The sequence below is a fragment of the Mucilaginibacter sp. P2_A4 genome, assembly GCF_056405015.1.
On the sequence record NZ_JBFUCX010000002.1, the window covers coordinates 115,344 to 346,029 of the forward strand.

A 230,686-nucleotide genomic window follows, 5' to 3' on the forward strand; every position below is an offset into this window, starting at 1 on the left:
CCTAAGACTGGCCTCCTAAATGTTTCTTTTGCTTCACAAAACATTCCTATTTATAGGTTATTTCGGTTTGACCGGATAAGCAGTAATTATAAAATGACCGTCATCCCTGTTGGCCGTAATTATCTTCACAGCAGTAACGTTTTTTTTATCAGCGGCAAGCTCCCGTTTCAGATCCACGACATACTCCCGGTAACCCCGTTCGTTAACTACAAATTTTCCCTCCTTCCGAAGCTTCCATGCCTCATCGATTGTTCTGAACACCTGATCTGGTTCATCAACCCTAAATCTTGTTCCCACTTCAGCGGCTGCTCTTGACTCGCCTTCCTCCAATTTAATCTCTCTGCCAAGGTCGCGGTACCATTCCGTATGCCTGCGTAAAATGTGCTTGATTCTGGACTCACGCTCCAATTCAGACAGTCCTGATGTCAGGTTCCAATTTTGATAAATCAGGCCTTCGTCAGATATGAAATTTCGGGCCAATTCTCCGTCTTTAATATATTTCAGACCAGGAACTCCTTTTAACGACTCAGTCAATACGGCCCGAACTTCCTTGTTGGCCACTGTATGAATGATATTTCTGAATAAGACTCCCGAACCGGCAATGACAGCTACGCCCGTAACCACTTTTTCCCACGTCTGAAGTTTTTCTCCGCTAATCATATCAGTGCCGGTTGTCAATTCGTACCAATCACGAACATCATTAATTCCGGGCGTTACAGCAGTAGCAATATTGATACTTTGCATTACCACCGTATTGAAAACACCTGCTGTACTTTCCGCACTATTTACCACCACGTCTCTATAGCCGGGATCCTGGTTAGCAATCAGTTCGTTTACACAAGTATTGTAGAGCTCATGCACGGATTCGCTGTAATAAAGACACTCCGGATTTGTATGTGCATCGAATTTTGAATCAATATTTGATATGCAAATTTCAATATGCTTAAGGGCATTGGCCTGGCTGGCGGTTAAATTACCCGGTACCGTTCCCGGCTTTTGGAACAGATCATCTCTGTTGTCATAGATTTGCTGAAATACTTTTTCAGAATGATTCCCGAAGTCCCTTCTTACCCGATTGACATAATCGCCATTAATATCTATCTGGCAATCTTTTTTTTGCACATTGCCTTCATCGTCGGTATATGTAACGGTCAAATTGATTGAAGGGACCTCGTACGAACCTATAGCAGGGTCGCGGCTTACGGAATTAACAATACTTTGTCGAACGACGGATGTTACCTTCATATTGGCATAAGGAGCATTCCTGTTTTTCGCGTAAAGCATAATCGCCCCGGGATCTATCCCCATATCTGACAACTGCGCATTTGCTTTCGATATCTGTGGATTTGAAGGGGAAAATCTGATGACCTCAGGCTCATTTAGCTTTTGCCATTTTCCGATTCCGTTACGATAGGGCAGACCAGGCTTGACGATGGCAACCTCTGTGTTCTGACCATCTGTATGAAATGCCAGTACGGTACCGCCTTTGCTTGCAATTACTGAGGCCTGATTGATAGATTTCTGACCATTTGCGTAACCTACAAAATGCCATTCGCTGGAGTTATTTACGTCTTTCAGCATGTCGCCCGGCGAATCGAACGTACCATCATTTCTGCGATGCTCCGTAAACCATTTATCATGATTAATACCAAATATCGCCGTCGCAATGTTAATGTTACAATTTTCCCCGACACAGTTCTTATAGGTTTCGACCACGCCCGACAGGTCCTGCCTTTGAGCAGGCCCTAAATAAGGATAGTTTTTAAATATCGTGGTGTTTTTAGGTAATTCAGAAGAGCCGTACAGCCGCGCAATTTTATTTTGGTCATTATAAAATTTAATTAGCTCCTTTTCAAATTTTCTGTCAGCGTACAGATCTGAATTGCCCATGGTCAGCGAATTAATAAACTCATCCGTTACAGCCATTTTTGATTTAAAACCCGAAAAGTCTTCCCGGGTATTAAAAACAGGATCCTTTCGCCCTGCCGTTAAATTACCTGAAATTCTCTGATCTATAGCTTTTAAAGCCGCATCCTGTTTCGACTGCTCATTTATGAAGCTTTGCATTTCAGGGTCGGTCGAAGTCCATTTTGTACTGGTGTATTCCTTCCCCGCAATGCTTATTTTAGTGGTTGATAAATGATCAGAGGGAACACTGTTCTGAATCGCAGTACTTAAGTCTAAGTCATTAAGCAGATGCTGTGCTGAGTAATCGCCATAGTCAGCGGCTGCAAAGCCATCAAGTTTTTCCTTTTTTAATTCAAGCTCGCCGGAATTATCTGAATAGAATTTAGCTAATTCACTGTTAACGTCCGTTACCGAGTGGTTCAGGGAACTATTTATTTCATCAAAGCTGGGTTTAATGGCGGGGATCAATTTATTTAACACATCATGCATCGAATTATAGTCGCTGTTTAAGCGCTGGTTCCTTGTTTGCAGATCCTGCCGGAATCGACCGATCTGCCGCGCAGCACTCGCATTAAATCCTCTCACGCCCCCATCGTTACTCGAACCGAAAACATTTTGCACAGGGTTGTTCCCGTTGTTGTCAAATCTGTTCCGGTAAGTGTCCCCTCCGAAACAATACATGTATCCGCCACCTTCGGCACAAATCGAAAAGCCATTTCCGTCAGGCAACGGAACGGAAAGTTTCACGTTCACTCGAATCGGCTCTTTGAACATGGCCATTTTAAAGGGGACATTCGCAGAAGACATTGTCCAAACATTTAGAAAAGGCTTTTTTAAAATCAAAGACTTCAATTTTGGAAGAAACGAAATCTCACTGTCTATGAAATCCCCCTGTTGCTTGATAAACGGACGATCGGGGATTAATTGATTGTTGTTAGCCAAGTTAGTTAAAATACTATTGAAGAAAATCAATTCGTCGGCATAACTTTCAAAGTCTAATATCAACCGATTGTTATAATTCGCAGCCTTTAATAACTTGGATTTCTGGTCGCTGAGTTTTTTTTCCTCAGTTCCTATGTCAGTGATTACGGTTTGCTGAAGGTCTTCGTTGAACAGTATTTTAAGAACAGAATCGCCACCGAAGGCTGTTTGAATCGCTTTGATTTTCTCATTGGTTAATTCCAAAGATGCCCATTCCATTCTCTCCGTATTATACAAATACAGTGATTTCCAAGATTTAAATAGGCTTTCAGTAGTAACCTTGGTTTCGTCTCTTAATGGCTTAAACTGAGGTGCTATCGTATCATAGCAGGACTTGTATATTGCGAACATTTCCTCTCCTTTCAGCAGTTTTTGCGGCAACAGCATGATAGCCTCCTGTAGTATGCCGTTTTGCCGGTCTATTTCGTCTTTCATTTGTTGTTGTTTATGGTGGTTGCTAAACCAGCCAATTGCCGCCCCGATTACGGCTCCGGCCGCGCTGACCCAAGGCCCACCAATTTCATAGCCGATTGCCGCGCCTGTTGTCGAATACATAACAATCTCGTTTCCCTGACCCTGAATGGTCGTTGTTCCGTCTGAGCTGACTGAGACATAAAAATCATTATTATATTTGATGTTGAAAGTCTTTGCGAGGGAATTTCCCAGTTCGGTATACGATTCCATCACACTTTCGCGCCCAACATGATTAAGGCCGTAATAAGTAAAAAATTGCTTTCCCGAAATGGAGTCGGCCCAACGGAAGGTGGTCATCAATTCTGTGATTGATCCCTCAATCGAAAGCAGCAAAAGATTGTCCAATCTCGCTGCTTCGGACCTTTTGACGATGATTGTTACCGAGTCTTTTCCCTTTAATCCATCTTCAACCTGTTTGATATGAGTGTAAATTACAGAAAGCAAGCTATCGCATTTTTTGATGTCGCGGTATGCATTGTCATAAGACAAAATCAGTGTTTTTTGGATCCGGTCAGCATAGTCGTTATTGCAAATTCTAACGGATTCGTTGTGAGCTTCATTGTCGACCCAGCTTTTCAGTTGTTCTCCATAAGGAGCGACATCCTGCGCAAGGGCTGCTCTCGGAACTAACGCTATTATTGCAAATGATATAATTGCAATAAGGGCTTTTAACTGAGATTCGGACTTCATTTTAGGCCAAGGTTAATTATTGTGATGAATCAGTAAATTTATGGCTCCGGAATATTTGCTTTTGAACTCGAACGGCTTGGTCAAAAGCAATTGCTTTTTATCCTTGTCTTTGAGCATGCCAGTATCAACGTATTGGGCCAGTTCCAATGTGTACCGCTGATAGTCGGTAATATTATCCTCAATATGCAGATTTAACTGATCGTTGAATATCTGCAGGTAAAGGCTGGCCAATTGAGCGCTTGTCAGGGCCGATTTGAGTTTTTTAAGATATTCACTAAAACGCCCCTTTTCTTCTGGCGTGACCGACCCGGAGCCCAGTAAAACATTTAGTTCACTTTCCAACACAGGGACGTTTTGCTTAGTCAGGGTCGTAAAGTTTCTGTAAAAATCATTGAATTTTTTTTTGACTTCAGCAAGGCTTTCCAGCGCAGAAACAGCCTTTTGATAATCCGCGATACAAACCGGGAGATATTGACGTTGCATGCTGTATTCGGAGAGAAGGTGTTTGCTGACTAAGGCGGTTTTTCTATCCAGGTTTGACTGACTGCTATCTGGAAGAAAGGCAGTGAGTCTTGCGATTTCGACATAACACCGGAAGCGTTCTTCTTCAGCGTTTCCAGAAGGAACAATCAGGTCATTATATCCGCTAAACTGTCTGTTGCCATATATCCTGAAACCGGGTGAATTGCCGTCGTCACCCGTGACATATGAAATTGTAATATCGCCCATGGAGCGATCTCTTGTAATTTTCTGATTTGCGTTCAAAATGAAATTATTGTTTCCTTGCGTGATGGATATCGGCTGACTTTCTGCCTCTATCACCACACCCGGCAGCTCTGATAAATTGATGTTGTCAAATTTCGCCCCTGGGATTGTGTATTTTCCATCACATTTGATTTTCAAATCAGTCAAGGCGGATTTGCTTTGTAAACGAAATTCGTATGAATCTTCCAGGTATTGGAATTCATCTTCGCCATAAGTCTGCCTAATTGAGCGATAGCTGGTGTCCCCAAAAAAATAATAGGTATAGCGAAATTGTGACCTGTCGATAAAGTCGTCAGCCTTAAAATCATCACAGCCGTTTTTCGGCCATGCCCCAAGATTCCTGGTACCAACTCCGGTCACATTGATAATATTGTCCTGATGGTCGTTGTGGTAATCGGGACCCTGAAGAAGACATTCAAAACAGGAACTTTGTTTTTTTATCCATTGTTTACTATTCCTGTAGTCAGCAATATCCTTCCGCAGGTCCTCGCCAGTGTAGTCATCGTGCACAATTTTGTCGGACGGATTAATGTCCAAGATCTGATTTTTAAGTATACCGATCTGAAAATATCTGTATACCATCTTTTCCAGCTCCGGTTCCCTGCTCAGGAGAACATAGGCGTTTTCCTTACTTTTATTTTTAAGCATAAGATCCGGCGAGGCGGAAAGTATTGCTTTGGTCATTTGTAAGAAAGTACTGTTTCTGGGGATCAATGAGGCTTTTAATAAGTTTAATACGGGTGTGTTTCCCTTATCGTCAGGCTCGTTAACGATAAGTGATCGCAAAGAGTCAAGATTATTGGTTTTTAATATTAATCCTTTTTTCTGCGGAATATCTGATAATATCCATCGCACCATATTTGCGTTACCTGCCAATGTGAATTCAGAAAGCTCTTTTCCCCAATAATGTTCATCCGGAATACGATGTGCGTAAAACACAAGTCTCTGTACCAGACTGTCTTTAACAGGCAAGTTATTCAGGTAAGGATTGATTGTCAAATTTCCGATCAGTTCTTCCAGATTATCCAAGCGGGAAGTGATAATTTTAACAATTGTTGTATCAGTCGTTGCAAGGTAGATATAGGGAACCGCGAATTTGTTGAGTGAATTCTCAAGATAGGTATTCGAAAATATCGAAGCAGCCACACCCTTCCATTCTTTTTTCCCCTGCGTAGCTAATACATCCAGTGGCGTATCGCCGCAGTCATTAACCTGGTTAAAATTCAACCCAAGGTTTTTTAATTCATCAACGATTTTCTGATGCCCATCTACGTAGTCATGTCCTATGATACCAGAAAAGCAGGTTTGCCCTGCGCCACTGCCAGAAGACCAGGCCGCGAGGATATGAAGGACATTGTTACCATGGTCGTGTTTTAAATTGATATCTTTAATATAAGGTTCAAATAATCTGAACAGGCTATAATTGCCAGATAAAGCAGCCTCGGAAATAACAGAATGCGTAAGTTTGGAACTTATCCAATTTGTGTTTGCATTGGCTTGCAACAGCATAGTAACAATCGAGGCATCATTCCGATGAATCGCATACTCCAACATGCAACTATCCTTTTGCACAAAAGAAGCGTCGATGTCACCTTCCTCCAACAAAGTCTTTACGTAGTTGTGATCTTGGCTGGAAATTGCCAATAGAAGCATAGTGTTTTTGGTGATTCCGTTTTCGCCGTTCTTTACCAGAGATAATAAGTACATCCAAATCTTTTCCTGTAAGGAGCCAGTTGTTAACATCAATTCCTGCACTTGCGCGTAATCGACTTTATAACCGATTGATACAAGCCATTTTGTAATAATCAGAAAATTTGCATCCGGCGGACTGCAGACCATGCTCTGGAGCCCTGGCATATCTTTGTTAAGTTCTGCTGCGATTTCAAGGAAGCTTTTCCTCATGCACATCGCGGTCTCTATGACGGCATCGTCAGGAAGTCGCCACTTCTTATCGTAAAGGATATGCGCAAATTGATCATTACCTGTCCAAAGCACGAAAGTGGGTAAAAACACGAAGGGATCCTCGAAGTCATCCTGTTTCGCTGGCTGTTTAAATGAAAGATGGTTGATAGCAGAAATGAATACTTTGGTCTTACAGGTTAATATAGCAAAATAGGCCAGCGTCGGATAATCTGCTTCACCGGACTTTACCAGCTTTGTCAGTTCCACCGTATCCTCTCTAATTAGTAAGGTTTTCACTTTAATCCAAGGTGCTTTCAACTGCTGGCCGAAACATTGCATGCCCAGGAAAAAAAGAAAAATAGTTATAGATATTTGCTTTAGCATTGTATTCACATTATCACAAATACGATTGTTATATTTTTAAGACTTGGTTTCCATAAAATTAACAACATAATATCTGATTAACAATACTTTACATCAATGTGTATAATAAAAAACGAACATTTTATTAAAATAAAAAAAATTACCAGTAATACATTCAACAGTTGTAATTATTGGCCTAATAAATGATATTTCCATATAAATAAACAGCCAGTATTGCGCATGACAAATTCAAAATATGTGTAGCAAATTTTTAAATAAGTCAATCAATCAGCTGGTAATCAAAATAATGTATATATCATACAGCTTAGCTTCGCCAATTTCTTCGAATATGTCCCGACAAAGTGATTGTCGTAGTTTTATGCAGTGAGAGTGTTTTTGCAATTAATGGGCCGCTTAAAGAACCTATCCGGCTCCCAAAATGCTGCTTGGTCAGATCGAACAAGCAAATGAAATGTAAGAAAGCAACACCTTAATAGGCTAATTGCTTAATGTCAGAAGTTGAATGCGTGCCCATTTAATCTGAATAAAACTAAAGTAATGCTGTCCTGCATAGCCTGCAATTAATGTGACTACGTGATAATTACTATTTAGCAACTTTGAAACTGCGTGATTGCACAAAAAAACCACCTCCAGTTTGGTTTGCATCTTTCTTTACAAAGAAAAGGTTTTACCTCTCCCCATTTCTTTTTTAAAACGCACCACGCTAATTTTGACATTATGTTAAGTAGCGAAAAAACTTACTAAGGTTATAACCTAAAATAATTACTTGTAATAGATGCAGTTTTCTCAAATCAAGACGCAGCAAGTAGGCGTAAATCCTCCAGAAAGGGGTTCGAAAACGTTCCCCAACGGGCTCGGAGTCAATCTTAGCCCATAAGGGAATCGAACCTTTTATTTTAAGCCTAATTAAAGTTATTTGAGCACGAAAATTATCTCTGGTCATTTTGCGATATAATCAAATTCTTTTACCTTAGTGTAATTAATCGTATTTCTGTTTAACGCGCAACAATTGTGTAACAGAAATTCTTAAGATGATGTTAAAATACTGGCTTTTAGCTAAATATGGTTCTCGAACTTCTCCCTGTTAATCAGAGGGTCCCTGGTTCGAGTCCAGGCTCAGGAGCACAAACTCAGTAATGCCAAAATTTACTGAGTTTTTTTATGGAAATTTAATAAAGCCCTTTACAAAGTTGTAGAGGGCTTTTCCTTTTAGCGGCCGTTTTAATTATTTCCTAACGAAATTCTTAGAATATAGTCGGGCTTTTCGGCCTATGCCGGTACGTATTTATTCACTATTTTCCCATTTTTGTAAGTGGTTGAACTTTCTAATTTCAGTATTTTTCTCTCCTTAAAGATGGACAGGCCGGCACCAATAGCCACTGGACTAATGATGATATAATATTCATCAATAAGGTTAAGGCTGATAAGTGAGCTTACAAAATTGGCGCCGCCATAAACAAGGATGTCCTTGCCCGGTTGTTCTTTCAGTGCCTGTACTGCAGTGGCAAGGTCGCCGTTTTCCACCTCCACATTTTTACCGGCGAGGGCTGTTTCTGTTTTACTGAAAACGATCTTGCGCATATTTACGATCAGCTTTGCCAAAGGATATGCCGGGTGGTCGGGCATGTTAGCAGCCATATTTTCCCAATAAGGGACAAATTCCGGGGCCAGTTTGCGCCCCAGCAAAAGAGTATCGCTACTGTCGGCCAGGTCAATTATTTTCTGGAAACCTGCTTCATCCGGGCCGGCCAGAAATACCCAGTCATTTTCGCCATTTGGTCCGCCTACAAAGCCATCAATTGACATGTGTACCTGTAATTTTAATTTTCTCATGCCGATAGTTTTTAAATAGCCAACAATTCTTCCAATTGGTTAAGACCCATGGTAAAGCCACCTTGAAAGCCCATTTCTACCATCATTTTTATGGCTGATTCATCATCGAAGTTAATATCAATTACCACTTTTGTTTTATCGCCTGCTGCCACAAATTTGTTGTCCCAGTGACCAATCGGTGCGCCGGGCGCTATGGTACCATTTTCATCACAGAAGGTGGTATCCGCCGCGAAACGGCTGCCATTTTCAATAGCGGTAAACTGTACATGGCTCCAGTGCTTCTGTCCATCCGGGCCTACCATGGAATACAGCCAAACGCCGCCTACCGTAAAATCCATCGATTTGGTTATGGCTACCCAGGGTTTCGGCCCCCACCATTTTTGAAGCAGGTCCGGGTCTGTCCAGGCTTTCCATACTTTTTCAATCGGCGCGTTAAATTCGCGTACTACGTGAATCTTTTTAGCGGCAATGTCTTTTTCGAACACAAAATTGTTTGTCATGATTGTTTAGTTTTTATAAGTCTTTTAAAAGGTTATCTAACTGATCAAAGCTGTCCTCCCACATCTTGCGGAGGCGTTCCAGCCAAATATCAATCTCTTTCATTTTTTCGGGGTTAAAGTGATAATATATTTCTCTGCCGGTTTTTTTCTGTATCAGCACTTCGCATTCGGTTAGGATCTGGATATGCTTTGATATTGTCTGCCTGGCACTGTCAAAGTGCTCTGCGACAGCATTGGGCGTCATAGCCCCCATTGCCAGCAAACCTAAAATGGCCCTGCGCGTAGGGTCGGCAATGGCTTGGAAAACATCTCGTCTCATATTAACATGCAGTTGATTGACTGCAAATATAAATGCAGTTAATCAACTGCGCAAATTTTTTTTATTTTTTTTGCTGCTGACAGCGGAAGATTCAGATTATATGCTGTAGCCTGTGACTACTTCAAAAAACGACTCCATGTGTCATTGAAGGGTAGTATTAAGTGAATTGAACCCCTAAGTTAAGCAGGCAGTACGTAGAGAGCCATTTGCTTTACACCTCTGCGAGAGTGCCAGTAAAACTGGTAAATAAAACAGTAACCTGTATAACGAGGTTATGGCCATCTGTCCCGAACTTTGTATCTTAGAATTTTGCCACCAATTTCTTATTTGCTAAATAAATTATCAATGGAACAACCAACAATTTTTACAAGACTAAGATCAGGTGAGCTGATTCGGTTAAGTGATCCTGAATTTCCGAAGATCGATGAAATTGTAAACCGTACTATACGCCTTTCTGCTCAACTTAATTCCGCAGCGGATACCCAGCAAATACGCCAGTTACTTACCGAGATTACGGGTAACTATATAGACGAGACTACAACTGTATTTGCACCTTTCTATACCAATTTCGGCAAGTTCATTAGCATAGGCAAAAATGTTTTTATCAACCACGCCTGCTCATTCCTCGATATGGGAGGGATAACTATCGAAGACCATGTGCTCATTGGGCCAAGGGTTAACCTGGTTACCGAAAATCATCCTACTGACCCAACTGACAGGCGGGCATTAATTACTAAGCCAATCCTTATTAAAAGAAATGCCTGGCTGGGAGCAAATTGTACTATACTGCCCGGAGTTACTGTAGGTGAAAATTCCATCGTAGCCGCAGGTGCAGTGGTATCTAAAGACGTTCCTGACAATACTGTTGTTGGCGGAATCCCGGCAAGAGTAATTAAATCGATTAATAGCTAGTTAACTATACGCTTAGTCAAATGAAATCGATCACTCGCTCCTTAAGCTCTTTACCGGGTTTGCCAGCGCCGCTTTTATTGCCTGGAAACTGATGGTAAACAGGGTAATGATAATAGCCGCTATACCCGACGCGATAAATACTCCCGGACCGAGGAGGATGTGATATTCATATTTATTGAGCCAGTATGTTAAAAAATAGAGCGCAAGCGGCGAAGCGATGGCGCAGCTGATCATAACCAGCAGCACAAAATCACGCGATAACAACATCCAAACCTGTGCTATGGATGCGCCTAATACTTTGCGAATGCCTATCTCTTTAGTGCGCTGTTCTGCAACGTAAGCGGCAAGCCCAAACAGGCCGAGGCAGGATATAAATATAGCCAGGCCGGCAAATACGCCTGCCAATTTGCCTATCAATACTTCCAGGTTAAATTTGTGCTCATATTCATCATTTACAAACTTGTACATGTAAGGAAAAGTAGGGTTATATTTTTCAAACAGCTTCCCGATTTTTTCTATCACAGTATGGGTATCAGCGTTTTTCGGCAAGCGGTACGTGATCACAAACCCGCTTGGATTATGGCCAAAAATGGCAGGCGCCACGGGGTTATAGGGCGATTCCATTAAAGCATCCTTTACCACACCGATGATCCGTACTGGTTTGTTGCTTCCGTTCCATGATATCATTTGATTAACCGGGTTTTTTAAACCGATGCGCCTGACCGTGGCTTCATTAACAATCACATTCAGCGAATCACTTTTTACATCACCTGAAAAATTGCGCCCGGCTGCCATGGTCATCCCCAGGGTTTGAAAATATTCTTTTGACACCCATATGGCGCCAATATTTACCTCTTCGTCCCCGGCATTTTTACCCGGCCATTTCTGCAAGGAAAAATGACTGTAAACTTGAGTTGCAGGCGATGTGGATGAGGCCACGCTCTCTACAAGGCCTGATGACAGCAGGTCATTTCTTAAGGCATCATAATGCTGGTAAAGGTCGCCGTTCATATCTGTCATCATCAGCCTGTCGGCACTGTATCCTGTTGGTCGGCTTTTAACATATTGTATCTGCTGGTAAACAATTACGGTACTTATGATCAATGCGATAGAACAGGTAAACTGTATCACTACCAATACTTTTCGGGGCAGCGAGGCCCATTTGCCCACCTGGATGGTACCTTTCAGCACTTTAACCGGGCTGAATGAGGATAGGTAAAACGCTGGCCTGCTTCCGGCAATTAAACCAGTGGCCAGTATAAAAGCGATCATGATGCACCAAAAGCCGATACGGTCATACGGGATACTGATAAAGGAACCGGTTAAAGTGTTGAACGATGGCACAGCCAGCTGAACAAAAAGTAAACACAGCAGGAATGATAAAAATGTGACCATAACAGACTCTGTTAAGAACTGGAAAATGAGGTGGATGCGCGCTGAGCCAATAGCTTTGCGAACACCAACTTCCCGTGCCCGTTTCTCAGACCTTGCTGTTGTAAGGTTCATGAAATTGATACAAGCTATTGCTAATACCAGCATGCCTATGATACTGAACAAACGCACGTATTCCACAAAGCCGCCAACTGGCTTCCCGTTCTTGAAATCGGTAATTAAATGCCAGTCTTTCACCGGGTGCATAAACACCTCGGGCTTTAAAGACCGCATCTCCGGACTACTTTTATAAACAATGTCCCTTATTTTCGGGGCAATTTGCTCATAGGTTACACCCGGTTCCAGCGCCACATAGGCAGAAAATGAATTGTAGGTCCATTTGGTACGTGCAACCCGTATCCAGTCCTGGGTAGCTTCTGTGTAAGCAAAAGGAGTAAGGTAATTAAATTGCAGTGTTGCGTTTTTTGGGATATCCTTAATAACCCCGGTCACCCTGAGGTTCTGTACATTGTCGAACCGCACATATTTTCCCATCGGATCGACATCACCAAACAAAGCTTTGGCGGTCGATTCAGTTAAAACAATAGAATAGATATCCTTTAAAGCTGAATTGGCATTGCCTTTTACAAAGGGATATCGAAATATTTTAAAGAATTCCTGGGCTGCTGCACCACCGCTCAGGTATAGCTTTTTATCGCCGATCAACAGGTTGTGGTTCATCTGCCCTATGTTGTCAGCTTCAGCAACATACTTTATGCCAGGGATCTCTTTCTTTAAAACATCAGCGAGTGGCAGAGCTATGGAAGTTTGGGTACTGGTGCCGTTATGCTGCGAGGTCAGGTTCATCTCAACCTGGTATAACTGCGTATAGCCTGGCAGAAAACGATCATAGGAATATTGGTTTGTCACCCATAAACCGATCAGGAGCGCCACCGCCATACCGGCTGCCAGACCGACAATATTCAGTGTGCTGTAAACCTTGTTGTGTAGCGTGTTGCGCCAGGCGATTTTCAAATAGTTACGAAACATATAATTGCGGTTTAATTTCTCACAAGACCATGTTGGAATGACATTGTGACCCGAAGTTATCGCTACGTGTGCAGAATAAGGTCTCAAATTATAACCTGGGAACTCTTTTTTCAGACTTGTTTTATATTCCGCCGGGCTTTTGCCGGTCAACTCCTTAAAAATGCGATGAAAAGTGCTTTTGGAGTTGAACCCGGAATCAAAGGCAATGCCCAACAGAGTTATCCTGTCATATGCAGAGTCCTGCATTTTTCTTGCTGCCTCCGCCACACGATATTCATTGATGAAATCACTAAAGCTTTTTTTGAGTGCTATATTGATGATTTTGGATAATTCATTAGGATGAACTTGAAGCTTTTCGGCCAGCGAACGTAAATTGAGTTCGGGGTCCAAGTAATATAAGCCTGTTGCCATGGCTTTCTTTAGCCAAATCCCTTTTTGTCTCAGTTCTGCGGGTGGCGATGGTTTTGGATACGATGGTGTTTCGACCGGCATAAAAGCTTGCGGCCTTAAAAACGCCACAACCGCCATTCGGATGATCAACGCCGCTAAAAGCAGATATAAAGGATAATAAACATGTATGTTCAATTGATGATAGTAAAGATGATCTGTTGCTGCAAAGGGGATCCATAATAGCCAAAACATCGCGAAAACTGTCAATAGGTTATGCAGCCACCGCAATTCCATTCGGTGCCGGTCGCCTCCGATGAAATTTAGTCGCCGGTAAAAACTTTCTATCAACCGGTGGGATGCATACAGGTAGATAATAACCGAGCTAAACGCCAGTACTTCTAACACGGGGCTCAATTGCTGAAAGGTTTGTGTATGATAAGTTGCAGCACCTGTTCTTAAACTTTCCTCAACTTCCAGTGCGTGGGCACCGAGTTGCAGTAGTAACGGAATAAAATGAAGCAGGTCCTTGTGGTGGAATTTATAATCCGCCTGGGTTATTTTAAGTACATAAAAGAAAATCAGAGGGCCGAGTGCCAGCGAAAATTGCAGGGGCAGCCGGTTCCAATGCGGAATGTAGTTTTCCAGCCGGATATCAATGCATATTATCCAAAGCATCTGTAAGGCAACATTTACCAGGATAAGACTAAGAAAGCGGTTTGCATTTCGGGCCGGTCCTTTTACAAACCATAGCAACATCGCAAAAGTCAGTCCGATGAATATAAATCCTCCAAAGAAGATGTCGTAAATGTTAATATGGAACAGATAATTCTTCAAACCGACTGATCAGGCTCAATACCCATTCCAATTTCGCAATTAATTGAAAGATAAGCCATTATAGATTGTTGGAAAATGTGACTGTAATAAAAACGAACACGGATTGTGCGGTTTTAACTTAACCGCTGGGATAGTGACATTTACTGAACTATTATATCTGTTGTATTTCGTGATTCCCGCTTTCACTTTTCCATTTGAAAAAAAAATGATTAAACGCCTCTTTTCGACCAATACGGTTGATGTTGCTTTGCATACCTAAAATTTTACGTCCTTTGTAAAAATACTAACCAGTATCTTTTATGAAAAAAGCAGCGGCGACCCGGTTAAATATTCTACAAAAGGCTTTTGAACTCATCTACGTCAACGGTTATCAAACTACCAGTATTGATCACATTATTGCCACTACACAGGTAACCAAAGGAGCCTTCTTTTACCATTTCAAAAACAAGGAGGAGATGGGGCTGGCCATTATCAACGAAATTTTGAAGCCTTCACTCACCACTAGTTTTCTTGAACCGTTGCAAAAGGAGCAGGATCCGATTGTAGTTATTTATAATCTCATGTATGATCTGCTCCTGAAAAATGAGTTTTTGAAAGTGGAATACGGTTGCCCGGTGGCCAATTTTACGCAGGAAATGACGCCCTGGAATATTGACTTTAGCAAAGCGCTGGCTGAGCTCACCCAGGAATGGACGAAAGCTATGACAACTGCTATTGAAAGAGGACAACAAAATGGCTTTATCCGCAAGGATGTGAACGCCATACAAGTCACACTGTTTGTTGTATCCGGGTATTGGGGAATCCGCAATTTTGGGAAATTGGAGAATAACAAAACGGTTTATTTACCTTATTTAAAGGAGTTGAAAAATTATCTGAATACACTAAAATGATTTTTTCGTTTAAAAACATACTAAATGGTATGTTTTATTTTACCTTCGCTGCGTGGATGAATCATAATCAATAATAGAAATGTACTCAACTTTATTAGCACTGCATTCCTTGGTTCGCTGGCTGGTGTTAACCAGTTTACTATCGGCAATTTTTTTTGCTTACTACGGCTGGCTTTCGAAAAAGCGTTTTACCCGTGTGGATAATGCTATAAGGCATTGGACGGCCACCATTGCCCATATCCAACTTGTTTTGGGCCTTTGGCTTTATTTCATCAGTCCTATAGTCGCCTATTTCTTAAGTCACTTTACTACAGCCTTACATGAACGGGCAATCCGTTTTTTTGGTATGGAACATATCACCATGATGCTCATAGGAATAACCATCGTCACTATTGGCTCCGCCAAAGTCAAACGAAAAACAACTGACCATGAAAAGTTCAAAACAATGGCTATATGGTTTACTGTAGCCCTGCTGGTTATTTTGAGCTCGGTGCCCTGGTCGTTTTCACCGCTAATCAGCCGGCCAAATTTCAGACCTTTTTAAATTTCGACGGAAAATGGAATCTATTTTAAATAAACACACAACATCCAGGGCCAAAAATTATAAACCCCTGATATGGGCTTTAACCTTAGGCATAAACGGGTTGATCATATTCGCCTTTTTTCTTCCCAATAAAGAAAACTTTAAAGGGCATGATTTTTCATTTTTACCCTTATTAAACGCGATAATGAACGGGGCTACGTTCATCTTTCTTTTGCTGGCGCTTTTCGCTATCCGGCAAAGGAATATCCAAAGGCACCGCAATTTTATCTTCGCGGCGTTTTTATGTACTTCAATATTTTTATTGTCTTATCTGCTCTATCATTTTACCACACCATCCACCAAATTTGGCGGAGCTGGTATTGTAAAATACGTTTACTATCTGATATTGATCACTCATATTATACTGGCTGTAATTACAGTTCCTTTGGCGCTGATATCAATTGGGCGGGGTTTAAATATGGAGGTAGCTTTGCATAAAAAAATCACCCGCTGGGCCATGCCCATCTGGTTGTATGTGAGCTTAACCGGCGTAATAGTTTATTTACTGATATCTCCTTACTATCAATAAATATTAAGGAAATGGCAAACATCGCCCAGGTTCTGGACGCTAAGGCTAACCTAACTGAAGGGCTGGATCGCTTAATTAAGTAATTGCTTTTTAAACAGATTGGGGCTGATGCCTACTTCCTTTTTAAATAAGCGGGAAAAATAGGAAAGGTTTTCAAAACCCAAGCCATAAGCTATCTCTGAAACAGACTTGTCTTCACCCTTAAGCTTATTTTTAGCTTCAGATATTAAGTAGATATGGATATGCTCCAGCGCGGTTTTGCCACTTTCCTGTTTTAAAACATCGGTTAAATAGCCGGCGGATATATTAAGCCGTTCAGCCATATCCTGTACAGATGGCAAGCCTTTGGTTTCTAATAGCCCACTTGCCACATACCTGTCTATCTCCTCGTTAAATTTGGTTACCGTTTTGCCCGAAATCTCCGCGCGGTTGATGAACTGTCTTTTGTAAAAGCGCTGGCTGTATTTCAGCATCGTATCCACATTAGCTAAGATCAATTCGCGACTGTATTCATCCTGATTGTTTTGATATTCTGTTTCAATTTTACGATAAAGATCCCAGGTTGTTATTTCTTCACTGGGAGATAAGTGCAAGGCTTCGTTAGTTTCGTAATCGAAATAGTGATACTTTTTAATATCGTTGTGTAACGTATGCCCATTTAAAAAATCCTCATGAATAAAAATCAGAAATCCGTCTTCATCCATTTCAAGGTTTTTCATTTCGATGACCTGCCGTGGTTTAAAAAACATCATTGATCCACATTGGTGGTCGTATTTGGTGCGGCCATACAGGATAACGCCCGAGATGATCTTTTTAAAGCCAATCATATAAAAGTCGCTGGTAAATTCCCGGTCGCCAATGGAGCAAGCATGGTTACATTGGTATATACTAAATAGCGGATGTTCCGGTGGCGGAAAGCCGTTATCTTTATGCAATTCAATTAAACTTTTATAGTGCTTCATCTTCGGTAATACTAATAAACCACAATCTACGCAATAACGCTGGGCAGATTGTGGATTAAGATTTTAAATGATTTATTAATGACCGTGAGCCTCAGCAGACACGTCTTTCCATTCTTCAAATTCTGCCAGTCGTGCTGCATAAACCTGCTTAACCGCGGGATAGGCAACTTTACCTAATAGAAAATGCAATGGTGGGTTTGCACTGTCAATTAATGCCAGTACAGCCTTAGCGGTTGTTTCTGGTTTACCCCAGCTATCTGGAGTGGCGGCATCAAAAAACGCTTTTTTAACAGGAGCATACGCTTCGTTAGCCTCTGTCTGGAAAGCGGAAGCACCTGCCCAATCTGTTGAGAAACCATTAGGTTCAATTAAACTCACGTTTATGCCGAAGCTTTTTACTTCGGTAGCAAGCGTTTCGCTTAAACCGTTAACCGCATATTTCGATGCATTATATAAACCTAATACCGGTAAACTTACCAGTCCCAAAAAGCTGGATACCTGTATAATGTGCCCACCTTTTTGTTCCCGCATGATTGGAACAATAGCCTGGGTTACCCAAAGCAACCCAAAAAAGTTGGTTTCCATTTGGGCGCGGGCTTGTTCTTCACTTGTTTCCTCAATAGCACCAAATAAGCCAAAACCTGCATTATTTATCAATACATCAATGCGGCCGAAGTGTTGCTTTACTTTGTTTACCGCAGCAAAACAAGCATCCCGATTATTGACATCCAGTTGAATAGGAAGCACTGCGTCGCCATAAGCCTGCACCAGGTCATTTAAATCTTCAGTATTCCTGGCAGTTGCAGCAACCTTATCGCCGCGTTCTAAAAGGGCTTTAGCCCAAATTTTACCAAAGCCACGTGAGGCGCCGGTTATTAAAATTATTTTTGACATCTTTTCTTTGTTAATTGTTGATAACAAAGGTATTGGCATCATCCTACTATGATTTATACAAAACAAGGAAGGATTAGCACATTTCCAAGATGGCTTGAATCATTTCGACAGAACGAAGTTCTTCAACATATTATGCGACGACACAGAATAAAATGCGATAAAAAGCAAAAACCTTTCGATGCGATATGATTTTCATTTTAATATGGAGACTGCACTTTTTGACTAATACGGGCTATAGCAATAACTTTCAGTTTCTTGATATTTACTTAGGCTGCTGCGGTACTGCGATTAACTGTCTTAGACAAACGAAATGCAGCAAGCAAGTAATAAAAGGCGCCAAATGCGGCATACCCACCCAGACTGGTAATTCCCTTTGTAGGGTCGTGTGCCAGTAGGATAAAAGAAGTGCCGCCGATTATGGACTGGCCACCGCTGATGATCATTGGCCATTGCCCGCCTAAAAATTTTCTGCGGCGCAATCCTAAGATCAGTTGGATCAGTCCTGTTCCAATTGCCCAGGCACCGAAAACCATCAATGCTTCAGGAACGCCTTTCTGCAAAGCGATACCTACAGTTACAGTAGTGATGCCACTGATTACAGCATTTACATATTGTGGTGTTTTAGACGGGCTGCTGTGATTAGCGCGGATATCGAGGAATGTGCCCACTACGTCCCAGGCCGGATAAATAATGAGTAAAACGCTGGCAATCCCCATAGATGTTTTTGCAAAAAGGGCGATAAGAACCACCCAGGCCACCGAAAAGGCAGCACGGGTGAAATAAAGCTTGCGTAAAGATCTGGCAGTTTCAACGGTCTGTTCGCCAACTACTGCATTAGATTGAGAATTTGATGTCATAATTAAATTTTTAAATGTTTTGTTATTTCAAAGTTCTCCAGTATTACCTGACATATTTTTCACTTAAGTTAAAATGCTGATAAACATTACCGTACAATTACAGTTTTACTGTGATGGTAAATTTTCACTTAAGTGAAAATGCTTATGTTATATTCAGATTATATTTGAGGGATTGTTTAGCGCCGCTAACTATTTATGTATGATCAAATGACCGATAGAAACGATATCGTCTTTCAGCATCTGAGGGATTTCGCCTCGTTGAACGATAAAGACATTGGCGATAGCCAGCCATTTTGGAAAGCGCGGAAAATAAATAAAGGGGACTTTTTCAACATGCAAAGTATGGTTTGCAATGACCTTGGATTGATAGTTAAAGGCATATTCCGGATTTACTACCGTGACCCTAATACAAAAGAAGATAAGAACATATTTTTTTTCTCGGAAAATCAATTTGTCGTTTCTTTCAGAAGCTTCGTGTCACGCAACCCCTGTTGGTATTTTATTGAAGCGATGGAAGATTCGGAAATTTTTTTCATTTCCTATAAGGACCTTAACAGCCTTTATGAAACCCATCCTAACTGGGGGAAATTCGGCAGGTTGCTGGCCGAATTATTCTTTAATATTGCGCAAACGCGCACAGAAGAATTCATTTTTTTCTCTCATGAACAACGCTATATCAGGCTGTTAGAAGAACATCCGGATATTGTTGAGCGTATTCCGGCTTATCACATCTCGTCTTACCTCGGTATCACAAACCCTTCACTGAGTAGGATCAGGAAGCGTATTGAAAATAAAAAGGCTGAATAAGATATATTGCGAATAATGTTAGCGCTCGTATTTAACCAATAAATCAATCCTCAAACAGGTAACCACTGTATGCTAAGCCTTTGGCCACACTTTTGAAGTTATCTCCCGAATTTAGGTTAACATGAGGAAATCTGTTTTTAAAGAGCTTTTGAATGCTGCCCACCATGGATGTACCGCCAGTTAAAAAAAGACTATCTATATTTTGGGGCTCGATGCCATTTTGCAGCATAAACTCGTCCAGGTAGTTTGCAATTCTATCCACATCTTTTGCAATAATCTCTTCATAATCGGGCAAGGGTATTTCCTCGTTAATTTCGATGTCCATTTTCTGATAGCTAAACATCGCCGTATTTGCATTTGTAAGCGTGATCTTTGTTTTTTCGATGGATTGAAATACCGAATAGCCCAAATTGTTTTCGATAAGCGTGATTAGATTTTTAAACTGCGGATCATTGCCAGAAAAATAATAGTAATCTTCCATGTCTTTTTTAATCCGCAGACCATTAAAGAAATTCATTTGTTCCCAGGAACAAATGTTGGCGAAAAGTGATTTTGGTACAGTTAATACCTTACCAGGAGTGGCTTCATATTGGGTGTTTTTGCCGAAGTATGGCGTGCCTTTCTCCCACATAAAAGCAGAATCGAAGCTATCTCCACCTATATAAATCCCACCATTGGCCATCATGTCTTTCTTCCTGTCTTTGCTTCCAACTTTTTCAGGGTCAAGCACTAAATAAGTAAAATCTGTGGTGCCCCCGCCCAGATCGGCCACTAATACATTTTCTTTTTTTACCAGACTTTTTTCATAGGCGAAGGCGGCTCCGATAGGCTCAAATTGAAAACGGACTTCCTCAAAACCGGCTATTTCTGCAGCTTTATTTAGTCGCTTCTGCGCTAACGTATCTTTTTGCACGTCGTGGTCGTCAAAAAAAACAGGCCTGCCAATTACTGCTTTTCGGCAGTCTTGGCCGGTCAACTGATCTGCACGTTCTTTCAGCTCCTTTAAAATGATAGCCACAAGATCTGAAGCACTATACCTCTTATTGTGAATACGGGTTTCTGTGAAACTGCTCCTTGATAATATTTGTTTAATAGACTTGATAAAACGCCCTTTCATGCCATCATTAAGATAGGCCGTGATGGCCTCTTCGCCTACAACATAGTTTTTAGCATTTGCTGCACTGAACTGATGATAGAAATAAATGAGCGAAGGAATAATAATGGTGCTATGTATTTCTTTCGTTTCTTCATCGTAAATAGCCAACGCAGAGTTGGTTGTTCCAAAATCAATTCCGTATAAAAACTTCTTCATACCAAGGGGATAAAACAATAGAAATTTGAAGGGCGGCAAAAATATTAAAAAATAGCTTACCTAAGGAAATAGATATTTAATTTTTAAGGAAACTCAACTATGCAATTATTTGTGAACATTAACCTATTAAAATTTAATCAGCACTTCGGCGGGCAAAATGAATCATATCCCTGCCTGCAGGAATAAATTGGCGCAATTTGTTAGATTTGTTATAATATGTTCAAGGTTTTTGAAGAATACCTACGTCAGAAAATTCAAATTTCAGATGAGGATCTGGAATTGATCCGTGCCGCCAGTATCGAGAGAAAACTGCGCAAATGGCAGTCAATTTTGCACGAAGGAGAGATATGGCGTATCAACTGTTTTATAGCGAGCGGATGCTTCCGGCTTTATCGGTTTGGAGAAGATGGAACAGACCATACCTTGAGGTTCGGGGTAGATAACTGGTGGATCAGCGACCAGGAAAGCTATAATAACGAAAAGCCATCGGAGTATAATATTGAAGCGTTAGCAGGTAGTACCGTTATTATATGGGATAAAGAAAAATGGGAAGCCTTAATGTCGGCTATTCCGGCATTGAAGTTATTTACCGAACAGCTTTTGGCAAGAGGATATGAAGCAAGTCAACGGAGGATTTTTTCATTGATCAGCTATTCTGCCGAAGAAAAATATACCGAGTTTCAAAAAACCTATCCCAGTGTTTTTAACCGTGTGCCTTTGCATATGGTAGCCTCGTACCTTGGTATTTCCAGGGAAACGTTAAGCAGGATAAGGAAAGAGTTTACCAAGCATAAATAAAAAGAACCTTTTGGAGGCATCCAAAAGGTTCTTTGATACAAATCAATCTTTTATATTAAGCAATAGGGTGGGTGCCATAGGCATCACTACCTGTCTGTATCTTTTCGCCAAGTTCAAGAATCGTTGCTTCATCAAACCACCGGGCAACAAGCTGAATGTTGATTGGCAATTTTTCTGAACTTAAGGTTACTGGTACTGAAAGCGCAGGCAGCCCGGTAGCATTGAAAGGCGCTGTTGCGGCCATCACATGGTATGCAGAAACCGTTTTTCCGTCTACAACATACTCCTGCAAGCCATGCGGGGTAGCAGTCATGGGGTTAACGGGGCATAGTAATACATCATACTGCACAAAGTAATTTGCAAAATGACTTTTTAGCTCTTCTATCTTCGCTTCGGCTTTAACATAGTCGGTTGCTGAAAGCAGGGGGTAATCCATGGTAGCCTTACCAATAAAATGCAGTTCAGATTCACGGCCTTTGGTGAATTGTTCCATGTAGGGAACCAGCTCGCCATAAATTAAATTAAAGTAGGGTGTAAGCCAGTCAGTGTTTTCCATAAAAGGCAGGCGTACTTCCTCTACATCGCAACCGGCATCTTTAAGCAGTTTTGCAGTTGCTTTAATGGTCGCTGTAATCTCGGGATCAACCGGTCCGAAAGCGGTATCCGATACCCATCCCACACGGATCTTTTGACCTGGAATCCTGAAACTGGCCGGTGCGGCATCTTTTGCAAAAATACTATACCCGTCAATTCCATCCGCTCCGTTAATGATTGAGTAACCCAGGGCAACATCTTTAACGGTACGGGCCATTGCGCCAATATGCCAAAACCTGCTTAATGCCGTTGGGAAGTGACCGGTATAAGGTACCCGGCCGTGGGTTGCTTTTAATGCAGCAATGCCTGTAAAAGCTGCCGGGCCGCGAACAGATATAGCTACATCGCTGCCCAATCCAATAGGGGAAAGGCCTGCTGCGATTACGGCAGATTCACCACCGCTTGATCCGCCGGGGGTACGATCAGGGTTCCATGGGTTAAGAGAGCGACCAGTAACGAGGTTATCAGATTCCCAGTGGGCCGAAAATTCAGGGAGATTGGTTTTCATCAATGGAATCGCTCCGGCGTTTTTCATGCGGGTAACCACGGTAGCATCTTTTTCGGGAATAAAACCTTCAAAGATCTTTGAGCCACGGCTGGTTGGTATACCGGCGGTATCAATTGCGTCTTTGATTGAAAATGGCACACCGTGAAGCGGGCCTAATTCGTCGCCGTTGCTTACTGCTTTATCTGCAATAGCGGCTGCTTTGAGTGCTTGCTCGCCCATTAGGGTAACAACACCGTTTATCCTGGGATTAATTTCTGCAACACGGTCAAGGTGAGCCTGCACAACTTCTACCGAAGATATTTGCTTTGTGCGAATCAATTTGGCTAATGTGCCGGCCTCCTGGTAATAGATGGGGTCTGTTTTACTGTTCAATGGAGTTTTCATATACTTTGTTTTTTTTGTTCAAAATCTCAGCACTTATCTATCAAAGTGCCTGAACAAAAGTGGGTACTAATGGGTACCTAAAACGAAGCTATATGACACAATTTGACGTTGACATTTATCACGGTTTTTTGATTGACGCATATCTCAAAGTTTTCATTAAAGCAGTAGTTGGGCTAAATAAATTGTAGCTTTTCTTCTTCCAGATCAAGGAATAGCAAGTGTTTTCTTATAATTTCCTCATCAATATCTCCATCGGCTTTATTTTTACTGATAAGCCATTTCCTTTGCAGGTTCAGCAAGTCAAGATATATCGCCCTTGATTCTTCAGTCATCAGTACACCATCAGTGGAGTGGTCACTTACCTGCCATTTGCTGGCGATTTGCTGAAGCACAGGTTGCCTGTTTAATTGCTGGCTATAGTTGGTTGTTAAGTGTTGCAGCGCATGCCGGGCCAGCTGCTTTTTTAAATCGTTGTAGACTTCTTCCTGGGGTGCAACATGATCAGGGTCGGCTAAATTCAGTTTTCTGATGATATAGGGCAATGTTAATCCCTGCAGCAGTAATGTTGCCAGTATCACTATAAAAGTAATGAAGAGGATGAGGTTGCGCTGCGGAAAAGCTGATCCATCGGCCAGGTATACCGGTATGGACAAAGCGGCGGCCAGAGAAACCACCCCGCGCATTCCCGACCAGCCCATCAGAAACGGGAGTTTAAAGCCGGGATTGGCATCAGCAACAGTAATAAAGTTTCGGGCAATCAGGGTGACAAGAACTGCCGCGATGGAAGATAAAATTCTCGCCACTATTAAAACTACAGTAACTAAAATGCCATAGCCAATGGCAGTAGTGATGCTCACCCCATCAAGCCCGGCCGTAATTTGGGGCAGATCTAGCCCGATAAACATGAACACCAAACCATTGAGTACAAAACAGATGCTTTCCCAAACGTTGAGCCCATGCAGCCGCGAGGTACTGCTGAGGAAAAGCAGCCGGCGGTTGGATAAAAACAGACCGCCGCTCACTACTGCCAACACTCCCGAACTGTGAGCCTCCTCGGCAGCTATATACATGATGTAAGGCGTTACAAGGGTTAGCACAATATCAATATTGGCATCGGTTGGCAAATATTTATGGCATTTCATAAAAATATAGCCAATGATAAGGCCTATCCCTATGCCACCAATCAGCATCCACACCAGGGTTATTGCAGCTTCATGCCACACAAAACTACCGGTGCCTACAGCTATGAGTGCAAAACGGAAAATGATAAGGGATGATGCATCATTTAACAAGCTTTCTCCTTCTAAGATTGACGATACACGCCTGGGTACTTTTACAAATTTTAAAATAGCCCCCGCGCTCACCGCATCAGGCGGAGAAACGATACCCCCAAGCAAAAAACCTAATGGCAGGGAAAAACCGGGAATAAAATAGTTAACCGTTAATGCCACCGCGAGTGCTGTGAAAAATACCACGAGGAAAGCGAAGCTGCCGATAACCCGTCGCCAGCGCCACAATTCTTTCCATGAAATATGCCATGCTGCATCATACAATAAGGGCGGAAGAAATATAATAAATATAAGTTCAGACTCGATATGCAAAGTTGGCAAGCCTGGAATAAAACTGATAACTAAGCCAGCCAAAACCAGCATAACAGGATAGGCAACCTTTATTTTGTTACCCAGCATGATGAGTAATAATATAATGATGATTAAAATGAGATAGAAGGGGAAGTTGTTTAGCATACGCAGCTGTTTATATTACACCAATTTATAAAAGATTGGTTAAGTAACAGTTATCCATAGCAACATTTTGTTGATAGCACCAGGATTTGCTGATTAGTGCAGGGCGTTTTGGTAATCCTTTACAACAAAAAGCTCTTTAAATATTTATTACAAATATTTAAAGGGCTTTAAGGCTTTGGCAGCTGACTATTTTAAGGCGCCGGAGTTTCTTCTGGCAGTAACACCAGGCGGATATAATTTTTACCGTTAAGGTATTTCAATGCAGCATCTTTAATATCCTGGATGCTGACCTTATTTACCTCTTTGTTAAAGTTATCGTGTTGGTGAACATCTTCCTTATCCAATGTTTGGCCGTTGATATAGTTAAGCCACCAGTTATTGGTTCTGACAGCTATTTCCTGCGTACGCAGGCTTTCGGCGCGCCATTTATCAATATTAACCTGGGGTGGGCCCGATGATTTCAGTTTGCTGATCTCATCTAAAGTAGAAGCGATTAGTTTGTCAACATTTTTTGGGGCACAGCCAAAATTCACGATCATGGAAAAACGGGAAGTAGGGTATTTACCCATGTTCATGTAAACACCAGGTGCGTAAACACCACTTTCGTCTTCCCTTAATCTTTCCAGTAATCTTATCTCCAAAGCTTCCTTTAAAGCATCCATCGTTACTTTTGATGATGGATTGTAGTCAAAGGTGCCTGTCCACACTAAATCAACAGTAGCTTTAGGCTCAGATCCTTTATAAACTGTTTTGGTGATCAGCCCTTCGGGAGCATGGATGCCCAGGTCTTTAGCTTCTTCGCCAAGATGTTTGGCAGGCAGGGAGCCTATATATTTTTCAAGCAGTGGTTTTATCTTATCCGCATCAAAATTGCCCACAAAGGTAAGCGTTAGTGCCGATGCATCTGCAAAGCGCTCCTTGTATATGGCATACATGCGATCAAGATTAATCTGGTTTATCTTGGCGATGGTTGGTCCGGTGCGGCGAATGCTGTGATTGCCCAATACATCGCTAACCGTATCCTGGAAAACGGCATTAGGGTCATTTGCACGGTTAGCTAAGCCCGCTTTTGAACGGGTGATGATACTGCTAAACAGATCGACATCTTTTCTTGGCTCGGTATAATAAGCATATAAAAGTTCCAGGGCTGTTTCAAAATCCTTTGGTGTGGCGCTGCCACTGATACCCTGGGTGCGCTCGCCTATAAAGGGACTTACACTGATCTGTTTGCCTGATAAGTATTTTTCAAGCTGGGTAGGATTATAGTTCCCTACACCGAATGACGAAATAATACCAGAAGCATTTGCTGCAGACTGAAAATCTGCGTCGTTGTAAAGAGAAGAGCCCCCCGGTGTAAATCCGGTGAACAGGATCTCGTTATCTTTAAAGTCGGTTGGTTTAAGTATAACTTTAACGCCGTTGCTTAATGTAAGCGTGGTTGTATTTAATGCAGCGTCTTTTGTTTCGGCTACAATTTTGCCACCAGCGGGTGCTGTTGCTAAAAGTGCTTGCTTGCTTACTTCATCATTATAAGGCGCCAGGTTTTCGGTTTCAACTGCTTTAATCCATTGGTTTACGGTTGCCTGGGCAGGTAAAGTGTTTTTATCCTTTTCTGGAGCTAAAAGCATAATATCTCTGTTGGTGCTTTTGATAGCTGTTTTGCCCAACAGGTTAACTTCGGTAATGCTGATGCCCGGCAGGTCATTTTTTACCAATTGATATTCATAGCTTATTCCCGGTGAGGCTGATCCTTTTAAAAAATACTGAAGGTATTCCCTCACATAGCTATCAGAGTTTGTTTTGTTCTTTTCTTTCAATGCCGATTCCATATCGCTCATATAGCTTGTTTTGGCACGATCAAGCTCGGTTTGTGTAAAACCAAAGCGCTTTATCCTTTCGGTTTCGCGCCATACGGCTTTAAATCCATTTTCCAGTTCGCCCGGTTTGGCAACTACAAACATGCTGTAATTATCAAGGCCGCCTAAAAACTCACTCAAATCGCTACCTCCCTGTAAAAATGGAGGATTGGCCTTGCGCTGTAATTCGCCATAGCGTGCACCTATCATTCTGTTAAACAATCCGCGGATTATGTTCTGGCGATAATCACCGGCTGTTTTTAAAACTAAGCCGGGCTGTTTCATCATTACCTGCGCAACGGTCACGGTCATCTCCTTATCTGTGATAGACATGAACTGGTTTTGCCCGGTAAGCGGAACGGTGTATTGGGTGCGTGGTTTTTCGTGGGCAGGGTTTTTAAGATCGCCAAATGTTGCTTTAATGGTTTTTTCCATCTGTTCAACATTGATATCTCCTACAACGATTAAAGCCTGCAGGTTGGGGCGGTACCAGTCATGATAAAAACTGTTAATTGCCTCCGGCTTAAAGTTGTTCAGCACATCATCAGTACCGATTGGAAGCCTGACAGAATAGCGCGAATGGTTAAGCATCATCGGCAGGTATTGGCGTTGCATACGTTCCTGCGAACCTTTACCCAGGCGTTTCTCTTCTAAAATAACACCACGCTCTTTATTGATCTCAGTAGTATCCAGGGTAGCTTCATGCGCCCAGTCGCGCATGATCTGGATGCCGTTCTTTAAAATTTCGGGATTGTCTGACGGTAATGGCAACTGGTAAACAGTTTCATCAAAAGAAGTATAAGCGTTAAGATCGGCACCGAAACGAACGCCTGATTTTTGCAGATAATTTACCAGTTCGCTTTTTGGAAAATGCTTTGTACCATTAAAGCTCATATGCTCCATAAAGTGAGCAAGACCCCGCTGGTCTTCATTTTCCAGTACAGAACCTATCTTATTGGCCAGGTAAAATGTCACGCGGTTTCTGGGCTCCTGGTTGTGGCGGATGTAGTAGGTAAAGCCGTTTGGCAGTTTCCCGGTTCTTACTTCGGCATCAAGTGGAAGGGGCTTTTCTATAGCTCCCTTGGCAGGCTTTGCTTTAATGGCCTGCGCCAGTACCTGTTGACCGGGTATTGAACAGGCTATGGCAAAGCCTGCGCATGTTAATAAAACCCTAACTTTTATTGTTTTCATATTATGATTCATCTATAACTTAAAATTGCATGGTTGCCCTGCAATATTCATTTTTTTTAACAAAAGCCGGCACACCGTGCCGGCCTTGCAATTAACTAAACTAAAACTGACTAAAATGCTTATGAAAGCTTCTTTATAGCAAGCGGGAATGCCGCTTGCTTTTAACTGCCTAAAACGGCAGCAATATTATTTTTTGTTATGGCTTAAATGCCTCCAAAAGCTGCTGATCTATTTCGGCCGCAATTGGGTTAACCAGCATCACGTTGCCCTCTTTGTCTAACATAATAGCAAACGGAACCGATGTTATGCCGAAGGCTATCATTACTGCCGACGCATCTTTTCCGGCATCGTATTTATCAATTGCCTGTGGCCATGGCATGGCTTCCTTTTGCATGGCGTTATTCCAGGCTTTACTGTTTTGATCAATAGAAATACTCAAAATTTCGAATCCCTTTTCATGATACTTTTTGTAAAGCTCCTTAAGGTGCGGGATAGCTGCCCGGCATGGCATACACCATGAAGCCCAAAAATCAATCAATACTACATGCCCCTTCAATGATGAAAGTTTAATACTTGTGCCATCGGGCGTTTGCAGGTTAAAATCTGGCAGTGGTTTACCTTTTACCAAATTGGAATTTTGCATGATTGTATCTTTTATTACAGTAAACCCTGCCGCCGGTTTTACCGTAATAACAAAGAAGCCTAAAAGTAAAAACCAAGCCCGAAGCTTAGTTTTTACGCCGGTTGGATATTTAACGGGATTGATCATAAAACAGGCAGTTCAACAATTTTTCTTTTGGGCGGAAAACATTTGTTGTTATCACAAACCTGGTAGTACAACCCGCATTTTATTACTTCGCCGGTTTTAAAGGCCGATGTATTTATTTCGGTTTTAAAGCTGGCTTTATCTTCCCATACAAACATGCCTTCGCCACCGGTAAAAGGGATCCCTGCAGAACTTTGCCACTCCGCGGTGTTTTTTACATCACCCGGCAATTCCAATATAGGCTCTGTTAATATAAAAGGACTTCCTTCCGGTACGTAAGCATAAATATGCCATCCTTTTAAAATACTCGCATCAATTTCAACCTTCATTTTACCGGCCTGGTTTTCATTAGTCAGTTTAGCTGTTACAATAACAGGATCGGCAGGTGTTGGTACTTCTGCATTGGCCACATTGTTGGATTTGGCTATTGCCGGCTTAATTGCCGCTGTTTTATTTTGGTAGGTATTTACTATAAACTTAAAGCCACCTGCCTCTGTATAAAATAAGTTAGCCTTATTTTTGGTAAGCCAGTTGCGCCATTCGGCAGCTGTGGTAAATTTTTCTGTGGTGTAGCGTTCCAATAGCCTTTGCGCCACTTCGGTATTCTCATTTTTCTCCAGTAATTGGATGCATTTTTCAAGTATTGCTACCTTGCGGTTTGATATGCCCAGCTTTTGCGCATCGGTATCAACCTGCAGCGAGTACCCATCTACCGGATAGTAATACTCATAATTATCCCTGTAATACTTGTGATGAGCTTTGGTATCGGTACCAAATTTGGCAAACATATCCTTGCCTCCCCAAAATTGCAGATAACTCTCAAAGCTTTCCACTTCATTGGTGACAGGCATTTTCAAAAACATCTCATTGCCGTGGCCAATATCTTCACCTTTGGCTTTGCGGTCTTTTAAATCCTGTTGCATTTTTAGCAGGCGGGCATTCCCTTCGCGACGTGAAACGATGGCTTTTTCGTAAAGCGCTTTATCTGTACGATAAATGGTTTCATCAATCCAATCGCGGGTTGATATCTGTACCTTTTTCATGATGGGCAGCATGTGGTCGTATTTTTTGATGTAGCAAACGGTGTTTACAAATACATCCTTCGCCTCATCGGTCATATGATCCGGCGAAGCCGAAAAACCCCACATAAAGTAGTTACCCTGCCTGCCTAAAGCCACAGCTTCAGCATTTTTAAGGCATACCCCACCAGAAATAGCTTCGGCGTCTGGCGAGTCATTAAAACCTTCGCCGTGCGCTACCATCCCTATAATGTATTGTTCTTTTGTTGAGGGTTCTGCTTTGATCACCTTCCACATGGGCATTTGCCTGGGTGTTTTAGCCCCCTGAAAGCCATTGAAAAATGAACCCGGCGTTGGTCTGTTAACCAGGGTAAGATTCACTTTTTTTGGCGAGTTAAATATTTCATGCTTCAAATTGATATTCAAGGCGTCATCTTCCAGGCACTGGCAATACCAATCGAATTTTAATCCGATAGGCAGGCCTACATTTGGCGCCATAGCGTGCATTAAAATCATCGGGCGACTAAAATCTGCTGGCAACTTTACTGGTCCCGCATCCATGATGGTTACGTCCACCTTGTCAGACATGGCCGGGTTGTAATCCCTTACGTCAATCAGTTCAACCTGTGTAAAGCGGGCTTCTAAAAAGCCTTTAAAATCAGCCATACGGGTTTTATAGGCCCTTTCAATGGCGGGTAAAGTTGTGCTGTAGTATACCACATTGGCAGGCATTGGTTTTTCTGGGTTGTACCCAACATACAATACCTTCAGCGGAATTTTATCCGCAGCAACCACACGCGCCTTACTAAAGGCGAACGTGTGGGTGGCAACGAACAGTAATAAAAGTGCGGTTATTTTTTTCATTACAGACGATTTTAGTTTTTCATCAATTCTTCCAGCTTTTTGTTAAGGGTTTCGTCCCTTAAGGTATTACCGATGATCTTTCCATCGCGGCCAATCAAAAAGCTTTGAGGCACAGCTCTTACGCCGTATAGCCTGCCTACAGCGTTATTCCAGCCTTTTAAATCAGATACATGAAGCCATGGCAAACCATCTTTTTCTATAGCCGCTACCCATTTATCTTTAACATTATCAAGCGATACAGAAAGTATTTCAAAGCCTTTGTCTTTGTAAAGCTGGTATTGTTTTACCAGGTTAGGGTTACCGGCGCGACAAGGTGCGCACCAGCTTGCCCAAAACTCAACCAATACAATTTTGCCTTTTAAATCGGCCAGTGAAACGGGTTTTCCGTTTACATCGTTCTGGGTAAATGCCGGCGCCGCTGTTCCAATTGCTGTCAGGCTTCCTGATGCAATGCGTTCGGCCAGTTCTTTACCCATATCGCTATTGCGCAGGCTGGCATTAAGTGCGTTAAATACAGGCTCAATTTTAGCGGCATCAACCCTTGTACCGGCGGCTTCTGATAAGGCTATCAGGCCGAAATAAGAGTTAGGATTGTTTTTTGCAAACAGGAATTGCTTTTCGCTCCTGTCGGCTATGTTTTTACGGTAGCGGGTATCAACTGCTTTTATATAAGCGGTATCTTTTTGCTGTTCTGGGGTTCCTTTTGCAAAATCGGAATTCACGGCTTTCGTAAGGTCCATGATGGTGCCACCAATTTGTTTGTTATAAGCCTGGAACTCATCATATACTTTGGAGCCGGTAATTTTGGCGTTGTTTAACGAATCGTTGGAAGTGATCTGGACTTTTTCTTTACCAAAGTAAATATAGATGGCATCATTGTTAGGTGCATAAATAGCGTGCGGTTTACCTTCGCCGGTATGATCAAGCGCTATGCGGGTAGTAACGTTACCAGAAATGGTTCCCGAGAACTTAAACGTGCCGTTAACAACCACTGCCGAATCTTCATGACTTACGCCATTATCCATATAATCAAAATAAACCTTGGCCGGTTTATTAAGGGTGCCTATTTTGCCCGTAAGGCTAAAGTTTGGCGTTTGTGCCGAGGCAATTGCCGGGGCAAGTATGGCTAATGCTAATAATTTAAGTTTCATATCTGATAGTCGGTTTAATATAATGAGTAGGGGACTGTTGATTTAGCCCGGTTTAATTGTATTTTAATTTTAGAAAATATTTGGGGGCCTGCTTAAACTATGCAGGCCATCAAAAGGCGAGGGTTTCCTGGTTGTTAAGGTTAAAATTTAGTAGTTGTATTTTACGTTCGGGAAGTCTTCCTGGGCATTTTTTAACTCCTGCTCACGCTCCATCGACCAGCCAAAGGCAATGGTAGCCTGGGCTTTTAGGTTAACGCCGGCAGCACCGCTCCAAAAGTGGATGAATTCACCAAATTTTAAATCCCTGGTGTATTGATGGCCGAGTGCGTTTTTTGTTTGAGGGAAGTTTTTTGATAATAAAGCAAAATACCTGCTTAACACTTCGGCCTGCCCGTATTTGCTGTAGATAGGATAAAACCAGTTTTCAAACCAACGTACATTTGGATATATTTTGCCCGGAAAAGGGAGGTTAGGGTCCTGATTTTTCATTTCCTGGTAAACATTTGCTGCCACATCTGTATGGCCGGTATGCATCAGTACATCGTAGATAAAGATCTCCATGAACTTGCTATCGCCCCAAATGGCATCAGACGGAGAACCTTGTACCCCATTGTTTGCACCACATACAATGTGGCCAATTTCATGGATGGGTACGCCCAGGTTGTCGTTAATGTTTGTCCAGTCCGCGGCTCCTACATCAAGTGTGTTCCGGTAGTCGTGGCTCACGTCAAAATAAGATGCGGGATGCCCTTCGCCCGGATATAGGCCCTGGTGCAAAACCACATATAATCTCGATGAATCGCCAAAGCCGCCATAGGTTTTCTTTACATATTGCCAAACATTAGTGAACTCTTTATTTGGCCAGGTAACTTTTGTATCTACCTTATCATCATAGTAAAGGGCAAGGTCATCATTATAAAAAACTCTTGTTAGTAAGGAGTTATGCTCAAACCAATGCTCCTGCCATGTTTTAGGGGGAGCACCGCCACCTTTAATTGTGGGGGTAGTATCGGTAATTTTATGGCATGCGCTCAACAAGGCAATGCAGAATAAACATGATACTATAATTATGCTTTTTATTGATTTCATTTTCATTTTAGTTTATAAGGTAGGTTTAGCAATTGTTTGAGTATGAATTGCTAAACCTGATTTAATTATTTGTATTTCACATTCGGAAAATCAATCTGTGCTTGTTTAAACTGTTTATCCCAGTCATCGGGCCAGCCAAACGCAAGGGTGGCCTGATCCTTAAGATTGACACCGGCTGCACCACTCCAGAAGTGTACAAACTCGCCATAGTTTAAATCTCTGGTGTATTGGTAGCCATGGGCGTTTTTTACCTTTGGAAAGTTTTGAGCCAGTAATTCAAAATATTTATTCAATACGGTAGCATGCCCGTATTGGGAATAGATAGGATAAAACCAGTTTTTAAACCATTTTGATCCCGGACGAGGGAAAATGTCAGTTTGTGACTGCAGCTGATCATAAATCCTTGCTGCTTCGTCCTCCCTGCCAATGTGCATCATCACATCATAATTGTAAATTTCCATGAACTTACTATCTCCCCAAAGTACATCTGATGGCGAACCTTGAACACCATGACTTGCGCCACATACAATATGCCCGGTTTCATGTATCGGCACGCCAATTTGCTCGCCGGTTGGGTATGTCCAGTTATCTAAACCACAGTCGATGGTATTGCGGTAATCATGGCTTTCATCAAAATAAGATGCCGGATGCCCGCCCCCTAATTTGCCCTGGTGGAAAATTACATACAGCCGTGATGAGTCACCGAAGGATCCGTATGTTTTTTTAACATAGCTCCACACATCCGACATTGTTTTTTGAGGCCAGATAACCGACTTATCCACATCCTCATCATAATAAAGAGACAGGTTATCATCGTAAAAAACACGGGATACTACAAGGTCATGAGTAAACCAATGCTCTTTCCATGTTTTGGGCGGTGCCCCGGCCGCTTCTGCTTTGGGCCCTTCAACGGTTTTGGTTTTGCTGCAGGATATAGAGAATAGGGTTCCAATTACCCCTAAGGATATTATTGCAATTTTACTTAATTTCATGATTTTCTGTTGGTTGTAATTTATTTCCTTATAACAACACCTATTGGTGCGCCCGGAATACCCGTGATTGTTTTAGTTACCACCCCATTTTTGCCAACGCTTACATCAAGCGTAATCAGGCTTCCATCAATACCTGCCGTTAATGTATTACCATCTGCGCTTAATTGAATCATACTCACCTTTTTACCACCAAAGTTGGCGTCAAGCGTTCTCAAATCCTCATTAACCGGGTTATAGCGATATATTTTATCATTAGATGTGAAATAGATAATATCAACCGCCGATTGCTGCCATTGGGTATCTGTTTGCACTAATGATGCTCCTTTAAATACCCGCTTGTAGATAGGTTTTATTGACCTGGCGTTATAATTCATCATATCAACATTGAACGAAAGCTCGAATACATCTCCTCCTCCTTCGGGTTTAAAAAACGCGTAGGAAATTCCGGGTACGGTTTGCATAAATACCAGGTTGCTTGTGCCTATGTTTTTTGGATCAAACGCGTTTCCTGTAACCGTATAATCGGCACCCATATAGTTACCGCCCGAATCAAATGTTATAAATGCCTTTTTTTGCGGATCGAACCCAAAAAAGTAGCTATAAGTACGGGTTATAAACTTTGATAAGGTATAACTGCCGGATTGAGGGTTTGAAAATTTTCCAAAATCGGGGGCGAAAGGAGCCGTAGAAGTAATGCTGAGGTATAATTTGTTATTAATTACACCTGTAGGGATTCCTTGAGAAGCTTCAAAATACTGGAGCACAATTTTAGCGGGAGCATTAAAGAACTGGTCTTTAAAATCTCTTTTCTTGAGCATGGTATTTCCGTCGATAATAACGCTGTTTTTAATGGGATCCTGTGAAACAATCCAGTAATCTTCTACCGAACCGGCCTGGTAAGCCAGTGGCTTGGCAAATAGTTGCACCGCATTAGCAGGCAAATTCTCGCCCATTAAATTAAAGTACAGGTTGCTAAGCACTGTTTTATCATCAGGTTTAACAAATGATAGTTTAGTTACCCCATTATCAACACTCAATACCGTTGTTCCTATAGAAAATTGCGTTCCGCCCTGTATTTTAAATGGGTAAAAGTATTTTATGCCGTTCCTGTTATCGGTGATGGTTAGTTTTGCAGTACGCAGTTTGGGGCTAAGGTTATAAATAAATTTAAGCGGATAGCCGGTGTATGTATCGGTGCGGGCGTCTTCTTCAACACTGATATCCCATTGATAAGAAAGATCTTTAAGCGGGTTAGCACCGGCGATCTGAATATATGGCCTCAGAATTAATGAATCACCAACCAGCGCATTAAAGGTGTTATCTTTAAAGTTTACAACTACAGGCTCAGATGGCGGGTTGTAGTTGTAGTTACCCAGGTCCTTCTTACATCCATAAGAAGCAAGGATAAAAAGTATAAAAATGAATATTTTAAATTTCATGATCTTATTTTTTTAAGAATGACTATATGTTGATCTGATTTTTGTTTTCATCAATAAAAACATACTTATCGGCCGCCGGGAAATATTTGAGCAGGAATTTTTTAGTAGGGGCATTTACATTGTAAAAATCATAGTCGCCGCTATTATCAGTCCTTTTTACTAAAACATATCCTTTTTCGGGATGACTTTTAACCCAATCAAACGGATAGGTAACAAACTCATGCACATTAGATATGTAGTAAAGCGTTCTCGGTATCTCCATATACCAATTAGGTGATGAGTTGGGTATTACCAGCGATGTGGATCCTGATGAGATCAGAAAAAGCTGGTGCTTTGTTCTGTTGTATGGACCTAATTGCCCCCAATATTTCCACCAATCCGGTTCTTCGAGCCTGTTTGAATAGATGATGCTTTTTGTGCGGATATTTTCTGGCAGGCTGCTGCCAAAATCCACCCCACCAGAAACACGAACAGTTAAAACAACTGATTTGCTGATTAAACCTGTATCAATATTTTTAATAATAACCGGTACTTTGGTGGTGCCGGAATCTGCCGGCATAATATAAAAGGGTTTCAACGGTTCAAAATGCAGTGTACGTACGGCGGTTGTGCCTCCGTCTACCACATTCATGGCAAATTTTCTATCGTGATTTACTTTTTTGCCCGAAATTGCTACAGGCAACCAAATGGTGTCTTTTTCAACACCCTGCGTAAAAGCAAAAGAAAAAACGATGGCATCGCCGTTTGGTTTATCGGGCCTACTATAATTCAGATAAATGTTATCTGTGGAGTTGTAGGTAAGTATGGCGTCTTTTTTGCATCCTAATATTGCTGTACAAACAATAAAAACGGAAAATATAATTCTTTTCATTTTCGTTACAGTTAATTGGTTCTATAAGCTAATTCGTCAACCGGAAGCGGAAATACGAATATTTGATTTGATGCCGGTTCGGATAAGGTTGAGGAAATGGTAACATCATGGTTTAACCGTTTGTACATATAAAACATCTGGCTTTCTCCATAAAACTCCTTCCGGGCCTCTTTTACCAATAAATCAATAAACGTCTTTTTATCCGGTACGGTGGTCACCATGTATGAACCTATCCCGCGGTTAGCCCTGATGGTATTGAAGTAGTCAAGCGCTTTTGTTGGATTGGTATCAAAAATTGATTCGGCAGCTATATAATACATTTCGCTGAGGCGCAATGCGGGTGCAACCAGTGGATGCAGGTTTTTTAAAGGCAATGCATTGTTGATGTATTTTTGCAACACAGCACGATCTCCTCCTCCTGTTGTTGATGCCGTGGATACAAACCATTGTTTTAACCGCAGATCTTCTGAACCAGCTTGTGCTTTTTCATAAATATCATTGATTTGATCAATGGTGCCACTATATTGGGGAGGGGTATTTGAGAACTGCCTTTGTAATTGTAAATTGATATCCTTGGTATCAATATACCAGCAAAATATCAGCTCCTTATAAAATATACGGTCCTTTTTGGTATTGTCATTTTCAATAAAGTTATCCGGATTTGTAAAAGGGAATTTTTGCGACTCAATTACTTCCTGTGCGTTTGCCAGGCTGTTTATCACGTCGTTCTTATACAAATAGGCGCGGGCCAGTTCTCCACAAACTGCATAGTAATTCATTCTTTGGCGCCTGTTTTGAAAAAACAGATCGGCATTGCTTGTTTCGTTACTAACAAGATCACTTGGGTAACCCACTATATATGCCCCGTTAACAATTGGGTCTTTTTTAAGTAATGTTTTAGCCAAGTTAAGATCTGTAATGATTTTATCCAATGCGACGCTCACTGTAGAAAAAGCAGTGCTTTTGGTGCTAACAGAGGTTACATAAGGTATGCCTTTTGCACCTGCTCCAGTTTTAAAAGAGGGGGCAAACATACGCAGCATATCAAAATGCAGGTATGCCCTTAAAGTTAAGGCCTCACCTTTTATAATGGCGTAATTATCATCGGTAAAAAGACTTTTCTTAGCGTCAATAGCATCAAGTATATAATTACAATTGGCTATGGCGCGGTATCCCGAGGCCCATATTTCGTTGTTTTTGTTGGTTACCCAGATCTGCGAATAATCAAAATTGGCTATATCCTGGTTAATGACATCATTAAACTGGTAGTTTTGAGCAAGGATATCCAGGTTGCTGAATGTAAGGTTACCGCCATACAGCGATTGTGATGAGCAATAGGTATAAACTCCGTTCAGTGCTTCTTTAAATCCTTGTTCGGTAGTAAACAACTGGTCCCTATCTATCTGCGACTCCGGCTTTACATCCAGAAATTTTTTGCATGATGAAAATGCCATCAATGCTGCAATTATGTATATATATTTCTTCATGTCGGTATTAATTAAAATGTGGCTTGTAAAGAGCATGTTAAACTACGGGCATAAGGATAATCAATACCTCTTTCAACCTGAACACTGGCTGATCTGAATATGTCATTAGCTGTCACTGCTGCTCTTAAAGATTGCAGGCCTAATTTTTTAGCAAAACTCTTTTTCAAATCATAGGATAGGTAAATTGATTTCAGTTCAATCAGGTTATCCTTTTCCACAAACCGCGAGGTGGCGTATGAAGTACCCAGATCGGTTATATTCTTATATAAAGCAATATCGCCGGGTTTTTGCCAACGTTGAGTAAGAGCGCGGCTATCCACATTAAAGCGTGGGTCAGCATTTTCAACCCTGTCAATCAGGGTTTGGTTATACATATCGCCGCCAAACTTGTAATGAAAGCTAAAGCTTACCAAAAATTGCTTATAGGTAACATTGCCTCCAAAATAACCTTCGGCCTTAGGCGTGGCATCGCCAACCGGCTGGGTGTCATTTACATCGTATACATAAGTAAGTGAGCCATCTTTTTTTACATAGATCTCTTTGCCGCTTTGCGGATCGATACCTAATGATTTTACGGCATAGATTGCGTTTAGTGATTGCCCTTCTTTAAAACGAAGCAGTGGTGTGCCTTGCAGGTTGTTTTTTACATTTGACTGTACTGTATCAACATTGTAGTTGTATGATTTTAACGAGTTTGAAATTTTAACTATTGTGTTTTTATTGTGTGCAAAATTTCCTGTTAAATTAACGTTCCAGTCTTTTGATTTATAGGCATTAACAGTTAAGTAAAGTTCATAGCCTTTGTTTGACATATCGCCAAGGTTTTCTTTATAGGTAGCAAAACCGGTAGATGGCGCTATATTAACATCGGTAACCAAACCCTTGGTTAACTTATAGTAATACCGCGGCGTAATCATAACCCGATCATGAAACAAGCCTAATTCAAGGCCCATATCATAATTGGTGGTTTTTTGCCATTTTAAATTTTCGTTGCCGTAGTTATTAACAATAGCGCCAACTCCTGTTGAATACCAATTGGATGTTTGATAATTATAAGTTGTTTTTGCCAACGAGGGTGGGAAATCTACCGAACCTGTAAGACCTGCTGTAGCGGTTAGCTTAAATCTTGAAATTGCAGAGAAGTTTTCCATAAAGCTCTCTTTGTGCATATTCCATCCTATACCGCCGGCCCAAAAAGGTGCGAAACGGCTGTTTGAACCGAATGCCGATGAGCCATCCAAACGGAAGGAAGCATCCATGAGGTATTTGTTTTTATAGGCGTAACTCGCATTAAATAATGAACCTACCAACCTGTTTCGTGTTACTTCACCGCCGGGTGCAGCATCGGGTGTATAGGTACGCGCAAAGCCAATGTTGGTAAATTTATCATTTGAAAAGCCCCTTGCTTCAAATGCTTTAAAATCATTTTTTGATGACGTTATATTGGTACCCAATACGGCGTTGATGGAATGCTCGCCAAGTTGTTTGTTGTATACAAACCTTACGTTACCATCAAAGGTGAGCGAATTGTTAACACTGTAAGCATAACTTCCCCTGTTTTGTATTTGGTCTGCAGGGCCGTTAAAAAATGAATTGCTGAAGGGCGAAACAAATCTATCGGCAGTGCTTTTACTATCGTTTACACTTATTAAACCAATCAGGCGTAAACCCGATGTGATTTTCCAATCCATTGAAAAAGCATCAATGATTTCCAGGTAAGAGTTACGATCGAAATTGCCTAAACTGGCTTCATATAATGGATTGTAAACCGGTTCGTTTCTGTATTGCCCGTATATCGGATCATTGATATGGGTATCAATTCTCCAGTTTGCAATTTCCCTTATTAAATTACCCGATGCATCTTTTATCGGGTAATAGGGCTCCATTTTTACATAATCGGTAAAGCTGCCATATTTTGAATTTTCGCCATCAACCTGGGTAATGGTAACTTCATTTTTAAACAACAGATTACGGGTGGGGTTATAAACAAAGTTCATACCGCCACTGTACCGGTTACGACCGGACGCTTTCATTACGCCGGGATTTGTTTGGTAACGAAGATCAATTCCATAACGGAAAGATGAGTCACCACCCTCGGCGTAAAGCGAATGCTTTTGGCCATAGGTATTTCTTAATGGCTGCGATAACCAATAGGTATTTACACCACCTACTATGTTTTTTAGTTTGCCGCTATATTGCTGGTCAAGGGCATCCTGGCTTTCAGCAGTATTGTTTGCCGCCGAATATAAACCAGCCAAACTTTCATATTGCAGTTTCTGCGCTGCATTTAAAACATGGTAATCAGAAAGATCAGGCGCGGTAATATTCAACTCATAGTTGTATGATAGTTGTAGTTTGCCCGGGATTGGAGCTTTGGTAGTAATTACAATTACACCGTTTGCTGCTCTTGAACCGTAAACCGCTGTAGCTGCAGCATCCTTTAAAATAGTTATACTCGCTATCCGGTTTATATCAAGATCGGTAACTTTTTGAAGTGAAACCTCAAAGCCATCTAAAATAAACGCAGGCAGGTTATAGGTACTGGAAAGATTATTACGATCAATAAGATTTTTGCTTAATGAAGGAAGGGTGGTAGAGCCCCTTACGTTTATTTTAGGCAGGGCATTAGGGTCTGAACCTAAAATGTTATTTTGATCTATCCTGAAAGAAGGATCAAACGATGCCAAACTTTCCATAATATTATTAGGGTTTAGCCGCTTCAGATCCTCTCCTTTAACTACTATTGCGCTACCCGTATAATTGTCCTTTTTAATAATTTGATAGCCAGTAACCACCACATCATTGATAGAACTAACTTTTTGACCCAGTTTTATTACAATTGGTTTTCCTTCGGCCGCTTTAATTTCTTTTGCATTATAGCCAATGTAGCTAAGTATTAAAATGTCGCCTTCATCAACGGTTACTTTAAATTCGCCGTTGCCATTTGTTTGACCCAGGAACGCCCTGCTTTTTTTAAGTGCGATACTTACACCCGGTAAAGGTGCTTTATTTGCCGAGTCGAGAACGACGCCGCTTACTTCTATTTTTTTTGCTACAGGCTTTACCGGCTCCTCCTCGGGTACCTTGTTCCTGATTACAATTGTTTTATTAACAATGGTATAGGTAAGGTTGTAGTTTGTTAAACAAGTGTTTAATGCATCAGCAAGTGAAACATCTTTAAGGTCAACATCTTTAGTTTTACCGGTGATATTTACTTGCCCGTTATAAAAAAACAAATAACCGGTTTGTTGTTTAATATCCTTAAAAAGGGTTTCGAGGGTTGCATTTTTTCTGGATATAGTTACATTTTGCGAGTAACTTGCTGCAGATAAGTGCATAGCGCCAACCAATAATAAAATAGTAGTGAGTTTCATCACTAAAAAGAGTTTGTACTTTACCGGCCCTATAGTGCATAAGGGATCGTAAAGAAAAGTTAATTTCATACTTTTGAATAGGAATGGGTTAATAAAATGCAGCGCGGAGTAACATCGATGCTGCCTGACCTTTTTTTGGTCGGAAGCGGTGAGAGGCTTCCGGCCTTTTTTGTCTTTAATGATGGGGAGCTTATTGTAGTTATCTAATCATGTAAATCGTTTTATCAGTTTAAAAATCAGTTAGTTAATCGTTAAAATTGTGTAAGGTTTAGGGAAATGTTTTTATTTATCGTACGATACTTTTACTGTTTTGCCTTCAACGTTGAATTTTAAGTTGTTGAGCTCAAGTATTCTGAAAACTTCGGTAAGGCTGCTATTCCTTGATATTTCTCCAAAGTATTTTTCTGGGGGTAAATTGCCTTCATAAACAACATCAATATTATACCACCGGCAAATTTGGCGCATCACGCTTTTCAGATCGTCGTTTTCAAAAGAGAATATCCCGTTTTTCCATGCGGTTTCCTTATCAAGGTTAACCTTGAGTCTGGCAATGGAGCCGTTGCCGGCCCAGCTCACAATGGCTTGTTCGCCGGGAACAATTAAACTGGAATTTGATGCAGAACTAACTTTAACAGAACCTTCTAATAAGGTTGTTTTAATGGCGCTTTCATCGGCATAAGCATTAATGTTGAAGTGCGTGCCCAATACTTCAATAGTTTGGATGGCCGACTTTACCCTAAAAGGCATCTGTTTGTTTTTTGTTACCTCAAAATAGGCTTCGCCGTTAAGGGTAACTAATCGCTCGGTTCCTTTAAATGTGGTTGGATAAGTTAATGATGAAGCAGCATTGAGCCATACGTTGGTACCATCGGGTAGGGTTATTTTGTACTGGCCCCCCCTGGGAGTAGCTACAGTGTTTTGACCGGCATCGTTTGTGCTGGCTTCGGCCTTGTAAACTATTTGCCCGTCAGCTGTTTTGGTGATGCTTGCGCCGGCTTGTTTGGCTATTTCTCCTTTGGTAGCATCATCAAGCGTAATTTTTGTTCCGTTGGCAAGAGTAAGCATGGCCTTATTACTGCCGGGAACTATACCCTTATAGGCGTTATTTATAAGGTTGGGCTTATGGTTGTTAAAAACAAAGATATAAGTAGTAATAGAGAGAAAGAAAAGAATAGAAGCCGCTATAGCGTATTTTATATAAATAGGCTTTAACCCAATAGAAAAGGTTTTTTTTTCGTGTTGCTTAATCCGGTCATCGATTGTTTTTTTAATAGCTCTTTTTAAAAAAACATACTCCAACTCATTTTCATCTGTAATAAGGTCATCACTAACTTCAAACAGATCATAATATAATTCCAGGAACTTAATTTCTTCCCTGGTTGCTTCACCAAGGCGGTATTTTGTTAAAATTTCAAAAAAGTATTGCTTATTTGCTTCGTCCATCTACATTCTTTATATAAACATGAGTCGGGAAATTTAAAATAGCCCACATCATTTAAAAATATTTTATCTTTTTTAATAAAAATACATTTAATGCAAGTGAATAGTGTGAATTAAGCAATAAAAAAACGCTGTTATTGTAAATAAAGCATTTATGTGGCGTGGTTTTAGACTACATTAAGCCTGATTAGCCATTTTGATAGAAATAAAACAGTAGGTGGATCAGGAAAAGCGATTTTCTTAGTGTTACAAGTACCTTGCCCATCTGATTGCGTACCGTTTTTGGAGAAATTTGTAACTGATCGGCAATTTGCTGGCTGGTTAAGCCTTCATTAAAGCGTAAATTGAAGATAATGCGCTGCTGCGGGGGTAATGTGTTTATTAATTCGTTAAAGGCTTTTAAAAATTCATTATGAAGCATGTTGGCATCGGCGCCATGAGGTGATCCTCTTAGTTCATCAGCGCCATCGGGCAGTGCGGTATATTTTGCTTCCTTCTCCAGAAACTTGAAAACACCGTTGCGGGCAGCAACCAATAAATAGGCAGGCAAATTTTCAATGGGTGCTTTGGTGCCTCGTATCCATAGTTGTACAAAAACATCCTGGGCTATATCCTGGGCGCGTTCAGCATCATTCAACCTTTTGTAAGCTGTATTGTAAACCTGTTTCCAGTATTTGTTATACAAAATATCAAAAGCAGGTTTACTGCCATTGCTAAGCTGCAATAAAAGTTTGGCATCATCTGCGATATATAAATCGTCCGGGATCATGATGCCTTATTTTTTTTCATATACAGCGGGGGAGCCAAAAAATATAAAACACCAACTGGAAACTTAAAGCCCATAATAAAAAGTTACACAGTAAAGATAAATATTTTATGAACTTTTGAGGTGGTCAGATTAATTCATCATACCAAATATGATGTATAATGTTAAATTTTTTGCTAACATATAAAATTTATAGCTAATAGAAATGAACTTGTATTAGTTGGATATGGAATAAGCAGGATTTGCCAAACCGGAAAGATATTTGGCGTGTATTATTAACAGACAATTTTTTCTCATCCGGCTTATGCCATAACAGACGGAATGATCATTAAAGGGATATGATGATTTACAAGTGCTTTTTCGGTTGTGGATTTATTGAAGATATTTGAAAAGAAGCCATGCCGGTAATGAACCAGCACCAGCATATCTAATTCGTTGTCTTTACATAATCTGTTTAACCTGTTAATTACATCTTTACCTCTTATTTGCTGGTAAGTTACATTTGTTTGTTTGATGGCATCAACATGGTTGTAAATTGCTTTTTCTTTAGCTGGGTTTTCACTTTCTTCTAAAAGCGATACATGTACAATTTCCAATTCAAAACAAAGAGTTTTACCAAGCCCAACCAGGTAGGTAATAGCGTTGATATCGGATAGTTCAAATGCAGTGGCCAAAGTAACTTTTTTGATTTTTTTCATCTCTGATTTTGGCGGTATTACCAAAACCGGGCAGGATGAATGTTCAATAACGCTTAAGGTATCGCTTCCGAAAAAAAAGTGGTTCAAAGTACTGTTGGTACTGGTACCCATTATAATGAGGGCTACATCTTTCTCCTGGATAATAGCAGGTATATTATTGCCGAGCGATCCGTCTTCTGATTGATAATCGATTTTGGGTTTATAGTCATCTGTACAAAAACTAGTAATGAGATGCTTTATTTGTATCGATAGCTGAGTTAGCCCGACTATGCTTTCATTTTTACGAAAAGAAAACTCATCAACCACCCAGGGGCCGCCGGTATAAGCAGGTATCATCGGCAGATCATCATAAGCGTTATACAGGAAAATATCGGCATGAAGCTTTTCTACAAGCATTAAAGAGGATTTGGCTGCATGGGTTGCGTTTGCAGAAAAATCGGTCAGCATAAGTACTGTTTTCATGGTAAAGCGTTGAGTTGTAAAATTGGAGTTTTTAAACGGGTGTAATAATGACGATGGTCATGATTACGTGTGATATTTAATTAAATTTACTAATTATCAAACAATTAATTCAAAGGTTTATACTGCCCGCATATACGGGGTTACAGATATAGATCACGTTTACGAATGATACCCCTCATTTTTATTAAGGGTTTTTCTGGCAACCTTTATTTAAAGAAAGAGGAATCATGAATCAAACTCACATCCATTTACTGATAACTCACCTGCCCATTATCGGCTCTATATTAGGTGGGTTTGTTTTAATCCATGGAATTTGGACTAAAAGCCATCAAGTTTTGATCGCTGCATACAACGTTTTAATTGTTTCTGCAATAGGTGCAGTAATTGCTTACGCTACAGGTGAAGGAGCAGAAGATGGTGTGGAAAACATTCCGGGTATAGCAAAAAGTATGATTGACCAGCATGAAGATTCTGCTGTTATATCTTTGATTGCATTGATCATATTAGGCGCAATTTCTGTGGTTGGGCTTTTGGTAACCCTGAAAAAATCATCGCTGATAAGGCCGGTTGCTCTGGTTGCATTATTTATTTCAGTAGTAGGTTTTGGACTTATTGCCCGAACTGGTTATTTAGGCGGACAGATAAGGCATACGGAAATACAACCTAATGCCCAGACATCTTATTAAAAGTATGTAAAGGTATTTTGGCGTAAAATGAATAGTCTTCAGCATTGGATAGAAAAAATAATTTCTCAAATACCGACCTTGATTGGTGTGTGAACAAAACGAGGTTTAAGCCGGAACTTTTATATTAAGGTTATTAATAAACCTTGCCTTTTAGCTTAATATGCCAGGTATTGTGTAAATACCTGCTGCATAAAAGCTTTTCCATAAAGCAGGGTTTTGTCTGTATAGCTTTGTGGCATGTTTTTATTTTGGATAAAGCTTACGGTGTTACCGGCATTATCAAAAGTAACCGCTTGCTGAGGCAGCATAAAGCCCATGCCATTATCCCAATCAAAAAACGCGAAATCCTGGGTATATGGATTCAATAAGTTTTTTGACCATTTAAATTGTTGATGGGGCAGGTTCATTTGCGCCAGCAGGGTGGCGGCTATATCTGTTTGGTTACCCAGTTTATTAATTTTCATGCCCCTGTATTCTGGTTTTATGGCATCACCGAAAAACAATAGGGGGATGTGGTATTTCCGGGGTTCATAAGGTTCGGATATGTTTAGGGGAAGCCTGTGCCCATGATCTGCCACCAAAATAAAAACGGTGTTTTTGTACCAGCTGTGTTTTTTAGCTTCGTCAATATATTGTTTCAGGCTGGCATCGGTGTAGTAAGCCGTGCTCCTGAATTTATTGCTCATGTCATCACCCGGAAAATGAGGTGGCACCGGCAATTCAAATGGCTCATGATTACTTAATGTTTGCACATAGCTAAAAAAGGGTTGTTGCTGTTGATTAAGGTAATTGATATTTCTTTTGAATAAAATATCATCATGAGCGCCCCATTTGGAGTTCATCTCTTTATCCTCAAAGTTTTTCTTTTCAACAAAGTGGGCAATTTTATGACTTAATAAATAGGCTTTAAAATTCATGAATTCGCTTTCGCCGCCATAAAAGTAGGAAGTATTATAACCCTGATCGGCAAAAATATTGCTTAGGGTTGGCAGGCGTTCCTGTTTCTCGTTATCAATAATGATGGTTCTTGTAGCCTGCGATGGAAATGCGCTTAAAATAGCGATGATCCCTTTATCGGTTCTATCGCTGGCGGCATAAATACTGTCAAATAAAACGCCCTGCTTTATAAAATCCTCAAAATTTGGCGCATCTCCCTTTTCTCCACCCAATGATGCTATCAAATCGGCGGTAAAGCTTTCTAACTGAAAGATCACCACATTGGGGCGGTTGGTGGTAAGGATATGAATAGTGCTATCCTTTTTTACCGAATACATACTATCAACCAAAGCCGAGGCCTTTTGTGCAGGCATAAACAGGTATGGATTACCCGGCGACTGCACGTTCTCCACCACATTTTGAATCAGGTTCCATTCGGTATTCAGGGCACATTGGTTAAGTATGGGCCTTGCAGAAAAATAGGCATTGCTCTGGCTTATTGGCGCCAGCTGTAAGCCGCCGCGAATAACCAGCAGGTTTAAGCCCAGCAGTAATACTACGATAACGAGTTTAATTGCGAATAGGGCTTTGGGCTTGGTAAATTTAAAGTCGATGATATATTTTGATAGCAAAACGCCGGTAACAAACAGCACAACCATGACAATAAAACTCAGGAAAATGGGCGAAGAGCTGGCTGCCGCAAAAGCCTCGGATGGGGCATTTAGAAAAACATCAAACGCCCTGAAGTTTACTTTTGTACCCCACTCGCGGAATATGTTGAGGTTAACAACCGTAATGAATGAGATGATAAACACACACAGGTAAACATAAAACCTTAACCATATAGTTTTGATGTTATATTTTGTGAACCAATTGGCGCTAAAAACTAGCAGGGGGATTACACAGATATAAGCCGCAACAGAAGCATCCATGCGGATGCCATATAAAAACGTTTGCCAGATTTCGTAAAAACCGGAGCCACTTAGCTTGTTATGGAAATATATTTCAAATACTACGCGGGTTAGTATGGATAATATCATCCAAAAGAAAAAGAACCGGCAAAAACTAAAAAGACTTCTTAACATCGGGTTTCAAAAATAGTTATTTAAACCTGATGTTAAGATGCCTTTAATGTAGTGTGAGGTAAATATTAAACTATGCTGACATGCAATGCCTTAAGTGTATTACACATCACCTTTATCTCTGCTTCGGTATTATAATAATGTACCGATGCGCGTACATTACTGGTAAGGTGGTTTTTATCCATATAAATAAGCGTTGATATAGCTTTACCTACAGATACGTTGATGTGGTTTTCGGCCAGTTTGTTTTTTACTGCGGCGCTATCCATGCCGTTTACAGAAAAGGTTACAATACCACATTGCTGTTCGCCAAAATCATGAACAGTTATCCCATCAATAGCTGCCAGTTGCTGCCGCATCAAGTTAGCCAGGTATTGTACCCGCTGCCAGATCCTGTCGACACCGATATTTAAAGCATACTCCACAGCTTTACCAAGGCCCAGGGTAATAGCGCGATTTTTTTCATACAGTTCAAACCGGCGTGCATCATTTCTCGGCTTGAAATTATCAAGGCTTACCGAGGGCGCGCTAAAACCATCCATAAACAGGAGTTGTAGTTTATCCTGCACCTCTTTGCGCACAAACAAAAAGCCTGTTCCCCGTGGTGCCCGCAGGTATTTGCGCCCGGTTACCGATAACATATCGCAGCCAATCTTTTTTACATCTACCGGTATTTGCCCGGCACTTTGGCAGGCATCGACCAGGTATAAAATGTGGTGTTTGCGGGCAACTTTACCAATTTCCACAATGGGGATCATTCCGCCCGCGGTTGAAGAAATATGCGTCATGGCAATCAATTTCGTGTTGGGCGATATAGCTGCTTCCAACGCTGGTATTGAAAAATTACCCCAATCATCATTCGGGATTATTTTAAGGGTTACACCGCGCGTTTTTTGAACATTTAAAAAACCGATGAGGTTGGTTACATATTCCATTTCGCAGGTAATAATCTCATCGCCGGGCTTAAAGTCTATACCGTTAAAAGCAATCCCCCATGCCGTGCTGGCATTTTCAACGAGGGCGATTTCGTCCTTGCCGGCATTAATCAGTCGGGCTACCAACTCATAGGTATTATTTAATTGGTCATCGTATTTATATTCGGTTTCGTAGCCGCCATTAATTGCTTCCTCATGCAGGTAATTAACAACGGTTTCAACCACCACATCAGGAGGTAAGGACGCACCCGCATTGTTAAAATGGATTTTTTGGGCTGTTCCCCTGGTTTCGGTTCTTAGTTGCTGTATTTCCTGTTCGCTTAATGGGGTAATTTCCATGGTGTTTTAATTTTATTGGTGAGTGATGTAATGTTTTTCAACACATATTTTATGTCCCCTCAGGGTCTCCTTGAAAAGTGGCCCTGAGGCCGCGTGCTATGTATAATCTATATACATTCGACCTGCATGGTGCCTCAGGGTCCTCCGTTGGAGAGACCCTGAGGGGACGGAATTTTAGTTTATTGTGAATGTTGTTATTACTAAAAATTAATCTCCATCATAATGTCCGCGCGGCCATAGGTGCCGGGGGTTACCGGTATTTCTGTAAAGCCCAGTTTGTGATAAATGTGGATGGCGTTTTTTAATACCCGGTTTGAAAACAGTATCAGCTTTTGCACTCCCATTTCCCGGGCTTTATCAATACCCGCCTGGCATAAAAACTGACCTGCGCCGCCGCCATGATAGGTTTTATCAACAGCCATTTTGGTAAGCTCATAAACACCATCCTCAATAAAACGGAGACCTACTGTGCCTACTATGGTAGTACCCAACGCTGCAAAATAAATTTTGCCTCCTTGTTTTAGCATGGCCTCATCCGGGTTTTCTAAAACCCATTTGTCCAGCGGTTCTACTACAAAAAATTCTTCGAGCCAGGCTTTGTTGAATTTTTCAAAGTTGGGCTGGTACGATGGCTGATAATCAATTAATTGAAGTTCCATTTTTTAATATGTTTTGATCATTACAAAGTAAAAGCATCTGGCTATAGTAAAACAGATTCAGTTTTATTAATTTTGACCATAACAGATTTTAAAATGGAGAAATTGCCAGTAGCCGTTAATGATGATTTTTTATATGCGCAGATAGCCGCACGTATTGAAAAACAGATTAAACAAAACCTGCTAAAAACCGGCGACAAGCTGCCATCCGTAAGGGCGTTAAGCCTGGAGCAGGGCATCAGCATCAGCACATCATACAAAGCTTATGTAGAGCTGGAAAACATGGGGATGATAGAGGCCCGGCCAAAATCGGGCTATTATGTAAAGTTCTCGCCGGCAAGATCAACCAACGCGCCAGAAGTTAGGCCCCCCTTAAAAAAGATAGAGCAGGCCAGTGTTACCCAGATGATTGCCATGGTTTATCAAAACATGAGCGAAGAAAGTGTTGTGCGTTTATCGCGCTCATCCCCACCATTTAGCCTCATTCCGATGGCGAAGCTGAATAAATCCATGATGGAATCTATCCGCAAAAGTCCTACGGGTAATATCAATTATGAAAACCTGCAGGGTAATATCGGCTTACGTAACCAGGTTGCCAAAAACGCTTTTAACTGGGGCGGTAATATTACCGGCAATGATGTGGTAACTACCCAGGGCTGCCTGGAAGCCCTGATATTTTGCCTGCGCGCGCTTACCAAACCGGGCGATACCGTTGCTATTGAAAGCCCCACCTTTTTTGGGATCTTTAATATTATGCTTAGCCTTGATTTGAAGGTGCTGGAGATTCCGGTTAACCCCGATACCGGAATTGATATTGATTACCTGGCCGAGGCAATGGATAAAGTGGATATTAAAGCCTGCCTGTTTGTAACCAATTTTAGTAACCCGGTAGGTAGTTGCATGCCCGATGACAGTAAGCAGCAATTAGTTAAACTGATTACAAAAAGGCGCATCCCGTTGATAGAAGATGATATTTATGGCGAGATATATTTTGGTAAAAGCAGGCCGCGCACCTGTAAAAGCTATGATACCGAAGGTTGGGTATTGTTATGTTCCTCAGTCTCTAAATCAATTGCGCCGGGTTACCGGGTAGGTTGGTGCATACCGGGCAGGTTTAAAGACCAGGTTATCAATATAAAAATGATGCATACCATCAGTTCGGCTACGCCAACGCAGGCGGCCATCGGCCATTTTTTTGAAACGGGCCGTTATGATTTGCATATGCGCAACCTGCGTAAGGCTTTGTACACCCAAAGTTTGCGTTATACCCAAGCCATTGTTACCTATTTTCCGGCAAATACCAAAATAAGCAGTCCGCAGGGAGGTTATGCCCTATGGGTTGAGCTTGATAAAAACATTGATGCTTTTGAGCTTTACCAGCTTGCCATAGCCCAAAACATCAGCATTGCTCCCGGCCAAATTTTTAGTACCGATGCAAGGTTTACCAATTTTATCCGCATCAGTTTTGGTTTAACTTTTAATGATGTGGTAGAACGGAGCTTTAAGGTTTTAGGGGAGCTGATAAGGCAATTGGGATAGGGTTTTTGTAGAGACGCATATCTTTTTTATTCTCATCCTATATAAAAAAATGTCATTTCGAAACGAGGTACGAGTGAGAAATCTTATGCGATATGCAAAGTTTACTGTACAAGGTTCGATCTGTAAGTTGGAATAGCAAGTCTCAGAAGATTTCTCACTCGTACCTCGTTTCGAAATGACAACGGTATATATAGTTCACACGGGAATTTTCAACTGTCTTCAAAAGATCATAATAACGGTAAGTTTATAATCGCTTCCCTAAACCGGGTATCTTTGCGACTTGTTTAATAATTGACCGGAAAAAGAGCAATAAAACGGCTGTTTTTAGTCTGGTCAGCAAATTTAACCGATATGTTCTCAACGCTTTCTGTGCCAAAGCCCATTAAGGAGCGGCACCAGGGCATTGCCAATTTGTTGGCTTTTGCACTAATACCCCTTTCAGGTTTCGCAACTGATATTTACATACCATCGTTACCAACCATGGCTGCCGAAATGCATGTAAGCAGTATACAGGTACAGCTCACGCTATCGTTATTTTTAATAAGCTATGGCGTTACCCAACTATTCATCGGCAGTGTGCTTGATAGCTTTGGTCGGTACAATATCAGCCTGATATGCCTGTCTGTTTTTGCTTTGGCCAGTATTGTTATCGCCAACTCAGCTAATATTTATGTGATATACCTCATGCGGATATTGCATGGTATTACAGTGGGGGGTATAGTGGTATCTAAGCGCGCTTATTTTATTGATCTTTTTTCGGGCGAAAAGCTGAAACATTACCTGAGCCTGTTTTCTATCATATGGTCTACCGGGCCAATTGTAGCGCCTTTTTTAGGTGGATACCTGCAAACCGGTTACGGGTGGAAATCAAACTTCTACTTCCTGGCCCTGTTTGCTGTTGTGCTTGCTGTTTTGGAGTTGATTTTCAGTGGCGAAACTTTGAAAAATTTCTCGACATTCCATATTAAAAAGATAGGCGGCATTTACGTAAGCATGATAAAAACCACCAGTTTTACCCTGGGCCTTATTATGTTGGGACTTGCATACTGTATGGTAATGATATACAACATGACGGGGCCTTTTATTATTGAGCATACCCTGCATTTAACCCCTGTTGTTGCCGGTTACAGCTCACTGGTGCTGGGCATAGCCTGGTTAATAGGCGGCCTAATTGGTAAAGCGACTATCAACAAACCGTTTTTTAACCGCATGGTAGCTAATCTTAGCCTGCAGGTTATATTTGTAATTGTGATGATAATTAGCATGAGGTATATCGCTAATTTATATTCCATGATTTTTTTCGCGTTTATTATCCACGTAGCCGCAGGGTTTACCTTCAATAATTTTTTCACCTATTGCTTAAGCCGTTTTCCTCAAAATGCAGGTATAGCAAGCGGACTTTCCGGTGGTATCAATTATGTTATCGTATCGTTTTTTAGTTATGGCATTGTTTCTCTGCTGCCTGCTAAAGATGAACACAATTTGGGCTATAGTTACTTTGTGCTTATCGCACTATCGGTTATTGTAATGCTGATTTTAAAAATGAAGAAGGAGTTGTTGAGCGAGGGAGTTAAGTAAAAATGTTGTTTGTTCTGCTACCGCGAGGTTTTAACTCGTGGTTCCCATGGTTTCAGTTTTTAGCTGAACCAGGTAAGCTAAAAGCTTACAACATGCATCCCACGGGTTACGCTGCGCTAACCCCGCGGGAGATTGAGGCTTGTTATCCTACTCAAATATCCTCAAATACCGCTCTACCGAAAACGCCATAGCCCGCATCGCATCCTTTAAAATATAACGCCCGAAAGCGCCATACATGGCCTGGTACACTTTGCCGCTTATGGATTTCTGAATCTGTAATATATCTTTTTTTGGCAGTGGGATAAGGTTAGGATAACTGTACATAAACGAAACTGTTTTTAGATCAGGGCTTACCTGTATCACATCACCAACTAATAATAAACCATCATTTTGCGGACTATACAAAACACTTCCGCCGGGGAAATGTCCGCCGCAGCAAATCAGTTGGATGTTATCCCATAAAGTAATTTCGTTCCCTTGCCAGAGGTGGATAGGAGCGTCCCTTCGGGCAAGCCATTCTTCATCCAGGGCGTTCACATATATCGGAGCATCACCAAAAAACTTGCTCCACTCCACTATGGTCGAAAAATAATGAGGGTGCGATAGGGCGATAGCTTTAATACCGCCCAGTTTGTTAACCTCCGCTATGGTTTCCTCATCAATATTGCTGATGCAGTCCCATAAAATATTGCCGCCGGGCGTTACCAGCAGATGAGCCCGTTGGTTAATGCCAAAAGCAGGTTCGGTATAAATAGTGTATAGGTTTGGAGCCACCTGCTCTATGATGTTTTTATGCTGATGGTTTAAATCGGCGAGCGTGGTCCAGCTTTGGCCTTTGGGGTTTACATACTGGCGATCATCTTCGCATATTTTGCATTGCGATGGTGGGGTTGCCGTGGGGGCATATTGCACGCCGCAGGTAGTACAGATATACGGGGTTAGTGGCATAGTAAACTTGTGAATTGTTAAAAATAGATATTAGATGGTACCTCCCAATGACGTATTAAAAAACTTTTTGTCATCCTGAACGCAGTGAAGGATCTATTTGCAGACTGTACAGGGCGAAGAAGCATGGCGAATAACAGATCCTTCACTGCGTTCAGGATGACAAACTTATCTTAGGCATCAATAAATAAAGTTAAAACAGTTTCATATAACCCACAAAAATAAAAACCGCCTCAAATTTAATTTGAGGCGGTTTTTACAAGCAACAAAATGAAGATTAATTTAGCTGTAAAACATTCGGGCCAAATTCTTCAAAAAAGATATTATCCGTATTTATCCCTGATTCTTTCAGGTCATTAAATTGTTTCTGAATAAAAAATGATGGTCCGCATATATAGTAACGGGTTTTGGGATGGTGTTGCAAATCGTCGATCTTGCTTATGTTTAAATGCCCGTCGTATATGTTTTCGGCGGTGTTTTCCGGCGATGTTACATCGTAAAAAACATGCTGGTTAAAGTTGGCATGGTTTGTTGCCAGCTCATTGATATTTTGTTTAAAGGCATGTACAGATTCATTACGACAACCATGAAGCCAGGTAATGGGTTGTTTGGTGCCCTTTTGAGCTAAGTGATCTACCATGCTCATAAAAGGAGTTATGCCAACACCGCCGCTAATAAACATGAGTGGTACATCTAAATTATCGGGCAGTGTAAAATTGCCTGCCGGCGAAGTAAGCTCTACCTGTTTGCCTTCGGTAATGGCGTCATGCAGCTGGTTACTTATCATGCCGTTAATATCAACGCTTGCGCCTGTTTCCCGTTTAACAGAGATGCGGTAATAGTCATCATTGGGTGCGCTGGAAATGCTATATTGGCGTATTTGAGCCATGTTTAATTGCGGTAGAAAGAGTTTGATACTAATGTACTGCCCCGGTTTGTGGTGAGGCACTTTTCCACCATCGGCGGGATATAAATAAAATGAACATATTTCGGCCGATTCCATTGTCTTCTGCCCCACGTTGAATAAGCGCCAGCCTGTCCACCCGTTTGGTTTTAAAACCTGGTCCATATATAAAGTTGCTTCATGGCCACTCATCAGTGCGGCCAGTTGGTTATAAGCTGTTTTCCAGGCGTCTAAAATTTGAGGTGTAGCGGCATCGCCTAAAACTTCGCCTATGGATGCCAGCAGGTGGTTACCAACTATGGCATAGTGCTCTGGGCGAATATCTAAGCTGATATGCTTTTGGCCAATCCGGTCAACCACGGGTAGTAGTACAGATGGATCGGCAATGTTTTCTGCATAAGCCAGTACTGCCATGGCCAGGGCGGTTTGTTGTTTACCTGTTTGCTGGTTTGCCATGTTAAACATGTTTTTTAATTCGGGATTGTGTTTAAACATCCTGCTATAAAAATGGGTGGTTAACAATACGCCATGTTCTTTCAAAATTGGGACTGTGGCAAGAATGAGTGCTTTTTGATCGTTTGTCATAATAATATATTAATATCCTTTTATCTTAATATGGATTACACGTTTAAGACATCCGGCGGTTCAACTGGACAAATCTACGGTTTAATTAATAAAAGACAAAAATATCTTTTATTAATTTGTTATCTTTGTTTTACAGATGGCAATTTTTTCAAAAACATGCGAGTATGCAATAAGGGCTGTATTCTATATAGCTCATAAAACGGTTGCCGGCGGCAGGGTAGGCATTAAGGATATTGCCACCGGTATCGATTCGCCCGAGTTATACCTGGCTAAAATATTGCAGGATTTAAGCAGAAAAGGACTTATTAGTTCAGTTAAAGGTCCTCATGGTGGGTTTTTTATTGAGCCGCCCTCGTTAAGCAGGCCCTTAAGTGATATTGTAGAAGCGGTTGATGGCGACAGTTTATTTTATGGCTGTGGTTTGGGCCTTAAACAATGCTCTGAAGTGAACCCTTGCCCTTTGCACAACGAGTTTAAAGATATCAGGGACAGGATACACAAATTACTAAATACAACCACCATAGGCGAGTTTAACAGCGAACTGATTGATGGCTTATTATCGTTGAAAAAATAGGGGGAATACTAAACCGTAGCTACTAAATCTATGCTTTAACGTCCCCTCAGGGTTTCCTTGTAAAGGGACCCTGAGGGCGCTTGCTAAGTACAAAACTATGCAAATTTGATCTGCATGGTGCCTCAGGGTCCTCCTTTGGAGAGCCCCTCAATGCTATTAAGTTAATGAGTTTCTCCCCCAGCGGGGGAATAGCTTTGTAGCAAAAAAGCAAAAATGAAGCTCCGTGCCAGAGGTACGGAACCTTAGGTAGCGTACCTCTGGCACGCAAAAGACAATTTATTTATGTTTTTCTACAAAGCTTTTGCTCCTCTGGAGCACCCCATCACTCTCCTAACTTAATAATATTGGAGAGACCCTAAGGGGACGAAACCGGCTAAGCATATCAAAGATTAGATAAGGCTGTACCTATGTTTTAAGCGTTTTTTGCTTATTGCGCAGCATGATCATGGCCTTATCAGCCCTTACTTTGCGGGTATCTTCCTGCTTTGCCGAACCTACCCAATCGCAATAGCCCTGTTTGTATGATTTTGACAGGCTGTCAAAAAAATCCATCGCCTCTGGTTCCTGGTCAAGTAATACCTGTAGTTCGGCTGGGGTGCCTTCAATGTGTTCGCCTTTTTTTAGCATCTGTTAGTTAGGTTTTTAGTTTGGTTGTAAATGATATTGATAGCCAGTGTTTTAGATTTATGCTTTTGACATTCGGCTTTTAGCTTAAATATGAACCTATTTTTCTTCCTTTACAAATTCCTGCGGGGTAAGATCGGCAATTTGTTCATAGGCCATAAAACCTTGTTATTTGGGCGAGGGGGTATATATTAACTAAAAGGAAATTCTCTTCAATAATAAGCTAATTAAAAGTATTTTACGGGGGTGTTTATACTGCTGTTATACAGGTAAAAATACCTGTTTTTCATTCATGTATAGGACGGTTATTTTTTTAACTATACATTTATCTATAATTGTAAAACATCTGCCTGATACTAAAACCAAACCCTGAATTTATCACGCATCTGAACTTAATAATACCATTTTACCTAAATTTTAAACACACATGAAAAAAGCATTAACTTTTTCTGCTACGCTAACTTTACTGGTTATAGTAGCTTTTATTGGCTACAGTTGCGCCGGTAACAACAAATCTAAAGACGGTGTGGCAACAACCGCTTTAACAGATACCACCAAGCAAAGCGGCGCGTTCTTAAACCACCGCGACTCGGTACCCTCGCCACAGCAATACAGCGATTCACTTTTTACGCTTAGTCATGATTATCCTACAACGTTTAAACCGGTTGTTGATCCTTCGTGGCAAAAGGCATTGAACGGGCAACCCATATCCGATAAAAATTATATCGCTTACATGGATTCATTGAAAAGCTATGTGGCACCTAATGTATTGCCATTTTTTAAGGATAATAAAAACTGGACATCGGCAAAGTATGGCTGGTTTAATGAACCCTGGGTTGGCTCACAACGGGAAGCTATTTTGGGCACTTACTTAGGCAACGGAAACCCGGCCAATATGTTTAAAACCCTTAAGGAGGACGAAGCCGGATACGCCCTGGTTTTATATGATTCTGTAGCGGCCTATACGGTAGGACAAATTTGGGGTAAAACAGGTCAAAAAGTTAACCTTGCCAATGATGCCGCTCAATTTAAAGAAGGCAGTGTTATTGTAAAGTTTGCTTTTTCTAACGTTAACTACCCGCAATGGCCGGTAATGAAGGGCGCACAAACCTTTAGCGTTTATGATACCATACCCACCAAAGAAAACCCTAAAAGAGGCTACCAGGTAAGGAAAGTTAGCTTTTTTCAAATGGATGTTATTGTAAAGGATAGTAAAACATCGCCCAAAACAGGTTGGGTTTACTCTACCTTTGTGTATGATATGGATGCCCCTGGATCTGGCTGGGATAAAATGGTACCGCTGGGTGCCATGTGGGGCGATGACCCGGGTGTAAATAGCCCGCTTACGCCACCTTACCCTAAACTATCCGAGACCGTAGTTAACCCTAAGGCACCGGCTTATAGCAGAGAAACCTTAGGCTGGGGCGGCCGGTTGAGCGGCCCAAATGACGGTGCCGTTGCACAGGTGGCCTATAACATTAACACTGGCCAAAAGTATACCAACCTTGCACTGTCATCATGTATGAGTTGCCATAGCCCGGCGCAGGATTCATTTAACTCGTTCCTGTTGCCTGGTCCGTTCCCTACCTCGGATAGTTTGAAGGTTTATACACCCGGTAGCCCCGACTGGAATTTATGGTTCCAGGATAGGGCTGGCAATGTGCCTTTTGATAAAGGCCAGGTAGCCATGGATTACGATATGGTGATGGCATTTAAATCGGTATTGGCTTACCAGGCCGCGCATCCAACCGGAGCAACCAAGCTGCTGTTAACCAAAAAAGCAGCTGTTGACAGGTTTAGAAGACATAATACCAACAGCAGGTTCTGGCATTAATAAATTACCTGGTTACCATAACATAAAGTCGCCCCGATATCAATTGGAGGCGGCTTTTTTATTTGCCAGTTTACAAGAGATCCCGGTGGAGTATATACGTCAATAGGAGTGCATCGCGCTCCCAGGGTAGTCTCGTCCTTGCTCCTTTATCTTCCCATCCTTACTCCATCGAAGCTGTCTTGATGCTATTTTAAACGTACCACCAATCCACCCATTTCCTCCGTAACCCGCATCTGGCAGGCCAGGTAACTGTGGATTCTTCGACGTGCGCTGGGAAAAATTAGGCTACGATATTATTTTCTGGTTTTCCATATTGCCAGCTTGTTCCAAAATGATTTCTTAACCCGGTACCGGGAAATAACATCGGCATAGTACAATTTGGAGTTATACTCTAAATCTTGCAGCACGGTGCCAAGCAATCTGTTCGTTTTTTCGTCGCAAAAAAGCGGAAAGTCCGGTTTTATGATCGCCGGCTTACAGAATAATTCTTTTACCGAATCATATTCGTTTGTTATAAATTCATTTGAGGCCCATGCAAAGTTATCTACGCAGGCTACTTCCACAGCACCATTGGCATAAAAATAATGCGATTTGGGCACCCAGGCTATCAAAAAGCCCGGGTTAATATCGTAACCTGAGTTATAAAAACACATACGGTTTAATTGTGCGCCAAGTGCCAGCCAGGTATCCCACGGTGGGGTATCACCAATGTCGATATAGCAAGCACTTTCCGCTTCGGGCGCACCGTCGGTTACCGTTGAATCCGGATCAAATATCATGATGCGGCCATAATGGTGCAGCTCAGAAATGGGAATCAAATCTACCCCAGATTCATTTAACAAGGCAGATCGTGTTGATACAATCTTGTTGATAACGTCAGGTTTTTCAGCATCCCGAATTTGGTAGTAATAGTAATGAGGGGATAATTCCTCTGTGCGGAACAGGTTGGTGTTAAAGTCATTATTAACTTTTTCTATCCAGGTGGCGGCTTCCTGGATCACCTTGATTATATCCATAGATAAGGTTTGTATTAGAATGTATTAATAATGTATTAATAACGTGGATTTTCTGTCTTGATACTTGATACTAACTACTTGATACTATTTTAAACGTACCACCAACCCATCCATCTCCTCGGTAACCCGCATCTGGCAGGCCAGGCGACTGTGCTCATCGACGTTGGGCAGGGTATCCAGCATATCAAGTTCATTGTCGGTAGCGTGGAAATATTGTTCGGGACCTTCCAGTACTTGTATATGGCAGGTGGCACAAAGGGCCATGCCGCCGCAGGTAGCCAGTACATCATATTCGGATGCCTTTAAAACTTCCATCAGGCTCAGGTTGATACCTTCGGGAATTTCTACAGGTTGCCTTTCGCCGTTGCGGTCTTCAATAATTAAGTTGATCATGATTAAAAGGCGGTTACGCCGTAAACGGTGGTGTATTTAAAACTTAGTTTTTGTTCGGGATAAACATATTTAAAGGCGCTTTGGGCCATCAGCGCGGCTTCATGAAAACCACACAGGATCAGCTTTAATTTACCCGGATAGGTGTTGATATCGCCTATGGCATAAATACGTTCAACGTTGGTGCTGTAATCAACGGTGTTTACTACGATGGCAGATCGGTCTATATTTAAACCCCAGTCGGCAATTGGTCCAAGCTTTGGGCTGAGACCAAACAGCGGAATCAAGTGATCGGCAGCAATGTGACTTACCTCGTTGTGTCTGTCTAACAAAGTAACTTCCTGTAAATGCCCTTCGCCGGTTAGGGCTACCACGTTTGATTTGAGGATGAGGTCTATCTTGCCTTCCTTAGCCAGTTCAAAAACCTTTTCGGCAGAGTCTGGAACTCCACGGAAGGTATCGCCCCGGTGAACCAGTGTAACTCTTTCAGCAACATTAGCCAGGAAAATGGCCCAGTCTAAGGCAGAGTCTCCGCCACCGGCCAAAACCACTTTACGGTTACGGAACAGTTCGGGGTTTTTTACCATATAGGCAACGCCCCTGCCTTCAAAGTCGGTAAGGCGGTCAATCTCTGGTTTGCGCGGTTCAAAGCAGCCGAGGCCCCCCGCAATTACCACCACCTGGCAATGTACCGTAGTGTTATCGTTGGTTTGGATAATGTATGATCCATCGTTATTGCGGGTAAGGTTTTCTACCCTTTCGCCCAAGCTAAAAGTAGGGTGGAAGGGGGCAATCTGCTCCATCAGTCTATCCACCAGTTGCTGGGCGGTAACCTCGGGATAGCCCGGAATATCATAGATGGGTTTATGCGGATAGATCTCGGAAAGCTGGCCGCCAACCTGTGGCAGCACATCAATAAGGTGGCAGCGCATTTTTAAAAGCCCTGCCTCAAAAACTGCAAATAAACCAACCGGACCAGCACCAATAATGCAAATATCCGTGTTAATATCGTTCGTAATTGTACTTTTATCGCTCATGATTGTGTTTTATCGTACACAAATCTGTCAGTAAAAAAGGTGGGGAACAAATGATATAAAGTAATACTTGATTACTTTAAGTTATAGTTGGCAAGGCAAAAGCGTTTAAAAAGCTCAATCAGTTTACTGTTTTTACCATGGAGTTGTATGAATTGAAACGTGCGGAAAATCTCCAATCCTTTAATGTCAATAATACAAAGTTCATTATATTTTAATTCGCTCACTACCGATTGGATGGATAGAAAAGTAGCTGTATCTGAGTATAAAAGGTATTGTTTTATAGCGATGCTGCTCTCCAGCTGAATCTCTATGTTGAGATCTTTCGGGCTGATCTGTACGCCCGCCAGCGCATCATAGATTACATCAAGCGTACCCGAGCCGGCCTCGCGCAGCACCAATGGGATATCCAACAGCTGTTTCGGGCTGATCTCTGCTTTTTTTGATAACTTATTGTTTGCCTTGGTCACCAGCACAATTTCGTCCTTTGCAAAGGGCGAATAGGCCAGTTGGGGCGAGTGAGATGAACCTTCGATGATGGCTATATCGAGTTTTTCATCAAGGATCATTTGCGAGATATGATCAGTATTAGCCTGGATGAAATTGAAGGTAACCTCGGGATATGTTTTCTTAAACAGGGCCAGTATTTTGGGCAAAATGGTTTGAGCTACGGTAGTGCTTGCGCCAATATGCAGTGTGCCGGCCTCCAGGTTATTTAATTGGGCCAGTTCGGTTTCAAGGGCGGTATAGGTCTGGAAGATCTTATCAGCATATTGTAACAGTATCTTGCCTGCTGTAGTAAGGGCAATGTTGTTGCCATTACGTTTAAATAGCTGTACATTAAGTTGTTGTTCCAGTTCCTTAATGTGTTTGGTAACCGCCGGCTGGGTGATAAACAACTCATTAGCCGCCTTGGTAAAGCTTAGCCGTTGCGCAACCGTATAAAATACCTTTAACCTGAAATCGAATATCATCGGGTTAAATTTAAGGGTTTAAATTCATAGATTAATAAAATCCTCTACTTGGAGCTACTGTGTGTAAACATCTTTTAGAATCGTATCACTAAACAAAAACGTTGTCATTTCGATAGAGCAAGGGGAGGAATGTGGGGGGCGCGAAAGAGAAATCTTCTACGACATGCTAACGGACTTTGCACGTCGCATAAGATTTCTCCTCGTACCTCGTTCGAAATGACATTTTTATTTAATCAAAACTTGTGTACACACAGTAGCCCGTGGGCAAGGGAACTAAAAAGTTTTCCGAACACTTAGGGAAACAACTCCAACAAACCGCGGGACGGAAGTTTTGGTAACCAACTTAAGTCTTAATTCTTGACTCTTGATTCTTGACTCTTCTCCATGTAACTTGCTATATTTGCAATATGACAGGAAAATCGCCCAAAGAATCATATACCATCATGAATGAACTGGTATTGCCCAACGATACCAATACATTAAACAACCTGATGGGGGGGCGCCTGCTGCACTGGATGGATATTGCCGCCGCTATATCGGCACAAAAACATAGCAACCGTATTGTGGTTACAGCTTCTGTGGATAATGTATCATTTCAATCGCCTATAAAACTGGGCGATGTGATTAGCATTGAAGCAAAGGTTACCCGTGCGTTTACCACCTCGGTTGAGGTAAGGATGGATGTATGGGCGCAAAATATCCCATCGGGTACCAAAGTAAAAAGCAACGAGGCCTATTATACCTTTGTAGCATTGGATGGCGATGGACAAAAAACCCGGGTACCTGAATTACTGCCCCAAACGGATGATGAGATAGCATTATATGAAGGTGCCCTGCGCCGCCGCCAGCTGCGTTTAATACTGGGCGGAAAAATGCACCCTAATGATGCTACCGAACTTAAAGCTCTTTTTTTTGGCGAGCAACTGCCCTTAAACCTCAAAGATTAATTTCGTAACAAAAGGTAATGGGTATGGTCTAAATAATAATTAGTTTAAAAATCATAGCCATGAGATACTTTTTATGTTTTTTTATGCCACCTCTGGCCATATTAACCACCGGCAGAATAGGGGCATTTATCCTCAATATATGTTTGACGTTATTTTTCTGGATCCCCGGGGTTATTCATTCCATACTGGTAACCAGCGATTATTATGAGGCCAGGAGGCACAGGCAACTGATGCGTGCAACGCGCCGGGCAAGGTGGTAATATATCTGAACTCCGATTAAGCAGATTTATCAGATTTTTTTGATTTTGGTTTTTCGGAGCGACAGACATTCTGAAAATCCTTTAATCGTAAAATCGCGGTTCAGACAAATTCCAACCAAAATCCTCATATTTGCCTCGATGCAAAAAGGTAAGCTTTTAATTATCGACGACGAAGAACGCCTGCGTAACCTCATGGCCCGCATTCTACAATTGGAAGGACACGAGGTAATTACCGCGGCAACTGCTAAAGAAGGTTTGCGTAAACTGCAACAGGAACTGATACACGTTGTACTAAGCGATGTTAAGCTGCCCGATATTGATGGCATTACCCTCACCGAAACCATAAAAAAAACATATCCCGCAACAGAAATTATTGTGCTTACCGCCTATGGCACTATTAACGATGGTGTTAAGGCCATCAAGGCGGGCGCTTTTGATTACATAACCAAAGGTGATGATAACGAAAAAATCATTCCCCTTGTAAGCAAGGCCATGGATAAGGCCCTGTTGCAGCAAACAGTTATAGAGCTGCAAAGTAAGCTGAATGATAAATTTGGTTTCGACAGGCTGATAGGCAGATCCACCGCTATTGGCGATGTAATTAAATTAGCCCAAAAGGTAGCACTAACGGATACCACAGTTCTTTTACTAGGTGAAACAGGTACCGGTAAAGAAATATTTGCCGAAGCCATTCACCAGGCAAGTAACCGCAATACAAAATCATTTGTGGCGGTAAATTGCAGCGCTTTTACAAAGGAATTATTAGAGAGTGAACTTTTTGGCCATAAAGCCGGCTCATTTACAGGTGCATTAAAAGATAAAAAAGGTCTTTTTGAAGAGGCCAACGGCGGCACCATATTTTTAGATGAGATAGGCGAGCTGGACCACGACCTGCAGGCCAAACTGCTCCGGGTGCTGGAATCGCAGCAGTTTTTAAAAATAGGTGATACCAAACCCACACAAGTTAACGTACGCATATTAGCAGCCACCAATCGTAACCTGCAAACCGAAATTACCGAAGGCAATTTCCGGTCGGATTTGTTTTACCGTTTATCTGTTTTCCAGATCACTTTACCTCCCTTGCGCGAGCGTAAAAAGGATATCAAGTTGCTGGCAGAATACTTTATGCAGTACTTTGGCCTTAAAGTAAAAAAACAGATTAACGTGTTAAGCGATGAGTTTGTAAGCAAACTGGAAGCCTACAACTGGCCCGGTAACATCCGCGAGCTGAAAAACATAATTGAAAGGGCGGTAATACTTACCGATAACAATACCCTTGATGAAAGCCTGCTTCCTTATGAAATTCAGCAAAACCAGGTAAAGGCAGGTAGTCCCATATCAGCGTTTGATCTGTCTTCTGTAGAGAAACTTCACATACAGCGGGTACTTAACCACACGCACGGTAACCGTGCCGAAGCTGCTAATCTTTTGAATATCGGGGTAGCGACATTATATAGGAAGTTGAAGGAATACGGGTTGGAATGATTTGATTTCGGAACCCCAACGTCATGCTGAACTTGTTTCAGCACCCCACATGCTAAGTGTACGGCAGGATAATTCCGTTCACACCATGTCATTGCGAGGAACGAAGCAATCGCGAACTATGCTTTACGTTTGTTTGGGTAAAGGAATTATATAGTTGTAACCGACAACATTGGCCCGCTCTTGGCCGCGGGAGGGCCAAGTCCTTTTTGAAACAAAAAGGACCAAAAAATTCAAGTCAGCAGAAATGCTTCTTTGCGCTCAAGCCCTCTGCCCCGCAAAACGCGCAAAACCTGGGCTGGAATTATTTTGCCCCGGCGCACTTAGCCCCACCCCACGTGCAAAAACTTCCTATGCCCTGCAGCCGCACAATCCCCGCATTGTTTTGCCCGTTTTCGCCCGAAGCTGTTCTGCTGACGAGAAAGGGAATATCTTTCGTAAAACGAGAATAACAAGCCTTAGTATACGAACCACAAGGGTTACTTATCTCCACCACGTCATTGCGAGGAACGAAGCAATCTCCGGGCTATACAGGGCGGAGAGGCACAGCGCATACTCAGCTCAGCCCGTCCTCCTGCAAGGGTGGACCCTTGCAGGAGGACGGGCTGAGTCCGAACTATTCTTCTAAAGGCAAAATCTTCGCAAAAACAAATTTATATCTTGGTGGTATTTTAGTACCATGTGGTAAATCCACTAAAACTGAATCTGGATATTTTTTTTGAATATCATCTGTTGCTATACATAAAGGCCTTTTTTCTGCTGAATTATTTGATAAATAGTCAGGAACCTGCTGACAAGGTTCAAAAACCAACAAAGTATCCTTTGAATTATCGTTTTTACAGATATAAAGATTCACGAATCTATGATCACCGTTACACTCATGGTATGTTGGAAATATTTGTAACAATGATATATTTATCAGTGAAGAGCTATCTACTAAGTTGCGTTTTAAATTCTTCAATACTAAAGTTGTAGTTATCCCTGCCTTCACTTGTTTGGTTTGTCTTGATTGGATGCACCCCATGTTAAAACATGCAACAAAAACCACGAGATAAATTACAGATAACTTCATTATTTTTAATCTTTACTAAGTTCAGCATTCCGTGCTTTCCGAAGTCACCCCAGCTGTTCGCTTCCAGGCTTATGTGCCCGCATGCAAGTTGTTGAATATACGAAATCCCGGATGTTTATTTGATCCGGATTTTTTACTTTTAGAGGCTATTGGTACATGTTATTAAATTGTAGCCGATTGTCATCGGAACATGGCACATACTCAGCAAGCGACCACATGGGTGGCGCTTTGCGGCAGCAGTGTGGACCCTTGCGGGAGCTGGGGAAGAAATGCTTCTTTGCGCTCAAGCCCTCCGCCCTGCAAAACCGTCAAAACCTGGGCTGGAATTATTTTGCCCCGGCGCGCTTAGCCCACTCCACGTGCAAAAACTTCCTATGCCCTGCAGCCGCACAATCCCCGCATTGTTTTGCCCGTTTTCGCCCGAAGCTGTTCTGCTGACGGGAAGGGACTGTTTTTAGTAAGAAAGAGAATAACAAGTCCTCCCTACTCTGTCCTTTACACAAGAACTGCGCTAACTTGTGGGTTGATGGATAACTCTGTTATCGAATATTATTGACTGGCCCCCCCCTGGTAAAAAGGGTAGTTTTACCCTGTCATTTTATTCGCTTTTGGTAAACCCTTTGGGTAATATTGTGCATAGTTATCATCTAAACCAAATAAACCATCACAACTTATGACAACATCAAACACAGAAATGCTCAGGGAGCAGATTGGACAATCAAAACCCCAGGATTTCGTACTGCAATCATTCAATGTTTTTAATCCCATCATTGCCCAGAATCCCGATTTATTGCTGAGCCAGCTCAACAGTTATCTAAAAACACCACTAACTGACGATGATGTAAACACCCAAACCGTTAAGCAAACCTTTTCATCTACCTTCAAAGAATTTCAATCTTCTCAATCTTCCGATACAGAGTTCGCCGCCTCTGTGGGTATCGAGGGCAGTTATGGATTTTACAGCGGCTCAGTAAAAGCAAGTTACAGTTCTGAAACCTACCAGGCTTCCACAGCTTTCAGTAGCAGTTTTAATGCCGTTATTAATTGCGGTACGGTAACTTTTAAAAGGCAAAGCGATAACGATGCTATAAGGGCATGCCTAACAACCGAATTTTGCGATAGCCTTGACAGCATTACCACACTTAAAGCCGCCTGCGCTTTTGTAAACACTTACGGCACACACCTTGTGCTTGGTTTAAACCTGGGTGGCTTCATTCAGTTAAAATCAAAATCGCAAACAAGTAATTACAAAAACAAACAAGACATGTCGCTTGCGGTAACAGCAGCCTATGAAGGTGCCGGCAGCATTAGCGCAGCTGCAAGTGCAACTCAAAAATTATCGCAGGAAAGTTTTTCTTCCAGCCTTGAGCAAACTGTTGATACGTCCGGAGGGCAGAGCAGCCTTGCGGCCGAGATCGACCCAAAAGACCCGAAAACAGTTACCGCCTGGGCTAACAGCTGTACCAGCGATACTTCTTATGGTATAACAAGTTCTACCGAGATATGGCAGCTGGCTGCAAATGATACTGCAAAAAAAACCTTGCAACAATATGTCAACCTGGTAATATTGAAGCAAAGTATCAATAACCCCACCATATTTGCAGCAGAAGCAGCCTTGCAGCCATACATTGTAGTTAGTGTTAATGCAGTAGCAACCGATGCACGCTTCCGGATTATTGGGGGAGGGGCGCTTGTAGAAAAAAATAACAGCAGCTTCCTGGTAAACTCTTATCCTCAAACAGATAGTCGTGGCCATATCAATGGATGGACGGCGGCATCGCATGATATTGAGGTTCCTGCAACTGCCAATGAATATATAACTGCCTTTGCTATGGCCATATATGACCCCAGTTATACCGTTGACAGTGCAGATAGTCTGCTGCAGGTTCAATTAAAAACAGCATCGGGCAGTAATCCGGATGCCGGCGGCGATGCCGCTTCAAGTAGTGTAGATGCTGATTACTTACTTTCAGGTGGCGGTATTCAGTCTTTTACCACTGACAATACGGTTAAATACCTTTTGGGCAGCTACCCGTCAAGTGATAATACATGGACTGCCACCAACCATGATTATGAGCATTCTGCATCCGGGGTTGTGCTTACGGCTTCTGCAATTGGCATCAAAAGCAACCACGCTTCGCTTACTATTACGCCATCTTTGGTTAGTACACCCGAATCCGAATCTGAATATGGCAGCCAAACCGCAACACTGGGCGATGGCATATCTATTGCCTGCGGTGGTGTATCAGTAGCAAACGCCAGTGATGCTGGTAATCTTGTGCAGCAAAGCTTTCCATCATCATCCAATAGCTGGACGGAATATCATAAAGACGATGACAGCCATGTGTCACAAGCCGACTGCATGACTTATGCAATTGGATTTACGGCAGGGCTTGATTTCGACAAATAAAAAAGCCGGTAATGGCAAAGGCGCTCCCGAACGAAAGGTTTGGAGCGCTTTTGTAATATCATGGGTTTTTATGGCGGATGCTTTATAACTATCCATGAAGTGTTTGGTTTACGCAAACAGTCGCATGAACGCTGGCTACGACTCACCCGGTCTACGCTTCGCTGGACCACCCTCTCTCCGACTGCGTCGCAAAGAGGGATTGAAAAAACAAGAAGCTTCTTGCCCCTCTATGTGACGCAGTCGGAGAGAGGGGCAGACGTCCGCCGGCTGGCGGATCGTCGGGGTGAGTGGTCTGCGCCTTGTTTTCGTCATGCTTTCCCCTTCTCCCACATTGATAATCACCTATCAAAATGATAGCCATTTTTTAAGCTATCAACCTATCATAAAAACATCGTAATCTAATAAGGTACTGTAATTCAGCTGTTTGTTATGCTTTGGCATTTATTGGCATCCACTTGGTAAAGCCTTCTGCAAAAACTAATAATATGGATGTTTTACAGATTGTTATTTACGTGGTGACTTTCATAGCCATCTTCTGGATCTTCTTCAAATCAGTTAATTACTTCGAAAAAATTTAATCACCATGATCGCATTATTCATTGTGGCCATTGCCGTGTTTATATACATGGTGTACGTGCTGCTTAAACCCGAAAAATTTTAATTATTTAAAACCATGAACACTGAAATTTCAGGTGTAGTATTTACCTACCTGCTCACGCTTGCCATCGCCATTCCACTGGGCCGTTACATCGCCCGTATTTTTAAAGGCGAAAAAACATGGCTTGATTTTATGGCCCCTGTTGAACGCTTCATTTTCCGGTTCAGCGGTATCGATACCAAAAGGGAAATGAACTGGAAACAGCATTTATTTGCCCTGCTTACTATCAACAGCGTTTGGCTTATTTATGCATTTGTTTGTTTAATGGCCCAGGGGCATCTTCCACTTAACCCCGACGGTAACACCGGTCAGTCGCCGGATACTGCTTTTAATACAGCCATCAGCTTTTTAGTGAACTGTAACCTGCAGCATTATTCTGGCGAAAGCGGCGCTACCTACTTTACACAACATTTTGTGTTTATGTTTCTGCACTTTGTATCAGCCGCAACAGGTATTGCCGCGTTGATTGTATTGTTCAGGGCTTTAAAAGATAAAGTGACAGATAAGCTGGGTAACTTTTGGGATTATTTTGTAAAATCCATTACCCGTATATTATTACCTATATCATTTGTTATAGCTGTTATTTTTGCTTTTAACGGCATGACCACCAGCTATGCCGGTAAGGATACCTTTATAAGTATGCAAGGCGATACCGTACACGTATCGCGCGGACCAGTTGCTGCACTGGTAGCTATAAAACACCTGGGTACAAATGGTGGCGGTTGGTTTGGCGCCAACTCGGCCCATCCTATTGAAAATCCTAACTATTTAACCAATACTGTCGAGCTGGTAGCTCAATGTATAATCCCAATCGCCCTGGTATTTGCCTTAGGGTTTTATCTCAATAAGAAAAAATTCTCTTACGTAATTTTGGGTGTGATGACCCTCGGGATGCTATTACTGCTTATCCCAACCATGAATGCAGAACTGAATGGTAACCCGGCTATCGCACATATGGGCGTTAGTCAGCCAACCGGTGCCATGGAGGGTAAAGAAGTAAGGTTTGGCCCGGCTAACTCTGCTTACTGGAGCATCATGACCACCATTATATCAACAGGTTCTGTAAATTCCATGCACGATAGCGCCATGCCGGTATCAGGTGTTATGATGATGATGGGTATGATGGTGAACTGTTTTTATGGTGGTTGTGGTGTAGGAATTTTAAACTTTTACATCTTCATCATCATAGCCGTATTTATTTCGGGCTTGATGGTGGGGCGAACACCGGAGTTTTTGGGCCGTAAGATAGAGGCCCGCGAAATGAAGATTGCTTCATTAATCGCATTATTACACCCCTTCATTATTCTTGTTGGCCTGGCCATATCATCCTACGTAATTGTTCACATGCCCGGCGCAGATTGGGCTGTAAAACCATCCGCCTGGTTAAACAACCCCGGTAACCATGGTTTTTCTGAAATGTTGTATGAGTATACTTCATCAGCAGCCAACAATGGTTCTGGCTTTGAAGGTTTGGGCGATGGTAACATTTTTTGGAACGTTACTACTGGTATAGTAATGGTGTTGGGTAGGTTTTTGCCAATCATCGGTCCGCTGGCCATTGCAGGGTTGTTAGCCAACAAGAAATTCATCCCGGAATCTGCCGGAACGCTTAAGAGTGATACTTCAACTTTTGGTGTGATGATCTTCGCGGTAATTATAATTATTGCTGCACTATCATTCTTCCCTTCACTTGCTTTAGGCCCAATTGCCGAACACTTTTCACTAAAATAGAAACAACAACAACCCCACCTAAATCCTCCCCTGAAGGGGAGGGCTTTAAAAAAAGATGCAAATCAAAAGCCTCACCCTTTAGGGGGAGATTTAGAGGGGGCTACAATTTAAATAATCATGAAAACCTCAAATACATTATTCCAGGGCGATCAAATGAAAGAAGCTTTCAAGCAATCTTTCATCAAACTGGATCCACGCATCCTGTTCCGCAACCCGGTGATGTTCACCGTGGAGATAGGTACAATGGTGATGCTCGTTGTAACTATATTTTCCTTTGCTAATAAAGGTCAGGGTAGTTTTGCCTATAACTTTACTGTATTTATTGTACTGTTGTTAACTGTATTGTTTGCCAACTTTGCCGAGGCTATTGCCGAAGCACGCGGCAAGGCCCAGGCCGAAAGCCTGCGTAAAACCCGCGAAGAAACACCTGCCCGCCTGCTGGTTAACGGCAAGGAAGAAAGGGTAATGTCGAGCCAGTTAAAAAAAGGCGATGTGTTTATCTGCGAAACAGGCGATAACATCCCTACCGATGGTGAGATCATTGAAGGTATTGCTACCATTGATGAATCGGCTATTACCGGTGAATCTGCCCCGGTGATCCGCGAATCGGGCGGTGATAAATCCTCTGTAACAGGTGGTACCAAAGTATTATCCGACAGGATTAAGGTAATGGTAACCACTCAGCCCGGAGAAAGCTTTTTGGATAAGATGATTGCTTTGGTTGAAGGTGCATCGCGCCAGAAAACACCAAACGAGATAGCCTTAACCATACTATTGGCTGGTTTCACGCTCATTTTCGTTATAGTATGCGTTACACTGAAACCTTTTGGCGATTATTCAAATACCCCTATAACTATTGCTGCTTTTATTTCGCTGTTTGTTTGTTTAATCCCTACTACTATCGGGGGGCTGTTATCGGCCATCGGTATTGCCGGGATGGACAGGGCCCTGCGTGCCAATGTGATCACCAAATCGGGTAAGGCCGTTGAAACTGCCGGCGATTTGGATACCTTACTGTTAGATAAAACAGGTACTATCACCATTGGTAACCGTAAGGCCACCAATTTTTACCCGGCAAATGGCATAAAACCTGCAGATTTTATTACAGCCTGCGTGCTTAGTTCGCTCGCGGATGAAACTCCCGAAGGTAAATCAATTGTTGAACTGGCCAGCCAGGATAAAACAGTGCCATCTATAAATGCGCCTAAAAACTCGGTGTTCATCAAATTTACTGCCGAAACCCGCTCAAGTGGATTGGATACGCCGGATGGCTTACGCATCCGTAAAGGTGCTTTTGACTCTATCCGTAACATCGCGCTTAAAGCCGGTCATCAATTCCCGGTTGAGGTGGAGGATAATGTTAAAAAGATCTCCTCAAATGGTGGTACCCCGCTGGTTGTATCGCAAAACGAGCAGATTATGGGTGTAATTGAATTGCAGGACATTATAAAACCAGGCATTGCCGAACGTTTTGACCGCTTGCGTAAGATGGGTGTTAAAACGGTGATGGTTACAGGTGATAACCCGCTTACAGCTAAATTTATTGCCGAAAAAGCCGGTGTAGATGATTTTATTGCTGAGGCTAAGCCTGAAGATAAAATGAACTACATTAAGAAAGAGCAGCAAGGCGGTAAGCTGGTAGCCATGATGGGCGATGGTACAAATGATGCCCCTGCATTGGCTCAGGCCGATGTTGGTGTGGCCATGAACAGCGGTACCCAGGCAGCTAAAGAAGCCGGTAATATGGTTGATTTAGATAACGACCCAACCAAGCTGATTGAAATTGTGGAGATAGGCAAGCAATTGCTGATGACCCGCGGTACGCTTACCACCTTCTCTATAGCTAATGATGTGGCTAAGTACTTTGCTATTGTTCCTGCTTTGTTTATGGTATCTATACCGGCATTAAAAGCATTGAACATCATGGATTTGCATAGCCCGGAATCAGCCATATTATCGGCAGTGATCTTTAACGCTATCATCATCCCCTTGCTGATACCATTGGCTTTAAGAGGTGTGGAGTATAAACCGATAGGCGCCAGCGCTTTATTGCGCCGTAACTTATTGATCTATGGGCTTGGTGGTGTATTGATACCTTTTATCGGTATAAAACTGATTGACCTTGCAGTAGGAATTTTTATATAGATGTGAGATTTGAGATATGAGATTTGAGACAAAAAGAAGGTTGGCAATTTCATATCTCCAATTAACAATCTCATATCTAAAATCTCATATCAAAAAAAGAAAATAAAATGAAAACATATTTGTTGCCATCCATCAAGTTAACTATCATACTGATAGTAATTACAGCCGGAATTTATCCATTAGCGATAGCAGGCATAGGCAAATTTACTCCCGGTCATGGTGATGGGGAGACCATAAGATATAAGGGCCGAGTAGTTGGTTATGCTGGCATCGGCCAAAAATTTACTAAGGACGAATATTTCTGGAGTCGCCCATCGGCAGTTGATTATAATGCAGCCGGTTCCGGTGGTTCAAACAAAGGTCCGTCAAACCCTGATTATTTGAAACAGGTCGAAGGCCGGATTGCCGATTTCCTGAAACATAACCCGGGCGTAACCCGCGCCCAGATTCCTGCCGAACTGGTTACCGCATCAGGTAGTGGGTTAGATCCTGATCTTTCACCGGCAGGTGCACAGGTACAGGTAGCACGTATAGCAAAAATACGCGGTTTATCTGTCGATGCATTAACCAAATTGGTTGATGCCCATACAGAAAAACCAATGTGGGGTGTGTTTGGTCCGTCTAAAGTAAATGTGCTTAAACTAAATGTTGCTCTTGATGAGCTGAAGAAATAGTATGGATTGTTTTATAATTAATTTTGGTTGTTAATTATAAGTTTGGTTTGATGAGCATTCATACGCTAAAAGGGGATTCTTCGGAATCTCCTTTTATTAGATTAAAAGAAATGGAAAAACTACTTCATGTATAGTTTGTAAACAGCAAGATGAGTTAGTTAAGAATAACAATGGAAGAAAGTAAAGAACAATCGGTTGAGCATTTCCTGGAGCTTATTAAACGATCCCGTCGTGGCAAGTTCAAGGTTTATATAGGCATGAGTGCGGGCGTGGGTAAAACCTACCGCATGCTACAGGAAGCCCAGGCCTTGTTACGCAACGGTATTGATGTTAAAATAGGTTATGTTGAAACCCATAACCGGAAAGAAACGGTAGCCCTGTTGGAAGGCTTGCCGGTAATTCCGCGTCGTAAGCTTTTTTACAAAGGCAAGGAATTGGAAGAGATGGACTTGAAGGCCATTATTAGTCTTAGGCCAGAAGTGGTTTTGGTTGATGAACTGGCGCATACCAATATTGAAGGCAGCAGCAACGAAAAACGCTGGCAGGATGTGATGGAGATATTGAACGCCGGTATCAACGTTATCAGCGCGGTAAATATCCAGCATATGGAAAGCCTTAATGAGGAGGTAGAGCGAATAACCGGTACGGCCATTAATGAACGCATCCCTGACAAGGTTTTGCAGATGGCCGATGAAGTGGTGAACATTGATCTTACAGCCGACGAACTCATAGATAGATTAAAAGACGGTAAAATATACGATGAAAAAAAGGTGCCCACAGCGCTTAATAACTTTTTCCAGGCCGATAGGATCCTTCAACTGCGTGAACTGGCGCTGCGTGAGGTAGCTCACCAGGTTGAGCGTAAAATTGATATTGAAATACCCAAAACCATAAAATTACGGTCCGAGCTTTTTTTGGCCTGCATCAGTACAAATGACGCATCTGCAAAAATAATAATACGTAAAACCGCAAGGCTATCATCTTACTATCGTTCCAAATGGTTTGTTTTGTATGTGCAGACTTCAAAAGAAAGTAGTGATAAGATAAACCTGGCCTCGCAAAGGCATCTTATTAATAATATGAAGCTGGCTACCCAGTTGGGTGCCGAAGTGCTTAAAGTAAAAAGCGACCGCATAGCCCAAACCATTTGGGAAACAGCCGAAAAATATGACATTACTACCATTTGTATAGGTAAACCACGGTTTAAGTTTTACCAGCTGATCATGAAAACAGCGGTATTTACCCAGCTATTGAATAAAATGTCAAAAACTGATATTGACCTTGTAATACTTTCATAACATGACTATTAAAAATAAACTCCGTACCGGCATTGGCTTTTTGTTTATACTGGCACTTATCTGCTGCGGATTATCTGTATATTTTCTAAACCGGCTCTCGGCCGATGCCGGGGTGATCCTGAAGGATAATTATAAAACGCTGCAATACACTCAAAATATACTGGATGAGATAGATGCCAATGATGGCCCGCTTTCGGCTAAGCAAATTGCAGTAATGGATGATAACCTTAACAATCAAATGCATAACGTTACTGAGAAAGGCGAACGTGAATTAACTGATTCTTTAAGCGCAGCTTACCAGGATGTTAAACTGCACCAAAATACAGCTGCACAAGCCCAGGTGCGCGCGCAGGTTCGGCGACTCATATATGGTATCATGCATTTAAATATGGATGCCATCGCCCATAAAAATGATGTGGCGGCCAATACTGCTAAAAGAGCAAATATCCTGGTTGCCTTTTGCGCGGTGCTTTTATTCACCATCGCATTTACTTTTGCGGTCAATTTCCCCGGGTATATAGCTAACCCATTAAAAGAGTTAACGGAGAAGATAAAAGAAATATCAAATCGAAATTATCATCAGCAGATAGATTTTCGGTCGGATGATGAATTTGGCGAACTGGGGCAGGCCTTTAACAATATGACTAAAAAGCTGGATGAGTATGAGAATAGTAACCTGGCCAGTATTTTGTTCGAGAAAAAACGGATTGAGACCATCATCAATACCATGCAGGATGCCATTGTGGGTTTGGATGAAAAGATGATCATCATATTTGCCAATGAGATAGCGTGCTCATTAATAGGCATGAGTGCGGAACAACTTACCGGGCGCTATGCTCCCGATGTAGCATTGGAAAATGACCTGTTAAGAAATCTTTTGGTTAACGAGCAGCCCAAACTAAAAATATTTGCCGATAACCGTGAAAGCTTTTACTCGCGCGAATCACTATCAGTAAGTAGTAAAGGCAAGGTAATTGGTAAGGTGATTATCCTTAAAAATATTACTGAGTACCAGCAACTGGATGAAGCTAAAACTAACTTTATAGCTACCATATCGCATGAGTTAAAAACGCCGATATCATCCATAAAAATGAGCTTAAAATTGCTGGAGGATGATCGTATTGGTAACGTGAATACCGAGCAAAGGCAGCTGTTGGAAAACATTGACGATGACGCCCGCCGCCTCCTGCAAATAACCGGCGAACTGTTGGATATGGCGCAGGTAGAAACAGGTAAACTGCAGCTTAATTTTGGTAGTACCCATCCTAAAAATATTGTGGATTATGCAGTCAAGGCTATCAAATTCACAGCCGATCAAAGGCAGGTAACCATAAAAGTTAAATGCGATGACTCCCTCCCCGAAGTACATGCCGATTTGGATAAAACTACCTGGGTACTTATCAACCTGTTATCAAACGCTATAAAATACAGCCATGAAAAATCGGTAGTAGAGCTGGTTGTTAAAAAGCATAAGAACGATGAGATAGAGTTTTCTGTAACGGATCATGGTAAAGGCATAGAGGCTCAATATTTATCGCGCCTTTTTGAACGCTATTTTAAGGTTCCAAATGCCACCGCGGATCAAACCGGAACCGGCCTCGGGCTTGCCATTGCCAAGGATTTTATAGAAGCACAATCTGGCCACATAGGGGTTGATAGCGAGATAGGAGCAGGCAGCAGGTTCGCGTTTACGTTGAAAAGGGCAGTATAAGAAATTTAGAAGAGGCACTCTGTAAGTGTCATTGCTTCGTACCTATGACAAGTTGTTGAATCCCAGACTTACGAAGTTTTTAAAACTTCGTAAGTCTTTCGCCGCTTGTCATTTCTCTTTCAATAATGTTTTAAAAAGTTTGTCATCCTGAGACACGAAGGATCTATTCGCAGACTATACAGGGCGAAAAAGCATAGTGGAGAGTAGATCCTTCGTGCCTCAGGATGACATTTTTTTGTAAACCGCGTCATTGCGAGGTACGAAGCAATCCCAAACCATACAGCGCGTATTTGTATAGCTACTCTCTAGGTCGGGGATTGCTTCGTACCTCGCAATTGACGATTTATAGGGCTATGTGTAAAAAACCACACTGATAATCAATGGCTTAAAACCGTGTTATCAGCATGACAACCCTTTGTAACGTAATTTCCCCTCCCCAGGATCCCCCGAATTTTCCAATTTACAATTAAATTTTTTTTAATTGATTCGTCTTTTAAACTATTAATTGTAATATTGCAATATATAATTCAATGCTTGTATTATGAAAAATCAGGAAGCTATAAATTGGATGGAATTTAAGGAGCAATTGCTTGCTCATCCGCAACTGGATCTGCAATTTCAGTATGCAGAAAATAAATGGGTAGATGCTTCATACCACATCACCGAAATTAAACAGGCACCCATCACATCCGTTGATTGTGGAGGCAAAATGAACAGCTGGACTGAGATTATCGTTCAACTGTGGGAGCCTGTTGGGCAACAACAGGATAGGGCAATGCAGGTTGACAAGGCTTTATCTATCATCGGGCTTGTTGAAAAAACATTACCTTTAAATCCATTGGCAACGGTTAAAATTGAGTTTGGTAACTCGGACTTTGATACCCGCCAAATGTATCCTAACCAGGTAATAACCGAGGGGAATAATCTGATTGTTGATCTCAGGCCAGATACCGTACAATGCAAAGCCATTGAACGTGGCGGCAGTTGTGGTACTACTGATACTGGCGAAGAGTGCTGCGCACCGGCTACAGTAAAGCCCAAAATTGAATTAAAGAATCTTGCTGTTGCTACTGAATGCTGTACCCCGGGTGGGGGATGCTGTTAAAATAAAAAAGTATGTTAATAGAAAAAGCTGAAAACTACAGGGATAGCATTGTTCAACTGCTGAGTGCAGCAAAGCTGCCGGTTGAAGATCTGCCATTATCGTTGGATGAATTTTCTATTGCATTAAATGATAACAACGATGTAATAGGCGTAGTTGGGCTGGAAATTTATGGCGATTATGCTTTGCTCCGTTCATTGGCCGTTGAGCCCGGGTATCAAGGCCAGGGGGTAGCAAACAAATTGCTTGGCATTGCCGAGGGATCTGCATTGTTAAAAAGCGTAAAGGCAATTTACCTTATCACAGAAACAGCATCGGTGTATTTTGGCCAAAAGGGATATATGACTGTTGCACGTATTGAGGTACCTGATGAAATAAAGGTTTCTTCGGAGTTTAGTTATGTATGCCCTGCGTCGGCCGTTGTAATGAAAAAAGAACTGAATTAATAATGAAAAAAATATTAGTGTTATGTACCGGCAATAGTTGCCGCAGCCAGATAGCCCACGGTTATTTACAACATTTTGCCGGCGATAAAGCCGAAATTTATAGTGCCGGCGTCGAGATTCATGGCGTAAACCCTAAGGCGATTAAAATAATGGCCGAAGATCATATCGATATCTCGCATCATACATCAAATAACGTTGATGAGTATATGGAGATCCCTTTTGATTACATTATTACAGTTTGTGATAATGCCAAAGAGAACTGCCCATACTTTCCATCCAAAGCTGAGCGTTTTCACCAAAACTTTCCCGACCCGGCTAAAGCCACCGGAACAGAAGATGAGGTGATGAATGAATTTAGACGGGTAAGGGAAATGATCAAAGTATTCTCGGCCAGTTTTATACAGCAGCACGTTTAAAACCGAAGTTTGATTATTAATCACTTTATTGTAATATTGCTTGTAATGGGTTTAACTAAAACAGAAAACTTTACCGAGGCTCAAAACGAGCTGGCCAAAATGCTTAAGGCATTGGCGCATCCCGCGCGCATTGCTATTATTGAGCATTTGATAAAGGCCAATGCCTGCATCGGGAACGATTTGGTTGATATATTGGGCTTGGCCCAGCCCACCACCTCGCAGCACCTGCGCGAACTTAAAGACGCCGGTATAATTAAAGGCACCATCGAAGGCACATCCATGAACTATTGTATTGACCAGGTGAAATGGAAACAATATGCTGAAAAGCTGAACGCCTTTTTTGTTACGGTGAATGTTTCTGACGGTTGCTGTTGATCTTTTTTGATCGAATTGTTTTATCGCAATAAAATTTTACGGCGGCCATCCAAAAAAAATCTTTTTGTCATTCTTAAGCGTAGCTAAGGATCTATTATTCGCCATGCTTTTTCGCCCTGTAAGTCTGCGAATAGATCCTTCACTACGCTTTCTTATGACGTGTTTGGTATTTATTAACGTATCTACATCCTAAAAAGGCCTGTCACCCTGAGCTTGTCGAAGGGTCGCGCGCAGAGGCCTTTGCCCACATGCTTCGACAGGCTCAGCAGGACAGCCCTTTTTAAAACGTCAATTCACCTCCACAATCTTAATCCCCCACGGTTCCAGCTGCATAGCTGAATTGGCGCTTACGCCTGCACCCGATAACAACTCTTTTCCATTGCCGTAAGGATAAGTAAAATTGCTTTCCTTGTCAGAATAATTGAAATAATAATGCACTGTTTTACCTTTTTGATTAGTGCCATATTTGGTAATTATCGGGAAGGTCAACTGTTGATCGGTACCCCATAAGCCAACTTTTTTCACCGCATCGGCCAGTATTTTATCGGTTACTGCATTACTGGTTAGGCAACCGATATAGGTTGCCAGGCCTTTGCCGTAAGCGTTTTCGGTAATGGCTGCATATTTACCCCAAACCGGGTGATCATAATAGGCCAGCACTTTAGCTGTTGTTGGAGTGATAAGCTCCATCCAGGTATTGAGTTTTTTATCTTCGGGCTTCAGGTTGAAATCATCGCCTTTTAAACCAACATTTTCGGGTACTGTAAATTGGCTGTAGTAAATTCCACAAGCCTCATTAATGATCCCTGGCTGATGTGTTGTTCTCACTTTTACATTTTCATCACTAAATCCACTTTTAACTGTGTAAATGATATGGCCGCCATTTTTTACGTAACGGTTTAAACGCTGCAATAAACTATCAGGTGCTGCATACAAGACGGGGACTATCAGTAGTTTATAATTTTCAATGTTCTGGCTGGTAGGGTCAACAAAATCGCAACCTACATTCATGTGGTATAAACCATCGTACAGCTGGCGTAATATATCATTGTAGCTGGTTCGTACACCCCACCCAAATCCAAAAGCCTTAAATCCGGTAAGCGCCTCATTGCTGAACAATATGGCAACATCATTTTTCTTTTTCAGGTTGATGAGGTTAGGGCTCAACCGGTCAAAATCTTTACCTATGTTTTTTGCTTCGTTATAAACCGGGTTTGGCTCAAAATCATGACTTAACAAGCCTTTCCAATAAGTTTCTGCAGAGTTATGGATAGAATGCCATGGCCAATAACCCACCATGTTGGCGCCCGATGCCAGGTGACTAAACGCTTGTAACCTTAACTGTCCCGGATAAGGTGTCCATTGAGCGAAACCCTGAGCTTCGGTTTCTATTGTTAAATAATTTTTACCACCCTTCATTGATCGGGTTACATCGCCGCCAAAAGAAATTTCGGAGCCTGTGAGGTTATCCTGGCTGGGGTGGTAAATATCAATGCCTGCAATATCCATTGATTTGGCTGCCGCAAAGTGGTCAACATCCGGTTGGATCCCGAATGAATAGCCCCTCCATTCCAAATCGAAATTTTGAGTGATGAACTGATCTGGTCGTTTGTATTCGCGCACGATAGCGGCCTGCCAGCCTAAATACTGGGTAACCTGCTGCCTTTGAAATTTTGCAAATTCAGAAGCTAAACTGGCGTTGATGGTGCCATTCATTGAAGGGAAATCATCCCAGTTATTGATGCGGTTGCTCCAGTAATCAAGGCCAAAAATGTGGTTAATATTATCAAGCGTGTGGTATTTTGCCTGCATATATTTTACAAACAAAGCCTGTACATTTGGTCCGGAAGTGCCGTAAGCTTTGGTCTCATTATCTACCTGGTAGCCAATTACAGCAGGATTATCCTTCACGTGTTCCATTATTTTCCTGATCACCCGCTCGGCATAAGTCCTGAAATACGTATTGGTAATATCCATATTTTGCCTTGCTCCATATTGGTTTTGGCCCGATGAAGTTATAGCTAATATTTCGGGATGTTTTTTAGCCATCCAGGTAGGTATAGCATAAGTAGGGGTGCCAACAATCACTTTTATTCCACCTTTTTGCATGGCGGCTAATACCCGGTCGATATGGGTAAAATCAAATACGCCATCTTGCGGCTCAACGGTGCTCCAGGTTGATTCGGCAATGCGTACCACGTTAATGCCACAATCTTTCATCATCTGCACATCCTTATCCAGCCTTTCATAAGGCATGTATTCATCGTAATAAGCAACACCGTAAAGCAGTTTATCCATTTTAGGATATTGTGCAAAAACAGATAAACTCAACAACAATTGCAGGGCTAAAAGCAGCAGGTATTTCTTCTTCATAAAAATGAAATTTAGGATGATTGGGTTATGAGGATGAAAGTACAAATTAATTGTGTCTTTAACACACATTAATAAAATATTGGAAAGTAAAATTGAATGAGGCAACCGGTTTCTGGTATGCACAAAGCTCAGTTGAATGCTTTTGAGCAGTAAATGTAGTAGTATATGTGGTTTTTGTTAATGTTTTAAAACAGATATTAGCTTTCTGTTATTTACTACATAAGCCTATATAATTTATGAAATTAACTGCCCGTATTTTACCAATACTGCTGTTTTGTTTTTGTTTACAAGAGTTAAGCGCACAAACCAAAAAGCTTACTTACTGTAACCCGCTTAACCTTGATTATGGTTACACGCCCTTTGCCGATTTTTCCAGCTGGGGCAGGCACCGTGCCACCGCCGACCCTACCATGACTCTTTTTAAGGGGAAATATTACCTTTTCAGCACCAACCAGTTTGGCTACTGGTGGAGCAATGATATGCTTAACTGGAACTTTGTTTACCGCAAATTTGTACGGCCTTACAACCAAAATCTCGGCGATGAACTTTGCGCCCCTGCTACCCTGGTTTTGGGCGATACGCTGTTGGTAATAGGTTCAACCTATAATAAAGACTTTACACTGTGGATGAGCACCAATCCCACCAAAGATGAATGGAAGGCCGCCAAAGATTATTTTAAGGTAGGTGCCTGGGATCCGGGTATGTTTGCTGATGATGACGGGAGGGTATACATCTACCATGGTTCCAGCAATACGCTGCCACTTTATGGGCAGGAGATAGACCGGAAAACATTTGAACCCATAGGCCCCAAGAAAGAAATGGTAAAACTCGACCCTGAAAAGCACGGATGGGAGCGTTTTGGCGAGCATAATGATAATGTGTTCCTGCTGCCATTTATTGAAGGCTCATGGATGAATAAACATAACGGGAAATACTACCTGCAATTTGGCGCACCCGGCACCGAACAAAGCGGTTATGGCGATGGCGTTTTTGTAGGTGATAAGCCATTGGGTCCATTTACTTATCAAAAGCATAATCCATTCTCCTACAAACCCGGAGGCTTTGCAAAAGGGGCAGGGCATGGCGCTACCTGGGCAGATAAGTATGGCAATTTTTGGCATATCAGCACCATGGGCATCGCGGTAAAAAATAATTTTGAGCGTCGTATCGGCTTCTGGCCTGCCGGCTTTGATCAGGACGGTACGTTGTATTGTAATACTGCATATGGCGACTATCCGCAATATTTAGCCGCCGGGCCTGAAGATCACCTGAAGAGTAATTTTACAGGCTGGATGATCCTGAATTATAACAAACCGGTTGAGGTATCATCAACCCTGGGGGCCTATGGCGCAAACAATGCCGTTGATGAGGATATCAAAACCTATTGGAGCGCTAAAACGGCCAACAAAGGAGAGTGGTTTAAAACAGATCTGGGCGAGGTAAGCACTATAAACGCAATTCAGATCAACTATGCCGATCAGGATGCAGAGTTCCTGGGTAAATCATTGGGGGTTTTTCATCAGTACATGGTTTATTCATCGTTGGATGGAAAAGCGTGGAAGCCTTTGATTGACAAAAGCAAAAACAAAACTGATGTTCCGCATGATTATATCGAACTAAAAAGTCCTGCAAAAGCTCGTTATCTTAAGATGGTTAACCTGCATATGCCAACCGGTAAGTTCGCGTTATCTGGCTTCAGGGTGTTTGGTAAAGGTGCAGGCGCACGGCCTGATACTGTGCAAAATCTGATTGCGTTACGTGGTGATAGTGAGCGCCGTAATTCCTGGCTTAAATGGAAACCAAATGATCAGGCTACCGGTTACACTATTTACTTTGGCATAGCACCCGATAAACTGTACAATAACATGATGGTGTATGGGAAAAATGAATTTTATTTTAGTGGAATGGACAGGGACTTGCCTTATTATTTCCAGATAGAGGCCTTTAATGAAAATGGGATTTCGCAACGCACAAAAATAATTAAGGTTGACTGATGTACCGGGGGCAGTATTTATTAATGCAAATGGCCCAATAGTTGCGGTTTTTTTGTAAACTGCAATCTATGCTGAAAACAATACCCTTATTTATGATGCTTCTGTTTTTTTATGGTGAAACTAAAGCACAAACTATTGATAGCACTTTAAAAAAATCGCCGGTTAAAACCTTAAGTGATGCGCAGTATAACGCATTATTAAAGGGCGATGATATTTTTAACATGCCTCCTGTTGCTGTTGTAAATCATTACCCGATGCCCGATAAGGCCATTGCGTTTAAAAAAGAGGTGGGGCTTAGTCCGGTACAAATAACCCAAATTACAGTAATTGCCAACGAGCTGAAGCGTAAAAAGATGGAGATGGGTAAGTTCATCATCACCAATGAACAGGCATTGGATAATTTATTGCGGAGAGGGACCGATGAAGGGAGTATTATTTTTTATGGTAACCGATCGGGATTATACTACGGTGAGCTCAGAAATGCCATATTATTGGCCTGTTATAATACCTGGAAATTACTGGCGCCGGCTCAAATTAAAAAGCTGGAAACTTTGCAAAATCATAATTGATAAATTTGCCGTTTGATTTGCTTAATTTAGCGGCCCCAAATAAAGTGTATGAAAATAACTTTTGATTTTGAAAAACCACTGGCTGAGCTGATGCAGCAGATTGAAAAGGTGAAGCAGGTTGAGGATAAAAATAAGCTCGACATGTCTGCAACAGTGGCAGAACTTGAGGCTAAGCTTGAAACTACCAAAAAAGAAATATATGCTAACCTTAACGGCTGGCAAAAAGTGCAGATCTCCCGGCACCCCGAGCGGCCGTACACCCTGCAATATATTGAGCTGATGTGCGATGATTTTATTGAGTTGCACGGCGACCGTACAGTTGGCGATGATAAAGCTATCATAGGCGGTTTCGGGACCTTAAATGGTCAAACTGTAATGTTTATTGGTCAGCAAAAAGGACGTAATACAAAAGAGCGTCAGTACCGTAATTTTGGTATGGCTAATCCAGAGGGCTATCGTAAGGCACTACGGTTAATGAAAATGGCCGAGAAATTCAATAAACCGGTTGTTACTTTGATTGATACTCCGGGTGCATTCCCTGGTTTAGAAGCAGAAGAACGCGGACAAGGCGAAGCTATAGCCCGTAACCTGCTCGAAATGTCGATACTTAAAGTTCCTATCATCTGCGTTATTATTGGCGAAGGTGCATCAGGAGGCGCCTTAGGTATAGGTATAGGCGATAGGGTTTTGATGCTTGATAATTCATGGTATTCGGTAATATCTCCTGAAAACTGTTCAACCATTCTTTGGAAAACCTGGGAAAATAAAGAACGTGCTGCCGAAGTATTAAAATTGACTTCGACAGAAATGTTAAAGAACAGGTTGATAGATGGGGTGATTAAAGAACCACTTGGTGGCGCTCACCAGGATCCGGTTGCTATGGCAGCCACCCTAAAAAAACAATTGCTTAAGGATCTTAAGATGCTCAAAGAAAAAGATGTTACTGAACTTGTTAACGAACGCATCGAAAAATTCTGTTCGATGGGTGTGGTTAATGAAGGATAATCTTTGGAGTAAGGAGCAAGGACTTTCAGACAAAGGATTTTCAGACGAAGGACAAGGATTTTATAATCAACAAAAAGCGGCATTTGCCGCTTTTTTTGTTTTCATCCCTTTTGTTTCCGCCATTGACAAGTTGCAGAACCCCAGACTTACGAAGTTTTTAAAACTTCGTAAGTTTTTCGCCGATTTGTCATAAAAAAAGGCAAGAGTCTTAATTCCTGACTCTTGCCTCTTGATTCTCAACGGCCGTTACTATCTCGAGCCCATTCCCAGCTTTTTCTCGTAATCCTTAAGCTGTGCGCTGAATTTGGTGTTAAGATCTGTTTGTTTATAGTTTTTGGTATACTCAGTTAATCCATTTAACATAGACATGGAGTATTGAATATCGCGGCTGTCAATACTTACTTCGCCACTTTGCAAAAGCGTGTAATTATAAGCTAACAGGTTGGTTACGTAATCATCAACCAGGTTTGCCAGTTTATTTCCCAGCTGTACTTCGCCAACGCGATAAGCTGTCTCTATCAAATAATACTTACGTATTGCTATCTCAGTATTAGGAATGTTATCAGGCATAACCTCGTCATATTTTTTGAAGACATTTCTTGCCATATCAGGATGTCCCTCTTTAAGCAGGTTATCGGCAAGGGTTGAATAAAGCCTTGAAATTAAAGGGTAAAACATGGTGTTTGACTCATGATCAAGATAGCTGGCATTTTTCATGTTACCCCATTTATATTGCGTCATCATGTTGTGATACATTACCGGTGTATTGGTAACTTCGGCCTGGCCCGCGGTGGTATCGGGCTTTAATGGAAGCAAACGATTAGCAAAGCCTTCACTGTATAAATATTTACCAAGTCCAATCAGGTTTTCATCGGGTACGGTTGTGGCAAAATAAATTGGTCTTTTCCAGTTATTGTGAGCCAGGATATCCATCATAGCTAAAACATCCTTAGTAACATATTTACCATTAAAAGTCCAGTCCATTTCTGGCGTAATTTTGTCCTTTTGGCTGGCAGATACGGTTTGAGTTTTTACCACGTCATCAGCATTAACCGTTAACTTAAAGTTCTTGGTTGGCAGGTAATTACCCATATCGCCATTGCCATACTCTGTCATCGCAGCTTTATTATCCGATGTGATGAAATCAAATACTTCTTTCAGTTCTACAGAGCCGGGTAATTTTTGGTCGTTAAAATAAATTACATCACGTACACCCGGTTTAAATTTATCATAAGGCATGCTGATAGGCAATGGCTCAGATTGGTTCATTTTGTTTTTCATCCCGCGGATGTACCAATCGGTACCCAGCAGGCTTAAGTTTACAATACGTACATCGGGCCTTACATTTTCAACCTCCTGGATGTACCATAGGGGATAGGTATCATTATCGGCATAAGTAAACAAAATGGCATTGGGCGCGCATGAGTTAAGGTAATTGTAAGCCATATCATGCGGCGTAAGCTTGGTTGAGCGGTTATGATCATCCCATTCCTGGTTGGCCATTAACACAGGGGCTCCCAATAAACATACCACGGTGGCAATAATGCCGCTGGTTTTCGCATTCAATTTTTTACTAAGCAAGTCGGCAATTCCCATAACACCCAGCCCAATCCAAATGGCAAACGCGTAAAACGAGCCCGCATAGGCATAGTCACGCTCGCGTGGCTGCAACGGATCCTGGTTTAGGTATAAAACAATAGCTAAGCCGGTAAAAAAGAATAGTACACCTACAACGCCCGCATTCTTCTGGTCGCGTTTAAAATGAAAGAACAAACCTGCCAGGCCTATGATAAGGGGCAGAAAGAATAAGCGGTTATAACTTTTGCTTTTGGTAACCGCATCGGGCAGTTGTTTGTTAAAATTCCAGCCGCTTATCCAGTTGCCGTCGGCAGCGCTGTTGCTGGTTTGGCCATCCAGGTCATTGGTACGACCAACAAAGTTCCAAAGAAAATAACGGGTATACATTTGGTTAACCTGCCAGGTGCCAAAAAAGCCCAGGTTGGTTGCAAAAGTGGGCTTTTCGCCATCGGCTAATTTACTCCAGGCACGGTAAAACTGTGGATGACCAGCCTTATCGCTAAACATCCGCGGAAATATGGTGTTGCGATCATAAATGGTGGTTAGCTTTTTACCGGCAATTTCATATTTGGTTTTACCCCTGCGGTAAATTGTTGCGCCCTCGGTTTGGTCTGTTGGTGTTGAGTCAAAAAACTGGCCGTAAAGCAATGGCGTATCGCCATACTGATCGCGGTTTAAATACCCGTTAAGGGCGAAGGCATCCTGTGGGTCGCTGTTATTTAAATTGGGATCGGCTTTTGCCCTTACCACAATCATTACAAATGAACTATAACCAAACAAGATAAAGAGCAGGCAAACAAAAAAGCTATTAAGGGCGAAACGTTTTTCGCGTATTTTAACCACATACTCCAGCAGGAGTAAAACTAAGATGCCCACTATAGCGCCCAAATAACTGGCGCTAATTCCAAGTGCCAGGATAAAGCAAATGGCACAAGCGATGATTGCTGTATTTGATTGCTTAATGGTATAATATATTCCCGATACGATGGTTGCTACAAGCAAAACAAAAAACAGAACAGCACCGCTGCCGAAGCTCATTCCCAGGGTGTTTACAAAAAATAGATCGGAGAAGGCCGCTCCCTTTACAGTAAACTGTATAACTCCCCATAACACAAAAGCTACCGATACAATACCTGCAAAAAACGATAGTAAAGTGCCTTGTGTAGTGATGTTCTTTGCCTTACGGAAATAAATTACCAATGCTATAGCCGGTATTACCAACAGGTTTAAAAGGTGAATACCTATTGATAAGCCCATGATATAAGCAATAAATACAATCCATCTGTTAGCATGAGGTTCATCGGCGTGGGCTTCCCATTTTAATATGGCCCAAAAAACAATGGCTGTACACAAGGATGACTGTGCATAAACTTCAGACTCAACTGCCGAAAACCAGAAGGTATCAGACCAGGCATAAGCTAAAGCGCCAACCAGTCCCGAGCCTATTATAATGATCAAATGGGTGGGGTTAATATCTTCGGCTTTTTTAACCAGCATCTTTTTGGCAAGGGAGGTTACCGTCCAAAACAAGAACATAATAGTTGCCCCGCTGGCAATTGCCGATGCCATATTAGCCCAGTAGGCCACTTTGGTATTATCGCCCATAGATAGCAGCGTAAACACTTTGCCTATCATGGTGAACAATGGCGCTCCGGGCTGGTGGGCTACCTGCAAACGAAAGATACATGCAATAAATTCGCCGCAATCCCAAAAGCTGGATGATGGTTCAAGCGTTAAAATGTAGGTTAAAGTAGCGATAACAAAGGCTATCCAGCCAAAAATATTGTTGATCTTATTGTAGTTCATGTCAGGATATTTTCGATAGAAAAAGGTTTTATATAGCCGAAAGTAAGAAAAACTATCACGATGCTGAAACCAAAACCGCCTTATTAACACTTTTTAACGCATTTTGCGCTGTAAAACAGCGATATACATACTTTTTTAAAATTCTATTTTGAGAGTTAAAAAATCGTCTTATATTTGCATTCCTTTTCGGAGAGTAAAAACAAACCAAAGGAGATTGCCTGATAGTATAATGGTAGTACGACGGTTTTTGGTACCGTTTGTCTAGGTTCGAATCCTGGTCGGGCAACATTAAGATTTCGGATTTCGATTTTTTAATTTCGGATTTACTCCGGTTTAGAAAATTGAAATCCGAATTGTGTTTTAGGAGGTTACTAACGAAGTAGTTAAAGCTTATCATAATGGTAAGGAATTGAAATTAACTTAATCCGAAATCAAACATCCGAAATTCAAAATCAAGAAGAAATGCCCTTACAATTTAATCCGGTTAAATTATTTGCAGGTTCAGGCTCAAAAGAGTTGGCGCAAAAAATTGCTGAAGCTTACGGCCGCGATCTTGGCGATGTAGTGCTCTCGCGTTTTAGTGATGGTGAATTTCAACCACATTTTAATGAATCTGTTAGGGGATGCGATGTGTTCCTTATCCAATCAACCCACCAACCTACTGATAACCTGATGGAATTACTGATGATGATTGATGCCGCCCGTCGTGCATCGGCTCATTATGTAAACGCGGTTATCCCTTATTTTGGTTTGGCAAGGCAGGATAGGAAAGATAAACCCCGCGTTGCCATAAGTGCAAAGCTGGTTGCCAATTTATTGGTTGCCGCAGGGATTGACCGCATTATGACGATGGATTTGCACGCGGCACAGATACAGGGCTTTTTTGATATCCCTGTTGATCACCTTGATGCATCAATCATTTTTGTACCGTATATAAAAAGCCTGGGCTTAGGTAATTTAACCATTGCTTCGCCGGATATGGGTGGCTCATACAGGGCGCGCAGTTTCGCAAAGTTTTTTAATGCCGAAGTGGTTATTTGCGATAAACGCCGTAAACGTGCTAATGAAATTGAGTCCATGACACTGATAGGTGATGTAACCGATCAGGATATTGTGCTTATAGATGATATTTGCGATACTGCCGGTACATTGGCTAAAGCAGCAGGCCTGATCATGGAGCGTGGTGCACGCAGTGTACGCGCGGTTTGTACACACCCGGTATTATCAGGTAAAGCATATGAAACTATTGAAAATTCGGCTTTAACCGAATTGATAGTGACCGATACTATACCATTGAAACACCAAAGCCCTAAAATAAGGGTATTATCAACTGCCGAGCTTTTTGCGAAGGCAATAATCAACGTAAACGAACATGGCTCAATAAGCCAGTTGTTTAAGGTAGATTGAGATAGGCTTATGGTTCATTGTTGATGGTTCATAGAAGCGCCATCTACGCTGAACATTTAAAAACGAAAAAGAACTTATGGGGAAAAGGCCATGAACAATGATCTATGAACCATGAACTAACAATAAATAATAAAATAAAAAACAATGAAATCAATTGCTATTAGCGGTTCTCCAAGAGAGAACGTAGGGAAAAGAGACGCTAAAGAACTGCGTTACCAGGGCTTAGTGCCTGCAGTACTTTACGGTGGGCCAACTCAAACCCACTTTTCAGTGTCCGCAGCTGATTTGAGAGCCGTAGTTTACACTCCGGTTGTTCATTTCATCGATCTTGATGTTGCTGGTGTTAAATCACAGGCTATTATTAAAGATATGCAGTTTCACCCTTTAACTGAACAACTTATCCACATAGACTTTTTATTGCTTGACGAGAAAAAGCCTATCACTATCGAGATCCCTGTTAAATTAACCGGAACTTCTCCAGGTGTTAAAGTGGGTGGTAAATTAGTTCAAAAACTAAGGAAACTGCGCATCAAAGCATTACCTAAAGATCATTTAGATGCTATTGAAGTAAGCATCGAAAGCCTTGAAGTTGGTAAATCAGTTAAGGTTTCAGATTTGAAACTGGAAACATTGATTATTACCAATGCTGTAGAAGATACTATCGTATCAGTTACTACTTCACGTGCATTACGTCAGGCTGAGCAGGAAGCTGCTTCAGGTAAAAAATAATTTACCCTGATTAAAAAAAACGCGATAGGCTTACGCCCATCGCGTTTTTTTTTGACAAAAGATTTTTGGATCAAGGAGCAAGGATTTTTGATTGGTTAACAAGAGATAACCTATGAAATTTATTAATCAGGTACGTAGATGCATAACTTTAGGCAGTTAAGGATTTGGATTGATTCTGTTGAATTGACAAAGGATATTTATCTGCTAACGCAGAAATTTTCAAGTGAGCATAGATTTGGTATTTCGAGTCAATTATATAGGGTGGCTGTTTCTATTCCATCAAATATCGCAGAGGGTTCGGCAAGAAAGTCAACGAAGGATTTTAGTCATTTTTTATCAATGAGCCTTGGTTCGGCATTTGAATTGGAAACCCAATTAATCATTGCCGAACAATGTAACTTAACTACAGATGCCGAGTATCAAAATTTGATTAATCGGGTTCAATCCCTGCAAAAGCAAATCAAAGCATTTTCAAATACTATTGCTTCATAATTGTCTTCTTACACTGTAATGCAGTTACTTTGATCTATAAATCTTTTATCCTTAATCTAAAAAGTCCTAAATCCATAAATCCTTTATCTTTGCTCCCAAAATCTTTGCTCCGCAAAAAATGAAATATCTAATTGTTGGTTTAGGAAATATAGGGCCGGAGTATGCTGATACCCGGCATAACATAGGGTTTATGGTGTTGGATGAATTAGCTAAACAGGAAGGGGCTAAATTTTATCATATGCGTCTGGCGTATTACAGCGAGGTATCATTCAAAGGCCGTACGCTGCATTTAATAAAACCAACAACCTATATGAACCTGAGTGGCAAGGCAATGAACCACTGGATGCAGGATTTGAAGATTCCGTTGGAGAATGTTTTGGTGATCGTGGATGATATTGCTTTACCATTAGGTACTTTGCGTTTAAAACCCAAGGGCAGCGCCGCCGGTCACAACGGGTTGAAGCATATTGAAGCTACCGTTGGGCACAATAATTATGCTCGCTTACGCTTTGGCGTTGGCGATAATTACCCCAAAGGCCGCCAGGTTGATTATGTGCTGAGTGGCTTTGATGATGATGAAAAGCCAGAACTGCCCGCTTTAATAGACCGGTCTATAGAAATGATCAAAAGTTTCGCAACTATTGGTACCGAATTAACCATGACCAGGTTCAATAAATAATTCTTTTCCGCTGTAAACTAAGTGATTAGTTAAAAAATGTTAAATACTTTCCGGTTTTTGCAACGACGGCGTATCTTGTAGCGTCTTATTACCTAAATGCCTTATGAATGAAACATTTTTTACTAACCTTAATTTGCTGTTATATCTCTATACTGGCAATAGCACAAGCACCAAATACAGCCAACGTAACTATTAAAGGCGTAGTTATCGACTCTGCCGTTAATAAGCCATTAGGTTATGTTACCGTTATGTTGCAGGATGCCGGTACAAAGGCATCAGTAAAAAGCACACTTACCAAAAATGATGGCAGCTTTGAGCTGAATGCGCCTGATGGCAAAACCTACCAGTTAGCTGTTGCTTCCATAGGTCTTGCTTCTAAAGTCTTACCTGTAAAACATGGAGGAACCGTATTTGATGCAGGTAAAATTTACATGTCGGCTTCCAGCAAACAACTGAACGAGGTAAGCATTACTGCCGTAAGGCCCGTGATGAAACAGGAGGTTGACCGCCTGAGCTATGATGTACAGGCCGACCCTGAGAGTAAGGCGATATCTGCTTTGGATATGATGCGTAAGGTTCCTTTGCTCTCTGTTGATGGTGATGATAAGATCAAACTAAAGGGAAGCGGGAACTATAAGATATTGATCAACGGCAAAGAATCGGCTTTGATGGCCAAAAATCCATCGGATGTGTTAAAATCTATGCCGGCCACCAATATCGAAAAGATTGAGGTAATCACCACACCACCGGCTAAATATGATGCGGAGGGTTTATCAGGTATCATCAATATCATCACCAAAAAAAATGCCGACCAGGGTTATAACGGCAGCATCAATTCGCGCTATAACAGCATCTGGGGACCCGGTTTTAATCTAAACGGAACAGTAAAACAGGGTAAATTTGGCCTGGCAGGCTATGCCGGTTTTGGCCATCAAAACTTAAATAATAATTACTTTACCAACACACAGAATCAGTTTGCTCAAAATACCACCATATTACAAAAAGGTACAGGTACATTTGGGGGCAATTATCGTTACGGCGATTTTGAGCTAAGCTACGAGATAGATTCCCTTAACCTGCTCACCGGCTCTGTTGAAATTTTCCAGGGAGAGTTTGTACAGGACAATGACCTCATATCGGCCCAAACTAACCGGAACGCGGCTTTAACACAAGGCTACCACCAGTTAACCGATGGCTATAACCATGACCGGGGATTTGATGCTGCCCTTAATTACCAGATAGGTTTTAAAAAGCATAAAGACGAGCTGCTTACGCTCTCTTATAAATATAGTTATTCGCCCGGTACCCAGTTTGCTGATAATCTTTTTACAGACAGGGTTAATTATGGCCAGCAGATACAGCCCGATTTCAAGCAGTATAACAAGGCTGGTAATAAAGAGCATACACTTCAGTTGGATTATGCTTACCCGCTTAAAACTATCAGCATTGAAACCGGTGCAAAAGCCATTCTCCGCAAAAACTTCAGCGATTTCAGGCGCGAAGACCGCGACTCGGTTACTAATGATTATTTAGTTAATACCGGCCAGACTAACGTATTTGATTATCAGCAAAATGTTTACAGCGTATATAATTCGTACCAATTAAAATTCAGCAAGTGGACTGGTAAAGGCGGCTTAAGATTGGAGCATACACAGGTGAGCGCCGATTTTTCGGGAACACCCCTTGATAAAGGATATAATAACCTGATCCCTTCAGTTTCAATTCAAAGAAGCTTAAAAAGCAGTAGCATAAGTTTGGGCTTTACACAACGTATTCAACGCCCTGGCATATACCAGCTGAATCCGTTTATAGATAGATCGAACCCTAAATTTCTTAATACCGGTAATCCCGATCTGAGTCCGGAGCTTAACAATACGTTTGAGCTTACGTATAGTAATTTTTCAAAAGGTTCCATTAATGCGAGCTTAAGCTATGCGTTTTCAAACAATGCCATACAAAATGTAACCAGCATAAGTATTGATAGTACGGCAAATGGCAAGCGCGACACGGTTACTACTACTACTTATCAAAACTTAGGCAGTAACCGCAGCCTGGGTTTAAATATCAACACTAATTATTCTATCACAAAAAGGTTCACTATCAATTTAAATGCCCGTTTAACACATGTTTGGTTAAAGGGAACTTACAATGGGCAATTTTACAAAAATGATGGATATACGGGTAATGCCTTTGCCAACCTTGCTTATAAGTTTGATAGCGGCTACCGTTTTGGTATTGATGCCGGGTATTTTAGCGGCGATGTAACGCTGCAGGGTAAAAACGGGCATGGCATATTTTCATCATATGTAGTAGGCAAAGAGTTTCTTAAAAAAACACTTACCATATCATTGGTAGCAAACAATCCCTACAGTAAATACCGCATATATAAATCATACACTAACACGCCCGCTTTTTCACAATCATCGGTTTACCAAAACCCTTACCGCAATTTTGCTATCAGGGTTAACTACAAATTTGGTAAGCTTAGCAGCGATATTAAAAAGAACCAGCGCGGTATAAATAACGATGACACCAAAGGTGGGGGTAAAAGTAGTTCCACAAATCAGTAGATTTGCGGCATGAAAGTTTACGGAATTACCAATTGCAATACAGTAAAAAAGGCGCTCGACTGGCTGAAGGCTAATCATGTTGATTACGATTTCCAGGATTTTAAAAAGTTGGGCTTAAGCACAGAAAAATTGCAGGAATGGGATAGCAAAGCAGGCTACGAAAAATTTATGAACAAACAGGGCCTCACCTGGAAACAGCTTGATCCTGAAGTAAAAGAAAGCGTGAAAACCAATACGGATGCTTTAAAATTACTGCAACAAAAAACCAGCATGATTAAAAGACCGGTTATTGAAGACAATGGCTTCCTGTTTTTTGGCTTTGATGAAAAGGTGTATGAAGAACACTTTTTGAAGATGTAGAATGCTAGGCTGACGATTACAGATCCTCAAAGAATACAACTGGCAATTTTTCTAAATTTAAAGTTTGAGCATAGGACCTGCTGTCAAAACGTATTCCCCAAAAATGTGGCGGCATATTCAATCCATTTTTCAGCTTTCTGCATTTTTTGTTTAGGAAATTAGAAATGCCTCCTTTCTGTTTAGGGATTCGCTCGATAAATGGTTCGTATTGTTTATCAAAACAATTTAAATAATATTTAGGGTGGTTGTTTTCGAAAACGACAAATTCCCCATATGTCATATCTTCCAGAGAATATATGTTTTTGCGACCGAACAAAGTATAGATTGGGGTTATCCGAAAGCTGACTTTTTCAAAATTACTGTCGGATTGCATTTTGCTCATTTTCCATCGCACATTTAGATAAAATTTAACGGACGCTCAAATATATGGATGGGTTTTTATTTAATGGTATGGGAAGTAATCAAATCTGCCTGATCAATAGGTCATTTGTAATATTTTTACCGGACATCAAAGGTGCATGAAAAGTGTTTCAAAGGTATTGCTAAAGGTAGCCAAAGGATAGTAAAAGATGTATGAAAGGTACATCATCGGTACGGGTAAAAAAGCAAGGTAAATTCTCTCTTTTTAGGTATGGCCAACATGGCTGCCAATTTATCAATCAATTAAATCTATCTGATTAGTAGGTTATTATAAAGTAAATCAATAATTCAATAAATCATTAACTCGATCCTTAATATTCGCGTAACAATCATTTTACTAGGGTAGTAAAAACGGTTTTTTTAGTATACTTGCTTTGTATTCTAAAAAATTGACTGAAATGAATTTAAAACTGATGGCCGGTTTAAGCATGGCCTGTGTGCTTGCATTTACGGCAGGTAACGCGCAGCAAACCGCAACTCCAGCACCAACAACCTCCCCGGCTTCTGATTACAATTATCACGAAACTTTCGGCCCCCCTTTCTACACTAAAAATGGTACAGAGTTCCGGGCGGCCGATGGCCAGCCGGGCCCTAAATACTGGCAAAACCGTGCTGATTATACTTTAGCCGCTACCTTGAATGATCAAAGTAATGAAATTACCGGATCGGAAGTTTTAACGTATACCAATAACAGTCCGCAAAACCTGGGCTTTTTGTGGATGCAGCTTGATCAAAATCTGTTTAAGTTAGATTCACGCGGTACCGCGATAGTACCACCTACAGGTAGCCGTAATTGGGGCCGTGGCGAAGCGTTTGAGGCAGGTTATAAAATTAAATCTGTAAAATACGTAGATGCCAAAGGCATTTCGACCGATATTAAATTTTTGATTAGCGATACCCGTATGCAGGTTTTTTTGCCTAAACAGGTAACTGCTAACGGAGGCGTTGCAAAACTAAAAATTGAGTACTCATTTGTATCTCCAAATTACGGATCAGACCGTATGGGTTACCTTGATGATAAAGCTTCTAAAAATGGAAAGATCTATACCGTTGCACAATGGTACCCACGCATGTGTGTGTATGACGAGATATTAGGATGGAACACGCAGCCATATACCGGTCCGGGTGAATTTTACCTGGAGTATGGTGATTTTGACTTAAGCATCACTGCACCGTCAAATCATATTGTAGTGGCATCTGGCGAGTTACTGAATCCAACAGAAGTATATACTCCACAACAGCAAAAACGTTGGGCACAGGCCGCGCAAAGCGAAAAAACAGTAGTGATCCGCTCTGCAGCTGAGGTTACGGAAGCTTCATCGCGCCCGGCAGGTAAATCTACCCTTACCTGGCACTTTAAAATTAAAAATGCAAGGGACGCTTCCTGGGCTTCATCTGCAGCATTTATTGTTGATGCAGCCAAGATGGATTTGCCAAGCGGTAAAAAATCAATCGCTATTTCTGCTTACCCTATTGAAAGTGATGGTACCGATGCCTGGGCACGTTCAACCGAGTATGTTAAAAAATCAATTGAGTACAATTCATCAAAATGGTTTGAGTTTCCTTACCCTGCTGCTACAGCCGTTGCCGGTATAGTTGGTGGTATGGAATACCCTGGTATTGTTTTTTGCGGATACAAAGCAAAAAAAGGTGGTTTGTGGGGTGTTAACGACCATGAGTTTGGTCATACCTGGTTCCCGATGATCGTGGGATCAAATGAGCGTTTATATGGCTGGATGGATGAAGGTTTTAACACTTTTATCAATACACTTTCAACAGCTGATTTTAATAACGGCGAGTACAACCGTAAACCTGGTGATATGCACAAAATTGGCGCTAATTTTACAAGACCTGATCTTGAGCCAATGATGAGCCAGCCAGCCAATCTTAAAGAAAAAAATACAGGTACTTTGTTATATTCAAAACCAAGTGCTGGTCTTGTTTTGCTTCGCGAGCAGATCTTAGGCGCTGAGCGTTTTGATTTTGCTTTTAAAACTTACATCAACCGTTGGGCATTTAAACATCCAACACCAGATGATTTCTTCCGTACTATTGAAAATGCCTCTGGCGAAAGTTTACAATGGTTTTGGAGGGGATGGTTCCAGAATGACTGGCGTTTGGATGTTGCCGTAAGTGATGTTAAATATGTTGATAACGACGCTTCAAAAGGCGCTATGATCACTATTGATAACCTTGGAAAAATGGCTATGCCGGTTATATTGGAAATAAAAACCAAAAGCGGTAAAACAGACAGGATGAAATTACCTGTTGAAGTTTGGGAACGTAATGCTACCTGGACATTCAAATATCCATCAACAGAAGAAATTGAATCTGTTACCTATGACCCGGACAAAGTATTACCGGATTACAACCCGGACAATAACGTTTGGACAAAGAAATAATGAAATACAAAAACCCGGTGAACGCCGGGTTTTTTGTTGAAATGAGTTTACGTTGACAAACAATTTAACGCTAAACCGTTTTTTTTAAATAATAAAACTTCTATTTATGAAAGATAAAGTATGGTTAATAACAGGTTGCTCTACCGGTTTTGGCCGCGAACTGGCGCAGCTTGTTTTAAAATCGGGGTATAAGGTCGGCGTGCCTCGCGCAGTACCGCTGACGTAAAAGATATTGTTGACAATTATCCGGATACAGCTATTGCCTTGAAACTGGATGTTACCAAAACAGACGAAGTATCATCGGCTGTAAAAGAAATTAAAGATAAGTTTGGTAAAATAGATGTGTTGGTTAACAATGCCGGCATCGGTTATTTTGGCGCAATTGAAGAAAGCGAAGAGGATGAAGTACGCCGCATGTTCGAGATTAATTTTGGGGGATTGGCGGCTATGATCAGGGCCGTTTTACCATTGATGCGTGCACAGCATAGTGGGCATATCTTAAATGTGGCATCTATTGGAGGACTGGTTGGCTTCCCGGCGGTTGGCTTTTATAACGCTACTAAGTTTGCGGTGGATGGTTATTCCGAGTCATTATCTAAAGAAACCGCCCATTTAGGTATTAAGGTCACCGTAATTGTCCCGAGTGGCTTCCGTACCGACTGGGCTGGCCGGTCTGCTAATAACAGTAAAATTGTGATTGATGATTACAAAGAATCTGCCGGGGCGAATAGGGATACCATCCGCGGCTATAGCGGTAAACAACCCGGCGACCCACAACGCGCGGCTAAAGCTATTATCAAGGCTGTAGAAAGCGACAACCCTCCACTGCGTTTGCTCTTGGGTAAGGCTGCTTTAAAAGGCGCCCGTAACAAATTGGAATTGCTTAAAAGAGATTTTGATGCCTGGGAGGAAACAACTACATGTGCTGATTTCCCGGAAGGGCAATAACGATGTGAAATTGAAATAAAGACCGTCCTGCCTTATCAATGGTACGGCCTCTTTATTTGTATTTACTGCATTGATATTTTTCGGATAATATTATTGCCTGTATCTGCAATATAAATATTGCCATTTTTATCAACGGCTATTCCCTGCGCATCCTTTAAATTGGTAGCTACAATTGATGTTACATTTGAGCTGCTTAGTTTTATAAGTTGAGTTTTAGCGCTTATATAAACATTCCCATTAAAATCGGCAGCAACCGCATCAATACCGTCAAATTGGGTAGTGAATGCACCTGTGGTAGTTATTGTTGAAACCACTCCGCCAGACGTAATTTTTCTTACCCGGTAGTTTAATACATCAGCTACGTAGATGTTGCCATTTTTATCAACAGTAACACTCACCGGTAAGTTAAAGCTGGCGGCATTGCCTAATCCATCTTTTAAATCGTATGCTGCGTTACCTGCAAAAGTGCTTACCTCACCGGTATTGTCAATTTTTCTGATGATGTTGTTTTGAGGATCGGCCACGTAAAAGTTGCCACTTCCGTCTATCGTTATACCCGTTGGGTTTTTGAAATGCGCGCTAATGGACGGCCCGTTGTCCAAGCCATAAACGCCATCTCCAGAGAATGTGCTTACTTCACGCGAAGTCGTTATTTTGCGGATAACATGATTGATTTCATCTGCTACATATATATTGCCAACTTTATCGGCTGTGAGCCCGGTAGGGGTATTAAAACATGCATTATTCCCGTTAACAAAACCGGCTGCACCGGTTCCGGCAAAGGTGGTAACCAACCCATTTACATCTATTTTTCTGATCTTATTATTGCCCTGATCAGCTACGTATACATTGCCGTCAGCATCGGTAGTAACACCGGTGGGATGATTAAAACTTGCATTTGAGCCGCTGTCGTCTTTTGATCCCGATGTGCCACTGCCGGCAAAAATGCTTGTAACTATAGATAACTGGTAGGTAAATAATGGGCCGGTAACTGTATTTCCGTTTACAACTATTTTAATTATACCCGTGCCTGCACCAAGCGGCACCTTCACAGTTAATTTGGTAGCAGTTGCCATGCTAACAGTGGCTTCTTTATCATTAAAAGTTACTTTATTTTCGCTGATTGTGGAGCTGAATGCAGTTCCGGTAATCTCTACAACGGTGTTATAAGGCCCCTCTGCTACATTAATTGAAGTTATTGCAAGCGAGGGTTTGGGCGTCGGTGGAGTTGGTTCTGTTTTACTTTTAGAACATGCCAAAAATATGCCAACCACGGCAAAAAGAATTGCAAATGCTTTAAATGTCTTAAATGCGATAAGGTTTTTCAAATCAGTTTTATTATTATTGACACAATAATAATAAAAGTAAATAACATTACTGCACTGTTTTATTCCTCCGTCAGCACGGTAAACTCAAAATCAAGTGGCTCAAAGTGGCGGATGAGTTCGTCGATAAACGATCGTCCCCATTTTACATACATCAATCCAAAATTTTCTGTACGTTCCTGTAGGCTGTCTTTGGGGAATAGCTCGGCTTTTACGGCTGATAATTGCTCCAGCCTAACCTCGTAATTACGTTTCTCGGCTTTTATTAATTTCTTTTCCAGGTTATCAACAGCGTGCTTGAGCCTTGCCTGTACAGCCGATGCAGATGGCGATAGGGTAGGGTCTATTTTATATGACCTAAGCTTGATTTTCTCAAAAATTGAAGCCATTTCACGCCATTCACCTTCCAAACTCAGGTTATGGTTGCTGTGTTTTTTTATCCAATCGGTTTTAAGCTCATCATCTTGTTTAAACAGGGCTGCTGTATCCAGATCCATGCGCTCAATTTTGGCAGCTTGCTCTTTACGAACCACTAATGCAGAATTACGCAGGATCAGTATTGGGAAATCTACCTTATAAAAATCAAAGTTTGATTTTAATTCCAGCCAGTAAACCACTTCGGCACCGCCACCTATGTAAGCAATGTTTGGTAAAATGCATTCCTGGTAAAGAGGGCGCATCACTACATTTGGGCTAAAGCGCTCCGGGTAATTGGCAATTTCTTCTTTCAGCTGCGCTTCGGTAAAGCTAATTTCGGTATTCATTACCTGGTAGCTTTCCTGTTCAAACACTACACGTTCGCGCAGGTTATCTTTAAGGTAAAAAAAGTTGATCTCGCGCGGATTAACCTGGATATGTACCCCCAGCTTTTGCAATTGCTCATTGGTGGAGGATATATTTTTAAAGCTGTTTTGGTTAATGATATCCTGCTCCATAATAGGGGCAAACTGCTTCTTAAACTCGTGATCGTCGGCATCAATAATGACCAAGCCATATTGGCCAAATAGGGCATTTACCAAATAACGGGTGGCATCGGCCAGCTTATCAAATTTTGTATATGCGGTTTCTACAATTTCTGCGACTTCTGTGGCATGGCCCTCCATGCCCAATACTCCTTTGTACTGGTTAAGAGCCTGGCGCATGGTATCGGGGTTTATGCGCCCTGTAGCGCCCGAGGCCTCGTACCACCAATGCACTTTTTTGCCGCCAATGTTGGTATAGTTGATCTCGGCAAAGTCATGGTCTTCACTGGCCATCCAGTAAACGGGTACAAAATTTTTATCGGGATGGGCGGCTTTTAACTGCTGTGCCAGTTTAATAGCGGTAGCAATTTTGTAAAGGAAATATAGCGGACCTGCAAAAATATTAAGCTGGTGCCCGGTGGTGATAGTATAAGTACTATCTTCTTTAAGCAGATCAAGGTTATGTTTTACTACCGATGGATACGGTTCATTATGCGCGTACTGTTTTGATAGCACGCGAAACAATATCTCACGATCGGCAATTGCTTTTTTGTTTTTCAACAGTTCGGCAAAGCCGGCCATATCGGGCCGGTAGCCATAAAACGGTTGAAGATCGGCCCGGTTCCCGATATAATCAATAACTGTGGGCGAAAAAAATCCGGTTTCTTTATAACTTATACAGGAGGCTTCCATTAATCCAAATGTAAAATCATTACTGGTAATGCGCCGCAAATTAACATTATTTTACAATTTGTCCATAAAGGTCAAAGTCTTCGGCGCTGTCAATCTTCACGTTAACAAAGCCACCTACTGTAGCATAGTCAATGCTGGCATCAATTAAAACCTCGTTATCAACTTCTGGCGAATCAAATTCTGTACGGCCAACAAAATAATCCCCGTCTTTTTTATCGATCAATACTTTAAATGTTTGGCCAATTTTTTCCTGGTTCTTATCAAATGAAATTCCCTGCTGAATTTCCATGATGGCATCTGCACGCTCCTGTTTTACTTCATCAGGCACATCGTCAACCAAAGAGTGGGCATGTGTTTTTTCTTCGTGCGAGTAAGTGAAACAACCTAAACGATCAAACTTGGTATCTTCAACCCATTGAGCCATTTCTTCAAAATGCTCTTGAGTTTCGCCGGGGTAACCGGTGATTAAGGTGGTACGCATAGCAATGCCCGGTACCTTATCGCGAATCTGGTTCACCAGATCAATAGTTTTTTGTTTGGTGATACCACGGCGCATTGATTTCAGCATATCATCACTGATGTGCTGTAAAGGCATATCCATGTACTTGCAAATGTTATCACGCTCATTCATCACATCCAGCACTTCCATCGGGAAACCGGAAGGGTAGGCGTATTGCAACCTGATCCATTCAACACCATTAACATCACTCAGGCGGCGAAGTAACTCATCCAGGTTACGTTTGCCATACAGGTCAAGCCCATAATAGGTTAAGTCCTGTGCAATTAATATCAGTTCTTTTGTGCCGTTTTTAACCAGGTTCTGCGCATCCTTAACCAATTGGTCAATAGGAGTGCTCAGGTGTTTTCCACGCATCAACGGGATAGCGCAAAAAGAGCATGGACGGTTACAGCCCTCGGCAATTTTAAAATAGGCAAAGTGAGATGGTGTGGTAAGCAGGCGCTCGCCAATAAGCTCATGTTTATAGTCGGCGCCTACAGATGCTAATAAATTCTGCAGGTCATTGGTACCAAAGTAGGCATCAACGTTGGTGATCTCGGCTTCCAGCTCAGGTTTGTAACGTTCGCTAAGACAGCCGGTAACTATCACTTTGCCAACCTTGCCTTGTTGTTTTAGTTCGCTGTATTGTAATATGGTATCTATTGATTCCTGCTTGGCGTTATCAATAAAGCCGCAGGTATTAATAACGATGATATCATTTTTGCCCACTTTCTCGGCCTCATGCACCACATCAAATTGATTGCCTTTTAACTGACCCATCAGGATCTCGGAATCATATATATTTTTTGAGCAGCCCAAAGTAACCACGTTAACGCGTTGTTTAACTGGTTTTGCTATCGGGCGGGAAATTTCTTTTGTCTTCATAACACACTAATCATTGCAATGAGAAAATTGTCATTGCGAGGAACGAAGCAATCGCGAACTATACAGGATTGAATTGCAAGAGAGGAGATTGCTTCGTCGTTCCTCCCCGCAATGAGATAATTTTATTGCTTAAATAAGCTATCTACGAAAGCTTGCCTGTCAAATAACTGCAAGTGTTCAACACCTTCGCCAACGCCGATATATTTTACAGGGATCTTAAACTGATCCGAGATCCCTATTACTACACCACCTTTTGCTGTACCATCAAGCTTGGTTAGGGCCAGGGCGTTAACCTTGGTAGCTTCGGTAAACTGTTTGCATTGTTCAATGGCATTTTGCCCGGTTGATGCATCCAGTACCAATAATATTTCATGGGGTGCACCAGGGATCACCTTTTGCATCACATTTTTTATTTTAGTAAGCTCATTCATCAGGCCTACTTTATTATGTAATCTGCCGGCAGTATCAATAATAGCTACGTCATCGCCATTGGCAACTGCCGAGCGTAAGGTATCATAGGCAACCGAAGCAGGATCTGATCCCATTGGCTGGGCTACAACTTTTACATCAACACGTTTACCCCAAAGCTGCAACTGATCAACCGCTGCTGCACGGAAGGTATCGGCAGCGCCGAGTACTACCTTGTTACCGGCTTGTTTAAGCTTATGGGCCAGTTTACCAATAGTGGTAGTTTTACCCACGCCATTAACGCCCACAACCATGATTACATAGGGCTTATGATCGCCATACTCAAAATTGCGAAAATCGTTGCTGTTATTTTCGGCCAGTAATTTTTGGATCTCATCTTTCAACAGCACATTAAGTTCGCTGGTGCCAACGTATTTATCGCGGGCAACACGTTCCTGGATACGGCCGATGATCTTGAGGGTGGTGCTAACACCAACATCAGAGGTAACCAGTACTTCTTCCAGCTCGTCCAGCACATCATCATCAACGGTTGATTTACCGGCAATAACCTTGGTGATCTTTGAAAAAAAGTTATCCTTGGTTTTTTCTAAACTGGTATCAAGGGCTTGTTGCTCCTGCTGTGTATTTTCCTTTTTCTTAAAAAAATCAAATAATCCCATAGTTAGATGTGCAGATTTTAGATGTGCAGAAGTGCAGATTTATAATGTGCGTATTTTTTGATGTTAAATTTAGCAATGCAAATATGCCTAAATGATAGTTAACAGATGTCAGATCAATATAATTACTTTAATCTGCGTATCTGATGCATACACATCAACAAAAAAAGCCCTCTCGTAAAAACAAGACGGCTTCAATATTTTAATCAAAAGGTATTATATAGTTTTACCTGCAATTGCATCCTTAACAAAATCGTTAGGGACAATTTGGGTTCTGAATGAATAAGCACCAGTTTTTGGTGATTTGTTCATTGTAATAACTTTTGAATATTCTTTGCCTTTACCTGCTACTTTTAGCGTTGCAACTACTTTCTTTGCCATTTCTTTTAATTATTGAATTAGTGAATCATTGAATTAGTGAGTTAACCGTTGGGGGAGATCTAAACCTATTCAACCATTAACTTAATCAACCAATTACTTAATTTCTTTATGAACTGTTACTTTCCTTAAAACCGGGTTGAATTTTTTCATTTCCAGTCTTTCAGTTGTATTTTTCTTGTTCTTAGTGGTAATATAGCGAGACATGCCTGGCATACCGCTTGTTTTGTGTTCAGTACACTCTAAAATTACCTGAACCCTGTTGCCTTTTTTTGCCATTTTCTTTTTATGTTGTACGCATCACCATCCCGGCTTACGTAATTTTTTAAATTATATATTGCGTTTAATACCTATGTTAAACATGAGGCGTTAACGTAATACCTACTAAATGTATCCCTTTTTAACAAATTTATTGATACAGGCAGTAATGCCGTTTTTGCTGATAGTTTTAACAGCAGATGTAGATACCTTTAAGGTAATCCATTTATCTTCTTCAGGGATATAAAACTTCTTAAGTTTTAAGTTTGGATGAAATCTACGTTTTGTTTTAACGTTTGAGTTTGAAACGTTATTACCTACAATAGATCCTTTTCCTGTTAGATCACAAATTCTTGACATGACAAATATTTTTAATTATCAACCCTTTATTCAAAAGAGTTTGCAAATATCAGACTTTTTAATCGAATATTCAATAGCGTTTTCAAAAATTGTTAAATAATTTTTAAAAGCCAACATTTGCCTTTATTTCAGGCTGTTTGTTATTGGATATTGTTTCTTTTTAAAATTATTTAATAAGTGGTGTTTTTAATATGTACATAACACAGAAATTGCTAATTTACGCCCACCATTATAAATGCTATGAAGATTACATCATTTGAAGAGTATAAGCAGGTTTACCAACAAAGTGTTGAACAGCCTGAACAGTTCTGGGCCGGTATTGCCGAAAATTTTTTATGGCAAAAGAAATGGGATAAGGTGCTTGACTGGAACTTTAAAGACCCAAAGATTAAATGGTTCCAGGGGGCAAAACTCAATATTACCGAAAATTGCCTGGATCGTCACCTGGAAACTATTGGAGATAAACCTGCCATTATATGGGAGCCAAATGATCCGCAGGAAGATCACCGCATATTAACTTATCGCCAGCTGCATGATAAGGTTTGTCAGTTTGCCACTGTGTTAAAAAATAACGGGGCAAAAAAGGGCGATCGTATTTGTATATATATGCCGATGATACCTGAACTGGCCATAGCTGTTTTAGCGTGTGCCCGTATAGGCGCAATTCATTCGGTTGTATTTGGTGGCTTTTCGGCGCAGTCAATTGCCGATAGAATAAATGATGCAGAATGTAATATTGTAATAACTGCCGATGGCGGCTTTAGGGCTAATAAACCTATTCCTTTAAAAACGGTGATAGATGATGCGCTGGTTCAGTGTAAATCTGTTAAGCGGGTAATTGTTTTAACCAGGAGCCGTACACCGGTTTCTATGATAAAGGGGCGCGATGTTTGGTGGGAAGATGAAGTTAAAAAAGTTGAAACACAAGGTAATCCCGAATGCCCTGCCGAGCAAATGGATGCCGAGGATATGTTGTTCATATTATATACATCAGGCTCAACAGGTAAGCCTAAAGGCGTAGTGCATACCACCGGTGGCTACATGGTTTATACCGGCTATACTTTTGCTAACGTGTTTCAATATAACCAGGGCGAGGTATATTTTTGTACCGCCGATATTGGATGGATCACAGGGCACTCATATATTGTATATGGTCCGCTATCGCAGGGAGCAACTACATTAATGTTTGAAGGAGTACCCACCTATCCGGATGCTGGCAGATTTTGGGATATTGTAGATAAGTACAAGGTAAATATATTATATACGGCGCCAACAGCTATTCGCTCATTGATGAGCTTTGGCGATGAGCCATTAAAAGGTAAGGACTTGAGTTCGCTTACCAAGCTGGGTTCTGTAGGGGAGCCTATTAATGAAGAGGCCTGGCATTGGTACGATGAAAAAATAGGCCATGGCAAATGCCCTATTGCTGATACCTGGTGGCAAACGGAAAATGGCGGTTTAATGATATCGCCTATTTGTAACGTTACACCTACTAAACCCGGTTATGCAACTTTGCCTTTACCGGGTGTACAGCCTGTATTGGTTGATGAAAATGGAAAAGTAATTGAGGGTAATGGCGTAAGCGGAAATCTTTGTATCAAGTTTCCGTGGCCGGGTATGCTGCGTACCACTTATGGTGATCATGAACGCTGCCGCACTACCTATTTTGCCACTTATGAAAATTTATATTTCACTGGCGACGGCTGCCTGCGCGATGAAGATGGTTATTACCGCATCACCGGTCGTGTTGATGATGTGCTCAATGTATCTGGTCACCGTATTGGAACTGCAGAGGTAGAGAACGCTATCAATATGCACAGCAGTGTGGTTGAATCGGCAGTTGTTGGTTACCCGCATGATATAAAGGGGCAGGGCGTTTATGCCTTTGTGGTATGTCCAAATCAGCACGGTGATGCAGAGCTTGCACGTAAAGATATTATCATGACAGTGGCCAGGATAATAGGTGCAATTGCCAAGCCGGATAAGATTCAGTTTGTAAGCGGACTGCCCAAAACGCGATCGGGCAAAATTATGCGCCGCATTTTACGTAAGATAGCCGAGGGCGAAACCAGTAACCTTGGTGATACCAGTACACTGCTTGACCCGGCTGTTGTTGAAGAGATCAAGGCAGGAGCTTTGTAGGAATAAAGATATTTGGATAAAGGAGCAAAGATCAATTATTGAATAATAAAACAGATGCAGAAAATGAGGAGCAAGGACATAGTAAAAATAGGTTCCTTGTCTTTTTTCTCTGTTTTTTTTATCCTTGTTCTTTGCTCCAGCTTTCTTTTTTCCTTTAAAAATCGGCCATCTGCGAGATACAAGCTCGACTTTTTTACTTCAGAAAATCAATTTTACCTCTGCGATTCTGACTTTACCGGCGAAACGGGCGATGCCAGTTTTTGGACTCCCGCAGCTTATGCCGATAGATTGGCAACAGCAAAGGATAAAGATATTGTTGGAATTAGTATTGAAAGCTTTGGCCACGTAAAGGCTGAGCTTAACATATTAGATGCTGCAAGCGGGGAAAAAGATTTTAAAAAATACGATCATGTGGTGGAGGCCGGAGTTAGAATTAGTTCAGGAATATTGGAGGTGCTTGATTTTCCAGATCATAAAATTCAGTTAAAGGCCATCGTTACGCCAGGATATTATCGTGTAAGGGTCTATTCCTATGATCTCAAAAACATTAATTCCGAAGCAGATGAAGGGACAGATCACTATAAAATAGAGCTTTGGCCGTCAAGTAATTTTGAGCGTAAGGTATTGAAGCAGTTTGTGAAGGACTAATTCAGGAGAATCAAGGCCGGATTCTATTTATTGCCCAGTTCCAATTAATAAGTCTTAACTCTTGATTCTAATCTCTTGACTCTTTCAACAAACCATATCATTTCCGGGATGTTATAACAATACATCTAAATAAAAAACATTATGGATAAGCTACAAATAAAAGGCGGCTGGAATGAGTTAAAAGGCAAGATTAAACAAGCTTACGGCGACCTTACCGATGATGACCTTACCTACGAAGAGGGTAAAGACGATGAAACATTAGGGAAACTTCAGCAAAAAACGGGTAAAACCCGGGATGAACTGGTGAAGTGGATTAACAGTTTATAACATTTAGAAAAGGCTCCTGCAACGGGGCCTTTTTTATTTGAAAAGCTTTGAAAGTTCAAGGCCGAATCCCGGTAACAATAAAGAATTTAGTATTTCGGTCTTCTGCGCTTTTTGATGTAAATAATAGGCTCCATCTTTTAAAGCATACAAATCTGCATTTTCCTGTACCGGGTCAATAATAATATATTCTTTAACGCCGTATTTTTCATAAACATCTTTTTTTTGCCTCAAATCGTAATAGGCATTTGATGGTGAAAGTATTTCAATCACTAAATCTGGTGCAGCTTCAACAAATGTTTTAATGATATCCTTTCGTTCTTCTGAAATGTAAATAAGATCAGGTTGTAGTACATTTCCATCATCAAAATGTACATCTATTGGCGAATACATAAGTATTCCGTTGTTGGCTGATTTTTCTAAAAAAAGCAGGATTGATAAATATATTTTACCGGATATTAATTGGTGAAAGGCGGATGGTGATGGCGACATAATTAAATCATAGTTTATCAGCTGAAAAGGTGCACCTTCTTCCAGCAGCAAATAATCATCAACGGTGTATTTCTTTTCCTTATCAGCAGTCAGCATAAATCAAATATAACTAATTTCGCACAATGAAAACAGCGAAACCCAATATTCTTGTTGTAAATGACGACGGCATAACTGCTCCTGGTATTAAGGTATTGATAGAAGCGATGAGCGAGATTGGCAGGGTAGTAGTGGTAGCGCCGGATAGTCCGCAATCGGGCATGGGGCATGCTATTACTATTGGCAAACCACTGCGCCTGGATAAGGTTGACATTTATGAGGGCATTGAAATGTACCGTTGCTCGGGCACGCCTGTTGATTGTGTGAAGCTGGCAGTTAATAAGATATTTAAGGGGCAGAAGCCCGATCTGTGCGTATCTGGCATTAATCATGGTTTAAATAATTCCATCAACGTTTTGTATTCAGGCACCATGTCGGCCGCAGTGGAAGGTGCAATTGAAAGTATTCCGTCAATAGGTTTTTCTTTGGATGATTATAACCTTGATGCAGACTTTAGCCACTGCGTTAAATACATTAAAGAACTTGCGCTGCAGGTTTTAGCCAATAGCCTGCCGGCCAATACCCTGCTTAATGTAAATTTCCCCAATACATCCGATATTAAAGGCATTAGGATCTGCAGGCAGGCCAACGCAAAATGGGCCGAGGAGTTTGATGAGAGAGTTGATCCGCATAAACGGCCATATTACTGGCTTACCGGCGTTTTTCAACTTAATGATGGTGGCGAGGATACCGATGTTTGGGCCCTTGATCATAATTATGTGTCGGTTGTGCCTGTACAGTTTGATATGACGGCTCATCATGCTATACCATTTTTAAACAACTGGAAGTTTAATGTATAAAATGGAGTTCAAAAAAATACTTAAAACCGACAGTATAGCGGCAGGTATAATTGGTGGTTTAACACTGCCGGGCATTAGCCTGTTCATTTTTTTGTATTTGTTAAAAGGTAACTTTTTAATATTTAATAAGCCGGGGATTCCATACCTGGTAGCTATTGCGTTGAATTTGTTTATGATCAGGTATTGTTTTAAACAGGGGCAGGATAACACCGGAACAGGTATGATACTGGTGACGTTTATATTCACGGCGGCAGTTTTTTTACTTAAATTACAACCCATCAGATGAAGTATTACCTGGTAGCCGGCGAAGCTTCGGGCGATTTACATGGCGCTAATTTGATGAAGGCGCTAAAAGAGTTAGATCCCTTGGCGGAATTTCGGTTTTTTGGCGGCGACCTCATGCAAGCCGAAGGCGGCACGCTGGTAAAGCATTATGCCGATATGGCTTTTATGGGTTTTGTGGAGGTGGTAGCTAACCTGCGCGCCATTATGAAAAATTTAAAAGCATGTAAACAAGACATCGATGCTTACGGGCCGGATGTATTGGTGCTGATAGATTTCCCTGGTTTCAATTTGAAGATAGCCGGTTTTGCAAAATCTATTGGACTACCTGTTTACTATTACATATCCCCTAAAGTATGGGCCTGGAACCAGAAGCGGGTTTTAAAGATCAAGAAAATTGTTGACCACCTGTTTTGTATCCTCCCTTTTGAGGTTGACTTTTACAAAACATGGGGTATGGATGTTGACTATGTGGGTAACCCCCTGCTGGATGCTAAAACAGCATTTAAGCCCGAACCAGAGTTTCTGCAGAAATATCATTTAACCGGGAAAAAGATCATCGCATTATTGCCAGGCAGCCGCAAGCAGGAGATTACCTATTTACTGCCCGAAATGATAGCGGTAGCAGAACAGTTTCCGGGTTATCAATTTGTTATAGCCGGCGCGCCATCCTTTAAGCTTGATTTTTATAGTGAGTTTGTAAAGGATAAAAATATCCCCGTAATATTTAATGCTACTTATGATCTGTTAAGCCACGCTTATGCTGCTATTGTAGCATCAGGTACCGCAACGTTGGAAACCGCTTTGTTTAATGTACCGCAGGTGGTGGTTTATAAGGGAAATGCCTTAACCATAGCCATAGCTCGCATGCTGGTGAAAATCAAATTTATATCGTTGGTTAATCTTATTGTAAATAAGGGGATAGTAAAAGAACTTATCCAGGAAGACTGCAACGAATTAAAAATAGCTGCCGAGCTTGAAGCAATCACGGGCGATAGCGCATACCGTGAAAACATGCTGCTCAATTATGATGAGCTTGATGACAGAATGGGCCAGCCAGGAGCTTCGGCCAAAACCGCGGCCTTGATTCTTAAATATGCTTCAAAAAAATAAAACCCTGTTTTTGGCAGGGTTTTATCGTTTTTATAGGTGTTGTACTATTTTTAGATAGGTAGATGTAGGTATATATGATGATCAGGCAGCTTTGCGTGTTTGTTGCGCGGCAACCTGCTTGTTGTTATTGTTTATAAATTGATGTCTCAATTTGAAGTTTCTCAGATCCTCTAATAAAATGTTTAATAATTCATCGTCAAATCTGGCAACTAATTTACTTGTTGATGGTGTAATTTTAAAGGCTTTCATAGGTAGATGTTTTATAGGTAAGTAAGTTGGGTTTTATTAAGCTGCGCTTGGTATCAACTGTGGTGATTTAGCTTTAATAGCTTTCAAATCATTCATTAGTATTATTTTCAATTCGTTATCAAAACGTGCTACTAATTTGCTGGTTGATGGTTTTATATTAGTTTTCATAGTTTAGTTTTTTATGCTTTTAATTTCTTTTATCTAAATCTTTCTTTTCAGTTTCCTGGTTCTCGGTAAGGTTGTTTTTGCGGCGCTTTGCTTCGTTGTATTGCCTCAAAATTTGCTCCTCATCGCGTGGGTCTGTTGTTTTTGCGGGCTCTACCGGGTTTTCCCATTCTTTCTCTTCTTCCTTAACCGTTTTCTTAGTAGTTTCCATAACAGTTGCATTTGATAGGTTGTATTCCAATCCTGTGCCAAAAAAATAACCTGGATCAAAAAAAGTCATTGTAGCCTCAGTATTTTTTTACAATACCGTGTAAATGGTTGTTTTTAAGCGGTTTTTATCACAAAAAAAAATTTAATTTTTTTGGTGAAATGATATTTGTGGGCGGCTAAATGTGTTTACCTGGTATTCAATAACCGAACACTTGTTTTAATTTCGTACGTTTTTTTGATAGCTGAACAGGTGTGCTGCCAGGGCAACAATGGCCAAAGCTGCGCCAATTGCACATACGCCACTCCATTGGTAGCTTTTCCATACCTGGCTGGCCAAAAATGTACCCGACGCTCCGCCTATAAAATAAGACACCATGTACACCGTGTTCAATCTGTTGCGTGCCTCTGGTATCAAAGAAAAAATTATTGATTGGTTGGATATATGCGTTGCCTGCACACCCATATCCAACACAATAACCCCGATAATTAAACCAATTATGCTATGGCTGGAAAAATAAAAGATGATAAAGGAAATCAATACCAGTGACAAAGTATAGCCGGATAGTTTATAGGAATTCATTTTGTCGCTCAATCTGCCCATTAAGCCCGCGGCTAATGCACCAAAGGCTCCAACAAGGCCAAAAGCACCAGCTACTGAGCTGCCTTCGTTAAACTGTGGTTGTTTTAGTAAAAAAACAAGCGTGGTCCAAAAAGCGCTGAAGCCTGCAAAGCACAAGGCACCGCGGAAGGCTGCCATCCTTAACTTTGGCTGAGTTTTAACTAAATGAACAAGCGATTTCATCAGGTTTTTATAATTTCCTTTATAATCGGGCTCAACCTCGGGTAAAAAGAAAAATATCATGAGCCACATAGCCAGCATAAGTCCTGTAGCAATATAGTACATGGCTCTCCATCCAAAATGTTCGCCTACAAAACCGCTTAACGTACGCGAGAGTAAGATGCCTATCAACAGGCCACCCATTATAACCCCTAATTTTTTACCGCGCTCATGTGGTTGCGCGAGATGGGCTGCCATGGGTATCAATAATTGTGGTATTACAGATGATACACCAACCAGGAACCCGGCTATAGTTAATATGGTTACAGTAGGCGCCAGCGCGCTTATTAATAATGATATTATTACCAATATAAAATCAATCAATATTAATCGCTTCCGCTTAAGCATATCTGCAAGTGGGATTATGAATAGTAAACCGGTTGCATAACCTATTTGCGTAAAGAAGGATACCTGCTGCGCTTTTTTATCGGTGATGTTAAAAGTGTGTGCTATATCGGCCAGTAGTGGCTGATTGTAGTAAATATTAGCCACCACCAACCCCGTAGCGATGGTCATGATCCATAAAGTGAACGGCGTTAAATGAGGATGCGTTTTGAGCTGCTGGGTAGCTGTCATTGTATAAAAAGATATAAAATTCGCTGCAAAAATGCGCAAGCGTTTTTTAAACTATGCTTATTTAAAGTAATTTTTATACGCGATGATACAATATCTTAAAACGTTATGAGTTTTAAATATTGATAAAAAGAGATTTTTTTTTGGCAGATATTTCTTAAAAAAAGTATTTTATCTCTATTTTTTATCAATGTTGTTTGATTTTGGAATAAAATTTGATTTTAAATCATTGAAAATATTTTTTTAACGATTTTTTCATCATTTGTGTCTTGTAAAATGATCTATTTTAAATTTTTATTGAAAATAATTCAATAAAGTGAAATAATTTGACGCTTATTTTGTTCTTTAAATGAATCGATATTAAAAAGATAAAAAATTAACACTTTAATAATGATTTATTTGTATTTTTGAGAATCAAACAGGGTAATAGAGTGGTTGTGATAAATGTTACAATAAAATTACAAAGTATTTTAAAATAATATAAAAACTTAGTGTTACTTTTACACAGTAATACAAACACAAAAAAGTCTTCTCATAATTTAGGTTTATAATTGGTTAGTAAAGGCCCCTGCCCATCAGGGGCTTTACTTGTTTTAAAGGGTTTGGTATTTAGACGGCAAACAAGAAGCCCCCCAATTGTTTTAATGGCTTAATTATAATAATCGCATACGCCTTTCCAGCACGTATATTTATTGCTTCCTATTAAAATTCGACAGGAATGGCTTGTAGCCAACAACTAAATTCCTAATGAGTCAGATTATTTTTTCTGCAATATCCCTGGCAGTTTTTATAGGCCAGGCATTACCGTGTACTTTATTGGTTATTAAGGCACCATCAAAAAGCATATAAAGTTCATCTGCCAATCTCTCTTTTTTAACAGGTTTTAAAATGTCGGCAAAAATTGCTCTTACATCGTTTTTTTGTTTTTTGATTATTTCCCTGATCCTGGCGTTATCTACTGGTAATTCAGAAACTATGTTTAAAAAATTACATCCGTAATAATCAGGTTTAGATGATAATTCTACCAGGAAATCAAATAATGCCAGCGCTTTCTCTTTAGGAGTGGTGAATTTTTCCACTTCGTTTTTTAAAGCATTATTTGTTTCAATACTTCTCGCCGTTAAATACTCCGCCAACAGATCCTCTTTGGAATGAAAATGCTGATAGAGTGAAGCCTTTGCCACGCCAGCCTCCTGAATTATCTGGTTGATGCCTGTTGCATTATAACCCTGCTTATAAAACAACCTCGAAGCGGTTTCAATTATTTGATTGCGGACAAAACTTGTTTTCATACCTCAAAGGTAAAAATGTTTTTTATATACAGACAGGTCGGTATACTTTTCTGATAGCCAGGTAAACTTGTTACTATGTTAAAAAGCAATTTCACAAGCGATAACCCCTTGATAGGAGTGTGAAAAAAACGAGGCAGCACCCTCAAACGCTATAATTTTTTTATGCGGGACACTCGCGTTATCCGCGACTTTATAGGTAAAATGCAGCTTAAAAAGTTACTTTTAAACGAATTTGAAATACTTTGGGAATTTTCACCGAAAGATATATATTTGCACTCCCGCAATGGGGGATTAGCTCAGCTGGCTAGAGCGCTTGCATGGCATGCAAGAGGTCATCGGTTCGACTCCGATATTCTCCACATTGATAACAAGGCTTTACGAATTTCGTGAGGCCTTTTTTTATTCCAGGTAACCCGTAATGTGTTTTGAAAATCCCATTTAGCGGCGGCGTCACTCAAAAACCAAAGGTATCTTGCTTATAAATACGACGATCCCCGGTTGTCAGTAATATTCCTATTTCGCGTTGTAAACATTTGCCAAAGCTGGTCCTGCCAGGGTTCAACGATAGTTTTTGCCTGTTCACCGAATATCCTGCGTAGCTATATCAGGTGCCCCATAATTTTATGCCAACAAACACAATTGCTAAACAATAAATGTAAAATATCATGAAAACATTACAATTAGCGCCCGCACCAGAAATTGCTAAAAAACGGAAATCGGCTCAGTTTAGAACTACGGAACAAACGTCAATTGCTGCTCCTTTAACAAAAGAAAATGATGTTGCACCAGTCAAAACAAAAAGCGGATGGTTTTTAAAGGATAGCCCAGAAAACCTAACAAACACCGAGGCTATTATCCGGGGTGCATTTATTATAACGATGCCAATGTTATCTGCTATTGACTGGGATTATGGAACTCATACCATGTTCTTTATCGCGCCGGTTATATTTTACCTTGAAGTAACTGCCTTTACCATGTACTGCCCCATTAAAGCACTATTCAGCAATTACATTCATCCATCGCATTTCGAATAAATCTAACAACTTGTTTGCATCTCTTTTAAACAATAATAAATCATGACCATATTAACATTCACATTAATTTTATTGGCAGGTGCCTACCTGGCCGGGCTGGTTGGTTCGCTGACGGGGCTTGGCGGCGGGGTAGTTATTATTCCCTTGTTAACCCTCGTGTTTCATGTAGATATCCGCTACGCTATAGGTGCAGCTTTACTGGCCTCCATTGCTACTTCTTCGGGAGCAGCCAGCGCCTACGTAAAGGAGGGGATAACTAACATCCGTTTAGGTATGTTTTTAGAGATTGCCACCACGATTGGGGCTGTAATCGGTGCATTTATCGCCGTTTATATGCCCACAAATGCCATTGCCGTTATTTTCGGTATTGTCCTGATCTTCTCGGCAGCAATGTCCTTAAGAAAAAAGAACCAGCTGGCATTGCCGGTAGGCAGTAAATTTTCTCACCTGCTTAAGCTTAACGGGAGCTATCCCACCAAAGATGGTGATGTAACTTATGAGCTGAACAATGTGGGTGGTGGTTTTTCGATCATGGCCGCGGCTGGCGTTTTATCCGGCCTGCTGGGGATAGGCTCCGGCGCATTAAAGGTATTGGCAATGGATACGGTTATGCACGTCCCTTTCAAGGTAAGCACCACCACCAGTAATTTTATGATTGGGGTTACTGCTGCTGCAAGTGCGGTTATTTACCTGCAGCGGGGCTATATGGACCCAGGTATTGCTTTCCCGGTGATGCTGGGAGTGTTGGGTGGGGCGTTTACCGGCTCCAAGCTGCTTAGTCGCATGGATCCCAAGGTGTTAAGATTGATCTTTTGTGTTGCCATCACCTTCGTTGCCCTGGAAATGATTTATAACGGTTATCAACATAGATTTTAAAAACGTATTAAAATATTTAACATGAAAAAGGTATTATCAAAAAGCTATTGGGCCGATCAGGACGTTGAAAAGATGATAGGTAAATTATTAAGATATGGTGTCATCATTTCAAGTGCTATTGTATTTATCGGTGGTCTTGGCTACCTGTATCATCATAGTGAAGCTGGTCTGCCGCAATACCATGTATTTGGTGGAGAAAGCGTTAAATACACCACTTTTGGAGGGATTTTAAAAAGCGTATTGAGCTTAAATACCAAAGGCATCATTCAGTTAGGAGTAATTGCTTTAATTGCGACCCCCATTTTGCGCATCGCCTTCTCGCTGGTTGCATTCTTTGTCGAAAAAGATAAACTGTATATCGTAATCACTTTTATTGTTTTAAGTGTGATGCTGCTGAGCCTGTTTGGCGGTTTAAAAGCCTAAACAGCGCAATTTATTTAAATGAATAGTAAATAAAATTAAAGTGAAAAAGAAACTGCATAACGTATTAAAGCTGTTGCTTGTCTTCCTGATTTTTACAGGATTACAGGGGAGGGTTATTATACGCTATGCCGAGTGTCTGAATAAAAACCTCAAAAGCGAAATCAGCTCTACTAAAGGAATCCATATTAGGGCTGCCATTATTCATTGTAAGTTACAATGTTATACGCAGAAATTCCAGCCAATTGCCGTTCCCCCGGCGGTAGCTCTTCTTTCTTTCGTCCTGATCTTTATTGTTATTATCAGGGTTTATGTTCCATTCCGGGAACATCTTGTACTTGTTAATCCTGTTCCTTTACTTCCGCTCCGGGCCCCACCGGTGTCTCTGTTTTAGTTTAAGCAACCGCCGGCATTGCAGGCGTCTGCTATCGTGTTTTCTATCTCCTGCCGGGTTTTTCCGGATAACACTTAAAAACTTATAGGTGAGCCGGTGATGGCTCATAACACAGACATTTTAATATTTTTTATTATGAAAGCGAATAAAAAGCTGCTCCTGCTCAGCCTTTTGGCGGCCTTTTGCCTCAATTTAATAGCCCGGTCGGCCAGGGCACAGGACACCAGCGGTATCTTAACCATGAAAGATGCGCTGAATATTGCAATAAATCAACAACAATTATTAAAGGCTAAAGATAATTATGCCAAAGCATCTGCCGAAGGCATAACCGCTGCAAAGCGTGACGGTTTACCCGATTTCATTTTATCGGCACAGCAGGCTTACGGAACGGTTAACGGCTTAAGCGGTTTACCCTCCGGCCTCAACGGATTAATTTCCACCACATCGGGACCTGTTTCCGCAACCCAAAACTGGAATTCTGCTTTTGCGTCTCTCTATTCCTCAGAAATTAACTGGAACATTTTTTCCTTTGGTCTTCAAAAGGCACATGTTGCAGAAGCCCGCGGAATTTATGACCGCGACGCTGCCGATCTGGAACAGGAAAAGTTTCAACAGCAGGTTAAAGCCGCGGGGGCTTACCTTAACCTGCTTGCGGCACAGCGGCTGCACTATTCAATGGATGTTAATCTTTCACGTGTTCAACAGCTAAGGAATGTTATCCTGCTTAGAACTGTAAATGGATTGAACGCTGGCGTTGACAGCTCAATAGCCAATGCCGAGCTTGCCAAAGCAAAAATAGCGGTAACCGATGCCGTTAGCTATGAACAAAAACAAGCCGCTAACCTGGCCATGCAATTGGGGATAAGCCGGCAGGATTTTACTTTAGATAGTGTATATATCAATCAGCTGCCCGCCCGCTTACCACAACATCCGCTTGATGACATAGCCAATCATCCCGAACTGCTTTTTTTAGCAGCAAGAGTAAAAAGCAGCGACCTTGCAGCCACTTACCTTTCTAAAACGAGTTTGCCAAAAGTATCTTTATTCGGCGCTTTACAGGGCAGGGGATCTGGCTTTGGCACGGGTTATAATCCTGCCGAACCGGGTAGCTACAGTCAAAATTATTTTAACGGCGTTGAGCCTATAAGAGGGAATTACCTTATAGGCGTAGGTGTTACCTGGAATCTGAGCAACCTGGGCAGGGTATCTTCAAGAGTAAAAAGTCAGCACTTCCAATCAAACGGGCTGCTTAACGAATATCACTACCAGGAAAATAACCTTGCCAATCAATTGGAAGAAGGGAATAAGCAATTGATCAATGCCTTACAAAAATATCATGAAGCTCCTATCCAGCTTAAGGCAGCCAGCGATGCTTATGAACAGAAAAAAACACTTTATAGCAACGGACTGGCAACTATAGTAGATGTTACCCAAACACTTTACGATTTAAACAGGGCAGAGACAGATAAAGATATTGCAAGCAACGCCGTTTGGCAGTCGCTGCTCTACATCTCAGGCTCATCGGGCGATTTAAATCTATTCACCAACCAATTTTAAAGCAACAGTTATGAACATGATTCAACTTTCATTAAGAAAACCTATAACGGTTATTGTCTTAATCATTGGTGTGGTGTTGGCTGGCATTGTTGCCGCTACAGAAATTAATATTGATATTTTTCCTAATATCAATTTACCAACAATTTATGTTTCGCAGCCCTATGGCGGTATGTCGCCCCAGCAAATGGAGGGGTTTGTATCAACCAATTACCAAAACTTGTTTTTATACGTTAGTGGGATAAAATCTATTGAAACCAATAACATCGAGGGACTAAGCCTTTTGAAGCTAAGTTTTTACGATGGCACCAATATGGCGCAGGCGGCAGCAGAAGTAACCTCATTAACCAACCGGGCCTTTGCAGAAATGCCACCGGGAACGCCGCCACCAATCATTATCCGTTTTGATGCGTCCACATTGCCTGTTGGGCAGCTAACCATTAGCAGCTCTAAACGCAGCAACAACGCATTGCAGGATTTGGCAAGCTTATACGTGAGGCCAAATTTCTCAAAGATTCCGGGCTTAACGTCACCTCCTCCTATTGGTGGTAACGCCAGAACAGTGGTTATTAAGGTAGATCCCGATCTGATGCGCAGCCACAACGTAACTGCCGATCAGATAACTGCAGCAGTAAAGGATAATAACCATATCTCTCCGGCCGGAACTGTTAATATTGGCCGCACTGCCTATCTCACACCCTCCAATACAGTACTTAAAAATATTAAAGACTTTGAAAACATTCCGCTGCTTTACCAAAATGGCGCTACAATTTATTTAAAAGATGTAGCCAAAGTAGTGGATGGCGCGGATATTACCAGCGGATTTGCCTACATAAATGGCAAGCGGGCTATTTATATCCCGGTAATCAAAGCTTCCAGCGCCTCTACCTGGACGGTTGTACAGGATTTGAAAAAGGCTATCCCAAATATGCAAAGCCTTTTACCGGCAGATGTGAATTTAAAATTTGAGTTTGATGAATCTGTCTATGTGATCAACGCGGTAAAAAGTCTTGTCAGCGAGGGAGTAACCGGGGCTATCCTGGCCGGTTTAATGGTGCTTATCTTTTTGGGCGACCGCAGAAGCGCCTTTATCGTGATCGTCAATATCCCGCTTTCGGTTATCATCGGGACACTTGCGCTGAAATTATTTGGGCAGACGCTTAATATAATGACACTGAGCGGCCTGGCCCTGGCTATAGGGATTTTGGTAGATGAATCTACCGTTACTATTGAAAATATACACCGGCACATGGAAATGGGCAAAAACAAGGCCCGCGCCATTGCCGATGCCTGTGAAGAGATCGCTTTGCCAAAACTGCTGATCCTGCTAAGCATCCTGGCGGTATTTGTGCCCGCTTTGTTCATGACCGGTGTACCCCAGGGAATGTTTCTGCCGCTATCAATGGCTGTCGGTTTTTCTATGATTGCCGCGTTCCTGCTATCGCAGACGCTTGTTCCGGTGTTATCTAACTGGATATTAAAAACACCAGATCATAAAATAGAGTTACCTGCCAGGGAGCAAAAGCCAACCAAATTTGACCGCTTCAAATCAGCTTGTGTACGCATTGTGCAGTGGATGATGAAGCGAAACAAGTTAAGCGTTGCGCTATATGTAGTTATTTCTGTTTTCATTATTGGCTTAAGCGTATCAATAATTGGTAAAGATATTTTGCCTAAGCTGGATAGCGGCCAGTTCCAGATCCGCATACGTGCACCGCAGGGTGCCAGGCTGGAAGAAACAGAGAAAACAATGCTGGAAGCCCAGCAGGTATTATATCAAACGGTAGGCCGCAACAATGTAGCCATTATATCCGCTTTTGCAGGGCAACACCCGTCATCTTTTCCTACACTGCCGGTTATCCTTTTTATGAGCGCCTCCAACGAGATTGTGATGCAGGTTAACCTCAGCGATAATTACAAGGTTAATATAAAAGATGTAAAAGAAAACCTGCGCAATGCACTCCACAAGGCAATGCCCCAAGTAACATTGTCATTTGAGCCAATTGACCTTACGAGTAAAATCATGAGCCAGGGTTCATCTACACCCGTAGAAATTGCTGTAATGGGCAAGGACATTGCCCAGGGTCAGCAATTTGCCGATTCGCTGATTGCTCAATTGAAACAGGTTCCTTTTTTAAGGGATGTTCAGCTCAAACAACAACTGAACAGTCCTTCCATCCAAATCAATATTGATCGCGATAAAGTTAAGCAGATGGGCCTCGCGATGACAGACGTTAGCAATTGTATCACAGAGGCCACTTCATCAAGCCGGTTTACCGATAAGAATTTGTGGCTAGATCAAAAAAATGCTAACTCTTACGAGGTGCAGGTAGAAATACCCCAGGCAGATATAGGCAGCATGGATCAACTGGCCGCGATTCCCATATTTAAGGGCAGGGCCAGACCGGTGCTTGGCGATGTATGCACCCTGAATTTGGCTCCAATTGTTGGCGAATATGATCGCAAGGGCGCTACGAGGTTCTTATCAATTGTGGCCAATATTTATAATAAAGATCTTGGTTCCGCTTCTGCAGCAGTAAATAAAATACTAAAGAACGCTGGTGCACCGCCACGCGGGATATCTGTAGAAGTAAGGGGATTGACTATCCTTCTTGATCAAACACTTAGTAGCCTGCAATCTGGCTTGCTTATCACCATCATTATTTTAATGCTGATGCTATCGGCCAATTACCAATCCTTCCCATTGGGTTTCACTGTAATAACTACCATCCCCGGCGTTTTGGTAGGTGCCTTGCTTATGTTGCTGGCTACGGGTTCAAGCCTTAACCTGCAATCCTATATGGGCATTATCATGTCTGTAGGGGTGTCAGTTTCAAATGCCATTTTATTGATCACCAATGCCGAGCAAATCAGGAAATCAGGCAAGGATGCGATGGAATCTGCTATCGAAGCCATGGAGTTACGCCTGAGGCCGATACTGATGACTACCATCGCCATGATTGCCGGAATGATTCCAATGGCTTCGGGCCTGGGCGAGGCCGGAGGGCAAACCGCACCGCTTGGCCGGGCTGTTATAGGAGGCCTTATCGCTTCCACCTTTGTATCCTTATTCATTTTGCCGGTAATCTTCTATTTAATCAGGCGTAACGCTCCGGTTCACCCGGTGTCATTGGATCCTGATGATCAGGAAAGCATTTACTATGATCCTAAAAAAGAATTGTCAAATAATTAAACAAACAAAACTCATGAAACCATATAATGTTATCATATGTGTATTGGCCGCCAGTATGTTGGCCGCCTGCCAAAGCAAACAAGCTCCTGTTACACCTCCAGCAAATAAGGTACCCGTTTTCAGTTTGCAAAAGGGAACACTTCATACCACCATGAGCATACCTGGAGTGCTCCAGCCTTATCAAACCGTAGATCTTTATGCCAAGGTAAATGGCTTTATAAAAACCATGACTGTAGATGTTGGCAGCGAGGTACACCAGGGCCAGTTACTGATGGTGCTTGATGCCCCGGAAATGACCGCCGCCCTGAAACAAACACAAGAGGATCTGCACACAAAAGAAGCAATTTACCGTGGAAGCAAGGCCAATTATGACCGTTTGCTAAAAACCAGCAGAACTCCGGGAACTATATCACCAAACGACCTGGATATGGCTCATGCTAAAATGAGTGCCGATAGTTCATCACTGCTTGCTGCAAAATCGGCATATCAACTGTCGGGAGATTTGAGAGGCTACCTCGAAGTAAGAGCACCCTTTGATGGTGTGATCAGTTCACGAAATGTTTATCCCGGCGCCTATGTTTCCCCATCAGATAAAAGCTCCAACAAGCCTATGCTTACTTTACAGCAGCAAACAAAACTGCGGCTGGTTGTTGATGTGCCCGAGGCTGCTACCAGCTATTTCTCTGATAAGGATACCGTTCATTTCACTGTTAAAACTTTACCGGGTAAGCAATTTGCAGCCGTTGTAAACCGTATGGCAGGAAGCATGAGCGACGAGCTGAGGTCTGAGCAAATGCAGATGGATATCATCAATAAAGATAAACTGTTGTTGCCCGGCATGTTTGCCCAGGTAAGCCTGCAGCTAAGCAATGCACAAAAAACCTTCATTGTTCCGCAAAGCGCAGTGGCCGAAAATTCCCAGCGTGTATTTGTAATTAAGGTGGTTAACCACAAGGCCCAATGGGTGAATGTGCAAAAGGGGAGAGAAACTACCGATAGCCTGGAAGTTTACGGTAATTTAAAAATTGGCGATATACTTATTCATGATGCCACAGACGAAATAAGGAGCGGACAGGTAGTTAACGCAGATAACAACAGGTAAGGATAATAAAGCAAATCGCGGTTAAACAACAATATTATAATGTGGTCCCATGAATGAACGTCAAAACAGCAAGTCGCCCCATATTTTAAACGCATCGTCCAATCTTTTAGGTTTGTGTTTTGTGGTATTGACCTCGTTGAAATACCTGAAAGCTGCACAAAGAACCGTTATTGACGAAATAGTGATGGTTGCTATCATTTCGTTTATGCTCAGTTGCGTACTTTCATTTCTTTCCATCAGGGGCAATATTAGGGAGGGAGGCAAATGGGAAAAAATGGCAGATGTTTTGTTTTTGGTTGGTATCCTGGTTGTTTTTGTCACAACCATACTGATCCTGTTTAATTTGATTGAGTAAGTTACAGATCAGTTTTATTAAAACGGCGCCCGGCGCGGATGGAAAAACTCTTTCCACCTGTGCCGGGCAATGCCGTTCATAGCATGATTACTCGCTCCAGGGAGAGTGCAGGATACAATCGCAGAAATTTTTACGATGAAAATTAGGGATCATGTAAGCGCAAACGTCCGCTTTAATGTTTCCGAAGGTAGTATCCGTTTTGTGTTCAAAACCACCAAAAAAGGTGGGGATGATCCTATTTTTAAAATCATCACGCGGGAAAATGCTTATAATTTCTTCACGGTTTTCTTTGCTCAGGTTTTCATAACCTTCGCCCATAACATCCAAACCTACTCCCGAATACATCAGCGCTACTTCGGGCTCTTTGTATTCGGCAATGCCGATAGTGGTATGGAGCGCTATAGTATCCCATACCAGCTGTAATGCTTCTTTAGGTACGTTATGACTTTTCAGGAAATCGCGGGCTGCGTTCGCGCCATCTACTTCAAAACGTTTATCGGGGCTGCTGTAATGAGGCGTTAATCCCAGGTCATGAAATACCGAGCTGATATAAAGCAACTCTGCATCATACTTTAAATTGCGGCGCTTTCCGTTAAGGGATGAAAAAAGAAATACCCGCATGGAATGATTATAGATGAACGATGTGCCATGCTCCCGCAGTAACTCAGTGGCTTGTGTAGCCAGGGCACTATCAGGGATATTAATGCCGGCTATCGATGTAAATTTATTGACAGACATAATTTGTTGTATTTGTTTCAACAAATGTATTTCCTGGGATGCACCTGTGGAATGTCAGAACCGGTTAATCACATGCCAATATTTATGTGCCTTTTCCGGTAATCAGCGGGCGATGCTGAAACATATTTTTTGAAGAAATGGCTGAATTGCTCGGGTGTTGAAAAATTAAGCTGAAATGCGATTTCTTTGATGGGGCTTGATGAAAATTGGAGAGATCGTTTTGCCTCCGCCAGTATCTGCCCATTTATCAGGTCCTTGGCTCCGCTGCCACTGCAACGCCTGGAAAGTTCAGATAATTTTCTTGCCGGGATCCCCAGCTGGCTGGCATATTCACTTACCTCATGAGTTTTCTGGTATTGCGTACTGATGAGCTCAATAAACTTACGGTAGAGCATCTTTTCCTGGTTATCGTAGCCTTTGATGAGGGAAGCGTTGATGTTGGCAATTTTAATCATGATGATCTTGAGATAAGCCGCCAGTGCATCCGTTTTGTTGATATAATTGCTTTTTAAGTATTCATGACGCAAGGTTTTAAACAAAGCGCAGATTTCTTTTTTATCCGGCCGGTTAAGCGGTAATACCTGGTTTACTGCAGTATTATTAAACAGAACAGATTTACAGTTGTTGGCGCTGGCAGGAGATCTTTCCCAGAAATAATCGCCAAAGCAAATTTCGTATCCGGTTATTTTACAATCCGGTTTTAAATAAATAACCTGGCCTTTTGATAATAAAAACAATTCATTGCCCAAAACAGGATAAGTCATTTCATCAATCTGCAACTCACCCTCACCATCCTCAACCAGGATTATACGGTTATAGATCAATCGGGATGCGGGTAATTGTGCATCAATTTTGCCCTGTAAATAATTAATTGCAAAAGCATCCGGCAGTTCTACCTCTACAATTGCATTTGTTAAGTTTAGCATGGTACCGGTACAATTAAACATTTAAATCAATGCGTAAATTTAAAAGTTAATTATCCGGATACACCCAGTTAGCAAACAATTTACATTTTGCACACGCTTGCAAATAACCAATCAGCATATTTTTATAGATTGAATTACCAGGATTCAATCCCTGTAACATTAAAAAATTGAATTATCTTAGCTATAAAATAGCTCCTGCCCATGACTTGTTTAATCATCGATGATAACCCGATAGCGCGTGCCACACTTAGCCAGCTGGCAAGCCAGATTGCCGATCTTGACGTAATTGCTGAGTATAGTAATGCTATAGAAGCCTATAATCATTTACAGGAAGATGATGTTGATTTTTTATTCCTGGATATTGAAATGCCCGAAATGACCGGCATCGAGTTAACAAGAAACCTTAAAAACAAAGATTTGCTGATCATTTTTACAACCTCAAAAAAAGACTACGCTGTAGAGGCTTTTGAATTGAATGTAGCTGATTATCTTATTAAACCAGTTACCCCGGGCAGGTTTTTGCAAGCCGTGGATAAAGCCAGGGAAATACTGGAAAGTAAAAAAGAAGAGGTTAGGGTATCTGTAGATGAATTTATTTTTGTGCGGGATTCTACAACAATTCGCAGGTTAAAGCTGGAGGACATCTTATATGCAGAGGCCATGGGCGACTATGTGAAATTTTATACCCCGCAAAAAATGTACGCCATCCATGGCACCATGAAATCGGCCGAAGAGAAATTGCCTCCTTCCAAATTTGTCAGGGTACATCGGTCATATATTGTTGCCATAGGGAAAATTGATACATTGCAGGATGGCGGATTGGTAATAGACGGTAAATTTTTGCCGATTGCCGATGCCTACCGCAAGGCATTAACAAACCGGATGAACATATTTTAACAACGATGAATTTGGCCAATTTAACGATGCAATAACCTTGTTAAACGAATGGTATGGTTAAAATTGATTTCATGCATTGATATTTGTCCATCAATAACGTTCAGCATCTTTTGTAATGGCTAACAAAAATTTTATATATCTTATTCTTGGCTCTTTTTTAATAGGTACAGTTTTATTAATTGTACTCCATTTTAATTTTCTCCAGAGCATGAGATCCATGCGCGATGGCAACCGGCATTTGCTTAAAGAATTGCGGTTAAGTAACCACCTGCGTGAAGTTGACCGCGATATTTTAGGTGTGGAGAGCAGGATAAGAGCAGCCATCGCCACCGGCGATACCTCGCACCTGCAAGGAATAGATGCCAAAATTAATGCCGTAAAAGTATTTCTCGATTCCCTCAAGTTAAATGATCGTGACGCCGCGGCACAAAAACGTTTTAACAGGCTTAACACGCTGGCGCAGGAAAAGATAAAAATAAAAGACCGGTTGCTGAGCCGGTATTTTAAAACGGGGAATATGCAGGATACCAGCTTTATTGCTAACCCACGCGCCAGGCGAATATCTGACGAGATTACCACCATTGTAGGTAAAGTTTACGATGACCGGCAAACACTGATGGTAAACCTGAGCAATAAAATTGCCAGCGAATCGCGCAAGGCCCGTATTTATGGTAACCTGCTGATGGCTTTTATGTTAGTAAGCGGAGGCTTGTTAACCTGGTTTATTATAGCACAATTTCGTTTACAAGCCCGGCTGATTTTTAAACTGAATAAATCCGAAAAAACAGCGCTGGAGGCACTTCAGATAAAGGAAAACTTCCTGGCTAATATGAGTCACGAGATCCGTACACCTTTAAATTCGATACTTGGTTTTACCAATTTATTAAAAAGGCGTAACCTGGATGCAGACTCCGGCGAATTTGTAGGGTCAATTCAAAGTGCAGGTGAAAATTTGCTCACCATCATTAATGATATTCTCGATTTATCGAAAATTGAAGCGGGAATGATGCGTATTGTCAACGCGCCCTTTAGTGTCAGCGGTCTTTTGCAATCTTTGGAAACCTTATTCCAGGAAAAGATAAAACAAAAGGGATTGGTTTTTAATAGCGAAATTGACAGCAAGGTTCCTGATACGCTTGTTGGTGATGCAACAAGATTGACCCAGATCCTGGTCAACCTGATCGGGAACGCGCTTAAATTTAGTGACAAAGGAAAAATCAAGGTGTATGTTTACTGTAAAGAAATTGATGGCAAAAACCTGAAGTTAGGCTTCCAGGTTTCTGATAACGGAATTGGTATAGACAAAGAAAAATTAGTCACCATCTTTGAACGTTTCAACCAGGCCGAAGATTCCATTACAAGGAATTATGGCGGTACAGGGTTAGGGCTTTCCATTGTAAAAACGCTGGTGCTATTGCAGCATGGAAATATCAGTGTAAGCAGTATACCAGGCCACGGAACTACATTTGATTTTTATATTCCTTACACTATTGCTGATGAACAGCTAACCGATATAAATCACCATGCAGACAATTTAATAGCGAAAACCAATCAGCCATTAAAGATACTGGTGGTTGATGATAACGCCATGAATCAAAGCCTGATGAAGCATTTGTTGACCGAATGGAAAACATCTTTTGATATTGTTGGTAACGGTATTGAAGCAATCAACCGCTTAAAAGTGGATACTTATGATCTGGTACTGATGGATATACAGATGCCTCAAATGGATGGCTATACGGCAACTCGCCACATTCGCTCCGATTTGAAGTTAACTGTTCCTATCATTGCGATGACGGCACATGCTATGGCCGGCGAGCGTGAAAAATGCATTAGCAATGGCATGAACGAGTATATTCCAAAACCCATTCACGAAGAGGATCTTTTTAAGCTTATAGCGAAGCTTTTACCTTCCAAAATTTCAAATGAAGATCATAGTGCGCAAACAGGCCTGGCGGAATATAAGTTTATTGATCTTACTTATATGCGATCAATAAGCAAAGGTAATTTAGTGTATGAAAAAATAGTTACCTCGCAATTTATTGAAACTATCCCGGGTGACCTGTCTGGCTTAAAGGATGCGTTGAATCAACTTGATTATTCGCGTATTAACCATATTGCACATAACATGAAAACCAGCGTTGCTATAATGGGGCTTTTGCCCCGGTTAGAAAATCTGCTGGATAGTTTGGAAGCCGCGAATGCCGAAACCCCCAATATTGTTTCGCTTATTGATGAGTTAACTGAGGTTTGTAAACCAGCACTCAGTGAGGCTGCTGATCATCTTTTATCAGTCAGTTAAAAGTGTAAAGGCACGGAAAATTAGGCGGCTTTTTAACTCAGCCGGGCTAATAAAATGTATGATTTTCCACTCTAAAGCAGCCCAATCTCAGGCTGCTTTCTTATTTTGTTTCGCCCCCTGTAATTACTTATCTGCCAGATTTTGCTGATTCAATTAGCCGCATTATCGTAGCAAAAAGCTTTCAAATACTTCATCAAGCACTTTAACGACTGGATTTGCCTGTTCATCGAATTGAACATGGGTACGGCTTTAAACGGAGCTAATTTTATATCATAAAAAAACAACCGGCATGCAAGAGCATGTGAATTAGGCACAAAATCAAAACGCTAAATCATGAAAACATTAATCAAACTTAAATGGGCTGTCATAGCCATCTGTACTTTCGCAACATTAAGTGTACAGGCTCAAACTACAACTATAAAAAACATTGTACTGGTGCATGGTGCATTTGTAGATGGATCTGGGTGGAAACCTGTTTACGATATCCTGGTAAAAAAGGGATATCATGTTAGTGTTGTTCAGCAGCCTTTAACTTCTTTTGAAGGAGATGTGGCGGCAGTAAAACGGGTATTGGATATGCAAAATGGTCCGGCTATTTTGGTAGGCCACAGTTATGGCGGTGCCATCATTACCGAAGCAGGCAATGATAAACATGTTGCCGGCCTGGTGTATATAGCCGCACACGCGCCGGATAAAGGAGAAAGCGAAGGCGGAAACGGCAAACTCTTTCCTTCTGCCTATAAATCACTACAGAAAGGCACAGATGGGTTTGATTATATAGATCCTTCCAAATTTCATGCAGACTTTGCAGCTGATCTTCCTGCAGCTATTGCAAATTTTGAAGGTAATGCACAAATGCCGACAGCAGATATAGTATTCCACGCCATTATTCAAAATCCTGCCTGGAAAACTAAACCAAGCTGGTATATGGTAGCACAATCAGATCGTATCATTAATCCCGATTTGGAACGCATGTATGCAAAACGGGCAAACAGCCACAAGGTAGAAATAGCGGGCGCCAGCCATTCAGTTTATGAATCGCACCCTAAAGAAGTTGCAAAACTGATTATAGCCGCAGCTACAAACGCTAAGAATTAATTCCTGATTCGAAAATTGTAAATATTAAAAAGCCAGAATAAAACTACCGAAATGAAATCAATCTATTCAATCAAAGCTTCATCCACGGGTGGGAGAAACGGACATGTACACTCAGATTATAATTTAATTGATGCGGATGTGCGTTTACCCAAAGCGCTCGGTGGCAGCGACGATGAACATTTAACGCCCGAATTATTTTTTGCGGCAGGTTATGCTGCCTGTTTTGATAATGCCGTAATGCATATTCTCAGGCTGGAAAAAGTAATGTCAGCCACACCGGTCGTAACGGCCAAAGTTGACCTGTTGCAGCTTGAATCAGGCTTCCTTGGGTTGGCTGTTGAATTGTATGTGGAGATACCCGGTATAGAACATCAGTTAGTTGAGGGAATTGTAAATAAGGCGCACCAGATCTGCCCGTATTCGAATGCTACGCGCGGCAATATTGAAGTAAAGCTAATTGTAAAATAAAACCATTTTTAATAATCAGAACATGAAACGTTTATCAATAATAGTTATCCTGTTTATTTTGCCCGTTGCCTTTTTGGCAAGCTGTGAACAACCGGCCGGTGGTAATAAGGCATTGCAGGCCCGGGTAGATAGTCTTCAAAGCAAGCTGGATTCTGCCTATGTACCGGGTACCGGTGAAATTATGAATGGCATTGTGCAGCCGCACCATTATAAGCTTTGGCTTGCGGGGCAGCAACAAAACTGGAAACTGGCAGAATATGAAAGACACCAATTAGCGGGCGGTTTTAAAAGAATCCGGAAATACCACAAGAATACGCCGGAAGCTGCCGCGCTGGCTATGATCTACCCGGAAATGGATGCCCTGGAAAAAGCGATAAAGCAGAAAGATGCGGCGGCTTTTAAAAATCATTTTGCCTTGCTTACCAATACCTGTAATACTTGTCACCAGGCAACCAAATATGAATTCAATGTTATCACGGTTCCATCTGCCCCGAATTTTGATAATCAGCGTTTTTAACAATACCCCAAATTGAATAATACCCCCAATTGAATAATGTAATATGGAGGGGCCCGGATTTTCATGCCGGGCCTCCTTTTTGCATTTTTATACTTTCCCTCAATTTAAAAGCATCACGCAAACGTTTGATAGCTGTCATTTTTTAATCATTTATATTAATGATGTAAAGAAGAGCGCTGTTAACAACGTAAGATTGACCTCATCATCATTGCAATCAAGGCTTTTTTACCTTTAAACTTTCCGCTTTAGCCTGGTTTAATGAAAATTAATCAAACGTTTGTGCTATCCCCAACCGGGGAATATTAAAGCCGAATATCTAATTTCAGAAACCGGTACTTACCAGGCTCCGCATAAACCTGGAAGTGCATAAGGGAATTAGATGAACATGATAAAAAAAAATAAAAAACTATGGCTGCTGGGAGTTTTATTGCTCCCCATTACTGCCTTTGGACAAATCAAATCGCTTTACGATCCTCTGCAGGTTTTTGATCACGGATTTTTTACCCACAACGGTAACGATATCCGTAACGCTAATGGCGCTCCCGGACCTAAATATTGGCAAAACCGTGCAGATTATGTTATTCACGCGGCGTTGATAGAAAAAGATACAACCATATCGGGCGATGTAAACATCACCTATACCAATAACAGTACAGATACACTGAATTATTTATGGCTGCAGCTTGATCAGAATTTGTTCAGATCAGACTCCAGGGGAGTAGCAACCACACCTGTTAAGGGCGATAGGTTTGATTCAAATGGTTTTAAGGGAGGGTACCAGATAACAACCACCACAGTTACCTATATGGGTAAAAGTTATACTATAAAGCCATCTATTACTGATACCCGCATGCAATTGCGTTTGCCTTTTGTAGTAAAACCCCATGGCGATAAAATAGGCATAAAAATAAATTATTCCTTTGCCATACCAGAGCATGGCGCCGATAGAATGGGCAGGCAGCCTACCAAAAATGGCATTATTTATCAATTGGCGCAATGGTTTCCCCGGATGTGTGTTTACGATGATGTGATGGGATGGAACACCCTGCCTTATATGGGCACCGGCGAGTTTTATTGCGAGTATGGCAACGTTGATTATTTTATTACCACGCCGGCCGATATGATTGTTGCCGCATCCGGAGATTTGCAAAACCCGCAACAGGTTTTAACCGCCGTTCAAATCAAACGTTTGGCCGATGCTGCAAAGAGCGATAGTACCATAAGTATCATCAAACAACAGGAGCTGCTTACACCGGGTATAAGACCAAAGCAAACCGGCACATTAACATGGCATTACAAAATGCAAAACACCCGCGATGTAGCCTGGTCTGTATCAAGGGCGTTTATATGGGATGCCGCAAGGGTTAATTATCCATCCGGCAAAAAGGGCTTAGCCATGGCTGTTTATCCTGCCGAAAGTGCGGGTGCTAATAAATACAACCGGGCAGCCCAGTATTTAAAACATAGCATGGAGTTTTACTCGCAAACTTATTTTGAATATCCATGGCATTCGGCAGTAGTGGTTGCTGGTGTGGCATTGGGGATGGAGTATCCCGGTATTGTATTTTGCAGCTATAGTATCAAAGATGATGACCTGTTTAGGGATGTTACGCACGAGATGGGCCACAATTGGTTCCCGATGATAGTAGGTAGCAACGAAAGGCGCTTTGCCTGGATGGATGAAGGCTTTGATACTTTTATCAATGGTTATGCCTGGTCGCACTTTAATAATGGCGAATATGCCGATAAAAGCAACCCGGCATTAGGCATTACTCCGCAAATGTTGAAGGGAAAAGATCCCTTAATGGTAGCTCCCGAAGTAAATAATGAAGGAGGGATGTACTACTACAAAACCGCGTTTGCCTTAAATTTATTACGCAATGTGGTTTTGGGCGCCGATAGATTTGACTATGCCTTTAATACCTACATTAAAAGATGGGCCTATAAACACCCTCAGCCAGATGACTTTTTCAGAACGATGAATGACGCGGCCGGCGAAGATCTTGGATGGTTTTGGAAAGAATGGTTTTATACCACCTGGAACCTTGACCAGGCCGTTACCGATATTAAGTACGATAAAAACGGGGCGGCATCAGGAGCAATCATCACTATTGAAAACCTCAGGGAAATGGCTATGCCTGTTACGGTAAAGATCATTGAACAAAACGGGCAAACGCAGGTAATTAAACTGCCTGTTGAAGTTTGGCAACGCGGCCCTAAATGGAGCTTTAAATGCAATACTACTTCAAAAATAGCAAAGGTTATTGTAGATCCTGATAACCTGCTGCCTGATGTGGACAGGAGTAATAATACTTTACGCGATTAAGCTTTTTAAACCATCAACAAAATGCTGAGCCTCCAAAAATATTGGGGGCTTATTTTTTTTTATAATAAGTGCTTAGGTCAACTCCAGAAAATCACCATCAATAATCAATAGCTTTACACCCTTGCTTGATAAAGAGCGGTGCGAGCTCAACTCGTCGGATACTACGTAGGTCATTCCTTTTGTAAGTATTATTTTTTCACCGTTTTCCTGTTCTGTGGTAAACTCTCCCTCCAGGCAGTGTACAATATGCCCTTTCCGGCACCAATGGTCGGCAAGGTATATGTCTGAATATTCCACTATCCTGATCCTTAAACCGGGAAATTGCATTGTTTGCCAAAAAGCCATGCCCGTTTCTCCGTCATGCGCTATTTTATCAATTGTTGTCCAATCAATTGTAGTAAATGGTATATTGCTCATACCGCAGTGTTATATTTTGAACTTCAGTAAAATTATGATTTTGTTTTATGAATGCCAGCTTGTTAGCCCTCCATAAAATATTAACCTTTAATAAAAAGAAACGTATAAAATGTAGCTCATGCTGCTGAGCACTGTAACTGCTTTTAACTATTGTTGATCTATATCTTCAAAAAATGAATGGCTTAAAATATTTACTAATAATTTTTTTTACTGCCATATCTGCATCGTTATTTTCTCAAAACAGGCAGCTTCATTTTGAGCACCTGGAATCTGCAAACGGTCTTTCTGAAATTAACCCTAACTGCATTTTTCAGGATAGCCGGGGCTTTATCTGGTTAGGTACAGGCGATGGACTTAACCGTTACGATGGCTATAAATTTAAGATCTACCGTAATGATCCAACCGACCCAACAACTATTACCAATAATTATATTGCTGATATTGCCGAGGATGATAACGGTAATCTTTGGATAGCAACATCCGAGGGCTTAAATAAATTAGATCGTAAAACAGATCGTTTTAAACGTTATGCGCACAATGGTAAGAACAACAAAAGCATATCTGAAGACAACGTAAGCAGGATAATTTATGCAGGCAATAATAAATTATGGCTCGGCACCTCAACTCAGGGCCTAAATTTATTTGATATCAAAACCGGAGAATCAATACATTTCAAAAATAAAAAAGGCAACCCCAACAGCTTAAGCAGCAACCGGGTAACCACCCTATATAAAGATCGCCAAAATAATTTATGGATTGGCACTTTTGACCAGGGCCTTAATCTTTACCGGCCTAAAAGCAACGATTTTATAAGTTTTAAACATAATGACAGGGATGCCACTTCTATATCGGCAAACCGGGTAACCAGTATTTTGCGCGATCGTGATAACCACCTTTGGGTAGGCACTTTTGAGCATGGCCTAAATTTATTTAATGATACCACCAGCACCTTTCGCCATTTTGTTAATGATCCTGCAAATGATAACTCGCTGGCAAATAATAGTATTCAAAGTATTGCCGAAGGTATTAGTCAAAGCATTTGGATAGGAACCGAAAACGGAGGTATCAGCATTTTTAATTACAACAAGCAGCATTTTGCAACTTACAGGCATGATGATGTTGACAACAGCAGTATAACCAACAACTCTGTAGATGTAATTACTAAGGATAACATGGGCAATATGTGGATTGGGATGTTTGGTGGTGGAGTAAATTTTTTAAAAAGAAGTACGGCCAGCTTTGCTCATTTTAAACATACCTCTTCAGGCAGAAGCCTGTCAAATGATTTTGTGTTGTGTTTACTTGAAGATAAAAACCAGGACATCTGGATAGGTACCGATGGCGGGGGATTAAATATCCTTGATCGTAAAACAGGGTTATTTACATCATATCAACACAAAAATGCCGATAAAGCAAGCATATCCGGCAACTATGTGCTTGATGTGAAACAGGATGACAGGCAAAATCTTTGGGTTGCCACCTGGGGAGATGGGTTGAACTATATGGACTTAAAAACCAGGAAATTTAAATCCTACAAACATAACCCGGCCGATGCTTCAAGTATAGGTGCAAATGATGTTTATGAGGTTGCTATTGATAAAGAAAAAAAAGTATGGGCCGGTACTTTTGGCGGTGGAGTAAGTGTGTATCAGCCAGCCACCAATAATTTCATTACCTATAAAAATAACCCAAAAGATACAACGAGTTTAAGCAGTAACATCATCAATTCTATTTTTTGTGATAAAGCCGGGAATATCTGGATAGGTACCAATGATGCAGGGTTAAACCTGTATGATAAAAAAACAAATTCCTTTATCCGCTTCATGCACCAAAAAAGCGGGAATAGCATCAGCAATAATACGGTAGTTGATATTTATGAGGATCATGCCGGTAATTTATGGCTGTGTACTTTTGGTGGGTTAAACATGCTCAATCCTAAAACCAGGCGGTTTAAAGCCTTTACCACAAAGGATGGCATGTCAACAAATTTTACTTCCGCCACCCAGGAGGATAGTAAAAATGACTTATGGATTAGTACCAGCAAGGGGCTGGTGCTTTATGACCCTTATCATAAAACTTTTAAAAACTTTACTATTGAAGATGGCCTGCAGGGCGATGTATTTAAACCTCATGCAGCATTAAAAGATCATTTGGGTAACATCTATTTTGGCGGATTGAATGGCTTTAACAGGTTTAACCCCGATATGATAAAGGGGGGAACCAATGAACCCATATTAAGATTGACCGATTTTGAATTATTTAACAAATCGGTACCGGTAAGCAAAGGGGGCAATGATCCTTCGCCATTAAAGCAGGAAATTTCAGAAACAAAGTCCATCACACTCAAATATAACCAGTCCATTATATCATTTGAGTTTGTATCCTTAAGTTTTATATCGGCCAACAAGCAGGATTATGCTTACATATTAGAAAACTTTGATAAAACCTGGAACTATGTGGGTAGCAAAAACACGGCTGTTTACACCAACGTGCCACCCGGTAATTATGTGTTTAAAGTTAAGTGCAAAGATAATTCTGGTAATTGGTCGGCTAAACAGCTAAGCCTTGAATTAATAATCGTTCCGCCATTTTGGGATACCTGGTGGTTTAAAACAATAGCCGGGTTAGCTATTGCAGGACTAGCCTGGGGAATATATCGCTACAGGATAAGCAGCATCATTAAACAAAAGCGAAAGCTGGAGAAGGAAGTAGAAGAGCGTACTCACGAAGTGCTGCAACAATCAGAAGAGTTAAAATCGCAATCAGAAAATCTGCAGACTTTGAATGAGGAATTGCAGGCCCAATCAGAAGAACTGATGGATCAGCGGGAGCAGGAGCAGCAAGCCCGGCAGGAGGCCGACCGGGCCAACCAGGCCAAAAGTGTTTTCCTGGCCACCATGAGCCATGAGATCCGTACCCCTATGAACGGGGTTATAGGTATGGCTTCGCTGCTGATGGAAACCGAATTGAACGAAGAGCAAAAAGAGTTTGCAGAAACTATTGTAACCTGTGGCGATAACCTTGTTAATGTGATCAATGATATCCTGGATTTCTCCAAAATAGAATCGGGCAGTATGGATCTGGAGCATGATGATTTTGATCTGAGGCAGAGTGTTGAAGAGGTAATGGATCTTTTCTCCAAACGAAGTTCCGAGCGGAATCTTGACTTGATATACCAGATAGATTATGCGCTGCCTGTGCAAATTGTAGGTGATAGCCTGCGTGTTAAACAGGTATTGATCAACCTGGTTAATAACGCCATAAAGTTTACCCAACAGGGTGAGGTGTTTGTTGATATTTTCCTGGTGAAGGATTTTGGCCATGACGAGATTGAGATCGGGTTTAGTGTTAGGGACACAGGTATTGGCATTCCCGAAAATAAGATTCAGAATCTTTTCCAGGCATTTTCGCAGGTTGATTCATCAACAACGCGCAAATATGGTGGTACCGGTTTGGGGCTCATCATAAGCGAGCGCCTTGTAAAGCTAATGGGGGGCGAAATTGGGGTAGAAAGCATCTACGGACAAGGCTCGGTTTTCAAGTTCAGCATTAAAGCAAACCGGAGTAAAATACCATCAACATACCACTTATATCCCTCAAATCTGGCCCAGGTTGAAGGCAAAAAAGTACTGCTGGTTGATGATAATGATACTAATTTACTCATCCTCAAAAACCAGTTGCAGCAATGGAAACTGGAACCAATACTTGCCACATCTGTAAAACAGGCGCTTGGAATTTTAAAACAGGATAAAAGTATATCACTTGTTATAACCGATATGCAAATGCCAAATGATGATGGTGTGAGCATGGCTAAAGCCATTAATAAAAGTGCAAAACCATTGCCGGTAATTATGCTAAGCTCCATTGGGGATGAAACCAGGAAAAAGTTCCCGAAACTTTTTTCTGCTATCCTTACTAAGCCCGTTAAGCAAAATAATTTGTGGAAGAGCATAAACGCCGCCCTAACAAATCAGAAGGACGAATCGCCGGTAAAAGATGAGCAAAAGGTTTTACTGCAAAATGGTTTCGCTTTGGAGCACCCCTTGCAAATATTGGTGGCCGAAGATAACCTTATTAACCAAAAATTAGTTGAGCGCGTACTGAATAAATTGGGCTACACCATAGATATGGTGAACAATGGCTACGAGGTACTTGAAAAAATAACCGAAAAGCAGTACGATGTGGTTTTAATGGATGTACAGATGCCCGAACTGGATGGCCTTGAAGCAACTAAATTTATCCGTAACCAGGCTGCTATAAAACAACCCTACATAGCTGCTATGACAGCCAATGCCTTATCTGAAGATAAAGAAGCCTGCCTGAGTGTAGGCATGAACGATTATATATCAAAACCTATGCGGATTGATGAGCTGATAGAGCTGTTGAAACGGGCAGATATCGCGAAGGTGGAGATTGACAAAGGTATAAGGGTAAAGGATTAGAGCCTGGAAATGGGAAGAATTCGATACGGCTTTATCTTTTTTACCCCAATTGTTCAATGTCTTTAGCGATCCTATTTTTTTCGCTGGCGGTTTTGGTAAGTTTTAGTGCGGTTTGCAAATGGTTTAGAGCTATTTGTTTATTCACATCTGTATAAAGGTGTCCCAGTAAAACATGATATAAATGATTATCGGTGAGCTTTAGCTTCTCGGCTTCAATGATAGCCTCCTGTTTGCCGCGGGCCTTATATAAGGCATAGGTACGGTTTAAGGCTGCAGCAGGTGAGTAGGTAATTTGTAGCAGGCGGTTATAAAGTTGTAAAATGCCCTCCCATTTTTGGGCGGTATCATCCTTAACCGTATGCCAGTAGGCTATTGCGGCTTCTAAATGGTATTTGTTTATTTGGTTTCCCTTTGATGCAAGGTTGAGGTAGTGTTTGCCTTTTTCAATCAGCTCTTCATTCCAAAGATTGGTATCCTGGTCATCATAGCGAATCATTTCGCCCTGCTCATCTGTGCGGGCGTCAAAGCGCGATGAGTGGAAACACATGAGCGCCATCAAAGCGTTTGCTTCGGGCAGGTTGGTGGCCTCGTTTTCTATAAGCAAATAGGTAAGGCGCATAGCTTCCAGGCAAAGATCCTTGCGTAGCGTGGTATCCTGGCTGGTGGAATAGTACCCTTCGTTAAACAATAAATACAAGGTTGTTAAAACACTTTGTATTCTTGCACCTATCCCCGCCAATGCCGGAAACTCAATTTTAACCTTTTGTTCCCGCAGTTTTTCCTTCGCTCTGAATAAACGCTTGTTAATAGTTGCCCTGTTTGATAAAAAGGCATCGGCAATTTCATCTATCCCAAACCCGCAAAGGATGCGCAAGGCCAGGCCAATCTGTGCTTCGGGAGGCAATACCGGCTGGCAAATGGCAAACATCAACTGCAGCTGGCTGTCCCTGATATGCTTATCAGAAAGATCAATTTCAAAATCTATATAATCCTGCTGCGTGGATTGAAGTATAGGGGTGATTTTTTGGTTAAAGATCTTGTTTCGCCGTAAATGGTCCTTGGCCCTGTTGCGGGCTACCGCATAAAGCCAGGCTACCGGGTTATCGGGTAAGCCTTTGAGTCCCCAGGTTTCGGCGGCACTCAAAAAAGTTTCGCTGGCAATATCCTCGGCTATCTCCGGGTATTCAAAGCCAAAATGCTTGTACAGCACCGATACTATTTTTCGGTATTCGGTGCGGAATAGATGGGGCAGCAGCTCTGTTTTGTTCATCACAATAAAAATGCCACCTCCTGCAACAGAAGGTGGCTCAATTATTTTACATATTCATCGGTACAATCTGGCGCACTTCTACATTGCCGCCAACACGCAGAATTGGGCAGCCTTTTGATATTTCTGTAGCCTCTTCCAAGGAATCGGCCCTGATGATGGAATAACCACCTATCAATTCTTTAATTTCAACATAAGGGCCATTGGTAACTACTTCGCCCGGCCTTACAACAGAACCGGTACCACCATACAGGCGGTTTCCATTGCTAACCAGTTTGTTTTGCGCTGCAATGCCGCCCAGCCAGTCCATCCATTGTTTCATGGTATTTTGCATTTGCTCTGGCGAAGGCGCTTCTGCACCTGGTGTTTCAACTTGTCTGAAAATCAATAAGAACTCGTTCATGATGTGTTAAATTTAGTGATTAAAACCATAAGACGATTGGTTTTTGCCGAATAGGACAATGCCTGTAAAAAAATATTAAAACAGGCAATTCCCTGTTCAAGATACATCAAATTTGTAATTGATAAATCTTTTGATTTAAATGTAGCATTTTAAAAAAGCCTGTATCTAAACGGGCATAAGCAACAGTGTATGTCGTTCGAGGAAATCTACGATACTTATTATAATAAAATATTCCGCGTATGTATGGGGTACATGAATGATCATGAGCGGGCCCGGGATGTTACGCAGGAAACTTTTATTGTGGTATGGCAAAAGCTGGGGCAGTTTCGTAACGAATCGGCTATTGGTACCTGGATCTTCCGGATCGCATCAAACTATTGCCTCCGCCAGCTGGAAAAACAAAACCGGATGCCCTTTGGCGAAATGCCTGTTGACCTGGAAGATAAACCACCACCAGACATCGAAAGCCAGGTGCAGCTGCTGTACAAATGCATAGCCGAACTGCCAGAGATCGACCGCATTATTATTTCGCTGGAGCTGGAAGATATTAAGCAAGCCGAAATAGCCAGTATTACCGGCCTCTCAGAAACCAATATCAGGGTAAAAGTTTACAGGATTAAGGAAAAACTATCTCAAAAATTCAAAAGATATGAGCAGCAATATTGATTTTAAAGCCCTTTGGCAGCAGCAGCCCGATGCCGCAAAGCCCGATATAAATACGGTGATCAGCAAAGCGATGGATTTGAAGCGCAAAACCAGGAGTAAATTAATATGGAGTAACCTTACGTTGGCGGTAATCAGTATTATCGTAATTATGGTTGGCATTAATTTAAATACCCATGTACTTACCACTAAAGCAGGTATAATCCTGATCATTTTTCCCATCATTTCTTTTGCTTTAATAAATAGTGGTTTGTACCTCAATATGTTTAAAAGTCACCCGGATGCTGATACATTCACTTATTTGGCCGAATTGGTTGCTATACAAAAGAAGCAACGTTTTATTCAAACCAAGGTGCTGAACCTATACTTTTTGTTTTTGGGGGCAGGGCTGTTATTGTATATGATTGAATTTGTTAAAAAGATAGGTGTTTTATGGGGAAGTGTGGCTTACATATGTCCGCTTGCAGCATTAGTATTTGTTTATTTTTATATAAGCCCAAAGGAATTTAGAAGGCAACAAGCCGAAATGAATGCGGCTATAGAAAAATTACAGGCTATTAATGATCAGTTGGTGACCACTAGGGGAATGGAATAGTTTTAAACATGATAATCGATATAGATGCTAATTGTGGGCATGGGTTTGAAACAAATTCAATAGCTTTACATCTAAATACCATGGAAGGTCAAAAAATAACTCAGGCAATAGCAACTTTATTTAAAGGGATTGATGACCGTGATTGGCCGTTGGGGTTAAGCGTATTGGCAAAAGATGTTTTTCTGGATTATTCGTCGATGAACAATACAGAGCCATCTGTATATAATCACGAACAGGTAATTCATGCCTGGGAATCCTTTTTAACTGGATTTGACAAAACCGAACACCAACTTTCGGAATTTAAAGTGCAGCTTCATGACAAGGAGGCCGATGTGTTTTATGTTGGTAAAGCCGATCATTTTATTGGTGATGAAGTTTGGACAACCATTGGCACCTACAATACCAAACTGGAGAAACAAAACGGTAAATGGTTAATTGTTTATCACCAAATAAACCATGACAGGCAAAGTGGTAATACCAGCCTGGCAAAGCTGGCTCATCAAAATATATTAGCAAGGCGTAATAAGTAGTAATTTATCAGCGGTGAGCTGTTGAAAATGCCCTGATACCGGTCAGCATTACGCCGAGGCATCTTTTAAAATGACCAACCTTTTAGTTTACCGGTTTTACTGAAATATTAACCCATGAAACATCACCACTATAAAGCTACTATCAACTGGACGGGTAACACGGGTGAAGGAACAAAAGATTATCGCTCTTACGAGCGTAGTCATATCATTAGCAGCACGGGTAAGCAGGATATTTTAGGTTCATCAGACCCGGCTTTCAGGGGAGATAAATCCCGCTATAGTCCCGAGGATCTGTTGCTTTCATCCGTATCTGCCTGCCACATGTTGTGGTACCTGCATCTTTGCACTACAGCCGGTATAGTAGTTACAGCTTATGAAGATAGGGCAGAAGGCACCATGGCAGAAACCAACGATGGCGGCGGTTATTTTACCCGGGTAATACTAAAACCCTTGATTACGCTGAAGGATGCTGCTATGCAAACCAAAGCGGATGAGCTGCATCATGAGGCTAATAAATTGTGCTTTATTGCCAACTCGGTAAAGTTTGAGATTTTGCATGAGGCGGAGTATAGGATGGAAGATGACTTGTCCTGACGTAGTTTAACTCAATGAAAGATATTCCTGTACATCTGCTAAAAGAACGTGCCACATCTGGCCTGGAGATTGCTCGTTTCCTGGAAGGGGATATGCCTAAGGATGATGAGCCGATTGGTGCGCACAGGGACGATCACTATATATTTTTTGTTTTAGAGGGTGGTTCAGCATCATTGATGATCGATTTTCATGAAATTGAATTTCAGTCCGCTAATCTTTATTATGTGTTGCCGGGGCAGGTGCATCACCGGATCAAAAATGATGGTGCTTTTGGTTGGTTTATAGCCATAGATACCATGCTGATATCAACCGATTACCGAACTATTTTCGAGAACCAGTTGTTGTTACAGCAACCATTTAGCTTAAACGATACACAGGCGCGTCATTGCAAAAGCCTGTTAAGCCTTCTTTATGAAAAGTATCGGGAGGATGATCAGGGTACATTTTATCTGTCTGTAGTCCACTCGTTACTGCAATCTTTTTTGGGGATTGCTGCCGTATGTTATAGCCAAACTGGTAATGAACGCTTAGCACTTTCGCGCCCGGCACAATTGGCCCAGCAATTTAAAAAGCTCTTGGTTGAGCATGTGCGCGAGTTGAAAAGTCCATCGGCTTATGCCGTAAAACTGCATGTATCAGAAAGCTACCTGAACGAAGCGTTAAAAAAAGCGACGGGCTTTTCTGTAAGCTATTGGATCCGGCAGGAAATTATATTGGAGGCCAAACGTTTGCTGTACTATAGCCAGTTGAATGTTAAAGAAATTGCCCATGTGCTGGGGTATGAAGACCATGCCTATTTTTCGAGGTTTTTTAAAAAAGCGGAAGGCATCACGCCTTTGGCTTTCAGGGCCGATTACCGTAAATAGTCCAATCATTACCGGAGGTATGCCATTTTATTTAGTATAAATAGCCCCTTTCTTTGTGTTAATAAAATTAACACACCATGGAAACATCTACTCTTAACAAAATTAAACAACGAGCCGGTAAACTGTTTGAAAGCAAATTGCAAACCGGAAACGTGCTTGAGGTTAGGTATTGGGAACCCTGTACTATGATAGAAATAGACCTGCACCTGCCACAAATAGATATGGCCGAATGGAGCGAGATTCCCTATATAAAATTTAAAGTGGATATGCTCACCTTTAGAGACTACACGCCATCTGGCTGGGATGCAGAAACCCATACCTGCACCATTTATGTTGATGCTGCGCATAATGGGCCGGGCAGCAACTGGGCCAGGCAATTAAAAAAGGATGATACGGTAAGCTATCTTAAAGCGGGAACAACAAATCAGAGCCCGGTTGGCACATCGGCGGCCATCGTTGCCTTAGGCGACGAAAGCAGTATGGGGCATTTATTGGCCCTACAAAAAATGGTACTGCCCCATACGCGTTTTTCGGGCGGGGTAGTGATCGGCAACGAGCATCACCGCAAATTGTTTAATGAATATTTTTGGACACCTATTGAGCCTGTGCCCCGCCGTGATGTTTACGGCCACCACAGCCTTATAGAGTGGGTGCTTGATCAGCGTTACAGTCTTGATAATACCGTTTTTTATTTGGCGGGTAACAATACCATGGTAGCCCAGTTGCGCAAAATGCTCAAAAGTCAGGGCTATCCTTCGGGCCAAATTAAGGTACAGGGTTTCTGGGGTTAAGTTTAAAAAAACTAACGGTAAAGACTTGTAAGGTAATTTGCAATCCGTAGGCCTACAGGTTACCTAAGGGATTCCACATATTGGGATTGCCTCTTATGAAGGTTAGGTACTCAATAACTTCCTCAATTTCGGTTACACTTAGGGTATTTTCGCCTGCTGTATATGAAAATACGTTGGCAGGCTGTTCAAAAGCAACGAAGCCTAAGTAATCAGGATCGGTAATTTTATCCATGTGCAAAATATCCTCCTTGCTGAAGCTTTGTTTCACGTCGCCTTTAGCCCGGTCAATAAATAAACTATAGGTATAGCTTATTACCGGGTGTCCATTCAGGTGTGCTTCGGTATCAGGAATAGCCATTAAATGACGGTGGCTTTTCAGCGTAAAGAAGAGCGGTTTCATAATTGGATAATGAAAGTTAACAATTTATTTTCTAATAGCCTGATCTATATCGACTTTTATTTTAGTGTTGCGTGATTAATAGGGCAACTGTCGCAATTGCACCCTCAAAATGTCTGGTATTACCATTGTAGTTTGAGGTAATCATTCCTAAATTCGGTTACAAAAAAGAAATTAAATATGGAAAGTTCAAGTAATCAGGATGATACCAATGCCGAACGCATCAATATTATTGAAACCACAAAAATGATTTATGCCAGACATGCGCACCTTGAGGGTTCAAAATTTGTAATGTTAAAAATGAGTAAGTCAAGTTTTAACGACGTTGATTTGAGTAATTTAAAAATTGTAAATGCCAATTTAAGCGATCTTGAAATTGAAGGAGCACAATTGGGCGGGGCTTATTTACACAATATTGGTATGCCACCTAAAGGGCATCCCGCTTATGATGAAAATGCAAAACAGCGCCCCCTGCGCTTTGAGGATTGCGACCTGGAAGCCAGCACAATAACCAATTGCAACCTTAAAAATGTGGCCATAACTGATTGCAATACTGAAGGCATGACCATTAATGGTATTTTGGTTGATGATATGCTAAAAAGTTACAGGCAATAAAATTATTAATAATAAATATGGTACTATGTATTGTATAGTACTGTGTTTTGTATTAGCTTTGTGATGACATTGATTACCAACAATTAGCATCATGAAAAAAATACACCTTTTAATTGCTTTGGCGGGCTTAATAACCCTGGCAACAGCCTGCCGCTTTGGCGGAAGACATACCACCATTGTAGAGAACAGCAATGGCACAAGCGTGAAAATTGAATACCGTGGGCAAACCTATTTTACCGAAGATGGAAAGGGTATCAAAAGTATTTCGCCACATGGATCGGTAAAATTTAGTCATAATAGTGACGATTTGGTAGCAGAAAACGATAACGGCCGGATCATTTATGAAATAAACGGTGGCGGTAAAAAAACTCACCTTGATGATGATGATAAGGCTTTTTTAGCCAGGGCTGTTAAGGAAATGATTAAAAGGGGGCATAATACCGATGGGAGGTAACGCTCAATTGAATTGGTCCCTGGATCCCAATAAAAAGCCAGTGATTGATGAAAATAGATCGTCATTGCCTACCCATGACGTTTTTTTACAAAAAAACTTTTTGTCATCCTGAACGCAGTGAAGGATCTATTATTCGCCATGCTTTTTCGCCCTGTAAATCTGCGAATAGATCCTTCACTGCGTTCAGGATGACAAGTCTTTTAAACGTCAATTCTTTTTCAGAGTTCACGGATTTTGCCACTCGCGATGGCATGCAAATATGTGTTAATGAGTCAAATTTGGACAGCTTCTTAAATTAATGGTTATTTGAAAACCCTGCAATCGGGTGTTTTCAAGGCCAAAACAACCACCCTTCGTTGCAACCAGGGGGAGATTAGAAAGTAATAGATTCTATTACAACTGATATAAATCAGCCTATGTAGGTGTATTTAATACACTTCTGTAGCTTACCGTATCAGAACAATATTTCGATGTGATTTATAATTGTACAACTAACTGATTATGAGTGTGTTTTTTGTGCAATTTACTTGGTATTAAACCGTATTATTTAACTAACAAGTAATTATAAATCAATTATTTATATCTTTTTTTATTGCTTTATTCAAATTAACTTTCTTAATTTGGGATATCGGAACCGCCCTCCTGATTGGCGACGTTGCACCGGTGAACCAATTAAAATACACCATGAATAAAAAAGCAATATTTACCTGTTTTATAGCCGGTGGTTTACTGCCTGCTCAGCTGGTAAATGCCCAGGTAAAAGCGCCATTCTCTACTAAAAATAAGAATGTAAAAGTTATTGTTTCTGATAATGAAGCTGGTGTTAAATTTAAAAATACCGAAACATTAAAGTTTACAGATAGCCCTCAACCCGGCGAAACAGAGGTTTCTGTGTTTGTTGATCCGGCAAAATCATTTCAAACCATGCTTGGTATTGGTGGCGCGTTAACTGATGCATCTGCCGAAACTTTTTACAAGCTACCTAAAGACAAACAAAAAGAGCTTTTAACGGCCTATTACGACAAACAAAAAGGTATTGGCTATACCTTGGCCCGTACCAATATCCAGAGCTGCGATTTTTCGAGCGAAAGCTATAGCTATATAAAGGAGGGCGATGCCGCGCTGAAAACCTTTAACATCGGGCATGACAGGGCTTACCGAATTCCTTTTATAAAAGCCGCGATGGTCGCTGCAGGCGGTAAACTTACTTTATTTGTATCGCCATGGAGCCCGCCCGCGTTTATGAAAGATAATAACAGTCTTTTACACGGCGGTAAGCTTTTGCCAAAGTACTATCAAAGCTGGGCTAATTTTTATGGCAAATTTATAAGGGCTTATGAAAATGAAGGTATCCCGGTATGGGGGCTCTCGGTACAAAACGAGCCTATGGCTTCACAAACCTGGGAATCATGTAAATATACCGCCGAAGAGGAACGTGATTTTGTGAAGAATTTTTTAGGCCCAACATTACAAAAGCAAGGGCTGGCCAACAAAAAGTTAATTGTTTGGGATCATAACCGCGATTTACTTTACCAGCGGGCAAGCACTATCCTGGAAGACCCAGCCGCTGCAAAATACATCTGGGGCATAGGTTTTCACTGGTACGAAACATGGACAGGAGCAGGGCAGCAGTTTGATGCTGTAAGGCGCACACACGAAGCTTTTCCTGCCAAAAACCTAATTTTTACTGAAGGCTGCATCGAAAAATTTGATTTTAATAAAATTAACGATTGGTCGCTTGGTGAAACATATGGCCTGGCCATGATCAATGATTTTAATGGCGGTACAGTAGCCTGGACAGATTGGAACATCCTGCTGGATGAAAAGGGCGGACCAAACCACGTAGGCAACTTTTGCTTTGCACCTGTACATGCCGATTTACGTAATGGCAGCCTGATTTACACCAGCTCATACTATTACCTGGGCCATTTCAGCAAGTATATTCAATCTGGTGCCAGGCGTGTAGCAGCTGTAGCCAGTAGAGATAAGCTTTTAACTACAGCTTACCTAAACCCTAATGGCAAATTAGCCGTAATAGTAATGAATAAAACCGACGAGAAAATTGAATACAGTTTATGGATAAAAGGCAAAGCTGCTAAAACAACCAGCATGCCACACTCCATTGCTACCCTCATAGTAGAATAAAGACCTTTTTATAAATCAACTAAATCTCAGATGTATGGTGGATCATTTATGGTCCACCATTATCATTACCGGGTAATGGTCTGATGGTAATTTGGCCTCGTACTTTTTAGTTGTATCTGTCAATATCCCATACCTTTTGTCCGGAGGTGCAGATTCGTCTCTCTGAATTACTCAAACACCACAGTCTTGTTTTTAGAAACAAACACCCGATCTTCAAATATCAATTTTAAGGCTTTAGCTAATACCGATGTTTCAATTTCCTGGCCGGCCTTTACCATGGTTGCTGCAGTAAAGGAATGATTTACCGGGATGATTTGCTGGGCAATGATGGGACCTTCATCCAGCTCGTTTGATACAAAATGGGCTGTAGCGCCTATCAGCTTAACGCCGCGTTCAAAAGCCTTTCGGTAGGGATTAGCGCCAATAAAGGCAGGTAAAAAGGAGTGGTGAATATTGATTATCCGCATAGGGAATTTTGCCACAAAGGCCGGCGATAAAATGCGCATGTATTTGGCCAGTATCACATAATCCGGCGCATGTTGTTCAATGGTATCGCTTATTTTTTGTTCAAACTCTTCCTTGCTTGTTTGCTCATGCGAGATATGGTAAAAAGGCATATCGAAACGTTCGCAAATGTTTTGCAGGGTGGCATGGTTGCCAATTACGCATTGAACGGTTGCCCCAAGCGTTTTAAAATAATTACGAATAAGTATATCGGCAAGGCAATGGTACTCTTTGGTTACCAGCACAACCACTTTTTTATAGGGGATAGGGTTAACCGAAATAATAGCGCCGGCTGGTAAAATTTCTTTAAGTTTTTGTTCAAGATTTTCATTGTTCCCATCTTCAACTTCCAGGCGCATAAAAAATATGTCCTCGCTTTTATCAACATGTTCACGCATCGAAACGATGTTCAATTGGTATTTTGCTAATATGGCCGATATGGAAGCAACAAGGCCCACCTGGTCTTTACACTGGATAACAATAATCATGCTTTAATGATACAAAGAATTTTGTTGAAATTAATGATTAAGTAAATATTTCAAATATTTATAACCCCTTGTATCATAGTGATAAGTGCCTCCGTAATGTTCTATGTAACCTGATATGATGAAATACTTTACCCTTGTAATTGCCGCGCTTTTATTGTGCGGTGTGAGTTCCTGTCATAAAAATGGCTCGCCGGGCCCTGCATCTACATCAATAGTTGGCAGGTGGCGTTGGGTAAAATCTGTTGGTGGCATAGCCGGAATGACTGCAACACCGGCAAGTAATGGTTATAACTTAACCCAGGTTTACGATGCAAATAGCACTTTTAAATTGTACAAAAATGACTCGCTTGAATTGCAAAGCAAGTATTCAATCATCAGGAATTTTAAATATCAAACGCAAACCATTGATCTTTTGAAGATTGGTGATGATGAATCAAACAGGGCGGATTTTACCGTCAGGAATGATACACTATATGCATCAAATATGTTGTTTATAAGCGATGGTTTTAGCTCCGTATACGTGAGGGTTAAATAAAATTTAATAAGCCGTTTTAAAAGTCATCCCGTAAGGCCTTTAGCTTAGTTCGGGTCCCGCAGGCAAGGTGAAAGATTGCCTTGCAAGCGGGATGCAGGGTTGGCAGAAATGCCAACCCTGCATGACTTTATTTTTTATCCCCATCCGGCACAAAGTTTACTTCCTGCCCGGCATCAAACACTACATATGCCCGTCGCCAGGGTTCATCGTCTATCAGCTTCCATTGATGGGCTGTACCGGTTGTATCGGTGGCTATCAGTATTTCACCCGGCCGTAAAATGAAAGTTTCGCCGTGGCGGGTTTCAAATTGCAATGTGCCCGATAGATTAATCACATATTGGTTGGCAGGAGCGTTGTGCCAGTCATAAAACGAATGCGGCGGCGATTCCTGGAACCTGATGGTTGAAGCCTGGTTAAAAATCATTTCGGTTACTGTTCCTGCTTGCACATGGGAGTGCCCGTCATCACCGGTATATAGTTTATAAGCTTTTATCATTTTTATTTACTTATTGCAATGGTTGCTAAGCTAATATATTTATGATTTTTAACTTTGGTGTTTGCATAATGCGTTTGTAATAATTTAAGCTAAAACTTATTGCTATTTTATTGGTTTCATAAAACTATGACCCCGCCTGTAACCAGAAAATTCCAGTTTTTTCCATTCCTGGTCAGTTTATTAATTACACTGGCAATAGGTATAGTTGCTGCATTGTTTACCCGGCCCCAAATTGCCGGCTGGTACAGTGTGCTTAAAAAGCCATCATTTAACCCGCCACCCTGGCTTTTTGCCCCGGTATGGATAGTGATTTATTTTATGATAGCCACAGCCGCTTACCTGGTTTGGAAACACCGTAGCCGCAAACCTGCCTTTAAAATAACCCGTACTATTTACTTTGCACAGTTGAGCCTTAACTTTTTATGGTCGATAGTGTTTTTTGGCTTGCACCAGGTATTTGGAGCCCTGATCATCATTGTATTGCTGTGGATAAGTATTGTTTTAAATATTAACTGGTTTAATAAATACAATAAGGTTGCAGGGAAGCTGCTTTGGCCCTATTTGCTGTGGGTAAGTTTTGCCGGTGTACTTAACGCGAGTATTTATTTACTAAACAGATAGTACAAAAAAACACTATTTTTATTGCGAACATTTTAACACTTGGTTTATTAACAGATGAAAAAAATATTGCTTTTATTGTGCCTTGTTGCTGCTTCACACAGCTTTGTTTTTGCGGATGCGATAGCCATAAATCATTTTGTAGTTAAAGAAAACCCTTTCGGGACAGACCAGGTGGCTATTATAGCTACAGACACGGCCGGGGTAACACAGGAGAACGTAAACGGCCGGTTCACCTTTATTATGAACGGCTTTGAGTACCAGTTAAAGTTTGAAAAGGGGGTTGCCTTTTACAGGCAAAAGATAGATCGCTCCACCTTTTTATATGCCAAGCATGTTAACGAAAGTGGCACCCATGGCATACTGTATTATATTTACAAGCACGATAGTAAATTAAGCCCTATTCATATCAGTATTATGTTCCTGATCGCTATCCCGCTAATCTTGATATTGCTGGCTTATATGTTTAAGCGGTTCATCATTATAGCGGTTATCATATTCTGCATATTCCTGTATTTTAATTACCATAATGGCTTAAGCATGCACACCTTTTTTGAAAGCGCTGTTGATGGCTTAAAGGGGTTATTTTAGCGGGGAGAGCTTAATGCAAAGGGCTCAAAATCCCTAACTATCAAAATCGCTAATTAAAAAGGCAATCCTATGCCAAAATTTAGCTGCATAAAATTATAGGTATCACCTGCATTATTGTTTGAATAAGCCGTTTTAAATGCCCCTGTATGGAAAAGTTCGTTCGGGTGCTTGAGCAGTACCCATTGGTCGGTTCCGTTAAACTGAGGGTCTTTAAATTTAAATGCTGCATCAAGCCTGAAAATAAAGAATCCAAGGTCGAACCGTAAACCTGTACCAATACCAACCGCGGTTGATTGTAAAACGTTATCAAGCCTGAATTCGCCATTCGGGCTTTCGGCTTTTTTGCCCAGTCTCCAAACGTTGCCGGCATCCACAAAAACAGCACCTTTGAGTTTTGCACCAAAAAAGTTATCTGCCAGCTTATAACGATATTCGGCATTGGCTACTATCTTTATTTCGCCAAACTGATCAAGGTATTTTAAGCGGGCAAATGATGTTGGGTCATCCTTGTAAGCAGTGGCCCTGTTAAACTGCCCGGGGCCAAGCGTGCGCGGCAGCCACGCGCGCATATCATTAGCGCCACCAGTGTAAAAGTTTTTTTCAAATATTAACTCATTGCTATTACCATAGGGCACGCCAATACCCGGATTAATGCGAAACACAAACTGCCGTTCGCCGCCCAGTGTTCGGTAAATGCGAAAGTCGATTTCTGTTTTGGTGTATTGAGAAAATGTATATCCTAAAATTTTACGCTGCCCAAGTGTATCTCTCGGGGTGTTAAAGGTGTTACCCAACAGACTCAGGAAGTTACCTCCAATATCCAGGCTTCCACGGAAATAATTAAAATTACTGTAGGAGTTTAATTCAATGGCATTATATTGAAATGTGTACTGGCTACCGGTTGTAAACACAGTGCGGCCAATTAGTTTTACATAGGCAAACCTATCATGCGCCAACAAGGTATCACGCGCGGCCGGGTCAATTACCCCTTTTGAAAATTCGATATTTATAGGCGTAACCGTATGCAGTTTGCGGCCGGTTTCGTAAAAATCGTAACTAATGGAGTTAACAAAACTTTGGCGGGTTACCAATCCCTTTTGGTAAAACAGGGAGTAGTTGGTAGAAAACGTGGTATGTGGTACACCATATTTACCCAGTAATGCAAAATTGAAAGGGGATATGATGCGTGGAAATATCAAATTTGCACCTGCCCTAAATTCCTGGTTCTGGATATTGGCGCTGCTGGCTGTATTTGTGCCATTATCAAACAAAATACTCCAGTTAAGTTTTAGCTGTAATATAGCGGCCTGCATAAACAGGTTACGGTTTGTAAACGTATTGCCTATATTGTATCCATAGCGGCCGTTTGCAAACAGAAACTCGCCTTCTACCCGGTCTGAGTAGTGTTTAAGTGGTATAATATCAATTTTTGTATTTAAGCGGTGGGTACTATCGGGAAGTTTTTCATAAGTAGGATTGGGTACATTTCTGAAAACATTTAACTCCGATAGGCGGGTGGTTGTTAGGGTTTGTTTATCAATATCGAATAGCTGCCCCTTTTTTTGATAAGTGTAATCAACAACTACACGTGGCTTAAAACGATGTGAATAATCAACAAACCTGAATTGAGAATCAACCTGTATAGTATCGGCCTTACCAACTGTTCTGCCATTACTTGCTGATATGGTTACAAGCGTATTATTAATTTTATAAACAGGGTGCTCTGTTTTACCTGCGGGGTTATCTATCATCATTTTAATATCAACTACGCTGCTGTTAAAAGTGGAGTCGTAATTAAAATTGATGTATTGCCTGTAAAAATCAAAATAACCATTGCGTTTCATGAGCAGGTAAAGCTCATCACGGTCATGTGCTAAGCTATCGGTATCAAACCGGGCACCAGGTTGTATGTGTGATATTTTATTGCGGTTTGCAAAGTAAATATTTTTGATATTTTTATCAGGAATGCTGTCTTCAATCTTACGGATATGAAACATTGGGCCTTCGTGCGCGGTAAAAATCAGCTCGGCGCGCCGTTTTTTAATCACAATAGTGTCAGTTACCCTTGCTTTCAAATAGCCGCGATTCTGGATATATTTTTCTATCTGGAAGCGCGAATATTCAACTAAGTTACTATCAAGTATGGCAGGAGCTTCGCCAATATTGCGTTTGCCGTTGTTGCTAAACCAGTAATAAAATTGAAGATTGAGTTTGTTGTTGGGTTGTTGCTCTTTATCAACGTAATTTAAAGCTACTTCTTCAAATTCTTCATCGATGCCTTTTATGGTGATTTTACGCACCAGTGCCTGATCTTTTTTTATTCCGCGGGTAACACTGCAGCCCGACCAAATAATGAGCAGCAAAATACTTAATATTGTAAGGCGGTAACCAGCAGGTTTTATATATGCTTTCAAAATCACAAATCAGTTTATTAACATCCTTACAACATAAAAAATTTAGAAGGGAACATGGCTTTTTCCTGGTTGAGGGTTATAAATCAGTAATTGAATTTATAAGCTCAGGCTACCAGGTGGATAGCATATACCATACCCCCGCAATTGCTCCAAAAATGCTGAATTTATCCCGAAAAATAAACTTTCAGGAGATTTCAATGAAGGATATCGAAAAAATCAGCACATTGAAAACCCCGCAAGATGTAATTGGTTTGATTAAAATACCAATATGGGCAACATTAAATTATAACAGACTGAAGCAAAAGTTTTCCCTGGTGCTTGATAGCATCCAGGATCCGGGTAATATGGGTACCATTATACGTACTGCCGATTGGTTTGGCATTACTGATATTATATGCAGCGAGGATACAGTGGATGTGTACAACCCTAAGGTGGTACAGGCTACCATGGGCTCATTGGCGCGCGTGAATGTGCATTACGCCAACCTGGAAGAGGTTTTACCGCAAGCAGGTTTGCCTATATTTGGGGCAATGCTTGATGGTGAAAATATTTATAACAGTAATTTTGGCACCGAAGGATTGTTAATTATGGGTAACGAAGGTAATGGAATAAGCCCTGCTATTGAACGGTTGATTACTACTAAAATAACCATCCCACGGGCTGGAAAGGCCGAATCATTGAACGTGGCAATAGCGACAGCCATACTCTGTTCTGAAATAAAAAGAAATTCAATGAAATAAATATTGGCTGGCATTAAATTAATTACTATTTTTGCAATCCTTAAAAAGAAGGTCGGGTGGCCGAGTGGCTAGGCAGAGGTCTGCAAAACCTTTTACAGCGGTTCGAATCCGCTCCCGACCTCAAGGGTATTAAAAACATTTAAAATAACAACACCATGGGCGTTACACGTTTAAAAAGAAAAGATAGAAAAAATAAAACTACTTCACGTTTAGAAGTACAGTTTTTGAAGTTGGCTACTAACCTTGAGTACGGAAGCCGTTCTGCTGAGTCAAAACACAGCCAGATAGCAAAAAACAATGCAGTTTTAGCTATTGCCTTAGGTAAGTAATTTGTTTTAGAGCGTTAAATCGCTTCAGAAAAATCTTATAAATCCTGCTGGTTTCAGAAACCGGCGGGATTTTTTTGTGCCCGAAAATTGTCTGAATCAGAATTTTCAGAATTTTAGAATTAGCAGAATCCTATATTTCTGTTACTTGAAAGTATCTCTAATACGCCATACTTTGCGCATGTACGACGCAATCTGCCAGGCATCTTCAAGGCTGACGCCAATTGAACTCCAATAATAAATAGTCCACTCATGTATGTTGAAGTTTCTCGTCAAAAGAGGCATGACTTTTTCCCAATAAAACTTTAATTTTTCTGACGATTGTTGATCATTAATTGCCTGTATGATCATTGTCATCAAGGTGAACTTAATATCTTCATCGTCTACTGCCGGATAATAATCTAAATACTTTTGAATGGATTTTGAGTCGGCAACTTCATATGGCCAATCTTGCATTAGATTATTATATGGTAGATCAAATATTTTGCTTAGTGCTAAGCAAGAATCACCAGTCCAATAGCGTTCCTTAGGTTTTGTTTTGATCCTCTTATTTCCCATTAAATATTTGCTTCAGACCGATTTATCACCAGTTTATCAAGTAGCAATTTTTAAAATTCTAAGATTCTGTTAATTCATAAATTCTGAAAATTCTGATTCAGAAGCTTCTTATTTATCCTCCCAATCAATCCAGGGCCTTCATAAATAAACCCGGTATACAGCTGCACCAGTGATGCGCCGGCGTTTAGTTTCTCAATAGCGTCGTCTGCAGAGTGAATACCACCTACTCCTATTATTGGGAATGAGCCGTTTGATTTTTTATGGATGTAGCTGATTACTTCGGTTGAGCGTTTGGTAAGCGGTTTGCCGCTCAATCCACCCATTTCTGATTTTAAATTATCGGCAGAAGTTAGGTTTTCACGGCTGATGGTGGTATTGGTGGCTATAATGCCCGCTATGCCGGTTTGCTGTACAATGTCAACAATGTCATCTAGTTGGGAATCGGTTAGGTCTGGTGCTATTTTTAATAGGATGGGGCGGCTGATACCATTTTTTGAATTGCGTTTTTGCAGCGTGTTCAGCAATTGCATCAGCGGTTCTTTTTCCTGTAGTTCGCGCAGGCCAGGTGTATTTGGCGAGCTCACGTTTACCACAAAATAATCAACCACATCAAACAGCCGGTCAAAGCATTTGATATAATCGCTTACCGCTTCTTCGTTTGGAGTTACCTTGTTTTTGCCAATGTTGCCACCAATGATCAGGTTTTTTTGTGCTCCTTTGGCATTTTTGCGAAAAGTGGCTATTCTTTCGGCAGCTACATCAACACCAAAGTTGTTGAAGCCCATCCGGTTAATAAGGGCGCCATCTGCCGGCAGGCGGAACATCCGTGGTTGTGGATTGCCGGGCTGGGGCAGGGGGGTAACCGTCCCTATTTCTACAAATCCGAAACCGAGGTTGGTCATTTCGCCCATGAGTTCGGCATTTTTATCAAAGCCGGCAGCAAGGCCAACCGGATTTTTAAATTTCAGGCCGAAGACTTCTTTTTCCAGTCGCGGGTTATTTACATCCCATATAGCCCTGCTTAAAGCGGCGCCACCCGGAAAACGGTTAAAGCGCTTTAAGTTGCGGGTTACAAAATAATGTACTTTTTCTGGATCGAACTGGAAAAGGATGGGTTTTAATAAAAAATACATGGTGCGAAGTTAGCACTTTACTCATGCTGTGTAAACCAGAATTTTATGAAAATTAATCTATGGATGATATTAATCATCCAAAAACTTGTAAAAATTTTAAGAAAGTTAAAAAAAGCCGTATAAATCTGTAAATTCGGAAATCAATATCGATCTGTTAAAACCATTTATGAATAATATATTTAAACGTAACCGACGTGATTTTTTAAAAACGGCATCAGTGGGTACTATTGCTGCTATGGGCCTACCTCAGATAGTTTCGGCCGCACTGGCTACAGAGAAACCATCGAAGAAAATAAGCTTCAATGCTGGTGATGTGATCCTTTTTCAGGGTGATTCTATTACCGACTGGGGGCGCGATCATAATAGCACCGAATTTAATACCACCAGCGCCTTAGGTTCGGGTTACGCGCTGATCACCGCATCGCAGCTATTGCTTAACCACGCTGATAAAAACCTGAAAATTTATAACAAAGGCATCAGTGGTAACAAAGTATACCAGCTGGCCGAACGCTGGGATGCCGATTGCCTGGCGCTTAAACCCAACGTGTTGAGTATTCACATTGGTGTAAATGATTTTTGGCATACACTTACCAATGGTTATACAGGTACTATTGATAATTATATTGCCGACTATAAAAAACTGATTGATCGTACTAAAGCGGCCCTGCCGGATATTAAACTGGTGATCTGCGAACCCTTTGCACAAAAAGGAGTAAAGGCGGTTGACGATAAATGGTATCCAACGTTTGACCTGTTCCGGAAAGCAGCCAAAGACATTGCCGAGCAATACGATGCGGTTTTTGTGCCCTATCAATCGGCATTTGATAAAGCGGAGAAAATTGCGCCAGCCACCTACTGGAACCGCGACGGCGTACACCCCAGCGTAGCCGGCGAAGCCCTAATGGCGCAAACATGGCTTAAAGCGGTGGGAGCATAATTTGGATTAAGGATGTAAAGAGCAAGGAGCAAGGATAGAAAAGACCTTTATTTGGTCTTTGTTCGTTGCTCCATTCATCCTTAATCTTTTGTCCTTTGTCCTTGCTCCTTTGTCCTTTCAGCTTTGCACGTAAAAGCGTATCTTTGCGCCCAAATGATTGCGATAAATAACCTTACGTTTGAGATTGGTGCGCGGGCCCTTTACGATGAAGCCAACTGGCATATAAAACCCGGTGAAAAAATTGGCTTAATAGGTGCCAATGGAACTGGTAAAACTACCCTCTTGAAAATTATTGTAGGCGACTATAAACCTACATCGGGCACCATATCAATGGCTAAGGACCTTACTATGGGTTACCTTAACCAGGATTTGCTGTCATACTCATCTGATAAAAGTATTGTGCATGTGGCTATGGAGGCTTTTGAGCGCCAAAACCAACTGCATGATGAAATAGAAGTACTGCTTCAAAAACTGGAAACCGACTACACAGAAGATCTTTTGCACAAGCTTAGCGATAAGCAGCATGAGTTTGAACTGCTTGATGGTTACAATATTGAATACAAGGCACACGAAATTTTAGCGGGTTTAGGTTTTAGCGAGGCAGATTGTCAGCGCAAACTAAGCACTTTCTCCGGAGGGTGGCGTATGCGTGTGATGCTGGCCAAGATCTTATTACAGGCGCCTGATATCCTGTTACTGGATGAGCCTACCAATCACCTTGACTTACCTTCCATCCAATGGCTGGAAGATTATTTGAAGGCATTTAACGGAGCTATCATCATTGTATCGCACGATAGGTGGTTTTTGGATAAAGTAATTAACCGTACAGTTGAATCCCGTAAAGGTAAACTGAACGTGTATGCGGGTAACTATACCTTCTACCTGGAAGAAAAAGCATTACGTGCCGAAATTCAGCGTGGCGAGTTTAAAAACCAGCAGTCAAAAATAAAACAGGAGGAGCGTTTAATTGAACGTTTCCGTGCTAAGGCATCTAAAGCAAAAATGGCGCAGTCACGTATCAAAATGCTTGATAAAATGGAGCGCGTTGATGATGTGGATGATGATAACCCAGAGGTTAACTTCAGCTTCAAATTTAGCAGGCAATCTGGTCGCCACGTAACTACTTTGGAGCATATCACCAAAAAATACCCGGCTATTGATATTTTAAATGATGCCGAAGCTATTATTGAAAAAGGTGATAAAATTGCGCTGATAGGAGCCAACGGTAAAGGTAAATCTACCTTGCTGCGTATTGTGGCAGGTGCTGATAAAGAGTTTGAAGGTACAGCTGTAACAGGCCATAACGTTACCCAAACCTTTTTTGCACAGCATCAGTTAGAGAGCCTGCACCTGGAACACCAGATATTACAGGAACTACAATCATTCGCCCCAAAACATACGGATACTGAGCTGCGCTCAATATTAGGTTCCTTTTTGTTTACCGGGGATGATGTGTTTAAAAAGATCAAAGTACTATCAGGTGGTGAAAAATCTCGCGTGGCGCTGGCAAAGGCCCTTACCGCCGATGCTAACTTTTTAGTACTGGATGAGCCCACCAACCACTTGGATATGGCATCTGTTAACATATTGATACAGGCATTGCAACAGTATGAAGGTACTGTTATTGTAGTATCTCACGATAGGTATTTCCTGGATAATGTGGCTAATAAGATTTGGTTCATTGAAGACCAGAAAATTAAACAATACCCTGGCACTTACGCCGAGTATGATGAGTGGAATGCTAAACGCAAATTAGAGCCTAAAGCCGCAGCCCCTGCCCCTCAACCTAAAAAGGAAGAGAAAAAGCCGGAGCCGGTTAAGCAGCCACAAGGCGAAAACAAGCACCAGCAGTTAAAAAAACTAAACCAGGACCTGGCTAAAATGGAAGAGCAAATTGCCGGGCTTGATAAAACAGTAAAGGAACTGGAAGCCAAATTGGCTGACACAAAAATTTATAACGACAGCCAAAAGCTGAAGGAAACCAATGCCGCCTATAACCAAAAGCAAGCTGAGTTGAAGCAGATCCAACAAAAATGGGAAACCTTAGCCGAGCAGATTTTGGAATTGGAAGCGTAAAAACTCCATATTAAAAAAAACATGTCATTGCGAGGCACGAAGCAATCGCGAACGGTGCATAGTCGATTTGTAAAGTTCGCGATTGCCACGCTGCGCTCGCAATGACATAGTTTTAAAGTAAAACATATCTATGAAACCCGTCATTGCGAGGCACGAAGCAATCCCCAATTTTACAGGGCAACCTTATAAGGCCGCTTTGCATATTGGGGATTGCTTCGTGCCTCGCAATGACGGGCGGTGGGATGTCATGGTGAGCCCGTCGAACCATAGCGGGCAAAGGCCTCTCCGCGCGAGTCTTCGACAGGCTCAGACTGACAGGCCTTTTTGGGGCTGTGTATCATGCCAACATCACTTCCACTTTAACGTTTCGCGAAATTTTACAACTCGCAATGACGCATTGTTTTCTAAATCAATAATCCTATTCCTGCTTGTCCTTGTCTCCTTCAAATCCTTCGCCCAAGCTCCCTACGATAACAATATTTACAACCCCGCCATTAAAAGCGTGGAGTTTAACGGTACAGGTAAGCAGCCATTCCCGGTAATTAACCTGGGCTCAGATGAAAAGGTGTTGCTGGCTTTTGATGATCTGCGTGGTGGCAGTCGTAATTATTACTATACTATTGAGCATTGCGATGCTAAATGGAACTCATCCAACCTATCACCTGCCGAATACCTGCAAAGTTTCCAGGACGATCGCTTGTATAACTACAGCTACTCGACCGGTACCTTTCAAAAATATACCCATTACGAACAGCTGATCCCTAATGATAACATCGCCCCCAAAATAAGCGGTAATTATATATTGAAAGTTTATGAGGATGGCGACCAATCAAAAATGGTGCTTACCCGCCGCTTATATGTTGTTGGCAAAAAAGTTTCTATCGCTGCCAACACTATAGCATCCCCCAATACACAAACGCGGCAAACCAACCAAAAGTTAAATTTTACGGTTGATTACGGAAGTTTGCAAATTCAAAACCCAACCCGCGAGATTCGTACACTGGTTATGCAGAATGCGCGTACCTCTACCGGTATTTTAAATATCCAGCCAACCAATATCCAGGGCTCCTCATTGATCTATAATGATGTAGCCATTAATGATTTTCCCGGCCGTAATGAGTTCAGGTTGTTTGATATGCGTACGTTAAAGCTTAATTCGCAGCGTGTAGCCAAAATATATAAGGATACGGCAAACATCGTAGTATTATTGGGCGACCCCATTCGCGATAGTCCCGATTATGTTTTATATTATGATAACAACGGCAAATTCTTTATCCTGAACCAGGATGGCCGGGACCCGCGCACCGATGCAGATTACGCGCATGTGTATTTCAGTCTTGCTGCCAATAAACTGGCAGGTGAGGGTATGCCATACATTGTAGGCATGTTTAACGATTATAAACTGGACGAACATAGCCGACTTACCCGCGATGAAAACGGCAGGTATTACATCAATCTGCTGTTAAAACAGGGAGTTTACGATTACGAATATGTTTGGGTTGATAAAAATAATAACGCCGACGATGTGCCTTTGGAAGGCAGCCATTTTGAAACCGAGAATGATTATCAGCTATTGGTATATTACCGGCCGCCCGCTGCCCGCTGGGATGAGTTGGTTGGCTTTAGTATGATTAATACGGTGAAGAAGTAAAAGAAAGGTCAATTTCCCTATTGTTCAATAATCATGTCATCATAGTAATTCTACCATTGTCAATAATCATGTCATTGCGAGGCACGAAGCAATCGCGAACTGTGCAGATTTCCTATGTAATGGTTTCTTTTTATATTTTTAGTATAAAATAACCTGAGCATTAACGCGCATGAAAATACATCAATACTATGTTTACATTTTAACCAATAAGGCAAATTCAGTGTTATACGTTGGTGTTACAAATGATTTGGTGAGCCGGGTATCTCAGCATAAACAAAAATTATTCAAAGGCTTTTCAGCTACATACAACTGCAATAAATTGGTTCATTACGAGGAGTTTCAGTGGATAGACGATGCTATTGCAAGAGAAAAGCAATTGAAAGCAGGCTCAAGACAGAAGAAAATTGATATAATAACCGTTAACAATCTGTCATGGAGTGATTTGAGTAATGGCTGGTACGATTAAAATGTTGGTGTGTGATCTTATGGTATTTTGAGGTTATAACGAAATAGACACAATAGGTATGGTGGATTTGCAAAGACTCACCCTGTACAGTTCGCGATTGCCACGCTGCGCTCGCAATGACATAGGATTGCCCTTTTTGAAAGTTCACGTTGTACAGTTCGCGGCTGCCACGCTGCGCTCGCAATTGACATAAGGTTAATCCTTTTTGAAAGTTTACTTTGTACAGTTCGCGATTGCCACGCTGCGCTCGCAATGACATGGGGTTAATCCTTACATGTATCATCCTTAAATAAATTCGGCATCACATTGGGTTCGTACTATATTATTTATAATTTAGTGTCGTAAATACAATTAATCCTAAATTCATTTATGATTTCTCTAAAACTCAATGCAAAGGCTGTAAAATCATACGGTCTATTGCTTATTACGCTGTTTTTTTGTGCCGGTAGTTTTGCCCAGCAAGGTCGCCAAACTATTGATTTTGATAAGGGCTGGCGCTTTAATTTGGGGGACGTGCCCCATGCCGAAAATCCGGCGACGAGTGATAGCAAATGGCGCTCGCTTAGTCTGCCGCATGATTGGAGCGTTGAAGGTAAATTTAGCAAGGATAACCCTGCAACGCCCGAAGGTGGTGCATTACCGGGTGGCATAGGCTGGTACCGCAAAACATTTACAGTTCCCACTTCATCAAAAGGGAAACTGGTTTATATTGATTTTGATGGCGTTTATCAGAAGAGTGATGTTTGGGTAAACGGACACCACCTTGGTTTCAGGCCTAATGGCTATATCTCGTTCAGGTATGAGCTTACCCCTTATTTAAACTTTGGCGGTAATAACGTGATAGCCGTTAAGGTTGATAACTCTGTTCAGCCAAATTCGCGCTGGTATTCAGGCTCTGGTATTTACAGGAATGTGTGGTTGGTTACTACCAATAAGGTTGCTATTAACCATTGGGGAACTTATGTTACCACAACAGATGTAAGTGATGCATCAGCAAAAGTAAATTTGAAGGTGCAGGTTAAAAATGCTTCCGCATCGTCATCAGTAACAGTGAAAACTACGCTTTATGATGCTGCGGGTAAAGTGATTGCTGCAGGTGGGGCTATTTCATCAAAAGAGCAATTAAAGGATACTGTATTTGAAACAGAAGCAACACTGACAGTTAAAAATCCACAATTGTGGAGCGTTGATAAGCCTTATTTATACAAAGCAGTTACGCAAGTGTTATCAGGCAAAACCGTTATTGATACATATAATACTCCTGTAGGTATCCGCTATTTCAACTTCGATGTTGATAAAGGTTTTAGCCTGAACGGCAAAGCGATGAAGATTTTAGGCGTATGTGATCACCACGATCTGGGTAGCCTTGGCGCTACTATTAATACCCGCGCGTTGGAGCGTCAGCTGCAAATTTTAAAAGCGATGGGCTGTAATGGTATCCGTACCTCGCACAACCCTCCGGCTCCTGAGTTGCTTGATCTGTGCGATAAAATGGGTTTTATTGTGATGGATGAGGCTTTTGATACCTGGGAATGGGCAAAAGCTAAATACGATTATCACCTGTTTTTTAAAGAGTGGCATAAACGCGATCTGGAAGACCAGATCCTTCGCGATCGTAACCATCCCAGTGTAATGATCTGGAGTATCGGTAACGAAATAGGGCAGCAAAGCGATACTTCTGCTTTAAGGATAGCGCCGCAACTTACAGCAATTGTACATAGCCTTGATAAAACCCGCCCTATTACCAGTGCCAATAATAACCCCGATAAAAACAACAAGATCATAGCATCAGGTGCTATAGATTTGGTTGGTTACAATTATCACGAGGGGGAATATGCCGGTTTTCATGACAGATACCCCGGTAAAAAATTCATCGCTACAGAAACTACTTCGGGCTTAGAAACCCGCGGTTATTATGAAATGCCATCGGATAGCATCCGCGTATGGCCCGAGAGCTGGGATAAACCTTTTGTAAGGGAAGGCAACAACGTATCGGCCTATGATAATGTGCGACCACCATGGGGATCAACCCACGAGATGACCTGGAAGGTGATGAAGAAATACGATTTTTTATCGGGCATGTTCATCTGGACTGGATTTGACTATTTAGGCGAACCAACCCCATACAGCTGGCCATCGCGCAGCTCATACTTTGGTATTGTTGACCTGGCTGGTTTTCCTAAGGATGTGTACTATATGTACCAAAGCGAGTGGACAAATAAAGATGTACTGCACATTTTTCCGCATTGGAACTGGACACCAGGCAAAATGATTGATATCTGGGCCTATTACAACAATGCTGATGAGGTTGAACTTTTCCTGAATGATAAATCATTAGGCATTAAAAAGAAAACCGGCGATGACCTGCACATTATGTGGCGTGTAAAATATGAGCCGGGCACATTAAAAGCGGTATCGCGTAAAAATGGCAAAGTGGTTTTAACCCGCCTTATCCATACCGCCGGCGAACCAGCCAAAATTGAGCTATCGGCAGATCGTAAACTGATTAAAGCTGGTGGCAAAGATATGTCATTTATTACCGTGAGGATTTTGGATAAGGATGGCAATGTGGTGCCTGATGCTGATAACCTGGTTAACTTCAAGATCAACGGCGAAGCCTTTATAGCCAGCGTTGACAACGGCGACCCGGTTAGTCACGATTCATTTAAGGTATCGTACCGTAAAGCGTTTCATGGCCTGGCATTGGCTATAGTACAAACAAAGGAAAAAGCAGGGAGCATTACATTTACTGCAACTTCCAAAGGCTTGCAAAACGCATCACTTGTTTTAACAAGCAAGTAAACCGTTCTTTCTCCTCAGGGTCGCTCAATAGGGCCCTGAGGTTTTAAATCTCCGTCGCAATTACCAAAGCATCGTTTTTTTAGTCGAAATGATCCTGCACCGTCAGGGTCATTTTTTTAAGAGAGCCTTAGGCCACAAAAGCTTAACGCCTTGTATCGCACAACATTGCTGTTTATCATCCCTTTGTTACAATTGATTAAAAAGTAAAAAAAGATAAACGACAAAATGTAGATTAGTATAATTAATGTTTTGCAATGATACAAATCCCTAAAGACCTGCTCGATCATCATGTCCATATCAGGTTACGTCTGTCGGACATGTATGCTATTATCATTGATAAAAAGCAACCATTCCGTTGCGACGATACCCTGCAAACCGCGCATTGCCTGGAGGTAATTTTAACAGGCGCTATTGATGTACGGTATGGCAGCCATGTGCAGCACCTGGCGGCCGGCGATGTACAATTCAGGCGGCGGGGCAATTATCAGCTGTTTCCGTCTGATGATTATACCAGTCTGCTTATTTTTATGGAGAATGAGTTTGTTGATTACTTTTTAGATAGCCATGTGCCCGAGTTCAGGCACGAAAAACAGGGTGCCGATTTGCCGCCCTTCACCTTCAAAACATCCGAATTTATACAGGCCAATATCACCCAGGTGATGCAGCATATTTTACACCCGCAAGATTACTCGCGCTGCATCGTTAAATTCGCGGCCCACCAGGTACTGCTGCAGATCTTGTCGGGCGACCGGTCGAAAACTTTTGTATCGTTTTTAAAAGACCTGGTAAGCAACAAAAAGGTTGACCTGGCTTACTTTATGGAAACCAACTTTAACCGCCAGTTATCTATACAGGACATGGCCAAGCTTACCGGCCGCAGCGTGAGCGCGTTTAAAAAGGAATTTACCGATAGTTTTAACACCACGCCCGTGAAATGGCAGTTAAACCGAAGGTTGGAGTATGCCGAGTACCAGTTAAAGCACTCGCACGACCCGGTTTCGCTGGTGGCTTATAGCAGCGGGTTCGAAAACATCTCGCATTTTTCAAAAGTGTATAAGCAAAGGTTTGGCGCCTCGCCCAAAAGCGCGCGGAACGAACCGGTGTTATAAAAACAAACAAATATGGCCTCACAACAAAATTGCGCCCTCTCAAAAGCCGCAATTTTGAGGTATGAAAACACTCAGCAACAGCAAGCCCGCCTTAATACTAATTGATATACAGCAGGGTTTTGATAACATACCCTACTGGGGCGGCGAACGCAATAACCCCGGTGCCGAAGCAAATGCCCGTAAACTGCTTGATCATTGGCGGGCAAGCAACCTGCCGCTTTTTCATATTCAGCATTGCTCGGCCAACCCCAACTCCCCGCTGGCCGAAGGTAATCCCGGCAACGCGCATAAACAAATTGTACAGCCTTTGTCTGGCGAACCGGTGATCAAAAAATCGGTAAACAGCTCTTTTATCGGTACTAACCTGCAGCAGCAGCTGGATGCCGCGGGTATTGATACCATAGTTATTGTTGGCCTTACCACCGAACATTGTGTATCAACTACCGCCCGCATGGCCGGTAATTTTGGTTATCATACCTACGTAGTTGCCGATGCCACCGCCGCCTTTGCCAAAACTGGTATTAAAGGCGAACATTACAATGCCGAAACCATCCACCTAACCGCCTTGGCCCAACTAAATAACGAGTTTGCCACCGTACTAAACACCGATGAGGTACTTAACGCTTTAAAAAAAAACGATGATTTTCTTTAGCAACTTTTTCAGGAAACTGGTGGCAGCTTATGCTCCGGTTTCGCAGGTGCTGGCAGTGCTGAAGTGACGGGTAGGTTTTGCTGCCTGAGGCGAAGTTTTAGTAGCCTTATGTCCCCTCGGGGTCTCTCGCAGAGGACCCTGAGGGGACACGATCACTACGCATAAACGCGGCCTTCGTAAATGATACAGGCTTAGTACAACCGCAGGGTCTCTCGCAGAGGACCCTGCGGGGACGGAATTATTTATCTAAATCAAAATAAAACAATTGTGTCATTTACTCCTTGATTTGGGTATATCTTATTTCCTGCCTGTATGCCTGTAAAAGAATACCCTTTTTATCTCAAGAGTACCGTTATATTGTTTGGTCTCATTTTATTGGTTTATGTTTTCGCTCAGCTTTCCGATGTAATGGTCCCGTTAGCATTCTCGGCCTTTATTGCCATTTTGCTTAACCCGCTTTGTAACCGGTTTGAGGGTAAAAAGATTCCCAAACTATTTTCCATTATGATTACCATGTTAATTGCAGCTATTGTAATAGCAGGGTTGTTTTATTTCTTATCCACCCAGATTATTCAGTTTGGCGATTCGTTGCCGATGCTGAAGCAGAAATTTGCCTCTTTAACTGTATCGGCAAAGGAATGGGTAGCTACTACCTTTGGCCTGGCGGTGCAGAAGCAAAACCAGATGATCAAAGATGCTTTGGATAACAGCCAGTCGATGGTTGGTAAAACCCTGGGGTCGGTTTTGGATACCCTGGGATTGGTATTTGTGGTGCCGGTGTATGTTTTTTTAATGCTGTACTATAAAACGCTGTTACTTAATTTCTTTTTCGAAGTATTTTCAGAAGAGAACTCCAAACGTGTGGCAGATGTGCTTAAAGAAACGAAGCTGGCTATCCAGAGTTACATCATCGGTTTACTTATCGAAATGGCTATTGTAGCTGTACTAAATTCTACAGCGTTGATGTTGCTGGGTGTTAAATACGGAATCCTGATAGGGGTTATCGGCGCTATCTTAAACCTGTTGCCCTATATAGGTGGTATTATTGCTATAGCTTTGCCTGTACTAATGGCTACAGTAACCAAGGATGGGTATTCTACGCAGTTGGGTGTGGTTATTGCTTACCTGGTAATCCAGTTTATTGATAATAACATCCTGGTGCCACGAATAGTGTCGTCCAAAGTGCAAATCAATGCGCTGATATCTATTATCGTGGTATTGTTGGGCAATATGCTTTGGGGATTGTCGGGCATGTTTCTTTCCATACCGTTTATAGCGGTACTCAAAATTATTTTCGACCGTATAGATGGCCTCAAACCATGGGGCAAATTACTTGGCGATACCGTACCCACCCGCCACAAAGGGCAAATATGGGGCAGAAGGAAAAAGGCTGTGCTTCCTGCGGAGTAACTCAAATTCAAACTTGAAACCGGGCAATGGGCAATTTGCTTATCTTTTCCTATAAAAGCCAAAAGTCAAAACCGCTATGCAATTTTGACTTTTGACTTTTTAATTTTGACTTCAATTAATGGCTGACGCCGTTTTCGCCTTTGTTTAAAGTTCCGTTGATATATAATACCTGGTTTACTTTTTTAGGGTCGCCCTGGTATACCCAAACAATATTGTTGATATAGGTTTTAAAGGCATTATTAACCTGATCGGTTGTTAGTTTTTTAACATCATCAACCAGAGTTAATGAGCGTTTCCAATTGTTGAACAGTACTTCGTTTGATGCAATTGATGATGCCTGCGCGCTGTTGGTTTCATTTTTATAATAGAAACCGGTAAGGTATGTTACCTTCATGTTGGCTACCTCTTCTGGTTTAAAACCATCGGTTTTTACCTTATCAACCAGTTTATCAAACACAGCTATATATTTATCGGGCTGGGTGGTTGCTACCGCAAACCTGGCTGTAGATGTTTGCCCAACGCTAAACCACGCTTGTGGCGAATAGGATAAGCCATTGTTGGTACGTACATCTAAAAAATGACGGTTGGCAAATATCCTCATGGCTACGTTAAAGGCGTCAAAATCCTCACTGCCGGGGATAGGGCCACTGGTAACACCTTCTACATAGTTGGTAGCCAGATCGCGCGACTCTACATTGATGCTGTTTTTATAAACCCTGAACGATGCTTTTTTAAACTCAAATGCACCGCCTTTTTTTACACCATCAAGCATAGCCTTAACTTTGGCTTCAATTGTAGCCTGGTCAAGATCGGCCACTACCACAATCAGCAAACGCGATTTGGTGAATATGGATGAGTAAAAAGCTTTTGTTTCTTCCGGGGTTAATTTAGATATGATATCAACTGTTCCGGCCGGATCTTTAGCATAGTCGCGGTTTACAAAAGCTATCTTATCAGCAAGTTTATCAATAGCCGCATCAGGCTGAGAGTCGGTGCTTTTTATTTGGTTGATAGCATCCTGTTTAATACGGGTAAATTCCTTGGCATCAAAACGGGGCTGAGTCATGGCCTCCACATACAGCGGCCAAACTACATCCAGGTCGCTTTTAATACAGTTCATGCGCACTACCGAGTAGTTTTTGTTACTGTAACCGTAAACGGTGGCGCTTACTTTATCCAATATGTTTTTAAAGGCATTTTTATCGTGGTTAACAGTTCCGCATTCGGTAAGGGCGCTCATCGCCATTGATTCAATCCCCATTTTATCGGCCCGGTAGTTTTGTACACCGCCTTTAATAATGGTTTGTATCTCCACAATATCGTTACCGCTGGGCTGTACTATTACTTTTACGCCATCAACAGTGGTTTCATAAGCAGCCTTTTGCGCCTGCGCTGTTTTTATACTTCCTATCGCCGTTGCAATTAACAGGGTGATTATATATTTCTTCATCATGATAAGATTTAAAATTACTTAGCTACAAAAAATGAAGCTGCATTTAATTGTTTACTTAACTCAGGCGCTATGATCAGGCCTGCAGCGTATGGTTTACCTGTTATGTAAGTGCTTACAAACTTTTGTATATCGGCACGGGTTACTTTTTGGTAATTGCTATCCAAATCGGTTGCAAAATCAAGCGAGGTGCTGCACCACTGGTAGCTAAGCTGGCTGGCTAATGATGAAGGTTTTTCTTTACGGTGAACGCTGTTTCTTAAAAGAATAGCTTTGGCATCTTTTAACTGCTCATCGGTATAATAATCTGCTTTGCCCCATTGGCTTATCTGGTTTATGACCTCATCATAGCATTCTTTAAGTTTGGTAGGGTTAGGTTCAATCCCCATATCTACCGGGCCAACATACTTGCTGGTAGTATAATTTAAATACACACTGCTTGCCAGTCCCTTGTCAACCAAAGCCTGCTGTAATTTCGAGGAATTTAATCCTAAAATAGTACTAAATACATCAGCAGCAACAGTTGATGCCGAATCAGTTAAATAGGATGGGCCCTGCCATGAGATCTGCATAGACGGGGTTTGCGCTATGGTAGTTTCTTTTATAAAATACTCGCTTTTGGTTAATGGCTTAAACGGCGGGATAGGGTATTTTTCGTGTGGATTGAAACCACTGCTGGCCCAGTCGCCAAATATCTTTTCGGCCATGGCAAAGGCTGCATCATGTTTTACATCGCCGCAAATGGTAAGCAAGCTATTGTTGGGGAAATAGTATTTGTTTTTGATGACCATCATCTTTTCGGGAGTGGCAGTGTTGATCACTTCATGTATTCCTATGGCGTTTTTGCGGGTGATAAGATCGCCCCACAGTTTTTGCTGAATCCCAAACCACAGCTGGAAACCCGGGTCACTTTCGGCACGTTGAAATTCGCCGTCAACAACAGGGCGCTCCTTTTTCATATCCTCCTCGCGGTAAATAGGGAAACGGATAGCGGCGTTCATGAACTTTAAACCTGCGTTAAGGCTGTCCCTGTCAAAAGTAAAGAAGTAGTTTACACGCTCAACATCAGTAGTGCCATTAAAAATAGCGCCAAGTTCCTGTATGCGTTTTAAAAAGGCTTCCTGGTTTGGGTAATCCTTATTAGCCTTAAAAAACATGTGTTCAAAAAGGTGACTTAAGCCGCTAAATTCCGGGCCCTCGGTATAGGCACCATTTTTTACGGCAATTTCTATGGTAGCCAAAGGCACCTTGCTGTTTTCAATAACAACCACTTCCAGTCCGTTTGGAAGCTTTTTCCAGAAATAGCCTTCGGGCAGGCGGGGTTGGGCAATCGCTATGCAAAAGCTGAATACCCCAATAACACTAAGTGTTAATTTTTTAATAAGATTTTGGGTCATATATTAATAATGTTTTAAACACTATAAATATATTGGTATAAATTATGAAAAGGAAAATTTTAGCCCTTTTTAACTTAATTGTTAGTTATATGTAATAGATACCACCGGGAGTTGCATATTACATGTTCGATTTAATACTATTATAAGGCAGACCCATATCATCAATGGAGTATTGGGTAAGTACACTATCTTTTATAGTAATGTAGTCGCCTCGATCAGTCACCATCCATTTTTCAACGCCATCTTTATGGATTACTGTTGGGATAGTTGCCGAAACTACCTTGCCCGTGGTATCCAGTTCCAGTATATAATATTCTTTCTTCGGATCGGTTAAATCTCTGAATGGGATGATAACCGTATGGTTATTATCATCAATAAAGTGCCCGAAAAAATTCTGGTCCTTTAATTCTTTAGGATGAAAACCGATGAGCTTTTTAGCAGTTTGGGCAGATACGCCTATGATTTTTAACCTTACAATATTGCCATCAGCATCTTTTAAAGTATCCTGCATGGTTGCTATTTGGGCATTGGGGTATTTAGCAATGGCATAAAAATTACTCACACCCGTGTTTTTATCACTATGGCCGGGCAGCAAATAACAAAGTTGCAGGTTGGGTAATGCAGCGCTATCAGCTTTTATTTTGCCGGCGATGCTAAGCAACTGGCTCTCGGTTAAACGGCCATTGATATTAACAATTACCTTACTGGCGGTATCTGATTTTATAACTCTTGATATGGTGTAATGGGGTACATCTTTTTTAGTGCAGCTAAATGCTGAAAGGATAATTAAACAAAGCAGGATGTATGTTGTGTTTTTCATAGCGTACAAAGATAACACGATTTAAGGATTTGGTGGGATGGACAGGATTTTTGACCGCTGATTTCTGTATGATTAGGTTGATAGCCTCAAGTAGTCCTGAACGTGTTTTATGATCCCACAGCACAGGAGCCCGCATAATATTGCCCTTGCATGTGGGGTGCTGATCCGCTGGCCAGCGGACAGCATGACTTTGGGGATAATTTATCCCTGCTCCTTTGTCCGAAAATCCTTTATCTGAAAGTCCGAACGTCCAAAAGTCCTTTGTCCAAAAATCCTTACTCCTTGCTCCAAAAGACCCTAAATAATCCCATACAGTGCTCCGCCTTTTTCGCCCATTTTATCAACAAGTTTTTCCACTTCGGGCACCCGTTCCAGTACGGGTGCATGGTGCGGTTTAATGCGGGCATCAATAATAAGCGGACCGGTACAGCCCCAGTGTTTGTGATCGGTAAAGCTGCCTATACCGTAAATATCGTGCGAGGGATTGCTCCGGGTAAAGGTTACCCAAACAAAGTTATTGATGTTTTGAGCAGCAAAAGCGGCATCATCACACAGTACTATCAACGGTAACCCGTTTAGTTCTTCCTCCTCTTCTTTAAGGCGATATTCAATAATGCTGATGATGTTATCTATATCCTTGTGGTTTACGTGCTTCGGCACTTCAACCATAAGCACGCCCGGCATAGCCATTTTAAAATTGCTGACCGGCTTGGGCAGATCAAACCACGATGGCAGTTCGGTCCATAGTTCACGTTTAATTTCTCCGGCTACGGTAATGGCAACTTTACTGCCTGTATTGAGCCCGTCTCCGCTATAGTCAAGGGTATCAATGGTTGTCCGGGTATAAAAGTGAAGGTCGCGGGTAAGGTCCACGCGTTGCAGCATGTGGTGCAGAAACGCTTCGATGTTATTTACATCTAATGCGGTATCATCTTCCTGCGCGGCAATCAGCAGGTATTTGGCCAAACTCAGCTGGCTTTTGCCTAAAATATGATTGGCAATGGTTAGTATCTCCTGTGGTTTGCGCTCTTTGATGTAGGGTGTATAACGCTCGCTGCCGATAGCAAATAACAACGGGTGTACACCTGCTGCATCTACCGCGTTAACGGCGTGCAGGCCGGGGATTTCCTTCGGGATGGCGGCGCCGCTGATCTCATGGATAAGCGCCCCAAAGCTGGTATCCTCCTGTGGCGGGCGACCAACCACCGTGAACGACCAGATGGCATCTTTACGGTGATACACGTTATGAACCTTAAGCAGCGGGAAAGGATGTTTTAAACTATAATAACCCAAATGATCGCCAAATGGCCCCTCGGGTTTATTCTCCAGCGGCATAACCGTTCCGGTGATCACAAAATCCGCATCCGAAGAAATACAGAACCCCTCGTCATCATAAAAATACCGGAACCGGCGGTTACCCAAAGCTCCGGCAAAGGTCATTTCTGATAAGCCTTCGGGCAGGGGCATTACTGCGGCAACGGGGTGGGAGGGCGGTCCGCCAACAAATATGCTCACTTTTAAAGGCTGCCCTTTTGCGTTTGCTTTGGTTTGGTGCACGCCAATGCCGCGGTGCAGCTGGTAATGCAAGCCAATCTCTTCATTCAAAATATAATCATTACCCGCCAGCTGAATCCTGTACATGCCCAAATTGGCATTCATGATGCCCGGTTTATCGGCATCCTCTGTATATACCTGTGGCATGGTAACAAAGGGGCCGCCATCCATGGGCCAATTCACTATCTGCGGAATATCACTTATTTTACATTTACCCCAATTTACCGGGGCGTTGCTGCTGCCTTTCATCGGAAGGGCAGATAGGGCGGTAAGTGCTACGTTGGCATATTTAAAGGGGTGCTTTATGGCCTTTAGCGGATCGTTTTTTAGCTCGACAAGGGTTTTGATCTTATCGAGTGTATCTCTAAAAATAAACTTAGAGCGCTCCAGCGTACCAAACAAATTAGATACCGCCGGGAATTTGCTTCCTTTTACATTTTCGAAAAGTATGGCCGGACCCTGGTTTTCAAACACCCGGAGGTGAATGGCTGCCATTTGCAGATAAGGGTCAACTTCTTCTTTAATACGTACCAGGTGACCATGCTTTTCCAGGTCGGCAATACAAGCCTGTAAACTTTTATAACCCATGCGCAAAATTACTCATTACTGGTTAGTGATTAGTCATCGGAATTATTTTTTTGCCGATGAATTCAATGGTTGTCATTGGTCATCGAAGTTATTTTTTTTGCCGATAAATTTTAAGTAAGCATTAAGTTTTAGGTGGATTAGCTTTAATTTTTTTATTAGCAGGTGATAAGTATCCTCCTCAATTTCCAAATCATTCTAAATGATTACTCATAATTTCGAGTTAACTTAATGACTAATTGTTATATATTAAAATACTTGCCGAAACCCGGGTGGCTATCTAAAAAAGTTATTACTATTTTCGCAGATAAATATTGCTGCAAATTATGTCGGTAATTGTACTAACGCTTATTATTCTTATCGGCTCGTATTTTGCGGGATTACTGGGTTCGCTAACCGGTTTGGGTGGTGGGGTGGTTATTATCCCCCTGCTTACGCTATTGTTAAAGGTTGATATTCATTATGCCATTGGCGCATCGCTGGTATCAGTAATTGCAACCTCTTCAGGTTCGGCGGCGGCTTACGTTAAAGAGGGCATCACCAATATCAGGCTGGGTATGTTTTTGGAAATAGCCACTACTGCCGGGGCTATGGTAGGTGCGTTGATAGCCATTTATATTCCCACTCACTATATCGCGGTTTTATTTGGGTTGATATTAATCCTGTCGGCCATCATGTCTTTAAAGAAAAAGGCCGAGATTATTAATCAGGAGCCAAGCAAACTGGCCGAAAAATTAAAGTTGAACAGTACATACCCATCGGGCAATGGTCCTGTGGCTTATAAGGTTAAAAATGTAAGCGGCGGCTTTTTTATGATGCTGTTTGCAGGCGCCATATCGGGTTTGCTGGGGATAGGATCTGGCGCCTTAAAGGTGTTGGCGATGGATACCATTATGCGTATCCCCTTTAAAGTATCCACCACAACAAGTAACTTTATGATAGGAGTTACGGCGGCTGCAAGCGCGGTTGTATACCTGCAACGTGGATACATTGACCCGGGATTATCCATGCCTGTTGCTATTGGAGTTTTGCTGGGCGCACTTAGCGGCTCAAAAATACTGGTACATACCAGTTCATCGGGCTGGTTGCGCTGGGTTTTTGCCGTAGTAGTAACCTTTTTGGCTTCGCAAATGATATATAACGGATTTACAGGGAAAATATAGTTAATACTAATGGCAAATAAGCGATTCAAAGATGCCGACATGCAATCCATAATAGGATGGATACTGCGCGCAGGGGTTATTATATCCATGAGTGTGGTGTTTATTGGTGGTTTGCTGTACCTGTACAGGCATGGGCAAAGCCATGTTGATTATAGCACCTTTAAGGGGGTGCCAGATTTTGTACATAGTGCAAGCGGTATCATTAACGGTATTTTTACATTACGTGGCCGGGCCATTATACAAGCCGGCGTTATATTGTTAATTGCCACACCCATAGTAAGGGTTGTATTCTCGGCTATCGGTTTTGTATTGGAGAAAGATTACCTGTACCTGTGCATTACCTTGTTGGTTTTACTTATCATTTTGGCAAGCATGCTGAGCGGCCACGCCGGTTAAATATTTTTTAAAACCTTTTTATCCATATAAATATTATATATAATAATATTAAAATTGGGACTATGCAAAGGCAACCTGTACAGTCATCGGCACTAAATAGCGCAGGCTATGATCCTGCCTCCAGGATATTGGAACTGGAGTTTAGGGATAGTGGAGGTGTTTGGCAGTATTTTGGCTTTTCGAAGGCATCATTTAAGAAATTCATACACGCCGAATCATTAGGTAATTTTTTTGTAACCCGCATAAAAGGCAAATACCCAGAGTTAAGGATCAAATAAGCATATTAGTTGCCTGTGCGCCTTTGTTCATCATCGCTCCCGGTGTTGTGTTTGGTAGCCGATTTAACGGTAGCTTTTCCAAAACGGTATGAAAAGCCTATTCTCCACACGCGGGTTTCTTTTTTATTGATTTCTGATAAATCGACGTTTTGGTAAGCGGCATGGTTGAGGTCACGGTCGGTATTGAAAACATCGTTCAGATTTATTTTTATACTTCCGCGTTTATTAAATAGCTGCTTACTGATGCCGGCATTAACAGTATAGCTTTGTTTAAGCTGATTAACACCATATAAAGTTGGCGATTCATACCTGCCCGAAATTTCGGCAGAGATAGTGCTGCTGAGCACAAAAGTTTGAGTGCTGTTAAAAATAATATCCTGCGATGCTTTGTTGAAATTGCCATTAGCAGCGTATGCTTTATAACGCAGGTATGATGCATCCAAATTGAAATTAGCAGACCACCAGCTGGTAAATTGTACAGGTGCATAAAACGAAATTCCGTAGGAGAATATGCGGCCAAAGTTTTTACGCTCTGTTATGTTAACCTTGGTGGTATCATTTTGCCGATACACCGGAAAATCATAGGCGTCATCAGTTTGACTGTAATATAATGAGGTTATAAACTCACTGTTATAAGTGTGTGATAGCTGGATGGTAGTAGTAAACTCAGGCTTTAAATTTGGATTACCAGAGCGGTAATCATAAGGATCGGTATAGTATAAAAACGGATTAATATCCTGGTAATCGGGCCGGTGGATACCACTGTTATAGCTTACTGTGTAAACATTTTTATCATTATAGGTATATGACGCCTGTGCTTGCGGAAAAAGGTTAAAATAGTTATTACTGTTGGTAACCCCATTGTTTTGGTTCAACGCGAGCGAGCTGCCTCTTGAAGCAGTATTTTCGGCACGAAGACCAGCGGTGATATCCCATTTGCCAATTTTATTGATGTAATTAACATAGCCCGAGCTTACAACCTCGGTATACAAAAAGCGGTTACTGAAATTGGGGTCGGCCTGGTAGATATTGATTCCGGGTAGTTTGGGGCCAAACAGGAGGGTGTTATCACTCTTGGCATGGTTATATTTTGCGCCAACCTCAAATCTCGCGGTTTTTGATAGCGGGTTAATGAAATCTATCTTCGATGTCCAAATGTGGATGCTTGATGGCGAAATGTTTTCCAGCATCATATCATCACGATAAGTATCACCATTGGGCAAATAAAACGTGTTGGTAATAAATTCATCGGAGTGGCGCACGTAGGTAGAGTAATTTACATCTGCCGCAATGCTCCTGCCGCTTTTATCCAGTACACCATTATAATTAATATTATAATTTAAAAAACTGCTGCTCCTGACAAGATCTGATTGCGCTGTAATTAAAGAATCGAGCTTGTTTTGGTTAGATATTTTTAAATCATTATTTTTTACAAAGGCGTCCCTTTTTACAATGCCACTAACCAAAAAACCGATGGTTTGCTTTGACGAAAGGGCATAATCGGCACCAAACCTGAAGTTATGATTTTGTGTTTTTTGGATATTATTATAGGCAACATTATAATTGCTTAACGTATCATTATATTTAATGTTACGATTGGTGTTAATACTACGGTGGGTTTTACCGTCATCATATGTATAGCTGCCAAAAATATTAAGGTTTGCTGTGCGGTTATTGAAAACTATCCCGGCCCTGCCTTTGGCATATTTACCCATGCCGGCACCGGCAGTAAAGGTACCGTTTGTACCTACGTTTTTACCTTTTTTAAGCACGATATTAATAATGCCACCACCCGATGCATCATATCTGGCTGATGTGCTGCTGATGACTTCAATCTGATCAACGGTGCTGCTTTGCATGCCGCGCAACATGTTATTAAGGTCGTCGCCGGTAAGGTTGGTTGGTCTGCCATCAATGGTGATCAAAGCCGGCTGCCTGCCAATAACACTCAGTGATTCCTTATCGTTGCCGAGATGTACCCCCGGCGATTGGCGTAATATATCATAGGCCGAATTACCATCGGCCAAAACACTATTTTGAACGTTTAATATAATTTTACCGGGCTTTACTTCAATATAAGGTTTGCGGGCCACAATTGTAACATCTTTTAGCTGGGTGCTTACCTGTTTAAGGATAATGTTAGGAGCAACAAAAGTTTGGCCTGCTGATAATGTGTAGGGCCCCGAATAAACTTTGTTGCTGCCTACCTGGGTTACTAAAAGTAAATAATTTCCTGATTTTAAGTTACTTAACTGGTATTTTCCAAGTTTGTCAACCAGTCCGGAGCTGATAATGGTTGAATCGGCGTATTGCATAAGTACAACCGTCGCCGCCTCGGCGGGGCTATTAGTATCCATCAAAACTTTACCTTGAATGGCAGAAGATTTTGTTTGCGCAAGAGAAATAGAGCACACTCCAATTAGGAATGCAAAAAAAATGCTTCCGAATAAAACCCTCATTAACAGTAGATGTAGAAATTCCCGATATTTTTCAGTTTAGAAAATGTAACGCAATATAACACAAAATATTAAATTGATAATATTTTAACAGTTTGTTTTTTACAATATATTAATACTAAAGTTTTGCCGCTATTTGTTGTTTTTTTACGAATAATGCATTTTATAAACAAACCCCGCGTCTATAATTAAATATGTAAATCAATTAAAATGAAACCCATACGTTTTTTATTAATTTCGCATCAAACAGGCATATGCCGGTTGGAAGATTATAACCATGAAGAAAGTTAGTTTTTTAGTACTTATCATATGTTTTGCAACTAAGCTTTTTGCACAAACAGAGCCGGTTAATTATAAGGCTGCATTGAGCAGGTTTAAACAGTTTTACAACAACAGCAAGCCCGATAGTATTTTCAATTATTTTAGCCCCGAAATGAAGGCGGCCCTGCCATTGGAGAGCTTTAAAACCACCACCCTTCAACTAAAAACGCAGATGGGCGACCTGGTGGATGCCGATTTTGTGAAACTTGCAAGCTCGGTAGCTTCTTACAAGGCAACATTTAAAAAAGGAACATTTCTGTTAAATATTGCCTTAAACGCTAAAGACCAATACACCGGTTTGTTTTTAAAACCATATGAGGACGATGCTGCAACTGCTACCAAACCCGCAGCGCCAACATTTACAATGGATCCATCCATTACCGAAACGCCTGTATCTGTAAAAAACCTTGCAGGCTCAATATCCGGCACACTGGCAATGCCTAAAAATGTAACAGGTAAAGTACCGGTAGTATTGATCATTGCCGGATCTGGCCCGACTGACAGGGATGGTAACAGCCCCAAGTTAGGTTTGTCGGCCAATATTTATAAAATGCTTGCCAACGAACTGGGTAAAAGCGGTATTGCATCGTTACGTTATGATAAGCGTTTGGTTGGCCAAAGTGTAAGCTCGACTACGGAAAATCAAATAAGGTTTGAGGATTATGTGGAAGATGCCGTTAACCTGATAAATTTCCTGAATGATGATGAGCGTTTTTCGAGGGTGATTGTATTGGGCCATAGCGAAGGATCATTGGTAGGTATGCTTTCATCTATTGATGAGCCGGTAAAAGGGTTCGTTTCCGTAGCAGGCGCCGGCGATTCGGCAGATATTATCCTTACAGAACAAATGAAATCGCAGCCAACACATATTTCTGAAGGATTTAAACGGATGCTTGACAGCTTGAAAAAAGGAAAAACAACCGATAATATCGATCCTTCGTTATATTTCGTAGCAAGACCCGGTATTCAAAAATACCTGATGTCCTGGTTTAGGTATAATCCTGCCCGTGAGATAAGGAAATTGAAAATCCCTATCCTGATTGTTCAGGGCACTACCGATCTGCAGGTAAAAGTTACCGATGCCGAAAAATTAAAAAAGGCCAAATCGGATGCTATACTTGATATTATCCCGGAAATGAACCACGTTTTAAAAGAAGCGCCCGCAGATAAGGATAAAAATATAGCCACCTATAATCAACCCGATCTGCCCCTCAAACCCGAATTTGTAAAGGCAGTTATTAGTTTTGTAAAGAAGGTAAGGTAGTTTGTTTTACTATCGAGGCAAGGAATAAAAACCGGGCACTCTGAATAATGAAATAACGTTAAAGAAGGGTTGTCATGGGTAGCTTGTTGAAGCATGTGGGCAAAGGCCTCTGCGCGCGCCCCTTCGACAGGCTCAGGGTGACAGGCTTTTTTAGAAAGCGTTTATTTAAAATCCCCCCTTTAGGGGGTTAGGGGGCCTATTCCCAAACCTCGAATAATCTCCTGATTACGATGATCTCTGCAACATGGTAGGCCATATGATCTGCCACCTGCAATGCTTCACGCAAAATATTCTGGCCTTCTCCGTGAGGTATCCTGGTAAATATATCGGCAGTTTTCACCAGGTTTATGAGTTCATCAAGGTCTTTATTGATTTGTTTAACCGATTGATCCCAGGCTTCATCGCTCCCGGGGCCAGTTTCTTTTGGCCAGTAATCATCGGGCCATTTAGGCGATTGATGGTTGCCATCCTTACAAAACTCCAGCATATCCCACTGTGCAATGCGGATATGCTCAACTAATTGCCAAATGCTGTAAGGTAATTTATCGGGCTTTGCGCCACGCTGGTTTTTAGGTAATCCGTCTAAAGCTTTTTTGATATCAGCATGAGCATTACCACCCTGCAGCAGATGCACTACTTCTTCAATTAAAATTTCATGTTGGCTATTCGTCATGTTCAAAGTAACAAATTAAGCACCGGTTTGATTTATATGCCTTAAATGTTTTAAGTTTATGCGGCATTATAATTCAATTACCCCGTGATAAAAAATATTCTATTTAAAATAACGCTGGCTGTTGTGCTTTTCATGATAGCTTTAACCGGCTGCAAAAAGGAAGGCGCAAGCAGCTATCCCAACTTTGGTAAAGATGATGAAGCTTTCACCATTTATGAAAACTCTTTCCTGGAGGGTTTATGGAAACAGAACCCTGACTGGGCTACCTCTGTTGGTTACCATAAATATGATAGTTTGCTATTTATCCCTAATCAGCAAAGCCGCGATAAAATGCTGGATTTTGCCAAAGTGCAGAAAGATTCATTAAGCAGATTTGATGTAAACACGCTTAATGAAAGCAATAAGGTAGATTATAAAATGATGGAAAATCAATTGGATTATGCCCAATGGCAGATAAAACAGTTGAAAAGTTATGAGTGGGATCCGTCATCATACAATGTAGTTGGCACTTTTGCCTATATATTAAATGAGCATTACGCTCCGCTGCCTAAACGTTTGCGCAATTTTTATCAACGCATGGTTAATGTGCCGCTTTTTTATAAAGAAGCCCAAAAACAGATAAAAAATCCGGTTGCAGAATTGACCAGCCTTGCTATTGAGCAAAATCTGGGTGGTGTGGATGTAATTGAAAAAGACTTTGCCGATTCGTTGCAGAAAACCAATATCCCCAAGGCCGAACAAAAGTTAATGACCGATAGGGCCGCCATTACTGTTAAAGCTATAAAAGAGTATGCCGCATGGTTAAAGAATTTAAAGAACGATCATCCACGCAGTTTCAGACTGGGTAAGGATCTGTATGAAGATAAATTTAAATACGAAGTGGTAGCAGAAAATACTGCTCAGCAAGTTTATAATGCCGCTGTGCTGCGCAAAAAATATGTTCATCAGCAAATGGCTAAAATTAGCAGGCAATTGTGGCCAAAATATTTTGCCAACAAAGCGATGCCTGTTGATTCATTGCAAATGATTGCCCAGATGATTGATACCCTGTCGGCAAATCACGTAAAGCCTGATGAGTTTCAGTCGGCCATTGTGCAGTTGATCCCTAAGCTTAACAATTTTGTACGAACCAAGGATCTGGTAACGCTTGATCCTACCAAACCGCTCATCGTTCGTAAAGAGCCAGGTTATATGGCAGGTGTTGCCGGTGCATCTATGAGCGGCCCCGGCCCTTATGATAAAAACGGAAATTCCTATTATAATGTAGGTAGTTTATCAGGTTGGCCAAAAGAGAAGGCAGAAAGTTACCTGCGCGAATACAACCAATACATCATCCAGATTTTGAGCATCCATGAGGCTGTTCCCGGCCATTATGTACAAGGTGTTTATGCCAACAAAGCGCCGAGTATCATTAAAGCAGTATTTGGTAATGGCGCCATGGCCGAAGGCTGGGCTGTATATAGTGAGCAGATGATGCTGGATGCCGGCTATGGCAATAATGAACCCGAAATGTTGCTGATGTGGTACAAATGGAACTTGCGTTCGGTATGTAATGCTATATTGGATTACAGTGTACACAGTAACAACATGACCAAAGAGCAGGCTATTAAAATGCTTACTACCGAGGCTTTTCAACAACAGGCAGAAGCTGACGGTAAATGGAAAAGGGTGAGTGTTAGCAGTGTTCAGCTAACCAGCTATTATACCGGTTTTAAAGAGATCATGGATCTGCGCGATGCCTGGAAAGATAAAATGGGTGATAAATATAAACTTAAGGATTTTAACGAAAAATTCCTGAGCTATGGCAGCGCACCGGTTAAATTTATTAAAGAAGCTATGCTGGCAAAACCAGTGGTGAAAAAGTAGCGGAGCTTTAATCTAAGGAAAAAAAGTTTTAGAAGTTTTTGTCATCCTGAACGTAGTGAAGGATCTATTAGCAGACTGTACAGGGCGAATAAGCATAGCGAACAATAGATCCTTCACTATCGTTCAGGATGACAAAATGTTTTTTTTGCAAAAACGTCATAGGCAGATACCTCGCGATAAAGATTTTATAAACAACAGTAACATGTCTGATCAGTACAAAAAAAGATAGCCCATGAATAATAAATTCCCATGGACTATGAACCATGAGCCATTACCCATGAACTATCAAATTCTTTGTTACCTGGTTTATTAAGAAGCGTAGTGACTTTTTATATGGAATGCAAGCTGGGCCATGATGTTATCTTCCAGTTTCCCCTGACAGCAAACAACACTACGGTTTTTATCAAAATTAACTTCAGCGATAATTTTACCCTGGTCAACCACGCGGAACTTTCCTGCTTCGTTGGGTAAAATAGCTACTACGCGTTCATCATTTTTAAAATTGATTAACACGTGGAACTGATGCTGCGGCATAAATGCTATTTGCTGTAACATAAAAACCCTCCTTTCGGTTAATAAAACACTTAAAACTGTAAAGAGCCAATACTTAAATAAAGTTAATAAAATTAGTTTTAATTATTCGTTAAAATTATTACATTTTTTTTGATAAAATAATGTAATATCTTAGCCTTATAAGCTGGTATCTATATGAAATTTCTATTCAGCCTGTTTTTACTGTTAATTACAACCGTGGCCAGCCAGGGGCAAAAGTTAAAACTCGTTTTGCATTTAACAAAAGGTAATACTTACAATATGATTACCACTACAACATCTGCCATAAAGCAAACCATAAACGGGCAGGTGAATAATATTGATGTTACCATATCCGGAACTACATCATTTAAAGTGCTTAATTCTGATGATTCCCTCTATTATATGGAGGTTACCTACAAAGGCCTGACTATGAAAATGCAGCTGCCTAATGGACCGGTTAGTTTCGATTCACAAAAAAAAGACCCTGCCGATATTATGTCGTCTATTTTGGGCGGCCTTATAGATAAACCCTTTACAGCCACTTTTACCAAAAGCGGTAAAATTCATTCGGTTGAAAATGTGGAAAGCATGATATCCTCGGTTTTGGATGGTTTTCCGCAGCTGCAGGGGGCGCAAAAAGATCAGCTGAAGGCAAAGTTCATACAATCATTTGGCGGTGGTGCTATTAAAGGAAGTATTGAGATGTCAACAGCTGTTTTCCCGGAAATAGCGGTGGCGAAAAATGATAAATGGACTATACACACCAGGCTGCAAAGTACCATGAAGGCCAACGTAACAACAGTTTATCAGCTAACTGATGTTACCCCCTCAAGTTACGTGATACATGGCGAGGGGGCCATAGTAACCATCGTAGATCCGGTGGAAGGTATGCCGATGAAATATGACATGAAGGGTACCATGGTATCAGATGTTAAGGCTGATAAAGTAACCGGCTGGATTACCGAATCAAAAATTAAACAAAGTATCAGCGGTACCGTATCCATAAAAGATAACCCGGATACCCCCGGCGGTATCACCTTCCCCATGAGCATGATTGGCGAAACGGTTATTACCGATAAGTAAAAATTTGTAGTTGGTGGATCATAGTTTGTTCATCAAAAAAGGAATGAACTATGATTTATGAACCATCAACCAATTGACTAATTTCTTAACTTCGTCCCATGTCACCCGCCGAAGCTAAAACCCAGATCCAGGCATTAACCACCGAGTTAAAGCAGCACAATTACAACTACTATGTGTTGGCTATGCCTACTATTGCCGATTTTGATTTCGATAAAAAGTTAGAGCAACTCAACAAGTTGGAGAAGGAATTTCCGGAGTTTGCTGATCCCGATTCGCCTACGCAAAGGGTAGGCGGTGATGTCACCAAAGAGTTTGTAACGGTAAAACACCGCTGGCCAATGCTATCATTAGGCAACACGTATAATGCGCAGGAGCTTGTGGAGTTTGATCAGCGTATCCGTAAGGCTATTGGGGATAGTTTTGAATACGTTTGCGAGCTTAAGTTTGATGGCCTTAGTATGAGCCTAACTTACGAGGCTGGTAAACTGGTACGTGCCGTAACCCGCGGCGATGGTACACAGGGCGATGAGGTAACAACCAATGTACGCACTATTCACAGCATCCCCAAAAAGTTAGATAAGGGTGATTACCCCGATCTTTTTGAGATACGCGGCGAGGTATTTATGCACCTGAAAGCATTTGAGCGGTTAAACAAAGAGCGTACAGACAATGGTGAAGTGGCCTATGCCAATCCACGTAATTTTGCATCGGGCACTATGAAACTGCAGGATTCGGCCGAAGTGGCCAGGCGCCCGCTGGATTGTATTCTGTACGGATTATACACCGAAAAAACTTTGTTTAAAACCCATTGGGAAAGCCTGGAAGCCGTAAAAAGCTGGGGTTTTCATGTAGATAACCACAGTGCTTTATGCAGCGACATTAATGGCGTACTGGAATTTATAAACAAATGGGATAAAGACCGTTTTGGTTTGAGTTATGATATCGACGGCATCGTTATTAAAATAAATAATTACTCGCAGCAGCAGGAGCTGGGCTTTACCTCCAAATCGCCCCGCTGGGCCATATCCTATAAATTTAAAGCCGAGCGTGTGGAGACCGAACTGGTGCAGGTAACTTACCAGGTTGGCCGTACTGGTGCGGTTACGCCGGTAGCCAACTTAAAGCCGGTGCTATTGGCCGGCACTACGGTAAAAAGAGCCACACTGCACAATGCGGATGAAATTACTGAGCGCCTGAAACTACACGAGCACGATACCGTTTTTGTTGAAAAAGGGGGAGAGATTATCCCGAAGATCATCAGTGTAAATTTAGATAAGCGCAAGCCCGATGCAAAAGCTATAGCTTATATAACCCATTGCCCGGCGTGCAACACGGCTTTGTTACGTACCGAAGGTGAAGCTGCCTGGTACTGCCCTAATGATGAAGGCTGCCCGCCACAGATAGTTGGTAAAATGCAACACTTTACTGGTCGAAAGGCGATGGATATTGATGGCCTGGGTGATGAAACAATTGAAACCTTATTTAAGCAAGGATTTATTAAACGGATCAGCGATCTGTATAACCTGCATGAGCATAGCGCTGAGTTAAAGAAACTGGGCCGTTTTGGCGAAAAATCCATCAACAATATGCTGGAAGGGATCGAAAAATCAAAACAGATGCCGTTTGAAAAAGTATTGTTTGGTCTGGGTATTCGTTATATTGGCGAAACAGTTGCCAAAAAACTAGCTTTTCATTTTAAAACAATAGATAAGCTGATGGCTGCAAGTTTAGAAGAACTGGTAACTGCAGAAGAAATTGGCGAACGTATTGCACAAAGCATTATTGAATATTTTGGGAACGAAACACATCAGCAGGAAATAGAAAAATTAAAGGCACAGGGCTTGCAGTTTGTTGTTGTTGAAAATGAAGTGAAACTGGCCAGCGAGAAGTTAACCGGGCAAAGTTTTATTATATCGGGTGTTTTTGAAAAGTTTTCCCGCGACGAATTGAAAGATATTATTGAGCAAAATGGTGGTAAAATATTGAGTAGTATTTCGGCTAAATTGAGTTATCTTGTGGCGGGTGATAACATGGGGCCTGCCAAGCTTGAAAAAGCACAAAAATTAAATATCCCAATCATAAGTGATCAGGAATTAATAGATAAGATAAGCTAAAATCAGGATCTTTTTTTTATATTCGATAACTTATTGCCTATTGAGTAATAATAAATACCAATAAGTCTTTTTTGAAATAAATTAAAAATTCCGATAGTAATATTTACGTAGATTGTAATAGGTAATTCAATCACATATTTTCTAAACCGGGTTTACTTCCAATTTGATCTGAACATGAAAAATTTTGTACAAATTCAGGAGAACATATTTTGTGAACCCTGTAAAGATTGTGGCGCAAGGCCTGTAATTGAGCAAAGCAAAGACAAGTTTATGGTGAGATGCCCCACATCTAAAACTCACTATCAAACCAAACCCGGATTAGTGGATATTAACGACTGGAATCTGAAAAATAAAGTGCATCCTTCTTTGGGCGCAAAAAGCGCTCATCCCTCAAAAGAAGCTTCCTGATCAATTACCAAACGACATTTCACATAATTTAACAATTTTCTGGCTTAACATTCAGTAAATAAGCTACATATTAGCATAAACTATGCTAAATGAAATTAACCGCGCTGTTCCTGCTGTTTTGGGGTTTAAGTATCCGCGTGTTTTCGCAGCAGTTGAGTATCAGCGGCAAAATTACCGACGAAAATAACAAGCCCGTCCCTTTTGCATCGGTTTATATAAAAAACACAACCAAAGGCGTATCTGCCAATAGCGAAGGAGCCTACCAGTTGCTGCTAAAGCCAGGTATTTATGAACTGCAGTTTAAGGCGGTAGGGTTTGGGCAACAAAGCAAACAGGTATCACTCGCGCAAAACCAGGTGATAAACATCAGCCTGAAGACAGAAGCCTATCAATTAAAAGATATAGCTATACATGCCGGGGGCGAAGATCCCGCTTATGCAATTATCCGCAAGGCTATAAAAAAGCGAAAATCTTATTTAAATGAAGTAAATGCCTACACCTGCGATATTTATATAAAAGGGTTGCAAAAACTATTAGCTGCCCCAAAATCATTCATGGGTTTTGATGTGCAGAAAGCTACCAGCGAGGCCGGCCTCGACTCCAATCGTAAGGGGATTGTTTACCTTTCAGAGTCCGAATCAAAATACAGTTTTATGCGGCCCAACCTGGTACATGAAGTACAGGTATCATCAAAGGTATCGGGCTACAACCGGGCCTTTAGCTTTAACAGATCATCAGATATGCTGGTGAACTTTTACCAGAATTTCCAGAATTTGAAAAGCCTCAGCAACCGGCCGCTGGTATCGCCCATTGCCGATAATGCCTTATTTTACTACAACTATAAACTCATAGGGATAACCGTTGAAAATGGCGAAACCATCAACAAGATACAGGTAAGCCCAAAACGCGGTTATGACCCTTGTTTTGAGGGATATGTATATATACTGGATGATAGTTGGCGGCTTTCGGCATTGCAGCTTTTTATCACCAAAAAGGCGAATATTAATTTCGTAGATACACTGAAAATAAACCAGCAGTTTTATCCGGTAAATGACAAGGTATGGATGCCGGCCTCTATTAAGTTTGAGTTTACCGGAGGTGTTTTCGGCTTTAAGCTGGGTGGCTATTTCATCAGCGTTTATAAAAATTATGATTTAAACCCGGTACTTAATAAAAAGGATTTTGTGGAGCGGATCAATATCAGTAAAGGTCATGATAAGGATTCTGTCTACTGGGCGCAGGAACGCCCCATACCGCTCACTGAGGAAGAAAAGACTGATTACGAGGTTAAGGGGAAGCTGGCCATTAAACGCGAATCAAAACCCTACCTCGATTCGCTTGATAAAGCCAATAACACTTTTAAACTAAGCAATTTGCTGCTTACTGGCATTGATACCCGCAACCGATACAAAAAGGCATATTTTCACTACGGGAGTGTGTTGAGCTCGGTTTTGTACAATACGGTTGAAGGGCTTGCTATAAACTACGGGATGACCTATAGCAAGCTTACAGATACAATTAATAATAGCTCTATAACAGTAAACGCAAGGGTGCGCTATGGTTTCAGTAATCATTTATTTAATGGTGTGGCAGGGATTGCTATCCCGGTAAAAAGGATGACGTTGAGTTTCAACGCCGGGTCTGATATTACTGATATGAACAATAATCAGCCCGAATCTCAACTTTTAAATTCGGTGTATAGCCTGTTCTATAGGCAGAATTATCAAAAGCTGTATCAAAAACAATTTGCGTCGGCATCCTTTTCCGGGCGGATCAGTGGCGGATGGCAGGCCAGTGCCTATGTAGAGTGGGCTAACCGTAAATGGCTGCCAAACAGCACAAACTATAGCTTTTTCCATCGTGATGACAGGCAGTTTACTTCAAACAATCCTTTGGTGCCTGCACAGGATGTTCCTTTGTTTCCCGAAAATCAGTCGTTTAAAATAAGCGCGCGCACCAGCTATGATTTTAGCAACCGGTATGAAACCTATCCGTTCGGTCGCAGGTACCTGCCATCCAGCTACCCAACTATCGGTATAAATTATACCAAAGGAATAAAAGGAATATTTGGAAGCGATGTGGATTACGACCAGTTGAGCGCTGATATTGCCAAATCAAATATCGACCTGGGTTTTTATGGGCAAACGTCTTTTTTTATTGGAGCAGGTAAATTCCTTAATGCAAGCAAGGTATATTACCCCGATTACAAACATTTTGACGGTAACCAGCTGGTAATTTATAAACCAGCTTTTAATCGCTTCCTGCTTTTGGATTACTATAATTTTAGCACACCGGATAAATACATAGAGGGGCACCTGGAGCACAACTTCTCGGGATTTATCACCAATAAGATACCCTTTATCCGCAATTTAAAATTGCAGGAAATCATTGATGTAAATTACCTGTATACGCCAACCCTTAAAAATTATACCGAGCTGGGTTTCGGCCTGCAATACCGCGCTATAAGGGTATTGTACGGTGTGAGTTATAACAGTGGGAGTAATATGAGAAACAATGTAGTGATAGGGATAGCTCTTTAGTACCAAGTTTTAGTATCAAGTAGTTAGTATCAAGTATCAAGTACTTTTCTGTTAGTTTGATAGAGCACTCGCTGCTGATCTCACAAAATCTTGATATTTGATACTAACTACTTGATACTATCAGTAGTTTTCTGTTGCGATATCAGTGGTTTACTGCCGGTGAGAGCTGACCAAAATCTTGCTGTTCGATACAGCCTCATGCTACTAAACACACAAAATCTTGATACTTGATACTAACTACTTGATACTATCTCACTATATTAGCATCCTTTAAAATTACACATGAATATATTTTACGGAACGGGGGTAGCTATGGTGACCCCTTTTCATGCGGATGGTCAGATCGACTACGAAGGGTTGAAAAACCTTATTGAACATTTGATTGATGGCGGGGTGGAATACCTGGTATCATTAGGCACAACCGGCGAGAGCGCCACATTGAGCGAGGCTGAACGAAAACAGGTTTGGGCCTTTACTGCGGAAGTAGTGAATAAGCGCGTTGGCTTGGTTGCCGGTATAGGTGGTAATAATACTCATGAGGTTGTTGAGCAGGTAAAAGCATTTGATACTACGGGTTATGATGCTATACTGTCAGCAAGTCCGCATTATAATAAACCAACGCAGGAGGGTATTTATCAGCATTACAAGGCTATTGCCGGCGTTGCTAAGCTCCCTGTTATTTTATACAACGTACCCAGCCGTACTGGTAGCACTATCAGTGCCGAAACCACTGTGCGCCTGGCCAATGATTTTAAAAACATCATCGGTATAAAAGAAGCCTCGGGTAATTTCGATTTATTTAACCACTTGATGCGTGACAAGCCCGAAGGATTTTTATTCATATCGGGCGATGATCCGGTTACGTTGCCTATGATGGCATTGGGGGCAGTAGGAGTAATATCAGTAATTGGTAATGCATTGCCACGGCAGCTATCAGATATGGTGCGTTTATTGTTAAATAATGATTACAAGGGCGCTCATGCTGCGCACTATAGTTTAATAGAATTTACCCGCCTGATGTTTGCCGATGGCAGTCCGGCTGGTGTTAAAACCGCTTTAAAGCATTTGGGCGTTTGTGGCGATACCGTGCGGTTACCACTGGTACAAGTGGGTAATACTACTGCAGAGGCCATTATTAAGGAAACACAAAAGTTTATTTAATAACGGTAAGCCGGATAGATTTAAAAAGAGGCCTCATCTTAATTGATGTGGCCTTTTTGCGTTTGTATTGGTGCTCAATTATCCGGTGCGGGATTTAATTCAATAAAAAACCCGGTTATTGATTGTAACCGGGTTTTTATCTGGAATAAGATAATTAAAAATCTTCCTTAGCTTTCTTTGTTTTTGGCTTCCTGAACCTCAAGGCGAATAGCCTGTGCCAGGTTTTTAAGATCTTGCATACCTTTGCGAACACGAGTTCCGGCAGCGCTGTTTCCTTTGTTGTAGAATTTGTCGGCGTCAGCCTCTAAAGATGCTACAAGCTCTTTTACTTCAGTAAATTTTTTCATTTAATTACTCCTTTTAAATTATGAGGTCTATTGTTTTTAATTAAAGCTAATCTATAAGGTTTTTTTTTAATTTAAAATTTTTGAAGACGAAAAATAATGCCTTTAAAGTGGTTTTTTTCAACATTTTTAACAATAGGAGGGTATTTATGTTTTTATTGAATACTATGAATATGGCAATATGCTATAGTATATTTTATTCATATTTAAATGATATGGATAATAATTAAAATATGGTGATATTAAATAGTATTTAATGATTTTTAGCCTAAATAAACCTTATTTGATTGGTGTATTTAATTCGCAGATAATAAGTTTGTCGACACGGCTGATTTTTTGATCTTTTTAACCCCCGCGAGCTTGTCGCTCGCAGGGGTTTAGGTTGTATAGGAATAGGCGAAACAAAAACTTCCTGATCATCTGTTGTTATATTTTTTTTTGAGCCTCTAACTGATCTTTTGATTCGCGTTACCAGCCCGCTTTGCACCTCATTATGAATATTCAATGTATATTTGATACAATGCTTTTAAGGCAGATTGCCCTTTACAGCAACTTTACTATGTACGAAGTTATTACCCAATCCTTACGTAAACTCGTTGACTTTACCGACGAAGAGCTTTTTATGTTTATGCAAAAGCTTAAGGTGGTAGCCTTAAAAAAGTATGGCTTTTACTTAAAGGAAGGCCAGATTTGCAAAGGTATGGTCATTGTACAAAAAGGTTGTTTGCGCTATTTTTCGCGGGACGAAAAAGGCGATCATACCATAGGTTTTGCTTTTGAAGGTGAATGGATTGGTGATTATGAAAGCTTTTTATTGCAAGCCCCGTCACCCGATTTTATTGAAGCCATTGAAGATACTGAGCTTTTTATACTGAGTTATGCCGATATGCAGGCACTTTACAATCATAGCCAGCGTTTTGAAAGATTTGGCCGCATCATAGCCGAAAGATTATTTATCGATACGGCAAGAAACAATCGCAATTTAAAAATGCAATCGGCCGAAAACCGCTATCTGGAATTGCTAAATACCCAACCCCGCATTTTTGAGCGGTTGCCTCAGCACTTGATTGCCTCGTACCTGGGCATTCAACCTCAAAGCCTTAGCCGCATCAGGGCTAAGCTATCTAATCCTAAAAATTAACTTAGGTTAATAAATTTGTTGCTCTTTTTAACCCCATGTCATTTTTAAACTAAGCCATTAGTGCCAGTTTTGTAGTGTGCATTTATTTATGCTGTACACATCAACTTAAATTAAAAATAATATGAATCCAGATCAGGTATTTTCGGCGGCAGGGGCAATTGCAGCTTTGCAATGGCTGCTGCTCATCGTACTCCCCAAATGGAAGGTTACAACGTGGCTAATTGATCATGCAGTTGTTCCCTTGCTATTATCTGTTATCTATTGCATTTACATTATGGGCTTTTTTAATACGTCGGGTGGTGGCTTTAACTCGCTGCAGCAGGTACATGTGCTTTTTAATAATGATAACCTGTTGCTTGCCGGTTGGGTACATTACCTGGCTTTTGATTTGTTGATAGGGTTCTCTATCCTCAAATCGGCGCAGGCAAAATCAATTTCGCATTGGCTGTTGATCCCATGCCTGGCACTTACCTTTATGTTTGGCCCATGCGGTTTCCTGCTTTATCAAATTATACAAAAAGTAAAAACAAGTAAATGAAAACGTTATTCAACTTTATTAAAACCAAAAGCCCGGTATTTTACTATTGTGGGTTGGGGCACCTGGCCTTGTTTATACTGATGGTTATCGTAGCGCAGTTTGATCATCGGCAACTTATGGGCATCAACCTATGGATAAAACCTATCAAGTTTGCTATCTCCATAGCCATTTACTGTTTAACGTGGCCTTTGCTGTTGCAGTATCTGCCGTTTGAGCATATCAAAAAACGCTTTGTAAACTTCAGCGTATTTGCTTTGACGTTTGAAATGCTGGCCATTGCCAGCCAGGCTGCCAGGGGGCAGCTATCGCACTACAACACATCCAGCCTTTACAACGCCACTTTGTTTAGTTTAATGGGGGTAGTTATTGTTTTGCAAACGCTGTTTGCCCTTTATATGGGGTATATGTTTTTTAAAGTAAGCGCGGTGCAAATAAGCCCGGCTTTATTATGGGCAATTAGGCTCGGTATTATCATGGCAGGTGTATTTGCCCTTGAGGGTGGCGTAATGGCCTCACAATTGGCACATACGGTTGGCGCTGCTGATGGTGGCCCCGGTTTGCCGCTTTTTAACTGGAGCCGCAGTGCCGGCGATTTGCGGATAGCACATTTTATGGGGTTGCATGCGCTGCAAATTGTACCGTTTTTTGTTGTACTCGTCAAAATTAAAAAAGCAAAGCCGGCAATTGTTTTTGCCGGCCTGTATTTTGTAATTGTGTCCTTGTTATTTTATAATGCCATGTTAGGTAGGCCGCTGTTTTAAAACAGTAATTATAACTATAACATCTTCTGCAAAATATCCGGGTGATGCGTATGCACCTTAATGATGAGCTCGCCAAATAAGGTATTTGCCCAGGCAAACCATTTACGGGTAAAATTGCTGGCATTATCTTTATGGAAACCTTCGTGCATAAAGCCCGTACCTGCATGGGTGTTTTTTAACATGTGCAAACAGCGGGTTATTTCGAGCTTATTAGTTGATGTTAAGGCGCGCATGGTAATTGCCATTGGCCATATAAAATCTATCCCTACGTGCGGGCCGCCAATGCCTTCGGCAACCTTGCCTTTAAAAAAGTATGGGTTATCTAAACTTAGTACAAAGCGGCGGGTGTTTTGGTATAATGGGTCGGTAACGGGCAATGAGTCAAGGTAGGGCAGGGCCAGCAGGCTGGGAACATTGCTGTCATCCATCAATAATTGATTACCATAACCATCAACCTCAAAAGCTAAAATTTTGCCGTATACAGGGTGATTAACTACCGCGTATTTTTTAATAGCGGCTTCCACCTCGGCGGCAAGGGCTTTGCATTCGGCCGCTGTTTTGGCGTCTTTACCTATCACACTAAACATTTCGGCCATTTGCCTTAAGCTGGTAACCGCGAAATAGTTTGACGGAATAAGGAAAGGGTAAATAGTAGCATCATCCGACGGGCGGAAGATAGAGCAGATTAAACCAACAGGTTTTACCGGGTTGCCATAGCCACGGTTTGGCGCGGTATCGCTGGCGGTTTCGGTTTTACGCTGAAAATGGTAAGGGCCTTTGCCGTTTTTACGTTGCTGTACTTTAAAAGTATCTAATATGGTTTTGCCTGCTTTTTGCCAGTTATCGTCGAAAAAGCTGCTGTCGCCACTAATTTTCCAATAGTTATAAGCTAAACGCACCGGGTAACAAAGTGAGTCAATTTCCCATTTGCGTTCATGCAGCTCGGGCTTCATGTCGGTAACGTCGGTATCCCATTCGCTGCCAGTTGGGCCTTCGTTAAAGGCATTGGCATAGGGGTCTATCAATACACATTTTGCTTGTCGGCTCAATACCCCTTGTATAACTTTTTTAAGTTCGGGGTCTGTTTTTATAAGGGGTAAGTATGGCCAAACCTGTGCCGACGAATCGCGCATCCACATGGCAAAAATATCGCCGGTGATTACAAATGTATCAGGTTTGCCGTCCTTTTCGGAGTAATTAACGGTGGTATCCAGCGTGTTTGGATAGCAGTTTTCAAAAAGCCAGGCTACTTCTGGATCTTTGATGTCGGCTTTAACTTTTTGTATGATACTTTCAACCGCTTTGCTGGTGAATTTGCGGTCGGCAAGTTTGGGGCGGCGGCTTTCAAATACAGGTGCAGTATTGCCAAGCCAGGCGGGTACAGGCACAGCGCTAAGGCCTAAACCGGCAGTTGCTACGCTGTTAATTTTAATGAAATGTCTTCTGGTAATCATAAGTAGTTTAAATGGTAGAGTGTAAAATTATAAAAGCGTTTTATAATCCAAAAAAAATCGTGCTAAATTAATTTACCTGTTTTATAACGCAGATAGACTGGTGTATTTACAGGGGTTAATTTAACACAAATTTTAATTCTATTTTACAGGTCAAAGACGGTTTCAAGCTGATAAAAGGGATACTTTTGCAGAATGAAAAACTATATGTTAATATTATCTGCAGCAATGATGATGATTTCTGCCTGCAGCGTTAATACAACCAAAAACACCAGTCATAAGCCAGATTCCGCAACACAACAAAATGCTGATAAATCTGTAGAAAAAGGCCTCGTTGCCGAAATGCAGATCAGGGATACCATTAAAGTTGGCGATTCGGTATTGTTGAAATTTACGGTTTTTAACCATGCCGATAGTGCACAGCATTTTTGTAAATGGCATACTCCTTTTGAGCCTTTGATGAGCAAGTACCTGGAAGTTAAAGACGAGAATGGGAACGAGGTTGATTACAGGGGCGCAATGGCCAAAAGAATAATGCCGCCACCGGCAAGTAGCTATATAAAAGTTGATCAGAAAGGCAGCATTTTATCGATGGTTGATGTGTTGAAAGGGTTCGCTATTGATAAACCGGGCAAATATACCATCACTTATGTAGGCCAAAACATGAGCGGCCTGGTAGTGAATAAAAGCGTTGCTTTTGTTTATATAAAGTAGTATTGGCTTGATCTCTTTGAAACTTGTAAAAATATAGCGATGGATTTTAACCCAGAAGTGTTCGAAAGCTTTTTTATTCCCTCCCCACGGGAGGGGTGCGGTTGGGAATACGCGCAAAAGCAGGGAGGGGTTTCTAAAAGCGACGAGAAATGCGGCAGTGAATGGCTGGTCAAACCCCTACCTCCTCCTTCCCCGAGGAAGGAATCGCACATCCTCCTGCTCCTTTTAACCTTTCGAACACTCAAGGTTTAAAGCTCATCGCTATATTTTATATTCACTTTACGGCAGTTTTTTCTAAACCGCGGTTACTTGTTTAAAATCAATCGGTTTATTTGAGTATAAAATTTTAAGCCATTTCCCTGTTTTTTATCCTTCATCCTTTGTGCAAATATTACTATTTTAACCCCATGTTGCATCCCGAAGATAACCCCTGGAAAATAACCTCCGAAAAAGTAATGTATGACAACCCCTGGATAAATTTAACCGAGTACCAGGTAATAAACCCATCCGGCAATCCCGGTATTTACGGCAAGGTGCATTATAAAAACCTGGCCATAGGTGTTTTACCGCTTGATGATGAGCTAAATACCTACCTGGTAGGGCAGTATCGTTTTGCGCTGAACCAATATAGTTGGGAAATGCCCGAAGGCGGTGGCCTTGATCATACCGATCCGCTGGATGCTGCAAAGCGCGAACTGCTGGAAGAAACAGGCCTGAAAGCCAACCGGTGGACCGAAATTCAACGCCTGCATCTCAGTAACTCGGTAAGTGATGAGTTGAGCATTATATATGTAGCCCGCGACCTGGCCCAGTTTGAAGCCGAGCCGGAAGATACCGAACAGCTGATAGTAAAAAAACTACCGTTTGCCAGCGTATACCAAATGGTTTGCGATGGTGAAATCACTGATGCGATGACGGTTGCCGCAGTGTTAAAAGTGCAATTGCTGATTATAGAAAACCGGATATAGACCATCGGTTTCTACAAAATAAACCTAAATTTGCCAGTCGAATGAAAAAATTTTTAGGCTATTTCCTTACTCCGATAGCAACAGGAGTGTTTTTATTGATACTTATTATATTTCAACCCATCCAGTGGGTGTGCCTTCGTTTTTTCGGTTATTCGGCACATAAAAGGTCGGTGGATATTTTAAACCTGTTCCTTTTACGCTCGGTATACGTGTTAGGTAACACGGTTACCTTCATCAACAAACAAAACCTGCCGGTTGGGCGACCAATTATTTTCCTTGCCAATCATCAGGGGCTGCTTGATATACCACCACTCATCTGGTATCTGCGTAAATATCACGCTAAATTTATTTCAAAAATTGAGCTTACCAAAGGCATTCCGTCTATCTCCTTTAACCTGAAACATGGTGGCGGCGCCAATATTGATCGTAAAGATGGCAGGCAATCAATCAGCGAAATTGTAAAGCTTGCTCAGCGAATGAAAGAGAATAAATGGTCGGCGGTGATATTCCCAGAGGGCACCCGTTCAACAGATGGTACAGTAAAAACCTTCCAGGTTGGCGGCATTGCTACCATACTTAAAAAATGCCCCGAGGCTTTGCTGGTACCTATCGCCATAAAAGATTCCTGGAAAATGATCCAATACGGCCAGTATCCGCTCAATACTTTTACTCCGATGACCTGGGAGGTGCTTTCACCAATTGAACCCGCGGGCCGGCCCATGGAAGACCTGGTGCTGGAAGCCGAAAACGCTATCAGGGCAGCGTTGAATTAAACACGAATTAAGGATTGGGCAGCATTTACAGGATTTTTTTGATGGGTGTGTTTCAAAAGTGCATATAATATGCGGTTGTTAAAGAGCTTACCGTTTTCATCCCAGATGTTTGCGCCTGATTTGTAAGCCGGTTTTTTAATTCCCTCCCAACGGGAGGGGTGCGGCTAAAATGCGCGCAATGGCAGGGAGGGGTTTTGCCGATATTCATCTGCGATATACTTGAACGCCTGATTTAACCCCTACCTTCCCTTCCCCGAGGAAGGAATCGCACATTGCCCCTGCCTTTTCTTCCGCAGGTATATCTACACAATCATCCTCCGTCTGCACACCTGTAATCTGCATATTAGTTCTCCATCTGCACATCTGTAATCTGCATATCTGCACATCTTTGTTCTGCACCTCGGAAAAATTCCGCTCAATCTTCAAATTGTCATGAAAAAACGCGATCTTGTTGATATTCAGCTAAATGTTAACAAATAAATCATATGTAGTTTACGTTTATATGAAACCTTATCGCTTATTTTTATAGACCTATAAAATGGGTCAGCTAAAATTAACTAAAATCAATTTTTATGACCTGGAGAAAATTCAGCGGTGAGGTAATCCAATCGCCCATTATGGAAGAGGTAGAAAGGGCGATTGAACGCGAAGCCAACCTCGGCAACAAACTTAAAGTATGTATCGGAACCGATTCGCAGGTTAAAGGCACCGTAACTGATTTTGCTACAGTTATTGTTTTTGTACGGGAGCAGCGTGGTGCATTTATGTTTATTCACCAGGAGCGTACATCACAAAAAATGAGCATCAAGGAGCGTATGCTTAGCGAGGTGCAAAAATCAATTGACATTGCCTACAAGCTTTGCGATTTGCTTGACCTGTACGATGTGGAACTGGAAGTACACGCCGACATTAATACCAACCCAATGTTTAAATCAAACCAGGCTTTGCACGAGGCTATGGGGTACATTTTAAGTATGGGCTTTGTATTTAAGGCTAAACCGGAGGCTTTTGCCAGCTCATACTGCGCCAATAAAATAGTGCAGTAAAAAGCGCAAAAGTAAAAGCGGTGTATTTATATTTGATCTTTACTACAGATCGAAATAACTATGTCGCCACTAATTGAAATTAACGATCCGGCTATGGCCGGCCCGAATACCATACTTATCGACGCCCGCGCCGGTAAAGATACCCATGACCGCTACCTTGCCGGTCACCTCAAAAATGCTGCCTATGTTGATCTGGACAGGGATTTGGCAGCCCCTGTCACCAATGCCGCAATAGGGGGAAGGCATCCACTACCCAATATTAATGATTTTGCAGCCCTCCTGGGTAAATTGGGAATAAGACCCGATAGTCATGTGATTGTTTATGATGATAAAGCTGCGGCCTTTGGCGGTGCCCGTTTCTGGTGGATGCTGAAAGCCATTGGGCATCAAAATGTACAGGTATTAAACGGCGGATTGCAGGCTGCTACAGATGCGGGTATTGAGTTAAGCACCGAAGAGTACACGCCAAACCCGGTTGCGCCTTACCCGGTACCTGCCGGTTATACAGGCACTGTTGTTATTGAGGAAGTAGGTACCGCTGCGCATAACCCGGAGAGGATTGTGATAGATGTGCGGGAAACCCCAAGATACTTAGGCCAAACCGAGCCGCTTGATTTGATAGCCGGCCATATCCCCGGTGCGTATAACCTGCCTTATATTACCAACCTGGATGTTGACGGTAAATACCTGCCGGCCGAAGCGCTGCGTAAAATTTATGATGAAACCATTGGCGATGTAGCCCATGAAGATATCATTGTTCACTGCGGCTCGGGCGTTACGGCATGCCACACCCTTTTGGGTATGGAGTACGCCGGCATTACCGGCCCCCAATTATATGTTGGCTCCTGGAGTGAGTGGTCAAGGCGTGATTTGCCAATTGGTACAACTACAAGATAAAAATGTATATTTACAACAATATTGTATTAACTAATATTGGCTTGTGAAAACATACGTTTTAAAAACCGAACAAAAAATCCCTATCTCCCTGGAGGAGGCCTGGGATTTTTTTTCATCCCCACTTAACCTGGCTAAGATCACTCCGCCCGAAATGAGCTTTGTGGTAACATCTGATTATACCGCGGATACAAAAATGTACCCAGGCATGATCATTACCTACAAAATATCGCCTTTGCTGGGCATCAAAATGAACTGGATGACAGAGATTACGCATGTTGCCGATAAGCAATACTTTGTAGATGAACAACGCTTTGGGCCCTACGCGTTATGGCATCACCAGCATCATTTTAAAGAGATAAAAGGTGGTGTGCAAATGAATGATATATTACACTACGCCATACCCTATGGCTTTATAGGTACCATCACCAACAAGGTTTTTGTAGGTAAAGAGGTGAACAAAATTTTTGCGTTTAGGGAAAAGGCTATTGAGGAGATGTTTGGGAAGTATAAAGGGTAGGATGTATTAAAAAAAGGCATTGCCTCGTTCCTATGACGTGTTAGCAAAAAAAACTTTTGTCATCCTGAGGAACGAAGGATCTATTCTCCACCATGCTTCTTCGCCCTGCACAGTCTGCGAATAGATCCTTCGTTCTTCAGGATGACAAACTTTTCAAAACGTCATTTCCCCTTCATTATCCCCTGAGATGTTCCGCAATGACAAAGCTTTTAATATATATTACACCAACTCCATCAAAGCCTCTTTACTAAAGCCTTTCAATTCATCTGTACGTTCTTCGCGGATTTTTTGTGTCCAATGAGGATCGGCCAATAAGGGGCGACCAACTGCTACCAGGTCAAAATCGCCACGGTCCATACGGCGCAATAATTCATCTAATGAGCTTGGGTTTGAGCTGGCGCCTGCAAAGGCGGCTAAAAACTCACCATCCAACCCAACCGAACCAACTGTGACAGTAGCCTTACCGGTTACCTTTTTTGCCCAGCCGGCAAAGTTCAGATCTGAGCCCTCGTATTGGGTTTCCCAGAAACGGCGTTGCGAGCAATGAAAAATATCCACTCCAGCATCGGCCATTGGGTTTAACCAGCTTTCCAGTTCCTGCGGTGTTTTAGCCAGCACGTTATCATAGTCAGCAGGTTTCCATTGCGATAAACGGATAATCACCGCAAAATCGTCACCAACCTGTTTTCTTACCTCTTTAATAACTTCAATTGCAAAGCGGCTGCGTTCTGCTAATGTTTTACCGCCATAAATATCTGTGCGCTGGTTGGTGGCATCCCAAAAAAACTGGTCGATAAGATAGCCATGGGCTCCATGTATCTCCACGCAATCAAAACCTAACCTTTTGGCGTCGGCAGCTGCACGGCCAAACGCGGCAATGGTATCGGCAATATCAGCATCGGTCATGGTATTACCATTGTTAAACCCTGGCCGGTTTAAGCCCGATGGCCCTTCAAAAGGCTGTGATGGAACCCAGCCCGAACGGTGGTTATCCATGATACCCATATGCCAGATCTGCGGACCCATAGCACCACCGGCTGTGTGTACATCGTTAATCACATTTTGCCAGCCGGCCAAAGCCTTATCGCCATAAAAATGCGGAATGTTGGCGTCGTTTGATGATGATACACGATCGATAACGGTGCCCTCAGACAAAATTAAACCAACTTCACCTTCGGCACGTTTGCGGTAATAAGCGGCAACATCGGCAGTAGGCACTCCGTTTGGCGAAAATGAACGGGTCATGGGCGCCATCACGATACGGTTTTTGATATTTAATGATTTCAGGCTAAACGGCCTGAACAAGGTGTTATTAATGCTCATGGTATATGTTTATTATTAAGTGTTTGTTTTATAGTTCAGACTCAATCAGTTTACTCAGTGCGGCAAATGCTTCTTCATTACGCTTGTAATAGGTCCACTGGCCAACACGGGTAGCGGTAACCAGCCCGGTACGCTGCATAAGCGAAAGATATTCCGAAACGGTAGATTGGGTAAGCCCGGCCTTTTGTTGAATTAGACCCACGCAAACCCCGTTCCCGAAACCAGATTCCTGTTTTGGGAAATTCTTTTCAGGTTCCTTAAGCCACTGTAAAATCTGCAGCCGGGTTTTGTTTGATAGTGCTTTAAAAATCTCTAACTGATTCATGGCACAAAGATATATCGACTTTTCCCGATATATCAATTTGTAGCGCAGAGATGACATTGGGTTGATAAAGAGGGGAGTCGGGATAATGGAATCAGTAATTAAGAAGGATGTTGGATTTGTCTATTTGTTATGCAGCGTGCGGGGCCACAAGCCGGGTAGGTTTGGGCAGCGGGGAAAAACGCATTTTTGCTGTTGTAGTTGGTAGCAGCATACTTTATATTAGCCATCGCTAAACCTTAACACTCAATGAACTTGAACAAAGCAAACATCTAATTTATAAGATTATAGCTGGTGTAATTGGCCTGTATTTAGTTTTAGGGGGCATAGCAATGTGTTTGCATATCTTATATATTAAAGGTTTGATAGGTATTGTAGGCGGGACGATTGTAGGTATTTTGTTTGTGCGGAAACCATCATTCAAGAATTATGCCCAGGTAGTAGTACTGCTTTTTGTTGCCATGTTCATTGTAGGAGGGATTAAATAAATTATGAAGCAAGCACTAACATATACCGGTAATATCTTTGTAACAACAGTTCTCTCTGGGCCGGTTATTGTTTTTGTATTACTTGCATTGTCTGATCCTTTAAAGTACAACGATACAGATGCGATGTATACAGTCGTAGCTATTCCCGTAGGGTTTGTGCTTTACTTACCATCATGGCTCTTATTATGGTGGTTAACAACATGCTTAGGTAAGTCGGTGAGCAGTATAATCATGTTGAAAGTGTATCTGAGTTTCGTTTGTCTACCTTTATCATTACTGCCATTTTTTATAATGAATTACCGTGCAATTATCCATTCGAATTATTGGCCATCCTTAGCCCCCTGGGTATGTACGTATGCCGTAATCACCATGGTTGGAATATGGTTTTATAAACTCAGGTAATATGTTTAGCCAAGCGGATAGAGCCATTTATACCTTTAGAACATCTGCTGTTCGAAGTCAGAGTCCTCGAACAGCAAATGTTTGTAGTTTGCCGCTAATTACCAGATAAACAAAGGCACCAACCATATTGGCGATATGTAATAAGGGTCGTAATAGGGTTGGTAATATTCTATTGTTTCTTCTTCAACAACGATTGTAGTAGTGGTAGTGCCGCCGCCGCCGTTATTTGAATTATTGTTTTGTTTTTGTTCTTCCTCCATCAGCCTGATCATCAGCTCCGATCCCTGGTTTATCATATCTACCATGGCGTCTTTGCCAATATCATCGGGTTTTATGGCGGTGTTACAGATTTCTTCTATCTCGTTCCAGGCGTCATCAGCAACAAGGGCATTTTGCCAGCCGGCTACGGTAGTATCAAACCTGTTTTCATTAATGAACGACATAAAAACAATTTCTGCCGGATCGGCCTTTTTAAACATGGCCACGGCAATGCGCAGGTCGTCAAAGCGGTCGTCGTTTGTAAAATCAAACCAGGCATCATCGGTATCAAAATCGAAATAACTGTCGAAAGCGAACTCGCCCTTTTCAAGATCTACAAAGGAAAAAACGTCATAAACCTTTAAGTATTCGGTATAACGTTTCATAAAGGTATCAAACACTCCACGGCCTTTTGAGCTAACTTTGTAGTTTGAACCCGAGCTAATGATATAACCATTGGCAACCAGATCGGCAAATAAAGGTTGCAGTACAGTATCATCACCATAAGCACCGTTGCTAAACTGGTGGTTGCCATTTATCATTTCGTTTAAAATAACGATTGCCTTAAATGTTTTTCTATTATCGTTTGATAAAACTGTGTTTTTTCTTAATTGAATAGCCATAACTATTGTTTAGAACGGATTTCAGGAAATCCGTGACTTTTAAAATTTATGAAAATTTCGCGTTTGATATCTTATCGCCTGCGGCCAAAGCCACCACGACTACGGCCAAAGCCCGACCTGCTGCCTGAACTTCTGCCGCTACCAAAGCTACTGCCCGAACTCCTGCTACCAAAGCCGCCGCTCCTTACTGTACCCGAATTGCTGCGTGTGCCGAATGATCTTTGCGACCTTACCGGCTGACTTAAACTGCTCCTGCTGCTGCTTGTTCTTGACGACATGTGCGACGAAGTAGTTGGCCTGAAAGTGGTATAAGTACGGGTGCGGGTATAGTATGATGGATAATACCCGTAATGATACATCGGCACATAATAGCTATGCGGGCGCAAAAAGTAACTCAATATTAAAAAGTCGGTTAAGCCAAATGAGGAGTGGTAATAGTTATTATACCCCGCATAGCTTGGATTTCCCTGTATATCAAGGTTGGCCGAGTTATTATTGCCGGTAGGTTGCACATTTATGCTGGCCACCGTTACCGCCTGCGAGTTGCTCACATCGTCAATTACATTAAGCTTGTTGTTGTCGGCTTCCTGCACTTTCAGGTAATCAATATTGCCGTCTTTATCCAGATCGAGGTTGTTGATCTGGTTGGCGGGGTTGTTAATGGCTTTCTCCAGTGTTTGTGGGTCGGTACTGGTTTTTACAAACTGCGCCAGCTTATTTACATCAAAACCGGCAGTGGTGTTGTTTTCAATAGTTACATTGTTTTGCTGTGGCGGGTTTTGGTTACATGCAGAAACCAGCAATACCAAACTTGTAAGCGCTATAAATACTTTTTTCATGATATTTTTTGATGATTTGCCGGCATGGCAGTTTTATTGGTCATTGTTTGCGCCGGCCAACTTTTGTGTTTTAACTTTTTTATTTAGATGCAGAGATACTATGCGATGTTACAAAAAATATTGAATAACGTCAAGGAATAAGAATTAAGAGTCAAGAATCGAGAGTTAAGAATCAAGAGTCAAGAATCAAGAATCAAGACAAACCTAACCCCGCGATCTGTGTCTTCACAGATCGGTGCTCCAATTGCTGTTCGATTGCGGCAGGTACTCAACATATGCCCTCAACTCATTTCAGCTAACACCCCAAAGCCCTCATTGTCCCAAAAAACGTCAGCAGAACAGCTTCGGGCGAAAACGGACAAAACAATGCGGGGCTGTGCGGCTGCAGGGCATAGGAAGTTTTTGCACGTGCGTGGGACTAAGCGCGCCGGGGGCAAAATAATTCCAGCCCCGGTTTTGTTCGTTTTGCAGTGCAGAGGCACCGAGCGCAAAGAAGCATTTCTGCTGACTTGAATTATTCGCGGTTGTTTGTTTTTATAGGTGCTCATTATCTCGCTATGCTCGGTCTTTTGGTCCTTTTTGTTTCAAGACAAAAAGGACTTGGCCCTCCCGCGGCCAAGAGCGGGCCAATGTTGTCCGTTACAACTAAACAATACCATTAACCAAATAGCCGTAAATAGTTCGGAGATTGCTTCGTTCCCCGCAACAACGATAGTTGATTGAGATTGAAAGTTCATTATAAACTTCAAAATATCAATCTGTAACCCTATTTTAGGGCTTATTAATAAACATCCCGACCTAAACACATCAACCATGATCAAAAACTACTTTAAAACTACGTTAAGATACCTGTGGAAGAACAAAATCTTTTCTTTGATCAATATCATTGGCCTGGCTACCGGGATCTGCGTTTGCTTTTTTGCGCTGCTATATGTTCATTTCGAATTAAACCACGATACCTATAATCAAAAAGCCGACAATATTTACCGCCTGGTAACCGACATAAAAACATCAACGGACATCAAGTACGAAAGCACATCAACCCCCATGGGGCCCGAAATAAAGGCGGTTTTCCCCGAAGTAAAAGATATGGCCAGGATTATGATGGATGATATGATTTTGCAGAGCAATCCCAACAATGCCATAAAGGAAGAGGTAGCCTATGCAGATTCATCCGCCTTTAAAATATTTTCATGGCCGCTATTACGGGGCGATATCAAACACTTATTTAACGCCCCCTGCGATGTGGTACTTTCCGAAACCGCGGCAAAAAAATACTTTGGCAATGCCGACCCAATGGGGCAAACCATGCTGATCAACGGGAAGGCCAAATGCAGGGTAACCGGTATCATGAAAGATATCCCTTACAACTCGCACCTGCGGGTCGATGTTATTTTCTCGGTAGCTACTTTAATAGATCAGGATTGGGAGGGCCACTGGACCCGCTTTGGCTTTTATACCTATCTGTTATTGAAGCCCGGCGTGTCTGCGGCAGCCTTGCAGGCCAAGTTTCCGGCTTTGATAAATGATAATATAAATCAAACCGACTTTAAATATAAATTGTCTATTGAGCCATTAAAAAAAGTTTATTTATATGGCAAACCACGCGGCCACCGTACCGGCGCGTCGGCCAGCGGCAGCATCACTAATGTTTATATTATTTCTATCATAGCAGTACTGGTATTGTTTATCGCTTGCTTTAATTTCATTAACCTCACCACCGCGTTCTCGCTGCAGAGGGCCAAAGAAATAGGCGTGCGTAAAGTGCTTGGCGCATCAAAATACCAGCTGATGCTGCAATTTTTTATGGATGCTGTGGTACTTTGCCTGGTGGCTTTCATCATAGCCTTGCTGTTTGCAACGCTGTTGCTGCCTTTGTTTAACCAACTGGCAGGTACCATAGTGGCAGATGGTATTTTTCACAATGTGCAGCATATTTTGTGGCTTTTAGCGCTGGCTGTTGTGGTAGGCATTTTATCCGGCGCGTACCCTGCCTTGTTTTTATCCGGCTTTAAACCAATCAGTAGTCTTAAAGGCAAAACGGGTTCATCGGGTACGGGGCTTATATTACGGCGGTCGTTGGTGGTGGCGCAGTTTTCTATTTCCATATTTTTGATTTTGGCCACTACCATTGTGCACATGCAGCTCAACTTTATGCAAAACCAGCAGCTTGGTTTTCAAAAAGATCATAAACTGGTGGTCGACTATCAATTCAGCAACAGCATCAATCAGCATACCGATAGGATAAAGCAGCAGCTCATGGGCATTCCTGGAGTTGGTATGGTTAGCCTGTCGTCGTCTATTCCGGGTACAACAAACAACCAGTTTAATACCATGATCGAGAACAGCAAAGGCGAAAAGCAACAGCAACGACCCGACGTTTATTTCATCGACGATGTGTTTCTGAAGCAGTACCATATCGACCTTATTGCAGGGCGTAATTTTCAGAAAAACACAGCGCTCGACTCCATGAAATCCATGCTCATTAACCAGGCCATGTTAAAAAGCCTGGGCTTTAAAAGGCCCGAAGATGCTATTGGCAAACACTTTAAACAGCTCAATCACACGGGCGAGATTGTAGGTGTGATCAGGGATTTTCATAACCATTCTTTTTTAGAAACCGTTCAACCCTTAACGGTGAGGGTTGATTCCAGCCATTTAACCAATATTACTATTGATATCACATCGGCTGATGTAAGGTCGACCGTAGCTAAACTGGAATCCACCTGGCGAAAAATACTCCCGGACGTTCCATTAGTGTATTTTTTTGCCGATGAAGCCTACAATCAGCAATACATAGCCCAGGAACGCTTTGGCAAACTGTTTATCTGCTTCGCCATTGTGGCTATCGTGATCTCATGCCTTGGTTTATTGGGTCTGTCGGCTTATAACATTGCCCAGCGCAAAAAGGAGATCAGCGTACGCAAGATTCTGGGTGCATCGGTAATTAATATCAGCCTGCTATTATCTAAAGATTTTATCAAACTCATCCTTATTGCCCTGCTCATTACGTCGCCGGCATCATGGTGGCTCATGCACAACTGGCTGCAAAATTTTGCCTACCGCATCAATATCCCCGCATGGATCTTTATCTCCTCGGGCCTGGCGGCTATGTTTATCGCGTTGGTTACCATCAGTTTCCAATCCGTTAAGGCCGCAATTGCTAATCCGGTGAGGAATTTGAAAGCGGAATGATTATGGCGTAACCCTCCTTGGGTCGGGTCGGGCTATTCACTTATACGGCTACAGGCATTAGGCGCGAGGCTGGTATTCGTTGCTATCCCTTACGTGAGGGGGGGAGGGGAGATACAAAAAGTCAATGCCTCAAGTTTAAAGATCGGAGACTTTTTGTTTTGCCTGTTTTTAGAGACTGGTTAGATTAGTGCTTATTCATATAAGTTTTATCTTAAAATAATTTGTAAAACACAGATAGTCTTATATATAATTTAGTAAAATGTGTTTTAATTTCAGATAGATATAGTTTATCAATATTGATTGATAAACTATATCTATATTTAACTTTTGTTAATAATAATTATATTATCCTAAATCTTAAACGTGTATAATACGAAATTTGGCCCGTATGATGGTGATTCCTGGGAGGCTATGATGCAAATATGTTTCAGATTAAAATATGAGGCAGAGCATTATCAGTCAGTACCAGCATCTTCGGGCGACTGCGGCATTGAAGGCTTTACTAAAAATGGCAAGGTGTTCCAATGTTATTGCCCGGATAATAACCTGCCTTCAAGAGATTTATATGAAAAGCAGCGGGATAAAATCACTGCTGACATAAAAAAACTTAGTCTTTATCAAAAAAAACTTTCCCGATTTTTGAATGGTACACTTATAAAGGAGTGGATTTTTGTAACACCAGAAAGCCGTATGAATGAGTTAATAATTCATTGTAACAGCAAAACTGATGAAGTTTTAAAATTGAATCTTACCATCATTGATCCCAATTTTAAAGTGATTATTCACGATATAGATAATTTTGCGAGGGAAATTCCTATTGCCTTAAATGCGGACGGGCAAAAGTTATTGATTGACAAGGAACAAATTGATGGAGGAAGTTTAATAAAATGGAAAGATCAAGAAATTGATCTTGTTTCGAATGCAATTAGAAAGCATACAAAACGATTTCCTGTTAATGCATCGGGCGTCGAAGACAAGGTTAATAAATTAACAGATGCTACAATTGAAAGCTTTTTAGATCAAACCACTATACTTTCACGTTGGAGGCAATTGCATCCAGATGATTACGAAAAATTCTTAATCTTGTTTTCCCAAATTGAAAAGGAAATAGAAGAATTATGCATGTTTCCCACGGACGATAATAATTTACTATATCGACAATTGAGAACCTTAGTAAAAGAAAAGTTAACTGGTAATTTTGGTTATTTGAACGAAATTACAATTGATAATTTGACTAATGGAGCAATTGCAGATTGGTTATTAAGGTGCCCTTTAGACTTTGAATAATGGTTACAAGTTTCATAAAACATTTGAGTTTCAATAAGCGGGACATATCTATCCCAGCTGACTATAGGCCACTTTATAAAATAGGTCATATTGTTTTAATTCTCTTTTTAGGATGTAGATCTAATAAAGCAACTCTAATGAAATTGCATTTTTTGTGTTGGTCAATTAAAAGTGATGCAAATTTAATACTGGTTCAGCAATGGATAAGTAACAATTTTAGAAACGATTTTCATATCTGGGGTGTTGAACCTACAGTCAATAGGGCTTTGATGTATGCTGTTGCCGAAGGATACATCACCTTAAATGAAGGTAGTTATACGTTAACGGATGCGGGAGTAAATCTTTATAAATTGATGAAAAAGGACAAAGATTTATATGTAAAGGAGAAAGGATTTTTGGAGGCTATTGGAAAGAATGGAATTTCTGAACAAAAAATAAAAGACTTATCAAGTAAATTTTTATAAAACATAAATGCTTCATATCAACGCTCTAAGACTTGAAATCAATACGACAAATGGCTTGTATGGGACAACCATGCTATTTGATAATGGCTTAAATATCGTTCGCGCTGATAACACGAGTGGAAAGAGTACCATTTTTCAATCTATTATCTACGCCCTAGGTTTCGAGGAGCTTATTGGTTTAAAAAACGAAAAAACGATGCAATCTGTTCTAAAAGATACTGTAATAGATGGCGACAATAGTTATCAAGTTTTACAATCGTCAGTATCATTAGAAATATTTAATGGAGAAGAGACAGTTACTGTTAAGCGAAGTGTTGTTAACGAAAAAAGGAAGCCGCAATTGGTTGATGTAACTTTTGGTCCTTTTATCACGAAACCCGAGGGAACATTTGATTTAAAACAAATGTATGTGCATGACAAAGGCGCCGCTTCGGACGGTGAATATGGGTTTCACGCATTTTTAGAAGAGTTTTTACGCTGGGAGTTACCTAATGTAATAGATACTAATGGTAATGGCACTAAGCTTTATTTTCCTTTGATTGCTCCAGCATTTATTATTGAACAAAAATCCGGTTGGGCGTCATTTTTTGCAACTATCCCCTGGTATGGAGTTAAGAATGCGGAAGAGCGTGTTATCGAATTTCTTCTAAATCTTGACGTTTTTCAAAATGAACAAGCAAAGATCGGGTTAAACATCAGTAAAAGATTGCTTCAGGAAAAATGGGGGATATTATTTGATGACTTTCAAAATCTTGCGCAGAAAGGAAATGCCGAAGTAGCCGGATTGGAGGCATATCCAATTATAATAAATAATCCTGGCGAAATCTATTTTAGAATTTTCAGGAATGATAGGTATATATTAGTGCCGGATTTAATCGAGGAATTGACAGATGAATTTGATCAATTAGATCAACAATCTGAATATACCGTTGGTGAAAATTTGGAAATAAATCAATCCCGATTAGCCAGTCTAAACGACAATCTTTTAAAAATAGGTTTTAGATATCAACAATTATCCGATGAATTGCAACATGAAAGAGAAAAATTCAGGCAATATGCACATCAAATAAAAACCATCCATGAAGACTTGGAAAAAAATAAGTCGGCGGAAAAAATGCTAAGGCTAGGCGGTGACGTTCAGGCAAAAATAGCTGCAAACATTTGTCCAACTTGCGGGCAAGGAATTCATGATTCATTGCTGCCTTCTGGAGTTGATCAGATTCCAATGCAAATAGCTGAAAATATTAGTTTTCTAACTTCTCAGTTAAAAATGCTTGAAACCTTTAATAATAGTCAACGGAATAAGATTCGGGAAAAGGACAATATTTTAGCTGAATATACTAATAGACTCAATCAAATTAGGCAAGATATTAGAAATATAAAAAGAGATTTAGTTTCCGATGAGAGACTTCCTTCCGAAGAGTTAATCGAAAGGAAATTAAACACAAAACGATTGGCGAGTTTTTATGTTGATTTTTTAGAGAAAATTGAAACTTTAAAAAAGAGAATAGTTGCTCTTTCAAAAGAATGGGAAAATATAAAAAGAATAGAAGCGGAACTTTCCGGTGATTTCTTTAGTTCACTTGATCGACAAAAACTTCAGGCTTTACAAGATGCATTTTTAAAATATCTCGAAGAATTTAATTACCAAAGCAAGGACAAGTCTGCGATTAAGATTTCAACCGAAAAGTACCTCCCAGTTATAGAAGTTAAGCTGCCAAATGAAAAAGCTAAAAGCTATGATATTAGATTTGACAGTTCAGGAAGTGATCATATTAGAGCGATGTGGGCTTATTATGTTTCTTTATTGGATACCTCAAAAACATTAGGGGGCAATCACCCTAATATTTTAATTTTTGACGAACCGCAGCAGCAATCTGCATCTACAACTGACTTTCATGCATTCTTAAAGTCTTTAAGTATACATTCAGATGCACAAAGTATTGTATTCGCATCTTTCCAAAATTCACAAAAAGATTTCGAGGAAGCGACTGAGGGGTTAAAGTTTTTTAAAATTGAAAGCAATGGTAAATTCATAAAAAAAAATATAGACTCAATTTTATTAAATTAACAAGGCGCATTTCCTGAAAAAATTTCCATCTCGACAGGGGGGGTCTTTAGGGAGCTTCTCTCCTAGCACAAGCCTTATGCGGCTGCTTGCAGAATAGATGGCCTTGTGATTTATTGAAGAATTTATTAAGAAACCCAGGCCCTCCATCGCTCAAAACCAACACACAAGACCTTCGCTAAAATATCTACGCAAATTATGCGGAGTTTAAGCCGGTTAATCTCCGCATACACTCCATATGCACGGTCTGCTGCCTGTCCTGTGGGATGCCGAAATAAATTCGGCACGACTGTGGGTTTTGATGCGTCTTTTTTATCTAAACATCATCTGCACATTTGAAATCCGAAATCTGCACATCCGCAGCCCATCATCTGCACATCTGAAATCTGAAATCTGAAATCTGCGCATCTGCAGCTTCAGAATTCAAATCCCGCATCACTTTCCGGGTTATCCAGCTTGGTGCTTTTGCGCTGGCCGCCAACGGTTACGTGCAGCATATTGATTTGTTCGGGATGTTCGGCAAAAAGGATATCATCATGGATTTCCACTTTTTTTACCTTGCTGATGCCTTTTACTTCAAAATATATCCAGGCGGCATCTTCCTGTATCTCGTAGCCAACATAGCTTAAGTTGAGTGCCTTGCCATCGGTTTTAATGGCCAGGTGCTTTTTAATGTAATCATTAAGCATCTGGTTCATTTTGGCTTTGTCCTTCGGGTGCACTATATCAATCGGGCTTTTGTATTGTTTTTCGAGGGTGCGTTCCAGGTCGTCATAAAAAATGCGACAGCTTACTTCAACGCTTTGGTTTTTGGCGTTGTGGTTAATTTCGGTAACACTTACAAAAAATGGGTGGAAAAAGCTGAGCCAGCTTATAATGATCAACTGCAACATGGTATCGCCCGGGTGTTTTATTTTCAGCAAAAAACGTTATTTTTATTGGCAATTGCGAATTAACTCAATGACTGACTTTTCATTATACTTCCAGTTAGGATGGCAACACATCTGTAACTGGGAGGGGTACGACCATATTTTATTTGTAACCGTGCTTTGCGGTACCTACCTGCTGGCCGACTGGCGCAAGGTGCTGGTACTGGTTACCGCCTTCACCATTGGGCATTCTATCACGCTGGCTTTAAGTGTGTTAAATATTATCCATATCAATACTTCGCTTATTGAATTTTTAATTCCCGTTACCATAGTTTTTACCAGTTTGGTTAATGTGCTCAATAAAAAGCGCACGGCAAATACCATGCGGCTTAACTACTCGCTGGCACTTTTTTTTGGGCTCATCCACGGTATGGGCTTCTCTAACTACCTTAAAAGTTTACTGGGTAGCAGCAGTAATATTACCGCACAGCTGTTCGCTTTTAACCTTGGGTTGGAGTTTGGACAGGTTTTAATTGTAATATCTGCGTTACTTATCTCTTATTTGTTAATCAAAATTGCCAAAACACCACAGCGCGACTGGACGATGTTCCTGTCGTCGGCTATATTTGGAATCGCTTTTATAATGTGCGTTGAACGTTTTTTTCTAATTAAATACAGATGAATAAATTTTACCCGGCTTTATTTTCCTGCCTCTTATTAGCCTCGGCTTCCTGGGCGCAACATGACAACAACCCCGGCTCAAACCACGGTAACCGTTTTGAGCAATTGGGTACTATGCTTAACACGCCTAACGGCTATCGGTCGGCATCAGGTGCCCCTGGTCCGCATTATTGGCAGCAAAAAGCCGATTATGAGATCAACGCTACCCTTAACGATGACAAACAGCGTTTGGATGGATCAGAAACCATCACTTATACCAACAACTCGCCCGATGCACTAACTTACCTGTGGTTGCAGCTTGATGAAAATCAACATAAAAAAGATGCTGAAGGCACTACCACCAGCGAGAGCAAAATGCAGGGCAAAATGAGTCTGCGCCAGTTACAGGGCGTAATGGGCCATAACCTTGATTTGGGTAACCATATTGAAAGTGTAAAAGATGCAAATGGCGGTACGCTTACTTATACCATTAACGAAACCATGATGCGCATTGAGCTGCCTGCAACGTTGGCACCTGGCGCAAAATTTAAGTTTAAGGTTAACTGGTGGTACAATATATCTGACAGGATGACCATAGGTGGTCGTGGTGGTTATGAATATTTCCCAGAAGATAATAATTACCTGTATACCATGACGCAATGGTACCCAAGGATGGCTGTTTATAGCGATTTCCAGGGATGGCAAAATAAACAGTTTATGGGCAGCGGTGAGTTTGCTTTAAACTTTGGCGATTTTAAAGTGAACATTAACGTTCCTGCCGATCACGTGGTAGGTGGTACCGGCCAATGCTCCAACTACGCGCAAACCTTAACTGCCGCCCAGTTTAAACGCTGGAACGCTGCACAGTCTGCAACTTCACCGGTGGAAGTTGTAAATTTGGATGAAGTAAAAAACACCATGAAAGGCCATGCAACCGCCCGTAAAACATGGGCTTTCCATGCCGAAAACGTGCGCGATTTTGCCTGGGTATCATCACGCCGGATAGTATGGGATGCCATGAGCACCCAAATTGAGGGTGGTAGAAAGGTAATGGCGATGTCATACTACGGTCCGGAAGCTTACCCGCTTTACCGCAAATATTCAAGCAAGGTTGTTGCGCATACTATACGTACATATTCAAAACATACCATTCCTTATCCTTACCCGGTTGCAATTTCGGTAGAGGCTGCAAACGGTATGGAGTACCCGATGATCTGCTTTAACTTTGGCAGGGCCGAAAAAGATGGTACTTATAGCGAAGCTACCAAGAACGGGATGATTGGCGTAATTATCCACGAGGTTGGTCACAATTTTTTCCCGATGATTGTTAACTCTGACGAGCGCCAGTGGACCTGGATGGATGAAGGCCTGAACACCTTTGTACAGTACTTGACCGAGCAGGAGTGGGACCCTAAATTTCCATCATCGCGCGGACCAGCTTACAAGATTGTGGATTACATGAAAATGCCGAAGAATCAGCTGGAGCCTATCATGACCAACTCAGAAAACATTATCATGTTTGGTCCCAACGCTTATGCCAAACCGGCAACCGCGCTAAACGTATTGCGCGAAACCGTAATGGGGCGCGAGCTGTTTGATTATGCCTTTAAGACTTACGCCAAACGCTGGGCCTTTAAACACCCAACCCCTGAGGACTTGTTCCGCACTATGGAAGATGCTTCGGCGGTTGACCTGGACTGGTTCTGGCGTGGATGGTTCTTTGGAACCGAGCCGGTAGATGTATCATTGGATAGCGTAAAATACTACCGTTTAAATACCAAAAATCCGGCTGTTGAAGGCTCGGTTGACCGTGCCCAGTTTGATCGTAACCTGGAAAACATCAGCACCACCCGCAATAAAGCAGCAGGAACCCGCTTTGCGGTTGAGGCTGATACTTCATTGCAGGATTTTTACAGCAAATGGGATCGTTTCGCGGCAACGCCAATGACCACCAAAAGCTACCAGGATATGTATAGCGCCTTAACTCCCGACGAAAAGAAGTTATACGATAGCAAAAGCTATTTTTACGAGCTTACTTTCAGCAATAAAGGCGGCCTGGTGAGCCCGATCATCATTGAGTGGACTTATGCCGATGGCACCACGGAGATAGACAATATCCCGGCTTACATCTGGCGTAAAAACGAATTTAAGGTGAGCAAGGTATTTGCCAAAACCAAAGAAGTAAAATCCATCAAGCTTGACCCATACCGCCAAACGGCCGATATTGACGAAGCCAACAACAGCTGGCCAAGAGAATACGCCCCATCAAGGTTTGAACTGTTTAAACAACAAACCCTGCCACGCGGCGCCACATCGGGCACCAACCCGATGCAGGAAGCCAGAAAAGGCGGACAATAATATTGAAGCCCCCAGCGTAAGTTGGGGGCTTTTTTGTGGAGTGTTGTTGCTCTATAGGCCTGTGGCCTGTGTTTTCACTATAGGTGTTCGAAAAATTTGTTGACATTTTCTTAATTCCCTCCCAACGGGAGGGGTGCGACTGAAATGCGCGCACTGGCAGGGAGGGGTTTCGCCGACATGCCCTCTGCAGCGGTACTTGAACTCCTGATCTAACCCCTACCTCCCCTTCCCCGAGGAAGGAATCGCACATTGCCACGCTTTTTATTTTCTTCTGAAAACGTGGGGTGAAAACACCGGCCACAGGCTGAATAGGTGCTCGAAAAATTTGTTGACGTTTTCTTAATTCCCTCCCAACGGGAGGGGTGTGGCTGGAATGCGCACAAAGGCAGGGAGGGGTTTCGCCGACATGCCATCTGCAGCGGAACTTGAACGCCTGATTTGACCCCTACCTCCCCCTTCCCCCGGGGAAGGAATCGCACATTCCCACGCTTTTTATTTTCTTCTGAAAACGCAATGGTGAAAACACAGACTACAGGCTAATATGTTATGATAAACTACCTACAACTCATAAGACGACTTTCTACTAATCTCCACCACCAATTCCTTAATCACTTCCCGTCCGCTTTTCCATCGCTTTAACCGGTTAGCCTGTTGAATTTCCGGCCTTGTTTTAATTTCGTGATCCGGGTGGTAGTAATCCTGCATGATAGCCTTCATGGCGTTATGGATGTCATGAACACTTCCATTTAACAGGAGGTCCGGGTTGTTTTTAACCAGGTCGGCCAAGGCGGCTGCCATGCTGGTGGCGTAATAAGGGCAGTCCCAATCATGACGATACGGGTTATCACCTTTGATATTTACCTTCTGTAGCGGGTGCGAAAGATCTTCCACTATTTCTGCTATGGCATCTCCAAATACATTCGAATATTCTGCAATAAAATGATGCCACCAGCGTGGGTGATGCGGCAGTTCTTTGAGTAAGGTATCACAAACCATCACGCGCCGGGGGAAGTCGGGATTTGCAGGATCCATGATCACCATGGATGTGCCAAAATGACCCTCTATCAGCGAATGTCTGCTGAAGATTACAAAGAATTGTGGCTGTGTTTCACCTGCCTCATGCATCTCGGCTGTAAGCACTTTTACATCCTGTAAGCGGTCTTCCAAAAATCCACGTTTGAAGAGCACATGTAGATTGCCTGCTGATTTTGCCGTACAATGCTTACTGTGTTCATCAAATACGTTCCCGTTTGCCGGTCGGCTGGTGAAATGATTGCCGCTATTATAGCGAATTTCTTCTGATCCGGTGGGGTAGGTGCTGATCTCCGCGGTATCGCCTGCTTCGGTCTGCTTGTTAGGATGGACCGAGCGGAATGGAACATGCATCCGTTCACTATCCATTCTGCGGGCAAGGTTATAGATCCGCTGCTCAGTGAAAGCCAATAAGGGATCTCCGCTAATTGGATCAAAGTAAACGCCCCTCGCGCGTCGACCTAAATGGCAGGCGATGGAACGATTTTTTAACAATTGCTGAATTGGGTGACGCGTATTCAAAAAGAAATCCCGCAACGCGTCATTTGCCAAATACTCATCCAACGGCTGATCAAATTGGAGCAGCGTTTTATCCTCATGGTTCTGGACCCACGTATGCAAAAAATGATACACTTCCCACTCGAAACGACGGTTGGCTGCTTCTGCTATTTCTTTACTGCACGTGGGGTGTTGCATGACCTTTCTGGGGGTATGATAATAGACTGTGTTTATTGTATATTACAGTTGTATGAAGTTCGATGCCAATACAAGTAAGCGTCGTATATCTTCTAGGCCTAATATAATGTAAATAGTTGAGTTGTGAGGCTTTGATAAACCGTAAAGTCGAGCTTGCGGCTTTTATTTTTTTCTTATCTTGTATCCACTAAATAAAACCTTATGCCTCAGCACCCTAAAAACAAAATCGCTCCCCGGCACGACGGCGAAAAGCTGGAGATCTATACCCTAAGGGATTGGAAAGAATACGTAGGCGAATCGTTGCTGATTGTGTTCAGTGTGTTTTTGGGATTAGTTTTTACCGAGTTTATCAACAGCCGGCATGAAAAGAGCGAGACAAGAGAACTGGTAAGCAACATCAGGGTCGAGCTGGTTAAGAATAAGCAGTTTACCATTGAGCAGTATGCCTATGACCAAAAGGTTTTGAAATCTATCGATTCGGCTTTGGCCGATCCTAAATTGCAGGCCAGGATTGTAACTAACGATGAATTTCACCTAAATTACATTGCCCCGGCCGGGGTTTTGTACCGGTATCTGGATAACGTAGCATGGGATGTGGCCAAGGGCCATAATATCCTTTCGAAGATCAGTTTTAAGCAAGCCGCTTTGCTCACCCGCATTTATGACGAACAAGGCAGAATAATGAAGGTAGAAGATGAAGTAGCCAAAGTGATGTTTGATCCGCAATCGCGCAAAGCGGTAAATACGCATACCACATTGATGCTGATAAAAGATAATTACCATGCCTGGGCAGTGGATAGGGCACCGGGTTTAATAAAACAATACCAGGAAGCCATTGAACTATTGAAGGAGGACTGACAAAAAATGCCGGGGTTTCGCAATGCTCTTTGTTTAATTGGCGTTAATCTATCGCCTTATAAACTTTTTACGCTAAATCTCTTACATTTGCCCCAATGAAATTCCTATGCTACATATCTGCCCTGTTTGTGCTGCTGCTTACTGCAAAGCCATGTTGTGCCGATAATGATTGTGGCATCAAAAATACCGTTACGCAAAATGCCCCGGCTAAATCATCACCTAAGGAGAAAGATTGCCAGGGGTGTTCGCCATTTTTTGCATGTGGCTCATGTACCGGGTTTACCGTTACCAAAGCTGTTGATCACACCTTGTTTTTATTGCCCCAAATATCTGTTAAGCATGTTATTGCTTATAATCAACCATATACCGAAGATGTTGCCCAGGCAATATGGCAACCCCCGCAGATAAGTTAATACAACCCACCATTACAGCTATGCAGCTGGCCAATTTTGTATTCTATTAGCTTTAAGCTTTGTGCATTCTGCTTTTAGCTTCTACATAACTAATTTCCATATTCATGAAAAAAATCATAGTGCTTTTTACGGCACTTTTATATACCGCTATGGCGTATGCCCAGGATACGTTTAAAGCAATTATTAAAGATGCCAAAACAAACGAAACCCTGATTGGGGCAACGGCATTAATACAGGGGATCAATAAAGGGGCTACCACCGATGCCGCAGGTTTAATTACCTTAACAAACATACCTGCCGGTAAACAAATTATTCGCTTTAGTTATATTGGGTATGAGACCAGGACGGATACTTTAACGTTTCCGGTTCAACAATCCTCTCCTATGATAATTTTGCTTCAGGCTAAAGGCAAGGGAGATGGCGAGGAGCTGGGCGAAGTTACGGTTTCGTCCACCCGTAGCAGTCGTACTATTGCCAATATTCCTACCCGGGTGGAGGTGATTTCGGGAGAGGAACTGGATGAAAAAGCCAATATGAAGCCGGGCGATATCCGCATGATGCTTGCCGAAAGTACAGGGATTCAAACACAGCAAACATCGGCAACCAGTAATAATTCCAGCATTCGTATCCAGGGGCTCGATGGTAAGTACACCCAAATTATAAGAGACGGGTTCCCGCTTTACTCCGGCTTTTCGGGCGGTTTGGGCTTACTGCAAATAGCACCGCTTGATCTGAAACAGGTTGAAGTGATCAAAGGATCATCATCAACCCTGTATGGTGGCGGCGCCATAGCGGGCCTGGTTAATTTAGTATCCAAAACACCCACCGATCAAAGGCAATTAAATTTCCTTTTAAATGGAACTTCGGCATTGGGTTTGGATGCAAGTGGTTTCTATTCGCAAAAGTTTAAAAAAATGGGGGCCACCGTATTTGCAGCGTATAATCATGGTACGGCTTATGATCCCGCCCATATCGATTTAACGGCCATCCCAAAGTATAACAGGGTTACCCTAAATCCTAAATTATTCTTTTACCTAGATGATAAAACCACCCTGATAACAGGGATTAACAGCACCATCGAGAACCGTATTGGCGGCGATCTTCATTATATTGAAGGCGATGGTAACGCGCAGCACAGTTATTTTGAAAAAAATAAAACGGGCAGATACAGCACACAGGCAGAGCTCGACCATACTTTGAATGACAAGGAAAAACTGGTAGTCAAGAACAGTGTAAGTTATTTTGACAGGGCCATTAACCTGCCTGATTATCGTTTTTCAGGGGTCCAGTTTTCAACTTATAGTGAGGCAACTTACTCGCGTACAAGCGAAAAATCTGATTGGGTTGCAGGATTAAACTACCTGTCAGAAAACTTTGCTGAGGATAAAAACAATGCTTTTCCGCTCAGAAGCTACAACTACAATACCATTGGTGGCTTTGTACAAAACACCTGGAATGCCGCACAAAAGCTGACTATCGAAAGCGGATTACGCGGCGACTATCACAATCGGTACGGCTTTTTTATCCTGCCACGCATATCCGCTTTGTTGAAGCTTAATTCGCATTTTTCAACCCGTTTAGGCGGTGGCCTGGGCTATAAGGCGCCTACTGTATTTACCGAGGATGCCGAACGTATCCAGTTTAGAAATGTGTTACCTATTGATGTTAAAAATACCACAGCCGAACGATCATACGGCGCAAACTATGATTTTACTTACCGCACCGGTTTATTTGATGATAAGGTAAGTTTTAGCGTTAATCAATTGTTTTTTTATACCCGAATAGAAAAACCTATCCTGCTTGCATCACTGCCCAATGGTAATCTCCAATATCAGCAGCCTCGTGGCGATCTGAATACAAAGGGGCTTGAAACCAATGTAAAGTTAACCTATACCGATTTTAAGCTCTTTATAGGGTATACGCTGGCAGATGTAATGCAGCATACAGGCGATAACATCTCAGTATATCCTTTAGTATCCAAACACAGGTTGAATAACGTACTGGTTTATGAAATAGAGGATAAGTTAAAGATAGGACTGGAGGCTTACTATTTTAGTCCGCAACGTTTAAATGACGGCACTGCCGGCAGGGCTTACTGGACTACCGGTCTGATGGCCGAAAAGATCTGGGAACGGTTTTCTCTGTTCGTCAATTTTGAGAACCTGACCGATACCCGGCAAACCAAATTTGATACCATTTATACCGGCAGTATCACCAGCCCGGTATTTAAGGATATATATGCCCCTCTGGATGGTTTTGTTATTAACGGAGGGATTAAGATCAGGTTATAACCAGCAACAATTTAATCTCTTAGCTACTGTGTGAACCCATCTTTTAACCTTGCAATACTTTAAAACAATTGTTAAAGATGTGTACACACAGTAGTTTGTTAGGAGGGTATTAAGAAACGCTGATAAATTATGCCACCTATACCTTAAACAACCAGCTTTAGTTTTCTTTTATCTATTGATTTTACAAACTCATCAGTGCGCATAAATTCATAGCCTTTAGATTGACCCCAAAGAATAAAATCTGCTAATCTTTTTGCCATTGCCTGCCCCGAGTTGTTGGTAATATATTTTGGCAAGCCGAATCTTTCATCAGTGAGATCGGTAAATTCCCAGGGGTGAAAATACAGGTTGAGATAGCCATCCCTGGCGTGGGTAATTTTGCTGAGCCACTTTAGTACCGACAGCGGCAAATTATGAAAGCTAAGCCAAAAAAGCGGAAAGCGGATCAGTGGCGATACTGATGCCGGGATCTGCAATACGTTTTGATCATAAAACCAGCTGCGGGGCTTTTTGAAATTATTATATCGCCCGGGTATCCATGTTGGGTTGAGGGATGAATTGTAGGTATATCCTGCTTTTTCTATTTCAAGTTCATCAACCGGCATCATCCTGGCCATCCTAAAGCCACTTACCGTTCTGCCCGAAATCTCTTCGAGTCGTGTTTTTGACTGTTTTAGATGCGCTGTTTTAAAATCGGAATGATAATAGCTATGTGATGCTATTTCATGGCCTTCGCTTACAATTTGTTGAATAACCTCCGGTTTATGATCTGCATAATTGGCGGTGCAAAAAAAAGTAGCTTTAACTTTGGCTGATCTTAATAAATCTAAAATAATGTAAGTGCCATTGGTTGAAACTGATAATTGCTCATCGAAAGATATTTGCTTACTATATTCTAATGGCAGGTCAAATTCCTCGATATCAAACCCTAACAAGATCATTATTTACAGTTAAAAGATTTGATGACCGGATAAGATAGTTAGGGCGCCCCTTTGATTGCATGAATATTTTAGCTACATATATGCCTATGATGCTTAGTACAAGGAGTTGTAAACCGCCAAAAAAAGCAATTGTAGCTATTATTGAGGCCCATCCCGAAACGGCATAGCCAGCAGCATAACTTATTAATACATAGGGGATATATAAAATAGCCAGTAACGAAACGCTAATGCCAATAGTCGTCATAAGGTATAGTGGCCTGGCGCTAAAAGCCATGATGCTCCTTACGGCAAGCATTAATAATTTAGCAAATGAATAGCTAACCTCGCCGGTATGTCTTTTTGATGGGGTATATGGGATGCCAATTTGCTTAAAGCCGGCCCACTTGATGATACCACGTAAAAAAAGCTCATACTCATCAATAAGCTTTAATTGTTTAACAACCCTTTCATCCATTAACCTGAAATCGGCAGTTCCGTTTTCAAGTTTAATGTCCGATAGCATATTGATCCCTTTGTAAAAAAGATTGGAGGTAACTTTTTGATGGACCTTAACATGTGGGTTTGCGTTTTGCCTGTAGGTGTAAACAATGTCATAGCCATTTTCCCAATACTCCAGCATTTTTAGTATCAAATTAGGAGGGTGCTGCATATCGGCATCCATGGTTACTATCGCATCGCCGGTAGCCATAGTAATTCCGGCTTTAAGGGCATTGTCTTTCCCAAAGTTTTTTGAAAGTTCTATGTAAAAAACATTAGTATATACTGCGGTATTGAATTTTATTTCGTTCAGTGTGTTGTCGCTGCTTCCATCGTCAACAAAAATTAATTCAAAGTCGTAGTCGGTGGCAGTTAAGGTTTTGTTGAGGGCCTGGATAAGAAAACCTATATTATTCTGCTCGTTGTGAGACGGAATAATAACAGAAATTTTCTTTTTAGAAAGGGGGTTCATATAATATAAATTGTTTTAGGCGTAGCAGGTTGGCTTTTTTCAATTATTACTTTATCGGTATTTTCAAATTCAATGTCTGTTGGATAATGCCTGGTTAAACGGTGTTTCTGTGCCTAAACGGTCATTATAAATTCCAATCAAAATTACTGCATAAATGTAAATTTTTTATTACAAAACTGCAATTTATGTATTATTTTGATTACAGATAGTGCATTATAAACATTAAAACTGTAGGAATTTTGTACTGCAAACTGAAAGTTACCCAGGCAGTATAATAATTGGCTATGGTAATTAGGTAACCTGTAGTGGTTTAGGGTTTATGAAATTCCTGGTCATGGTTTCGTAAATGATTTTAAGCCAGATCAAAAGGCAGGGTAAAGCCTTTAATTTATACGGAATAACATAATTTTCCCTGATGGATTTCGGAAAAAGATCAGACGGGGAAAGGCTGGTTAAGATGAGTGCCGCTACCAGTAAAAATATTTCTAAACGGGTAACGGGCCGGTTTAAATTCATGTACCAGATGGCAACCCCGGCAAATGCTATGATATAGGTGGGTGACTCGGAGCCGCTACTAAAAATAACCGCGAAAATTAAGGCAGAGGCGAGTATAAGTAATTGATATGGTGTTGACTTGAAACAATTTATTCTTAGATACGAAATGCCAAAAATTACTATTGCGGGAATAATTACTACGGTGTTTTTGAGATTAGGGTAGTTGAGGATTTTGCGCAAAAAGCCCATCACGCAAATATCCTGCATCACTGAATTTTCATTTGCTAAATTTTTATCCATGATATCAATATACCAGTCATGATAAGTTTGAATGATAAATGATGGTGAAGAAATCAGCATCGGCAGCACAAACAGCACTGCGGACCAAAAAATAAAGCTTGCAATAAATTTTAGTTTGTTATCAGAGAAGAAAAAGAATGCCAGGCCAACTATTCCATACAGTTTTATAAATGTGCCAAGCGCTATCATTAAGGCAGCCCAAAAATCTTGTTTTCGCTTGATGAAATTAAAGCTCAAAATAATAAAGCCGGCTATCATGGGGTTGCTTTGCACGCTGGCAGATGCCGTCATTAATTCATGAGCGCATATCAGCAAAACAATAAGGTATTGATTTTCTTTTAAGGGCAATAGCTGGATAGCTTTAAATAGAATAAAGGCATTAAACATTACCCATAGAATAATGCCAATGCTATCGGGCATAAAGGTAAATGGGGCAAATATTATTGAAAATATAGGGCCGTAATGATTCAGATCATAATAATGCTCTGGCTGGTAAGCATATAAATTATGCTGATGGATGGTATTTAAAAAATTGTATTTAAAAATAGTATAGTTATTAAACCCCTGGTGATTTAAAAGCTCCCGAAGAACGATAAGAAAACTCAGGCCAAACCAAAAGGAAAAAACAAAAGGTTTATTATAAATGAGTTTGGTTAGTTTTTGCATGATAAGGGGGTATCGTTCAGCGCAAATATAGCAATCCCTCAATAATATAATACTGAATGATTATATTATTGAGGGTTGTATTGAACGGTGTTTAAACTCTATATGAATTTACCGTCCCTTTATTTTTAGCTAACCCGGTCGGTTTTATAAATGGTAAGTTTGCCATCTAAAATAGGCGACACCTGCTCAATAAACAGCTTAATATGTGGCTGTTTAGCATGTATATCCAACCCTTCCTGGCTGGCCCAGGTTTCGTGGAAAATGAACTGCGTTTCATCTTCGGTTGATTGGTATAGCTCATATTGCAAACAAGCCTCCTCTTTGATTGATCCGGCTACCAGTGCATCGAGGTATCCTTTTATTTCTTCAGTAAAACCCGGTTTAGATTTCACTAACGCTGTTAAGTAAATTTTCATACTGATGGTTGTTTTGGATAAATAAATTGTTCAAATGTAAGTGATAACGTTGGAGGTCTTTGGGGATGTCGGCATTTTTTTCCACGTCATGAAAATGGATGCCCGGCAATGGTTCCATACCTGTAAAAGCATTCATGCGGTGAAAGCCAAATAACGGGCCTTCATCAACACTATGCTCATTAAAGAATTCGCCGGGTAGGGTAAATGCAGTAGTGGGAGCGTTCCATGAAGTAGTTAACATATACTTTTTGCCATGCATCAAGCCGCCGGTACCATAGTTAATGGCCGGGTTGGCAGCGTTACGCCCATCGCTTTTATAAATACCATTCTGATAGCCTTCGGTAAAAACCTCGTCTATATATTTTTTGAAACCGTGCGGCAACTGAAACCACCAAATGGGGGTATGGTAAATAATTACATCGGCCCATTTATAGTTTTCAACTTCCTGTTTAGGATCATAGTCATTATTAACATCGGTTGAACGGATCTCGAATCCCGGTTGTTCTTCAAAATATTTTACGGTGGCATCCAGTAATGTTTTATTGAAACGGCCTCCCGAATGACCAAAAATCTGCCCTCCGTTTATTACAAATATGTTTTTCATTTTATCTCTTTTTATTTTTTATCAAAATTACGGGCTCTGTTGCTACTATTAAAATAACATAAATCATATCTTTGTATCATAATTATGATAGATAGCAATGGTGAATTTTGAATGGTTCCGCACGTTTAAGGCTATATATGAAACCGGATCGCTAACCGGCGCTGCCGAAGCCTTGTTTATTTCCCAACCCGGTGTAAGCCTGCACCTGAGTTCGCTGGAAAGCTATGTTGGTTATAAGTTGTTTGATCGTACCTCACGCAAAATGGTATCAACCGAGCGTGGAAAAATACTATACAATTACATACAGGAGTCTATATGTAAACTGGAAGAAGCCGAGCGGCACTTTCATAAAAGCACCGAAAAGGATATCCCCACCATCAGCATAGGGATGTGCCTTGAAACTTTTCAGTTTACGCTGGAATCCTACCTGCCCACATTACCCTTTAACGTGATCATTAAATTTGGCGAATACCCCCAGATGCTGGCCGACCTGGACAGTGGGATATTAGATATGATCATCACCCCGCAAAAAGGAGATTATAAGGGCCTGGAGTATAAACCCTTTTTTAAAGAGAGAATAGTGGTTTTGGCCGGGGCGCAAACGGATATTGCGGGGTTTAAAGATCTGCTTAAAACAAAAGACCTGCCCCGGATCCAGGCATGGCTTAAGGCGCAAACCTGGTATGGCTCATCTGGCGATATGGAACACCTGCGTCGTTTCTGGCATATCAACTTTGGTAAACGGCCCGATTTTAAACCCAATTTTATAGTTCCCAATATGGGTTCCATTATTCGTTGCCTGAGTGGAGGGACGGGGATTGCAGTAATTCCCGATTTTCTGTCGAAAAAAGAACGTGATACCGGCAACATTAAACTGCTTTGGGAGGGTTATAATATGATAGAAAATACCCTATACTTCGGTACCCGGAAAAAGTCGATCTATTCAGAGCAGATTGCGATGGTAGAAGAGATATTTGAAAGAGAAATGGTGGGATAGGAGAAAAAATCGGTATTCTGCTACCCAATGAATGCTTACACTATTATGAAAATAAGCATTGCTGTAAGCCGTAAATTCGCATTATATAAAAATTAAAATAATGCCTTCAAATATTCAAAAAATAACTTTCGGTAACGGTTGCTTTTGGTGCACCGAAGCCATATTTCAATCATTAAAAGGAGTGCTGTCGGTAACCTCGGGTTACATGGGCGGCCATGTAGATAATCCAACTTATAAAGATGTTTGTACTGGTACCACGGGCCATGCCGAAGTGATAGCACTGGAATATGATGCCGATGTATTATCGCTGGATGAATTGTTGCTGGTTTTCTTTAAAACCCATAACCCAACAACGCTTGACCGCCAGGGTAATGATGTAGGTACACAATACCGGTCGGCCATATTTTATACTACCGATGAGCAAAAGGCCGCGGCCGAAGCCATGATCAAAACCTTAACAGATGAAAAGGTTTTCGATAGCCCTATTGTTACAGAGATTACGCCGGCCAGCGAATTTTACAAAGCGGAAGCCTATCACCAAAATTATTTTAACGATAATCCCGGCCAGTCATACTGTGCATTTGTTATTCAGCCAAAACTGAATAAATTTGCAAAAGAGTTTACAGATAAAATTAAGCCGGAGCTGCTGTAAGATAATACTTTTTGTCATGCTGAACGCAGTGAAGCATCTATTATTCACCATGCTTCTTCGCCCTGTAAAGTCTGCGATTAGATCCTTCACTACGTTCAGGATGACAAAAAATAAAAGTAGTTCTGCCGCCATCATCACCTATTCATGAAAAAAAGCTATATACTACCCATACTCTTGCTGCTCACAGCCTGCGCGTCAACAAAAAACGTTGCAACCGGCAATGCCATATCTATCACCAATGGTGGTAAAGCATGGGCATCCATCTGGCAACAAAGGGCGGCGGAGTATAAAGCCTTGTGTTTCCAGGCGTATAATATTGCTAAGCTGCGGGTTGATGAAGGGGTAAAGAATCCCGGTAGTAAACCATGGGCCATTGTTACTGATATTGACGAAACTTTGCTTGATAATAGTCCTTACGATGCCAGCAGGGCGTTGCAAAACCTGGATTATACAGATGCCACCTGGAAAGGGTGGACGGATAAAGCCATAGCCGATACCGTACCCGGTGCACCTGCTTTTTTTAAATACGCGGCCTCAAAAGGGATAACTATATTTTACATTACCAACCGCAACGAGGCCGAGCGGGCTACAACCTTGAAAAATCTGCAGCTATACGGTTTGCCCAATGCCGATGATGAGCATCTGCAATTAAAAACAACAACATCAAGCAAAGAAGCCCGCAGGCTTAATGTGTTAAAAACGCATAACATTCTGCTGCTTTGCGGCGATAACCTGCCCGATTTTGATATGTTATATGATAACCACCCATCCGAAGATAGCCGGGTGGCCACAACGCGAAAGCTGGAAAAGGAATTTGGCAACAGGTATATTGTAATTCCTAATCCATCATACGGTGATTTTGAAGGGGCGCTGTTTCACTTTAATTACAAACTTACAAACGCTCAAAAAGATTCAGTTATCAAAGCTAATATCAAAACGGATAAGTAAGTTCTTATTCAACTTATCTGGCATTTTGTGATGATGCTTCCTGATTAATGGTACAGATAGTTTATATTTATCCATTATTCTGCAAAAAAATTAACTCATAAAATATGCTTTGCTTGTAAAAGGGCTTTCAATTGGTTCAAAAAGCGGCAAAAATGTTGAGAAGATGTCAAATATTGAGGTGAAATGCGTAGAAACAGCAAATAAATTGCAAATTTGTGGTCTGCATTAAAACAGTTAACTCCCTGTTTAACTATGAGCGATAGAACGATACTGGTTTGGTTTAGAAATGACTTGCGGATACATGATAACGAAATATTGTTAGAAGCCGTACGCAAGGCAGATAAAGTACTGCCGGTATATTGTTTTGATCCCTATTATTTTCAGCAAACGGCATCTGGGAATTTTAAAACCGGGAGCTTCAGGGCCCGGTTCCTGTTAGAAGCCGTTGCCGATCTGCGCAAAAACCTGCAGGCCTATGGTGCCGAACTCATCATCAGGATAGGGAACCCTTCCGAAATAATTCCGCAACTTGCGGCTCAATACCAGGTGAACGAAGTTTACCACCACCGTGAGGTAGCTCATGAAGAAACTACCATATCTGAAGAGGTAGAGGCGGCTTTATGGAAGATGAGGCTCAACCTGAAGCATTTTATAGGGCATACCTTATATCATAAAGAAGATCTTCCTTTTCCTATAAAAGATATTCCCGATAGTTTTGCTGTATTTAAAAAGAAAGTGGAACGCGATAGCGATGTTCGCCCTTGTGTGCCAACGCCCGACCATATTTATACCCCCGAAATTACAGAGGCAGGGGAGTTGCCCACCCTGCAGCAATTAGGATTAACCGAACCTGTGGATGATATGCGGGCTGCCAATTATTTTCAGGGGGGCGAAACGGCAGCGTTGATACAATTAAAAGAATACTTTTTAAAGATAGCTCCTGCAGTTAAATCAAAAGGGCGCAATGGTAACATCAATAATTCGTCGAAATTATCGCCGTGGATAGCAATTGGCTGTATATCCTTAAGGCAGGTATATTGGGAAATATTTAAACAGAACCAGGAAGGCAACGCGCCGGGTGCTATGCTGAAGCTGGAATTGTTGTGGCGGGATTATTTCAGGTTCATGTTTAAAAAACATGGTCAAAAATTTATAAAAACCCAAAAAACCGAAGAAGAAGGAATTGTTTCAACAGCAAACGAAGAAGGCTTTTTAAAATGGGCGGGAGGTAAAACTGGCGTACCTTATATTGATGCCTGTATGCACGAGTTGAATGCCACGGGTTATATCTGCAACCAATGCAGGCAAATTGTAGCAAGCTACCTGGTACATGACCTTAAGGCCGATTGGACAAAAGGCGCCGCTTATTTTGAAGAAAAGCTGATTGATTATTCGCCCGCCAGCAACTGGGGTAACTGGGCCTTTGTAGCCGGCGTAAACGATGCTAAAGAAAGCAGATACGCCATAGCCTCCATGCCACAAAAAGACCTGGAAGCCAAAAGTGATTTTGTGAACACCTGGCAATCATCACCCAAGGATGAAGCCGGTGATCTGGTGGGGGTGTAACATATTCAAGAACAGAAAGCGAAAGGCTTGCTACAAAGCCATGTCCATTGCATCTACCAGGGTAATCGTGGAAAAATAGTAATAAAGTATTAGTGTTAACCCAACAACCATGTAATTGCGAGTATACATCAAGGTATACCTGAAAAAAAACAGTTATGACATGATTTATTGAATCGTCATTGCGAGGAACGAAGCAATCCCCAATAAGCAGGTGCACTTGCAATTTCGCCCTGTATAATTGGGGATTGCTTCGTCGTTCCTCCTCGCAATGACGTTTTTTTCAACTCCCGCGAGCTTATTAGCTCGTGGGTTGTATGGTTTCAGCTTTTAGCTGATTTAAGCCGGAGGCTTAAATCATGCGCCCCCACGAGTTATAACCTCGCGGGAGTGAAGTATATAATAAAATTGCGCCACAATGAGCTATGATATATTAATAAGAAAGAAATATTCGGAAGATCGACTCAAGAAGGCGGTTGCTGATTTTTTAAATATTAGCGTCAATTCAATAGGTAATATTTATGATTTAGGCCTTGGTGGTGAGGTAAATATTGATGTCGATTATTTGGATGGAGATTTTGCTACACGATTATCCGTATATAAAAGGGATGACTTAATGGCCGAGTTAAAAGAAATTGACTTCGCCATTTACATATCTGAAATTTTGAAAGAAACTGTATTAATTACTTATTGGACTGATAACCCTTTTTTTTGGATTAGGATTCATTTCAATGGAGAAATATATAAAGTAAAAGAAGTTCCCAGCGAGCGGGAGAAGTTCATTCAAATCAATAAGCTTTTTAAAGAAAAATTAGAAAAGGAAAATGTTATATCTAAGCTTAAATAGTTCATGCTTCGTTCTTCATTTGTAGCCGGTATGAGATGATCTTGTGGAATTGGAATAATTTAGGCTAAATGGCCTTCAATAAAATAGATTAGCTGTATCCAGAAAAATACACTTTTGATAAAAATCAGTTATTACCACTGTCTTTCCAGATCTACGTATTCATCAATATCTGTTTTACTCCATAAAGAAGAGCCTACTCCCGAGATTGAAGATAGCTTAATTTTCTTTTCTTTGGATTCAGACTTACGAATCAATAACGCAAGTTTTTTTAATAGACTTAGCTGAGCTTCCTTATCAAGGCGCTTCACTTGCAATAAGATGTCGTTTACGTTCAAATCGGTATTCATGCTATCCAAAAATAATAATACTCTTTGTAATAACCATAAGCGAGAGTTTCAGCTTTTAGCTGAGTTAAGCCAAAAACTTAAACCATCAGCCCTCACGCTATCATAACCTCTCGCGGGAGTTAAGTTCAACATGTTCTAACGGCATACTTACATTGTTATACCCCTTTTAAGAATAATAAGCAGTATTTTATCCTCCAAATCACCTGTATATCATTAAATCAGGATTAAAAGCACCCAAATTTCTTTACAATTAATTGTGAAGTATATAAGCCTATATGCTTACTTTTGTACCGTTTTAAAGATCATTTTCACATGGATCGTCTAAATTATATCAATAGCGGCAACGCAGACTACATCAATTCCCTATACGAAGCCTACAAACAGGACCCCGAATCGGTAGATTATGGATGGCAAAAGTTTTTCGAAGGTTTTGAATTTAATATAAATACCAACGCAACCGGAAAGGTTGCAGCATCGGCAGCGCCGGCAATTGGTGAAGAAACACATGATCACTTTTTAAAAGAGATCAATGTGCTTAACATGATACATGGGTACCGCTCACGCGGGCACCTATTTGCCAAAACCAACCCCGTACGCGAACGCCGCCACTACTATCCCGGTAAAGAACTGGAAACATTTGGCTTGAACGAGGGCGACCTGGATACAGTTTTTAACGCTGGTGTCGAGGTTGGTTTAGGTGCGGCCAAACTGCGCGACATTCGCCAACTGTTAGAAGATACCTATTGCCAGGCTATTGGTGCCGAGTACCGGTACATTCGCAACCCTATCAAAATCAAATGGTTTGAGGATAGGATGGAGAAGCATCGCAATACGCCTTCATTCACCCTCGAAGAGAAAAAGCTGATGCTGAATAAGCTGAACGAGGCTGTAACTTTCGAAAACTTTTTGGGTACCAAGTTCCTGGGGCAAAAACGTTTCTCGCTCGAAGGAGCTGAAGCATTGATCCCGTCACTGGATTCGGTTATTAAAAAAGGCGCCGACCTGGGTATCGAGGAGTTCATTATTGGTATGGCTCACCGTGGTCGTTTAAACGTGCTTACCAACATCATGGAGAAAACCTATAAAGAGGTGTTCTCTGAGTTTGAAGGTAAAAACTTTGATTCGGAATCTCCTTTCGGTGGTGATGTTAAATATCACTTAGGCTTTTCAACCGATGTAACTACATCAAACGGCAAAAAGGTACACTTAAGTTTGTGCCCTAATCCATCTCACTTAGAGGCGGTTGACCCGGTTGTTGAAGGTATCACCCGTTCAAAAATAGATTTTAAATACAACGGCGATCATTCCAAGATAGCCCCAATATTGATCCATGGCGATGCCTCAGTTGCAGGCCAGGGTATTGTTTACGAAGTTTTACAAATGGAAAAACTGGATGGCTACCGCACCGGCGGCACCATTCACCTGGTTATTAATAACCAGATAGGTTTTACCACAAATTATAAAGATGCCCGTTCAAGTACCTATTGTACCGATGTGGCAAAAACTGTTTTATCTCCCGTATTTCACGTAAATGGTGATGACGTTGAGGCCCTGGCCTACGTTGTTAACCTGGCAATGGAGTACAGGCAGATATTTAACGAGGATGTATTTATTGATATTCTTTGCTATCGCCGTTATGGCCACAACGAGGCTGATGAACCTAAATTTACCCAGCCATTATTGTACAAGGCTATTGAGGCACATCCAAATCCGTTAAAAATTTACAATCAGAAATTGATAGCTGAAGGCAGTATTGATGCCGAGGTGCTTAAATCAATGGAGAAAACTTTTAAGGATGAGTTGCAGCAAAGGCTGGATGAATCAAAGGCAGAAGATAAGTTTACCGATACCATAGCCATGTTTGAAGGTGCATGGAGTGGTTTGCATTTGGCCAGCCACCGGGAATTGGTTAAAGCAGTTGATACATCAGTGCCTGAGGACAGATTACTGGAAATAGGTAATAAGATAACAACTTTGCCGGCCGACAAGGAGTTTTTTAAAAAGATAGAAAAACTGTTTGAAGACCGCAACAACATGGTTAACAAAACCCGGGTATTTGACTGGGCCATGGGCGAATTACTGGCCTACGGTACTTTGTTAAAAGATGGTTACCCCATCAGGTTAAGTGGCGAGGATGTAAAACGCGGAACATTTTCTCATCGCCACGCGGTTTTAACCCTGGCCGAATCTGAAGATGAATATACGCCGCTTGCAACTATTGAAACTGATGCAAAACTGAGCATTTATAACTCTTTATTATCTGAGTATGGTGTTTTAGGTTTTGAATATGGCTATGCTTTAGCAAACCCTAACGCGCTTACGATATGGGAAGCACAGTTTGGCGATTTCTTTAACGGTGCGCAGATCATTGTTGACCAATACATTGCCAGTGCCGAAACTAAATGGCAACGCGGTAATGGTTTGGTGATGTTATTGCCTCATGGTTATGAAGGCCAGGGTCCGGAGCACTCCTCTGCACGTGTAGAGCGTTTTCTGGAACTTTGTGCCGATGATAATATCCAGGTAGCAAACTGTACTACACCTGCAAACTTCTTCCACATTTTAAGAAGACAGATGCAGCGTGATTTCCGTAAGCCACTGATCATCTTTACACCAAAAAGTTTATTGCGTAGTCCTAAATGCGTATCGCCGATTGAAGATTTTACCAATGGTAAATTCCATGAGCTATTTGATGATACTTACGCTGATGCAAAAAAGGTAAAACGCGTGTTGCTATGTACAGGTAAGGTTTATTATGATCTGTTGGAGAAACAACAGGCTGATAAGCGAAATGATGTTGCTATTGTACGTGTTGAGCAATTGTATCCAACACCGGTTACACAGATATTGAAGATTAAAGCTAAATACGATAAGGCTACTGAGTTTATCTGGGTACAGGAAGAGCCCGAGAATATGGGTGCATGGCCATACATTTGCCGTAAGTTCCATAGCGATAAGGTAATTAACCTGGATGTAATTTCACGTAATGAAGGCAGCAGTACTGCTACTGGCTTTGCCAAGCAGCATGCCGCCCAGCAGTTGTACATTGTTTCAAAGGCATTTGAAGCACCTGCAGGTAAAGTGGTAAAACAAGCGGTAAAAAAGACAACAAAAAAAATGGCTGACGCCGGAGCGGATTGATAATTTCTGTTTCGGGTTGCGAGTTGCGTGTTGCGGGTTAAAAGCCCTTACATCATTCCCGAACCTCGCAACCGGCAACCCGCAACAAATCAACCGCCATTTAAAAAATATAAAATCTACAACACTATAATATGAGTTTAGCGATCAAAGTTCCGCCGGTAGGCGAATCGATAACAGAAGTAACCCTATCAAGCTGGAGAAAAAAGGATGGCGATCACGTGGAAATGGATGAAGTTATTGCCGAATTAGAATCGGACAAGGCTACTTTTGAATTGACTGCCGAGCGTGCAGGTACTTTACAAACAGTTGCCAAAGAAGGCGATACTTTAGCTATTGGTGCCCTGGTTGGCAACATTGAAGAAGGCGCCGGTGCTCCGGCTGCGCAACCGCAGCCAGAAGTTGCGGCCCCGGCCCCGGTGGCCGCGGCAGCTCCTGCAGCTACGCCTGCACCTGTAGCGGGTGGTGGCTCTTTACAAATTAAAGTGCCACCGGTTGGTGAATCTATCACCGAGGTTACTTTATCGCGCTGGATTAAAAAAGATGGCGATGCCGTTGAAATGGACGAAGCCATTGCCGAACTGGAATCAGACAAAGCAACCTTTGAACTGACTGCCGAAAAAGCCGGAATATTAAAAACTATAGCCAAAGAAGGCGATGTATTACCTATTGGTGCAGTAGTTTGTACTATTGAAGGCGCAGGCGCTGCAAAACCAGCATCTGTTCCCGTAACCCCCCAAATTGTTATCGCTACAGACGAATCGCCGCGCGGTGGTTCAGCTGCTGCCGGTGGCGTAACTTATGCATCAGGTACACCATCACCTGCTGCCGCAAAAATATTAGCCGAAAAGGGCGTTGATCCTAAAGGTGTAAACGGTACCGGTGTTGATGGTCGTATTACCAAAGGTGATGCACTGGGCGCTCAGGTAGCACCTGCCCAGCCTGCTGCTAAACCTGCCGCCGCTGCTGCTCCTGCCGCCGCACCTGTTGTAGCCGGCGAGAGAAGCGAAAAACGTGAGAAAATGACCTCGCTGCGTAAAACAGTAGCCAAACGTTTGGTAGCTGTTAAAAATGAAACGGCCATGCTTACCACTTTTAACGAAGTGGATATGCAACCCATCATGGAACTGCGCGGTAAATACAAAGATAAATTTAAAGAGAAACACGGTGTAGGTTTAGGCTTCATGTCGTTTTTCACTAAAGCAGTTACCGAGGCTTTGAAAGATTGGCCTTCTGTAGGTGCTCGTATTGAAGGCGAAGAGGTTGTTTTCAGCAACTT

The 230,686-nt window shown here is 41.6% G+C and carries 199 protein-coding genes and 3 tRNA genes (1 of these 202 running past the window's edge); 118 read left to right on the top strand and 84 right to left on the bottom strand.

Translation table 11 applies throughout. From position 1 onward, the window contains the following. Positions 1-57: 57 nt before the first annotated feature. The 5 genes from AC1DYB_RS04455 to AC1DYB_RS04475 all read right to left on the bottom strand — a co-directional run bounded on the left by AC1DYB_RS04455 (position 58) and on the right by AC1DYB_RS04475 (position 9,756). On the bottom strand, positions 58-4,053 hold the full coding sequence (locus AC1DYB_RS04455; RefSeq protein ID WP_477432823.1) for a pre-toxin TG domain-containing protein: 3,996 nt from the start codon (positions 4,051-4,053) through the stop codon (positions 58-60). A gap of 12 nt (positions 4,054-4,065) precedes the next feature. Continuing rightward, the gene (locus AC1DYB_RS04460; RefSeq protein ID WP_477432825.1) at positions 4,066-7,104 is read right to left on the bottom strand and encodes an ankyrin repeat domain-containing protein; all 3,039 of its coding nucleotides are present in this window, start codon (positions 7,102-7,104) and stop codon (positions 4,066-4,068) included. A gap of 1,269 nt (positions 7,105-8,373) precedes the next feature. After that, the gene (locus AC1DYB_RS04465; RefSeq protein WP_477432827.1) at positions 8,374-8,937 is read right to left on the bottom strand and encodes a dihydrofolate reductase family protein; all 564 of its coding nucleotides are present in this window, start codon (positions 8,935-8,937) and stop codon (positions 8,374-8,376) included. 11 nt (positions 8,938-8,948) lie between these two features. Then, the gene (locus AC1DYB_RS04470) at positions 8,949-9,437 is read right to left on the bottom strand and encodes an SRPBCC family protein (protein WP_295716085.1); all 489 of its coding nucleotides are present in this window, start codon (positions 9,435-9,437) and stop codon (positions 8,949-8,951) included. Positions 9,438-9,450: 13 nt separating this feature from the next. After that, positions 9,451-9,756 (bottom strand): ArsR/SmtB family transcription factor, encoded by a 306-nt coding sequence (locus tag AC1DYB_RS04475; RefSeq protein ID WP_295716086.1) that lies wholly within the window; start codon positions 9,754-9,756, stop codon positions 9,451-9,453. Between the two features lie 345 nt (positions 9,757-10,101). Between AC1DYB_RS04475 and AC1DYB_RS04480 the strand changes: the two genes are divergently transcribed. Next, the gene (locus tag AC1DYB_RS04480; RefSeq protein ID WP_295716088.1) at positions 10,102-10,668 is read left to right on the top strand and encodes a sugar O-acetyltransferase; all 567 of its coding nucleotides are present in this window, start codon (positions 10,102-10,104) and stop codon (positions 10,666-10,668) included. A 30-nt stretch (positions 10,669-10,698) separates the two neighbouring features. Here the strand turns inward: AC1DYB_RS04480 and AC1DYB_RS04485 are convergent, their stop codons facing one another. After that, positions 10,699-14,313: an ABC transporter permease gene (locus AC1DYB_RS04485; protein ID WP_477432830.1), complete on the bottom strand. Its 3,615-nt coding sequence runs from the start codon at positions 14,311-14,313 to the stop codon at positions 10,699-10,701. A gap of 299 nt (positions 14,314-14,612) precedes the next feature. Between AC1DYB_RS04485 and AC1DYB_RS04490 the strand changes: the two genes are divergently transcribed. The 3 genes from AC1DYB_RS04490 (at position 14,613) to AC1DYB_RS04500 (ending at position 16,315) form a co-directional block, all read left to right on the top strand. Next, entirely contained in the window at positions 14,613-15,203 is a 591-nt protein-coding gene (locus AC1DYB_RS04490) for a TetR/AcrR family transcriptional regulator (RefSeq protein ID WP_477432832.1), read from the top strand. Positions 15,204-15,282: 79 nt separating this feature from the next. Continuing rightward, positions 15,283-15,747, top strand: a complete 465-nt coding sequence (locus AC1DYB_RS04495; RefSeq protein ID WP_477432834.1) for a hypothetical protein — start codon at positions 15,283-15,285, stop codon at positions 15,745-15,747. 13 nt (positions 15,748-15,760) lie between these two features. Then, the gene (locus AC1DYB_RS04500; protein WP_477432836.1) at positions 15,761-16,315 is read left to right on the top strand and encodes a DUF420 domain-containing protein; all 555 of its coding nucleotides are present in this window, start codon (positions 15,761-15,763) and stop codon (positions 16,313-16,315) included. A 71-nt stretch (positions 16,316-16,386) separates the two neighbouring features. Here AC1DYB_RS04500 and AC1DYB_RS04505 read toward each other — a convergent pair whose 3' ends face one another. The 3 genes from AC1DYB_RS04505 to AC1DYB_RS04515 form a co-directional block, all read right to left on the bottom strand. Continuing rightward, entirely contained in the window at positions 16,387-17,277 is an 891-nt protein-coding gene (locus AC1DYB_RS04505) for a helix-turn-helix domain-containing protein (RefSeq protein WP_477432838.1), read from the bottom strand. Between the two features lie 75 nt (positions 17,278-17,352). Further along, positions 17,353-18,171 (bottom strand): SDR family NAD(P)-dependent oxidoreductase, encoded by an 819-nt coding sequence (locus AC1DYB_RS04510; RefSeq protein WP_477432840.1) that lies wholly within the window; start codon positions 18,169-18,171, stop codon positions 17,353-17,355. 266 nt (positions 18,172-18,437) lie between these two features. Then, positions 18,438-19,028, bottom strand: coding sequence for a hypothetical protein (locus AC1DYB_RS04515; RefSeq protein WP_477432842.1), 591 nt, complete (start codon positions 19,026-19,028; stop codon positions 18,438-18,440). Positions 19,029-19,235: 207 nt separating this feature from the next. On the opposite strand from AC1DYB_RS04515, the gene AC1DYB_RS04520 reads away from it, so the two are divergent. After that, positions 19,236-19,835 (top strand): Crp/Fnr family transcriptional regulator, encoded by a 600-nt coding sequence (locus tag AC1DYB_RS04520; protein WP_477432844.1) that lies wholly within the window; start codon positions 19,236-19,238, stop codon positions 19,833-19,835. A 43-nt stretch (positions 19,836-19,878) separates the two neighbouring features. Here AC1DYB_RS04520 and AC1DYB_RS04525 read toward each other — a convergent pair whose 3' ends face one another. Further along, complete coding sequence (locus AC1DYB_RS04525; protein ID WP_477432846.1) at positions 19,879-21,147, bottom strand: Hsp70 family protein; 1,269 nt, start codon at positions 21,145-21,147, stop codon at positions 19,879-19,881. A gap of 216 nt (positions 21,148-21,363) precedes the next feature. Between AC1DYB_RS04525 and AC1DYB_RS04530 the strand changes: the two genes are divergently transcribed. Further along, complete coding sequence (locus tag AC1DYB_RS04530; RefSeq protein ID WP_295716110.1) at positions 21,364-21,945, top strand: Crp/Fnr family transcriptional regulator; 582 nt, start codon at positions 21,364-21,366, stop codon at positions 21,943-21,945. Positions 21,946-22,000: 55 nt separating this feature from the next. Here AC1DYB_RS04530 and AC1DYB_RS04535 read toward each other — a convergent pair whose 3' ends face one another. From AC1DYB_RS04535 to AC1DYB_RS04605, 15 genes are all read right to left on the bottom strand, one after another. After that, positions 22,001-23,431 carry an amidase gene (locus AC1DYB_RS04535; protein WP_477432849.1) on the bottom strand — a complete coding sequence of 477 codons (1,431 nt, stop codon included), beginning with the start codon at positions 23,429-23,431 and terminating at the stop codon, positions 22,001-22,003. Between the two features lie 173 nt (positions 23,432-23,604). Next, positions 23,605-25,176, bottom strand: a complete 1,572-nt coding sequence (locus AC1DYB_RS04540) for a Na+/H+ antiporter (RefSeq protein WP_295716113.1) — start codon at positions 25,174-25,176, stop codon at positions 23,605-23,607. A gap of 191 nt (positions 25,177-25,367) precedes the next feature. Further along, positions 25,368-28,223, bottom strand: coding sequence for a M16 family metallopeptidase (locus AC1DYB_RS04545; RefSeq protein WP_477432851.1), 2,856 nt, complete (start codon positions 28,221-28,223; stop codon positions 25,368-25,370). 196 nt (positions 28,224-28,419) lie between these two features. Continuing rightward, positions 28,420-28,866 (bottom strand): TlpA family protein disulfide reductase, encoded by a 447-nt coding sequence (locus AC1DYB_RS04550; protein WP_477432853.1) that lies wholly within the window; start codon positions 28,864-28,866, stop codon positions 28,420-28,422. Between the two features lie 122 nt (positions 28,867-28,988). Beyond that, positions 28,989-30,872, bottom strand: a complete 1,884-nt coding sequence (locus AC1DYB_RS04555) for a protein-disulfide reductase DsbD domain-containing protein (RefSeq protein WP_477432855.1) — start codon at positions 30,870-30,872, stop codon at positions 28,989-28,991. 11 nt (positions 30,873-30,883) lie between these two features. Next, positions 30,884-32,023, bottom strand: coding sequence for a redoxin domain-containing protein (locus AC1DYB_RS04560; protein WP_477432857.1), 1,140 nt, complete (start codon positions 32,021-32,023; stop codon positions 30,884-30,886). Between the two features lie 147 nt (positions 32,024-32,170). After that, positions 32,171-33,112, bottom strand: coding sequence for a hypothetical protein (locus tag AC1DYB_RS04565; RefSeq protein ID WP_295716125.1), 942 nt, complete (start codon positions 33,110-33,112; stop codon positions 32,171-32,173). Between the two features lie 65 nt (positions 33,113-33,177). Further along, on the bottom strand, positions 33,178-34,104 hold the full coding sequence (locus tag AC1DYB_RS04570) for a hypothetical protein (protein WP_477432860.1): 927 nt from the start codon (positions 34,102-34,104) through the stop codon (positions 33,178-33,180). 20 nt (positions 34,105-34,124) lie between these two features. Next, the gene (locus AC1DYB_RS04575) at positions 34,125-35,543 is read right to left on the bottom strand and encodes a PKD-like family lipoprotein (protein WP_477432862.1); all 1,419 of its coding nucleotides are present in this window, start codon (positions 35,541-35,543) and stop codon (positions 34,125-34,127) included. A 22-nt stretch (positions 35,544-35,565) separates the two neighbouring features. After that, positions 35,566-36,414 (bottom strand): DUF4843 domain-containing protein, encoded by an 849-nt coding sequence (locus tag AC1DYB_RS04580; RefSeq protein ID WP_477432864.1) that lies wholly within the window; start codon positions 36,412-36,414, stop codon positions 35,566-35,568. A gap of 11 nt (positions 36,415-36,425) precedes the next feature. Beyond that, positions 36,426-37,901: a RagB/SusD family nutrient uptake outer membrane protein gene (locus tag AC1DYB_RS04585; protein WP_477432866.1), complete on the bottom strand. Its 1,476-nt coding sequence runs from the start codon at positions 37,899-37,901 to the stop codon at positions 36,426-36,428. 11 nt (positions 37,902-37,912) lie between these two features. Further along, positions 37,913-41,344 carry a SusC/RagA family TonB-linked outer membrane protein gene (locus tag AC1DYB_RS04590; RefSeq protein WP_477432868.1) on the bottom strand — a complete coding sequence of 1,144 codons (3,432 nt, stop codon included), beginning with the start codon at positions 41,342-41,344 and terminating at the stop codon, positions 37,913-37,915. A gap of 213 nt (positions 41,345-41,557) precedes the next feature. After that, positions 41,558-42,718, bottom strand: coding sequence for a FecR family protein (locus tag AC1DYB_RS04595; protein ID WP_477432870.1), 1,161 nt, complete (start codon positions 42,716-42,718; stop codon positions 41,558-41,560). 184 nt (positions 42,719-42,902) lie between these two features. Further along, the gene (locus AC1DYB_RS04600) at positions 42,903-43,484 is read right to left on the bottom strand and encodes an RNA polymerase sigma factor (protein ID WP_295716139.1); all 582 of its coding nucleotides are present in this window, start codon (positions 43,482-43,484) and stop codon (positions 42,903-42,905) included. A 299-nt stretch (positions 43,485-43,783) separates the two neighbouring features. After that, complete coding sequence (locus AC1DYB_RS04605; RefSeq protein ID WP_477432873.1) at positions 43,784-44,641, bottom strand: universal stress protein; 858 nt, start codon at positions 44,639-44,641, stop codon at positions 43,784-43,786. Between the two features lie 227 nt (positions 44,642-44,868). On the opposite strand from AC1DYB_RS04605, the gene AC1DYB_RS04610 reads away from it, so the two are divergent. Continuing rightward, positions 44,869-45,327 carry a DUF2231 domain-containing protein gene (locus tag AC1DYB_RS04610; RefSeq protein ID WP_477432875.1) on the top strand — a complete coding sequence of 153 codons (459 nt, stop codon included), beginning with the start codon at positions 44,869-44,871 and terminating at the stop codon, positions 45,325-45,327. A 155-nt stretch (positions 45,328-45,482) separates the two neighbouring features. Here the strand turns inward: AC1DYB_RS04610 and AC1DYB_RS04615 are convergent, their stop codons facing one another. The 3 genes from AC1DYB_RS04615 to AC1DYB_RS04625 form a co-directional block, all read right to left on the bottom strand. Further along, positions 45,483-47,348, bottom strand: a complete 1,866-nt coding sequence (locus AC1DYB_RS04615) for an LTA synthase family protein (protein ID WP_477432877.1) — start codon at positions 47,346-47,348, stop codon at positions 45,483-45,485. A 65-nt stretch (positions 47,349-47,413) separates the two neighbouring features. Further along, on the bottom strand, positions 47,414-48,619 hold the full coding sequence (locus AC1DYB_RS04620) for an aminotransferase class V-fold PLP-dependent enzyme (protein ID WP_477432879.1): 1,206 nt from the start codon (positions 48,617-48,619) through the stop codon (positions 47,414-47,416). Positions 48,620-48,819: 200 nt separating this feature from the next. After that, a complete protein-coding gene (locus tag AC1DYB_RS04625; RefSeq protein ID WP_477432881.1) occupies positions 48,820-49,278 on the bottom strand; it encodes a GNAT family N-acetyltransferase in 459 nt (152 codons plus the stop codon). A 93-nt stretch (positions 49,279-49,371) separates the two neighbouring features. Here AC1DYB_RS04625 and AC1DYB_RS04630 point away from each other — a divergent pair, with 93 nt between their 5' ends. After that, positions 49,372-50,814, top strand: coding sequence for an aminotransferase-like domain-containing protein (locus AC1DYB_RS04630; protein WP_477432883.1), 1,443 nt, complete (start codon positions 49,372-49,374; stop codon positions 50,812-50,814). A gap of 351 nt (positions 50,815-51,165) precedes the next feature. Beyond that, positions 51,166-52,392 carry an MFS transporter gene (locus AC1DYB_RS04635; protein WP_477432885.1) on the top strand — a complete coding sequence of 409 codons (1,227 nt, stop codon included), beginning with the start codon at positions 51,166-51,168 and terminating at the stop codon, positions 52,390-52,392. Positions 52,393-52,539: 147 nt separating this feature from the next. Here the strand turns inward: AC1DYB_RS04635 and AC1DYB_RS04640 are convergent, their stop codons facing one another. Continuing rightward, on the bottom strand, positions 52,540-53,340 hold the full coding sequence (locus AC1DYB_RS04640; RefSeq protein WP_477432887.1) for an MBL fold metallo-hydrolase: 801 nt from the start codon (positions 53,338-53,340) through the stop codon (positions 52,540-52,542). Between the two features lie 274 nt (positions 53,341-53,614). After that, positions 53,615-54,826, bottom strand: coding sequence for an NO-inducible flavohemoprotein (gene hmpA / locus AC1DYB_RS04645; RefSeq protein ID WP_477432889.1), 1,212 nt, complete (start codon positions 54,824-54,826; stop codon positions 53,615-53,617). 136 nt (positions 54,827-54,962) lie between these two features. Here hmpA and AC1DYB_RS04650 point away from each other — a divergent pair, with 136 nt between their 5' ends. Next, positions 54,963-55,400: an RrF2 family transcriptional regulator gene (locus AC1DYB_RS04650; RefSeq protein WP_477393253.1), complete on the top strand. Its 438-nt coding sequence runs from the start codon at positions 54,963-54,965 to the stop codon at positions 55,398-55,400. 405 nt (positions 55,401-55,805) lie between these two features. Here the strand turns inward: AC1DYB_RS04650 and AC1DYB_RS04655 are convergent, their stop codons facing one another. After that, positions 55,806-56,027, bottom strand: a complete 222-nt coding sequence (locus AC1DYB_RS04655; RefSeq protein WP_477432891.1) for a YdeI/OmpD-associated family protein — start codon at positions 56,025-56,027, stop codon at positions 55,806-55,808. Between the two features lie 424 nt (positions 56,028-56,451). Here AC1DYB_RS04655 and AC1DYB_RS04660 point away from each other — a divergent pair, with 424 nt between their 5' ends. Further along, a complete protein-coding gene (locus AC1DYB_RS04660; protein WP_477432893.1) occupies positions 56,452-57,858 on the top strand; it encodes a hypothetical protein in 1,407 nt (468 codons plus the stop codon). Between the two features lie 293 nt (positions 57,859-58,151). Here the strand turns inward: AC1DYB_RS04660 and AC1DYB_RS04665 are convergent, their stop codons facing one another. From AC1DYB_RS04665 to AC1DYB_RS04680, 4 genes are all read right to left on the bottom strand, one after another. Further along, positions 58,152-58,874, bottom strand: coding sequence for a hypothetical protein (locus AC1DYB_RS04665; protein ID WP_477432895.1), 723 nt, complete (start codon positions 58,872-58,874; stop codon positions 58,152-58,154). 84 nt (positions 58,875-58,958) lie between these two features. Further along, positions 58,959-59,267, bottom strand: coding sequence for a 2Fe-2S iron-sulfur cluster-binding protein (locus AC1DYB_RS04670; protein ID WP_477432898.1), 309 nt, complete (start codon positions 59,265-59,267; stop codon positions 58,959-58,961). A gap of 2 nt (positions 59,268-59,269) precedes the next feature. Then, the gene (locus tag AC1DYB_RS04675) at positions 59,270-60,301 is read right to left on the bottom strand and encodes an NAD(P)/FAD-dependent oxidoreductase (protein WP_477432900.1); all 1,032 of its coding nucleotides are present in this window, start codon (positions 60,299-60,301) and stop codon (positions 59,270-59,272) included. A gap of 71 nt (positions 60,302-60,372) precedes the next feature. Further along, complete coding sequence (locus AC1DYB_RS04680) at positions 60,373-61,272, bottom strand: LysR substrate-binding domain-containing protein (RefSeq protein ID WP_295716651.1); 900 nt, start codon at positions 61,270-61,272, stop codon at positions 60,373-60,375. A 407-nt stretch (positions 61,273-61,679) separates the two neighbouring features. On the opposite strand from AC1DYB_RS04680, the gene AC1DYB_RS04685 reads away from it, so the two are divergent. The 3 genes from AC1DYB_RS04685 to AC1DYB_RS04695 all read left to right on the top strand — a co-directional run bounded on the left by AC1DYB_RS04685 (position 61,680) and on the right by AC1DYB_RS04695 (position 63,964). Then, the gene (locus tag AC1DYB_RS04685; protein WP_295716653.1) at positions 61,680-62,219 is read left to right on the top strand and encodes an acyl-CoA thioesterase; all 540 of its coding nucleotides are present in this window, start codon (positions 61,680-61,682) and stop codon (positions 62,217-62,219) included. Between the two features lie 59 nt (positions 62,220-62,278). Continuing rightward, positions 62,279-62,479, top strand: a complete 201-nt coding sequence (locus tag AC1DYB_RS04690) for a YqaE/Pmp3 family membrane protein (protein WP_477432902.1) — start codon at positions 62,279-62,281, stop codon at positions 62,477-62,479. A 138-nt stretch (positions 62,480-62,617) separates the two neighbouring features. Then, positions 62,618-63,964 (top strand): sigma-54-dependent transcriptional regulator, encoded by a 1,347-nt coding sequence (locus tag AC1DYB_RS04695; RefSeq protein ID WP_477432904.1) that lies wholly within the window; start codon positions 62,618-62,620, stop codon positions 63,962-63,964. A 613-nt stretch (positions 63,965-64,577) separates the two neighbouring features. Here the strand turns inward: AC1DYB_RS04695 and AC1DYB_RS04700 are convergent. Next, positions 64,578-65,033: a hypothetical protein gene (locus AC1DYB_RS04700; protein WP_477432907.1), complete on the bottom strand. Its 456-nt coding sequence runs from the start codon at positions 65,031-65,033 to the stop codon at positions 64,578-64,580. Positions 65,034-65,706: 673 nt separating this feature from the next. Between AC1DYB_RS04700 and AC1DYB_RS04705 the strand changes: the two genes are divergently transcribed. The 11 genes from AC1DYB_RS04705 to AC1DYB_RS04755 all read left to right on the top strand — a co-directional run bounded on the left by AC1DYB_RS04705 (position 65,707) and on the right by AC1DYB_RS04755 (position 77,999). Continuing rightward, entirely contained in the window at positions 65,707-67,443 is a 1,737-nt protein-coding gene (locus AC1DYB_RS04705; RefSeq protein WP_477432909.1) for an MAC/perforin domain-containing protein, read from the top strand. Positions 67,444-68,026: 583 nt separating this feature from the next. Next, entirely contained in the window at positions 68,027-68,104 is a 78-nt protein-coding gene (kdpF, locus tag AC1DYB_RS04710; RefSeq protein WP_169611101.1) for a K(+)-transporting ATPase subunit F, read from the top strand. 12 nt (positions 68,105-68,116) lie between these two features. Further along, complete coding sequence (kdpA, locus tag AC1DYB_RS04715; RefSeq protein WP_477432911.1) at positions 68,117-69,832, top strand: potassium-transporting ATPase subunit KdpA; 1,716 nt, start codon at positions 68,117-68,119, stop codon at positions 69,830-69,832. A 117-nt stretch (positions 69,833-69,949) separates the two neighbouring features. Further along, positions 69,950-71,977 (top strand): potassium-transporting ATPase subunit KdpB, encoded by a 2,028-nt coding sequence (gene kdpB, locus AC1DYB_RS04720; RefSeq protein WP_477432913.1) that lies wholly within the window; start codon positions 69,950-69,952, stop codon positions 71,975-71,977. A 107-nt stretch (positions 71,978-72,084) separates the two neighbouring features. Continuing rightward, positions 72,085-72,651 (top strand): K(+)-transporting ATPase subunit C, encoded by a 567-nt coding sequence (locus tag AC1DYB_RS04725; protein WP_477432915.1) that lies wholly within the window; start codon positions 72,085-72,087, stop codon positions 72,649-72,651. Positions 72,652-72,821: 170 nt separating this feature from the next. Beyond that, the gene (locus AC1DYB_RS04730; protein ID WP_477432917.1) at positions 72,822-73,949 is read left to right on the top strand and encodes a sensor protein KdpD; all 1,128 of its coding nucleotides are present in this window, start codon (positions 72,822-72,824) and stop codon (positions 73,947-73,949) included. Position 73,950: 1 nt separating this feature from the next. Then, positions 73,951-75,660: a HAMP domain-containing sensor histidine kinase gene (locus tag AC1DYB_RS04735; protein WP_477432919.1), complete on the top strand. Its 1,710-nt coding sequence runs from the start codon at positions 73,951-73,953 to the stop codon at positions 75,658-75,660. Between the two features lie 541 nt (positions 75,661-76,201). After that, a complete protein-coding gene (locus AC1DYB_RS04740) occupies positions 76,202-76,765 on the top strand; it encodes a DUF6428 family protein (RefSeq protein WP_477432921.1) in 564 nt (187 codons plus the stop codon). Between the two features lie 11 nt (positions 76,766-76,776). Continuing rightward, positions 76,777-77,208: an arsenic resistance N-acetyltransferase ArsN2 gene (gene arsN2 / locus AC1DYB_RS04745; RefSeq protein WP_477432923.1), complete on the top strand. Its 432-nt coding sequence runs from the start codon at positions 76,777-76,779 to the stop codon at positions 77,206-77,208. 2 nt (positions 77,209-77,210) lie between these two features. Further along, positions 77,211-77,624, top strand: a complete 414-nt coding sequence (locus AC1DYB_RS04750) for an arsenate reductase ArsC (RefSeq protein ID WP_477393286.1) — start codon at positions 77,211-77,213, stop codon at positions 77,622-77,624. Between the two features lie 45 nt (positions 77,625-77,669). Continuing rightward, positions 77,670-77,999 carry an ArsR/SmtB family transcription factor gene (locus AC1DYB_RS04755; RefSeq protein WP_477432925.1) on the top strand — a complete coding sequence of 110 codons (330 nt, stop codon included), beginning with the start codon at positions 77,670-77,672 and terminating at the stop codon, positions 77,997-77,999. A gap of 288 nt (positions 78,000-78,287) precedes the next feature. Here the strand turns inward: AC1DYB_RS04755 and AC1DYB_RS04760 are convergent, their stop codons facing one another. Beyond that, positions 78,288-80,372, bottom strand: coding sequence for a beta-galactosidase (locus tag AC1DYB_RS04760; RefSeq protein WP_477432927.1), 2,085 nt, complete (start codon positions 80,370-80,372; stop codon positions 78,288-78,290). 236 nt (positions 80,373-80,608) lie between these two features. On the opposite strand from AC1DYB_RS04760, the gene AC1DYB_RS04765 reads away from it, so the two are divergent. The 4 genes from AC1DYB_RS04765 (at position 80,609) to AC1DYB_RS04780 (ending at position 84,133) form a co-directional block, all read left to right on the top strand. After that, positions 80,609-82,366 (top strand): family 43 glycosylhydrolase, encoded by a 1,758-nt coding sequence (locus tag AC1DYB_RS04765; RefSeq protein ID WP_477432929.1) that lies wholly within the window; start codon positions 80,609-80,611, stop codon positions 82,364-82,366. Between the two features lie 68 nt (positions 82,367-82,434). After that, positions 82,435-82,935 (top strand): hypothetical protein, encoded by a 501-nt coding sequence (locus AC1DYB_RS04770; RefSeq protein WP_477432931.1) that lies wholly within the window; start codon positions 82,435-82,437, stop codon positions 82,933-82,935. Between the two features lie 48 nt (positions 82,936-82,983). Further along, positions 82,984-83,940 (top strand): acetyl-CoA carboxylase carboxyltransferase subunit alpha, encoded by a 957-nt coding sequence (locus AC1DYB_RS04775; protein WP_295716685.1) that lies wholly within the window; start codon positions 82,984-82,986, stop codon positions 83,938-83,940. Further along, a complete protein-coding gene (locus AC1DYB_RS04780) occupies positions 83,930-84,133 on the top strand; it encodes a hypothetical protein (RefSeq protein WP_477432933.1) in 204 nt (67 codons plus the stop codon). The genes AC1DYB_RS04775 and AC1DYB_RS04780 overlap by 11 nt, the downstream gene beginning before the upstream one ends. Positions 84,134-84,189: 56 nt before the next feature. On the opposite strand, the gene AC1DYB_RS04785 is transcribed toward AC1DYB_RS04780, so the two are convergent. After that, positions 84,190-87,324, bottom strand: a complete 3,135-nt coding sequence (locus AC1DYB_RS04785) for a glycosyltransferase family 117 protein (RefSeq protein WP_477432935.1) — start codon at positions 87,322-87,324, stop codon at positions 84,190-84,192. A 215-nt stretch (positions 87,325-87,539) separates the two neighbouring features. Between AC1DYB_RS04785 and AC1DYB_RS04790 the strand changes: the two genes are divergently transcribed. From AC1DYB_RS04790 to AC1DYB_RS04820, 7 genes are all read left to right on the top strand, one after another. Then, positions 87,540-87,610, top strand: a tRNA-Gln gene (locus AC1DYB_RS04790). A 176-nt stretch (positions 87,611-87,786) separates the two neighbouring features. After that, on the top strand, positions 87,787-88,731 hold the full coding sequence (locus AC1DYB_RS04795) for a ribose-phosphate pyrophosphokinase (RefSeq protein WP_295716689.1): 945 nt from the start codon (positions 87,787-87,789) through the stop codon (positions 88,729-88,731). 144 nt (positions 88,732-88,875) lie between these two features. Then, positions 88,876-89,460 (top strand): 50S ribosomal protein L25/general stress protein Ctc, encoded by a 585-nt coding sequence (locus AC1DYB_RS04800; RefSeq protein WP_295716690.1) that lies wholly within the window; start codon positions 88,876-88,878, stop codon positions 89,458-89,460. A 138-nt stretch (positions 89,461-89,598) separates the two neighbouring features. Next, entirely contained in the window at positions 89,599-89,952 is a 354-nt protein-coding gene (locus tag AC1DYB_RS04805; RefSeq protein ID WP_477432937.1) for a four helix bundle protein, read from the top strand. A 118-nt stretch (positions 89,953-90,070) separates the two neighbouring features. Continuing rightward, positions 90,071-90,631 carry an aminoacyl-tRNA hydrolase gene (gene pth, locus AC1DYB_RS04810; protein ID WP_477393301.1) on the top strand — a complete coding sequence of 187 codons (561 nt, stop codon included), beginning with the start codon at positions 90,071-90,073 and terminating at the stop codon, positions 90,629-90,631. 107 nt (positions 90,632-90,738) lie between these two features. Continuing rightward, entirely contained in the window at positions 90,739-93,201 is a 2,463-nt protein-coding gene (locus AC1DYB_RS04815; RefSeq protein ID WP_477432939.1) for a TonB-dependent receptor, read from the top strand. Between the two features lie 9 nt (positions 93,202-93,210). After that, a complete protein-coding gene (locus AC1DYB_RS04820; RefSeq protein WP_477432941.1) occupies positions 93,211-93,561 on the top strand; it encodes a Spx/MgsR family RNA polymerase-binding regulatory protein in 351 nt (116 codons plus the stop codon). 16 nt (positions 93,562-93,577) lie between these two features. On the opposite strand, the gene AC1DYB_RS04825 is transcribed toward AC1DYB_RS04820, so the two are convergent. Further along, positions 93,578-93,943 (bottom strand): hypothetical protein, encoded by a 366-nt coding sequence (locus AC1DYB_RS04825; protein WP_477432943.1) that lies wholly within the window; start codon positions 93,941-93,943, stop codon positions 93,578-93,580. A gap of 436 nt (positions 93,944-94,379) precedes the next feature. Between AC1DYB_RS04825 and AC1DYB_RS04830 the strand changes: the two genes are divergently transcribed. Beyond that, positions 94,380-96,383 (top strand): M1 family metallopeptidase, encoded by a 2,004-nt coding sequence (locus tag AC1DYB_RS04830; protein ID WP_477432945.1) that lies wholly within the window; start codon positions 94,380-94,382, stop codon positions 96,381-96,383. A gap of 264 nt (positions 96,384-96,647) precedes the next feature. Beyond that, entirely contained in the window at positions 96,648-97,331 is a 684-nt protein-coding gene (locus tag AC1DYB_RS04835; protein ID WP_477432947.1) for an oxidoreductase, read from the top strand. A gap of 62 nt (positions 97,332-97,393) precedes the next feature. Here AC1DYB_RS04835 and AC1DYB_RS04840 read toward each other — a convergent pair whose 3' ends face one another. The 7 genes from AC1DYB_RS04840 to rpmB form a co-directional block, all read right to left on the bottom strand. Beyond that, on the bottom strand, positions 97,394-98,659 hold the full coding sequence (locus tag AC1DYB_RS04840) for an IPT/TIG domain-containing protein (RefSeq protein WP_477432949.1): 1,266 nt from the start codon (positions 98,657-98,659) through the stop codon (positions 97,394-97,396). Between the two features lie 59 nt (positions 98,660-98,718). Further along, positions 98,719-100,311, bottom strand: coding sequence for a bacillithiol biosynthesis cysteine-adding enzyme BshC (gene bshC, locus AC1DYB_RS04845; protein ID WP_477432951.1), 1,593 nt, complete (start codon positions 100,309-100,311; stop codon positions 98,719-98,721). Between the two features lie 46 nt (positions 100,312-100,357). Beyond that, positions 100,358-101,695 (bottom strand): 30S ribosomal protein S12 methylthiotransferase RimO, encoded by a 1,338-nt coding sequence (gene rimO / locus AC1DYB_RS04850; protein ID WP_295716700.1) that lies wholly within the window; start codon positions 101,693-101,695, stop codon positions 100,358-100,360. Positions 101,696-101,817: 122 nt separating this feature from the next. Further along, on the bottom strand, positions 101,818-102,783 hold the full coding sequence (gene ftsY, locus AC1DYB_RS04855; protein WP_477432953.1) for a signal recognition particle-docking protein FtsY: 966 nt from the start codon (positions 102,781-102,783) through the stop codon (positions 101,818-101,820). 213 nt (positions 102,784-102,996) lie between these two features. After that, the gene (locus AC1DYB_RS04860) at positions 102,997-103,161 is read right to left on the bottom strand and encodes a DUF4295 domain-containing protein (protein ID WP_295716702.1); all 165 of its coding nucleotides are present in this window, start codon (positions 103,159-103,161) and stop codon (positions 102,997-102,999) included. 93 nt (positions 103,162-103,254) lie between these two features. Continuing rightward, positions 103,255-103,437 (bottom strand): 50S ribosomal protein L33, encoded by a 183-nt coding sequence (rpmG, locus tag AC1DYB_RS04865; protein WP_067063463.1) that lies wholly within the window; start codon positions 103,435-103,437, stop codon positions 103,255-103,257. Positions 103,438-103,542: 105 nt separating this feature from the next. Then, positions 103,543-103,776: a 50S ribosomal protein L28 gene (gene rpmB / locus AC1DYB_RS04870; protein ID WP_022830076.1), complete on the bottom strand. Its 234-nt coding sequence runs from the start codon at positions 103,774-103,776 to the stop codon at positions 103,543-103,545. Positions 103,777-104,016: 240 nt separating this feature from the next. Here rpmB and acs point away from each other — a divergent pair, with 240 nt between their 5' ends. The 3 genes from acs (at position 104,017) to AC1DYB_RS04885 (ending at position 106,893) form a co-directional block, all read left to right on the top strand. Beyond that, a complete protein-coding gene (gene acs / locus AC1DYB_RS04875) occupies positions 104,017-105,918 on the top strand; it encodes an acetate--CoA ligase (protein ID WP_477432955.1) in 1,902 nt (633 codons plus the stop codon). 54 nt (positions 105,919-105,972) lie between these two features. After that, positions 105,973-106,566, top strand: a complete 594-nt coding sequence (locus AC1DYB_RS04880) for a hypothetical protein (RefSeq protein ID WP_477432957.1) — start codon at positions 105,973-105,975, stop codon at positions 106,564-106,566. A 141-nt stretch (positions 106,567-106,707) separates the two neighbouring features. Then, the gene (locus AC1DYB_RS04885; RefSeq protein WP_090641334.1) at positions 106,708-106,893 is read left to right on the top strand and encodes a CsbD family protein; all 186 of its coding nucleotides are present in this window, start codon (positions 106,708-106,710) and stop codon (positions 106,891-106,893) included. A gap of 33 nt (positions 106,894-106,926) precedes the next feature. On the opposite strand, the gene AC1DYB_RS04890 is transcribed toward AC1DYB_RS04885, so the two are convergent. Further along, on the bottom strand, positions 106,927-107,478 hold the full coding sequence (locus AC1DYB_RS04890) for a Uma2 family endonuclease (RefSeq protein ID WP_477432959.1): 552 nt from the start codon (positions 107,476-107,478) through the stop codon (positions 106,927-106,929). Between the two features lie 26 nt (positions 107,479-107,504). Between AC1DYB_RS04890 and surE the strand changes: the two genes are divergently transcribed. The 3 genes from surE to lpxB are packed head-to-tail and all read left to right on the top strand — an operon-like array spanning position 107,505 to position 109,673. Further along, positions 107,505-108,278, top strand: a complete 774-nt coding sequence (surE, locus tag AC1DYB_RS04895; RefSeq protein WP_477432961.1) for a 5'/3'-nucleotidase SurE — start codon at positions 107,505-107,507, stop codon at positions 108,276-108,278. A 1-nt stretch (position 108,279) separates the two neighbouring features. Then, positions 108,280-108,564 (top strand): stationary phase survival protein SurE, encoded by a 285-nt coding sequence (locus AC1DYB_RS04900; RefSeq protein ID WP_477432963.1) that lies wholly within the window; start codon positions 108,280-108,282, stop codon positions 108,562-108,564. Further along, positions 108,561-109,673: a lipid-A-disaccharide synthase gene (lpxB, locus tag AC1DYB_RS04905; protein ID WP_477432965.1), complete on the top strand. Its 1,113-nt coding sequence runs from the start codon at positions 108,561-108,563 to the stop codon at positions 109,671-109,673. Before AC1DYB_RS04900 ends, lpxB begins: the two co-directional genes overlap by 4 nt. An 81-nt stretch (positions 109,674-109,754) precedes the next feature. Here the strand turns inward: lpxB and AC1DYB_RS04910 are convergent, their stop codons facing one another. The 5 genes from AC1DYB_RS04910 to AC1DYB_RS04930 form a co-directional block, all read right to left on the bottom strand. Then, on the bottom strand, positions 109,755-109,922 hold the full coding sequence (locus AC1DYB_RS04910; protein WP_477432967.1) for a hypothetical protein: 168 nt from the start codon (positions 109,920-109,922) through the stop codon (positions 109,755-109,757). 36 nt (positions 109,923-109,958) lie between these two features. Continuing rightward, complete coding sequence (locus tag AC1DYB_RS04915; protein WP_295716716.1) at positions 109,959-110,090, bottom strand: hypothetical protein; 132 nt, start codon at positions 110,088-110,090, stop codon at positions 109,959-109,961. Between the two features lie 19 nt (positions 110,091-110,109). Then, entirely contained in the window at positions 110,110-110,367 is a 258-nt protein-coding gene (locus tag AC1DYB_RS04920) for a hypothetical protein (RefSeq protein WP_477391329.1), read from the bottom strand. A 147-nt stretch (positions 110,368-110,514) separates the two neighbouring features. Next, on the bottom strand, positions 110,515-111,711 hold the full coding sequence (locus AC1DYB_RS04925) for an MFS transporter (RefSeq protein WP_477432969.1): 1,197 nt from the start codon (positions 111,709-111,711) through the stop codon (positions 110,515-110,517). 749 nt (positions 111,712-112,460) lie between these two features. Next, entirely contained in the window at positions 112,461-113,000 is a 540-nt protein-coding gene (locus AC1DYB_RS04930) for a TetR/AcrR family transcriptional regulator (protein WP_477391328.1), read from the bottom strand. A 285-nt stretch (positions 113,001-113,285) separates the two neighbouring features. Here AC1DYB_RS04930 and AC1DYB_RS04935 point away from each other — a divergent pair. The 8 genes from AC1DYB_RS04935 to AC1DYB_RS04970 all read left to right on the top strand — a co-directional run bounded on the left by AC1DYB_RS04935 (position 113,286) and on the right by AC1DYB_RS04970 (position 121,928). After that, a tRNA-Ala gene (locus tag AC1DYB_RS04935) sits at positions 113,286-113,359 on the top strand. Positions 113,360-113,665: 306 nt separating this feature from the next. Then, positions 113,666-114,034 carry a hypothetical protein gene (locus AC1DYB_RS04940; protein WP_477432971.1) on the top strand — a complete coding sequence of 123 codons (369 nt, stop codon included), beginning with the start codon at positions 113,666-113,668 and terminating at the stop codon, positions 114,032-114,034. Between the two features lie 42 nt (positions 114,035-114,076). Then, on the top strand, positions 114,077-114,910 hold the full coding sequence (locus AC1DYB_RS04945; RefSeq protein WP_295716761.1) for a sulfite exporter TauE/SafE family protein: 834 nt from the start codon (positions 114,077-114,079) through the stop codon (positions 114,908-114,910). A 21-nt stretch (positions 114,911-114,931) separates the two neighbouring features. Then, entirely contained in the window at positions 114,932-115,333 is a 402-nt protein-coding gene (locus AC1DYB_RS04950) for a DUF1634 domain-containing protein (protein WP_477432973.1), read from the top strand. A 526-nt stretch (positions 115,334-115,859) separates the two neighbouring features. Next, positions 115,860-117,281: a TolC family protein gene (locus AC1DYB_RS04955; protein WP_477432975.1), complete on the top strand. Its 1,422-nt coding sequence runs from the start codon at positions 115,860-115,862 to the stop codon at positions 117,279-117,281. Positions 117,282-117,291: 10 nt separating this feature from the next. Continuing rightward, positions 117,292-120,471, top strand: a complete 3,180-nt coding sequence (locus tag AC1DYB_RS04960; RefSeq protein ID WP_477432977.1) for an efflux RND transporter permease subunit — start codon at positions 117,292-117,294, stop codon at positions 120,469-120,471. A 13-nt stretch (positions 120,472-120,484) separates the two neighbouring features. Next, the gene (locus AC1DYB_RS04965; RefSeq protein ID WP_477432979.1) at positions 120,485-121,573 is read left to right on the top strand and encodes an efflux RND transporter periplasmic adaptor subunit; all 1,089 of its coding nucleotides are present in this window, start codon (positions 120,485-120,487) and stop codon (positions 121,571-121,573) included. 49 nt (positions 121,574-121,622) lie between these two features. Beyond that, positions 121,623-121,928, top strand: coding sequence for a hypothetical protein (locus AC1DYB_RS04970; RefSeq protein WP_477391321.1), 306 nt, complete (start codon positions 121,623-121,625; stop codon positions 121,926-121,928). An 87-nt stretch (positions 121,929-122,015) separates the two neighbouring features. Here the strand turns inward: AC1DYB_RS04970 and AC1DYB_RS04975 are convergent, their stop codons facing one another. Further along, complete coding sequence (locus tag AC1DYB_RS04975; protein ID WP_295716772.1) at positions 122,016-122,666, bottom strand: HD domain-containing protein; 651 nt, start codon at positions 122,664-122,666, stop codon at positions 122,016-122,018. Positions 122,667-122,734: 68 nt separating this feature from the next. Continuing rightward, a complete protein-coding gene (locus AC1DYB_RS04980) occupies positions 122,735-123,592 on the bottom strand; it encodes an AraC family transcriptional regulator (RefSeq protein ID WP_477432981.1) in 858 nt (285 codons plus the stop codon). A gap of 201 nt (positions 123,593-123,793) precedes the next feature. On the opposite strand from AC1DYB_RS04980, the gene AC1DYB_RS04985 reads away from it, so the two are divergent. From AC1DYB_RS04985 to AC1DYB_RS05010, 6 genes are all read left to right on the top strand, one after another. After that, positions 123,794-124,489, top strand: a complete 696-nt coding sequence (locus AC1DYB_RS04985; protein ID WP_295716774.1) for a LytR/AlgR family response regulator transcription factor — start codon at positions 123,794-123,796, stop codon at positions 124,487-124,489. Positions 124,490-124,697: 208 nt separating this feature from the next. After that, positions 124,698-126,791, top strand: a complete 2,094-nt coding sequence (locus AC1DYB_RS04990) for an ATP-binding protein (RefSeq protein ID WP_477432983.1) — start codon at positions 124,698-124,700, stop codon at positions 126,789-126,791. 333 nt (positions 126,792-127,124) lie between these two features. Then, entirely contained in the window at positions 127,125-127,889 is a 765-nt protein-coding gene (locus AC1DYB_RS04995) for an alpha/beta fold hydrolase (RefSeq protein ID WP_477432985.1), read from the top strand. 51 nt (positions 127,890-127,940) lie between these two features. Further along, the gene (locus AC1DYB_RS05000) at positions 127,941-128,357 is read left to right on the top strand and encodes an organic hydroperoxide resistance protein (RefSeq protein WP_477432987.1); all 417 of its coding nucleotides are present in this window, start codon (positions 127,941-127,943) and stop codon (positions 128,355-128,357) included. A 22-nt stretch (positions 128,358-128,379) separates the two neighbouring features. Further along, positions 128,380-128,874, top strand: coding sequence for a hypothetical protein (locus tag AC1DYB_RS05005; protein ID WP_477432989.1), 495 nt, complete (start codon positions 128,380-128,382; stop codon positions 128,872-128,874). 385 nt (positions 128,875-129,259) lie between these two features. After that, positions 129,260-131,200 (top strand): M1 family metallopeptidase, encoded by a 1,941-nt coding sequence (locus tag AC1DYB_RS05010; protein WP_477432991.1) that lies wholly within the window; start codon positions 129,260-129,262, stop codon positions 131,198-131,200. 72 nt (positions 131,201-131,272) lie between these two features. Here the strand turns inward: AC1DYB_RS05010 and AC1DYB_RS05015 are convergent, their stop codons facing one another. Further along, the gene (locus AC1DYB_RS05015) at positions 131,273-131,617 is read right to left on the bottom strand and encodes a DHCW motif cupin fold protein (RefSeq protein WP_477432993.1); all 345 of its coding nucleotides are present in this window, start codon (positions 131,615-131,617) and stop codon (positions 131,273-131,275) included. A gap of 173 nt (positions 131,618-131,790) precedes the next feature. Here AC1DYB_RS05015 and AC1DYB_RS05020 point away from each other — a divergent pair, with 173 nt between their 5' ends. Further along, positions 131,791-136,059 (top strand): hybrid sensor histidine kinase/response regulator, encoded by a 4,269-nt coding sequence (locus AC1DYB_RS05020; RefSeq protein ID WP_477432995.1) that lies wholly within the window; start codon positions 131,791-131,793, stop codon positions 136,057-136,059. Positions 136,060-136,099: 40 nt separating this feature from the next. Here AC1DYB_RS05020 and AC1DYB_RS05025 read toward each other — a convergent pair whose 3' ends face one another. Continuing rightward, the gene (locus AC1DYB_RS05025; protein WP_477432997.1) at positions 136,100-137,329 is read right to left on the bottom strand and encodes an RNA polymerase sigma factor; all 1,230 of its coding nucleotides are present in this window, start codon (positions 137,327-137,329) and stop codon (positions 136,100-136,102) included. A 46-nt stretch (positions 137,330-137,375) separates the two neighbouring features. Then, positions 137,376-137,729, bottom strand: coding sequence for a YciI family protein (locus AC1DYB_RS05030; protein ID WP_295720167.1), 354 nt, complete (start codon positions 137,727-137,729; stop codon positions 137,376-137,378). Between the two features lie 189 nt (positions 137,730-137,918). Here AC1DYB_RS05030 and AC1DYB_RS05035 point away from each other — a divergent pair, with 189 nt between their 5' ends. The 6 genes from AC1DYB_RS05035 to AC1DYB_RS05060 all read left to right on the top strand — a co-directional run bounded on the left by AC1DYB_RS05035 (position 137,919) and on the right by AC1DYB_RS05060 (position 141,768). Continuing rightward, the gene (locus AC1DYB_RS05035) at positions 137,919-138,395 is read left to right on the top strand and encodes an RNA polymerase sigma factor (RefSeq protein WP_477432999.1); all 477 of its coding nucleotides are present in this window, start codon (positions 137,919-137,921) and stop codon (positions 138,393-138,395) included. Then, entirely contained in the window at positions 138,379-138,987 is a 609-nt protein-coding gene (locus AC1DYB_RS05040; protein WP_477433001.1) for a hypothetical protein, read from the top strand. Before AC1DYB_RS05035 ends, AC1DYB_RS05040 begins: the two co-directional genes overlap by 17 nt. Positions 138,988-138,995: 8 nt before the next feature. Beyond that, positions 138,996-139,517, top strand: coding sequence for a nuclear transport factor 2 family protein (locus AC1DYB_RS05045; RefSeq protein WP_477433003.1), 522 nt, complete (start codon positions 138,996-138,998; stop codon positions 139,515-139,517). Between the two features lie 114 nt (positions 139,518-139,631). Beyond that, positions 139,632-140,111, top strand: coding sequence for an OsmC family protein (locus tag AC1DYB_RS05050; RefSeq protein WP_477433005.1), 480 nt, complete (start codon positions 139,632-139,634; stop codon positions 140,109-140,111). A 14-nt stretch (positions 140,112-140,125) separates the two neighbouring features. Next, positions 140,126-140,977 carry a helix-turn-helix domain-containing protein gene (locus AC1DYB_RS05055; protein ID WP_477433007.1) on the top strand — a complete coding sequence of 284 codons (852 nt, stop codon included), beginning with the start codon at positions 140,126-140,128 and terminating at the stop codon, positions 140,975-140,977. A gap of 77 nt (positions 140,978-141,054) precedes the next feature. Beyond that, positions 141,055-141,768: an SIP domain-containing protein gene (locus AC1DYB_RS05060; protein WP_477433009.1), complete on the top strand. Its 714-nt coding sequence runs from the start codon at positions 141,055-141,057 to the stop codon at positions 141,766-141,768. A 52-nt stretch (positions 141,769-141,820) separates the two neighbouring features. Here AC1DYB_RS05060 and AC1DYB_RS05065 read toward each other — a convergent pair whose 3' ends face one another. Further along, positions 141,821-142,168 (bottom strand): hypothetical protein, encoded by a 348-nt coding sequence (locus AC1DYB_RS05065; protein WP_295720186.1) that lies wholly within the window; start codon positions 142,166-142,168, stop codon positions 141,821-141,823. Positions 142,169-142,345: 177 nt separating this feature from the next. Here AC1DYB_RS05065 and AC1DYB_RS05070 point away from each other — a divergent pair, with 177 nt between their 5' ends. The 3 genes from AC1DYB_RS05070 (at position 142,346) to AC1DYB_RS05080 (ending at position 145,379) form a co-directional block, all read left to right on the top strand. After that, the gene (locus AC1DYB_RS05070) at positions 142,346-142,780 is read left to right on the top strand and encodes a pentapeptide repeat-containing protein (protein WP_477433011.1); all 435 of its coding nucleotides are present in this window, start codon (positions 142,346-142,348) and stop codon (positions 142,778-142,780) included. A 91-nt stretch (positions 142,781-142,871) separates the two neighbouring features. Further along, positions 142,872-143,234 (top strand): hypothetical protein, encoded by a 363-nt coding sequence (locus AC1DYB_RS05075; protein WP_295720194.1) that lies wholly within the window; start codon positions 142,872-142,874, stop codon positions 143,232-143,234. Positions 143,235-143,918: 684 nt separating this feature from the next. Continuing rightward, on the top strand, positions 143,919-145,379 hold the full coding sequence (locus AC1DYB_RS05080; protein ID WP_477433013.1) for a glycoside hydrolase family 30 protein: 1,461 nt from the start codon (positions 143,919-143,921) through the stop codon (positions 145,377-145,379). A 167-nt stretch (positions 145,380-145,546) separates the two neighbouring features. On the opposite strand, the gene purU is transcribed toward AC1DYB_RS05080, so the two are convergent. Next, positions 145,547-146,371: a formyltetrahydrofolate deformylase gene (gene purU / locus AC1DYB_RS05085; protein ID WP_477433015.1), complete on the bottom strand. Its 825-nt coding sequence runs from the start codon at positions 146,369-146,371 to the stop codon at positions 145,547-145,549. Between the two features lie 115 nt (positions 146,372-146,486). Between purU and AC1DYB_RS05090 the strand changes: the two genes are divergently transcribed. Next, complete coding sequence (locus tag AC1DYB_RS05090; protein ID WP_477433017.1) at positions 146,487-146,906, top strand: hypothetical protein; 420 nt, start codon at positions 146,487-146,489, stop codon at positions 146,904-146,906. A 127-nt stretch (positions 146,907-147,033) separates the two neighbouring features. Here AC1DYB_RS05090 and AC1DYB_RS05095 read toward each other — a convergent pair whose 3' ends face one another. Further along, entirely contained in the window at positions 147,034-147,402 is a 369-nt protein-coding gene (locus AC1DYB_RS05095; RefSeq protein ID WP_477391301.1) for a hypothetical protein, read from the bottom strand. 126 nt (positions 147,403-147,528) lie between these two features. On the opposite strand from AC1DYB_RS05095, the gene AC1DYB_RS05100 reads away from it, so the two are divergent. Beyond that, positions 147,529-148,023 carry a TspO/MBR family protein gene (locus AC1DYB_RS05100; protein WP_477433019.1) on the top strand — a complete coding sequence of 165 codons (495 nt, stop codon included), beginning with the start codon at positions 147,529-147,531 and terminating at the stop codon, positions 148,021-148,023. Between the two features lie 54 nt (positions 148,024-148,077). Further along, a complete protein-coding gene (locus AC1DYB_RS05105) occupies positions 148,078-148,611 on the top strand; it encodes a hypothetical protein (protein WP_477433021.1) in 534 nt (177 codons plus the stop codon). Between the two features lie 53 nt (positions 148,612-148,664). On the opposite strand, the gene tamL is transcribed toward AC1DYB_RS05105, so the two are convergent. Further along, positions 148,665-151,025: a translocation and assembly module lipoprotein TamL gene (tamL, locus tag AC1DYB_RS05110; RefSeq protein WP_477433023.1), complete on the bottom strand. Its 2,361-nt coding sequence runs from the start codon at positions 151,023-151,025 to the stop codon at positions 148,665-148,667. Here tamL and AC1DYB_RS05115 point away from each other — a divergent pair. The 3 genes from AC1DYB_RS05115 (at position 151,016) to AC1DYB_RS05125 (ending at position 152,094) form a co-directional block, all read left to right on the top strand. Beyond that, positions 151,016-151,765, top strand: coding sequence for a TrmH family RNA methyltransferase (locus AC1DYB_RS05115; protein WP_477433025.1), 750 nt, complete (start codon positions 151,016-151,018; stop codon positions 151,763-151,765). The two genes, tamL and AC1DYB_RS05115, sit on opposite strands and share 10 nt — an antisense overlap. A 50-nt stretch (positions 151,766-151,815) precedes the next feature. Continuing rightward, positions 151,816-151,886, top strand: a tRNA-Cys gene (locus AC1DYB_RS05120). A gap of 34 nt (positions 151,887-151,920) precedes the next feature. Next, positions 151,921-152,094 carry a spore protein gene (locus AC1DYB_RS05125; RefSeq protein ID WP_295720213.1) on the top strand — a complete coding sequence of 58 codons (174 nt, stop codon included), beginning with the start codon at positions 151,921-151,923 and terminating at the stop codon, positions 152,092-152,094. A gap of 141 nt (positions 152,095-152,235) precedes the next feature. Here the strand turns inward: AC1DYB_RS05125 and AC1DYB_RS05130 are convergent, their stop codons facing one another. Beyond that, positions 152,236-152,649, bottom strand: coding sequence for a hypothetical protein (locus tag AC1DYB_RS05130; RefSeq protein ID WP_477433027.1), 414 nt, complete (start codon positions 152,647-152,649; stop codon positions 152,236-152,238). Positions 152,650-152,723: 74 nt separating this feature from the next. Further along, positions 152,724-153,782 (bottom strand): quinone-dependent dihydroorotate dehydrogenase, encoded by a 1,059-nt coding sequence (locus tag AC1DYB_RS05135; RefSeq protein WP_477433029.1) that lies wholly within the window; start codon positions 153,780-153,782, stop codon positions 152,724-152,726. Positions 153,783-153,948: 166 nt separating this feature from the next. Between AC1DYB_RS05135 and AC1DYB_RS05140 the strand changes: the two genes are divergently transcribed. The 8 genes from AC1DYB_RS05140 (at position 153,949) to AC1DYB_RS05175 (ending at position 164,885) form a co-directional block, all read left to right on the top strand. Beyond that, a complete protein-coding gene (locus tag AC1DYB_RS05140; RefSeq protein WP_295720217.1) occupies positions 153,949-154,719 on the top strand; it encodes an SGNH/GDSL hydrolase family protein in 771 nt (256 codons plus the stop codon). Between the two features lie 153 nt (positions 154,720-154,872). Then, on the top strand, positions 154,873-156,795 hold the full coding sequence (locus AC1DYB_RS05145; protein WP_477433031.1) for an ABC-F family ATP-binding cassette domain-containing protein: 1,923 nt from the start codon (positions 154,873-154,875) through the stop codon (positions 156,793-156,795). 502 nt (positions 156,796-157,297) lie between these two features. Continuing rightward, positions 157,298-158,446, top strand: a complete 1,149-nt coding sequence (locus AC1DYB_RS05150) for a type IX secretion system plug protein (RefSeq protein ID WP_477433033.1) — start codon at positions 157,298-157,300, stop codon at positions 158,444-158,446. A gap of 169 nt (positions 158,447-158,615) precedes the next feature. Continuing rightward, positions 158,616-158,912: a GIY-YIG nuclease family protein gene (locus AC1DYB_RS05155; protein ID WP_477391292.1), complete on the top strand. Its 297-nt coding sequence runs from the start codon at positions 158,616-158,618 to the stop codon at positions 158,910-158,912. 369 nt (positions 158,913-159,281) lie between these two features. Further along, positions 159,282-161,714, top strand: a complete 2,433-nt coding sequence (gene galB / locus AC1DYB_RS05160) for a beta-galactosidase GalB (protein WP_477433035.1) — start codon at positions 159,282-159,284, stop codon at positions 161,712-161,714. Between the two features lie 254 nt (positions 161,715-161,968). Beyond that, positions 161,969-162,823 (top strand): helix-turn-helix transcriptional regulator, encoded by an 855-nt coding sequence (locus AC1DYB_RS05165; RefSeq protein ID WP_477433037.1) that lies wholly within the window; start codon positions 161,969-161,971, stop codon positions 162,821-162,823. 61 nt (positions 162,824-162,884) lie between these two features. After that, positions 162,885-163,475, top strand: coding sequence for a cysteine hydrolase family protein (locus tag AC1DYB_RS05170; protein WP_477433039.1), 591 nt, complete (start codon positions 162,885-162,887; stop codon positions 163,473-163,475). Between the two features lie 312 nt (positions 163,476-163,787). Then, positions 163,788-164,885 (top strand): AI-2E family transporter, encoded by a 1,098-nt coding sequence (locus tag AC1DYB_RS05175; RefSeq protein WP_477433041.1) that lies wholly within the window; start codon positions 163,788-163,790, stop codon positions 164,883-164,885. A 115-nt stretch (positions 164,886-165,000) separates the two neighbouring features. Here AC1DYB_RS05175 and AC1DYB_RS05180 read toward each other — a convergent pair whose 3' ends face one another. From AC1DYB_RS05180 to AC1DYB_RS05195, 4 genes are all read right to left on the bottom strand, one after another. Then, entirely contained in the window at positions 165,001-166,335 is a 1,335-nt protein-coding gene (locus AC1DYB_RS05180) for a M16 family metallopeptidase (protein WP_477433043.1), read from the bottom strand. Between the two features lie 17 nt (positions 166,336-166,352). Next, positions 166,353-167,732 carry a M16 family metallopeptidase gene (locus AC1DYB_RS05185; RefSeq protein ID WP_477391284.1) on the bottom strand — a complete coding sequence of 460 codons (1,380 nt, stop codon included), beginning with the start codon at positions 167,730-167,732 and terminating at the stop codon, positions 166,353-166,355. 118 nt (positions 167,733-167,850) lie between these two features. Then, a complete protein-coding gene (locus AC1DYB_RS05190) occupies positions 167,851-168,552 on the bottom strand; it encodes a hypothetical protein (protein WP_477433045.1) in 702 nt (233 codons plus the stop codon). A 297-nt stretch (positions 168,553-168,849) separates the two neighbouring features. Beyond that, positions 168,850-170,694 carry a UbiD family decarboxylase gene (locus tag AC1DYB_RS05195; protein ID WP_477433047.1) on the bottom strand — a complete coding sequence of 615 codons (1,845 nt, stop codon included), beginning with the start codon at positions 170,692-170,694 and terminating at the stop codon, positions 168,850-168,852. Positions 170,695-171,017: 323 nt separating this feature from the next. On the opposite strand from AC1DYB_RS05195, the gene AC1DYB_RS05200 reads away from it, so the two are divergent. The 3 genes from AC1DYB_RS05200 to AC1DYB_RS05210 all read left to right on the top strand — a co-directional run bounded on the left by AC1DYB_RS05200 (position 171,018) and on the right by AC1DYB_RS05210 (position 172,528). Further along, positions 171,018-171,854, top strand: a complete 837-nt coding sequence (locus AC1DYB_RS05200; RefSeq protein ID WP_477391276.1) for a sulfite exporter TauE/SafE family protein — start codon at positions 171,018-171,020, stop codon at positions 171,852-171,854. Between the two features lie 9 nt (positions 171,855-171,863). Further along, positions 171,864-172,250: a DUF1634 domain-containing protein gene (locus AC1DYB_RS05205; protein WP_295717851.1), complete on the top strand. Its 387-nt coding sequence runs from the start codon at positions 171,864-171,866 to the stop codon at positions 172,248-172,250. A 62-nt stretch (positions 172,251-172,312) separates the two neighbouring features. Beyond that, positions 172,313-172,528 (top strand): KTSC domain-containing protein, encoded by a 216-nt coding sequence (locus tag AC1DYB_RS05210; RefSeq protein WP_295717849.1) that lies wholly within the window; start codon positions 172,313-172,315, stop codon positions 172,526-172,528. 5 nt (positions 172,529-172,533) lie between these two features. Here the strand turns inward: AC1DYB_RS05210 and AC1DYB_RS05215 are convergent, their stop codons facing one another. After that, on the bottom strand, positions 172,534-174,987 hold the full coding sequence (locus AC1DYB_RS05215; RefSeq protein ID WP_477433049.1) for a TonB-dependent receptor domain-containing protein: 2,454 nt from the start codon (positions 174,985-174,987) through the stop codon (positions 172,534-172,536). A gap of 274 nt (positions 174,988-175,261) precedes the next feature. Here AC1DYB_RS05215 and AC1DYB_RS05220 point away from each other — a divergent pair, with 274 nt between their 5' ends. Further along, positions 175,262-176,569: a serine aminopeptidase domain-containing protein gene (locus AC1DYB_RS05220; protein ID WP_477433051.1), complete on the top strand. Its 1,308-nt coding sequence runs from the start codon at positions 175,262-175,264 to the stop codon at positions 176,567-176,569. 196 nt (positions 176,570-176,765) lie between these two features. Here AC1DYB_RS05220 and AC1DYB_RS05225 read toward each other — a convergent pair whose 3' ends face one another. After that, positions 176,766-177,242 carry a DinB family protein gene (locus tag AC1DYB_RS05225; RefSeq protein ID WP_477433053.1) on the bottom strand — a complete coding sequence of 159 codons (477 nt, stop codon included), beginning with the start codon at positions 177,240-177,242 and terminating at the stop codon, positions 176,766-176,768. A gap of 84 nt (positions 177,243-177,326) precedes the next feature. Between AC1DYB_RS05225 and AC1DYB_RS05230 the strand changes: the two genes are divergently transcribed. Further along, entirely contained in the window at positions 177,327-179,108 is a 1,782-nt protein-coding gene (locus AC1DYB_RS05230; protein ID WP_477433055.1) for a DUF885 domain-containing protein, read from the top strand. Between the two features lie 309 nt (positions 179,109-179,417). Here AC1DYB_RS05230 and AC1DYB_RS05235 read toward each other — a convergent pair whose 3' ends face one another. Continuing rightward, complete coding sequence (locus AC1DYB_RS05235) at positions 179,418-179,663, bottom strand: hypothetical protein (RefSeq protein WP_477433057.1); 246 nt, start codon at positions 179,661-179,663, stop codon at positions 179,418-179,420. A gap of 153 nt (positions 179,664-179,816) precedes the next feature. On the opposite strand from AC1DYB_RS05235, the gene AC1DYB_RS05240 reads away from it, so the two are divergent. The 5 genes from AC1DYB_RS05240 (at position 179,817) to dapA (ending at position 186,948) form a co-directional block, all read left to right on the top strand. Continuing rightward, a complete protein-coding gene (locus AC1DYB_RS05240; RefSeq protein WP_477433059.1) occupies positions 179,817-180,725 on the top strand; it encodes a DUF6263 family protein in 909 nt (302 codons plus the stop codon). A gap of 98 nt (positions 180,726-180,823) precedes the next feature. Then, positions 180,824-182,839 carry an NAD-dependent DNA ligase LigA gene (ligA, locus tag AC1DYB_RS05245; RefSeq protein WP_477433061.1) on the top strand — a complete coding sequence of 672 codons (2,016 nt, stop codon included), beginning with the start codon at positions 180,824-180,826 and terminating at the stop codon, positions 182,837-182,839. A gap of 174 nt (positions 182,840-183,013) precedes the next feature. Beyond that, positions 183,014-183,247, top strand: a complete 234-nt coding sequence (locus tag AC1DYB_RS05250) for a hypothetical protein (protein ID WP_477433063.1) — start codon at positions 183,014-183,016, stop codon at positions 183,245-183,247. Between the two features lie 89 nt (positions 183,248-183,336). Further along, positions 183,337-185,787, top strand: a complete 2,451-nt coding sequence (locus AC1DYB_RS05255; protein ID WP_477433065.1) for a DUF5686 and carboxypeptidase regulatory-like domain-containing protein — start codon at positions 183,337-183,339, stop codon at positions 185,785-185,787. Between the two features lie 282 nt (positions 185,788-186,069). Then, positions 186,070-186,948, top strand: a complete 879-nt coding sequence (dapA, locus tag AC1DYB_RS05260; protein ID WP_295717825.1) for a 4-hydroxy-tetrahydrodipicolinate synthase — start codon at positions 186,070-186,072, stop codon at positions 186,946-186,948. A gap of 167 nt (positions 186,949-187,115) precedes the next feature. Here the strand turns inward: dapA and AC1DYB_RS05265 are convergent, their stop codons facing one another. Then, the gene (locus AC1DYB_RS05265) at positions 187,116-187,295 is read right to left on the bottom strand and encodes a histone H1 (protein WP_090652322.1); all 180 of its coding nucleotides are present in this window, start codon (positions 187,293-187,295) and stop codon (positions 187,116-187,118) included. Positions 187,296-187,785: 490 nt separating this feature from the next. Between AC1DYB_RS05265 and AC1DYB_RS05270 the strand changes: the two genes are divergently transcribed. From AC1DYB_RS05270 to AC1DYB_RS05280, 3 genes are all read left to right on the top strand, one after another. After that, complete coding sequence (locus tag AC1DYB_RS05270) at positions 187,786-188,433, top strand: Crp/Fnr family transcriptional regulator (protein WP_477433067.1); 648 nt, start codon at positions 187,786-187,788, stop codon at positions 188,431-188,433. Between the two features lie 121 nt (positions 188,434-188,554). After that, on the top strand, positions 188,555-188,971 hold the full coding sequence (locus AC1DYB_RS05275) for an ABA4-like family protein (RefSeq protein ID WP_477433069.1): 417 nt from the start codon (positions 188,555-188,557) through the stop codon (positions 188,969-188,971). Beyond that, complete coding sequence (locus AC1DYB_RS05280; protein WP_477433071.1) at positions 188,968-189,732, top strand: hypothetical protein; 765 nt, start codon at positions 188,968-188,970, stop codon at positions 189,730-189,732. Before AC1DYB_RS05275 ends, AC1DYB_RS05280 begins: the two co-directional genes overlap by 4 nt. Positions 189,733-189,746: 14 nt before the next feature. On the opposite strand, the gene AC1DYB_RS05285 is transcribed toward AC1DYB_RS05280, so the two are convergent. After that, positions 189,747-191,186 carry a glycoside hydrolase family 125 protein gene (locus AC1DYB_RS05285; RefSeq protein ID WP_477433073.1) on the bottom strand — a complete coding sequence of 480 codons (1,440 nt, stop codon included), beginning with the start codon at positions 191,184-191,186 and terminating at the stop codon, positions 189,747-189,749. A 192-nt stretch (positions 191,187-191,378) separates the two neighbouring features. Here AC1DYB_RS05285 and AC1DYB_RS05290 point away from each other — a divergent pair, with 192 nt between their 5' ends. The 6 genes from AC1DYB_RS05290 to AC1DYB_RS05315 all read left to right on the top strand — a co-directional run bounded on the left by AC1DYB_RS05290 (position 191,379) and on the right by AC1DYB_RS05315 (position 196,098). Beyond that, positions 191,379-191,897: a protease gene (locus tag AC1DYB_RS05290; protein WP_477433075.1), complete on the top strand. Its 519-nt coding sequence runs from the start codon at positions 191,379-191,381 to the stop codon at positions 191,895-191,897. A 407-nt stretch (positions 191,898-192,304) separates the two neighbouring features. Beyond that, positions 192,305-192,865: an NUDIX domain-containing protein gene (locus tag AC1DYB_RS05295; RefSeq protein ID WP_477433077.1), complete on the top strand. Its 561-nt coding sequence runs from the start codon at positions 192,305-192,307 to the stop codon at positions 192,863-192,865. A gap of 41 nt (positions 192,866-192,906) precedes the next feature. Next, the gene (locus AC1DYB_RS05300; protein ID WP_477391246.1) at positions 192,907-193,638 is read left to right on the top strand and encodes a lysophospholipid acyltransferase family protein; all 732 of its coding nucleotides are present in this window, start codon (positions 192,907-192,909) and stop codon (positions 193,636-193,638) included. 572 nt (positions 193,639-194,210) lie between these two features. Beyond that, positions 194,211-194,684 (top strand): ribonuclease H-like YkuK family protein, encoded by a 474-nt coding sequence (locus tag AC1DYB_RS05305; protein WP_295717807.1) that lies wholly within the window; start codon positions 194,211-194,213, stop codon positions 194,682-194,684. Positions 194,685-194,744: 60 nt separating this feature from the next. Next, complete coding sequence (locus AC1DYB_RS05310) at positions 194,745-195,581, top strand: sulfurtransferase (protein ID WP_477433079.1); 837 nt, start codon at positions 194,745-194,747, stop codon at positions 195,579-195,581. Between the two features lie 43 nt (positions 195,582-195,624). After that, complete coding sequence (locus AC1DYB_RS05315; RefSeq protein WP_295717802.1) at positions 195,625-196,098, top strand: SRPBCC family protein; 474 nt, start codon at positions 195,625-195,627, stop codon at positions 196,096-196,098. Between the two features lie 219 nt (positions 196,099-196,317). On the opposite strand, the gene AC1DYB_RS05320 is transcribed toward AC1DYB_RS05315, so the two are convergent. Beyond that, positions 196,318-197,421, bottom strand: coding sequence for an NADH:flavin oxidoreductase (locus AC1DYB_RS05320; RefSeq protein ID WP_477433081.1), 1,104 nt, complete (start codon positions 197,419-197,421; stop codon positions 196,318-196,320). A gap of 28 nt (positions 197,422-197,449) precedes the next feature. Then, positions 197,450-197,746: an ArsR/SmtB family transcription factor gene (locus tag AC1DYB_RS05325; protein WP_295717797.1), complete on the bottom strand. Its 297-nt coding sequence runs from the start codon at positions 197,744-197,746 to the stop codon at positions 197,450-197,452. Positions 197,747-198,105: 359 nt separating this feature from the next. Between AC1DYB_RS05325 and AC1DYB_RS05330 the strand changes: the two genes are divergently transcribed. Then, positions 198,106-198,231, top strand: a complete 126-nt coding sequence (locus tag AC1DYB_RS05330) for a hypothetical protein (RefSeq protein ID WP_477433083.1) — start codon at positions 198,106-198,108, stop codon at positions 198,229-198,231. A 500-nt stretch (positions 198,232-198,731) separates the two neighbouring features. On the opposite strand, the gene AC1DYB_RS05335 is transcribed toward AC1DYB_RS05330, so the two are convergent. Next, a complete protein-coding gene (locus tag AC1DYB_RS05335; RefSeq protein ID WP_477433085.1) occupies positions 198,732-199,514 on the bottom strand; it encodes a hypothetical protein in 783 nt (260 codons plus the stop codon). A gap of 71 nt (positions 199,515-199,585) precedes the next feature. Beyond that, positions 199,586-200,353, bottom strand: a complete 768-nt coding sequence (locus AC1DYB_RS05340) for a hypothetical protein (protein ID WP_477433087.1) — start codon at positions 200,351-200,353, stop codon at positions 199,586-199,588. Positions 200,354-201,166: 813 nt separating this feature from the next. Between AC1DYB_RS05340 and AC1DYB_RS05345 the strand changes: the two genes are divergently transcribed. From AC1DYB_RS05345 to AC1DYB_RS05360, 4 genes are all read left to right on the top strand, one after another. Beyond that, positions 201,167-203,548: an ABC transporter permease gene (locus AC1DYB_RS05345; protein ID WP_477433089.1), complete on the top strand. Its 2,382-nt coding sequence runs from the start codon at positions 201,167-201,169 to the stop codon at positions 203,546-203,548. A gap of 363 nt (positions 203,549-203,911) precedes the next feature. Next, positions 203,912-204,835: a hypothetical protein gene (locus AC1DYB_RS05350; RefSeq protein WP_477433091.1), complete on the top strand. Its 924-nt coding sequence runs from the start codon at positions 203,912-203,914 to the stop codon at positions 204,833-204,835. Then, entirely contained in the window at positions 204,835-205,299 is a 465-nt protein-coding gene (locus AC1DYB_RS05355; protein WP_477433093.1) for a hypothetical protein, read from the top strand. The genes AC1DYB_RS05350 and AC1DYB_RS05355 overlap by 1 nt, the downstream gene beginning before the upstream one ends. A 7-nt stretch (positions 205,300-205,306) precedes the next feature. Further along, on the top strand, positions 205,307-207,370 hold the full coding sequence (locus tag AC1DYB_RS05360; RefSeq protein WP_477433095.1) for a hypothetical protein: 2,064 nt from the start codon (positions 205,307-205,309) through the stop codon (positions 207,368-207,370). A gap of 413 nt (positions 207,371-207,783) precedes the next feature. Here the strand turns inward: AC1DYB_RS05360 and AC1DYB_RS05365 are convergent, their stop codons facing one another. Further along, positions 207,784-208,290 carry a DUF6702 family protein gene (locus AC1DYB_RS05365; protein WP_477433097.1) on the bottom strand — a complete coding sequence of 169 codons (507 nt, stop codon included), beginning with the start codon at positions 208,288-208,290 and terminating at the stop codon, positions 207,784-207,786. 37 nt (positions 208,291-208,327) lie between these two features. On the opposite strand from AC1DYB_RS05365, the gene AC1DYB_RS05370 reads away from it, so the two are divergent. Together AC1DYB_RS05370 and AC1DYB_RS05375 are read left to right on the top strand one after the other, a co-directional pair. Continuing rightward, positions 208,328-208,918, top strand: coding sequence for a HupE/UreJ family protein (locus AC1DYB_RS05370; protein ID WP_477433099.1), 591 nt, complete (start codon positions 208,328-208,330; stop codon positions 208,916-208,918). Beyond that, positions 208,915-211,254 carry a M1 family metallopeptidase gene (locus AC1DYB_RS05375; RefSeq protein ID WP_477433101.1) on the top strand — a complete coding sequence of 780 codons (2,340 nt, stop codon included), beginning with the start codon at positions 208,915-208,917 and terminating at the stop codon, positions 211,252-211,254. The genes AC1DYB_RS05370 and AC1DYB_RS05375 overlap by 4 nt, the downstream gene beginning before the upstream one ends. 558 nt (positions 211,255-211,812) lie before the next feature. On the opposite strand, the gene AC1DYB_RS05380 is transcribed toward AC1DYB_RS05375, so the two are convergent. Then, the gene (locus tag AC1DYB_RS05380) at positions 211,813-212,982 is read right to left on the bottom strand and encodes a hypothetical protein (RefSeq protein WP_477433103.1); all 1,170 of its coding nucleotides are present in this window, start codon (positions 212,980-212,982) and stop codon (positions 211,813-211,815) included. Between the two features lie 201 nt (positions 212,983-213,183). On the opposite strand from AC1DYB_RS05380, the gene AC1DYB_RS05385 reads away from it, so the two are divergent. From AC1DYB_RS05385 to AC1DYB_RS05395, 3 genes are all read left to right on the top strand, one after another. Continuing rightward, complete coding sequence (locus AC1DYB_RS05385) at positions 213,184-213,840, top strand: hypothetical protein (RefSeq protein ID WP_477433105.1); 657 nt, start codon at positions 213,184-213,186, stop codon at positions 213,838-213,840. 95 nt (positions 213,841-213,935) lie between these two features. Further along, the gene (locus tag AC1DYB_RS05390; RefSeq protein ID WP_477433107.1) at positions 213,936-214,253 is read left to right on the top strand and encodes a hypothetical protein; all 318 of its coding nucleotides are present in this window, start codon (positions 213,936-213,938) and stop codon (positions 214,251-214,253) included. Positions 214,254-214,357: 104 nt separating this feature from the next. Continuing rightward, positions 214,358-216,544, top strand: coding sequence for a TonB-dependent receptor (locus AC1DYB_RS05395; protein ID WP_477433109.1), 2,187 nt, complete (start codon positions 214,358-214,360; stop codon positions 216,542-216,544). A 143-nt stretch (positions 216,545-216,687) separates the two neighbouring features. On the opposite strand, the gene AC1DYB_RS05400 is transcribed toward AC1DYB_RS05395, so the two are convergent. The 5 genes from AC1DYB_RS05400 to AC1DYB_RS05420 all read right to left on the bottom strand — a co-directional run bounded on the left by AC1DYB_RS05400 (position 216,688) and on the right by AC1DYB_RS05420 (position 220,915). Next, positions 216,688-217,485 (bottom strand): polysaccharide deacetylase family protein, encoded by a 798-nt coding sequence (locus AC1DYB_RS05400; protein ID WP_477433111.1) that lies wholly within the window; start codon positions 217,483-217,485, stop codon positions 216,688-216,690. After that, a complete protein-coding gene (locus AC1DYB_RS05405; RefSeq protein WP_477433113.1) occupies positions 217,466-218,434 on the bottom strand; it encodes a glycosyltransferase family 2 protein in 969 nt (322 codons plus the stop codon). Before AC1DYB_RS05405 ends, AC1DYB_RS05400 begins: the two co-directional genes overlap by 20 nt. Positions 218,435-218,725: 291 nt before the next feature. Next, positions 218,726-219,895 carry a glycosyltransferase family 87 protein gene (locus tag AC1DYB_RS05410; protein ID WP_477433115.1) on the bottom strand — a complete coding sequence of 390 codons (1,170 nt, stop codon included), beginning with the start codon at positions 219,893-219,895 and terminating at the stop codon, positions 218,726-218,728. 125 nt (positions 219,896-220,020) lie between these two features. Further along, the gene (locus AC1DYB_RS05415; protein ID WP_295717766.1) at positions 220,021-220,311 is read right to left on the bottom strand and encodes a putative quinol monooxygenase; all 291 of its coding nucleotides are present in this window, start codon (positions 220,309-220,311) and stop codon (positions 220,021-220,023) included. Beyond that, positions 220,277-220,915: an NAD(P)H-dependent oxidoreductase gene (locus AC1DYB_RS05420; protein WP_477433117.1), complete on the bottom strand. Its 639-nt coding sequence runs from the start codon at positions 220,913-220,915 to the stop codon at positions 220,277-220,279. The genes AC1DYB_RS05415 and AC1DYB_RS05420 overlap by 35 nt, the downstream gene beginning before the upstream one ends. A gap of 97 nt (positions 220,916-221,012) precedes the next feature. On the opposite strand from AC1DYB_RS05420, the gene AC1DYB_RS05425 reads away from it, so the two are divergent. The 5 genes from AC1DYB_RS05425 to AC1DYB_RS05445 all read left to right on the top strand — a co-directional run bounded on the left by AC1DYB_RS05425 (position 221,013) and on the right by AC1DYB_RS05445 (position 225,922). Then, entirely contained in the window at positions 221,013-221,912 is a 900-nt protein-coding gene (locus tag AC1DYB_RS05425; RefSeq protein ID WP_295717762.1) for a LysR family transcriptional regulator, read from the top strand. A gap of 100 nt (positions 221,913-222,012) precedes the next feature. Beyond that, complete coding sequence (gene msrA / locus AC1DYB_RS05430; protein WP_477433119.1) at positions 222,013-222,564, top strand: peptide-methionine (S)-S-oxide reductase MsrA; 552 nt, start codon at positions 222,013-222,015, stop codon at positions 222,562-222,564. A 144-nt stretch (positions 222,565-222,708) separates the two neighbouring features. Further along, positions 222,709-223,512, top strand: a complete 804-nt coding sequence (locus tag AC1DYB_RS05435; protein WP_477433121.1) for a 5'-nucleotidase, lipoprotein e(P4) family — start codon at positions 222,709-222,711, stop codon at positions 223,510-223,512. A gap of 252 nt (positions 223,513-223,764) precedes the next feature. After that, positions 223,765-225,078, top strand: coding sequence for a DASH family cryptochrome (locus tag AC1DYB_RS05440; RefSeq protein ID WP_477433123.1), 1,314 nt, complete (start codon positions 223,765-223,767; stop codon positions 225,076-225,078). A 415-nt stretch (positions 225,079-225,493) separates the two neighbouring features. Further along, entirely contained in the window at positions 225,494-225,922 is a 429-nt protein-coding gene (locus AC1DYB_RS05445; protein ID WP_477433125.1) for a hypothetical protein, read from the top strand. A gap of 131 nt (positions 225,923-226,053) precedes the next feature. On the opposite strand, the gene AC1DYB_RS05450 is transcribed toward AC1DYB_RS05445, so the two are convergent. Beyond that, positions 226,054-226,269, bottom strand: a complete 216-nt coding sequence (locus tag AC1DYB_RS05450) for a hypothetical protein (protein WP_477391564.1) — start codon at positions 226,267-226,269, stop codon at positions 226,054-226,056. Positions 226,270-226,581: 312 nt separating this feature from the next. Here AC1DYB_RS05450 and AC1DYB_RS05455 point away from each other — a divergent pair, with 312 nt between their 5' ends. Both AC1DYB_RS05455 and odhB read left to right on the top strand, forming a co-directional pair. Next, a complete protein-coding gene (locus tag AC1DYB_RS05455) occupies positions 226,582-229,410 on the top strand; it encodes a 2-oxoglutarate dehydrogenase E1 component (protein ID WP_295717755.1) in 2,829 nt (942 codons plus the stop codon). Between the two features lie 131 nt (positions 229,411-229,541). Further along, positions 229,542-230,686, top strand: partial view of a 2-oxoglutarate dehydrogenase complex dihydrolipoyllysine-residue succinyltransferase gene (odhB, locus tag AC1DYB_RS05460; RefSeq protein ID WP_477433127.1) — the 5' portion only. 421 nt of this gene lie beyond the right edge of the window; only the first 1,145 of its 1,566 coding nucleotides appear in the window; it begins with the start codon at positions 229,542-229,544; its stop codon lies beyond the right edge, outside the window.

Bases quoted from the DNA above. Each gene is read 5' to 3' on its own strand.
- AC1DYB_RS04455 (WP_477432823.1), bottom strand. From the start codon at position 4,053: ATGAAGTCCGAATCTCAGTTAAAAGCCCTTATTGCAATTATATCATTT.
- AC1DYB_RS04460 (WP_477432825.1), bottom strand. From the start codon at position 7,104: ATGCTAAAGCAAATATCTATAACTATTTTTCTTTTTTTCCTGGGCATG.
- AC1DYB_RS04465 (WP_477432827.1), bottom strand. From the start codon at position 8,937: ATGAGAAAATTAAAATTACAGGTACACATGTCAATTGATGGCTTTGTA.
- AC1DYB_RS04470 (WP_295716085.1), bottom strand. From the start codon at position 9,437: ATGACAAACAATTTTGTGTTCGAAAAAGACATTGCCGCTAAAAAGATT.
- AC1DYB_RS04475 (WP_295716086.1), bottom strand. From the start codon at position 9,756: ATGAGACGAGATGTTTTCCAAGCCATTGCCGACCCTACGCGCAGGGCC.
- AC1DYB_RS04480 (WP_295716088.1), top strand. From the start codon at position 10,102: ATGGAACAACCAACAATTTTTACAAGACTAAGATCAGGTGAGCTGATT.
- AC1DYB_RS04490 (WP_477432832.1), top strand. From the start codon at position 14,613: ATGAAAAAAGCAGCGGCGACCCGGTTAAATATTCTACAAAAGGCTTTT.
- AC1DYB_RS04495 (WP_477432834.1), top strand. From the start codon at position 15,283: ATGTACTCAACTTTATTAGCACTGCATTCCTTGGTTCGCTGGCTGGTG.
- AC1DYB_RS04500 (WP_477432836.1), top strand. From the start codon at position 15,761: ATGGAATCTATTTTAAATAAACACACAACATCCAGGGCCAAAAATTAT.
- AC1DYB_RS04505 (WP_477432838.1), bottom strand. From the start codon at position 17,277: ATGAAGCACTATAAAAGTTTAATTGAATTGCATAAAGATAACGGCTTT.
- AC1DYB_RS04510 (WP_477432840.1), bottom strand. From the start codon at position 18,171: ATGTCAAAAATAATTTTAATAACCGGCGCCTCACGTGGCTTTGGTAAA.
- AC1DYB_RS04515 (WP_477432842.1), bottom strand. From the start codon at position 19,028: ATGACATCAAATTCTCAATCTAATGCAGTAGTTGGCGAACAGACCGTT.
- AC1DYB_RS04520 (WP_477432844.1), top strand. From the start codon at position 19,236: ATGACCGATAGAAACGATATCGTCTTTCAGCATCTGAGGGATTTCGCC.
- AC1DYB_RS04525 (WP_477432846.1), bottom strand. From the start codon at position 21,147: ATGAAGAAGTTTTTATACGGAATTGATTTTGGAACAACCAACTCTGCG.
- AC1DYB_RS04530 (WP_295716110.1), top strand. From the start codon at position 21,364: ATGTTCAAGGTTTTTGAAGAATACCTACGTCAGAAAATTCAAATTTCA.
- AC1DYB_RS04535 (WP_477432849.1), bottom strand. From the start codon at position 23,431: ATGAAAACTCCATTGAACAGTAAAACAGACCCCATCTATTACCAGGAG.
- AC1DYB_RS04540 (WP_295716113.1), bottom strand. From the start codon at position 25,176: ATGCTAAACAACTTCCCCTTCTATCTCATTTTAATCATCATTATATTA.
- AC1DYB_RS04545 (WP_477432851.1), bottom strand. From the start codon at position 28,223: ATGAAAACAATAAAAGTTAGGGTTTTATTAACATGCGCAGGCTTTGCC.
- AC1DYB_RS04550 (WP_477432853.1), bottom strand. From the start codon at position 28,866: ATGCAAAATTCCAATTTGGTAAAAGGTAAACCACTGCCAGATTTTAAC.
- AC1DYB_RS04555 (WP_477432855.1), bottom strand. From the start codon at position 30,872: ATGAAAAAAATAACCGCACTTTTATTACTGTTCGTTGCCACCCACACG.
- AC1DYB_RS04560 (WP_477432857.1), bottom strand. From the start codon at position 32,023: ATGAAACTTAAATTATTAGCATTAGCCATACTTGCCCCGGCAATTGCC.
- AC1DYB_RS04565 (WP_295716125.1), bottom strand. From the start codon at position 33,112: ATGAAATCAATAAAAAGCATAATTATAGTATCATGTTTATTCTGCATT.
- AC1DYB_RS04570 (WP_477432860.1), bottom strand. From the start codon at position 34,104: ATGAAATTAAGTAAAATTGCAATAATATCCTTAGGGGTAATTGGAACC.
- AC1DYB_RS04575 (WP_477432862.1), bottom strand. From the start codon at position 35,543: ATGAAATTTAAAATATTCATTTTTATACTTTTTATCCTTGCTTCTTAT.
- AC1DYB_RS04580 (WP_477432864.1), bottom strand. From the start codon at position 36,414: ATGAAAAGAATTATATTTTCCGTTTTTATTGTTTGTACAGCAATATTA.
- AC1DYB_RS04585 (WP_477432866.1), bottom strand. From the start codon at position 37,901: ATGAAGAAATATATATACATAATTGCAGCATTGATGGCATTTTCATCA.
- AC1DYB_RS04590 (WP_477432868.1), bottom strand. From the start codon at position 41,344: ATGAAATTAACTTTTCTTTACGATCCCTTATGCACTATAGGGCCGGTA.
- AC1DYB_RS04595 (WP_477432870.1), bottom strand. From the start codon at position 42,718: ATGGACGAAGCAAATAAGCAATACTTTTTTGAAATTTTAACAAAATAC.
- AC1DYB_RS04600 (WP_295716139.1), bottom strand. From the start codon at position 43,484: ATGATCCCGGACGATTTATATATCGCAGATGATGCCAAACTTTTATTG.
- AC1DYB_RS04605 (WP_477432873.1), bottom strand. From the start codon at position 44,641: ATGAAAACAGTACTTATGCTGACCGATTTTTCTGCAAACGCAACCCAT.
- AC1DYB_RS04610 (WP_477432875.1), top strand. From the start codon at position 44,869: ATGAATCAAACTCACATCCATTTACTGATAACTCACCTGCCCATTATC.
- AC1DYB_RS04615 (WP_477432877.1), bottom strand. From the start codon at position 47,348: ATGTTAAGAAGTCTTTTTAGTTTTTGCCGGTTCTTTTTCTTTTGGATG.
- AC1DYB_RS04620 (WP_477432879.1), bottom strand. From the start codon at position 48,619: ATGGAAATTACCCCATTAAGCGAACAGGAAATACAGCAACTAAGAACC.
- AC1DYB_RS04625 (WP_477432881.1), bottom strand. From the start codon at position 49,278: ATGGAACTTCAATTAATTGATTATCAGCCATCGTACCAGCCCAACTTT.
- AC1DYB_RS04630 (WP_477432883.1), top strand. From the start codon at position 49,372: ATGGAGAAATTGCCAGTAGCCGTTAATGATGATTTTTTATATGCGCAG.
- AC1DYB_RS04635 (WP_477432885.1), top strand. From the start codon at position 51,166: ATGTTCTCAACGCTTTCTGTGCCAAAGCCCATTAAGGAGCGGCACCAG.
- AC1DYB_RS04640 (WP_477432887.1), bottom strand. From the start codon at position 53,340: ATGCCACTAACCCCGTATATCTGTACTACCTGCGGCGTGCAATATGCC.
- hmpA (WP_477432889.1), bottom strand. From the start codon at position 54,826: ATGACAAACGATCAAAAAGCACTCATTCTTGCCACAGTCCCAATTTTG.
- AC1DYB_RS04650 (WP_477393253.1), top strand. From the start codon at position 54,963: ATGGCAATTTTTTCAAAAACATGCGAGTATGCAATAAGGGCTGTATTC.
- AC1DYB_RS04655 (WP_477432891.1), bottom strand. From the start codon at position 56,027: ATGCTAAAAAAAGGCGAACACATTGAAGGCACCCCAGCCGAACTACAG.
- AC1DYB_RS04660 (WP_477432893.1), top strand. From the start codon at position 56,452: ATGAAAAAAGCATTAACTTTTTCTGCTACGCTAACTTTACTGGTTATA.
- AC1DYB_RS04665 (WP_477432895.1), bottom strand. From the start codon at position 58,874: ATGGATATAATCAAGGTGATCCAGGAAGCCGCCACCTGGATAGAAAAA.
- AC1DYB_RS04670 (WP_477432898.1), bottom strand. From the start codon at position 59,267: ATGATCAACTTAATTATTGAAGACCGCAACGGCGAAAGGCAACCTGTA.
- AC1DYB_RS04675 (WP_477432900.1), bottom strand. From the start codon at position 60,301: ATGAGCGATAAAAGTACAATTACGAACGATATTAACACGGATATTTGC.
- AC1DYB_RS04680 (WP_295716651.1), bottom strand. From the start codon at position 61,272: ATGATATTCGATTTCAGGTTAAAGGTATTTTATACGGTTGCGCAACGG.
- AC1DYB_RS04685 (WP_295716653.1), top strand. From the start codon at position 61,680: ATGACAGGAAAATCGCCCAAAGAATCATATACCATCATGAATGAACTG.
- AC1DYB_RS04690 (WP_477432902.1), top strand. From the start codon at position 62,279: ATGAGATACTTTTTATGTTTTTTTATGCCACCTCTGGCCATATTAACC.
- AC1DYB_RS04695 (WP_477432904.1), top strand. From the start codon at position 62,618: ATGCAAAAAGGTAAGCTTTTAATTATCGACGACGAAGAACGCCTGCGT.
- AC1DYB_RS04700 (WP_477432907.1), bottom strand. From the start codon at position 65,033: ATGAAGTTATCTGTAATTTATCTCGTGGTTTTTGTTGCATGTTTTAAC.
- AC1DYB_RS04705 (WP_477432909.1), top strand. From the start codon at position 65,707: ATGACAACATCAAACACAGAAATGCTCAGGGAGCAGATTGGACAATCA.
- kdpF (WP_169611101.1), top strand. From the start codon at position 68,027: ATGATCGCATTATTCATTGTGGCCATTGCCGTGTTTATATACATGGTG.
- kdpA (WP_477432911.1), top strand. From the start codon at position 68,117: ATGAACACTGAAATTTCAGGTGTAGTATTTACCTACCTGCTCACGCTT.
- kdpB (WP_477432913.1), top strand. From the start codon at position 69,950: ATGAAAACCTCAAATACATTATTCCAGGGCGATCAAATGAAAGAAGCT.
- AC1DYB_RS04725 (WP_477432915.1), top strand. From the start codon at position 72,085: ATGAAAACATATTTGTTGCCATCCATCAAGTTAACTATCATACTGATA.
- AC1DYB_RS04730 (WP_477432917.1), top strand. From the start codon at position 72,822: ATGGAAGAAAGTAAAGAACAATCGGTTGAGCATTTCCTGGAGCTTATT.
- AC1DYB_RS04735 (WP_477432919.1), top strand. From the start codon at position 73,951: ATGACTATTAAAAATAAACTCCGTACCGGCATTGGCTTTTTGTTTATA.
- AC1DYB_RS04740 (WP_477432921.1), top strand. From the start codon at position 76,202: ATGAAAAATCAGGAAGCTATAAATTGGATGGAATTTAAGGAGCAATTG.
- arsN2 (WP_477432923.1), top strand. From the start codon at position 76,777: ATGTTAATAGAAAAAGCTGAAAACTACAGGGATAGCATTGTTCAACTG.
- AC1DYB_RS04750 (WP_477393286.1), top strand. From the start codon at position 77,211: ATGAAAAAAATATTAGTGTTATGTACCGGCAATAGTTGCCGCAGCCAG.
- AC1DYB_RS04755 (WP_477432925.1), top strand. From the start codon at position 77,670: ATGGGTTTAACTAAAACAGAAAACTTTACCGAGGCTCAAAACGAGCTG.
- AC1DYB_RS04760 (WP_477432927.1), bottom strand. From the start codon at position 80,372: ATGAAGAAGAAATACCTGCTGCTTTTAGCCCTGCAATTGTTGTTGAGT.
- AC1DYB_RS04765 (WP_477432929.1), top strand. From the start codon at position 80,609: ATGAAATTAACTGCCCGTATTTTACCAATACTGCTGTTTTGTTTTTGT.
- AC1DYB_RS04770 (WP_477432931.1), top strand. From the start codon at position 82,435: ATGCTGAAAACAATACCCTTATTTATGATGCTTCTGTTTTTTTATGGT.
- AC1DYB_RS04775 (WP_295716685.1), top strand. From the start codon at position 82,984: ATGAAAATAACTTTTGATTTTGAAAAACCACTGGCTGAGCTGATGCAG.
- AC1DYB_RS04780 (WP_477432933.1), top strand. From the start codon at position 83,930: ATGAAGGATAATCTTTGGAGTAAGGAGCAAGGACTTTCAGACAAAGGA.
- AC1DYB_RS04785 (WP_477432935.1), bottom strand. From the start codon at position 87,324: ATGAACTACAATAAGATCAACAATATTTTTGGCTGGATAGCCTTTGTT.
- AC1DYB_RS04795 (WP_295716689.1), top strand. From the start codon at position 87,787: ATGCCCTTACAATTTAATCCGGTTAAATTATTTGCAGGTTCAGGCTCA.
- AC1DYB_RS04800 (WP_295716690.1), top strand. From the start codon at position 88,876: ATGAAATCAATTGCTATTAGCGGTTCTCCAAGAGAGAACGTAGGGAAA.
- AC1DYB_RS04805 (WP_477432937.1), top strand. From the start codon at position 89,599: ATGCATAACTTTAGGCAGTTAAGGATTTGGATTGATTCTGTTGAATTG.
- pth (WP_477393301.1), top strand. From the start codon at position 90,071: ATGAAATATCTAATTGTTGGTTTAGGAAATATAGGGCCGGAGTATGCT.
- AC1DYB_RS04815 (WP_477432939.1), top strand. From the start codon at position 90,739: ATGAAACATTTTTTACTAACCTTAATTTGCTGTTATATCTCTATACTG.
- AC1DYB_RS04820 (WP_477432941.1), top strand. From the start codon at position 93,211: ATGAAAGTTTACGGAATTACCAATTGCAATACAGTAAAAAAGGCGCTC.
- AC1DYB_RS04825 (WP_477432943.1), bottom strand. From the start codon at position 93,943: ATGAGCAAAATGCAATCCGACAGTAATTTTGAAAAAGTCAGCTTTCGG.
- AC1DYB_RS04830 (WP_477432945.1), top strand. From the start codon at position 94,380: ATGAATTTAAAACTGATGGCCGGTTTAAGCATGGCCTGTGTGCTTGCA.
- bshC (WP_477432951.1), bottom strand. From the start codon at position 100,311: ATGGAAGCCTCCTGTATAAGTTATAAAGAAACCGGATTTTTTTCGCCC.
- rimO (WP_295716700.1), bottom strand. From the start codon at position 101,695: ATGAAGACAAAAGAAATTTCCCGCCCGATAGCAAAACCAGTTAAACAA.
- ftsY (WP_477432953.1), bottom strand. From the start codon at position 102,783: ATGGGATTATTTGATTTTTTTAAGAAAAAGGAAAATACACAGCAGGAG.
- AC1DYB_RS04860 (WP_295716702.1), bottom strand. From the start codon at position 103,161: ATGGCAAAGAAAGTAGTTGCAACGCTAAAAGTAGCAGGTAAAGGCAAA.
- rpmG (WP_067063463.1), bottom strand. From the start codon at position 103,437: ATGGCAAAAAAAGGCAACAGGGTTCAGGTAATTTTAGAGTGTACTGAA.
- rpmB (WP_022830076.1), bottom strand. From the start codon at position 103,776: ATGTCAAGAATTTGTGATCTAACAGGAAAAGGATCTATTGTAGGTAAT.
- acs (WP_477432955.1), top strand. From the start codon at position 104,017: ATGAAGATTACATCATTTGAAGAGTATAAGCAGGTTTACCAACAAAGT.
- AC1DYB_RS04880 (WP_477432957.1), top strand. From the start codon at position 105,973: ATGCAGAAAATGAGGAGCAAGGACATAGTAAAAATAGGTTCCTTGTCT.
- AC1DYB_RS04885 (WP_090641334.1), top strand. From the start codon at position 106,708: ATGGATAAGCTACAAATAAAAGGCGGCTGGAATGAGTTAAAAGGCAAG.
- AC1DYB_RS04890 (WP_477432959.1), bottom strand. From the start codon at position 107,478: ATGCTGACTGCTGATAAGGAAAAGAAATACACCGTTGATGATTATTTG.
- surE (WP_477432961.1), top strand. From the start codon at position 107,505: ATGAAAACAGCGAAACCCAATATTCTTGTTGTAAATGACGACGGCATA.
- AC1DYB_RS04900 (WP_477432963.1), top strand. From the start codon at position 108,280: ATGGAGTTCAAAAAAATACTTAAAACCGACAGTATAGCGGCAGGTATA.
- lpxB (WP_477432965.1), top strand. From the start codon at position 108,561: ATGAAGTATTACCTGGTAGCCGGCGAAGCTTCGGGCGATTTACATGGC.
- AC1DYB_RS04910 (WP_477432967.1), bottom strand. From the start codon at position 109,922: ATGAAAGCCTTTAAAATTACACCATCAACAAGTAAATTAGTTGCCAGA.
- AC1DYB_RS04915 (WP_295716716.1), bottom strand. From the start codon at position 110,090: ATGAAAACTAATATAAAACCATCAACCAGCAAATTAGTAGCACGTTTT.
- AC1DYB_RS04920 (WP_477391329.1), bottom strand. From the start codon at position 110,367: ATGACTTTTTTTGATCCAGGTTATTTTTTTGGCACAGGATTGGAATAC.
- AC1DYB_RS04925 (WP_477432969.1), bottom strand. From the start codon at position 111,711: ATGACAGCTACCCAGCAGCTCAAAACGCATCCTCATTTAACGCCGTTC.
- AC1DYB_RS04930 (WP_477391328.1), bottom strand. From the start codon at position 113,000: ATGAAAACAAGTTTTGTCCGCAATCAAATAATTGAAACCGCTTCGAGG.
- AC1DYB_RS04940 (WP_477432971.1), top strand. From the start codon at position 113,666: ATGAAAACATTACAATTAGCGCCCGCACCAGAAATTGCTAAAAAACGG.
- AC1DYB_RS04945 (WP_295716761.1), top strand. From the start codon at position 114,077: ATGACCATATTAACATTCACATTAATTTTATTGGCAGGTGCCTACCTG.
- AC1DYB_RS04950 (WP_477432973.1), top strand. From the start codon at position 114,932: ATGAAAAAGGTATTATCAAAAAGCTATTGGGCCGATCAGGACGTTGAA.
- AC1DYB_RS04955 (WP_477432975.1), top strand. From the start codon at position 115,860: ATGAAAGCGAATAAAAAGCTGCTCCTGCTCAGCCTTTTGGCGGCCTTT.
- AC1DYB_RS04960 (WP_477432977.1), top strand. From the start codon at position 117,292: ATGAACATGATTCAACTTTCATTAAGAAAACCTATAACGGTTATTGTC.
- AC1DYB_RS04965 (WP_477432979.1), top strand. From the start codon at position 120,485: ATGAAACCATATAATGTTATCATATGTGTATTGGCCGCCAGTATGTTG.
- AC1DYB_RS04970 (WP_477391321.1), top strand. From the start codon at position 121,623: ATGAATGAACGTCAAAACAGCAAGTCGCCCCATATTTTAAACGCATCG.
- AC1DYB_RS04975 (WP_295716772.1), bottom strand. From the start codon at position 122,666: ATGTCTGTCAATAAATTTACATCGATAGCCGGCATTAATATCCCTGAT.
- AC1DYB_RS04980 (WP_477432981.1), bottom strand. From the start codon at position 123,592: ATGCTAAACTTAACAAATGCAATTGTAGAGGTAGAACTGCCGGATGCT.
- AC1DYB_RS04985 (WP_295716774.1), top strand. From the start codon at position 123,794: ATGACTTGTTTAATCATCGATGATAACCCGATAGCGCGTGCCACACTT.
- AC1DYB_RS04990 (WP_477432983.1), top strand. From the start codon at position 124,698: ATGAGATCCATGCGCGATGGCAACCGGCATTTGCTTAAAGAATTGCGG.
- AC1DYB_RS04995 (WP_477432985.1), top strand. From the start codon at position 127,125: ATGAAAACATTAATCAAACTTAAATGGGCTGTCATAGCCATCTGTACT.
- AC1DYB_RS05000 (WP_477432987.1), top strand. From the start codon at position 127,941: ATGAAATCAATCTATTCAATCAAAGCTTCATCCACGGGTGGGAGAAAC.
- AC1DYB_RS05005 (WP_477432989.1), top strand. From the start codon at position 128,380: ATGAAACGTTTATCAATAATAGTTATCCTGTTTATTTTGCCCGTTGCC.
- AC1DYB_RS05010 (WP_477432991.1), top strand. From the start codon at position 129,260: ATGATAAAAAAAAATAAAAAACTATGGCTGCTGGGAGTTTTATTGCTC.
- AC1DYB_RS05015 (WP_477432993.1), bottom strand. From the start codon at position 131,617: ATGAGCAATATACCATTTACTACAATTGATTGGACAACAATTGATAAA.
- AC1DYB_RS05020 (WP_477432995.1), top strand. From the start codon at position 131,791: ATGAATGGCTTAAAATATTTACTAATAATTTTTTTTACTGCCATATCT.
- AC1DYB_RS05025 (WP_477432997.1), bottom strand. From the start codon at position 137,329: ATGAACAAAACAGAGCTGCTGCCCCATCTATTCCGCACCGAATACCGA.
- AC1DYB_RS05030 (WP_295720167.1), bottom strand. From the start codon at position 137,729: ATGAACGAGTTCTTATTGATTTTCAGACAAGTTGAAACACCAGGTGCA.
- AC1DYB_RS05035 (WP_477432999.1), top strand. From the start codon at position 137,919: ATGTCGTTCGAGGAAATCTACGATACTTATTATAATAAAATATTCCGC.
- AC1DYB_RS05040 (WP_477433001.1), top strand. From the start codon at position 138,379: ATGAGCAGCAATATTGATTTTAAAGCCCTTTGGCAGCAGCAGCCCGAT.
- AC1DYB_RS05045 (WP_477433003.1), top strand. From the start codon at position 138,996: ATGATAATCGATATAGATGCTAATTGTGGGCATGGGTTTGAAACAAAT.
- AC1DYB_RS05050 (WP_477433005.1), top strand. From the start codon at position 139,632: ATGAAACATCACCACTATAAAGCTACTATCAACTGGACGGGTAACACG.
- AC1DYB_RS05055 (WP_477433007.1), top strand. From the start codon at position 140,126: ATGAAAGATATTCCTGTACATCTGCTAAAAGAACGTGCCACATCTGGC.
- AC1DYB_RS05060 (WP_477433009.1), top strand. From the start codon at position 141,055: ATGGAAACATCTACTCTTAACAAAATTAAACAACGAGCCGGTAAACTG.
- AC1DYB_RS05065 (WP_295720186.1), bottom strand. From the start codon at position 142,168: ATGAAACCGCTCTTCTTTACGCTGAAAAGCCACCGTCATTTAATGGCT.
- AC1DYB_RS05070 (WP_477433011.1), top strand. From the start codon at position 142,346: ATGGAAAGTTCAAGTAATCAGGATGATACCAATGCCGAACGCATCAAT.
- AC1DYB_RS05075 (WP_295720194.1), top strand. From the start codon at position 142,872: ATGAAAAAAATACACCTTTTAATTGCTTTGGCGGGCTTAATAACCCTG.
- AC1DYB_RS05080 (WP_477433013.1), top strand. From the start codon at position 143,919: ATGAATAAAAAAGCAATATTTACCTGTTTTATAGCCGGTGGTTTACTG.
- purU (WP_477433015.1), bottom strand. From the start codon at position 146,371: ATGATTATTGTTATCCAGTGTAAAGACCAGGTGGGCCTTGTTGCTTCC.
- AC1DYB_RS05090 (WP_477433017.1), top strand. From the start codon at position 146,487: ATGATGAAATACTTTACCCTTGTAATTGCCGCGCTTTTATTGTGCGGT.
- AC1DYB_RS05095 (WP_477391301.1), bottom strand. From the start codon at position 147,402: ATGATAAAAGCTTATAAACTATATACCGGTGATGACGGGCACTCCCAT.
- AC1DYB_RS05100 (WP_477433019.1), top strand. From the start codon at position 147,529: ATGACCCCGCCTGTAACCAGAAAATTCCAGTTTTTTCCATTCCTGGTC.
- AC1DYB_RS05105 (WP_477433021.1), top strand. From the start codon at position 148,078: ATGAAAAAAATATTGCTTTTATTGTGCCTTGTTGCTGCTTCACACAGC.
- AC1DYB_RS05115 (WP_477433025.1), top strand. From the start codon at position 151,016: ATGCTTTCAAAATCACAAATCAGTTTATTAACATCCTTACAACATAAA.
- AC1DYB_RS05125 (WP_295720213.1), top strand. From the start codon at position 151,921: ATGGGCGTTACACGTTTAAAAAGAAAAGATAGAAAAAATAAAACTACT.
- AC1DYB_RS05130 (WP_477433027.1), bottom strand. From the start codon at position 152,649: ATGGGAAATAAGAGGATCAAAACAAAACCTAAGGAACGCTATTGGACT.
- AC1DYB_RS05135 (WP_477433029.1), bottom strand. From the start codon at position 153,782: ATGTATTTTTTATTAAAACCCATCCTTTTCCAGTTCGATCCAGAAAAA.
- AC1DYB_RS05140 (WP_295720217.1), top strand. From the start codon at position 153,949: ATGAATAATATATTTAAACGTAACCGACGTGATTTTTTAAAAACGGCA.
- AC1DYB_RS05145 (WP_477433031.1), top strand. From the start codon at position 154,873: ATGATTGCGATAAATAACCTTACGTTTGAGATTGGTGCGCGGGCCCTT.
- AC1DYB_RS05155 (WP_477391292.1), top strand. From the start codon at position 158,616: ATGAAAATACATCAATACTATGTTTACATTTTAACCAATAAGGCAAAT.
- galB (WP_477433035.1), top strand. From the start codon at position 159,282: ATGATTTCTCTAAAACTCAATGCAAAGGCTGTAAAATCATACGGTCTA.
- AC1DYB_RS05165 (WP_477433037.1), top strand. From the start codon at position 161,969: ATGATACAAATCCCTAAAGACCTGCTCGATCATCATGTCCATATCAGG.
- AC1DYB_RS05170 (WP_477433039.1), top strand. From the start codon at position 162,885: ATGAAAACACTCAGCAACAGCAAGCCCGCCTTAATACTAATTGATATA.
- AC1DYB_RS05175 (WP_477433041.1), top strand. From the start codon at position 163,788: ATGCCTGTAAAAGAATACCCTTTTTATCTCAAGAGTACCGTTATATTG.
- AC1DYB_RS05180 (WP_477433043.1), bottom strand. From the start codon at position 166,335: ATGAAGAAATATATAATCACCCTGTTAATTGCAACGGCGATAGGAAGT.
- AC1DYB_RS05185 (WP_477391284.1), bottom strand. From the start codon at position 167,732: ATGACCCAAAATCTTATTAAAAAATTAACACTTAGTGTTATTGGGGTA.
- AC1DYB_RS05190 (WP_477433045.1), bottom strand. From the start codon at position 168,552: ATGAAAAACACAACATACATCCTGCTTTGTTTAATTATCCTTTCAGCA.
- AC1DYB_RS05195 (WP_477433047.1), bottom strand. From the start codon at position 170,694: ATGGGTTATAAAAGTTTACAGGCTTGTATTGCCGACCTGGAAAAGCAT.
- AC1DYB_RS05200 (WP_477391276.1), top strand. From the start codon at position 171,018: ATGTCGGTAATTGTACTAACGCTTATTATTCTTATCGGCTCGTATTTT.
- AC1DYB_RS05205 (WP_295717851.1), top strand. From the start codon at position 171,864: ATGGCAAATAAGCGATTCAAAGATGCCGACATGCAATCCATAATAGGA.
- AC1DYB_RS05210 (WP_295717849.1), top strand. From the start codon at position 172,313: ATGCAAAGGCAACCTGTACAGTCATCGGCACTAAATAGCGCAGGCTAT.
- AC1DYB_RS05215 (WP_477433049.1), bottom strand. From the start codon at position 174,987: ATGAGGGTTTTATTCGGAAGCATTTTTTTTGCATTCCTAATTGGAGTG.
- AC1DYB_RS05220 (WP_477433051.1), top strand. From the start codon at position 175,262: ATGAAGAAAGTTAGTTTTTTAGTACTTATCATATGTTTTGCAACTAAG.
- AC1DYB_RS05225 (WP_477433053.1), bottom strand. From the start codon at position 177,242: ATGACGAATAGCCAACATGAAATTTTAATTGAAGAAGTAGTGCATCTG.
- AC1DYB_RS05235 (WP_477433057.1), bottom strand. From the start codon at position 179,663: ATGTTACAGCAAATAGCATTTATGCCGCAGCATCAGTTCCACGTGTTA.
- AC1DYB_RS05240 (WP_477433059.1), top strand. From the start codon at position 179,817: ATGAAATTTCTATTCAGCCTGTTTTTACTGTTAATTACAACCGTGGCC.
- ligA (WP_477433061.1), top strand. From the start codon at position 180,824: ATGTCACCCGCCGAAGCTAAAACCCAGATCCAGGCATTAACCACCGAG.
- AC1DYB_RS05250 (WP_477433063.1), top strand. From the start codon at position 183,014: ATGAAAAATTTTGTACAAATTCAGGAGAACATATTTTGTGAACCCTGT.
- AC1DYB_RS05255 (WP_477433065.1), top strand. From the start codon at position 183,337: ATGAAATTAACCGCGCTGTTCCTGCTGTTTTGGGGTTTAAGTATCCGC.
- dapA (WP_295717825.1), top strand. From the start codon at position 186,070: ATGAATATATTTTACGGAACGGGGGTAGCTATGGTGACCCCTTTTCAT.
- AC1DYB_RS05265 (WP_090652322.1), bottom strand. From the start codon at position 187,295: ATGAAAAAATTTACTGAAGTAAAAGAGCTTGTAGCATCTTTAGAGGCT.
- AC1DYB_RS05270 (WP_477433067.1), top strand. From the start codon at position 187,786: ATGAATATTCAATGTATATTTGATACAATGCTTTTAAGGCAGATTGCC.
- AC1DYB_RS05275 (WP_477433069.1), top strand. From the start codon at position 188,555: ATGAATCCAGATCAGGTATTTTCGGCGGCAGGGGCAATTGCAGCTTTG.
- AC1DYB_RS05280 (WP_477433071.1), top strand. From the start codon at position 188,968: ATGAAAACGTTATTCAACTTTATTAAAACCAAAAGCCCGGTATTTTAC.
- AC1DYB_RS05285 (WP_477433073.1), bottom strand. From the start codon at position 191,186: ATGATTACCAGAAGACATTTCATTAAAATTAACAGCGTAGCAACTGCC.
- AC1DYB_RS05290 (WP_477433075.1), top strand. From the start codon at position 191,379: ATGAAAAACTATATGTTAATATTATCTGCAGCAATGATGATGATTTCT.
- AC1DYB_RS05295 (WP_477433077.1), top strand. From the start codon at position 192,305: ATGTTGCATCCCGAAGATAACCCCTGGAAAATAACCTCCGAAAAAGTA.
- AC1DYB_RS05300 (WP_477391246.1), top strand. From the start codon at position 192,907: ATGAAAAAATTTTTAGGCTATTTCCTTACTCCGATAGCAACAGGAGTG.
- AC1DYB_RS05305 (WP_295717807.1), top strand. From the start codon at position 194,211: ATGACCTGGAGAAAATTCAGCGGTGAGGTAATCCAATCGCCCATTATG.
- AC1DYB_RS05310 (WP_477433079.1), top strand. From the start codon at position 194,745: ATGTCGCCACTAATTGAAATTAACGATCCGGCTATGGCCGGCCCGAAT.
- AC1DYB_RS05320 (WP_477433081.1), bottom strand. From the start codon at position 197,421: ATGAGCATTAATAACACCTTGTTCAGGCCGTTTAGCCTGAAATCATTA.
- AC1DYB_RS05325 (WP_295717797.1), bottom strand. From the start codon at position 197,746: ATGAATCAGTTAGAGATTTTTAAAGCACTATCAAACAAAACCCGGCTG.
- AC1DYB_RS05335 (WP_477433085.1), bottom strand. From the start codon at position 199,514: ATGGCTATTCAATTAAGAAAAAACACAGTTTTATCAAACGATAATAGA.
- AC1DYB_RS05340 (WP_477433087.1), bottom strand. From the start codon at position 200,353: ATGAAAAAAGTATTTATAGCGCTTACAAGTTTGGTATTGCTGGTTTCT.
- AC1DYB_RS05345 (WP_477433089.1), top strand. From the start codon at position 201,167: ATGATCAAAAACTACTTTAAAACTACGTTAAGATACCTGTGGAAGAAC.
- AC1DYB_RS05355 (WP_477433093.1), top strand. From the start codon at position 204,835: ATGGTTACAAGTTTCATAAAACATTTGAGTTTCAATAAGCGGGACATA.
- AC1DYB_RS05360 (WP_477433095.1), top strand. From the start codon at position 205,307: ATGCTTCATATCAACGCTCTAAGACTTGAAATCAATACGACAAATGGC.
- AC1DYB_RS05370 (WP_477433099.1), top strand. From the start codon at position 208,328: ATGACTGACTTTTCATTATACTTCCAGTTAGGATGGCAACACATCTGT.
- AC1DYB_RS05375 (WP_477433101.1), top strand. From the start codon at position 208,915: ATGAATAAATTTTACCCGGCTTTATTTTCCTGCCTCTTATTAGCCTCG.
- AC1DYB_RS05380 (WP_477433103.1), bottom strand. From the start codon at position 212,982: ATGCAACACCCCACGTGCAGTAAAGAAATAGCAGAAGCAGCCAACCGT.
- AC1DYB_RS05385 (WP_477433105.1), top strand. From the start codon at position 213,184: ATGCCTCAGCACCCTAAAAACAAAATCGCTCCCCGGCACGACGGCGAA.
- AC1DYB_RS05390 (WP_477433107.1), top strand. From the start codon at position 213,936: ATGAAATTCCTATGCTACATATCTGCCCTGTTTGTGCTGCTGCTTACT.
- AC1DYB_RS05395 (WP_477433109.1), top strand. From the start codon at position 214,358: ATGAAAAAAATCATAGTGCTTTTTACGGCACTTTTATATACCGCTATG.
- AC1DYB_RS05400 (WP_477433111.1), bottom strand. From the start codon at position 217,485: ATGATCTTGTTAGGGTTTGATATCGAGGAATTTGACCTGCCATTAGAA.
- AC1DYB_RS05405 (WP_477433113.1), bottom strand. From the start codon at position 218,434: ATGAACCCCCTTTCTAAAAAGAAAATTTCTGTTATTATTCCGTCTCAC.
- AC1DYB_RS05410 (WP_477433115.1), bottom strand. From the start codon at position 219,895: ATGCAAAAACTAACCAAACTCATTTATAATAAACCTTTTGTTTTTTCC.
- AC1DYB_RS05415 (WP_295717766.1), bottom strand. From the start codon at position 220,311: ATGAAAATTTACTTAACAGCGTTAGTGAAATCTAAACCGGGTTTTACT.
- AC1DYB_RS05420 (WP_477433117.1), bottom strand. From the start codon at position 220,915: ATGAAAAACATATTTGTAATAAACGGAGGGCAGATTTTTGGTCATTCG.
- AC1DYB_RS05425 (WP_295717762.1), top strand. From the start codon at position 221,013: ATGGTGAATTTTGAATGGTTCCGCACGTTTAAGGCTATATATGAAACC.
- msrA (WP_477433119.1), top strand. From the start codon at position 222,013: ATGCCTTCAAATATTCAAAAAATAACTTTCGGTAACGGTTGCTTTTGG.
- AC1DYB_RS05435 (WP_477433121.1), top strand. From the start codon at position 222,709: ATGAAAAAAAGCTATATACTACCCATACTCTTGCTGCTCACAGCCTGC.
- AC1DYB_RS05440 (WP_477433123.1), top strand. From the start codon at position 223,765: ATGAGCGATAGAACGATACTGGTTTGGTTTAGAAATGACTTGCGGATA.
- AC1DYB_RS05445 (WP_477433125.1), top strand. From the start codon at position 225,494: ATGAGCTATGATATATTAATAAGAAAGAAATATTCGGAAGATCGACTC.
- AC1DYB_RS05450 (WP_477391564.1), bottom strand. From the start codon at position 226,269: ATGAATACCGATTTGAACGTAAACGACATCTTATTGCAAGTGAAGCGC.
- AC1DYB_RS05455 (WP_295717755.1), top strand. From the start codon at position 226,582: ATGGATCGTCTAAATTATATCAATAGCGGCAACGCAGACTACATCAAT.